Genomic DNA, 228,087 nt, shown 5'->3' on the forward strand with positions numbered 1-228,087 from the left:
TTCGACCCGGTGCGCAAGCAGTACTACTGGCACCGCTTCTTCTCCCACCAGCCCGACCTCAACTACGAGAACCCCGCCGTCCAGGAAGAGATCATTGCCGCCCTCCGCTTCTGGCTCGACCTGGGCGTCGACGGATACCGCCTGGACGCCGTGCCCTACCTCTATGCCGAAGAAGGCACGAACTGCGAGAACCGCCCCCAGACGCACCAGTTCCTCAAGCGGGTCCGGTCGGAGATCGACGCGCAATATCCGGACACCGTTCTGCTGGCCGAGGCCAACCAGTGGCCCGAGGACGTCGTCGACTATTTCGGGGACTACGCCAAGGGCGGCGACGAATGCCACATGGCGTTCCACTTCCCCGTCATGCCCCGCATCTTCATGGCCGTACGCCGTGAGTCGCGCTACCCCGTCTCCGAGATCCTCGCCAAGACCCCCGCGATCCCCTCGGGCTGCCAGTGGGGCATCTTCCTGCGCAACCACGACGAGCTGACCCTGGAGATGGTCACCGACGAAGAGCGCGACTACATGTACGCGGAATACGCCAAGGACCCGCGTATGCGCGCCAACATCGGCATCCGCCGCCGGCTCGCCCCCCTGCTGGACAACGACCGCAACCAGATCGAACTCTTCACCGCCCTCCTGCTGTCGCTGCCCGGCTCCCCGATCCTCTACTACGGCGACGAGATCGGCATGGGCGACAACATCTGGCTCGGCGACCGCGACGCCGTGCGCACCCCCATGCAGTGGACCCCCGACCGCAACGCGGGCTTCTCCTCCTGCGACCCCGGCCGCCTCTACCTCCCCACGATCATGGACCCGGTCTACGGCTACCAGGTCACCAACGTCGAAGCCTCCATGTCCTCGCCCTCCTCCCTCCTGCACTGGACCCGCAGGATGATCGAGATCCGCAAACAGAACCCCGCCTTCGGCCTCGGCACCTACACCGAACTCCCCTCCTCCAACCCCGCCGTCCTCGCCTTCCTCCGCGAGTACGGGGACGATCTGGCGCTGTGCGTGCACAACTTCTCCCGCTTCGCGCAGCCCACCGAGCTGAATCTGCGGGCCTACGACGGACGCCATCCGGTGGAGCTGATCGGCGGGGTGCGCTTCCCGGCCATCGGTGAACTGCCCTACCTCCTCACGCTGGCGGGCCACGGCTTCTACTGGTTCCGCCTGACCGAACAGCCACGACGTCCGGCCGCACCCGCGGTGCGCCTTTGAAGGGACGTGTCGCATGCTGAAGACCGCATCACAGTCGCCCGGCAGCCTCAGTCCTCCTCGGCTGCTGACCTCATTGGCGGGGCTGCTTCGTGAATGGCTGCCGCGGCAGCGCTGGTTCGCGGGAAAGGGCCGGCCCGTCACCGATCTGGCCGTGCTCTCCATGACCGAGCTGCACCCGGGCTGTCTGCATCTGCTGGTCCGCTCGGGCCCCGCGGGACCGCCAGAGGACTGCTACCAACTGATCCTCGGCGTGCGCGAACACCTGCCGTCCCGACTCCACCACGCCGTCATCGGCCGCCCCGACGCGGGGCCGCTCGCGGGCCTCACGGTGTACGACGCCCTCCTGGACCCCTGGTCGGCGGGGCTGCTCCTCGAACGCCTGCGCAGGCCGGGCGAGATGGGCCCCCTGCGCTTCGAACGGGACGCGCGGACCATGGTGCCCGAGGGGCTGCCGCCCCGGCTGCTCGACGGGGAGCAGTCCAACACCTCGCTGGTGTACGGCGATTCCTTCATCCTCAAGCTGTTCCGGCGCGTCCAGTACGGCATCAACCCGGACCTGGAGGTGCCGTGGGCCTTGGCCCGCGGCGACTGCGCCCGCGTACCCGCTCCCGTGGCCTGGTTCTGGACCACCGAGCCGCACAAGGCGACACTCGGCGTGCTCCAGCCCTTCCTGCCCGAGGCGACGGACGGCTGGACCCTGGCACTGCAATCCCTCACCCGTGGCGAGGCGTTCACCGCCGAGTCCTATGAGCTGGGGCGTGCCACCGCCGAGGTGCACCTCGCCCTCGCCCAGGCCCTCGGGTCGGGGCCACCGGACCCCTACGGCTGCAGCCGGCTCGCCGCCGCCATGACCGGGCGCCTGGAGACCGCGGCCCGCCAGATGCCGGAGCTCGTTCCCTATGTGTCGCGTCTGAAGGCCGCGTACGCCGCCGTCGCGGCCCGCGGCCAGGGCCGCCAGGCCCAGCGCATCCACGGCGACCTGCACCTCGGACAGGTGCTCAGAGCCGGTGACCGCTGGTTCATCATCGACTTCGAGGGAGAACCGGCCCGGCCCCTCGACGAGCGCCGGCGCGTCCAGGCCCCCATACGCGACATCGCGGGGATGCTCCGTTCCTTCGACTACGCGGCCCACTCCCGCCCCCCGTGGCGCTCCGAGTGGGTGCGGCGGTGCCGGGAGGCCTACTGCGCCGGGTACGCGGCCGAGTCGACGTGGGACCCGCGCGCGGAACCCGAGCTCCTACGGGCCTACGAGACGGACCGAGCGGTGTACGAGGCGCTGTACGAGGCCCGGCACCGCCCCGACTGGCTGGCCGTCCCCATGGCGGCGATCGCCCGCCTCGCAGAGGAGAGCTGAAACAGTGGACACCACCGCAACTCCCGCTCCCGCGCACGCGACCGGCACCGGCCGCGTCCCCGGGGCCCCGCTCGGCGCGGAGGACCGACGGCGCCTGCTGTCGGGCACCCACCACGACCCGCACGCCCTGCTGGGCGCGCACCCGGTGCCCGGCGGCATCGCCTTCCGGACCCTGCGCCCGTGCGCGCGGGCGGTGACCCTCCTCACCGAGGAGCGGGAGGTGCCCCTTACCGACATGGGCGAGGGCCTCTTCTCCGGTGTGCTGCCACTCGACTCGATCCCCGCGTACCGGCTGCGCGTGACCTACGACGGCCCGGACGCCGTGCACGAGTACGAGGACCCCTACCGCTTCCTGCCCGCGCTCGGCGAACTCGACCTCCACCTGATCGGCGAGGGCCGGCACGAGGAACTGTGGAAGGCCCTGGGCGCTCACCCCATGACCCACCAGGGGGTGTCCGGGACCCGGTTCACCGTGTGGGCGCCCAACGCGCTGGGCGTGCGGGTCTGCGGGGACTTCTCCTACTGGGACGGCTCCGCCCACCCGATGCGCTCGCTCGGCGCGACCGGCGTGTGGGAGCTCTTCGTCCCGGGGCTCGACGAAGGAACCCTCTACAAGTTCGACATCGCCCGCGCCGACGGCTCGCACACGCTGCGCGCGGACCCGATGGCCCGCCGCGCCGAAGTCCCGCCGAACACCGCCTCGGTGGTCACGCGGTCGTCGTACAGGTGGGGCGACGACGCGTGGATGACGCGGCGTGCCGAGCGCCCGGTGACCCGCACCCCCTTCTCGGTGTACGAGGTCCATCTGGCCTCCTGGCGACCAGGGCTGACCTACCGTCAGCTCGCCGAGCAGCTCACGGAGTACGTCATGGAGGCGGGCTTCACCCATGTGGAGTTCATGCCGGTGGCCGAGCACCCCTTCAGCGGCTCCTGGGGCTACCAGGTCACCGGTTTCTACGCCCCGACGTCCCGCATGGGCACGCCCGACGACTTCCGGTACCTGGTCGACACGCTGCACCAGGCGGGCATCGGCGTCATCCTGGACTGGGTGCCCGCCCATTTCCCGAAGGACGACTGGGCGCTCGCGGCGTTCGACGGGGAGCACCTGTACGAGCCCCAGGACCGCAGGCGCGCCGAACACCCCGACTGGGGCACCCTCATCTTCGACTACGGGCGCAAGGAGGTGCGTAACTTCCTGGTCGCCAACGCGAGTTACTGGTGCGAGGAGTTCCACGTCGACGGGCTCCGGGTGGACGCCGTGGCGTCGATGCTCTACCTCGACTACTCACGCGAGGACGGCCAGTGGGCCCCGAACGAGTCCGGGGGCCGGGAGAACCTGGACGCGGTCGCCTTCCTCCAGGAGATGAACGCGACGGTCTACCGCCGCAACCCCGGCGTCGTCACCATCGCCGAGGAGTCCACGGCCTGGAACGGGGTCACACGGGCCACCCACCACACAGGACCGGACGGCTTCGGCGGCCTCGGCTTCGGCCTGAAGTGGAACATGGGCTGGTCGCACGATTCACTGGAGTACATCAGCCGCGACCCGGTGTACCGCGAGTACCACCACAACGAGATGACGTTCTCGATGGTGTACGCCTACAGCGAGAACTACGTCCTGCCCCTCTCGCACGACGAAGTGGTCCACGGAAAGCAGTCGCTGGTCTCCAAGATGCCCGGCGACTGGTGGCAGCGGCGTGCCAACCACCGCGCCTACCTGGGCTTCATGTGGGCCCACCCCGGCAAGCAACTCCTCTTCATGGGGCAGGAGTTCGCGCAGGGCGGCGAGTGGTCGCAGGAGAGCGGCCTCGACTGGGGGCTGTTGGACCCGGCATATCCGGCGCGGCCGGACCACCACGGCGTACAGCTGCTGGTGCGGGACCTCAACCACCACTACCGGGCCACCCCCGCCCTGTGGGAGCAGGACACGTCACCGGCCGGGTTCTCGTGGATCGTGACGGACGCGGCCCAGGACAACGTCCTCGCCTTCCTGCGCCACGCCGAGGACGGGAGCCCGCTGCTGGCGGTGTGCAACTTCTCCCCGGTGGTCCGCCGCGACTACGTACTGGGTGTCCCGGAGGAGCCCCACGCCTGGCGGGAGGTCCTCAACACCGACGCGGCCCGCTACGGCGGCGGGGACATCCGCAACGCCGACCCGCTGAAGCCCGAGCAGGAAGGCGCCCACGGCCGTCCGGCCCGCCTGCGCGTCACCCTGCCGCCGCTCGCCACGGTGTGGCTGCGGCCGGAGTGACGGCAGGCGGCTGCCGACCCGAGGGGCGTGTGTCAGCGGACGGTGACGTGGACGGTGTTGGAGACGACGCCGCCACCGGCGATGCGCATCTTGTTGAGGCCCTTGAGCCCCAGCTTGACGCGCAGGTTGTACGAGTGGGCGCGGGTGGTGCTCATCTGGACGGGCAGGTCCACCCACTGCTTGTGCTGGAGCTGCTGGAGCGTCACGCGCGTCCCCGCGGGCAGGCGCGTGGCGGCTCCGATGACGCGGAACTGCTGCCACGCCTTGACGGAGTCCACCGTGGTCTTCGCGGTGAGCGTGGGCCGCGGGGCCGGCCGGCCGGCCGGGCCCGGCTTGGTGTCGGAGGTGCTGGCGAGCGCGGATGCCGCGGCGAGGGGGGAGGCCATCAGCAACAGGCCGGCGCCGAGAGTGACGGCACGGGTCAGGGCAGGGTTCATGCGATCTCCAGGGGAGGGGGAGCCAGAAGAACGGGATCTGCCATAAGTTATGACAAGTCGTCACATTTCGACTGGACCGACATACGTCTCTCCCGGTGACCGCCGCGCGGGGGCCGTCAGACGTCGGGCTCCCCGAAGTCGGACATGATGTGCACCGCCGCCTCCTCGGCGGAGGCCGCCCCGCCGTCGACGCCCATGTCCTCACCGATCATGTCCTGCTGGGCGACGTCCTCCGGATCCTCGCCCGCGCCCTCGTCCGGGGCGAAAAGGCGCCCGGCGCGGACGTCTCCCACCTGCGCCTCCTCGATCGGCTCCCCGTCGGTGCCCACCGTGTCGCCGATGCCGTCGTCGTACTCGGCCGGGCCGGGGACCTGGAGCGCGGGGTCGGGCACCTCCTCGGAGAGCCGCTCGTCGAGACTCTCGCCCTCGCGCTGCTCCTCGGCGGTCGTCCCGGTGTGGTCGACCCCGAGGGGGCGCTCGGGAGGCGACCAGCCCTCGTCGTAGGGGTCCGACGCGCGGTCGCTGAGCGTGTCCTCGGCGTCGAGGATGCCCGCGTCCTCACGGATCTCGTCCGCATCGGGCTGGTAGACCTCGTCGCCCATGACGCCGTCGTCGTCCATGGTGTTCGCACTCCTTCACACGCGGCGGGGTGCCGTTGTCAGGCCGTGTATCCACCCTGATCCAGAACATACGTTCCGGCACGCGGGGGAGTGGCCCCGTCGGCGCGGCAGCGGGTCACCGGGAGCCCGGCGGCAGCCATTCGAGCAGCAGCAGCGTCGCGTCGTCACGCAGCTGGTTGTCCTGCCGGTCGAGGATGGAGTGGATGAGCTGGCGCAGTGCCTCCGGAGCCGATTCGCCCGCGGCCGTGGCGCGGATGATGCTGTCGGTGAACCGCTCCAGGCCGAATTCGGCGCCGCCGCCGGTACGCAGCTCCGTCACGCCGTCGGTGTACATGAGCACGCGGTCGCCCGGCTGGAGCGCCTCCTCGTGCACCTCCCACCTGGCGTCGGCCAGCATGGCGGGCGTCCCGAGGGGCGGCTGCGGGGTCCGCTCCAGGACGCGGTCGAGCACGCGGTGGTCGCGGATCAGCAGGGGCGGCGGGTGACCGCAGTTGCACCACCGCAGAACCCCTCCCGCCAGGTCCAGCTGGGCCAGGATGCCCGTGCAGAACTGTTCCGGCAGCCACTGGGCCAGCGCGTACTGGACGTTGTCGACGAGTTCCGGCAGCTCGACCTTGGCGCGCCGGGCGTTGCGGCAGCCGGCCATGGCCACGGCGGTCGTCAGGCCGGACAGGAGGCTGTGGCCCATGGCGTCGAGGATCGCCACGTGCAGGGTGGAGGCGGTCAGGGAGTGGTCGAAGGCATCGCCGCCGATGTCGTACGCGGGTTCGAGTACGGCGGTCGAGATGACGGCGGAGTTGCCGATCGTGCGCGGCGGCAGGAACGCCCGGAGCATCTCGGCGGGCAGCCTCATCGTCTCGGCCCGCGTCAGGCGCGCGAAAGTGTCGCTGGAGGCGCGCTTCGAGGTGATCACCATCGCCAGGATGGAGGCGAGCGTGCGGCAGCGCCGCAGCAGCACCCCATCGATCCCCGGGGCCGTGGCCCCGATGACGCCGAGCCGCTCGACGCCGTCGATCAGCGGGAGCCAGATGGTGATCCGCCCGTGTGACAGCTCCTCCAGACGCAGCTCGTGGGCCCGGTAGGCCGAACCGGCGACGGTCGTGTCCACCGCGAGGGCCGGCGACCCCTCGGACAGCGGCACCAGATACCGCTGCTGGAGGTCCACCAGAAAGACGTCGATGCGGTCCAGCCCGTAGGCGTCGGCGAACTGCTGCACCACGGCGGGCAGCTCCACCGGCGTCGCCGCATGTGCCGCCGCGAGCAGTTGTTCGAGTAGCTGCTCCCCGGGACCGGGCACCCTGGGTTGGGTCGACATCTGTGATCACCACCTCACAGGCAGTCTCACACCGGGCCCGGGATCCTGCCCGAGTTCCCGCCCGCGGGCCCTGCGGTCCCAGCAGGAAGTGGCCTTGGTCCCTGCCGGGAGTGAGAAAGGTCCCGGTACGCGGGCTTCCGGCTGCGGAATCACACGACAGACCGCAGGAACCGGCTGAGGAGAAGGCTGTGCCAAGGGACATCGGTGTGAGCAGCGGGAGCGAGCGCAAGACCACGGAGGAGGTACCGGCGCGACGTGCGGGAGACCGGGCCGCCCAGGCCTGGCGGCCCGCGTGGACCGGCCGCCGGACGCCCCGCGAGAACAGGAAGCTCCGCCTCGTGCGGCCCGGCGGCCGGTGGCCCGTGGCAACCGGGGCCGACATCGGATCGCCCGCCCCCGCGCCGTCCGACGGGCCCCGGCCGCGCCTCTCCGAGCCCGCCGGGCGGCCCTCGGCGCGGCCGGACGTGAACGCACCGCCGGGCAGTTCCCGCGAGGGCCGCGGCGCGCCGTGCCGGCTGAGCCTCGCGGTGCGGGACCTGCGCGCCGCCGAGGAGTTCTACGGCCGGGTCCTGGGCTGGTGCCATGTGCCGCTGATCGGCTCGCCGGGCCGGACGCGTTCCCTGATGCTGAAGGCCGGGGCGCCCGTCGGAACCATCAGCCAGAGCGCCTGCGCCGGGCCCGACGTGGGCTGGATGCCGTACTTCGCCGTCGACGACGTGGACGCCGCGGTGGGCCGCCTCCGCGAGCGCGGTGCCACCGTGGCGGTCGGGCCGCTCTCCACCCGGACGGGGCGGGCAGCCGTGGCGGCGGGACCGGAGGGCGCGGTCTTCGGGCTGCGCCACCACGCTCCCGACGACCACTGGGCGGTGGGACAGGGCCCGGTCGGCCGCCTGGAACTGCACACCCGGGACATCTTCGCCGCGGCCCTCTTCTACGGCGGCGTGCTGGGCTGGGCGGGCGAGCCCGGCGAGAGCTGCTCCGTGGAGTACGTGGACGAGCGGATCGTGGTGCGGGACGGGCGGCGCGCGGTCGCCGCGCTCGTGGACGGGCCGGCGCCCGGTGCCGAGGGGCGCTACCGCTGGCACACGACCTTCCGGGTCGACGACGTCGACTCGGCCGCCGCCGCAGCCGAGCGGTGGGGCGGAGGCGTCGTCTCACCGCCGAGAGGGCTCGGGCCTCGGCGGGAGGCCGTACTGGCGGACCGCGAGGGAACCGTCTTCGCGGTCACCGCGAGCTGAGTCATGCACGTCGAGACTGTGGGGAACCAGACGATGTTTGTTCGGACCATCGATGAGGACCAGGCCATCGGTCAGGCCGAGGGCGTCTCGGACGGAGGTGCGCCGCTGCCGCGGGTCGAGGCCTCCGAGGTCGCGCCGAAGGACGCGCGGGAGCTGTCCAAGCTCTTCTTCGACCGGCTCGGGGCACTGGAGGAGGGCTCACCCGAGCACACGTACACGCGCGACACCCTCATCGAGATGAACCTCTCGCTGGTGCACTACGTGGCGGGCCGGTTCCGCCACCGGGGCAACGGCCAGCTGGAGGACATCGTGCAGGTCGGGACCGTCGGACTGATCAAGGCGATCGACCGGTTCGACATGAGCCGCGGCTTCGAGTTCGTCTCGTTCGCGGTGCCCTGCATCCTCGGCGAGATCAAGCGCTACTTCCGCGACACGAGCTGGGCCGTGCACGTACCGCGCAGGCTCCAGGAACTCCGTACGCAACTGTCGCAGTCCCAGGAGAAGTTGAGTTCAGTGCTCGGCCGCGAGCCCACCGTCAAGGAGCTCGCGGCCGACCTGGAGGTGACCGAGGAACAGGCGCTGGAGGCCATCGTGGCCGCCAACGGCTACGCGGCCGGTTCCCTGGACGCCCCGCACGGTTCGACCGAGGAGGGCGAGACGTACCGCAGCGGCCGCTCGCTCGCGGACGTCATGGGCGCCCCCGACCCCGCCATCGAGGTCTTCGAGCACGTCCACGCCCTGGCGCCGCTCCTGGCGGAACTCGGCGAGCGGGAGCGCCGCATCATCGAGATGCGCTTCGGCCAGGAGATGACCCAGGCCGAGATCGGCGCCGCCCTCGGCATCTCTCAGATGCACGTGTCACGGCTGCTCTCGCGGACCCTGACCGAGTTGCGGACGGGGCTGCTCACGCACGAATAGGAGCGGCCTCCGCCGGCTGGGGCTCCGCGGCCTGCGGCTCCGCGTCCGGCAGCAGGCGCACGAGGGGCGTCTCCACGAGGTGCTCGGCGAGGAACCAGGCCTGCGCCTCGCCGCCGCGGACCACCTCCGAGACGATCAGGTCGTTGCTGCCGTCGTCACCGAGCTCCGCCAGGCGGTGCGCCGCGTCCCGGGCGCTGACGAGGATCGTCTCGTGGGCTTCGAGGAGCCGCGACAGCATGGCGGGCACCTCCTCGACGCCGTCCGGCGGGCGCGGCACCGAGGTGATCTCCGCCGCGTGCCGCGGATCGCCCACCGCGACTCCGCCGAGGCTCTGGACGCGTTCGGCGAGCGCGTCCACGACGGCGAGCTGCGCCTCCGCGTGCCGGTCGAGCAGCAGGTGCAGCTGGTGGAAGGTGGCGCCCCGCATCAGCCAGTGGTGCTTCTTGTAGAGCGCGTACAGCATCTGGGTGTCCGCGAGGAGGTGGTTCAGCCGTTGGCAGGCGTACATCCGCGCCTCGTAGGACAGGCCGATCGGCAGCTGCCTGACCGTGCCGAACGGCTGGATCACCTCCCCCTTCTGGTGAAGCCACGGCTGGCTCCCGCTCTGGTGCCTGTTCGCGCCGGTCATGTCCGCCTCCTGGGGGCTGTGCTGTGCGTACCCGAGTGACGCTAGGCGCGCCGCGAAGAGCCGCGTTGACCGACAGCGCACGCCGGGGTGCCCGTCAGCGCACTGCGCGCGCGACGCCCGCCGTCCGTTCACTCTCGGGCAAGAACCCGTGCGCCGACGCGCAGAGCCCCTTCGTCCGGGCGCCCTAGCGTCGCCGGGCGGCCCACGCCGTGGGCCCGACCGACGAGAAGAGACGGCATGAGGACGAACGGGCGCGGCCATACGACGACGGGATCACCGGGCCACCTGCCCAAGGCCCCCAGGGCCTTGACCATGCGGGGCCGCGACCCCGAGGAGCGGCACCGCACGGCGACCTCCCTGGAACTCCTCTTCGACCTGTGTTTCGTCATCGCGGTCGCGCAGGCGTCCCACAGCCTGCACGAGGCGCTGATGGCGGGGGAGTACGCGACTGGTGTGCTGCACTACGCGCTGGTCTTCTTCACCATCTGGTGGGCGTGGATGAACTTCACCTGGTTCGGCTCGGCCTATGACCCGGGCGACGTCCCGTACCGGCTGACCGTACTGGTGCAGATCACGGGCTCGCTGGTCCTCGCCGCCGGGGTGTCCCGCGCGTTCGAGGAGGGCGACCTGCTGGTCATCACCCTCGGCTACGTCGTCTCGCGCACGGCGCTGGCTGCCCTGTGGCTGCGCGCGGCACGCTCCGACACCGCCCGGCGGCGGACCGCCCTGCGCTTCGCCGCGGGCGTCACCGTCTGCCAGGCCGGGTGGATCGCGCTCCTCGTCGTCCCGGAGGCGGCGCGGCTGCCCGGCATCGTCGTGCTGGTCGCCGCCGAGCTGTCCGTGCCGGTGTGGGCGCAGTCCGCGGGGATGACCCCGTGGCATCCACGGCACATCGCCGAGCGCTATGAGCTCTTCACGCTCATCGTCATCGGGGAGTCCGTCGCCGCCGTCACGGTCGCGGTCCGCGGTGCCTTCGACCGGCACCACGGCATCGGCCCGCTGTCCGCCGTCGCGGCCGGTGGCCTGGTGACGGCGTTCGCCATGTGGTGGCTGTACTTCAGCAGGCCCGCGCACACCCTGCTCGCCACGACACACCGGGCGCACCGGCGCAGGTTCGGATGGGCGTACGGCCACTACCTGATCTTCGCCTCGGCCGCCGCCGAGGGGGCCGGCCTGGCCGCCTACGCCGATCACGTCACGCTGGGGGCCGCGGTCCCGGCAGCGGGCGTCGGCGCGGCGGTCACGGTGCCGGCCGCCGTCTTCCTGACAGCCGTGTGGGCCGTCCACCTGCGGCCCCACCAGCGGACCGCTGCCGAGTGGCTCCCCTACCCCGTCACGGCGCTCGCGATCCTGCTGGGCACGTGGTCGCCGGCGCCGGCCCTCGCCACGGGCGCGCTGCTGGTCGTCCTGATCGCCGTGGACTCGGCGGCGCGCCGCTGAACACCGCCGACGCGCCACGGTGCCGCGCGAGAACCCCCCGCACTTGGGTACGGGGGGTTCTCGCGTGGTCCTCGCGTGCGCGGCGAACGATCCGCCGTCTTGTCAGCTCGTGGCCCGCACCGCGTCACGGATCAGCTCGGCGACCTCACGGGGCCGGGACACCGCGACGGCGTGCGAGGCACCCGCCAGCTCGACGATCGTCGCCCCGGCCCGCTTGGCGCCGAAACGCTCCACGTCCGGGTTGATCGCCTGGTCGGCGGCGGCGACCAAGGCCCAGGACGGCTTGGTCTTCCACGCGGCGGCCGAGGCCGTCTCGGTGAAGGCCGAAGAGGCGAGCGGACGCTGCGTCACCGCGAGGACCTTGGTGACGTCGGCCGGCACGTCGGCGGCGAAGATCTCCGGGAAGGCCTCGGCCCGGATGGTGACCTCGACCGCGGGCTCCCCGTCCCGGACCGGGTAGGTCGCCTCCTTGAGGTTGCTGACGAGCGGCGAGAGCGGGAAGCGGTCCTGCAACTCGCCGAGGCTCTCGCCCTGTTCGGGGACGTACGCCGCGATGTAGACGAGCCCGACGACGTTCTCCGCGGTGCCCGCCACGGAGATCAGCGCACCTCCGTAGGAGTGGCCCACCAACACGACGGGACCATCGATCTGAGCGGTGACCGAGGCGATGTACGCGGCGTCAGAGGCCAGCCCGCGCAGCGGGTTGGGCGGTGCGACGACGGGGATGCCGTGTCCCTGGAGCTCGGCGACGACGCCGTTCCAGCTGGTGGCGTCCGCGAACGCGCCGTGCACCAGGACGGCGGTGGGCGTGGGGTTGGCGGTCATGACGGTGTTGCTCTCCTTGCCTGTGGCGCGGGGGCGTCGAGGGTCAGTTCGTGTGCAGCGCGGCGCGCAGCGTGCTGACGGCGAGGCCGATGGCGGCTTCGGCGGCGTGGGTCTCACGCAGGGCGTTGAGCATGACGAAGTCGTGGATGACGCCCTGGAAGCGGACGGCGGTCACGGGGACGCCTGCCTGGCGGAGCTTGTTGGCGTACGCCTCGCCCTCGTCGCGCAGGACGTCGGCCTCGCCGGTGATGACCAGGGCCGGGGGCAGTCCGGTGAGCTGCTCGGTGGTGGCGCGCAGCGGGGAGGCGGTGATCTGGGCGCGTTCGGCCTCGTCCGTCGTGTACTGGTCCCAGAACCACTGCATGCCGTCGCGGCGCAGGAAGTAGCCGGTGGCGAACTGGTGGTAGGAGCCGGTGTCGAAGCTCGCGTCGGTGACGGGGTAGAACAGCACCTGCTGGACGAGGGGGACGCCGCCGCGTTCCTTGGCCATCAGGGTCAGGGCCGCGCTCATGTTGCCGCCCACCGAGTCACCGGCCACGGCCAGGCGGGAGCCGTCCAGGTCCTTGGTGGCGCCCTCCTCGACGATCCAGCGGGCGACGGTGTAGTTCTGCTCGATGGCCACGGGGTAGCGGGCCTCGGGGGACAGGTCGTACTCGGGGAAGACCACGGCCGCCCCGGAACCGACCGCCAGTTCGCGCACGAGGCGGTCGTGGGTGTGGGCGTTGCCGAACACCCAGCCCGCGCCGTGGATGTAGAGGACCACCGGCAACGGACCCCGGCTGCCCGCGGGCCGCACGATCCGCGCCCGGACGCTGCCCGTCGGGCCGCCCTGGACGGTGACCCACTCCTCGTCGACCTCCGGCTTCTCCACCTCGCCCGACTGCACCTCGTCCACGGCCTTGCGCCCCTCGGCGGGCGCCAGGTCGAACAGGTAGGGCGGGTTCGCGGTCGCCTCGGCGAAAGCTGCGGCGGCCGGCTCCAGAACCGGGCGAATGACTTCTACGACGTCGGACATGGCTTCTCCTGATATCGGGGCGAAACATTTACAGGACATGTCTAAATCCGCCGTAGCAGCGGCGGTTGCCATCGAGCGCACCGCATGTGGTCCCACAGCGCATGGAAAGCGGGGCAGTGAACGGGGCGATGAATGCAGCAGTGCACTGTCGGAACGCACGCAGTGCACTGGGCGGCCACTTGGGCCGCGAACACCGGCATAACGTGATGGCGAAGCGCAGACGAGAGTCGGGGAACCGGAGAGCCCGAAGACCCGGGAGAGCCGGAAAGCGCTGGGAAAGAACAATTCCGCTCATGCCGCAGGAGGTTGTCCCCAGGTGTCCACGATGCCGGTCGGTGGGCTGGTGCCCAGCACCGCCGCCCAGAACGCCGCGGACGTCGTCGTCCGCAACGCGAAGATCCACACGGGCGATCCGAGACGCCCCCACGGCCAGGCGATAGCCATCCGTGACGGCGTCATCGCGGCCGTCGGCGACGACAGGGACATGGCCGCCCACGTCGGCCCCGCCACGAAGGTGGTCGACGCGCTCGGCCGCCGGGTGGTCCCCGGTCTCAACGACTCCCACCTGCACGTCATCAGGGGTGGTCTCAACTACGTACTCGAGCTGCGCTGGGACGGCGTCCCCACGCTGCGCCAGGGCCTGGCGATGCTGCGGGAGCAGGCGGCCCGTACGCCGAAGGGCCAGTGGGTGCGCGTGGTGGGCGGCTGGTCCGCCGAGCAGTTCGCCGAACGCCGGCTGCCGACCGTCGCCGAACTGAACGCGGCGGCCCCGGACACCCCCGTGTTCGTGCTGCACCTGTACCAGTCGGCGGTGCTCAACAGGGCGGCGCTCAAGGCCGCCGGCTACACCAAGGACACCCCCGACCCCAAGGGCGGCCAGATCGTGCGGGGCCGCGACGGCGCGCCCACGGGCATGCTGCTGGCCGCCCCCAGCGCGCTGGTCCTGTACTCGACCCTGGCCAAGGCCCCGGTGCTCGACGGGGAGGACAAGAAGACCTCGACGCGGCATTTCCTGCGGGAGCTGAACAGGTTCGGGCTCACCTCGGCGATCGACGCGGCGGGCGGATTCCAGAACTTCCCCGACAACTACAGCACCGTCGCCGAACTCGCCGCGAGCGGACAGCTGTCACTGCGCATCGCCTACCATCTCTTCCCGCAGACCGCGGGACAAGAAGTCGACGACCTCGCCCGCTGGATAGGCATGACGAGCCCCGAGGACGGCGACGAATGGCTTCGCCTCAACGGCGCGGGCGAGAATCTCACATGGGCGGCAGCCGACTTCGAGAACTTCGCGCAGCCACGCCCCGAACTCACCTCCGACTACGAGGCCGAATTCGAGAGAGCCGTCCGTCTCCTCATGGAGAACGGCTGGGGATTCCGGCTGCACGCCACCTATGACGAAACCATCCGCCGGGATCTCAAGGTGTTCGAGAAGCTCGCCGCCGAAGGGCTCTTCCCGGCCGGGAACCGCTGGCTGTTCGACCACGCGGAGACCGTCTCGGCGGACAGCCTCGACCGCGTCGCCGCCCTCGGCGGGGCCATGTCGGTGCAGAACCGGCTCTCCTTCCAGGGAGAGGCGTTCGTACGCCGCTACGGCATCGGCGCCGCAGCGGACGCCCCGCCGATCCGCGCCATGCTGGAGCGCGGCCTGACCGTCGGCGGCGGCACGGACGCCACCCGCGTCTCCACCTACAACCCCTGGGTCGCCCTGCACTGGCTGGTCACCGGCCGCTCCGTGGGCGACCTGGTCCTGCGGCCGCCGCTCGGCCGCGTCGACCGGGAGACCGCGCTCGCGATGTTCACCTCGGCGGGAGCCGCGCTGACCGGCGAGGAGGACCGGAAGGGCATCCTGCGTCCGGGCCACCTCGGCGACCTCGCGATCCTGTCGGAGGACTACTTCGCGGTGCCCGAGCCGGAGATCGCCCACATCGAATCCCTCCTTACGGTCGTCGGCGGCCGCGTCGTCTACGCCGCCGGGGAGTACGAGGGCCTCGACGAGGAACTGCCCCCGGTCAGCCCCGGCTGGAGCCCGGTCGCCCACTTCGGCGGCTACCAGGCCACTCCCCGCACGGGCCTGTCCGGCGCCCGCCAGGCCGAGTTGCTCGACCAGGCCGTCGCGGAGTCCGAGCAGCACCGCCAGTGGCGGGCACGGCGGGGCCTCACGCCCGAGGACGCACGCCCGTCCTTCGACCCCTGCTTCTCCCTCTGACCCCGCTGCCCCCTCTGCTCTCCCTGATTTCTCTGCTGCTTCCTTTCCTGCGCGTGGACGCCCGTCCACGCGCGCCATCACCCTTGAAAGGCACTGTCATGACTGACTTCTCCCAGGTCACCGCTGCTCCCGGCCCCGACCTGCTGACCCCCGACAACTGCGCCGTGCTGTTCGTGGACCACCAGCCGCAGATGTTCTTCGGCACCGGCAGCGGCGACCGCACCGCGATCATCAACGCCGCCACCGGCCTGGCGAAGGCCGCCAAGGTGTTCGACGTACCGGTCGTGCTGAGCACCGTGGCCGCCGAGTCCTTCTCGGGCCCGATCATGCCGCAGCTCTCGGCGGTCTTCCCCGACCAGAAGATCATCGACCGCACCTCGATGAACGCCTGGGAGGACGTGCCCTTCGTCGAGGCGGTGAAGGCGACAGGCCGCAAGAAGCTCGTCATCGCCGGTCTGTGGACCGAGGTCTGCGTCGTCCTGCCCGCCCTCTCCGCCATCGCCCAGGGCTACGAGGTCTACGTCGTCACGGACGCGTCCGGGGGCGTCAGCCCGCAGGCGCACGAGCACGCCATCCAGCGCATGGTCCAGGGCGGCGCGATCCCGGTCACCTGGGTGCAGGTACTCCTGGAGCTCCAGCGCGACTGGGCGCGCACCGAGACGTACGTACCCGTCACCGAGGTCGTGAAGGAGCACGGCGGCGCCTACGGTCTCGGCCTGGTGTACGCGCAGGCCGTCATGGGCGAGCACGCGGCGGGCTGACCGCCACATCAGGCATGCGGCGACGGTGAATTGACGGAACATCAGAAATAGACGGGAACACACGGATGGACACGGGACTGCTGGTACTCCGGCTGGTGGTGGGGCTCCTCATCGCCGGGCACGGGGTGCAGAAGGTCAGTTTCCGGCTCGGCGGCAACGGACTGGCGGGCGGGACGGAGGAGTTCCGGCACGACGGCTTCCGTGGCGGCCGGCTGACGGCGCTCGCCGCGGGCGGCAGCCAGATCGGTGCGGGCCTGTTCCTGTCGGCCGGTCTGCTCACCCCCGCGGCCGCCATGGCCGCGATGGGGGTGATGACGGTCGCGAGCTCCGTCAAGTGGCGCAAGGGGCTCTGGGTGCAGAACGACGGGTATGAGTACCCGCTGGTCCTCGTGGTGGTCTCCGCCGTCCTCGCGGTCACCGGGCCGGGGCGCTGGTCCGTCGACCACGCCCTCGGCCTGACCCCGTGGCCCCTGTGGATCTCCGTCGCCGCCGTCGTCGTCGGCCCCGTCAGCGGGCTGCTCACCCGTGCGGTGCTGCACCGCCGGCCCGCCGCCGACCCCGCCGAGGGGAGTGGCCCGCATGCGCGAGCTGCTGGCTGACGCCGCCCGCACCCTCGTGCCGCCGAAGGGCGACCGGCACGGGCCGCTGCCACCGCTCCTGCTGACGCTGACGCTGGTGACCGGCGTGGTCGACGCCGTGAGCTACCTCGCCCTCGGGCACGTCTTCGTCGCCAACATGACCGGGAACGTGGTCTTCCTCGGCTTCGCCCTGGCGGGCGCGGAGGGGCTGTCCGCCCTCGCGTCCGTCGTGTCGATGGCCGCGTTCCTCGCAGGCGCCCTGGCCGGCGGCCGGCTCGGCGTGCGGTTCGCCGCGCACCGGGGACGGCTGCTGGCCGTGGCCGCCGGGCTCCAGGCGGTGCTCGTCGCGGCGGCCGTGGTCACGGCAGCGGTCGCGCACGGCGAGGCTGCCGCCCCGGTCCGGTACCCCCTGATCGTGCTGCTCGGTCTGGCCATGGGTCTCCAGAACGCCGTCGCCCGGCGGCTCGGCGTCCCCGACCTGACCACCACGGTGCTGACCCTGACCCTGACGGGTCTTGCCGCGGACTCCACCCCGGCGGGCGGGGCGGCTCCCCGGCCCGGCCGCCGGATGCTGTCCGTCGTGGTGATGTTCCTCGGCGCACTCATCGGCGCCCTGCTCCTGGCACACGCCGACCTGACCGCCACCCTGGGACTCGCGCTGACACTGCTCGTCGTGGCGGCCGCGCTGACGTGGCGTCTGTCGGCGCGCGACGCGGAGTGGATCAGACCGCTGAGCTGAACGGGGGCGTGCGATGACGGTCCGGCGTACGCTGCCGCAGCGCACGCGCACCCTGATCCGGGCACGGCGGGCTTGTGCGATGTCCTGTTGGGACCGCCCGGCCCCAGCGGATCCGCCGCGGGGCACGTACCGAGAGACTGACCGAGTGCCCTGCAACTGCTCGGTGCAGAAAGGCACTTCGCCGCACCACCGTGCCAGGCGGCGACCACCGCGAAGCAGCCGGACGACTACGGCGGTGACCGGAGCGTCAAGCCGCGGACCGGTCCCGATCAGCGTCGGCACACCGGGACCTATGTCCTGGAGAGGGGAGACATCTGGCGCAAAGTCGCCTGACCTCCAGGGACCGCGGGGCGGCTGGAGCCGGTACCTCCGGCCGCCCCCGAGAACCGGCCGTTGCCGAAAACGTCCGGTAGCGCCGCACGGGCATGTCGCTAAACTGGGCGGGACACCACTCCCATTTCCGACGCACGCCCTTTCGGGCCCTCATTCAGACGCGGCCATTGACTCCGGAGGAGGAAAGGTGCGCGCACGGATTCGTCGCCTGGTGCCCCTGGTGCTGCTGTTGCCTCTTGTTCTGGCTGGGTGCGGCAGAGAAGGAAGTGTTCCGGGAAGTGTCGGAGCGCTGACCCGTAATTCCCCCAGCATCGAATACCCCGTCGGGCCTGGCCCTTCCCATGTCATCGCCAAGAAGACCGTCACCATAGGCGTGAAGTCCGACCACCCGTTCATGGGATTCGAGGACCCGGTGACGGGACAGCGTTCGGGATTCGACGTGGAGATCGCGAAAATGGTCGCGGCGTATCTCGGATTCTCTCCCGGCGACATCGAGTGGAAGACGGTCGCCCCTCAGGTGAGGGAGATCTCCATAGCCAAGGGAGATGTCGACCTGTACGTCGGCGCCTACACGATCAACGACGAGCGCAAGAAGCAGGTCTCCTTTGCCGGTCCTTATTATCTGGGAGGTCAGGATCTGCTGGTCGACAAGGCGAACCGGAGCATAGGCGGTCCTCGGGATCTGCGCGGCAAGAAAGTCTGCACGGTGACCGGATCCACTCCGTTCCAGCGGATAAGCCGGCCGGAATTCGGAGTGACCGTGGTGTCCCACGACAGCTATGCGCACTGCGTACAGGACCTGATCACGCATGTGGTCGACGCCGTCACCGCCGACGACACGATCCTGAAGGGTTACGCGGCGCAGAACGAGGGCCGCCTGCGGGTGGTCGGCCGGCCCTTCTCCGAGGAGTTCTACGGGGTGGGCCTGGCCCGGCAGGACGCCGTCCTCCGCGACGCCGTCAATGACGCACTGGATCACCACGTCCGCAACGGGAACTGGCTGCGGGCCTACCGGGCCACGCTCGGCCGCTCCGGCGTCCCCGCGCCGACGCCGCCGCCGTTGCAGCGTTACTGAACCACGAGGGTCGTCCGTCGACGGCATACCTGTCGGGCCGCTCACCGCCGCGGCCCCTTCAGCCTGGAGGCGCCCATGGAGGTATTGACCGACAACGCCGGCCTCTTCTGGCAGGGCTTCATGGGCACGGTCCGGCTGATGTGCCTGAGCACGCTTCTCGCGTTCGCCCTCGGGATCGTGCTCGTCTCCTTCCGCATCAGTCCGGTGCCCCTGTGCCGCGGGATCGGTGCGACGGTGGTGACGGTGCTCTGCAACACCCCGCTCACCGTCCTCTTCTTCGCCGTGACGCTCGGGCTGCCCATGCTGGGGCTCACCGGGGTGAGCTACTTCACGCTGGCCGTCCTGGTGATGGGGGGCTACGCGTCGGCGTTCGTCTGCGAGGCGCTGCGCTCGGGCGTCAACACGGTGGAGATCGGCCAGGCGGAGGCCGCCCGCAGCCTCGGCATGTCCACGCTGCAGGCGGCGGTGCTGATCGTCTTTCCGCAGTCCGGCCGGGCGGCGATCCCTCCACTGGGCACCGTCGTGATCACCCTGGTCAAGAACTCCGCGCTCGCCGGCGGCTTCAGCGTCTACGAGCTGTTCACCACCGAGAAGACCCTGGTGGAGCGAGGCTACGCGGTGGCGGTCGTCTTCCTGTGGGTGACCGCCGCCTATCTGGTGCTCATCACGGTGGTCAGCACCGGCTTCCGGTTCCTTGAGCGCCGACTGGCGGTGCCGCGATGAGGACCGCCCTGTTCGAGGCCCCGGGCCCGCGTGCCCGCCGCCGTCACAGCTGGTACACGGCGCTGGTGGCGGCGGTCACCGGTGGCGTGCTCGGCTGGATCCTCCTCCGCTTGGCGGACGCCGGGCAGTTCGACGCGCGGATGTGGGAGGCCTTCACCTACCGCGGGGTCCAACTGCGCATCCTCACCGGCGTGGTGGACACCGTGAAGGCGTTCGTTCTCGCCGTGGTGCTCTCCATGCTCCTCGGCTTCTTGTTCGCGGCGGGACGGCTCTCGGCGCACCGCGTCCTGCGCGGGCCGGCCGGGGCGCTGGTGGAGTTCTTCCGCGCGGTACCGGTGATCATCACAGTCTTCGCCCTGTACGCCACCGACCTGCTGCGCACCTGCGTCACCGCGGTCGCCGACCTTCTGCGGAACGCCCTCGCGAGTCCGGGCGAATGGCTGGCGGCGAACTTCGCGAGCCCCACGCTGTGGGCCCTGGTCATCGGGATCGCCCTGTACAACGGCGCGGCCCAGGCGGAGATCCTGCGCGCCGGCGTCGGCGCAGTGCCGCGGGGGCAGTTCGAGGCGGGATACGCATTGGGGATGCGCAAGACGCAGGTGATGACCGTGGTGGCCATGCCCCAGGCGGTACGGACCATGTTGCCGAGCATAATCAGCCAAATGGTAGTGACCTTGAAGGACACTTCGCTCGGCTTCTTCATCATGTACGAAGAGCTCCTCTATGCGGGAAAACTCCTGGCGCAGAACACGGCGACTCCTTACGGCTACCCCTACCTCCCCGTCCTGTGCGTGGTCGGTTCCTTGTACATCGTCACGTGCACCTTGCTTTCCTATGCCGCCCGCCGTCTCGCGTCACGCAATTCATACACCATTCCTTCCGGTCATCGGCAGCGCTATCTGATGACCATGACCGGAATGGTGCGGGATCGGCGGGTGCGGTCCCGCGAAAGTTTCCTCGAAGAAGGCCGAGGGAAGTAAAGGCGTATCCAACTTCGCCGCTTCATCGCGGCCGTGACACATTCACCCCGTAGACGGAGAGAATCGGCATGGCCGAACCTGTGGAATGTGTGGACGACCTTTACCCCACTCGCGTCGAGGCTGAATCGGTGCCCTTCGCGCGGCACCATCCGGTGGTGTGGGACGACGCTTCACCGGGCCCGCTGTCCACCGATGAGGTGGCCGCCTATGACGGGGATGGTTTCCTCGCCTTCGGCGCGCTCATCGACCCCGCCGAAGCGCGCGAGTGCCATGAGGAGATTCAGCGTATGGCCGCCGACAGCGTGCTGCGGTCCTCCGGGCGGGTGGTGGTGGAACCGGACTCCGACGAGATCCGGTCCGTCTTCGAGGTGCACCGGCTCAGCGACGTCTTCAGGCGCGTGGTCCAGTCCGGCCGCCTCGCCGACCGCGCCCGGCAGGTCCTCGGATCGGACGTCTACATCCACCAGAGCAGAGTCAACTACAAGGCGGCCTTCGACGGATCGAAGTTCGGCTGGCACTCCGACTTCGAGACCTGGCACTCAGAGGACGGCATGCCCGCACCCCGTGCGCTGAGCTTCTCCGTCGCCCTCACCGACAACCTGCCGTACAACGGCCCGCTCATGATCATTCCTGGTTCCCAGCGGACCTTCGTGCCCTCGGTCGGGCGCACCCCTCCCGGCTATCACAAGCTGTCACTGCTGGGGAAGAACCTGCCGGCGGGACCGGCCGACCGCACCGCCGTGACGGCACTGGCCCTGCGGCACGGCATCCGGCAGTTCACCGGACCGGCCGGTTCCGCCGTCATGTTCGACTGCAACTGTCTGCACGCCTCCGGGGGAAACGTTTCACCGTTCCCCAGGACGAACCTCTTCGTCGTGTACAACAGCGTCGACAACCCGCTGACCACGCCCTACGCGGCTTCGGAAGCACGACCGCGCTACCTCGCCGACCGGGACTTCACACCGGTGCCCCGGTCCGCAGACCGGCCGCGTCGATGAGCCGCGACACTTCGAGCGTGGTGTAGCCGCGCTCGAAGTGCCGCGGCTCGGACAGCATCAAAGAGACCAGGGCCAGCACCAGCCGCGCGTGCTCCTCGGCCGTTCCCGGCCAGGCGCCAGCGTCCAGCATCCAGGGCTCGCTGTCCGCCGTCGCCTCCGCCAGCCCCGCCCGGATGAGCGACTTGGACAGCTTGGCCCCGGACGTCGACAGCACCACCGGCGTGAACAGGCGCGCCGGGAGCACCGCCCCCGGCCGGCACAGGAACGCCTCGTCGAGCAGTCGGCAACCCGCCGCCCAGTCGGCCCCCTTGACCACCACGGCGAGCGCGTCCTCCCGCGCGGCCACCCGCTCCTTGAGGAGGTTGCGGTGGAGCGTGCCCGAACTGATGTACGCCCCGTCGTCCGACCCGTCCGCCCGCACCTCCACCACATAGCGGCCGTGGTCGAGGCAGACCGCCGCGAGCTCCGCGTGCTCCGGCCCCGCTGCCAGCAGTTCGGTGTGCTCGCCCCCCTTCTGCGCCCAGCCGCACCGCGGGCACGGAGGGCTCAGCGGCACCGAGCCGTGCGACGGTGCGAGCACCCACCGCAGGGTGTCCATACGGACCAGTGAGTCGAGGAACTCCTGCCGGAAGTCGCGTCGGCTCTGCTGCCTCGTGTACGTCTCGACCTCGTAGGCGACGCCCGTGGCCGAGGACAGCGCGTCGAAGAAGCCTCCGTAGTACGTGCGGGTCAGCTCCGCTATGCGCGCGCCGCCCAAGGCGTGGCGGAAGGAGCGCTCGTACCGCGTTCCCGTGCGCGGGCATCGGCGCGTCTCGCAGGCGGCGTTGTCCAGTGCGCCGAAGCGCAGCGTCACCTCGACACCGAACCGCTCCCGCGCCGCCTGGGCGAGGAGGAACGCGGAGGCCTGCATGACGCTGGTGCCCAGGTGCGGGGCGCCGTTGATCTGGACACCGGCGTAGAAGGACACGCGGTGGTGTCCGGTCGCCAGCAGCCGCGGGCGGATGAAGTCGACGCTGTGTTCGACGGCGCCGGTGGTCACGCTGACGGGCGAGACGGGCGCGGTCCGAGCGGTGTCGGAGGAGGTACTGGTGGGGTGGGCGCTGGTGAGGCGGGTGCTGTCTGTGATGTCGGCGGGCTCGGCGGGCTCCATGGGACGTCCTCTCTGCTGGGCGGGGCGTGACACCCTCCGGCACCGAGGGCGGGCGGAGGCGGGCGCAGGTCACCAGTGCCGGCGGACGGCGGACTGCGGCAGGTCCACGACGCGCAGGGGACCGGTCCAGTGGGGCACGGCCGACTCGTCAAGGGCCTCCAGCCGTGTCGTACGCGAGCGTGCGGCCGTACGCAGCAGCTCCATCAGTCCGTCGCCGGTCAGTCGGCTCGTGTACGGGTCCGCGCTTCGTCCTGCACCCGTGTGACCTGGCCGGATCCCGTCCTCGGCCGTCGTCCTGCGACAGGCGAGGCCGACGATGAAGTAGGCCGGGGACCAAGGGCCCGAGCGCCAGATCACGGCCTCGTCCCGCTCCTCCAGGAGGAGCACCTGATCGGGGTGGTCCCGGGTGAAGTCCCCGAAAGGCAGCGGGCACAGCGTGACGGCGTGCACGGCGAAGCCGGCCGCTGCCAGCATCCCGACGGCCTTGCGAGGACTGGAGTAGCTGCCGATGGTGATCCCCAGGCCGTCCCCCAGCGCACGGCCGTGCGCGATGACCGGAGGTATCAGCTTCAGGCCGTCCGTCCCCCCACCGACGGAGCGGCGCAGGGCATCGACCTCGGGGGACAGCGGGACGTAGGGCGGATTGCTGGTGACGACCAGGGGGCGGCCCAGCGGGGCGGGAGCCGTGGCCAGCAGTTCGGCGGAGGACAGCGCGGTGAAGTCGCCGCGGGAGAAGGTGACGCGGCCGCCGTTGTCGGACGAGGCGTAGTGCTCGCGCGCCCAGTCCACGGTGTGTCCGCCCGAATCGATGCCGTGGACCCGGTCCGCTCCCGCGCGGGCCATGGCGGCCGCGGCGGCACCGCTGCCGGAACCGAGGTCCAGGACCGCACGGCCGCCCGCGTCGATCAGGTCCTGCGCCACCCATACCCCGATCTCGGTGTCGGCCGGTTCGAAGAAGACCTGGGGGGAGGAGGGCGGGTCCAGGTCACGCGGTGTCAGATGCCGGTAGGCGGTGACGCGGGCCGGTTTCATGGCAGGACCTCGATCCGGGTGGAGGGACGGGGGCGGTGGACGATGTGGTGCGGAGCGCGTCACTTCGGCCCGGTGCCCTGTCCGCTCACCCATTCCAGGACGGCCATCGCACCGGTGAGTTTCATGGCCGCCTGTGTCCAGGCCACGGACCGGGCCCCGTCCAGGACCTCGCCGGAGACCTCGTCCCCGCGATGGGCGGGCAGATCGTGCATGAACAGGGCCTGCGGCCAGCGGGCCAGCAGGGCCGCGTCCACATGGAACGGACGGAACGCCTCACGCCAGCCGGGGTCGGGCTTCGCGGTGCCCGTCGTCTGCCAACGGGTGGTGTACACGACGTCCACGTGATCGGGCAGGTGCGCCGGATCGTGCACCTCTTCCAGAGTGGCGCCCGTGACCGCGGCTCGACGCGACGCCTTCGCCAACTCCTCCGCCGGCAGCCCGTAGCCGGACGGAGTGCTGAAGGTGACCCGGGCCCCCGGCACGGCCGCCAGCGCGTGGGCGAGGGCCACGGCCGTGTTGTTGCCCTCGCCCATGTACAGCACGCTCACACCGGTCGGGTCCCCTGTCACCAGGTGCAGGGTGGCGAGGTCGGTGACCCCCTGCGTGGGGTGCTCCTCGGTCGCCATCGCGTTGACCACCGGCAGGCCGCCCTCGCGGGACAGCTCACGCAGCTCTGCCAGGGGGCCGACGGTACGCGCCACCAGGAGGTCGAGCATGCGCCCCAGCACGCGACCCGTGTCGGCCACCGACTCACCGGTGTTCAACTGAAGGTCCTGCGGGCCGTACGCGACGGGAACGGCGCCCAGCCGGACGGCGCCGACGGTGAAGGCGGTACGCGTACGGGTCGAGGTCCTGGTGAACAGCACGCCGACGACGCCGCCCTCCAACGGCCGGTCGTGCGCGTGCCGGTCGCGGTACAACTCCACCGAGCGCGCGGCCAGTTCCCTGATCACGGCCGGCTCCACCTCGGCCAGGGAGAACAGACCGCGGGCGGGAGCGGGCCCGGGCCGCGAGAAGTCGTCGTTGTCCATGCTGTCCCTTTCAGTGGAGGGTCAGTACAGGGTTCAGTACAGGGTCAGGGTCCGGCCGAGGCCCCGGCGGACGGCGGCCTCGTACACCGCCCCGAGCAGTCCGACATCGAGGACGGCCATGCCGAAAGGGTTGCTGATGACGTGGGACCCGGTGGGCCGGACTGCGGGCCGCTCACCGATGAGGACCTGGCCGAGCGTGCCGTCAAGGGGCCGGCCGGTGGGGTCGTGACCGTGCGCACGGCTCTTCGGCACGCTGTCCGTGATCTGCCCCTCCCGCATCATGCGTCCCAGAACTCTGCGCGGGTTGTCGGCCACCAGGGCGACGTCGTCCACGAACACGGCCTGCGCGGTGAGGAACGCGTCGGGCAGCAGGTCGGCCAGAGACACATGCGCGACGAAGGTGCCGGGCGTGAGCCAGGCGGCCGGCAGATAACCGCGGTCGGCTGTGGTCGTCGTCACCACCACCGGCGCGGCGGCCACCGCCTGCCGGGCACCCGGCTCCACCCGGACGGTGAGGTGGGGGTGCCGCTCGCGGATCCAGCCGGCCAGGTCCTCGGCGCGCCGTGGGTCGGTGTCGTGGAGATGGACGCGCGTCGTACGCGGGAACGTCGCGACCAGCAGTCCGACATGGACACGGGCGAGCATGCCGCAGCCGATGAAGGTCACCGCGTCCCACTGCTCGGGGCCCAGATGCCGCAGGCTGACCATCGTGTACGCGGCCGTCCGGGTCGCGCTCAGCCAGCCGGCCTCGGCCAGCACGCGCGGCCGGGCGGTGTCCGGATCGAAGAGCATGGCCAGGCCGGCGGCCCGCTCCCTGCCGTGGGACGGATTGCTGGTCGCGGCGTTGATGATCTTGATCCCCAGCAGCGGGGGACCGTCGTCGTCCTCCACCGCGCCGAGCATGGCCAGGGAACGGCAGTACGCGCCTTCGCCGTTGGTCCAGGGGAGGTAGCCCTCGGGGGGCAGCGCCACCCGGCCCTCGGCGTGCCGGCGCAGCACCCGTGCGGTCTCCGCGCAGACGTCCACGTGGGCGAGGCAGGTGAGCACCGCTTCCCTGTCGAGAAAGAGGAGTTGCTCCGACATCGTCACCTCTCGGTCTGCGAAGCCGTCGGCCCGTGCGGTTCACGGCAGCAGGCCGACGGCTTCGAACGCCTCGGCGCCGCCCGGCACGGCCGTGGCCCCGACCTCCTGGAAGAGCCGCACCGCGTGCCGGGATGCCTTGCGGATGCCCTGGTCGACGGAGGCCGACGGGTAGGAGTCGTGCACGACCTCCTCGACGGCCGACGGCGCGAGCCCCGCGGCGGCCAGCGACGCGCGGACGGGCCGCAGGTCGGGCAGCAGGCTGCACCGGATCAGACCGGGCAGGCAGCGCGCGATGCGGCCGCGTGACCCGGCGGACTCCCGGGCCCACAACTCGCGGAAGAACCGGGCGAAGAACACGTGGTGCCAGCCCTCGTCCTTGGCGTGGTCCCTGACGATGTCCCGGACCACGGTCAGCACATCGGGATCCTTCGGGATGTCGTTGAGCACCGCGGTGATCAGCGTTTCAAAGACCACGACCTGCAGCAGTTGGGCCAGGGCCGGTTCGTACGGCAGGGCCTCCGCCCCGATCGCGTCGAGTCGTTGCAGGAACGGACTGAAGTCGTAGGCCAGCGGGGCGACTTCCGACGCGGCGGCGACCTGCTGGATGACGTCGAGGCTGTAGAGGGAGTGGTACCCCTCGTCGCAGTAGATGCGGTACGCGTCCAGCCGGACGGCGACGTCCGTCTCGACTCCGCACCGGTTTCCCGCGATGCGTTCCGTGGCGCGGTTGACCACCCGCGTCTCGAACTGGGCCGTGAAGTCCAGGTACTGGAAGAGGTGCCGGGCGAGGAGTTCCCTCCGGCGCGCCTCGCCGAGCGCCACCACCCGTGGGTGGTCGAGGTAGGGCACCAGGGCCGGGGGGTAGAAGGCTCGTCCGGTCTCCAGCTCCCGCGTCAGGTGGCGCCGGGGGCCGCTGCGGACCCCGGCGCGCTCGTACCAGTCGCGCTCCTGCGTGCTCACCGCTGCCTCACCTCACCCAGGGATGGGTCTTCCGTGCCGGGCGTGCGCGTCGTGTTCGGCGTCTCCGGTGTGTCGACGGTGCGCTCGGACGGCGCGCCGGTGGGGGGTACGGGGGCCGAGACGGTGAATCCGTCGGCGATGTCGACCTGCGCCAGGGCCCGTTGGGCACGCCACCGCGGTGAGTAGACGGTGTCGACGTAGCGGTCTCCGCCGTCGGGGCACAGGCACGCGATGTCCGTGCGTTCGGGGCTCTCCCGGAACAGCCGCAGCGCCGCCGCGACGAGCGCACCGGAACTGGAGCCCACCGCGATGCCGGTCGTTTCCTCCAGCCACAGGCAGGCGCTGACCGCCGACGGCGGGTCGACGTGGACGGCCGGGCGGTAACCGTGCGGCAGGAACGTCGACCTCCGGCTCGCACCGATTCCCGAAAGCACACGTTCACCATGTACGTCGCCCAGGGCCACCGAGCCGACGACATCCACCCCGATCAGTTCCCACTCCGGTTCATGCGTGAGGACGTAACTGTGGAAGCCCGCCAGCGTGCCCCCGGTGGACACCGCCACCAGCACGCTCATCGGCCTTGCGGGCAGCTGCGCGCGTAGCTCCGGCGCCGTCCACCGGGCGTGCACGGCGGGGTTGGCCGGGTTCGTGTACTGGTTCGGCCACACGAGCCCCGGCTCCCGGCGTACCCGCTGTGCGACGTGGGCGAGGCGGTTGAGCAGGAACCCGCCGGCACCGTCCGGCTGTTCGACCACGACGACCCTTGCCCCCATGGTGCTCAGGGCGCTGCGCACCGACGGGCTGACCCGGGGGTCCACGACGGCGGTGAAAGGCACCTGCACAGATGCGCTCAGGGCGGCCAGTGCCAGGCCGAGATTTCCCGACGTCGACTCGATCAGACCGATACGGGGATCTATGCGGTCCCTGACGTCGTGCCAGAGCGCGAAGGCAGTGCGCCCCTTGATGGAGCCGTACGGATTATGCGATTCGAGTTTCAGCCAGAGGGTTCTGGGTGTATTGTCGAATTCGATTCTCAAAGGTACGACCGGACTGGGGGACCAGGAAGCGCTCACCGGTTCCGAGTGGTCAGGAAACCGGCCCGGAAAAATCTCCAAGGCACCTCCGTGGCATTGTCTCGCCAAGACCGGATTAGGGGCAGCGCCGTCGCGCTTCCCAGGTTATGGCCCCGTTTGGGGTGCCGCAAGGAATGGAATGCGCCACATCTTGATGTGGCAGCCAACCATTGTCGGCATATGCCAATGGGGCGCCTTTGGGGTTCCTGTTCTCACTGTTTTTTCGGTGAACTCCAGAGTATTCAGAGTATTTGGTGCGAGGGCCACGACGTTTGTGCGTGAGGACGTGGTACGCCCCCTACGTACGACGGTGCGCCGGCGCGAGCGCACGGCAGCACCCGCACCCCGCACGCAGGCCGAGCCGCCAGGGCATCGACCGCCACCAGGACGCGCCCCGCGATCTCGGACGGCAACAGCAACTGCCGCAACAGCACCCTCCGCAGTGGACGACCTGGCGCGTCCCGCGATGGCGCGACACATACGGCACCGTCCGGACCTGCCGACGCGCGCACATCCGGTACCGGCGCACCATCGGTGCCCGTCCCCGCGCCGCCGCCGGGCAAGGGAGCGGGCGGCGCCGTGAGCCGCGTGGCCGGGGGAGCGCCGTCGCGGCGGAGCCGCCGTGCCTGGCCGATCGCGGTGCCGACGTCGGCGCCGTGCCCGCCGCGGGAAGCGCGCCCATGCGGTTCAGCCAGGCGACGGCCAGCGCCGAGACCAGCCCGACGACCAGGCAGCACAACCACGGCAGCGCGGTCAGGCCCGTGCGCCGACCGAGGTCCAGGGTCCACCCCACGAGCGCGTTGCCTCCGGCGGCGGCGAGGCCGGAGAAGACGTAGAAGATGCCGAAGTGGGTTCCGGTCAGCCGCGTCGGGCCGAAGAGCGGGACCAGCTCCATCGCCAGGGGATGCACGATCATGATGCCGAAGTAGACCAGCAGCGCTCCGACGACCACCGGACAGGCGTTGCGGACCGCCGTGCCCCAGTCGTCCGGCGTACCGGAACCGCACACGAGGAGAGGCGGAACGAAGCCGACCGCTGTCAGGACGATGCCGCGCGCGATCCACACCGGGCCGCTGCCGCGGCGAGCCAGCGCCCGCGTGACGCGCAGTTGCCAGACCATGTTGGCCAGCGCCCCGATCACCAGCACCGCGCTCGCCGCCTCCTGGCGTCCGGTCACCTGGCGCGCCCCCTCGGGCAGCAGCAGGTACACCTGGTTCTCCAAGGTGCTCATGCCCGCCATGGCCACGGCGAAGGCGATGAAGGTCCGGTTGCCCAGGACCTCCCGCCAGTCCCCGCGGACCGTGGTCCCGCAGCGCGGGGCCTTCCGAGCGGGTAGCGCGTACATCTGAGCCAGGGTCAGGGCGGCGAAGACGCCGGAGGCGACGAGGGCGCAGACGCGGAAGTCGACCAGGAGCAGGACCCCGCCCAGGGTCAGCCCCAGCAGCGATCCCCCGGTCGCGAAGACGTTGAGCAGCGCGAAGGCCTCGGCCCTGCGGGGCCCGGCCTCCTGGGCCAGATAGGTCCGCACCGCCGGGTAGAACAGGGCCCCGGCCAGCCCGCTCAGCGCCGAGGCGGCGAGCAGGAGCGGCAGGCTCGAACCCACCGCGAACAACGCGAACCCCACGGTGCGCAGCAGGCAGCCGAAGATGATCACACCGCGGGGACCGAGCCGGTCGGCCGCGGAACCGCCGAGCACGAACAACCCCTGCTGACTGAGGTTCCGCACCCCCAGAACCAGCCCGACCAGCGCGGCAGAGAGCCCCAGATCCTGACCGAGATAGGTCACCAGAAAGGGGATGAGGAGGTAGAAGCCGACATCCACCCCGAATTGATTGACGAGCAGCAGCCGTACCGCGAGCGGAAAGCTACGGTATGCGCGAAGCGTTTTCATGCCAGTTCCCGAGAGTGGCCCCCACCGAGTGGTAATCCGGGCCGAGTGGATGTGGGCGGTCGTCGGTCATTTTTCCTGTGGTGACAGCAACGGCCCCCGGGGCGGAATCTGCGCGGTGTCACCAGTCCTCACGCCGGCCCCTCGGCTGAACTCGGATCCGGACGGCGGGAGCCGCGCGACCGGTGGCCGGAAAACGCCCGACCCGGCTCGGAGGCTCCCTACCGATGTCCACGAATGGTCTCTACGGTGAGTCGACGATCCGCGATACCGCTCGAAACGCACAGCGACATTTGTGTTCCCACCCTTCGCCAGGAGGCGGGTTATGACGGGCAGCACGGGTACGGGCACCGGCTCCGCGCACATCGCGGGCCGCGGCATCCTCACCATCGCCGGCACCGGCGAGGCCGGCTCACGAGGGGACGGCGGGCCGGCCGCCCGGGCGGCGCTCAACCAGCCGCGGGCCCTGGCGGCCGACGCGTCGGGTGCCCTCTACATCGCCGAGTGGAAGGGGCACCGGGTGAGGCGGATCGCGCCGGACGGCACCATCACCACCGTCGCGGGCACCGGCGAGCCCGGCTACGGCGGCGACGGGGGGCCGGCCGCCCGAGCGGAACTCAACGAACCGGGCGGCCTGGTGTGTGACGCCGCGGGACATCTGTACGTCGCCGACTACTGGAACCACCGGGTGCGGCGGATCGCGCCGGACGGCACCATCACCACCGTCGCGGGCACCGGCGAGCCCGGCCACGGCGGCGACGGGGGCCCGGCCGCCCGAGCGCTGTTCAACGAACCCAGAGGGCTGGCCCTGGACGGCGCTGGCACGCTCTACGTCGCCGAGTGGAAGGGGCACCGGGTCCGTGCCATCGACGCCGACGGCCGCATCACCACCGTCGCGGGCACCGGCGAACCCGGGTCCGGACCGGACGGCGTGCCGGCCGTCGAGAGCGACCTGCACCACCCCATAGACATCGTCACGGACGCCGCGGGCCGCTTGTACATCGCCGACTGCTGGTCCCACCGGGTGCGTGTGGTGTCACCCGACGGGCTGGTCACGACCGTGGCGGGCACCGGCGACCCCGGATACGACGACGGCGTCGCCCCGGCCGCCGCCAGCCCCCTCCACCAGCCGCGCGGCGTCGACCTGGACCATGAGGGCAATCTCTACGTGGCCGATTCCCTCAACGGGTGCGTCCGCGTCGTCCGCCCGGACGGCAGTATCACGACGGTGGCCGGCGGACCCCCCGGTGAGGAGCGGGAGAGCGGCCCGGCCGCCGGGGTGCTGCTGCGCCATCCGCGGGCGGTGCGTCTGACGCCGGGCGGGGACCTCATCATCGCCGAGACCGATCGCCATCGGGTCCGCAAAGTCACCGCGTCCGTCTGACGCCACGGTCGGCGAGCCCGCCGGGGCCGCCGCTCGGACGTCACCGCGGTGGGGGAGACGGCGGTCCCGGCGCCGGACGGCCGGTGGGATGCGCATGTCTCATGAGACGGCTCCTTCTGGTACGAAGCACCGCGCCCGCCGACCGGAGGCAACCCTCCAAACCCAGCGGCGCATTGCTACTGCGAACAAGCCTTGCTGTCTCCAGTCTGTCCCCCGTCGCCCGGTCAACGCGCGGTTGAATCAGTACGGGTTAACAAGTGGGACAGTAGGAAGAGCGTGCCGTCATCCCTCGCATCCCGGAGCGACCGCGATCCCTGTGGGCCGTTGGAACAGGGCGCCGGAGTGACGGTGCGGCAGGTCGACGACGCGCAACAACTCGAAGCCCTGGCTCAGGTAGTAGCGGTGCAGCAGGCCATTGGTCTTCCACGCCTCCAGCCGCAGCCAGGGCTTCTCCCGCCGCGCCGCCACCCGGCCCGCCCAGTCCAGCAACCGCGCGCCCACCGACTGTCCGGCGGCCGCCCGGCTCACCACCAGGTCGTGGACGTACAGAGCCGCGTCGGGGTCGTCGTCCGCCCACCACTCGGGATCACCGTGCTCCTCGACGGTCACCGTCCCCACCAACCGGCCGCCCCGGAAGGCGAGATGGCAGTCACCGGCCTCGACGGCCCCCGCCATGCGCCGGCGCCTGGGCGGGTACTGCCACTGGTCGAGCCCCTTCGAGGCGAGCCAGCGGCTCGCCTCCACCCACAGCTCTTCCACGCGGTCCACTTCGTCGGGGCGCGCGGGCCGGATCCGCAGGTCGTTCATGACGCGCGCTCCTCGCTGCCGGCGCCCGAACAGCGCAGGGCCACCGCCGCATGACAGGCGATCCCCGCAGCGAGGGCGTCCTCGTCGATGTCCGCCCGGTCGGAGTGCAGAGCGGGGGCCGACCCGGGATCGAGGCCCGGCGGACACGCGCCCAGAAAGGCGAGGGCGCCCGGTACCGCGCGCAGGACGTAGGAGAAGTCCTCGGCGGTCATCGCCGGTGCGGACAGCACCTGGACCTGTTCGGGGCCGAGCACCCGCGCCGCCGTACGCAGCACGAACTCGGTGAACGCCGGATCGTTGCGGGTCACCGGATACCCGGGAAGGATCGACACCTCTGCCGTCGCCCCATGGGTGACGGCGATGCCCGTGGCGATCCGCTCGACCATCTCGTGCACGTGTACGCGCGTCTCCGGCGACAGGGTGCGCAGCGTTCCCCCGAGCTCGACCGTCTCCGGGATGATGCCCGGCAGCGAACCCGCGGCGAGGGAACTCACCGTGACGACGGCCGGGTCGGCGATGTCGATGGTCCTGGTCACCGAGGTCTGTAGGGCGAGGACGACCTCGCAGGCCACCGGCACGGGATCGCACGCCGTGTGCGGCGACGACGCGTGCCCGCCGCGGCCGCGGACGACGATGCGCAGCTTGTCGGAGGCGGCCATCTGCGGGCCGGGGCGCAGCCACAGCGTGCCGCTCGGCAGCCCCGGCATGACGTGCAGGGCGAACGCGGCGTCCACCGCGCGGCCATCCGTGGAGAGCAGCCCCTCGTCGATCATGTGGCGGGCACCGTGGTGGCCCTCCTCGCCGGGCTGGAACATGAACACCACACGCCCGGCTAGCTCGTCGCGCCGCTCGGCCAGCAGCCGGGCCGCGCCGACCAGCATGGCCATATGGGCGTCGTGCCCACAGGCGTGCATGGCGTCGGGAACCCGCGAGGCGAACGCGAGACCGGTGGCCTCCGACAGGGGCAGCGCGTCCATGTCCGCGCGCAGCAGGACCACCGGGCCCTCCCGCCGGCCGTCGAGCGTCGCGGTCACCGAGGACAGCCGCCGCCCGGTGCGCACCTTCAGGCCCAGGCCGTCCAGCGCCTCCAGGACGCGTCGCTGGGTCGTCGGCAGGTGCAGGCCGATCTCCGGCCGGGCGTGCAGGGAGCGGCGCAGCGCCACGGCGTCGGGCAGGACACGCCGGGCCTCGTCCAAGGTCACGTCACCGCTGCGCATCCGCACTCTCCTCCCCGGGGGCCGCGGCCCGCCGAAGCGTGTGGGGTCGACGCGACCACAGTAGGGACGCCGCACGGGTGCCGGGCAGATGGCCGCTCCCCGAAAGGCCGCGTTTCGGTCACTGTGGTGACCGGAGGCGTTGTCCTGTTCGCACTCCTGTCGGCGGCCCACGACACTGGCATGCTCGTCAGGGCTCAGTCCCATCTCCCATCCCCCGCCCGCGGAAGAAGTGAGGGACGGCCATGACCGTGTCGGACGCGGACGCCGAGAGGGCGCCACGGGCACCCTGGCAGTGGCGGGAGGAGGAGTGGCGTCGGCACGTCGAGCGGGTGCGCGCCGGGCGCGGCCTCAAACCGGCCCGGTGGCCGCACGGCGCCCGAGCCGCCGTGGCGTTCTCCTTCGATCCCGACCACGAGACGATCCCGTTGCGGGACGGCGAGGTGATGCCGGGCAAGCTGTCGCAGGGCGAGTACGGCGCCCGGGTGGCAGTGCCGCGCATTCTCCGGCTGCTCGAACGGCACGCCCTGCCCGCGACGTTCTTCATGCCGGCCGTGTGCGCGCTCCTGCGCCCGCAGGAGGCCCGGGGCTATGTGGAGAACGGCCATGAGGTCGCCATCCACGGCTGGATCCACGAGCGCAACATGGAGCTCGGCCGCCAGGACGAACGGGAACTCGCCTTCCGGTGCGCGGAGACCCTCGAACGGATCACAGGACAGCGGCCCGTGGGCATCCGCACCCCCTCCTGGGACTTCAGCGAACACACGCTGGACATCACCCTCGAACTCGGCCTGGAGTACGACTCCTCCCTGATGGCCGACGACGACCCGTACGAGATCCTCTCCTACGGGCAGCCGACGGGACTGGTCGAGATACCTCCCGAGTGGATCCGGGACGACGCCGTCTACTTGAACATGGACCGCTACAGCGCCGTGCGCCCCTACACGATGCCGCGGCACGTACTGGAGCTGTGGCGGGACGAGTTCGACGCCGCCTACGCCGAAGGCGGCCTGTTCGAGATCACCCTGCACCCGCACGTCATCGGCCACCGGTCACGGATCGTCGCCCTGGAGAAGCTGATGGAACACGTCTGCGGGCGCGACGACATCTGGTACGCGACGCACGCGCAGGTCGCCCGGCACGTACGTCACGAGGCGGCGCTCGGCGACGGCCGCCCCGCCGCGTGACCGGGCGGCGCGCCGTCAGCCGGGACGCCGGTCGACGTCACGAACGCGCGCACCGGCCCAGTGTCGCCAACGCCGCTGCCACCGAGGGCGATTCGGCCGCAGACCACGCCGCCCGGCACGCTGCCCACAACGCGTCCTCGGGATCTCCTCGCCCTGTCAGCACCAGCTCGCGGTCCCGCACACTGCCCACCCAGCCCCCGCACCGGTAACCGCCGGGGTACTTCTCGACGCGGCGCGCGGGAGCCAGCAAACCGCGCAGGTCCGCCGCCAGATGTGTCGGGCGGCGGTGCTCCGGGGCGGTGAGCAGGTCGTGCGCGGTGGTGGCACCGGTGAGGACCACGAGGCTGTCGAACCCGGCGCTGCGCGCACCCTCCACGTCGGTGTCCAGCCGGTCCCCGATCATGAGGGGCCGCCGGGCACCGGTCCGGGCCGCGCCCTCCCGCAGCAGGGCGGCGGACGGCTTGCCCGCCACCGTGGGGACGGCGCCGGTGGCGGCCCGCACCACGCCGGCGAGAGCGCCGTTGCCCGGCGCCGTGCCCCGGTGCGTGGGCGCGCTCGGGTCGGCGTTGGTGACGATCCACGGCACCCCGCGTCCCACCGCGTACGCCGCCTCGGCCAGTTCGCGCCAGCTCACCGTCGGCGCGAAGCCCTGGACGACGCAGCCGGGATCCTCCTCGGCCGAGCGGACGGGCTCCAGGCCGTACGCCCGTAACGCGGCCAGCAGCCCTTCGCCCCCGATGGCCAGGACCCGGACGACCGGCGGGCGCAGCTCGGCGGCCAGGCGGGCGGCGGCCTGGGCCGAGGTCACCACGTCGTCCTCCGCCGCGGGCAGGCCGAGCCGACGGAGGTGTCCGGCCACCGCGCGAGGTGTGCGGTAGGCGTTGTTCGTGACGTAGGCCAGGCGCATGCCCAGTGCTCCGGCGCGCGTCAGGGACGGAGCGGCGTGCGCCACCGCGTGCGGCCCCACGTAGACGACACCGTCCAGGTCGAGGAGCGCGGTGTCGTACGCCTGCGCGAGTGGAAGGGGGCCTGGTTCATCGTCCACGGCGAAGTGCCCGGTCATCGCACCGTCCTGGATCAGTCGGAGACCGCTCGGCAGGCGTCGCGCCCGGAGAGGGCGGGGCCATCATGACAAGGGCGGACAGCGCGCACAATGCTCCTGGCCGGCGGGCGGGCCGGCTTCAACCGTAGGCCACCACGTACGCGAGGACGACGGCGAGGCAGAAGAGGGGGTAGTAGATCCGGAAGCCGATGTTCAGGTTGCGCCAGCCGACGAGGTCGTTCTTCCCGGCGAGCCGACCGCTGACCAGGGCGGCCAGCACACAGCTGCCGGCCAGGAAGATGAAGGCGTAGTACCCCCACTCGATGGCGACGGTGTACTCCACGTCCGGCAGGGACCCGGTGACGGCGGTCAGCAGGACGGCGGTGCTGAGGATGGCCGTGATGCCCATGGAGATCTGGCTGCTGATGTAGCGCTTCTCCCGGGCCAGGAACAGCGAGGCGTAGGTGACCAGGGCCAGCAGCACCAGGGGCAGCATGTTCTTGAGCAGGAAGGAACCGAGGTCGCGCTCGATGGTCACGTCCGCCACGTACTGCCCGTAGTAGATGCCGGGCGTCTCCTCTGTCACGGCCGGATCGCCCAGTGCGGCGGTACTGCCCACGGTGGCCTTGTACAGATCCAGGTTGGTCGACTTCCACCCGGACAGCCGGTCGATGGTGGAGTTGACGTCGCTGCCGCTGCGCAGCGCCTCCGCCTGGTCCTGCTCCAGCAGCTTGCGGTCCCCGATGTAGACCACGTGGGAGGCGGAGTACTTGTGGTTCTGCAAGGCGATGGTCAGGTGCTGCCGGTCGAAGGGGAACTGGTGGAAGTCGAGCGACGCCTTGAAGGTGCCGGTGACCCGGTAGAGGCGGTACTTGATCCCCTCGCGCTCCGAGGAGCGGACCGGAGAGCCCAGGGAGACGTCGGAGTCCGCGGCGTTGACGAAGTCGACCGCGGTCGCGTCGTCGCTGCCGCGGTAGCGGAACCACAGGAAGAAGTCCGCCTCGAAGGTCTCCGCCTCGGTGTCCAGCGCGCTGACCTCGTTGAAGTTGAACCCCGTGGACACGATCTGCTGACGGACGAGCACCTGGTCAGCGACGCGCACCGACCGGTCGGCCGCGATCTCCGTCGCCGCGTCGAGGCCCTTCGCCGTGTCGGAGGGCATGAGCTGGATGGCCGCGGACACGACCTTGCCCCCGCGGACGACGCCCATGGTCACCGGCTGCGGCAGGGAACGCGCGGCGTCGAAGTACATCAGCCCTTGCAGGCATTTCACCCCCTTCTCCGGACTGTTCATGGACTCCAGACTCCGGCGCACGGCCTGCCGTTCCGGCGCGCCGGGCCTGGCCGCCGAGACTCCGGAGCGCTTCAGGGCCTCGACGGCCACGTCGATGGACGTCTGCGCCGCCATGGCGGGCCAGGAGGGCAGGGAGCCGTTGTCGTCGCGGAAGGATTCGGCCCAGTTCAGGGCCTCGCCGGTGAGGCTGTCGGCCATCAGGGGAGAGGCGACGTACAGGTTGCGGGTCAACGCCTCCGTCTTCTTCTCCTGCGGGGTCTTCCGCAGCCGGGCGACGAAGGCGTCGTTGCTCAGCGCGTCGCCGCCGACGACGGTGCCGCGTACCCCCGCTTCCCGCAGGGCCACCAGGGTCCGCTCGGCGGCGTCCTCGTGCATGGCGAGCACGACCGGCCCGGCGGAAGCGTCTTCCGCGACGGCGGCCACGGCCTTGTCGATACGTCCGCCAAGCCCGGGGTCCGTGACGCGGCCGATGCTCTCGGTGTGCCGAACCCGGCCGAGCCCGCCGAACGCCTCGCGGAAGCCGTCGGCCAGGGTGCGCCCGTAGTCGGTGTCGGTGTGGATCACGGACGCGGTCCGGGCCTTCTCGACGCTGTTCAGGTACCCGGCGATGAAAGCGCCCTGGTAGCCATTGGTGAAGGTGGCCCGGAAGAACCAGGGGTTGTCCCGGGTGACGGCGTCCGCGGTCGCCGTCGGGGTGATGGCCGCGATACCGGCGCCCGCGTAGACCGGCCCTGCGGTGAGCGCGGTGCCGCTGACGGTGTGACCGACGACCAGTGCCGCCCGGCCGTCCTCGACGATCTTCCTGGCGACCCGGCGGGCCGTTTCCGGGTCGTCTTTGTCGTCGTGCACGAGCAGCCGGACAGGGTGGCCCGCGACCCCGCCGTGGCTGTTGATCTGGTCGAGGTGGAACCGCGTCCCTCGCAGCACCGCCTGCCCGCGCTCGGCCCCCGGCCCGCTCAGCCCGGCCACCACGGCCACGTGCACCGGCGCGGGCTCGTCGCGCGTCAGCCGGAGCGACAGCACGACGAGCGCCGCGACCACCGCGGCGGCCGTGACCGCGAGCGCCGCGTGCGCGGCGCGGCGGCGCCAGGCGGGCCTTTCCGGGGCGGGCTCGGGAGGGGGCGGCGGGTCGGCGAAGTCCTCGACCTCGGGCGGCGGAGCGGACGTCACCTTGCGCACCCGGTGCAGACGGGCGTGCGCCTCGCTCTCGGGGTTCGCCGCCACCGCCTGCTCCAGGCAGTACTTTCGATGGCTTTCGTCGGTGACCAGCCAGGCCAGCCAGAGCCACGCCGGTTCGTACGCGCGGTCGGCGAGCAGCGCCTTCCGCAGCAGGCCCCGGGCCTCGTCCTCGCGTCCCTGCTCGGCGGCGCTCACCGCCTCCCGGGTGTGGACAGGGGCCAGCAGATCGTCATCGGCCACAGTGCTCTCCCCTTGTCACCTGCGCGGCGGGCGAACGGTCGGCGCAGCGTCCGGATACGGCTTCGGGCCTCCGGCCTCCTCCATGCTCGCCACCATCCCCAGGAGCCGCCCGTCCGGCCCGTCCCTCCGGGTGAACGGGCGACGGCGCGCGAGAGCGGTCGAGTCCCGCGACGGCTAGGCAAGGTGCCGGGGTGCGCCCTCCTCGATGGTGGCCGCGCAGGCGGTGAACGCCTCGTCGTCGCCACCGTACGGATCGGGCACATCGCGATCATCGAGGAACAGGGCGAGTTTGTGGGCGGTGGCCCTGTCGGTGAGGCGGCGCAGCTCGGTCAGAACCGCGCGGTCCATCGCCAGGACGACGTCCGCCCACTCCATCAGGTCGGGGCGCACCTGAACGGCGCGGTGGGCACTCAGGTCGTACCCGCGATCGGCCGCGACGGCGATCATGCTGGGGTGTGCGGGCATGCCGACCCACATGTCGATCAGGCCCGCCGAACGGGCCCGTACCGCCGCCCCACCGTCCTGCGCGAGCACGCAGGCGGCATACGGCGAGCGGCAGATGTTACCGAGGCACACGGTCAGGATGCGCATGGTCCCTCCGGGGCGGCGGTGGGTTTCGCGGGCGGCCGCCGGAACGCGGCCGGCCCCGAGAAGCGTGACAGTGAGGACGAGGTGTGTCAGGAGGCCGAATCAAGGCGGGCGGATCGTGGCGAAGGACAAGCTGGGCTGCGACGCCCGCCCCGGGGAGCCGTCCCTGCGGGAATCAGTGAGGCGCGGCGTATCCGCTGGGAGATCCGCGACGACATTCACGTAGCGGCCGACATGCACGCAACGGCCGGGATTCACGCAGCAGTCGTGCCCCGCAGCCTCACATCCGGGACCTCAGCACGTCGACCTCACAGCCCGGCGCGAAGGGGTCGAAGCCGTGCTCGATCAGCCAGCGAACCGCCAGCAGGCTTCGCAACGACCACCACGCGTGGATCACGTCGAGGTCGACGTCGGTGCCATAGCCGGCGATGACGTCGTCGAGGTGCTCCTCGTGTCCGAGCGTGAAGGTGGCGAGGTCGTACAGGGCATCCCCCTGGCCCGCCTCGGACCAGTCGATGATGCCGGTGACTTCGTCGCCGTCGAGGAAGACGTGAGCGATCTGAAGGTCGCCATGCGTGAACGCCGCAGTCCACGGCCGGAGCGCGGCCTCGGCGACCCGGCGGTTGCGGGTGACCAGGTCAGCGGGCAGGACGCCGTTCGTCACGAGCCGCTCGCACTCGTCGTCGAGTTCCGCCGCCAGCGCGACGATGCTCCGCCCGGCCCGGCCGGGCCGGGCCGGCAGGGGCGCCTCGTGCAGCTTCCGGATGGCGGCGCCCGCCGCGGCCCACGCCGCCGGCGACCCGGTCGACGGCCCGCCGAGGCGCCCCAGCGTCGTCCCAGGGAGCGCGGCGATCGCGAGCACGGGAGGCTCGCGCCACAGGACCTCAGGGGTCGGGACCGGCGCGAGGGACATCGCCTCGACCTCGGCGTCGACGCGTGCCTGATCGGCGTCCACCTTCAAGAACACGTCACCGACGCGCAGAGTCGCACGCTCGGAATGGGCGACGACGACTTCGACCTCATCCATGGACGACCAGTATCCCGGGGATGATCGCCGACGTCGCCAGGTTTATGGCGTGCGACTGCGCGGCACTGCGCGGCCGACGCGGCGAGGGCTCCCTGGGGTCGACTCCTCGATGCTGCGCAGGGCGGCCCGCGACGCCACCGGGTCCGCACAGTGCACCTCGCCCGCCACCGCGGCCTGGATCGTGGTGGCCGTCAGGGTGTGCCCGATCGAGTTGTGCAACTCGTGGGACAGGCCGTTGCGTTCGGTCAGCGCCCGCTCCCGTTCGGCCGCCGACGCGAGCCGCTCCGCCGACGACGGGCCAAGCAACCTGGGCGCCGGCCACCGCAGGGCGTACGCCACCGCCAGGCACAGAGCCGCCGCGAGGAACAGGCGGCAGAGCGCCGCCGCCCAGCCGCCTCCGGCCGGGCGGAAGTGGCAACGCAGCGGTGCGCAGGCGGAGTGGCTCCGGGAACGAGGGGCGCCACGCGCTACGCGCCGTCGATGCCGGAGCGCCGTCCGGCGCGGCGGCGGAGCCACAGGGGCAGCGCGTACCAGCAGATGCCGAACCACAGCATGACGCCTGCGACCAGGGCTTCGGCGAAGGGGCCGGGGATCACGATCCGCAGGATCAACAGGAGGGTGCAGCCGATGGTCAGCGCGAGGAGTACCAGGCCGCACATCATCAAGCGTCCTGCCGTTTCCACCAGTTCGTGCTTCATGCGCTGTCCCGACAGGAAGCGGTGGAGGGAGACGGGCGCGATCAACGCGCTGGTGGCCGAGGCGCCGAGAAGCACGGTGACGACGTAGACGGCGTGGTCGAACGTGCCCAACTCCCGGAAAAGCGGGGTGAACGCCACGCTGAGCAGGAATCCGAAGAGGATCTGCACGCCTGTCTGGGCGACCCGCGTCTCCTGAAGGATCTCGTGCCAGCGACGATTGACCCTCTCGTGCGCGGCCTCTGGCACGTCCGCGCCTTCGGCTCGCGAATCCTGGCTGTGCTGATCCGGGCAGCAGGCGGTGTCCTCCTTCACCGATTCGGCCGATCGCTCCGTCATGGTCATGGCATCCTCCCAGGTCCAGGGAGACCGGATGCCCCGTCCGGACGCTTCCATGCAGGTCGGCGCCGGACGACGGTGGTGCGGGGGTGGAGGCGAGCACGAACCGAATCCGTGGCCACCGTCGAGCAACCGGCGGCCCTCACACGCATGGCTCAGCCGGCCTGGCCCGCGCCACGCCCGGCGGTAGCTTGAGGAAGCCGGCGCGGAACGTGTCCTTCTCTGCCGTCCGGGTACTTGAGCCGAAACACGGCTGAACCGGCAGGAACCGGGATGACTGAGGAGGAACCATGCAACTGTCTTTCCTGGAGCCGCTCTTCGACCGCTCCGGCCCGTGGGCAACGGTCTACTTCGACCCCGGCCAGAACGACGAGTCGGGTGCCAAACGCCGTGAGCTGTCCGTACGAGAAGTGTGCCGGACGCTGGAGGAGCAGGGCGCCGACCCGGCGACCACGAAGGCGGTGCGCGCGGCCCTGACCAGCACCGCCACGACCGACTGCCCGGCAGGCCGGGCCCTCTTCGCAGCAGACGGGGAAGTGGTGCTGACCCGTCGTCTCTCCCGGGCCCCGCAGGGACAGATCGCGTGCTGGTCCCCGCTTCCCCGCCTGGCGCCGCTCCTGGAGCTGAGCGGCCAGGACCCCGTCTGTCTCGTGGCGTACATCGACCGCACGGGCGCGGATTTCGAACGCAGGGGAGCCGGCGGGACGCGAGACGTCGGAGGGGTCGAGGGGCAGCAGTGGCCGATCCACCGTACGTCCACCTCGGACTGGTCCGAGCGGCACTTCCAGCTCAAGGTGGAGAACACCTGGGAGCACAACGCCGGCGAGATCGCCGAAGCACTGGCCAGGGCGTACGAGGAGTCCGGCGCCGAAGTGGTGGTCCTGGTGGGCGATCCCCGCGAGCGGTCGGCGGTGCGCGGACGGCTTCCCGAAGCCGTCCGCGAGGTCACGGTGGAGACCGAGCACGGCGGCCGGGCCGCGGGCTCCGACTCCCCGGCGCTGGAGGAAGCCATCGAGCGCGCCCGGCGCGAGTGCGCCGACCGTCGCGTCGGGGTGGCCCTGGACCGTTTCCGGGCCGGACGGGTGGGCACCGACCGGCCGACGGACGCGGTCGAGGGCGTCCCGGCGGTGGTGGAGGCCGCCCGCGAACACCGCATCGACACGCTGCTGCTCCGACCCGGTGGCCCGGACCTGGACCGGGAGACCTGGGTGGGCACAGACCCCGACCAAGTGGCGGTCCGGCGAGGCGATGCGCAGACTCTGGGGGAGAGCGCCCCGGTCTCCGTACGCGCGGACGACGCGCTGCTGCGCTCGGCCGCCGTCACGGGAGCGGAGGTACTGATCGTTCCGCTTCCGGACGACGAGCCTTCCCTGTCGGGCGACGCGGACCCGGCAGCCACGATCGCCAAGAATGGCACCGGAGGCGCGGGGAACACGACCGGCACCGCGGACACCGACGTCCCGGTCGGTGGCATCGGCGCCTTGCTGCGCTGGACGTACCAGTCGACGAGCTGAAGCACGAACTGGAGTGCTGTGGAGGGCGACGACCCCGAGCCCGGCGGACGACGACATGAGAACAAGGGGCCGCGAACAAGGTTGTTCGTAGCCGACGAAGGCGAAGGAAGGTCGATGAGTCGCCCGCTTTCCCAGGGCACGGTGACCGGAGAAACGGGTGCGGCGTAGTGACCCTGTCCGATGCGGTGTTCGCATGGCTGGGGGCGGGAGCGTTGCTCGCGGCGGTGCTGCCCCGCGTGGTGGCGGGGCGGCCCCTGTCGCTGCCGGTGGTGTTCCTGATGAGCGGCATCGTCGTGTACCTGCTCCCGCTGCCGCTACCGGTGGTCGACCCCGTCGAGCAGCGGCTCCTGACGGAGCATGTGACCGAGATCTGCGTCATCATCGCCCTCATGGGCGCCGGGCTGGCGCTCAACCGCCCGGTGGGCCGACGGTCGTGGGCCTCGGCCTGGCGTCTCCTGGGCGTCACGATGCCGTTGACCGTCGCGGTGACCGCTGTGGTGGCGTGGTGGCTGCTGGACTGGCCGCCGGCCGCCGCGCTGCTGCTCGCGGCGGTCCTCGCGCCGACGGATCCCGTGCTCGCCTCGGAGGTACGGGTGGGGGAGCCGACCGAGGACAAGCACGACGAGGACGAGGTGCGGTTCGCCCTCACCAGTGAGGCGGGACTCAACGACGGCCTCGCCTTCCCCCTGACCTATGCGGCGATCGCGCTGGCCGCCGCCGCGGGCAGCGGTTGGTCGGCGGAGTGGGTCGACGGGTGGGTGGCCGAGGACGTCGTCTTCAAGTGCCTGGTCGGCGTGGTCAGCGGGTTGCTGATCGGCAAGCTGCTGGGATGGATGTTCTTCCGGACCCGCTCCTCCACACTGCGGTTGGCCGAGTACCGGGAGGGGTTCGTCGCGCTGGCGGCCACCTTCCTGGCGTACGGGGTGACAGAACTCGCCGGCGGCTACGGCTTCCTCGCCGTGTTCACCACCGCCTGCGCCGTCAGGGCGGCCGAACGGGCCCACGGCTTCCACAACGTACTGCACGACTTCGTCGAACAGATCGAACGCCTGCTGACCTCGACCATGCTGTTCCTGCTGGGCGCGTTCATCGCGCTGGGCGGCCTGGCCCCGCTGACCTGGCAGGGCGCCGCCATCGGGCTGCTGCTCCTCCTGGTGATCCGGCCGCTCGCCGGATGGGCCGGGCTGCTCGGCGGCTCATTGAAGAACGGGGAACGCTGGGTGGTCGCGGGCTACGGCATCCGCGGAATCGGCTCCCTGTACTACCTCGCCTACGCCCTGGGCCAGCAGGACTTCTTCGTTCCGCAGCGGGAGCTGTGGGCGGTGGTGACCTTCACGGTGCTGGCCTCCGTCGTGCTGCACGGTGTCACGGCCGGCCCGGTGGTCCTCCGCCTGGACCGGCGGCGGACCGCGGAGCCCCTGCGGTGCCCCAGGTAGCGGGTAGGGGATGCCCGCGCACCGCAGGTCGGCGGGGCGCCGGAGTCGACCTCGGAGCCCTGCGCTCCTTGGCTGCCCAGGCCGCCGACGGCATCGCTGTGGCCCGGCGGATCCGCTCGAACCCGGCGTCCGTGTCCGGGGCGTCCGCCACGTCGCCAAGGCCGGTCAGCACCGCGCGCGGTGCTACGTCGCCGATCAACCACAATGGACGCCTCGACGACGACGCCACCGTCCTGCTGTGCGAATGGCACGGCGACGGAGGGCCACCGCTGCTGCCGCCGCTGCCCGGCACAGGGGCGCACCCGCCGCTCGAAGCAGTGCAGGCCGTCGGTTCAGTCCTCGATCGCCACCCGCACGCTTTTGACCTCGGTGTCGGCGGCGTCCGGGACGACCATGCCGGCGTCGATGCCGGTGCGCAGGTAGTGGACGACGTGCGTGTTGAGTCGTTCGCCGGGCAGCGCGGCGGGGATGCCCGGCGGGTAGGGGGTGAGCATCTCCGCGGTGATCCGGCCCACCGCCTTCTCCCACGGCACCTGTTCGGTCGGTCCGAAGTACGCGTCGCGCGGCAGCAGCACCTGTTCGAGCAGCAGCTGTTCGGGGTCCGGGACCTCGACCTGTTCCGCGGGCCGCAGCTCGCCCGCGTGCGCGGCGACGTCCTGGAGGGCCGTGAGGAGGGTCTGTCCGGTGTGTTCGTCGTCGGCGTGAGTCAGTTGGGCGCTGATGCGGCGGTGGTCGGCCAGGTGGAGGTTGACCTGGTGGTGATCGCGCATCCAGTCGGCCGCGCGGTAGCCGGTCGTGCCCAGTGCGGTGATGTCGATGATGATCTGGAGGGGATCCATGTCGGCCGCGCGGCCGGGCCCGCAGAAGTCGTCGGGACCGTGCACGTGCATGCCGTCGATGCGGGCGATGCGGGTGCGCAGGGACGCGGCGAGGGCGAGCGCGTCGTCGTAGAGGGCGCGCCCGTGCTCGACCATCTGTCGTCGCCAGCCGTCCAGGGCGGCATACAGCAGTACGGAGGCGCTGGTGGTGCCGAGGAGGTCCTCGCGGCTCTTGAGTACCTCGGGCTGGATCAGTTCGCCTTGGAGGTGGAAGACCGAGCCCTGCTCCAGGCCGGAGCCCATTTTGTGTACGGAGGTGACGCAGACGTCGGCTCCGGCGTCCATGGCCCAGGTCGGCAGATCGGGGTGGAACGGCAGGTGGGCGCCCCATGCCTCGTCGACGATGAGCGGCTTGCCGCGCTGGTGGCAGACCTGCGCGATGGCGGCCAGGTCCGAACACGTGCCGTACGGTGTGGGCGTCGTCACGAGGGCGCCCTTGGCGTCGGGGTGTTCGGCGAAGGCCGCCTCGAACGCCTCCGCGGAGGGCGGGTGGGCCAGGTGGCGCCGGGGGTCCCATTGCGGGGTGACCCAGATGGGCCGGATGCCGGAGAGGATCAGGCCGGAGACCACGGACTTGTGGGCGTCGCGTCCCACGAGCAGCTTCTCGTGCGGTCCGGCCACCGACAGCATGGCCGACTTGACGGACAGGGAGCTGCCGCAGGTGGAGAAGAAGGTGTGCTGGGCGCCGACGGCGTCCGCCATGAGGGCCTGGGCCTGTGCGAGGACGCCGCGGGAGGACATCCGGTCGTCCAGACCGCTGGTGGCCAGGACGTCCGAGTGGAAGACCGCGTCCCCGAGGACCTCGCGGACCCGGGGGTCGGCGCCGCGTCCCTGCTTGTGGCCGGGCGGGGTGAAGGGGGTCTGTCCTTCGGCGTGGTAGGCGGCCAGGGCTTCGAGTACCGGCGCTTTCGAATGGTCCATGGGGTGCGGTTGCCCTTGGCCCCGGAGGAGGAAACGGCGCGCTGCCGCGGGTGCCGCCGCACGGGTGAAGCTTGGTACGAAGCGACGGGTGAACGGATCCAGTGGCGGCGGGCCGGACCGGCGCGCAGACTGAGGGCGACGGGGCGACGGTCGTCGTAGCCGCGTACGCCGGCATGGTTACCCGCGTGATCGGCAATGCCTTCGGCGCAAGCCCGTGGACCCGTGGAACCCGTGGAACCCGTGGAACCCGTGGAACCCGTGGAAAAGGAGAAGCAGCCATGTCGAATCCGCAACAGCCTGAGCTGCGGCGCAGTGACAAGGGAGCGGGCACCCCGCAGGACAGCCAAGCCCGCAAGGCCGCACAGCCCACGAAGGGCCGTGGGCACGCCCACGGAACCGACCGGGGTGGCAAGGGCGGTGGAAAGGGCGGCGGCACTCCGCCCGAGCAGCAGCCCGATCACCCTGCCTGACGGACCGGAGCGGGAGGACGGAGCGGGCCTCGTACACGCGTGTCCAGCAGGCCGTGCAGTTGGGGAATACGGGCCGCTTCCAGCCGCGTTCGGCTAACAGCCACTTCTCGCGCCCCTGCTTCGTCCGGGAGACCTCGCTCATGTCAGAGCCAGAGATCGATGCCATCGTGTTCGACGTGCTCGGCACACTCGTCGACGAACCCGCCGGCATCCGCGCCGGCATTCGTGAACTCGACCCATCGCTCGACGACATGAGGGTCGAGCAGCTCCTGGCGCTGTGGCAGCAGCACATCGAGCGCGAACAACGTTGCATCCTCGACGGCGCCCAGCCCTACCGCGCCAGTGATGTCCTCGACCTGGAAGCCGCACGTCTCGTCGCAGATGCCGTCGGAGTCGACGACCCGACCGCCATAGCGACGCTGGCACTGTCGGGCCGCAGGCTCCCGCCGTGGCCCGACACCGTGGCGGGGCTCGCCCGACTCACCGAACGGTTCCCGACGATCGGACTCTCCAACGCGAGCCGGACGGCGCTACTGGGACTCAATGCTCACGCCGGACTGCGCTGGCACCAGGCCCTGTCCGCGGAAGACGCCCGGACCTACAAGCCGGACCCAGCGGTCTACCAGCTGGCGGTCACCGTCTCCGGACGACCGCCGGAGCGGCTTTTGATGGTCGCCGCCCACGCCTGGGACCTGCGCGGAGCACAGAGCGTCGGCCTGCGCACCGCCTACGTCGCCCGGCCCGTCGGCGACCCGCCCACCTCCGCGGACGGGTTCGACCTGCACGCCGCCGATCTGGCCGACTTGGCCGACCAACTCGCCCATGGCCGTCCTCCTGCTCGGCGTTGCGCGCGAGCCGCTTGAGTTCGTGGACGGTGAAAGACGACCGGGGGTCCGGGGCGGCTTCCCTGAGCCGGCTCGCCGGCTCCCGGCGGGCAGTTGACGTCCTTGCGTACGCGATCCTGATCGGCTGCTGGGCGCGCTGCGCGGGCACGGCGGCGGGCGGTCGGGGCTGCGGCCGCCACCGGGTGCCAACGCTTGACCGCGGCGGGCGGCCCCAGCTCATGCGCGGATCGCAGACGTGGACGGTCCGGTCGTCGCCCGGAACACCGGTTCGTGGATCGTCGACCGGCCGCCCCCTCATGGCCGCGATGGACCTGTTCGGCCGGCGGTGGGCGCTGCGCATTCTCTGGGAACCACGTGAGGGGCCGCTCGGTGCCCGCGCGCTGCCGGCACGGTACCCGACCAGGTGTCAGATCACCGCTCCACAACTCCTCGATCGCCGGCTCGTCGCCGAAGCCAGTGGGGCGGAGGGTTCGCCGAAGCGCCGGACGAGCGTGCACGTCGCCGACGCCAGGCGCCGCGCTGTCCCACGGGGAGTGGGATCACGCCGTCTCACCGGTGGTGCGTTGCTGTAGTTCCCACAGGGAGCGGAACAGCCCCGGCTCGCGCGTGAGTTCCTCGTACGAGCCTTCCTGGACGATGCGCCCCTGGTCGAGGACGATGATCTTGTCCGCGATGGCGACGTTGGCGAGCCGGTGAGTGATCAGCAGGACCGCCCGGTCCTTGGCCAGGTCACGCAGCCCGGTGAAGACGCGGTGCTCGGCGCGCGCGTCGAGAGCCGCGGTGGGCTCGTCCATCACCAGTAGGGCCGCCTGCCGGTAGAACGCCCTGGTGAGCACGACGCGCTGCCACTGTCCGCCGGACAGCTGCTGGCCCCCGAACCACTCGGACGTCAGCAGGGTGTCCAGGCCGGACCGCAGGTCGGGCAGCATGTCCGCCGCTCCGGAGGCCTCGCAGGCGGCCAGGACGGCGGCGTCACCGGTGTCGCCCTGCCCGAAGGTGACGTTGTCCCGGAGCGTCAGCGGCAGGTACGTGTACTTCTGCGGGGCCAGGGCGACATGCTTCCACGCCTCCCAGGGCTCCAACTGCGCCGTGGTGGTGTGGTTCCACGCCACCTCGCCGGACGTGGGCAGCAACAGACCGCAGATCAGCCGGGACAAGGTGGACTTCCCCGATCCGTTCTCCCCGACCAGCGCCACGATCTCCCCCCGCCGCACCTGGAGCGACACCCCGCTCAGACTGTCCCGTTCGGCACCGTCGTACCGGTAGGTGACATCGCGGACCTCGAACCGTTCCGGAGCGGCGGACAGCGCCCGCGTACCGCGCGAACTGGCCATGGCCTGTCCATGCGCGTTGTCGAGGAAGTTCTGCCAGTCCTGCACGTACCAGCCGGTACGCACCAGCCGTGCCCCGCCGTCGATGATGCCGCGCACGGAGCTGGTCGCCGTCTGGAGCGCGAAGACCGCGCCGCCGCCGGCCGCGAGGCTCATGCGGCCGGAGGCCAGGAGCCACAGCAGCGCGGCCCACACCGCGGCCGCCGCCACCCCGCCGGCCAGCGCACCGGCCAGTCCCATCCACGCGCCGGTGTCCGCGGCCTTGCGTTCGGCGGCGTTGACCGTGGCGGCGAGACGGCGGTACCGGGCGGTGAGGAAGGGACCGGCCAGGCACGCCCGCATCTCCTCGCTGGACTCCATGTAGGCCATGTGCCAGCGCAACTTGTGCAGCATCCGACGCCGCCCGGAGGTCTCCAGGCCCGCCAGGTACACCACCCTGGCGGCTCGTACGTACGCCGCGGCCTGCGGGAGACAGGCCAGGAGGAGCAGCGGCAGCAGCATCGGGTGCAGGACGGCGAGAACGGTCGCGCCGGCGGCCAGGGTCGCCGTGGCGGCCAGCACGTTCTGCGCCTCGTCCACCAGGTCCGGAGTGACCTGGGCGCCACGGTCGGCGATGTCGTAGAAGTCGTTGTAACCGGGCTTGTTGTTCGCCGCCAGCTCCGCGCCGAGCGCGGCCTCGATCATCGTCAGCTCCGCCGCCCGGGCCAGCACCGGCCGCAGCCGCCCCGTCAGCCACGTCACCGCGATCCCCAGCAGCGCCCGCAGCCCGGTGGCCGCGGCGACGACCGCCAGCTGCGGCGCCGCCTCCCACAGGCGTTCGGTGATGTCACCCGACGAGATCAGGGTGGTGATCGTCCCCGTGACCGCGAGCAGCCCCAGCGCGGCGAGCACACCGGTGCCGACCTGGCACGCCAGCAACCCGGCCGTCGCGCCCCGGTCCACCCGCCAGGCCATCTTCAACGACCGTACGACCAGTGCGGGCAGCCGTCGCGCCATGGTGCCGGTGGTCAGCTGCGCGCCGGCCTGACGCCGGGACTCGTCCCGGTACAGGTACTCCTCGTCCTGCGCTCCGCTCGTTTCGTCGGGCGGCCCCGCCTCCGGCGTTCCGGTGCTGGGCCGGCCTTGTGTGCTGGCCGAGGTCAATGTGGCCTCCCCCTTGACGGTGTTCGCGGCTGGGTCGTCAGGCTCAACGACCCGGCGCGAATTTCGAACACCTGTGTTTCGGTCGTGCCGAAAACCCCGGAACAGAGCGCGCGGCGGACGGTGCGGGATGCACCGACCCTTGCGATTCCTGGACGGCCCGCAGCGTGGAAGTGGCCGAAACGCCGAGGGCCCCGGCCGCTCGGTCCGCGACTGCCGCGCAGTGGGCGGGGATGCCGGGAATGCCTGGGAAGGGTGACATCGCCGGACACCACGGTGGTGTGCGCACTCCAGCCGCTGTTGTGCTGGTCAACTGATGACCCATGGACAGGGCACAGGGACAGGCGATGGACACGGACCAGACGGCCACGGCCATGGGCACGGACCCGATGGCGGCTTCCTACAGCGATGCCAACCCGTTCTTCCGGTTGTTCCGGCACCTGGGCTGGGGTGCCCTGGTCAACCTCGGCTACTACACCCTGCCCACCCTGCCCGCGCTCCTCGGTGGCCTGGCCTTCTTCCAGCGGCGCCTGGAGACGCGGAGTCTGGACCTGCTTCAGGCGCGGCCGGGACACCGGGTGCTGGACGCCTGCTGCGGGCGCGGCCACACCACCGCCCGCCTGGGCGCGGCGGGCTGCTCGGCGCTCGGCGTCGACATCAGCGTTCAGCAGATCGCCGAGGCGGTGAGGCGGTACGGCACCACCCCGAACACCGCCTTCGCCGTGGCGGACGTGACCGCCCTGCCCGTGCGGACCAAGGACGTGCCGGTGGCGGGGGAGACGTTCGACCGGGTGCACTGCCTGGAGGCGGCCTTCCACCTCACTCCGGCCGGCCGCCGCACGTTCGTGGCCGAGGCATTCAGGGTGCTGCGCCCCGGCGGCCGGTTCGTCCTCGTCGACTTCACCTGGCACACGGCCGACCCGACGGCGATCGGGCCGCTCGATCCGCGGGGGCTGGTACGCGCGGCATGGCAGGTCGACGGGTTCGAGCCGCTGGTGCGCTACCTGGCGCACGCGCGCGAGACCGGTTTCCTGGTGCGGCGCACGGTCGACTGGACCCGGCCGGTCGTGGAGCGCTCGTTGCGTCTGGGGGCGGTGTTCGCCCGCGTGGCGGCGACCCGGGCGGGCCGGGAGGCCCTGTGCGCCCGCTGGCCGGGCCTGCGGGAGTTCACCCCGTCGGACTGGCACGCCACGATCACCGTCATCGACGCCCACCGGTCCGTGGCCGGCGCGGTGCGCTACTCCGCCCTCGTGCTCGACAAGCCGGGTGGCCATGAGCCCGGGCGGCCATGACCCCGGGAAGCGATGAACCCGGGAACGATGAACTACGGATGAAGCGGCGAACGCAACGATGAAGCGGCAGACGCGACGAGCAACGGCACGACCGACCGCACCGCGGACGCGACAACAGGGCTCACCGCTGCGGATCGAGGGAGTGTGGAAGTCCCGCGGCCACAACCAGGTGCTCCGCGGCGTGGACCTCACGGTCCCCGCCGGTGCGCTGGTCGGCGTCGTCGGCGAGAACGGCGCGGGCAAGAGCACCCTGCTCGGTGTCGCCGTCGGCGAACTCGCCCCGGACCGGGGAGCGGTGCTGCGCGCGGGCTCCGTGGGCTACTGCCCCCAGCGGGCGGTGGTCAACGACACCCTGACCGTCGAGCAGCATCTGCGGCTGTTCCAGGTGGCCTACCGGCTGCCGACCCTGACGCGCGCCCATGAACTGATGGACACGCTGGCGTTCGCCGACTGCCTGCACCGGCGGGCCGGTGCGCTCAGCGGTGGGACCCGGCAGAAGCTGAACCTGCTGCTCGCCCTGATGCACGATCCCGATCTGCTGCTCCTTGACGAGCCCTACCAGGGCTTCGACTGGGACACCCACCAGCGTTTCTGGGAGCTCGCCGCCCGCCTGCGCGACGCGGGCCGCTCCATCGTCGTGGTCTCCCACCTGCTGCACGTCAGGGAGCACTTCGACGCGGTGGTGCACCTGCACGAGGGACGGCTCGTCGCCGGGGAGCAGGCCCGATGAGATATCAGTGGACCGCCTTCGTCGAGAGGTTCCGCTGCGCGCTGCTCGGCCATCTGCGCAACCGCCTCAGCCTGTTCCTGGTCTACGCGTTCGTGCCCACCTGGCTGACCCTGGTCCGGGTGTGCGGGTACGACGGGGCGGCCCGCCTGCACATCGCGACCATCGAGGTACGCGCGGTCGTCCCGGCCATGAACGTCGCCCAGGTCACCAACGCCGTCACCGCCGTCGCGCTGATCACCGGTTTCATGATGTTCATGGCGGCGTTCAAGGCCCGTGAGATGGACCGCAGGCTCGTCCTGGCCGGGTACCCCCGTTCGCAGCTGGTACTGGCGAACGTAGGCGCCCTCCTCGTCATCGCGGCGGTGCTGGCCTGCTACACGACGGTACTGCTGCGCCTGTTCTTCCCGGTCCATCAATTCGGGCACCTGCTCGTCGCCGTGTTCACCGCGGGCTGCGCGTACGGCGGCATCGGTCTGCTCCTGGGCAGCCTGGTCCGCGACGAGTTGGAGGGCTTCTTCGTCGTCCTCATGCTCAGCCTGATCGACGTCGGCCTCCAGAGCCCGGTCATCAAGGTGGCCGAACTGCCCGGACTGCTCAAGGCGTTGCCGTCCTACGGCGCCACCCAGTCCGCCCTGGCCGCCGCCGTCACCCGGGCCGACCCCGGCCCCTATCCGCTCCTGGCGCTGGCCTGGTGCGGTGCGACGGTGGCCCTGGCGCTGCTGGTCTTCCACGTGCGTACGCGCGGATACTGGCCCGCCGCGGCGGCGTCCCGCCCGGCCGGCTCGCGGGACGACGCACCGGCCGTCGCCGACACTTAGGCGAGAGCGAAGCCGACACATGGTCGAGTGGGATGCCGACGAGGTCAGGCGATGCGGTTGCCCTGGATGACGCACCGCGCCAGCTTCAGCAGCGTCGGTGTCCCCGGCGCCGGGGGCAGGGTGGGTTCCAGCCGGTTCCACGCGGCAGTCACCAGCGCTTCGGCTTCCTGTACGCACGCGGAGAGCGCACCGCAGTCCCGTAGCTCCTGCGCTGCCCTCATGACCGTCGGCCCCTCGGCGCCGCCGTCGCGGACCGCTTCCCACAGCCGTGTCATGTCGGCTCGGGGAAGCCGGGTGACGGCGTGCGCGAGCGGCATGGTGACCTTGCCGTTGCACAGGTCCTCACCGACCTGCTTGGTGACCTCGCCGTCGCGGACCACGCCCTCCAGATCCGCGACGTCGTCCGTGATCTGGTAAGCCGTTCCGATGGCACTGCCGAACCCCGTCAGGGCGGCGCGCTGCCGCGGGCCGGCGGCGCACACGAGCGCGGCCGCCTCGAAGCCCGCACCCACCATGGCGCCCGACTTCAGGCGGTGGGTCAGGCGCACGGCGTCCAGGACCGGCCGGGCGTCGCCGGTCAGCACCGCCTGCTCCATCTCCACGCGGTGGCCCTGGATGTCCAGGGCCTGGCCCGCGTGCGCGGCACGCAGCGCCGCGAGGTACGCCTCGTACAGGCGGGCCCGCAGTTCCATGTCGTGCGGAACGGTCAGCCGTACCGCGCGGTCAAGCGCGAGGTAGGCGGACGTCCCCGCGTTGATCGCGGTGGCCGTGCCGAAGGTGATGTGCGCGGTGTCCCGGCCGCGGCGCAGCGGCGCGCCGTCCTCCACGTCGTCGACCATCAGGGAACCGGTGTGCGCCAGCTCCATGGAGGCCACCAAGGGGCCGAAGTGCTCGCTGTCACCGCCGAGAAGGTCGATGACGGCCATCATCAGGCCCGGCCGCCAGCGCTGGCCGCCGGAGCCGACCAGGTAGCGGACGGGGGCCGTGAGCGCGGCGTGCAGCCGGGCGGCGGCGGGTGCCGGGGCGGAGGATGGTCCCGAGGCGCCACGACAGGCCGAATCCGGCGCGGGCTCGGCGGTGCCTTCGGTGCCTGCGGCGCAATCGGTGGCGCAGCCGTAGGCCAGCAGCGGTGATCCCGCCTGGCCGCAGCCTACGGGGGCGGCCGGGTACAGCAGCTCGACGTGCTCGTTGACCCGCTCGGCCCAGTGGGCGAGTTGTGCGCGCGCCTCAGCCGCCGCCGGTCCGTCCGCCGTGGCGGACGCAGGGTCATTGAGGACGGTGAAAGCCATATGCCAGTTCTAGCGTGACGAATGAGTGTCCGAGTCTTCGGCTCGCCGCCGTTGCGGCGCATGGCGGAAAGGGAAGTGGCCCATTCGCGTCGGTGATTCCGGCCGTGCGGAGAACGCGCCCCATTCGCGCCGGGGATGACATCGAGTCGCTCCTCAAAAGCCGCAAGGCGCGACGCTAACGTGGCGCCACCTCCTGCCCCTTTCCCACCGCCCTCGTACTCCCGTCACCCAGAGGCCGAGCCCCGAGCCCGTAGGAATCTCATGACCACCACGATGACCGCCGGTGACGAGTCCCAGCCGTCACCCGCTCCCGCTTCCTCGACGTCCGCATCGGCTCTGCGCTTTCCGGCCGCGTCCTCCGGCGAGACGGATGACGCGGCCCGCCGAGCCGTACAGAAGGCCGCCGAGCACCTGCTGGGCCTTCAGCGTCCCGACGGGCACTGGAGGGGGTTCCTGGAGATCGACGCCAGTGCGAACGCGCACGAGCTGCTGATGCGTCAGTTCCTCGGCATTCGGGACGAGCGGTTCACCGCGGCGGCCGGCCGGTGGATCCGCTCGCAGCAGCGCGCCGACGGTACGTGGGCCGCCGTCCACGACGGCGACGGTGATCTGGCCATCACCATCGAGTCCTATGTCGGGTTGCGGCTCGCCGGGCACGGCGCGGACGAGCCGCACATGCTGCGCAGCGCGGAGTGGATCCGCGCGCACGGCGGCATCGGTGCCGCCCGAGTGACCACGCGTATCTGGCTCTCGCTGTTCGGCTGGTGGAGCTGGGACAAGCTGTTCGCGGTGCCGCCCGAGACGATCCTCCTGCCCAGGTGGATGCCCCTGAACATCTACTCGTACCTGTACTGGGCGCGCATGACGACCGTTCCCTACCTCGCGGTGCTGGCCCACCGGCCGGTGGCACCCGCGCCCTTCCGCCTCGACGAACTGCTGACGGCGGAAGCGCCGACCCGCGAACGGAGCGGTAAATCGCCGAAGCCGCCGACGTCGCCGACCGGCTGGGAAGGCGCCCTCCAGGGCCTGGACCGCGTCCTGCGCGGCTACCGCAGGATCCGCCCGGCGCCGCTGCGCCGGGCCGCCGTCAACGCCTGTATCCGGTGGGTCGTCGAACGCCAGGAGGCGGACGGCAGTTGGGGAGGGGTCCGGGTGACGACCATCTGGTCGCTGATCGCCCTGCGCACCGTCGGCTACCGGCTCGACCACCCCATCCTCAAGGCCGGTCTCGACTTCCTCGCGCGCACCGGGCACTGGCACGAGGACGACGTATGGATGGCGGAGATCTGTCAGTCCCCGGTCTGGGACACCGCCCTGTCCATGATCGCTCTCGCGGACGCCGGGCTGCCCGCCGACCACCCCGCACTGCTCGACGGCGCCGACTGGCTGCTCGCCAAGCAGAGCAGCCGTCTGGGCGACTGGGCCGTGCAGCGCCCCGGGCTCGCCCCCGGCGGCTGGTCCTTCCAGTACGAGAACGAGCTCTATCCCGACCTGGACGACACCGCCGAGGTCGTGCTCGCGCTGCGCCGCGTGCGCCACCCCGACCGCGCACGCGTCGACGAAGCGGTCCGCAGGGCGACCCACTGGACGCTCGGCATGCAGTGCAGGAACGGCGGCTGGGGCGCCTTCGACGCGGACGGCACCAGCGCGTTCCTCGACCGGCTCGCCCTCACGGACATCACCGACATCTCCGATCCGCCGACCGCCGACATCACCGCGCACGTGGTGGAGATGCTGGCCGCGCTCGAACTCCAAGCAGACCGCCGCACCCGGCGCGGCGTTCGCTGGCTGATGGACCAGCAAGAAGAACACGGCGGCTGGTTCGGCCGCTGGGGCATCAACCACGTGTACGGCACCGGCTGCGCCGTCCCGGCCCTGACTGCGGCCGGGGTGGCCGCCGACCACCCCGTGGTGTCGGGCGCCGTCGACTGGCTGACCACGGTGCAGAACGCGGACGGCGGATGGGGCGAGGACTGGCGCTCGTACGCCGATCCGCAGTACGTCGGTCGCGGCCCGTCCACCCCGTCACAGACGGCCTGGGCGTTGCTCGCCCTGCTCGCGGCCGGAGAGCGCGACAGCGAAACCGTGCACGCCGGAGTGCGCTGGCTCCTGGAAACCCAGCGGGACGACGGCACGTGGCATGAGCCGGGCGCGACCGGCGCCGCCATGCGGAGCCACTACGCGCTGCGCTACGAGCTCTACCCGCTGGTGTTCCCGCTCACCGCGCTCGGCCGCTACGTACACCACCATGGCGACGAAGCGGCCTCGGCGACCAGCCGTCCGTGACCATCAGGTGCCCGGCTTGCGGCCGTAGACGAAGACGTCGTCGCCCTTGCGCAGCGTGTTCCAGTAGGCCACGGCGTCCTTCTTCGTCATGTTGACGCACCCGTGGGAGCCCGGCGGCGCCCAGACGCTGATGCCGACCGAGTGGAAGGCCTGGCCGCCGTCGAAGAACTGGCTGTACGGCATCGGCACGTCGTACAGGCTCGACACGTGGTCGATGTCCCGCCAGTAGACCTTCGTCAGGCCGGTGCGGGTCTCGTGGCCGTTGCGGCCGGTGCGCACCGGGACGGGGCCGTACTTGAGGTTCTTGCCGTCCTGGATCCAGCTGAGCTGGAGCGTCAGGTCGACACAGGCGATGCGTCCCTTGTCGGTCGGGCACTTGCCCGCCTTGTTGGGGTTGTCGCCCACCGCCTTCTGCTTGTTCATGAGGTTCATGACGCCCCAGGTGATGCTGCCCGCGTACCCGGCGTTCGGGGTGATCTTGTGCTTGGTCTGGAAGGCCTTGATGGCCTTGCAGTCGGCCGGTGACTGCTTGCCGTCCACCGGGCGGCCGAGGAACTTCTCGACCTGCTTCTGGTACGGCCCCGTCTGCGTCGAGCACGACGCGGCCTGCGCGCTGCCGGCGCCGAGCGCCACCGTGAGCGGGGCCACCAGCACGGTGATCCCCAGGGCCACGGCTCCTCGTTTGCGTATGTCCCCCACTGCTGGCTCCTCGTTCGTAGTCCGTCCGGGTCGGGTCCCACCCTGCTAGACAGCGCAGACCCCGGGTCCGTTGTACGGGGAATCGACACAGGTGTGTAACAGGGGGCGATTTGTCGCCAGGTCGGCGGGGTGCTCAGAGCACGTCTGAGTAGGCCCGGAAGTTCAGGACGGCTCTCCGTAGCGGGTGGCTGTCGCGGTGGCGCGGGCGTGCAGGGAGGTGCGCAACCACTGCGGGGCGAGGGCTTCCGCGTTCGTGGCGAGGTGCCATAGGGCCCACTCGGCGTGTCTCGAATCCTGGAAGGTCACCTCCATACGCAGCCAGCCGTCCGCGTCGTTCTCCTCGGCGAGGACGGCGAGCGCGGTGCCCACCAAGTCCTCCCGCCGCTTTGAGTTCACCCGGGCAAGGACCGTGACCTGGTCGCCGCCGGTACGAAACCGCGTACTGCGTTCCTGCCAGGCCCGGCCGAGGTCGACCCGCTCCGGTCGCCGCGCGGGTTCGGGGAGTTCCTCGGCGGCCAGGATCCGGGACAGCCGGTAGGTGCGGTCCGCACCGGACCTCGTGGCCAGCAAGTAGCCCTGGCCGCGTGCGGTGACCAGGCCGATCGGGTCGACCGTGCGCCACTTAGGGGGCTGGTCCACGGCCGCGTAGTGGATGCGCAGCCTGTGTCCGGCGAGCACCGCGCGCCGCACCTCGGCCACGACGGTGTCGGGTACCTCATCGGAGACCTGCCGGCGCGCGAGGAGGTCGGTCTCCGGGTCGATGAGCAGCCGCTGAGCCGCGCCCGCCGCGGTGGCCCGGTAGCTCTCGGGCAGCGCGTCGACCACCTTGCGCATCGCCGACGCGAGCGCCGAGCCGAGGCCGAACGCCTGCGCGCCGCGGCGTGATCCGGCGACCAGCAGGGCGAGCGCCTCGTCGTGGTTCAGTCCGGTGAGCTCGGTCTGGAAGCCGGGCAGCAACGCGAACCCGCCGTGCCGGCCGCGTTCGGCGTAGACCGGGACGCCGGCCGCCGACAGGGCCTCGATGTCGCGCAGCACGGTGCGGGTGGACACCTCGAGTTCGCGGGCGAGCGTGGCCGCGGACAACCGGCCGTGCTGCCGCAGCAGCAAGACCAAGGACACCAACCGGTCGGCGCGCATGCGGGAAACCTATCGGAATGCGCGAATACATGACCAAGGGTGTCGTGAATTGTTGGCAGGCTCATGGGCGTACGGATTCTCGACGAACTGAGCGGAGCTGAAGTGGCGATGGAACGTACCGCGGTCAACCCGGTGACATGGTCGCAGGAGTTGGGATTCAACCAGGGTGAGGTCGTCTCCGGCCACACCCGGACCCTGTACTGCTCCGGACAGACCGCGATGAGCGGAGACGGGAGACCCCGGCACGAGGGTGACATGGCGGCACAGCTGGCGCTGACCCTCGACAACCTGGAGGCCGTGCTCGCCGAGGCCGGCATGTCTCTCGCGAACCTCGTCAGGCTCAACGTCTACACCACCGACGTCGATCTCCTCTTCCCGCACTACGGCGTGCTCGCCTCGCGGTTGGGCGCCGCCGGGGTGGCGCCGACCACCACGATGCTCGGGGTGACGCGGCTCGCGGTCCCCGGCCAGATGGTGGAGCTGGAAGGGACCGCCGTCGCCTGACGTCACCCCGTCGTGGCGGGTGGCGGGGTCCAACGGCGCTTGGGCGGCACCGTGTTGGAGACGCCGTAGTCCTTCTTGAGCTGCTCCGGGATGGCGTAGTGCATGACACGCCCACGGGTGAGGGAGGACAGCTCCAGGATGGTGGTGAGGTGGCCGATGCGGTCCAGCGCCCAGGCGCCGAGCGGGGAGCGGTCCTCGATGGTCTCCAGGACGCCGAGGAGGTGGGGCACGGCCTTGACGACGGTGTCCCACGAGGTGCGGGGCACTCGGAGCCAGTCGGCGCAGGTGTCTCCGACGAGGTAGCGGATGAGGGCGGAGACGATCGGGTCGAGGAGGGTCCCGGGCACCACCTCTTCGTAGAGGTCAATGAGCTGCCGCGTCAGGTGCGTTCCCTCCTCGGAAGGCCCCATGTACCGGACCATGTACAGGTCGAGGAACCGGCGGGCCTCCTCCAGGGACTTGGGCACCGCGTCCTGGTCGACGCCGAGCATCGCACCGACCACACGCCAGGCGTAGTAGTACGCTTCCGCCCCTTCCGTCGACATGTGGATGCCGAGACGGTGCAGGCTGTCCAGCACGAGCAGCGAGAAGAACATCTGCCCGCCGATCATGTCCTCCTGGCAGATCGGCGTCCCGAGGACGTCGGTGTCCCACCGGTTCTCACGTGTGAGGTGATGGCGGATGGAGGCGTGCAGGAGGCGGACCTTCTGGGCGGCGGGGACGAAGCGGCCGCCGGCCTCGAAGGCGTCGGGCTGCATCAGGTAGACGGTGAACTGGCCGGTCTCCGCCATACGTTTGGAGGGGTACTTCAGCCCGTGAGTGGTCGACAGCAGCCTCGCCACGTGCGGGACCACGTAGCAGGCGGGCATGGAGGCGAAGGACAGCGCCGTGGAGATGTGCACGTTGTTGTCGATGAAGAACAGCCGGGCCTTCTTTCCTCTGCCATGCCCTGTACCCCCCCAACCCGCCGCACCCCGGTCGGCGCGGTCACACGCCGTCCTGGTGAGCATCTCGCCACGCCCGGTCCACGAGCGGAAGAAGTCACGATTGGGTGAGGCTTCGCTCGGCCGTACGGAGCACCGCCACGGCAGTCGGAACCGGCCGTCGAGCGGCCCCGTACGGGCCACGGCGGGCGGTGGCCGGCGCCGCGCATCCGTCGAAGACCAGCCGTCCAACCATCCGACCGTCCAGCCGCCGTCCCGCCGTTCAGCCCGTCCGCCGCCGGTACAGAACATCTGCCGCAGCCACCGACACCACCGTGATCCCCGCGCACCAGGCGAGCGCCTGCCACGCGCTGCCGCCCACCGACTGGCCGAGCAGCAGCCCCCGCATCGACTCGATCACCGGCGTCAGCGGCTGGTGTTCGGCGAAGCCGCGCAGCCAGGACGGCATGGTGCCGACCGGCACGAAGCCGCTGGACGGATACGGCAGGAAGCCGATGAAGAAGGTGAACCCCCCGGCTGCCTCGGGGGACTTGGCGATCAGCCCCACCGTCGCCGCCAGCCACGACAGCGCCACGATGTAGCAGACCAGCACCCCGATCGCCGCGAGCCACCCGGCCGCCGACGCCTGCGCCCGGAAGCCGATCGCGGTGGCCACGCCGAAGACGACGGCGGTGGCGGCGAGGTTGCGCGCCAGCGAGGCGGTGACGTGTCCGGCCAGGATCGCCGCGCCGCCGACGTCCATGGCGCGGAAGCGGTCGATGATCCCGCCATGCATGTCATGCGTGACGCTCATGGCGGTGTTCCCGGCGCCGAATCCCGCGCAGAGGACCAGCACGCCGGGCACGACGTACTGGACGTACTCCCCGCCGGTGTCGATCGCACCGCCGAAGAAGTAGACGAAGACGAGCATGAGCATCACCGGCATCGCGAGCGCGGTGATCAGCGCGTCGGGCGTACGGGCGCTTATCCGCAGGGACCGCCCGGCCATGGTGAGGGCGTCAGACATGCGCCGGTTCCTTCTCGGTGAGGGTCATGAAGACGTCGTCGAGGGTGGCGCCGTGGACGGCGAAGCGCTCGACGAGCTTGCGCTCCGGGTCGACGGCGTCGAGGAGTTCGCGTACGTGCGCGGCGCGGCCGCTCGTCGCGACGCCGAGGCGCCACTCGCCGGGCTCGCGCCGGATGACGAGGTCGGCGAGGAGCCGCTCGGCCGTCGCGTACGCCTCGGGCCCGGTGAGGGTGAGGTCGAGGCGCTCGGCGGCGACGAGCTGCTTCAGTTCGGCGGCGGTGCCCTCGGCGACGATCAGCCCGCCGTCGATGAGCGCGATCCGGTCGGCGAGCCGGTCCGCCTCCTCCAGGTACTGGGTGGTGAGGAAGACCGTCACACCGGAGCCGGCCAGCTCGGCGACCAGCTCCCAGACCTCCTGCCGGCTGCGCGGATCGAGCCCCGTGGTCGGCTCGTCGAGGAAGACGACGGCGGGCTCGCCCACGAGCGAGGCGGCGAGGTCCAGACGCCGCCGCATGCCGCCGGAGTACGTGGCCACGCGCCGGCCCCCGGCGTCGGTGAGCCGGAAGCGGGCCAGCAGCTCGTCGGCGCGGGCGCGGGCGGCGGCACGGGTCAGGCCCGCGAGCCGGCCCACCAACCGCAGGTTCTCGGCGCCGGTCAGCTCCTGGTCGAGGGCGACGTACTGCCCGGTGAGGCTGATCGCCCGGCGCACCGCCGACCGCTCGGCGAGCACATCGCGCCCGGCGACTCGGGCCGTGCCCGCGTCCGCCGTGAGGAGGGTGGCGAGGATCCGGACGGTGGTGGTCTTGCCGGCGCCGTTCGGGCCGAGCAGGGCGAAGACGCTGCCGGGGGCGATGGTGAGGTCTATGCCGCGCAGGACCGCGGTCTCTCCGTAGGACTTGGCGAGGCCCCGGGCCTCGATGGCGGGTGGCTGCATCTTCCCGCTCCTCCTTCTCCGTCTTCTCGGTCTTTTCCATCTTCTGCGTATGACATACGCGCTACTGCGTAGAGCGTACACGGCATTGCGTATGTCGTACACGGTACTGCGTACGAGATAAACGGTTCTGTGTACGGGATAAACTGACCGCCATGGAAAGCGAATCCCCCGCGCCCTTCCCCGCCGGCCTGGAGGCCGCCTGGGGCCTGCGGGACCGCCCGCACAAGGGCCCCAAGCGCGGCCTCACCCTCGACGGCATCGTGGCGGCGTCCATCGCGGTCGCCGACGCCGAGGGCATCGAAGCGGTGTCGATGAGCCGTGTGGCCAAGGAGCTCGGCGCATCGACCATGGCGCTCTACCGCTACGTGGCGACCAAGGACGAGCTGCTCATGCTGGTGGTGGACGGCGCCATCGGACCGCCCGTGCCGCTGCCGCCGGACGCCGTCGGCTGGCGGGCCGGCCTGGAGCACTGGGCGGTGACGATGCGTGCGTCGCTGAACGAACACCTCTGGGTGGTCCCGCTGCTGGCGGCGCACGGGCCGCCGGTCACGCCGAACCAGCTGGCCTGGCTGGACCAGTGTCTCCAGGTGCTGTCGGGGACGCGCTTGGGTCACGCGGAGAAGGTCGCGGTCTCGCTGCTGGTCAGCGGCCAGGTGCGGGGCGAGCTCACCATCCTGGCGCTGTTGCGGAAGGATCCGGCGCGGCCGGACGGGCGGTTGGCGGGGTACGGGAAGTTCCTGCGCCGGGTGACGGAGGGCGGGCGGCTGCCCGCGCTGCGGGCGGCGGTGGTCGACGGCGCCTTCGACGACCTGGACGCGGACACGACGGGCGAGGGGGCGGAGTTCGACGACTTCGCCTTCGGCCTGGAGCGTGCGCTGGACGGGGTGGCGGCGTACTTGGAGGAGCGAGGCGGAGCCTCCGCCGGTCATGACTGATCCTGGCTGTGCGGTAGGAGCCCGGCTTGTCGCGTTGTCGCGCCGGCGCTCGGAGGCGTCCACCTTGATCGTTCTTTGCGTGGCCGCCTAGGGCCTGTCTGACAATTCGCGTCGTCGCCCGGAGGGCGGCCTCGCGGCGTCAGGTGCGTGCTCTCGGCGTGCCGGGCGTAGGGCCTCGTACTGGATGTACTTGGCTCTGCGCCCGGTGCGGCGAGAGTGCGTGCATGGCGTCGCGAGGCAGGCGGGAATTGTCAGACAGGCCCTAGGCTCCCATGCCCATGGACATGGGGGAGCGGGACCGCGGCCGCGGGCCGTGGCGCGACCGGTCGGCCAGGCGTCGCGGGTGCGTGGCCCTGCTGGCCGGCGCGGCTGTGGTGGCGGCTCTGGGTGCGCTGCTGGTCGTCGTGCCGGGCGTGGTGGTCGACCACGACCTCGCCGGGGCGAGCGTCGCCGCGCAGGACCGGCTGAAGGCCGTGAACGACGTCCGCACGACACTCCTCCAGGCCGTGGGCGGGATGGTCGTACTGTTCGGCGCGTATGCCACCTGGCGGCAACTGCGCGTCAGCCAGGACAGTTTGCGCGCCACCCAGGAGGGCCACGTCACCGACCGGTTCAGCACGGCCGTCGACCAGCTCGGCAGCGACAAGCTGGAGACACGTATCGGCGGCCTCCACGCGCTGTGGCGCATCGCGGAGCACTCCGCCCGCGACCGCGAGGCCGTCATCTCCATGCAGGCCGCCTATCTGCGTACGCATCTGCCCTGGCCGCCCCCCGGACCGGAAGCTCCGGCCGCCGACGTGCCCATCAACGACGTCGTGCCGCTGGAGGTCCGTTCCGCCGACGCCCAGGTGGCGCTGACCGGACTCGGCGTGCTGCTGCTGCAACCCCGGGAGCAGTCCTGGGTCAACCTCAGCGTCACTGACCTGCGCCGCGCCGACTGCGACGGGCTGTGGCTGCCCGAGGTCAACCTCGACCGGTCCTGCATGGAAGGCGCGGGCCTCTACCACGCCAACCTGACGCAGGCCTCCCTCGTCTCGGTCAACCTGCGCCACGCCGACCTCAAGACGGCGATACTGCGCCGGGCCCGCTGCGTGCTGGCCGACCTGCGGGGCGCCCGGCTGGTCCAGGCCGACCTGCGCGACGCGGACTTCAGTGAGGCCGACCTGCGCGAGGCGAACCTGCGCAAGGCCGACGCGGGCGGCGCCGTCCTGCGCCGGGCCGACCTGCGCCTGGCCGACCTGCGCGGCACCGACCTCGGCACGGCCGACCTGCGTCAGACACGTATGACCGGCGCGCTGGCCAGCGAACACACGCGCTGGCCGGTCGGATTCGACCACGCGGCCGCCGGCGTCGTCGTCACCGAGGACCCCGGCCCCGAACCGTCACCGCTGCTCCAGCCGCCAGGGATGACGACGCGACACCCACCCTTGCGGTCCATGCCGTGACTCGATGTCTCCGTGCCCCCGTGGCGCCGTGGACTCGTTGAGTAGCCTGCCGAAATGACATCTTCCAACGCCGCAGACGACGCCCGGGTCGGCGGGGCGCAGGTGCGCGAGAGCGTCGCCCACTGCGTCACGACCCTCTCCGATGTTCCTTCGGCCCACTGGTCCGCCCTCTCCGGCGGCCTGGAGTGGACCCGCTGGGAGACCCTGGAACACCTCGCGGACGACTTGCTCACGTATGCGCTGCGCTTCGGGCTCGCGCATCCCATGGCGATCCCGCGCGTGCCCCTGCGCATCTCCAGCGACCGCCCCGGCGGGCCGGGCAACGTGATCTTCGGGGACCGGTCGGCGGGGCCCGAGGGGCTGCTGAGCGTGGTTCAGGCGTGCGGCGGGCTACTCGCCACCGCCGTGGACAACGCCGACCCCACGGCACTGGCCCCACATGTTTTCGGTGCGTCGGATCCGGAGGGGTTCGCGGCCATGGGCGTGGTCGAGACCCTCGTCCACACGTATGACATCGTCGAAGGCCTTCCGTACGACGGTGTGCCACCGGAGGACTTGAGCCGACGGGCCCTCGCGCGGCTGTTCCCCGACGTGGCCGTCACGGACAGCGCTTCGTCCACCCTGCTCTGGGCGACCGGACGCATCGAGCTGCCCGGACGGCCCCGCCGTACGAACTGGCGCTGGTACGGGGAGCCGTCCAAGCCCCGGTGATCTCCCTCCCCCGGAGCGGGCATGCCGGCGTGCTCAACCGGCCGAGGGCCTCAGGCGAACGGGCAGGGTCTGGTGGCCATTGCTGATCAGGGAGGCGAGTGGCTTCAACTCCTCGATGGGCACGGCGAGTTCCATCCCCGGGAACCGGTCGAAGAGCATCCGGAGGGCGGTGGCGACCTCTAGGCGGGCGAGCGGCGCCCCGAGGCAGAAGTGGATGCCGTGGCCGAAGGCGAGGTGGTCCTTCGGTACGCGGGTGAGGTCGAAGGTGTCCGCGGTCTCGCCATGCCAGTCGGGGTGCCGGTTGGCGGCGGCATAGGAGGCGAGGATCGCTTCGCCCTTGGCGATGACCTGCCCGCCGGGCAGGCTGATGTCGCTGAGGGCGAAGCGCAGGGGCAGGTGCTTGACGGCCGGCTCGTGGCGCAACGTCTCCTCGACGGCATCGCCCCAGGTGGCCCGGCCGGCCCGGATGTGGTCGAGCTGGCCGGGGTGGGCGAGCAGGTGGGCGACGGCCTGGTCGATGACGTTGACGGTCGTCTCGTATCCGGCACTGATCATGAGCAGCAGGGTGTCGCGCAGCTCGGGGTCGGACAGGCGGCCTCCGTCGCCCTCCTCGTCGCGCGCGGTGATGAGCAGGGACGTCATGTCGTCGCCGGGCTCCGCGCGCTTGGCGGCGATGAGCTGGTCGAGCGCCTCGTAGAGCCGACCGGTGTTCGCGGTGGACTGCTCGGCGGTCAGCGTGGTGTCGAAGACGCCGTCGACGAGAGCGCGGAAGGCGTTCCGCCGGCCGACGGGGACGCCCATGAGGTGGCCGATGACGGAGATCGGCAGCGGGTAGGCGAGGTGCTCGCGCAGGTCGACGGGCTCACCCGACGGGAGGGCGTCGAGGTCGTCGAGGAGGCCGGCGACGATCGCCTCGACGACGTGTTCCAGGGCGGTGACGCGGCGGGCGCTGAAGGCGGGCGCGACGAGGCGGCGCAGTCGGCGGTGGTCGGCCCCGTAGGCGGTGAACATGTTCTCGACCGCGACCCACAGGGCGAGCGGCCAGCTCTGGACGACCTCTTCGAAGTCCGGCCAGTGGGCGCGGGCGTCCTTGGAGACGCTCTCGCCGGTCAGCAGCTTCTTGAGGAGCGCGGGGTCGGTGACGGACCAGGCGGTCACACCGAGGATGTCCACGCGTACGGCGGGTCCGTGAGCGCGCAGCCGTCGGTGTTCGCCGTGCCGATCGGTACCGGTGGGGTCGAGGATGACGGGAGCGGTGGGCGGGGTCGTCACGGTGAGAGATCCCTTCAGGCGGACATGGCGGAGGTGGTGGGGGGTGAGGGGGCTGTGCGGGGGCTCGCGCTCCGGGGCGGGCGGGTACGGCGCTTGCGGTGCGGGAGACGTCGCGCGGGCTGAGGAGGAGCCGACCGGGAGTCGGTCGGGGTCAGACTCTTCGGACGGTCCGACGTGTGGGGTTCGGGGCCGCTCCGCGTGCCGCACGGCCGCGCGTCAGGAGTGCGTCGCTGCCCGGCTGAGGCTGCCCCGTCACGTCGCTGGTGCCGTCGTCACCCTGCCCGGCCCGGACCGTCGGCATCCGTACGGCAACGGCAACGGGATGGGCGGCAATGGGGTGGACGGCAATCGACCGGCGGTGGCCATGATGAGCGCTCCTCGTCTGCGGTCGTCGCGCCCGACACCGGGCTTCTGCCGGCCCCTTCGGGGCGTTGCCGCACGGTGAACTCTCCCGTGACGCGGCCGCTTCGCGCGACGGCGCGATCCGGCCAATCTGTTGGGCCCCACGTCGCCGGCGGCGCCCGGGCGGAACGCGATCCGCGTCCCCCGCCCCCCATCGGTAGCGGTGTCCCGGGCCTGGTGAGGGCCCGCGTCATTCGATCGTGGGGATTGAAAGGTCATTCCCCTGCGGCTCGGGCTGTCGGCCGGAACAGTCTGCACCGCACGCTGTGATTGATCTTGGAGGCGCCATGTCAGTGTTCCGTCGTCGACTCTCCGTCCTGTCCGCTCTGTCCGCCCTTGCCCTGGCGTCGGGGGCCATCGGCTCCGCTTCCTCCGCGTCGGCGGCCGTCGAGCCTCCGGTCGTGGTCAACGCCGGGTACCCGAGTCAGCCGGGCCAGGTCTCACGGGCCACCTGCCCCGAGGGCACGCAGCTTGTGGGCGGCGGCTACCGAGTCTTTCCGGTGAGGAACGGTCTCGGTGAGGTGGTCGACTTCATCGCGGCCAACGCGCCCTCGGTCACGGTTGCGAACGCCTGGGAGGTCCGCGGACTGTTCGGCCGTGCCGGGGCCTTCGCCATGTGCTCGACGTCCTCGACAAAGGCGCCGACCGTGGTGGCTTCGTCATGGACCGGGAAGGACGCGACGGCCAAGGCCACTTGCCCGGAGGGGACGCGGCTGACCGGGGGCGGCTACGACTCCCGCCCGGCCGTCAACGGAACGAACAACAACATGGACGAGATCGTCATCAACGCCCCCGCCGGTCAGACCCCCAACACATGGATGGCACGCATGGACAAGGGCGAGGCACGCGCCATCGCCATGTGCGCCAAGTAGCGGCTCCCGTCCTGGTGCCAGCGATGGGCCGGAGATTGGAGTAGACCAATGATGTGAATCGTCGGGGAGGGCTCCCGAGACGGCGCCCTCCCGCACGCCCTCCAGCCTGCGGTGATGCCGTTCAGCCCGTGGCTGCGGTCAGGGCGAAGGGCGCGGAACACCCTTGGCGGGGGCCAGTCGAGCATGGTATAGACATATGAAACAACCGCATTTCGCATTCCCTCTCGGTCCGACCCGGCCGACAGGCGGTGTACCGCCGGAAGGTCTGTCCTGGTGCATGCCCTCGATCACCCTCACCTCGTCGTGAGAGCGCGACGCGCCCTGAGCGCGTCCCGGCTGCTCCACCCGGGCGCGGCGCTGCGACTGCGGCGCGCGGGCATCGCGAGGGTGCACGTCACCGGCCGCCTGGCCCGCGTGGCCCTGCGCGGCGAGATCACCGGCCGCGAGGCCGATGAGCTCGCCGCTGAGCTGCGCCGCCTCGTGCGCAACGGCTCCCGTGACCTCATCGTGGACCTGTCCGAGGTCACGTACCTGGCGCGGGAGAGCGCGGGCGTCTTCTTCGGCACGCTGAGGGCCCTCAAGGAAGTGGAGGGCTCCATGGCGCTCCGAGGAGCCTGCCCGCGATCCGCTGCCACGCTGCACTGCCTGGGCCTTGGCAGGCTCACCGAGGTGTGCGGCACCGCGCGGTAGCGCGGTCACACGTATCCCGCGCGGCGTCGCCGCAGGTGTGGGCGCGTCGGGCTACTTCCGTCCGCAGCCGGGGCGAGTTCGCCGGCCCGCCGCCAGAACGGCCCCGACGGCCAGAGCCGCCGCACCCGCACGCCGCACCGCGGTACGCCTGCGCCCGTGCCATCCGCCGACCACCGCCGCCGGTTCGGGCAGCGGCCGCAGTACGTTGCCGGAGGTCGGTTCGGCGGGCTGCTTCCGGGAGAGGTGGGAGCGGTCCATCTGGTGCGCCAGCAGCCGCTCCACGAGGCGGGGCGCCAGTTTCGCCTGGATGCCGAGCAACCGGCTCGCCGGACCGACGTAGGCCTCCCGCCGGGGCCTACGGGTCAGCCGGAGCACCGTGCGTGCCGCTCGCTCGGCCGTGTACACGGGCGCCATGGGCAGCACCTTGCGGCCCGAGTAGTTGGCGGCGTTCCCGAAGAACGGCGTGTCCATGGTCGCGGGCAGCACGGTGCACACGTGGATGCCGGGCCGGCCCGCCAGCCGCAGTTCCTGGCGGAGGCTGCCGCTCAGCGCGCGAACCGCCGCCTTCGAGATGACGTAGGGGATGTTGTACGGCACGACGGCCCCCCCGACCACCGAGGACACGTTGATCAGGGTGCCGCCGCCCTGTTCGCGCATCACGCGGAGCGCGGCGCGCGCACCGTGCGCGTAGCCCATGACATCGACGTCGAGCACCCGCCGGAAGACCTCCGGCGGGATCTCGTCGAGCGACCCGAAGGCGGCCACCGACGCGTTGTTCAGCCATACGTCGATCCGTCCGAACGCAGTGACCGCCCGGCGGGCGAGATGGTCGACGGCCTGGGCGTCCGTCACGTCCGTGGGCACCACGAGCGCCCGCGCGCCACGGTGCTTCCGGCACACCTCGGCGACCTCCTCGAGCTCGGCGGCCCGCCGCGCGGCGAGCACCACCGACCACCCCCGGGACGCGAACCGCTGTGCGCAGGCCCGCCCGACGCCGCTCGACGCCCCGGTGATCACCACGACCTTGCCCTGTTCCGCCACGAGCCCGGCTCCTTCCGTGCCGCAGTTCCGCGTCACCGACGCCGCCGCGTACCGGAGCGGCGCACACCTACACGTGAGGCCGTCGCGAGCCCCGTCGGCAGTCGATCGTGGTTTCGTACGCGGCGCATCCGGGAGCGGCAACCGGACGAAGCCGGCGGCCGCCGGGCCGGGCCGCCACCGCTCGGACTGCGTACGCTCGACTCCGTGCCCCGCCATCCGAAGAAGCCCCGCCGTCTGGTCGCCGACGGGCGCGAGTACCTGTGGACGCTCCGTCACAGCCACCGCGCGGCGGACGGCGGGCGGTCCGCGGCCTGCCGCCAGACCCTCACCCTGCGCCCGCAGCCGGCCGGTACCGGTGGCCCCCTGCGCATCGTCTTCGACGAGGGTCCGGGGCGGTACGTCCCCGGCGGGTTTCCGCTGGGCTCCGGCGACGTGGGATACGTACACGGCGGCTCTCTGAACCTGCACGAGCCGGGCGCCGTCCGGGCCCTGCTCGACGCGGCGTCGGCCCGCGGGTGGCAGCCGGGGGAGCGGCGAGCGGTGGAGGTCGACGGCTGGGCCCTGCTGGAGGCGGCGGTCGCCGCCCGAGCCGGGGAGGACGGCCCTCCGGGCGCGTAGGGTGTGATCTTCGGACCGGTCCGCCGCGTCGGCCCGTGCTTGACCGTGCTTGTCGAAAGGCAGTTCAATGACGCCCTCCGCCGCTCCCACCGTCCGTCGCGTGGACGCCCGGCATCGGTACGAGATCCTCGTCGGCGACACGTCGGCCGGATTCACCGCCTACCGTGACCGCGGCGACCGCCGGGTCTTCCACCACACCGAGATCGGCGACGATTTCGCCGGTCAGGGCCTTGCCTCCCTCCTGGTGCGGGAGGCGCTGAACGACGTACGCGCGTCGGGCAGGCGCATCGTGCCGGTCTGCCCCTACGTGGCGAAGTTCCTCACGAAGCACGACGAGTTCGACGACATCACCGACCCGGTGACCCCGGAGGTGCTCGCCTGGCTGGAGGGCGAGCTGTCGCACTCCACCCGGCAGGCACGCTGACCGGCACCGTCCGTGGGCGCGGGAGAGGGTGTGGAAGCGGATTTCATGAGGGGCGGCCCGGTGGCCGGAGGCGAGCGGGGAGCCGAGGACCTCGCGGGACGGGACGAGCGGCTCGCGGGACGGGACGAGCAGCTCGCCGCCATCGACGCGGCCCTTGCCGGTATCACCGCCGCCGGGACGTCCGTCCTCCTGCGGGGCGACCCCGGCATGGGGAAGACCGCGCTCCTGAAGGTCGCCGAGACCAAGGCACGCGACGCCGGACTGCGTGTCCTGCGGATGACCGGCGCCGAAGCGGAGGCAGGGCTGCCGTTCGCCGCCCTGCACCAGGTGCTCTGGCCACTGCTCGACGACACCCAGGCCCTCCCGGTGGAACAACGCGACGCCCTGGAGAGCGCCTTGGGCGTACGCGAGGGCATGCCGCCCGAAGGGTTCACCGTGGCGGGGGCCGCGCTCACCCTCCTCGCCCACGCCGCCGCCCGGCGCCCCGTCGTCGTACTCCTGGACGACCTCCAGTGGGCCGATCCGTCCAGCGTCGCCGTGTTCGGGTACCTGCGGCGGCACCTGGCGCCGCTGCCCGTCGTCCTCGTCGGCGCCACCCGGCACGCGGGGCACCCGAGCGGTGACACCCACACCCCGGAGGAGAACGGGGACGCCGAGAGCCTGCCGGGCCGCGTCATCGACCTGGAGCCACTGGACGAGCGGCAGGCGAAACGGCTGCTGCGCACGCTCCACCCGTGGCTGCCCGACACCACGCACCGGCGCGTGCTGCGCGCGGCCGGCGGCAACCCGCTCGCCCTGCGTGAACTGCCCGCGCAGATAAGGAGAGTGGCCCCCGACCACCCCGCGCTCCTCGCGGCCCCCGCCACGGCCGACGGCACCGAAGCCTTCGACGAACTCCCGCTCGGCACCCGCCTCGGCAGCCTGTACGAGGACGGCCTGCGCGCCCTGCCGGACAGCACCCGCCGCATGCTGCTGGTCGCGGCCGTCGGCGGTTCCTTCGCCCAGCGTGTCAGCGCCCTGCGGGACATGGCGCGGGACGGTGTGACGACGCCCTGGACGGAGATCCACCGGCGGATCGACGCGTCCGGGCTCGCGCGCGTCGACCTGATGCGGGACCTCGTGCTCTTCCACCACCCGCTGGTGCGAGCCTGTCTGGTGCACATCGCCTCACCCGCGGAACGCCGCGCGGCGCACCGCCTGCTCGCGCGGGCCCTGCCCGCCGCGAGCCCGCAGCGGATCACGCACCTGGCTGCCGCCACCGTCGGCACCGACGCCCGCCTCGCGGAACTCCTCCACGCGCGGGCCGACGGCATGGCCGCGCAGGGCGGCGATGCCGAGGCCGCCGGCATGATGGCGCGCGCGGCGGGTCTCAGTCCCGACCCGGCGACCAGGGCGGCGCGCCTGGTCGCCGCATCGGGCATGGCCGCCCGCGGCGGCCGGCTGCGCCTGGCGGTGGAACTCCTCGCCGGAGCCGAGGCCGAGGCCCGCCCGGAGAAGCCCGAACCCGCGGCCCCCTATGCCTTCGCGCTCGCCTACACCCGGCTCCAGCTCGACGGCGACCCCACCCCCGCGCTCGAACTGCTGCCCGGCGCCCTGGAACTGCCGGCGTCACCGGAGGACAGGGAGCACCGCGCCGGACTGCTCGAACCGATGCTCTTCATGCTCATCGTCGTGGCCGTGCACACAGGGGACGAGCGGGCGTGGGCCGCCGTCGACCGGCATGCCGGGGACGCCACGGAGCCGGCGGCCCTGTGCCGGCGCGCCTGGGCCGGACCGTGTCCCGACCAAGGCGCTGCCGGGGCCCGTGCGGGAGCCGCACCGACGGTCGACCCCGACGACGTGCCGCAGCGGCTGCGCGAAGCCGTCGCGGCCCTGCCGGCCGATCGCGAGACGCCCGCCGCCTGGCTGCTGCTGTGGGCGGCCGCCGCGATCGACGCCGTCGGTGAACACACCGCGCTGGCCAGCCCTTTCGTACGGCATCACGCGTTCGCCACCCAGGCTTTCATCGAGAGTCTCCGCGCCCACGACGACTTCCTGCACGGCCGCTGGGATGCCTCCCTGGCCACCGCCCGCGAGGGCGCGAAGACGTCCGCCGCCCACGGCTACGCGTTCAACGAGATGCTCTTCCTGCACAACGCAGGGCAGGTCCTCGCCGCCCGCGGTGACGGCGAGGCGCTCGCCGCGCTGGAGCCCGTCCTCGGGCAGGCAGCGCGGGAGCGGAACATGCTCCGTGTCGCCGAGCGGCTGCACGGCCTTCGAGCGCTGTGTGCCCTCGGGCACGGCCGGGCCGAGGACGCGTGGGACCACGCGCGCTCCCTCACCGCGCCCGGCGTGATCCCGCCGCGCAGCGCGTGGTTCCACCTCTCCCTCGTCGACTGGATCCAGGCCGCCGTCGACAGCGGGCACCGGCCGGACGCCCTGCGTCACCTGCGGGCGGTCAGGGCCGCGGGCACCGCCCGCGCATCGGCACACCACGCCTTCCTCGTGGCCGTCGCCGAAGCCCTCGCAGGCGAGGACGGCGCGGACCAGCCGTTCGAGGCGGTGTACGCCTTTCCCGGCGCGGAGCGGTGGCCCTTCCCCCTCGCCCGGGCCCGCCTGGCCCACGGCGCGCGGCTGCGGCGCCGGGGCCTGTACGGACCTGCGGCCACCCGCTGCCGCGCCGCACTCGACACGTTCACCCGCCTCGGCACCGCGCCCTGGGCCGCACAGGCGGCCCGCGAACTCGACGCCATGCGGGCCGAGTCCGAGCCGCCGGACGAGACACCCCCGAGCCACCCGCTGCTCTCCGCGCAGGAGTCGCGCATCGCCGACCTCGCCGCCCAAGGGCTGACCAACCGCCAGATCGGCGAGCGGCTCGGCCTGTCACCCCGCACGATTGGCGCGCACCTCTACAAGCTCTTCCCGAAGCTGGGCATCACGACCCGCGCCGGCATCGCCCGCGCCCTGGAGGAGACCCGGGCCGACGGGGCCCAGGGCGGGTTTCGGGGCGCGTCTCAGCCGTCCGGCAGCGCCCTGGCCAGCGCGGCCCGCGAGGAGATCCCCAGCTTGGGGAAGATCCGGTAGAGGTGCGCGCCCACCGTGCGCGGGGAGACGTGCAGCGCGGCGCCGACCTCCTTGTTGGTCAGTCCGGTGGCCACGAGACGGGCGATGCGCAGTTCCTGCGGGGTGAGCGCCGCAGCGCCCGCAGCCTCCGGCGGCAGGGCCAACGGCCCCTCGGCCGCCCGCAGTCCGGCCTCGCACTGCTCCACCCACGGGGAGGCGTCCAGCGCGCGGAAGGTGCGGCGGGCGGCCCGTAGCGCCTCCCTCGCCTCGACGCCCCGCCCCTGGCCACGCAGCCAGGAGCCGTGCGCAAGGCGAAGCCGCGCCAGGTCGAACACCCACTGGCAGGACCCCGGTATGGCGTAGGCCGCCGCATAGGCCGCGTCGGCCTCACCGTTGTCGGCCGCCACCGCCGTCGCCGCGGCGAGCAGGAAGGCGTGGTGCGCGGAGACGCCGTCCATCCGCGCCGCCCTGCCCGCGGCCACATGCGCCCGCGCCGCCGCCCGGCGGCCGGTGCGCACAGCCGCCACGACGAGGTCGAAGAAGGGCAGGTGGAACCAGGACAGGCCGCGCGGCAGCTCACCCGGCGCCATCAGGCCGCGCAGCCTCACGTACGCCTCCTCGTACCGGCCGTGGGCGCCGAGGGCGAGCGCTTCGAGACGGTCCAGGTGGTCCGTCACGAACCGCATCCGGGCCTTGGCCGCGGCGGGCTCGATCCGCTCCCGCACCTCGCGCAGCCCGTCCAGGTCACCGCGGCCCGCCAGGAAGTGGGCGAAGTAGTGGCGGAACAGCAGGGCGTTGCAGTGATAGCCCGCCTCCTCCGCCAGGTCGGCCGCCGCCGGGCAGTCCTCGGCGGCCTCCCAGTCGCCCCGCAGGAAGGCCTGGTGGCAGCGCGCCTTGGCGACGGAACCCTGCGTGGCGTACGCGTGTTCGCCGCCGAGGAGCCGCCACAGCCCGGCGTCCGCCGCGTCCACGGCAGCCGCCGTCCACAGCACCAGCCAGGCGGCGCCCGCCTCCCTGCCGGCCGTCATGCGCGCCGTCAGCGCGCGCAGCTCCGCCTCGGCCCCGTGTGCCGTACGCGGCGGATCAGCCCAGGCGCGGTGACACAGCCGGGCGGCGGGGGAGACGTGCGCCGTGTACCGCTCCAGGGCCTGCCAGCCGCGGGCGTCGCCCGTGTACGACGCGGCCAGCAGCAGCTTGAAGAACATCTGTTCGACGAGGTCGCCGTGGTCAGGGGCGCCGGGAGCGGTCAGCGCGGCCAGGGCGCCGGGCAGCAGTTCGATGGACGACGCGAAGTCGACGTGGTGGCTCTGGTCGACGTACACGACCGCGTAGGCGAACAGCGGCGCGACGTCGTCGGGCACCTGCCCCTGCCGCAGCTCCCGCACCAGCTTCGCCGCGTACGCGAGGCGTCCGCCCCGGGCCGACATCACGGCCGCCCAGGTCAGCCGCCGCGCGCGAGCGTCGGGGCCGGAGCCGAGGGCCGCCGCCTTTTCGAGCAGCAGGGCGCCCTCCGCGTCACCGCCGCGCAGCGCGATGCGGGCCCCCGCCTCCTGAAGGCGCGCGGCGAGGGGCTCGTCGGGCTCCTCGGCGGCGGACGCCTCGTGCAGCAGGCGGCGCGGGTCGTCCGCACGCAGCCGCCCCGCCAACGTCCGGTGCGCGTCCCGCCGTTCGGCCCGCTCGGAGGAGGCGATCACCGCGCTGCGCACCAGCGGATGGCGGAAGACCAGCCGTCCCGTGCCGTCCAGCCGGGCGAGGCCACTCGCCTCGACCCGGTCCAGGAGCTGTTCCGTATGCCCCTGTCCGGGCTCGCGGATGGTGCCGCTGCCGGCGGCGTCGGCACCGTCGAGGGCCGTGAGGAGCAACAGCCTTCGCGCGTCCGCGGGGAGCGCGCACAGCCGCCGCGCGAAGAGCGTCTCGAGCCGCCGGCCCAGCGGCAGCCGCTCGGGCAGTGGCAGGACGCCCCGGCGATGCCCGTACGCCAGCTGCCCTGGCAGCTCGGCCAGGGCCAGGGGGTTGCCCGCTGCCTCGGCCATCACCCGCTCCGTGGTCGAGGCCGCGAGGCCCGGGTGCCAGTGCCGCAGCAGGGCGCGGGAGTCCGCCTCGGAGAGCACCCCGACGTCGACCGCCGTCGCGGGCCAGCCCTCCGGGGCCGAGCCGTCGGCCCGGCTCGCACACACCATGACCACCCGCAGATCGACGATCCGCTGGTGCAGGAAGACGAAGACGGCGACGCTGGAGGAGTCCACCCAGTGCAGGTCGTCCACGAGGATCAGCACCGGCCCGCGGCGCGCCGCCTCGGCGAGGAGGGCCAGCACCGCCGCGCCGACCATGAAGCCGCTCGGGGGGAGTCCCTCCCGCAGGCCGAGGACCCGTTCGAGCGCGGCCAGTTGGGGCCGGGGCAACGCGCGGGCGTTCTCCCACAGGGGCCGCAGCACCTGGTGCAGCGCCCCGAAGGCGATGCCGACCTCCGGCTCGTGTCCCGCGGCCCGCAGGACGGTGAAGCCGTCACTGTCGGCGCGCACGGCCGTCCAGTCCAGCAACGCGCTCTTCCCGATGCCGGGGTCGCCCCGCAGCACGGTCGCCGAGCCGCCCGTGCCGGTGCGGGCGCTCTCCAGGGCCCGCTCCAGCAGCGCGCGTTCGCGCCACCGGCCCACGAGCGGCGTTCCGTCGCCCGCGTCCGTCATGGCCACCCCCCTGTCGACAGGCCGCCATCTGCGCGGCACCTGTCACACGGTGCCACTGTCGCCTTGCCTGTGCGTGCACGGCTTGTGCCTCTCCCCGCAGAAAGTGCCGACACCCCTCCCCACCAGGGACGGAAGGGCTCCAGGCTGGATGTCCGCGAGCTCGACGCCGGTACGTACCGGTGACCGCACACATGCCAGATCACCTACGCCAAGACGCAGTACGCCGCAGTACGCCGCAGTACACCGAAGTACGCCGAGAACAAAGGGGCCTGATGAACCCGACGCCCGCACCCGCCGGTACCAAGGAGAGACACACCGCCGCGGAGACCTGTGCCCCCGATGGGTGGGGCGACCTGGACGGCTCCGGCCGCCCCACCCGACCGACGCACGATCACACCCTCGCTTTCCTCCGGGCGAGCACGTTCCGGGGAACGGGTCCGTCCGTCGTCCACGTCGCCGCCGGGCACGCCGACGGCCCGCAGCTGCTGCTGGGCCTCCACAACCGGGGCGAGGCGACACTCGTCCGCCGGGGGAGTCGTGGCGTGGTCTGCCGCGCCGGGGAGATCTTCGCCCACGACGGAGCGGAGCCCGTCGCCCTGCGCGAGTCGGCGGAGTACGAGCTGCATCTGATCCGGATCTCGCGCCGCGCCCTCACCCTGACCGACGACCAGGTACGCGAACTGAGCGACCGGGCGCCGTTCGCCGACGGCCCGGTGGCCTCCCTGCTCGGCACGCTGCTGAGGCAGCTGGTCGAGACCCTGCCCGGGCGCGCGCCACGGACGGCGCTCCGGCTGGCGGGCGCCGTCGCCGAGCTGGTCGACCTGCTGGGCGTCGAGGACGCGGACCCCGGGCCGCGGGGTCGCGACGCACTGGTGCGTCGGCTGCGCGCGTACGTCGACGCGCACCTCTGGGACCGGAACCTGACGCCCGCGGCCGTCGCCGAGGCCCAGCACATCTCGATCCGCTATCTCCACAAGCTCTTCGAGGGCCACGGCAGCACGGTCGGCCGCTGGATCCAGCACCGCCGCCTGGAGGAAGCGCGACGGGAGCTGGCCCGGCCGGGGCGCGCCGACATCACGGTCTCCGCGGTCGCCAGACGCTGGGGCTTCGCCAGCGCCACGCACTTCAGCCGCAGCTTCCGCGCGGCGTACGGGATGTCGCCCAGCGACTGGCGCGACGGCAGGACCAAGGCGTCGGTGGGGTCCGGCCACGGCGCGGGGTGACGGGGGCGGGCGCGGGGTCGGCGGGCAGCGGCGACCCGGTCGTGTTCGTGGCGGACGACTTCGCGCAGCTGCTCGCCGGTCGGCGGGGCGAGGTCCCGGGCCCGGTCTGCGCCGGCGAACGTCACCTCGACGATCTCCGCCACGGGCGTACCCCGCGCGGACAGCGTGCCGGACGCGCTCCGCCGGAGTGGAACCCGGACGGCGCGTCACCTCAGCGCAGCCCGGCAGAGCACAGCCCAAGGGCCACTCAGGCGGCGCTAGGGCCTGTCTGACAATTCCCGCCTGCCTCGCGACGCCATGCACGCACTCTCGCCGCACCGGGCGCAGAGCCAAGTACATCCAGTACGAGGCCCTACGCCCGGCACGCCGAGAGCACGCACCTGACGCCGCGAGGCCGCCCTCCGGGCGACGACGCGAATTGTCAGACAGGCCCTAGCCCCGATCCAGAACCTCATCGTCCGCGTGCGTGCCGAACTCGGCGACCCGCACCTCCGCGATCTGCTCGTACCGGCTGATCCGGTCGGTCCACTCGGCGTCGACACCGAACGCCGCCTGTGCGAAGCCCACCCGCCTGACGGCCTCGGCCAGGCCAGGATCACCAGGGGCCAGCAGCCGCACCGGCGCGTCGAGCGCCACGGTGTGCGGCGGCACGAAGTACTCGTCCGGCAGAACGGTGCGCGCATGGACGAGCGCGCCGACAGCGACAACCGAGCCCGCCCCCAGCCGTGCGCACTGCAGGACCGTCGCCGTGGTCGCCACATAGGCGCACCGGCCGACCTCGCATCCCAGCAGCGTGGCATGCGGCCCCACGAAGACGTGGTCGCCGACGAGCACCGGCTGGTCGCCGGCGACCGCAGACCCGCGCAGCACCGCGTTCTCGCAGATCACCGCCGCCTCCCCGACCTCGATCCGGGACCCCTCGGCATCGAGCACCGCGCCGTACATCACCCGTGCCCTCGGCCCCACGCGGACATCACCGACCAGCGTGGCCGTCGGGGCGACGTAGGCGGTGGGATGGACCTGCGGTTCATGCCCGCGATGCCGGATGCGGATTCCCCGCGTTTCAGCGATCATGAGCGGATCCTCGCCCGACCGACCGCGAGCATGCTGGCGGTTTTCAGACATCGCGTTCGTCGAGACCGAGACCCGTGCCATCCGGTACACCACCCGCGGCCCCCGCCGAACCGGCACCGGCACCCGCCCCCGACATGAGGACCAACCGACGCCACTGCTGAGGCGGATGGCCGTGGACGGCCTTGAAGGCGCGGCTGAAGTGTGCCGCGCTGCGGAAGCCCCAGCGGGCCGCCACCACGCCGAGGGACGGGCTGACCCGTCCGCGCCGCGACAGCTCGCGCGCGCACTGCTCGACCCGGCGGCGCTGGATCAGGCGGCTCACCGTGATGCCCTCGCCCTCGAAGACGCGGTGCAGATAGCGCACGGAGATGAAGTGCGCCGCGGCGATGCGCTCGGCCGAGAGCTCGGGCTCACCGAGGTGCCGGTCGATGTACTGGCGGATCGTCAGGACCAGCTGGCGGGGCCCGCTCAGCGCGGGGGACTCGGCCTCTTCGGAGAGTTCGTCGATCAGATCGGCCACCGCGTCGGTGACGACACCGCCGAGCCGCTCCGCGACGCCCGCGGGGAGCCGGGCGGCGGCCTCGTCCAAGTACCCGAGCAGCGGCGTCAGGAGTGCGTCGACGGCGGTCGGCGGGGTCAGGACACGGCCGGTGGCGCGCTTGAGCTCCGCCACCGGCACGTGCAGCGCGTGGACGGGCAGCCGGAAGAGGAGGATCCGGCACGGGCCCTCCTGCTCCACGGAGAACGCCCGGCCGAGGTCGATCAGCGCGAGGTCCCCGCTCTCCACGCAGGCGCGCCGGCCGTCCTGCGTGACCCGCACGGCACCGGCCCTCGGAACCAGCAGGGCGACCGACTCCGGGGTGTCCTGGGCGGCCGGGTCCGGGCGGCGCGTGAGGCCGAGCGGCCCGGCGGCGCAGGTGATCATGTCCACGTATCCGAAGTGGTGCAGCGTCACGGCGCCGCTCACCGGGGCTTCCTGGGCCCCGTACTCCTCGACGGGCGCCAGCCACAGCGACAGCGCGGCCGTCACGTCGGTGGACGCGCCGGTGCCCGGTGAGTTCGCCGTCCCGGATCGAGTGCTCACGTGGGTTCCCTTCAGCCGTCCCGGGTTCTGTGCTCGGTGCGAGGCGGGGGGAAGGACGGTTCGCCCCTTTCCCGAGTGTTTCGGGGGAACCGGGAGAGGCGTTAGGTCATATGACTGCACTTCACCGGACACGGGGCGTGAGGGCCGCGCCGCGCGGTGCGCACGGCTCGTGAACTGTGCACTCAGGGGCACGGCCATGTACGGGCCCACCGCTCGATCGCGCTCTTCGACCGCCTAGGGTGGGTGCCGCGTGCCGGCAGAGCCGCGTTCGGCACCGAGCGCCCGCTTGCCCGGCCGTGGGGCGCGCGGTGGCGCCTTCGAGCGGCCCCGTGTCCCGTCCTCGCGCAGGAGATCCCGTGGAAGAAGACGCCCCCGTCGTACGGGAGACGCCTGCCCTTGAGCGCCGCACGCGTGCCTTTCTGCGGGAGCACGCCTGGCCCGGCCCTCCGGGCGCCGATACCACCGATACCACCGATACCACCGATAACGCCGACAGCGCCGATGACGCTGACGACACCGCCGCCTCCCGGGCCCGCATGGCCGCCCTCTGGGACGGCGAGGGCTGCGACGACCCGGACGTCGAGGAGGAGTGGCTGGCCCTGCCCGGAAGCGACGGCCGGCGCATCCGGGTACGCATCCTGCGTCCCGCGGGCAGCGACGACACCCTGCCGGTGGTGCTGTACCTGCACGGGCTCGGCTGGATGCTGACCGACGCGTACGCGCACCGGCGCCTGGTGGCGGACCTCGTGCTGGGAGCGGACGCCGCCGTGGTCGTCCCGGAGTACGACGGTCCGCAGGACGCGCGGCACCCGGGCGCCGTGAACAGGGCGCACACCGTCGCCCAGTGGATCGCCCGGCACGGCGTGGACTGGCGGCTGGACGGGGCCCGGATGGCGGTGGTCGGCGCCAGCGCGGGCGCCCAGCACGCGGCCTCCCTCACGCTCATGGCGCGCGAGCGCGGCGGCCCGCGCCTGTGCCACCAGGTGCTGGTCTGCCCGGTGACCGACGCCGCCATGGACACGCCCTCCTACCGCGAGTTCGCCGAGGGCTACTTCCTGAGCCGCGCCACCATGCGGGGCTACTGGCAGCAGTACGCGCCGGACCCGGCGAGCCGGACCCAGGCCACGGTCTCGCCGCTGCGCGCCCCCGCCCACAGCCTCCGGGGCCTCCCGCCGGCCCTGGTCCTCACGGCCGAGGCCGACGTGGTGCGCGACGAGGGCGAGGCGTACGCGGCCCGGCTGAGGGAGGTGGACGTCCCCGTCGTGTCGGTCCGCTACCACGGGACGATCCACGGGTTCCTGCTGTTCGATCCGCTCCGCGGCACGGACGCGTCCAGGGCGGCACGCATCCAGGTGACGGACACCTTGTACGCCGCCCTGCACGCCGCCTGAGCGCGCCTGTCGCCTGAGGCCGCCCGCCGGTCACTCCTGCCGCGCGCGCCGCCACTCGCTCGGGGTCAGGCCGTACTCCGCCCGGAAGCGGCGGCTGAAGTGACTCGGGCTGCTGAAACCGCAGCGGGTGGCGACGGCGGCGACGGTGAGCCGGTCGTAGCGCGCGGCGGCGAGCATCTGCCGTGCCTTCGCGAGGCGCTCGGTGATGAGCCACTGCTCCAGGCTGATGCCCGCCCCGCTGAGCAGGAGGTAGAGCCTGCGCACGGAGATGGCGTGCGCCGCCGCGATCCGCTCGGGCGTCAGCTCGCGATCGCCGAGGTGGCGGCGTACGTACGTCTTGACCCGCGTCAGCAAGGTCTCGTCCATGACGGACCTGACGTCGGGGGCGTCCTCGGCGTGCGCGGCGGACAGGAGCAGCGCGCGCACGAGTTCGGTGGTGGCGGCCGCGAGCGCGGGCGCGCCGGGGTCGGCCTCCAGCCGGCCCGGATCGCGCCACACCCCGCGCAGATGGTTCAGGACCAGGTCGTACATCGGGCTGGCCCGCAGGCGTGAGGAGGCCTTCACCACCACGTCCGGCGGCACGCCGAGGCGGTTCGCGTCGAGCATCATGGCCTGGGAGGCTCCGTCCCCGGACCAGCCGTAGACGCGGGAGGACAGTTCGTGGAAGACGCAGATGTCGTCCGGGCCCAGGAGCCGCCGCAGGCCCCCGACTTCGGCGCGGTGCGTCCCCTCGGTCTGGAGCGACACGGAGACCACGGGGTTGCTCCTGTGATGACGTACATGCCGTTCCGTGCGCCGCACCTCGAACCCGGAATTGCGTGTGGCGAAGAGGTCGAGGCCGCCCACCCGCCACGCTTCCATGCGCGCGTGGATGCCCGTGGCGGGCTCCTCGTGGACGACGTCGTTGGGCACCGAGGAATCGGTCAGCGCGTGGTGGAACGCCTCCGGACGCTCACGCGGCCGCACCGCGTTCAGATCGAGCAGCAGCACAGAACCCCCCTATCACTGGCCCCGGAAGCATTCTGCCTCATCCGTGGCGGCGGCCGTCCCGCTCAACCGCCTGCCGACGAAGCGGGCCGAGGTTTCCTGCCGGCTCTCTCCGCCGCGAAAGTTCTCCGCGTATCGCTGTCGGAGGTCCGTATCCGGACCGCCCGCAAACTATGTGATCCGTGATTTCTGTTCAATGAATACGGCGTCGCGCGACAGGCGTTGCTCTAGGGTGGCGTTACCGGGTACTGACCAAGGGCTTCCCGTCCTCGGACAGTCCACCGGAAAGAGGTTGGGGGCCGGCGTGATGGCCGCCCCCCGGGTGACGGATCCGCCGGGCTAGACCGTACTGATCCACTGGGTCAGATCCAGGGCCAACTGGATCAGGGCGACCCGGAGCGACCAGAGTGTCCAGTCCGGCGGTTCATCGTTTCCGGGCACGTGCTCTCGTTTCCTCGGTGGCTGACCGAAGGGGTCCCCCCGGCCGCGGCGCGGAGGGCGACGAGAGCGGTGATGCGAGGAGCGACGTCGTCAAAGGGAACTCTAGGGTGCCGAAACCCAACTCACGTGCACTCACGCGAAATTGGCCCACGTCAAGCCATGGTCATATGCCACTGCCCTGAAGAACGGCCCCGCGCGGGGGCGGGCGGAAGCCGTAGCCGCAGTTCATCACCGCCCGGTCCGATTCCCGGAGTGGCCACGCTCCATGCACTTTGGCATGAGACCGCTGCCACGAGGCGGCCCTTGGCGGAGGCGTAGCGTTCGGGGGCCTCACTCCGGGTCCGGCAGGGCCAGATGCAGGGCCTCCAGCGCGCCGTCGAAGGCGTGGTCGGGCCGGGTGCCGTACCCGATGACGAGGCCGTCGCGGGGCGGCATGCCGCTGTCGGGGTGGCGGTAGGCGGCGAGGCCTTCGAGAGCGAGACCCTGACGGGAAGCCGCGCGTACCGCGGCCTGTTCGGTGCCCGGCGGCAGATCCAGGACGGCGTGCAGCCCGGCGGCGATGCCGCCGATCCCGATGTGGGGCGCCCGCGCCCCGAGCGTGGCGACGAGCCGGTCGCGCCGACGCCGGTAGTTCAGCCGCATGCGGCGCAGATGCCGGTCGTAGGCGCCGCAGGAGATGAAGTCGGCGAGGGTGAGCTGCTCCAGGGACCCCGTCCACAGTTCGCGGGCGCCCTTGACCGCGAGGATGTCGTCCACGAGGTGGTCGGGCACCGCCATCCAGCCGATGCGCAGCGCAGGCGACAGGCTCTTGCTCGTCGACCCGATGTAGACGACGCGGTCGGGATCGAGCCCCTGCACGGCGCCGACCGGCTGCCGGTCGTAGCGGAACTCGCCGTCGTAGTCGTCCTCGATCACAAGACCGCCGCCCGCCCGCGCCCAGTCGATCACCGCCGCCCTGCGCCCGGGATGCAGCGGCCCACCGGTGGGGAACTGGTGGGCGGGCGTGAGCAGCACGGCCTCCGCGCCCGTCGCGGGCAGTTCGTCGATCACGGCTCCCCGCGCGTCCACGGACAGCGGGACCGTGCGCCGCCCGGCCGCGGTCAGGAGCGAGCGATGGAAGGCCAGGCCGTACGACTCGACCGCCACCGCACCGTCGAGCACCTGGCCGAGCATGCGCAGCGCGTGGGCGAATCCGGCGCAGACGACGATCCGGTGCGGCGCGGTGCGTACGCCCCGGGCCCTGGCCAGATACTCCGTGAGCGCGGTACGCAGTTCGATGCGGCCCCGCGGATCGCCCACGCCGAACGCGTCGTTGGGCGCCGCGTTCAGCGCCCGCCGCGACGAGGTCTGCCAGGCCGTCCGGGGGAACGTGGCGGCGTCCGGTGAGGTCGGCATCATGTCGTACGCGGGGCGGCGGACCGGCGGCGCCGAGCGGCGCGAGCGGTCCGGCGGCAGCGGTGTGCTGCGCCGCGCGACGCGGGTGCCCGACCCCTGCCGGGCCACGAGCCAGCCCTCGGCGACGAGTTCGCCGTACGCCTCGCCGACGGTGTTGAGGGCGATGCCGAGATCCCGGGCCAGACTCCGGTACGGAGGCAGGCGGGTGCCGGGGGCCAGACGTCCGGAGCCGATTGCCTCGCGCAGGGCCCGCATCAGCCGTTCGCGCAGGGTGCCCTCTCCGGTCAGCTCCAGGTGGAAATCCGAGCCGGTCCCGTGTCCCGGTTGGTGTTCGTCGGCTGAATTGCCCCGTTGATTCGACATGAGAATGCACCATACCGGGGGGCTAATCCGCTCCTAGGGTTCTTCGTATGACAGCAGTTGAGATTCCCCAGCGCATGAACTTCGCCACCGTCGCCCCCAAGGTCTTCAAGGCCGTCCTCGCCCTGGACGCGGCCGCCCGCCAGGGCCTCGACCCGGTGCTGCTCGAACTCGTACAGATCCGCGCGTCCCAGATCAACCGGTGCGTGTACTGCATCGACTACCACACGAGTGACGCCCGCAGGGCGGGGGAGAGCGAGAGCCGCATCTACCAGCTCGACGGCTGGCAGGAGTCCAGCCTCTACACGGCCGAGGAGCGGGCCGCGCTCGCCCTGACCGAGGCGGTCACCCGGCTGCCCGGCGGAGTCCCGGACGCCGTGTACGACGAGGCCGCCCGGCACTTCGAGGAGCGGGAGCTGGCCCAGCTCATCGCCCTCATCTTCACGGTCAACGCCTGGAACCGGATGAACGTCACCACCCGCAAGACCCCCGGAACCGAGTGATCCCCCTTTAGCCGCGGTCGCCGATCACCGACATCAACCGCTCGTGCGTCGCCGCGTCCGCGGCGGCCACGAGTCCGCGGCTCCCCGGGCCGATCGGAGCGCCGTCCAGGCCGGTGACCACACACCCGGCGGCGCGGCACACGGCGATCCCCGCGGCGAAGTGGACGCTCCCCGTCAGGTCCGTGCCGTCGGTGACGTACGCGGCGCGCTTGCCGGCCGCCACCCAGGCCAGCGCCAGCGTCGTCGACACGACCCGAGGACGGAAGTCCGCGACGAACCGAGGGTGGGCGAGCAGGTCCACCGCGCGGAAACCGGGCGCGCTCGGGAACGGCGGATCCAGATTGACGTCCACCAGCCGCGTGGCGGACGACGGCGACAGCCGCGCCTCACCGCCCTCACGCCGCACCCACGCGCTTTCGCCGTCCGTGCAGTAGACCTCGCCGCCGAACGGGTCCGCCACCGCCCCAGCCCCGTCGCCCAGCGCCACGTTGACCGCCACCAGCATGCTGCCGACGGCGTAGTTGAGGGTGCCGCACAGCGGGTCCACCAGCCACTGGCGCACCGCTCCGCTCGCGCCCTGCCGCCCGCTCTCCTCGCCGAGCAGCGCGTCGTCCGGCCGCGCGGCAGCGATGACGCCGAGGATCGCCTTCTCCGCCGCCACGTCCGCGGCGGTGGCGAAGTCCCCGGCGCCCTTGTCGATCCGGTCGAGCCGTCGCCCGTACAGGTCGCGCACGACGTCCCCGCCCGCGAGGGCCGCGGCCATGGCCACTTCGGTGTCGTCGAGGCCCGCGTATGAGTTGATCACGGAGCGAAGGCTAGTGGGACGGAGCCCGACCCGCCGCGCTTTCCGGGCAGAGCGGTCGGCCCGCCGAGGGGTGAGACGCGGGTCACAGCCGGCCGTGTCACATCCCCTGTCGTCCGTTCCGTCAAAGGGGTGCAGCCATCGACAACGGCAGAGGAGCACACCATGGACGCACGCTTGAACTTCTTCGCCAGCCCGCTCGCGGGCAAGGCCCTGAAGCACCTCACCTCGGCGAACAAGGAGCTCATGGCCTCGGCGCTGCCCGCCGCGACGCAGGAGCTGGTGAAGATCCGCGCCAGCCAGATCAACGGCTGTGGCTTCTGCCTCGACATGCACACCAAGGAGGCGGCCGCCGCGGGGGAGAGCTCGCTGCGCCTCAACATGATCGCGGCCTGGCGGGAGGCCAAGGTCTTCACCGATGCCGAGCGCGCCGCGCTTGAGCTGGCGGAGCAGGGCACCCGCATCGCCGACGCGGCCGGTGGCGTCTCGGACGAGGCCTGGGCGAACGCCGCCAAGCACTACGACGAGGAGCAGCTGACCGCGCTGGTCTCCCTGATCGCCCTCATCAACGCCTTCAACCGGCTGAACGTCATGGTCCAGCAGCCCGCCGGCGACTACCAGGTCGGCCAGTTCGGATAAGCCGGACCCGCACCGCAAAGCCCCAGGTCCCAGGCGTACTTGCCGGGCCTGGGGCTTCTGTGCGCACGGACGGGAACGCACGGATCAGGAATGGAGAAGCGGGGCCCACGCGCCGCCGCTAGCGTGATCCCCATGGACAACGACGACGCGCCCGCCCCCGGCGGCAGGGCCCTCGCGCCGCTCAAGGAGCCGGAGCCGGTGACCGGCGGATCGCGCTCCCGCGCCGAGCGCCGCCGCGACACCGGGCACCGGCTCGCCCACGACGTCGACGCGTGGGTGACCGGCGCCTCGGCGGACGGCGTGCCCCACCTCGTCCCGCTCTCCTTCGACTGGGACGGCGAAGCGATGTGGCCGGCCACGCCGGCGGACGGCCCGGCCGGCCGCGCCGCGTCCAGGCCTGGCGCGAGGTCGACGACCGGCCGCGACCTGATGCGCGGCGGCCGCTGGGCGGCGTGACGCAGGCCCCATCGAGCCGGACGACGCCGACGGAGGCCGCGCAGGCGGCCCTGCCCCACCAATGGAGAACATGATGACGAGCAAGGCCACCACGACGACGCCCGCGCAGTCGCCCGCGCCGCATGCCGCCGACAGCCACGATCTGATCCGGGTGCACGGCGCGCGGGAGAACAACCTCAAGGACATCAGCATCGAGATCCCGAAGCGCCGCCTCACGGTGTTCACCGGTGTCTCCGGCTCGGGCAAGAGCTCGCTGGTGTTCAACACGATCGCCGCGGAGTCGCAGCGGATGATCAATGAGACCTACAGCGCCTTCGTGCAGGGCTTCATGCCGACGCCCGCGCGGCCCGACGTCGACGTGCTCGACGGGCTGACCACCGTGATCACCGTCGACCAGCAGCGCATGGGAGCCGACCCCCGCTCCACGGTCGGCACCGCCACCGACGCCAACGCCATGCTGCGCATCCTCTTCAGCCGCCTGGGCAAGCCGTACATCGGCTCGTCGGCGGCGTTCTCCTTCAACGTCGCCTCGGTCCAGGCGTCCGGCGCGTTCAAGGTCGATCGGGGGGCCGACAAGACCAGGACCGTCAAGCGGACCTTCACCCGCACCGGCGGCATGTGCACGAGATGCGAGGGCCGGGGCACGGTCTCCGACATCGACCTCACCCAGCTCTACGACGACACCAAGTCCCTCGCCGAGGGCGCCTTCACCATCCCCGGCTGGAAGTCGGACAGTTTCTGGACCGTGCGGGTCTACGCCGAGTCGGGCCTGCTCGACCCCGACAAGCCGATCCGCAAGTACACCAAGCGCGAGATGCAGGACTTCCTCTACCGGGAGCCGACGAAGGTGAAGGTGGAGGGCGTCAACCTCACGTACGAGGGGCTGATCCCCAAGATCCAGAAGTCCTTCCTGTCCAAGGACAAGGAGGCGATGCAGCCGCACATCAGGGCCTTCGTGGAGCGGGCGGTCACCTTCACGACCTGCCCCGAATGCGACGGCACCCGGCTCAGCGAGGCGGCCCGCTCCTCGAAGATCAAGAAGATCTCCATCGCCGACGCCTGCGCGATGGAGATCAGGGACCTGGCCGAGTGGGTACGCGGCCTCGACGACCCCTCGGTGGCGCCGCTGTTGACCGCCCTGCGGCAGACGCTCGACTCGTTCGTGGAGATCGGCCTCGGCTACCTCGCCCTCGACCGGCCGGCGGGCACCCTGTCCGGCGGTGAGGCGCAGCGCGTCAAGATGATCCGTCACCTCGGCTCCTCCCTCACCGACGTCACATACGTCTTCGACGAGCCCACCGTCGGCCTGCACCCCCACGACATCCAGCGCATGAACAACCTGCTGCTGCGTCTGCGGGACAAGGGCAACACGGTCCTCGTCGTGGAGCACAAGCCGGAGACGATCGCGATCGCCGACCACGTCGTGGACCTCGGCCCCGGCGCCGGCACGGCGGGCGGCACCGTCTGCTTCGAGGGCACCGTCGAGGGCCTGCGGACCGGCGGCACCATCACCGGCCGCCACTTCGACGACCGGGCCGCCCTCAAGGAGACGGTGCGCGAGCCCACCGGCGCGCTGGAGATCCGCGGCGCGTCGGCGAACAACCTCCGTGACGTCGACGTCGACATCCCGCTCGGTGTGCTGACCGTGGTCACCGGCGTCGCGGGCTCCGGCAAGAGTTCGCTCGTGCACGGCTCGCTGGTGAAGAGCCCCGTGGCCGCCGACGAGGGTGTGGTGGCCATCGACCAGAGCCCGATCCGCGGCTCCCGGCGCAGCAACCCGGCGACGTACACCGGACTGCTCGACCCGATCCGCAAGGCGTTCGCGAAGGCCAACGGCGTCAAGCCGGCGCTTTTCAGCGCCAATTCGGAGGGTGCCTGCCCCAACTGCAACGGCGCCGGGGTGATCTACACCGACCTGGCGATGATGGCGGGCATCGCGACCCCCTGCGAGGAGTGCGAGGGCAAGCGGTTCGAGGCGTCGGTCCTGGAGTACCGCCTCGGCGGGCGCGACATCAGCGAGGTGCTCGCGATGTCGGTGGCCGAGGCGGCGGAGTTCTTCGGCGCGGGCGAGGCGCGCACCCCGGCCGCGCACAGGATCCTGGAGCGGCTCGCCGACGTCGGCCTCGGCTACCTCACGCTCGGCCAGCCGCTCACCACCCTGTCCGGCGGCGAGCGGCAGCGGCTCAAGCTGGCGACCCACATGGCGGAGAAGGGGGGCGTGTACGTCCTCGACGAGCCGACCACCGGCCTGCACCTCGCCGATGTCGAGCAGCTGCTGAGCCTCCTCGACCGGCTCGTCGACTCCGGCAAGTCGGTCATCGTGGTGGAACACCACCAGGCGGTCATGGCGCACGCCGACTGGATCATCGACCTCGGTCCCGGCGCCGGTCACGACGGCGGCCGGATCGTCTTCGAGGGCACCCCCGCCGAGCTCGTGGCCACCCGGCCGACCCTCACCGGCGAGCACCTCGCGAAGTACGTCGGCGCCTGAGGGGCCCCGCTCCCCGCCCCCGCGGCCGGGCTCGATTAACGATCAGGACCCCGCCTTGGGCAGGATGGGCCCATGACCGAGATCCGCACGCCCCGCCTCCTCCTCCGCCGCTGGCACGACGACGACCTCGCGCCGATGGCGGACATCAACGCGGACCCGCGGGTCATGCACTGGGTGGACGACGGCCGGGTCCGCGACCTGGAGCAGACGGCGCGGGACATCGAGCGGTGGGAGGAGGAGTGGGACGACGAGGGCTACGGCCTCTTCGCCGTCGAACTCCTGGCCTCGGGCGAGCTGGCCGGCTTCACCGGCCTGTTCGTCCCGGAGTTCCTGCCGGAGGCGGCGGCCGACGCGGCCATCGCCTGGCGGCTCGGCGCACAGTTCTGGGGCCAGGGATACGCCTCCGAAGCCGCCCAGGCCACGCTGGAGTTCGCGCTCCAGGACCGTGGAATCGACCGGGTCGTCGCCATCCACCGGGCGGGCGACGACGCCTCCGAGAACGTCGTGCGCAAGCTCGGCATGCACTTGGAACGCGAGACGGAGCACCCGGTGTACGGCCACCCGCTGTTCGTCCACGCCATCGACCTCACCGAGTACCAGGCGTGAGGACCGGCGCGGTGTGACCGCCTCCGCGCGCTGAAGCTGAGACTAAAGCTGAGGCTGAGGCTGAGGCTAGGGCTGGAGCAGGTGCGCGTTGGGCGCCTTCGCCGCGTCGGCGTACTCCGGCAGTTCGAGTACGGTGACGCCCGCGCCCTCCAGGAATCGGGTGCCGTGCGCCTCGGGGGCGGCAACATCGGGCTCGCGCCAGGCGGTGACCAGCCGCCGCGCCCCGGATTCGCTGATCAGCCGGGCGCAGGCGCGAGGCCGCGAGTCCCGCTTCGCGCACGGCGCCAGAGAGCTGTACACCGTCGCTCCCACCAGCCGCGGATCGGCGGCGTCGATCTTGGCGAAGGCGCCTTCCTCGGCATGGTCGTCCGGGTTCCTCTCGCGGGAGTGGGCGCGGGCCAGTTCGGTGCCGTCGTCGGCGACGACGACCGCGCCCACGCTGAGCGCGGTGGCGGAGGGCGGGCACTGCGCGGCGAGCCGGCAGGCGATGGCCAGCCAGGCCCGGTCGGCGACGGTGGGCTGGTCGCCGGGGCCGGGCAGGCCGCAGGCGGTGGGGTCGTGGTCGTTCATACGGTGCTTGCCTCCTTGGTGGCGTACCGGAGGAGTACCACGAAGCGCCGCGGTTAGCGCCGCGCGGAGGCCTAGGCCGGGGCCGGGTCGGCGGGAGCCAGGCGGTCGGCCAGATACCGCTGGAACTGCCACAGGGGCCGCTCCAGATGCGAGAAGCGCCCGCCCGAGGGCGCGGGGTCGGTGGCCAGGCCCCGCTGCACGCCCCGCACCGCCACCAGGTCCTCGTTCTGGATCACCTCGAACTGCCGCCGGGACGCCTCGACGTACGCGCCGAAGTCCGGGTCCCGCTCGGCCTGCGCCGGGACGAGCACCGTCACGAGCGCGTCGTGCGTGGCCGGGCCCGTGGGCACCCAGCGCACGAAGGTGACGCTGTCGGGCAGCAGGGCCATCACCACGTTCGGGAAGAAGCCCGCGACCGTCATGCCGGACAGCTGCCGCTCACCGAGGCCCGGGATCAGGGTCCCGACCCTCGGAGCGTCCCCTTCCGCCAGACCCGGCGCGTCGAGGGCGAACGGCGTGTACATGCTGAACCAGCGCCCCTCGCTCTCGTCGACGACCGTGTCCTTGCCAGGCACGAGGGTGTCGAGGGTGGAGGCGTGCGTCCCCATGTGGTGGTAGTTCTCCGAGCCGTTCTCGAACGCGACCTTCCAGTTCGCGGGCACGCCCTCCCACCGGTCCGTGTAAGCGACGACGAGGTCCGCGAGGCCGTACGGCGCGAGCCGGTCGGCCAGCTCCGCCAGCTGCGGGGCGAGCGGCGGTACGGCCGGGTCGGCGCAGACCATGAGCAGTCCGTTCCACTCCTCCAGGCGGTACCGGGGCAGCCGACATGCCGCGCGGTCGAAGTCGACCTTGTTCATCATCGGTGCGCCGGCCAACTGTCCCGCGTACTCCCCGTTCAGCCGGTAGGTCCAGGTGTGGTACGGACACATGAGGCGCTCCAGGGACCCCTGTTCCGGGGTCGTCTCGGGCGGCAGGATGTCCATGAAGCGGTGCCTGCACACCCGGGAGAGCGCGTGCAGGCCGCCCTCCTCGTCGCGGGTGACGACCAGTGGCTCACCTGCCGCGTCGGTGCGCAGGTAGTCACCGGGCGCGGCGACCTGGGAGACGTGGCCGACGCACAGCCAGTCGCCGCGGAAGACGCGGTCGTGTTCGAGCCGGTGGAAGCTCTCGTCGGTGTAGGCGCGGGCGGGCAGGGTCTCGCCGCGTTCCAGGGGCAGCGCGGCGATGCGGGCCAGCTCGTCGAGGAGGGGCCGAAGCCCGTCGTGCCGGGGGTGAGGTCCGTCGGATACGTCGTGCAGCATGGTGCCACCGCCCTTGTCCGGGATCTGATCTCCTCCTTCCATGCTGGGTCGCCACCGTGGGTGGCGAATCGCCGCCGAGGACGACATTCCGGTACATCCTTCGGATTACTGGTGCATCCGTACGGTTACTGGCACATCGGCTGCGACTCGCGCGCCGGGGGCCGGTGGCCGGGTGAGCACGTGTCCAGGTCCACGATCAGGTCGGCGGCGCCGAGGCCCGTTCGTTCGTGGGTGACCAGGAGCGTGGTGCGGCCCCGCGTGGCGTCGAGGATGTCGGCGAGCACGGCGGCGGCGGTGTCCGGGTCCAGCCCCTCGGTGGGTTCGTCCAGGACGAGGATGGGCGGGTCGGCGAGCAGTGCGCGGGCCAGCAGCAGACGGCTGCGCTGGCCGCCCGACATCGCGGCGCCGTCCCCGCCGAGGAGGGTCTCCCAGCGGTCGGGCAGCGACTCGACCCAGTCCAGGAGCCGCGCCCTGCGGGCCGCCTCGCGCAGGTCGTCGTCCGTGGCGCCGGGGCGGGCCAGGAGGAGGTTGGCGCGGATCGTGGCATGGAAGACGTGCGCGTCCTGGGCCATGCCGGTGATCGCGCGCCGGGCTTCGGCGCCCGTGAGGTCACGCAGCTCCCGCCCGCCCACGCGGATGCTCCCGGACGCGTACGGTACGAACCGCATCAACGCCGCGATCAGCGTCGACTTGCCCGAGCCGCTGGCGCCGAGGAGCACGACCCGGCGGCCGGGCGGCAGCCGCAGGCTCACCCCGTCCAGGGCGAGTGGGCCGTCGGGGCGGTGGCGCACCCGCAGGTCGGTGATGTCGACGCCGAGCGGCTCGTCGACGGGGAGCGGGTCGGCGGAGGGCGGTTCGGTGACCGGGGGAGGCGTGTCGAAGAGGTCGGCCAGCCTGCGCGCGGAAGCCCGTACGTCCGCCAGGCGCCGGGCGGCGGCGGGCAGCGGCCCCAGGGCCTCGAAGGAGACCAGCGCGAGCACCGCGAGGACGGTCAGATGTACGGCGGCCAGATCACCGGCCGCGTGCGCGCGGAGCGCCAGCCAGGCCACGCCGGCCGTCGCCCCGCCTTGCAGCAGCATCACCACGGCCGAGGCGAGCGAGGTGGTCAGTGCCCCCTGGCGCTCCAGGGCGGCGATCCGGGCAGCGGCGCGCCGGGCCCGCCCGTCGGCGCGGCCCCGGGCCCCGTACGCGGCGAGGTCCGCGGCTCCTTGCGTCAAGTCCACGGTGAGGGCGGCCAGTTCACCCTGCGCCGCCTTCTGGGCGCGGCCCGCACGACGGGATAGCGCGAGCACGAGGGCGGGGACGCAGAGCCCCGCCACGGCCAGGAGCAGCCCGAGCAGGAAGCCCGCCTGGGGCAGCAGCGCCATGGCCGTCCCGGTGGCGGCGACGGCCACCGCGCAGGCGGCCACGGCCGGGAACAGCACCCGCAGCAGCAGATCCTGCGCGGCGTCCACGTCGTCGACCAGGCGGGTCAGCAGGTCGCCGCCCCGGAAGGCGGGCGTGCCCGCGGGGGCGAGCGGCACCAGTGCCTCGTACACCCGGGTACGGAAGCCCGCGACGGCCCGCAGCACGCCGTCGTGCCCGAGGAGCCGGTCGGCGTAGCGCAGGGCTCCCCGCCCCAGGGCCAGCGCGCGTACGGCGACGATCGCGAGGCTCACGGACGCGATCGGCGGCTGCTCCGCGGCCCGGGTGATCAGCCAGGCGGCGGTAACCATCAGCGCGGCCGCGGCAAGCTCACTCCCGGCCGAGGCGACCGCGGCGGGCAACAACCGCCGCCAGTGCGGCAGGAGGTGCCGCAGGAGGCGGAGGGTGGGGCGGGAAGGGGGTGCGGGGGTGGTGGCCTTGATGCGGGGGGTCATGGGGCCACCGGTCTTTCTGAGTGTGGGGGCTGAGGGGTGGGTGCGGTCGGCGTCGGCCAGGTGCGGCGTACTCGGCTGACGCACGGCACCCCGCCCCGTCACGACGCCACCAGGCCAGGCCGGGGGACGGTCAGGCTTCCCGCGCGTACCGTCACGATCCTGTCGGCATGCGGCAGCAGGCTCGTGCGGTGCGCGACCACGAGCGAGGTGCGGCCACGCATGAGGCGGACCGTGGCGCGTGTGACGGCGGCCTCGCTCTCGGGGTCGAGGTGGGCGGTCGGTTCGTCGAGGAGGAGGACCGGCGCGTCCTTCAGGAACGCGCGGGCCAGCGCGACGCGTTGGCGCTGCCCGGCGGAGAGCCCCGCGCCGTGCTCGCCGAGCACCGTGTCGTACGCCCGCGGCAACTCCTCGACGAAGAGATCGGCCGAGGCCGCCCGCGCCGCCTCCCGCACCTCCGCGTCGCTCGCGTCGGGCCGCCCGAGGCGGATGTTGTCCGCGACGGACGCCGCGAACAGGTGGGGACGCTGCGGCACCCACGCCACCTGCGTACGCCACGCGTCGAGGTCGAGGTCCCCGAGGTCGATGCCGCCCACCTCGACCCGGCCGGAGCGGGGGGCCACGAAGCCGAGGAGCAGCGCCAGCAGCGTGGACTTGCCGGCCCCGCTCGGGCCGACCAGCGCCACATGCTCACCGGGGCGGACGTCGAGGGATACCCGCCGCAGGGCGGGCGCGGCCCTGCCGGGGTACTGGACGGTGACCGCGTCGAGGCGCAGGTGCGCCATGCGCGCCGCGGGCACCGACGTCGGGGCGGCCGCACGCGGAGCGGGCCCGTCCTCCTCGTCGAGGAGCGCGAAGACCCGCTCGGCCACCGAAATGCCCTCGGCGCTGTCATGGAAGGCGGCGCCCGCCGCGCGCAGCGGCAAGTACGCCTCCGGGGCGAGGAACAGCACGGTCAGCGCCGTCCGCAGGTCCAACTCGCCGCCCAGCAGACGCAGTCCGACCGGTACGGCCACCAGCGCCACGGAGAGCGTGGCGACCGTCTCCAGGACGAAGGAGGAGAGGAACGCCACGCGCAGCGTCCGCATCGTGGCCCGCCGGTGCGCGTCCGCCATCTCGCCCACCACCCGGCTCTGGTGCCCCTCGCGCCCGAAGGCGCGCAGCGTCGGCAGCCCGGCCACCACGTCCAGGAAGTGACCGCCGAGACGCGCGAGCAGCGACCACTGCCGCGCCGTGCGCCGGGCGGTGTGCATGCCGACCAGCGCGCCGAACACCGGGATCAGCGGCAGCGTCACGACGACGATCAGCGCCGAGGTCCAGTCGGTCCACGCCAGCCAGGCCACGACCGTCACGGGCACCACCGCGGTGGCCGCCATCGTGGGCAGGTAGCCGACGACGTACGGGTCCAGGGCGTCGAGGCCACGTGTGAGCAGCGTGGCCGTCTCACCGTGACGGCGGGCCACCAGCCGCAGCGGCCCGGTGCGCCGCAACCGCCCGGTGATCCGTTCCCGCAGGGCCCGCTTGGCGTCGGCCGCGGCGCGCTGTGCGAGTGCGCCGCGGACCCACGTCAGCAGCGCGCGCAGCGCCATGACGCAGCCCAGCGCGGCCAGCGGCGCGGTCGGGACGCCCCGGCCCGCGAACCCGTCCGCGAGGAGCCCGGCGAGCAGCACCGCCTGGGCGACCACGAGCCCGGCGCCGAGCAGCGCCAGTGTCGCGGAACACGTCATGTGGCGGCGCAACGCGGGGAGTTCGCGCAGCAGGCGGCGTTCGGCCGGCTTCATGGCGGTGCCTTTCGTCGATCGGGCGGCTTCGGAAGGAGAACCGCTGGTTGCCGCAGTACTCGTGCCGCTTCAGAAGTAGCTGGGATGCCGGCGGCCCGTCCGCCCCCGGAAGACCCACCAGCTCCACGCCTGGTAGGCGAGGATCACCGGGATCAGGACGACGCCGAAAGCGGAGAGGATCTGCAACGTGGCGCCGTCCGTGACCGCCTGCTGGATGGTCATCCCGCCCCCGGCCGCGTCGATCAGGACGTACGGGTAATGGCCGGTCCCCACCAGCAGCACCGGCAGCGCGGTCGCGCAGGAAGTGGCCGCGAACGCCCGGACGCGGTGTCCGCGGGTGAGGGACCACCAGGCACCGGCCAGCGCCGCCGCGAACAGGACGGCGAGTACCGCCGAGGTCACGCGGTTGTTCATCGAGGCGCCCGCGCCGAAGAGCGTGAGCAGCAGGGGGAGGCAGACCACGGCTCCGGTCGCCCGCAGCAGGAGCGCCCCCGACCGCGCTGCCCTGAGGGACACTTCGGGTCCCGAGCGCAGGGCGACGAAGGCCGCGCCGTGCGCCGCGAAGAGCAGTGCGGTGGTCAGGCCGCAGCCCAGCACGAAGGGCGTGAGCACATCACCGGCCCCGATGTGGAAGCTGCCGTCGGCGCGGCGGGGGACGCCGTGGAGCAGCAGCCCGAGGACGAGCCCCCAGCACACGGCGGGCAGCGCGCCGCCGAACACGATCAGGGCGTCCCACCGCCGGCGGCCGCCGGCACCGCGGGCGCGGCCGCGCAGCTGGACCGCGGCGTTGCCGAGGACCAGGCCGGCGAGGATCGCCACGATCAGCGGATACAGGCCGGACAGGAGGGTGCCCTCCAGATGCGGAAAGGCACCGAAGAGGACGCCGGTGAAGGCGACCAGCCAGACCTCGTTGCCGAGGAAGAACGGCGCGATGGCGTCGAGCGCGGCGTTCCCGCTGGTGTGCTTCTGCCTCTGGCCGTCGCGGCCGAGGAAGGGGTGGAGCATCTGCGCGCCGTAGTCATAGCCGCCGAGCACGAAGTACCCGGCGAGCAGCAGGCCGAGGAGGGCCAGCCAGAGGGTCTCCAGATTCATCTCGCTCAACTTTCCGTAGCGGCGGGGGGGGGAGGGGGGAGCTCAGAGAGCGGGCAACGGCTGCTTCTTGTCGGCGCTGCCCTCCGGCCCCTCGGGGACGTCGTCCGGGAGCGGCTCGGTGGCGCCGAGCTGTGTGGCGTCGGGCCCGCGGAGGGCGAAGCGCGTGATGAGGGTCCAGTTCGTCACCGCCAGGGCGAGGAAGATGGCGATGAACAGGGTGCAGGACACGAGCAGCGAGGCCCTTCCGACATGGGAGAGGGCGTCCTCGACCGTCAACTCGCCGTACACGAGCCAGGGTTGGCGCCCGACCTCGCGGACGACCCAGCCGCCGACGGAGGCGACGAAGGGGAACGGGACCGTCGCCACCAGGATCCAGGAGGCCCACCGCCAGCGCATCAGACGGTCCTTCCACAGGAGGAAGAGGGCGATGAAGGTGATGGTGGAGACGGTGTTGCCGATGATGGTCATGACGTCCATCGAGATCCGCACGGTGTCCTGCCAGGGCACGTAGTCGCCCGGCCCGTGCTCCTTGACCAACTGGGCCTGCACCTCGGCGACGCCGCTGTTCTCCAGCACCGCGTCCTTCATGGGCTGGGTGCGCTCGATGACGGGCCGCTGCATCTCGCCCACGATGACGACGAAGAAGGAGGCGACGGTCGACACCCACAGCCCCAGCTTCAGCGAGGTGCGGAAGAGCTCGGTCTCCTTGGTGCCCCGCAGGAAGTGGTACGCGCTGACGCCGGCGACGAAGACACCGCCCGTCGTCAGGGCGCCCAGCGTGAGATGGAGGAGAGCGACCAGGGCGCTGGAGTTCGTGAGCAGCGCCGCGAAGTCGGTCAAGTAGGCGGCGCCGTCCCGTACTTCGTAGCCGACCGGGTGCTGCATGAAGCCGTTGGCGACCAGGATCCAGTACCCGGACGCGTACGCGGTCAGCGTGACCAGCCAGATGAGCGCGGTGTGCACGCCTCCGCGCAGCCGCCCCCAGCCGAAGATCCACATGCCGAGGAAGGTGGACTCGGCGAAGAAGGCGATGAGGGTCTCCAGCGCCAGCGGGGCGCCGAAGACGTTGCCCGCGAACTTGCTCAGACCGCTCCAGCTGAGCCCGAACTGGAACTCCATGACGAGGCCGGTGACGATGCCGACCGCGTAGTTGATGACGTAGAGCTGTCCCCAGAAGCGGGTCGTGCGCTCCCGGAGGGCTCTCTTGACGGGATCACGGGTGAACACGGCCCGGGTGTGCATGATCGCCACAAGGGGGACGAGCCCCATGGTGAGGATCACGAACAGCCAGTGGATGCCGGTCGTGGCCGCGAACTGGAGTCGGGCCAGATCCGCAGCGCTCATGAGGCGACCTTCCTGGGGGGGGCGACCGTCGGGACGGCGGACGGGGCGGATGGAACGGGTGCTGAGGACGACGGTAGAGAGAATTGCTTATGCGTTCCAAGACCGGTTTAGTCATGTGTAGATAACCCGGAAGGCATAAGTGAAGGTGGACCGTGGATCTTCTCCAGTTGCGCTATTTCCAGGCCGTCGCCCGCCACGAGCACATCAGCCGTGCCGCCGAGGAACTACGGGTCGCCCAGCCCTCGCTCAGCCGTGCCATCGCGCGCCTGGAGGCCGACCTCGGCTCGGCGCTGTTCGACCGGCAGGGCCGACGCATCCGGCTCAACCAGTACGGCGTGATCTTCCTGCGCCATGTCGACCGTGCCCTCAGCGAACTGGACGACGGGCGCAGGGCGGTCCGTGAGGCCCGCGACACGGGCCTCGGCAGGGTCAGCGTCGCCTCCGAGACCCTGCTGACGGTCACCCCGCTCCTCGGCCGCTTCCGTGCCGCCCACCCCCGCGCAGACGTACGGCTCTACCAGTCGAACGCGGAGGAGATGGACCGTCGGCTGCGTGCCAGAGAGGTCGACTTCTGCGTGGCGTCGCAGCCGTTGACCGGAACGAACTTCGAGTCGGTCGAGCTGACACGGGAGGAGGTGCTGCTCGCCGTCCCGTACGGGCACTGGCTGGACGGCCGGGAGAGCGTGACCATCGCGGAGATCGCCGACGAGCCCTTCGTCTCGACCCGCGTCGGCCACTGGCAACGCGCCCTCCTGGACCGGCTGTTCGCGTCGGAAGGGCTGACTCCGCTGCTGTCCTGCGAGAGCGACGAACCGGCCGCCAGCCAGGACATGATCAGCGCGGGCCTCGGCATCGGTCTCATCCCGGCGGTGTCCCGCCAGGTCGGTACGGAGACGCGCGTCCCCGTCGCCTGGGTGCATGTCGACGCGCCCGACTGCCACCGCGTCCTCACACTCGTGTGGAACCGCGACACCCATCTCTCCGAAGCGGCCCTGAAGTTCAAGGAGTTCACCCTCGGCAGACCGTTCGAGACGCGCCGCCTCCCCGAACCGCGCGGCGAATCGGCACCCGGCGGCCGCTCGCCCCACCGCGCCTCCTGAGCCGCCCTGGCCCGGAGCGTCGAGCAGCCACGTCGAATCCCAGCGGATGAACACCGCCCTGTACCGCCCCGCGACGTGGAAACCCCGAACCCGCCCTCCCCGTCGTGGATCTGCACGTGGTGATGTGCTGTGCGCGGTGCACTGTCACCTGTACGCGGTGCTGAGCTGCACTGTTGACGGGGAATCGAACCCCCGCGTTGCTCTTCACGCGCCAGGAGTGAGCCGGAAACCGCCGGCTCTCGGTTGTGCACGCCTCCACGACGGCTACCTGCTCCACACCGTGACTTCTTGCCGGACCGCTCAGTCCAGCAGGTCGACCTCCCAGTTGGCGCGCTGGATGCGCACGTCGATCTCCCGGATCTCCCGCGCGAGCGCGTCCGCCTGACCGCGAAGCTCCGCGACCGGCAGCGCGGCGAGCATCACCAGCTCGGAACGGAGCTGCCGGCCGTACCCCCGCTCGCCCGTCCCCGCGGCCGCGTCGGCCGCCGCCGTGATCACCGAATGCCGCAGTCGCAGGACGTCCCGCCGCGCGAGCGCGTCGGTGAGGGTGCCGTCCTCGCCCATGTCCGTCGCGGCGTTGGTCCGGTTGATCCGGCGGATGAGATCCTCCAGCGAGCCGAGCACCTCGGTGACCTCGGCCAGCAACTGCGCCGCGTCCTCGGGGGGCGTCTCGCCCTCCTGGTGGCGCGCGCTGCTGACGATGCGCGTCCGCAATTGCTCCACGCGACGTGTCGCGTCGGCTCGTTCCGCCAACGCCTCGGCAAGCTTCACTGTCTCACTGTCCCGTGTCTCACTGTCCCGTTCGTCGTGATCTCGCACGAGTATACGAATGCGCTGCTGGGGCCGGTGCCTTGCGCTCAGGCGAGTTTGGGTGCCGAGTTCACACGTCAGTGATCGCCGTTGCTGCCAGCACTGCCCCGAGGCCCTCTTGCAGATCTCCGACGAAGTACTCGGGAACCTCCAGCGACGGGAAATGCCCCCCGGCGTCGGGCGCATTCCATCGGACGATCCGCCGGTACCGTTCCTGTGCCCATGGGCGCGGACACTTCTCGATGTCGCGGGGGTACATGGTGATGGCCGACGGGACGTCGACCCGCAGTTCGGGATCGAGCGAGTTGTGGCTTTCGTAGTAGATGCGGGCCGCCGACGCGCCGGTCCGCGTCAGCCAGTACAGGGTGACGTCGTCAAGGACGCGGTCTGCGGAAATCGTCTCGAACGGGCTGTCCTCGGTGTCCGACCACTCGGCGAACTTGTCGAGGATCCAGGCGAGAAGCCCGACCGGTGAGTCGACGAGCGAATAGCCGATGGTCTGCGGCCGGGTCGCCTGCTGCTTCGCGTACGCGGCGCGGTGGCGCCAGAAATGGCGGGTTTCCTCGGTCCATTCGCGCTCGACCGCCGTCAGTCCGTCCGCCGTCAGGCCGGGTGGCGCCTCCGCGAACGTCGTGTGGATGCCGAGAACGTGCGCCGGGAACCTGCCGCCGAGAACCGTGGTGATATTGCCTCCCCAGTCGCCGCCGTGGGCCGCGAACCTGGCGTAGCCGAGCCTTCCCATCAGTTCCACCCATGCGGCCGCGATCTTCTCGGTTCCCCATCCGGTGGTGGCCGGCTTGTCGCTGTAACCGAAGCCCGGCAGCGACGGGACCACGACGTGGAACGCCGGCGCGCCCGAGTCCTTCGGATCTGCCAGTTCGTCCACCACGTCGATGAACTCGGCGATGCTGCCCGGCCAGCCGTGCGTCAAGAGCAGCGGGGTGGCATCCGCGCGCGCGGATCGGCGGTGCAGGAAGTGGATCCCCAGACCGTCGATGACCGTGCGGAACTGGCCGATCTGGTTGAGGCGCGCCTCGAACGACCGCCAGTCGTACCCGGTGCGCCAGTAGTGCACGACATCGGCGAGATCGGCGAGCGGAACGCCCTGCTCCCATCGGCGAGGACCGGGCGCGGAGCGATGGACCGTCTCGGCCTCCGGCAGCCGTGCCGCGGCCAGTCTCGCGCGCAGATCGTCGAGGTCGGCGTCGGTCGCGTGGGCTTCAAATGCCTGTACGTCGCTGCTGGGACGGGGCATGAGACCTCCTGGCCGTCGGGGAACCGGCCACGACCTACCGTGAACCGGCTATGCCGGTTCTAGCAGTCCTCCGGGCGATTCCGCAACCGGCTAAGGTGGTTCCATGCGCGCTGGATTCCCTGACTTCCGCCTCGGCAACGTGCTGGCGACCAGCTTCACGGGCACTCTGTCGGAGCGTCATGGCGACGCCGTGGAGCGCATTCCCGTCCCGCACCGACTCGTCGACTGGCTGACGGTGAGCGGCCTCGCCGTGACGTCCTGCACCACTGCCCAGCTCCGCCGCGCCCGGGAACTGAGGGAGTCGATCCACGCCGCCGCGACAGCGGCCGCGCTCCAGGAGGCGCTGCCCGCGTCCGCCGTCCAAGTCATCAATGACTTCAGCGCTCGGGGCCGGGCCGCGGCTGTCCTGACGCCCGAGGGTGAGCGGCGGTGGCAACTCGGCGCGGCCTCCTGCGTCGAAGACGCCCTCGGCGTGATCGCCGCCGACGCGATCAGCGTCATCGCGGGCGAGCGAGACGGAAAGCTGGCCCTGTGCGCGTCACCGACCTGCCGAGCCGCCTTCTTCGACACCAGCCGAAGCCGCACGCGCAAATGGTGCGACATGAACACGTGCGGGAATCGTCAGAAGAAGGCGCGGTTCCACGCCAACCAGCGCAAGAACCCCGGACCGGCCGATTCCTCGGCCGCATCCTGCGCATGACGTCGCCTCCGCGCGGCTGAGAGCGCGGAGGCGACGCAAAGCGGGAGCGATGCCGCGGCCGCGGCATCGGCCTCAGCCCCGGGCGGTCTGTCAGACGCCCGCGATGCTCTGGATCCAGGAGCGGTACGCCGTCACGTTCGTGTAGGCGGTCGTGGTCTGGCGGTCACTGGTGGAGGCGACGCCGACCTGCACGCCATTGGCCATCATCGGACCGCCGGAGTCGCCGCCCGCGGTGATGCCGTCGCCGCGCCGGGCGCAGATGGCCTGGCCCTGGTAGGCGTCGCGGCAGCCGCCGGTCACCACGACGTTGGCGACCTTGAGGAGCCGGGACTGGCAGTTGATCTCGGAACCGCACTGGGATGTCGCTCCCCAGCCGTACACCTGCACGGTCTGGTTCACCGACACGGAGCCCGGGCTGCCGAGGCGTGCGTAGGTGCCCGCCACGGAGCGGTCGAGCTTGACCAGGGACAGGTCGGAGCCCGAGTGGTTGTAGACGCTGACGCCGTTGGCCATGGTGCCGCCGGACGTCTGGTCGAGGCTGCCGACGCGGAACGAGAGGCCGCCGCCGCTGACGCAGTGCTTCGCGGTGAGGATCCAGGTCGGGGCGATGATCGAGGCGCTACAGGTCTGCCGGCCGTTGGAGAAGAGCCGGGCCGCCCAGGGGGCGTTGCTGGCGTAGCCGCCGCCGATGATCGGCTGGGGTCCGTTGGTGGACGCCACGGTGGGCGTGTCGGCGCGGGCGCCCGCGGTCTGGGCCGCTGCCGTGGGGGCGAGCCCCAGAACGGCGAGTGCGGTGGCCGCGAGCGCGGGGACGAGTCTGGATATTCGCACGTTCGTCTCCATTGTGTGGGGATGAGACGTCCTGATGAGGACGAGACCGCATAGATATGCAGTCCAAGTGCACGCGTCGGAGGCGGGGTTGCTCGTGACGCGTCCATGCCATCACTGGCTTGGGTGAATGTGGCAGAGGAGTCGTCAGCGGCGCAAGAGGTTGACGCCGGAATTCCGTTCGCCTCCCTGGAACGCGGGCCCCGTGCAGCCCATTTGCCGTTCGACTGGCGGTACTTGGGCTTCAATTGCCCTCTTCGTCGGGGTGGGGCGGGCGCGTTCGCCGGCCCGCGCGCCGCGGTTCCTGCCGGCGGTCGGCGCCGTTTGTCCGGAGGCGCGGCGGTGCGAAGAAGGCGCGGGAAGGCCCTCCGCGACAGAGTGTGCCGTTCTGTGTGGGCTTGCGTTCCCTCACATGATCAAACACGCCTTGGTCTTTCGCGGCCGTTGATGGGAGAGGGTCCGAGATGCGCGCGCGGCTGACGACCAGGACAAGGCCCTGCGCTTCTACACGGAGGTGCTGGGGTTCGTGAAGAAGAACGAGGTGCCGCTGGGCGAGCACCGGTGGCTGACCGTGGTCTCGCCGGACGACCCCGACGGCACGGAACTGGTCCTTGAGCCGGACGAGCACCCCGCCGTCAAGCCGTACAAGGAAGCGCTGGTCAAGGACGGCATCCCCGTCACGTCCTTCGCCGTGGACGACGTGCACGCGGAATGCGCCCGACTGCGCGGCCTCGGCGTGCGGTTCACACAGGAGCCGGCCGACATGGGGCCGGTCACCACCGCGGTGCTCGACGACACCTGCGGCAACCTCATCCAGATCGCCCACACCAACTGAGCCGCGAAGGCCGGCGCCCTGCGAAGGCTTCGAGCAGGGCACCCGCCGTCATGGCCCGGCACCGCGTCCTCCGGGCGGAAAACCACGCGACGGCCCCCGCTCAAGTGGTGCAAGGTGGCCGCATGTTGGATCACATAGCCATCCAGGTGAACGATGTCGCGGCCAGCGCCGCCTTCTACGACGTCGTACTCGCTCCACTCGGGGGTGAGCGCAAGAAGCAGTACGGCGAGAACATCAGCTTCGGCGTCACCGGCCACCCGCTGTGGCTGGTCCCCGCGAGCGACCCTTCGCCCACACGCGAGCTGCACATCGCCTTCGCCGCGCCCGACCGCGCCGCCGTGGACGCCTTCTACGCCGCGGCGCTCACGGCGGGCGCCGAGGTCCTGCACGCGCCCCGGCTCTGGCCGGAGTATCACGAGTCGTACTACGGAGCCTTCGTCCGCGACCCCGACGGCCACAACGTCGAGGCCGTCTGCCACCGGCCCTGACGAACTCGGCGGCCCGGCCGTCACGGGCGCGGTTGCAGGGTGATGCGGGTGATGTGCGGGGAGAGCGCCTTGAGGAAGTCGGCCGCGTCGAAGAGTTCGCCGGCGGAGGCCACGCCGACGGTCCTGGTCCGCCCGGTGAGGATGCGGTCGACCGCTTCCACCGCGAGCGGCGCGGTCACGGCGTAGATGTCCCGGCCGCTCGCCGCGGCGCGCCGCTCCGTGCCCCCGGAGCGTACGACGACGTCCACGAGGAACGTCTGCGCGGACCGCCCGAGCTCGTCGACGGCGGAGGGAGTCGGCGTGTCCGGGGCCACGACACCGCCGGCCGCCTCGACCGTCATGTAGGTGCGCACCTCGGGGATGGACAGGTGGCTGGGGACGGTGACGACGTCGGCCATCGTGAACTCGCCGATGACGGCCCGCGGGCCCATCGGGGCGGGGAAGGGCCACTCCAGGGTGGGGAGTGCGTCGTCGTGGTACTCCAACTGCCCGCCGGTGAAGCGGACGCGGCGGCCACCACGCCGCTCGGCGGAGACCTTGCCCGCGGCCCGCGTCCCGTCGGTGGGCTCCCAGCTGTTGAGGCCGTACGCGATGTGCGCCTCGTCGGCCGTGGTCCAGTCACCCATGGCGGCGGTGACCAGCAGATCGCCGAGGCCGCCGTAGAACGCCATCGCCGGGAGGACCACCGTGCCCGCGGCGCGGGCACGGTCCGCGAACTGCGCGAAGGTGTCGGCGTTGGCCTCGATCTCGGCCGCCACGTCGACGTACGGGATCCCGGCGCGCAGGGCCGCCTCGGCCACGGGGGCGGCCGTCGTGGCGAAAGGCCCCGCGCAGTTGATGACGGCGGCCGCTCCGGCCAGCGCATGGTCGAGCGCGACCGGATCGTCGACCGACGCGGGGCGGACATCGGCACCGGGGTGTTCGTCCGCCAGTGACCGCAGCTTGCGGGCATCGCGCCCCGAGAGGACGGGGACGAACCCGCGCTCCAGCAGGTGTGCCACCACGAACCGGCCCGTGTGTCCGTACGCGCCGTAGACCGTCACCGTCTGCCCCGTTGCCATGACTTCTCCCTGTGCTCGAATCCCTGTGTCCGAACTGATCGGCTGAGACCATCCTGTCGTGGTTGAACAATCAACCGTGAGTGTCCGAAACGACATGCCCCATACACTTTCGGACATGAGGACTGTCGCGCTGGCCGTCACCGACGGAATGCTGCACTTCGAACTGTCCGTGGCCCACGAGGTCTTCGGCTCCGCCCCGGCCGCGGTCACCGTCCCTTGGTACGACCTCTCCGTCTGCGGGCCTGCCACCGTGCCCTTCGGCCGCTTTCGCCTGGAGCCCGACCACGGCCTCGACCACCTTCGGCAAGCCGACACCGTGATCGTCCCCGGCTGGGCCGACGTCGACGTGGCCCCGCCCGCCGAACTGGTCGACGCGCTGCGCGCGGCCCACGCCGCGGGCGCCCGCGTGGCCTCGCTGTGCACCGGCGCCTTCGTGCTCGCCGCCGCCGGCCTGCTGGACGGAAAGCGCGCCACCACGCACTGGGCGCACACCGCCGCCCTGGCCGCCCGCCATCTGGAGGTGGAGGTCGACCCCGACGTCCTCTACGTGGACAACGGCAGCGTACTCACCTCCGCGGGCAAGGCCGCCGCACTGGACCTGTGCCTGCACCTCGTCCGCCTCGACCACGGCTCATCCGTCGCCAACGCCGTCGCGCGCCGCCTGGTCGTCCCGCCGCACCGGTCCGGCGGCCAGGCCCAGTTCGTCACCGCCCCGGTGCCCGCGCGCGACGACCACCCGCTCACCGCGCTGTTCCCCTGGGCCATCGAACGCCTCGGCCGGCCGCTGACCGTGGAGGACCTGGCGCGGCGGGCCCGGATGAGCTCACGACAGCTGGGCCGCCACTTCCGCGCGCGGACCGGCACCACCCCCCTGCAATGGCTGCTGGCCCAGCGGATCCGCCTCGCCCAGGAACTGCTGGAGCAGACCGACGACAGCATCGACGCCATCGCGACGGCCACCGGCATGGGCACCGCCACCACGCTGCGACGGCACTTCAACCGCACCCTCGGCGTGCCCCCGGACAGCTACCGCCGTACCTTCCGCTCCCGGGCCCACCATGACGACAGCGGTAAGGAGCAGCGGAGCCCCTGATGCCGTGAGGCGGGTGCCTTACGCCGACAACTCCGCCCGCCGCGTTCGCCGTGAGCCATGCCCGTGAAACCCGTGCCGCACCGTCCGACCCCATGTCCCTGCGCCCCACGGCCCCCGCGCTGAGGGATGCTGACGGCACGAGACGACGGACGAGGTGCGGCATGTGCGGCATGAACGACGCGGAGATCGCCATCGTGGGCGCCGGCGCGGCCGGACTGTCGCTCGCGTACCAACTCTGCGCCGCCCCTCCCGGACGTACGTGCCCCTCGATCGCCCTCATCGACGCCCCGGAGGGTCCCGCCCGGCCGTCCGAGCGGACCTGGTGCTTCTGGGAGCCGCGCGACGGCGAATTCGACACGGCACTGTCCGGCGCCTGGGACACCTTGCGCGTGCGCGCTCCCGACGGAGCAGCCGTGGTCGGCTCCCCGGCCCCGCTGCGCTACAAGATGCTCCGCTCCAGCGCCTTCGAGGAACTGGTCACGGCGCGCCTGGTCCGCGAACCGCGCGTGCGGCGACTGGCGGCCGAGGTCGAGGACGTGCGCGACGTGCCCGGGGGAGCGGAGGTGCTCGGGGTCACCGCCCAGGGCAACCCGCTGACGGTGCGCGCCAGATGGGTGTTCGACTCACGCCCGCTCCGTACGCCGCCGCCCGCCCGCACCGCCCTCCTCCAGCACTTCCGCGGCTGGTTCGTCCGCACCGACCGGCCCGTCTTCGAACCGCGCCTCGCGGACCTGATGGACTTCCGCACACCCCAGCCCGCACACGGCCTGTCCTTCGCGTACGTGCTGCCCACGACTCCGTACGACGCCCTCGTCGAGTACACGGAGTTCTCCCGCGCCGTCCTCGACGAGCACGCGTACGACGAAGCGCTGCGCACCCATCTCACGCACCGGCTCGGCATCAGCCGCTTCGAGGTGGGCCGTGTCGAGCAGGGCGTCATCCCCATGACCGACGCCCGCTTTCCCCGCAGGGCCGGCCGCTCGGTCTTCCGCATCGGGACAGCGGGCGGGGCGACACGGCCTTCGACCGGCTACACCTTCGCGACAGCGCGGCGGCAGGCGCGCGCCATCGCGAGCGCGTACCACCGCGGCCGTACGCCCGTGCCCCCGCCGCCCCATGCGCGGCGTGCCCTGGCGATGGACGCGGTCATGCTGCGCGCCCTGGACTGCGGACGCGTGGACGGAGCGGCGTTCTTCACCGGCCTGTTCCGCACGGTCCCGACGGAACGGCTGCTGCGGTTCCTCGACGGGCGCACCCGGTGGGACGAGGACTTCAGGATCGGCCTGCGCACACCCGTCCGCCCCATGCTCCGCACCGTCGCGGAACTGCCCTGGCTGCCCCGGCTGCCCAGGGACACCACCACGCCGCCGGGCGACCCGACCGGCAACGAACGGAAAGAGACGCCGAGATGACGCTGCTGCGCGACGAATCCCTGTCCGCCGCGTTCGATCACGCCGCCCCCGCCTACGACCGTCTGGTGGCCGCCAACCCCGGCTACCACGCCCACCTGCGACGCTCCGCCCGGCGCCTCGGGCTGCCGGACGGCGGCGCCGGGCTGCGCGTCCTCGACCTCGGCTGCGGCACCGGGGCGTCCACCGACGCCCTCCTGCGCGCGGCGCCGCTGGCGGAGATCGTCGCGGTGGACGCCTCGCGCGGCATGCTGGACCGAGCGGAGGCCAAGCGGTGGCCGTCCGGGGTGAGCTTCGTCCACGCGGCGGCCGAGGACCTGGACCGGGCCGGCGTCCGGGGTCCCTTCGACGCGGTCTTCGCGGCCTACCTCTTCCGCAACCTCGCCGACCCGGACGCCGTGCTGGCCGCGACGCGCGAACTCCTCGCTCCAGAGGGCCGGTTGGGCGTACACGAGTACACGCTCGGCGGCCGGACGCTCGACCGCGCGGTGTGGACCGCCGTGTGCCACGGCGTGGTGCTGCCCGCCGGCACCCTGACCGGCGACCGTCGCCTCTTCCGGCACCTCTTCCGCAGCGTCGTCGACTTCGACACGGCGGCCGCCTTCGCCGCGCGGGTGCGGCGGGCGGGGTTCCGCGAGGTGCGCGTCCTGCCGATGCCCGGCTGGCAGACCGGCATCGTGCACACCGTGACCGCCCAGGCCCCGGGCGCCGGGCGATGAGGGGACGTACGACCCGCGATGGCGCCCGCCACGGACGTGACCGCAGGGCGCACGTCGTACGCGGCCCGCAGGGAGCGCCCCGTATCTCCGGCGCCGCGCCGCGCGTGGCCGTCGTCGGCGGCGGCATCGCGGGCCTCGCCGCCGCGACCGCACTGGCGGAGCGCGGCATCCGCGTCACGGTGTACGAACGGGAGCACCACATCGGAGGCCGGCTCAGGGGCTGGCCCGAGGAACTCGCCGACGGCTCCACGGTCACCATGAGCCGCGGCTTCCACGCGTTCTTCCGCCAGTACTACAACCTGCGCGGTCTGCTGCGCCGGGCCGATCCTGCCCTGAACATGCTCCACGGCCTGCCCGACTACCCGCTCCGGCACAGCGGAGGCCTCCAGGACAGCTTCGCGCGGGTGCCGCGCACCCCTCCGTGGAGCGCCCTCGGCTTCGTCGCCCTCAGCCCCACGTTCGGCCGGCGCGACCTGACGCGCATGGACCCCCGCGCCGCGCTGCCCCTGCTCGACGTACGCGTGCCCGGCATCTACCGGCGGCTCGACCACATCAGCGCCTGGGAGTTCCTGGAGCGGATCCGGTTCCCGCACGCGGCCCACCACTTGGCGTTCGAGGTGTTCTCCCGCAGCTTCTTCGCCGACCCGCGCCGCCTTTCGGGGGCCGAGCTGGCCCTGATGTTCCACATCTACTTCCTCGGGTCCAGTGAGGGCCTGCTGTTCGACGTGGTGCGAGAACCGTTCCCGGCCGCGCTGTGGGACCCGCTCGCCCGCTATCTCTCCGGCCACCGGGCCGACATCCGCACCGGCCGGGCAGTCGAGAGCGTGGAGCCCGCGCGGCGGGGCGGCTTCCGCGTCGTCACCGGGGACGGCGAGCAGCGCTGCGACGCCGTCGTACTCGCCCTGGACGTCAAGGGCCTGAAGAGCGTCGTGGGACAGTCGCCGCGATTCATCGACGACGACGCGTGGCGGGCGCGGATCAAGGGCCTCGGCACCGCGCCGCCCTTCCTCGTCTCCCGGCTCTGGCTCGACCGCCGTGTGGCGTCGGACCGGCCCGGCTTTCTGGGCACGAGCGGTTACGGCCCCCTGGACAACGTCAGCGTGCTGGAGCGCTGGGAGGGCGAGGCGGCCCGCTGGTCGGCCCGCACGGGAGGCTCGGTGATCGAGCTGCACGCGTACGCCGTCGACCCGGCCGCGGACCGGGCGGCGGTGCGGCGAAGCCTGTTGGCCCAACTGCACCGGCTCTACCCGGAGACCCGCGACGCCCGGATCGTCGACGCCCGTCACGTATGGCACGCCGACTGCCCGCTCTTCCCCGTCGGCGGCTACCGCGACAGGCCGACGGTACGGACGCCGGACCCGGCCGTCATGGTGGCGGGCGACATCGTGCGCAGCGATCTGCCGGTCGCGTTGATGGAACGGGCGGCCACGACGGGGTTCCTCGCGGCGAACGCCCTGCTCGAACGCTGGGGTGTGCGGGGGCAGACGCTGTGGACCGTTCCGGTCAGGGGCAGGACGCCGCTGCTGCGGGCGCTTGACCGGCTGGCCGGTGACGGGAGCGGCTGAGCGGCTCAGCCGGGGAAGCGCCCGCTGTCCCGCAGCGCCCAGCGCCTCTCGGCGTACGCCATGTCATCACGCCACAGCCGCCCGGACGCCGCCCTCATCAGCGGACGCAGCACCGGCGCCGCGGACCTCGCGAACGCGAAGCCCCGCCGGCCGGAAGCGGCCACCACCGCCTCGGTCACGGCGGTACGCGGCCGCCCCGCCGCGTCCCGCGCCAGCGGCGTGGCATGGGTCTCCACCACGGAGCCCGCCCCCTCGCCCTCGGCGATGCGCATGACGACGGTGCGGGGCCCGGGAGCCGTGAAGACCGCGCGGACCGGCACCACCACCCGCCCGGCCACCCTGAAGGAGACGTCCACCACGAAACGGTCGTCGTCACCACCGTCTTCGCCGGGTTCCGGTTCCGCCACGACACGCAGATCGACGAACGAGTACGGATGGAACCAGGCACCGTGCCAGGGGTCCAGCCGGTTGGCGACCACGTCTTCGGGCTCGCAGCGCCCGGTGACCGCGCAGACCGCCGACACGCTCTCGCCGGGCCGCGGACGCACGGGCACCACGGGCCGCTCCAGGGGCTCCTCGCCGCCCACCGCGTCCAGCCGGACCCAGGCCAGGACCCCGTCGTCGTACGCCGGGTACGGCTCCCAGCCCGCGCGCGCGGACCCGTCGAGAGCGAGCCCGTGCCAATGGCAGACAAGGGTGCCGCACCGCACCGGGCTGTCCTTCAGAGGCGCCCCGAGGTGAGGACAGGCACCGGGGCCGGCTCGCAGGCCGCCTGTCGCGTCGCGCCACGCGACGACCTCCGTGCCCGCCACCGTCAGACCGAGCGGACGCCCGGCCGTGACGCTCCGACTGCCGCTCAGCACATACCAGTTGCCCGACGGCCGGGCCTGGGCACGCTTGAGCGCCGCCGCGATCACGGCCGGCCTCGCCTCCCGCCAGGTGGGGCGCTGCCGCTCCCAGGGGACGGGGTCGCGGCGGAACCTCAACGGGGGGCGGCCGGTGCCAGGAGAGCGTCCGGAGCTCATACGGTCTCCTTCCAGGACTCCCGGCCGCGTGCCCGCGACGGACGGAACGCGAGCCGGGGCGGTGCCGCGCCGGGCGGCCCGGTGACCGCGCCGCCCTCGGACGGCGCGCGGAGCCGGGCCAGCGTGAGCCGGGCCAGACCGTCGCACGCCACCACGGCCCGCCGGCGGCGCGGCACGACCGCCCGGCGGTGCAGCACCGCGAAGCCGTCGTCCGCGATGGCGTCGAGAATCGCGCCGTACAACACGAAGGCGGTGCGGATGCAGGGCCGGGAGACGGGATCGAGCAGCGGCAGACCGCCCGCCGCCTCGCGGTACACGCCCCGTGTCAGCGCGGCGGCGTCCCGCAGCGCCGCGGTGATGCGCCGGTCGCGCCGCCCGCTGTCCCTGCTCCACCGGAGGAGGGCGCGGTCGACGCCGTGCGCGGCCAGCAGCTCCACGGGGAGGTAGACCCGGCCGCGGTCGAGGTCCTCCCCGACGTCCCGCAGGAAGTTGGTCAGTTGGAAGGCCACGCCGAGCGCGGCCGCGTGCGGGGCGGCCTCCTCGCGGGGGACGACCGTGCCGAGAACGGGCAGCATCTGGAGCCCGATGACCGCGGCGGAGCCGTGCATGTACCGCCGCAGGTCCTCGTAGCGCGCGTACTCGGTGACTTCCAGATCGAGCCGTATCGAGGCCATGAAGTCCGTGAAGAGCCGCGGCTCGATGGCGTAACGGGCGGCCGTGTCGGCGAGCGCCGCCACCACCGGGTCGGCGCTGGTCCCGGCGCGCAGCCCGCTCTCCAGATCCAGCTGGAGCAGGCGCAGGGCCGCGGCCCGCTCGGCCGCCGTCGCCGTGGAGTCGAGATCGTCGACGATGTCGTCCGCCCAGCGGGCGAACCCGTACAGGGCGTGCACGGCGGGCCTGCGCTCGACGGGCAGGAGGCGGGTGGCGAGGAAGTACGTCTTGCCGTGCCGTGCGTTGAGCCGACGGCAGTGGGCGTACGCGGCGCGCAGGGCCGGGTCGGTGATGCCCGCGCTGTCGAGTTCCCGGGCGGTCATGGAGCGGTGCCCTTCGTGTCGGTGGGGGGCCGAAGGCGTGCGGTCACCGCCCCCGGCGGGCCGGTGACGCGTGCCGCGGCCAGCTTCCCCGAGATCAGGACGGTCGGCACGCCGACGCCCGGGGTCGTGCCACACCCCGCGAGGACGACGTTCTCGACACCGCGTACGAGATTGCGCGGGCGGAAAGGGCCTGTCTGGGCGAAGGTGTGCGCGGCGGAGAACGGAGTGCCCGCGGCGTGTCCCTGGGCGGTCCAGTCCGCGGGCGTCACCACGCACTCCTCCTCGACGGCGGAGGCGATGCCGTCAAGGCCGCGCCGCTCCAGCTCGGCGAGGAGGCTGTCCCGGTAGCGGGGCGCGAGGTCGTGCCATGCCCGGGCGTCGGGGCCGACGCGGGTGTTGGGACAGGGCGCCAGGATGTAGTGCAGATGGCGGCCCGGCGGCGCGAGAGCGGGGTCGGTCGCCGTGGGCCGGGTGATCAGGAGCGACGGGTCGGACATGAGGGTGCCGGCGCGCGTCAGTTCGTGGAAGGTGCGCTTCCAGGCCGCGCCGAACGAGATGGTGTGATGGGCCAGCTGGGGCCACGTGCGGTCGGTGCCGACATGCAGCACGACGGCCGAGGGGGAGTGACGCAGCGGCAGGGGACGGCGCGGCGCCCGCCCCAGCAGGCGGTAGGCCGCCGGGAGATCCGGGGTCAGGACGACGGCGTCGCACGGGAAGCGTTCCTGGTCGGTGACGACGGCCGCGATGCGACCCCCGGAACGCTCCAGTCGCGTCACGTCCTGACCGAAACGGAGGTCACCCCCGGCGGCGGTGGCGGCGGCCGCCATGGCCCGTGGCAGGGCGTGCATCCCACCGCGCGGGAAGTGGACACCGGCGACGGTGTCCATGTAGGCGATGACGGCGTACGCGGCAAGGGCGCGGGCCGGGGTCACGCCCGCGTACAGCGACTGGAACGTGAAGACGCGGCGAAGCCGTTCGTCGGAGAGGAAGCGTCCGACGCGGGCGTCCAGCCGGCCGAAGCCGCCGAGCGCCGCGAGGCGAGCCAGGTCCGGGGTCAGCAGCGCCGCCGGGGAGTCGAAGTTGGCGTCGATGAACCGGCGCATCTGCACCTGATACAGACGGCCGAGCCAGGCCCGCAGCCGCCGGTAGCCGAGCGCCTCCCCGGCCCCGGCGAAGCGCTCCACCTCGGCTTCCATCGCCTCCGCCCCGGTGTGGACGTCCAGACTGCTGCCGTCGGCGAACCGCGCCCGGTAGGCGGGGTGGAGCGCAAGGAGCTCCACGCGGTCGGCGAGCCTGTCGCCCACCGCGGCGAACGCTTCCTCCGCCAGCTCCGGCATGGTCAGGACGGTGGGCCCGGTGTCCATGCGGTACCCGCCCCGTTCGAGCAGACCGGCCCGCCCGCCGGGCTCCCGGCTCCGCTCGATCAGCGTGACCCGCCGCCCGGCACCCAGCAGGTGCAGCGTGGCGGAGAGCCCCGCAAGCCCGGCCCCGACCACCACCACGTGGTCCGTCCGTCCCGCCAGACGCCTCATCGGCTTCGTTTCCCTCTCGCGTCGCGAAGTTCCGGCCCTGTCATGCGTAATGCCCCACTTTCCGTGATGGCCGGCGCGTTGTCCTCCGCCTCACCGGCGGCGGACGGGCGATGTCAGACCTCTCTGCCACGATCGGCGCATGAGCTTCTTCGACGATCTGGTGTTACCGGAAGAGCCGGCCGCCGAGCGGACCGCGTCGCTCCGCCTGAGCCCCCCGGGAGAGGACGCGGGGCGCTACGCCCCGCCCGTGGACTGGTTCGCACCTGTGCTGCACTCGCAGTTGGACGTGGTCGGCGCCGGGGCGCACGCCCGGGTGGTGATGACGGGATGGTCGCTGTGGCCGAGGGCGGCGACTTTGCATCTGTCGGTCTTCCGCAACGTCCGCTGGTCCGGCGCGGCGGCCGGGCGGCAGTCCGGGCTCAGGGTCGGCCTGCTGTTCCGCGACGGCCGCCGGGTGACCTCCCTGGACGGCACGGTGCACCGAGCGGTGCAGTGGACGAGGCCGGACGGGCAGGAGGCCACGGCGATGACGGACCAGGCCGTCGGCCTGATCCCGCTGGACCCTGGCCTGCACCGGCCCCGCCGCTCCCTCTTCAAGACCGACGTCGACCTGTATCTGGCGGAACTGCCTCCGCCCGACGAAGCGCATCTGGTCGTCGAGTGGCCGGACGAGGGCATCGACGAGACGCGCACCCTGATCGACACCGCCGCGTTGCATGCCGCGGCGGCGCGAGCGCTCGAGGTCTGGCCGGGCCTCGAACCACCGGAGCCGGCGGAGCAGCCGGGTTCCTTCGCGACCTTCGAAATGAGCGGACCGCCCGGCTTCCTGGCCCGGCCCCTGACAGGGCACCAGCGCATGATGCTGCGTCGTCAGGAGGAAGAGAGGCTGCGCCATGTGCCGCGGGCCGACTGGGCACGGGTGTCCCACGGGGACTGGGGCGACGCGCGGGTGATCCGGGCCCGGCTCCACGGGGGCGCGCCGCCCAACGCCCGTATCGAGGGGCATGGATCGACCCCGCTGCACCTGGCGGCGGAGCGCGGGGCGGCGGAAGCGGTCGCCGCACTTCTTTCCCACGGTGCGGAGCCCGACTCGTACGACGAAGACGAACACACCCCGTTGTGGTACGCCGCCTGCACCGTGGACGAGGGCAGCGTCCGTGCGCTGATCGCCGCGGGGGCCGATGTGTGGACGCCGCAGACGGGGCCCTGGTCCCCGGGCAGGCTGCTGCTGACCACACCGCTCGCGCCACTCGTCGCGGAACTGCCCGGGGCGGTGGAGCTGCCTGCCGACGAAGCCGCCGCCTTCCGGGAGGCGGACGCGCTCATCGCGGCATGCGGCGAGCGCGAGCTGTGGACGGAGGGGCTCGGCCTCTGCTTCGTGCGGGACCGGAGTGAGGAAGAGGTGATCCACCTCCTGGGCGCTGATCCCGCGCAGTGCCCGACGGCGGACCTTGAGCACGCCCCCTTCGACCTGACGTCCTATGACGAGGCCCTCCGCCATGTGGGGGTGACCGGCGTGCCCGGCGCACCCGGAGGCTGCCTGATCACCCAAGAGGGATACCTGCCGAGCGATGACACCTTGCTGCGGGCGATGTCGCCGGACACCACCGCGTACGGCGTCTACTTCAACCCCAAGGGCGGCACCTTCGGGACACTGGCCCACAACGGTGAAGTCGCCGGGCACGAGGAGATCGACCTGTGGCCGGACGAGTCGGCCCCGCCCGCCCACTGGCACTTCCGCTTCTGGCAGCGCCGGCACGCGTTCCCCCACGGCGCCAACGTCCTCGCCTACGCCGCCTCGGCGGCCGGTATGCGGATCAGCGACGCCAGGGAAGCGGTGGCTCGCCGCGCGCCGTGCCGCTGGGTGGAGCTGCCGTCACGTCTTCAGCGCTGAGATCAGGGCTGCCGGAGCAGGCCTACGCCCCCGTGCGCCGCACCGCGATCGCCAGCGTGTCGTCCTGGTGGAGGACATCGCTGAGCAGGTCCTCGGCCAGCAGGCCCGGGATCTGCTCGGTCGGTCGCGCGCGATGGCGGCACAGGGCTTCTTTGAGCCGGGCCTCGCCTTCGCAGGGGTCCCTGCGGCTCTCGGTGAGGCCGTCGGTGTAGAGCAGCAGCACGTCGTCGGGTTCCATGGTCGCCGTCAGGACACGGTCGCTGCCGGGCATGGGGAAGCCGATGCCCCGTCCGCGCACCTCCAAGTAGCTGGCGGTGCCGTCGCCGTGGGCCAGGAGGGCGGGCGGATGGCTGCCGTTGGCCAAGGTGAGCTGCCCGTCGGCGAGGTTCAGCCGGGCCAGCAGCAGGGTGGCCATGACGCTCTGGTCGAAGGGCGCGAGGACGCTGTCCGTACGCGCCACGATGCTCTCCAGCGGGTGCCCTTCCAGGGCGAGGGTGCGCACCGCGTGGGTGACGGTCAACGCGGTGCGCGTACTGGTGATCCCGTGCCCGAGCGCGTCGACGACGGTGATGTGGACCGTGCCGTCCGGGAGGGTGAACCAGTCGTACAGGTCGCCGCCGGTGGGCGCCTCGTCGCTCGCCGGGGCGTAGTGCACGGCCAGTTCGAGGCCGTCGACATGCAGGGGTCTGGGACGCAGCGCGTCCTCCAGGGCGCGCAGGGTGCGGCCGTGCGCCGTCCGCAGCTGCTCGTCGCGCTCCTCCAGCTGCACGTACAGGGCCAGGACCCCGCTGTTGGTCTCGGCCAGTTCGTGCTTGAGCATCCGGTGCTCGTCCGCCAGGGCGTCGGCGCGGGCCAGCGCCGCGCGGAGCTCCTCCTCCAGCAGCGCGATGTCCGCCTCGCTGCTCTGCGCCGCCGCGGAACGGCTCGCCTGCTGCCCGATGGTGGGCACCGGGTGGCCGTGCGCACCCGTGGGCGGCAGCGGGAGGTCCCACACCACCGTGCCGTCCGACCGGGTCCGCGCGCGCAGCGGCAGCCGGTCGGGCACCACGTCGGCGCCGGCGCTCTGCTGGGGCAGGCGCAGGGCCAGCGTCAGGCGGTGGGCCCCGTCCTCGCCCGTCTCGCGTCCGCTCAGCAGGGTGACGGGGCGGCCGCCACCGAGGACCGGGGCGGCCACCTCGCTCAGCGACAGGACGAGGCGCGCCCGGTCGTCGGCGGGCAACCGGTGCCCCAGGGCGATGCTGCGCACGGTGTGCCGCAGAGCCGTGAGCGTACGGAAGGTTTCGCGGGTCATCTCATTCCCATGTGGGGGCCAAGGGCAAGGACGGTGGCGTCGTCACGACGCCGGCGATGGGTGTGGGTCAAGGAGGCGGCGAGGAGTGCCGGAGGCAGCGTGAGACGCGCGGGCGTGGGGGCCTGCGTCCACCGGTGGTCGATCCCGTCGGTGTGCACGGCCACCGTGGTGTGCTCCGGCAGGTCCACGAACCGGCTCCTGGGCTTGGGGAGGGTGTAACCGATGATTCCGGCCTGCCCGGTGAACTGGTGGTGTACGCCTTCGGGGGAGAGCGCCACGGCGCGGACGTTGCCGACACCGCAGAACTCGGCCCGCCCGGCCGCGATGCGCAGCGCGGCCGCGGCGGCACCGCGCGTGTGCCGCAGGGCCTTGTGCAGCGCGGTCAGGATGTCCGCGAGCGGGGCGGCCGGGTCCATTAGGAACGTACGCTCGGCACGCTGCGCCGCCATGGCGGCCTCGGGGCCGTGGCCGAGACCGTCGATCACCAACGCGGTCCGGACGCCGCGGGCTTCGGCGACGGCGTACCCGTCGCCGCTCGCTTCCTCACCGTCGGCGGGCAGGCACAGCGCCCCCAGTGCCGCCCCGCGCGGCGGGGCGTCGGGCCCGGCGAGGCGGGCGTGGACGAGTGTGCCGAGCCCTGCCTCGGAGCGGATGGCGAAGTCCGTGGCGATCCGGCGCGCGGCACCCAGACCGGCGCCCATCGTCCGGGTGGTGCTGTACCCGTCCGTGAGGCTCAGGCCGATGTCCGCCATGCCGGGGCCGGTGTCGACGGCCAGGACGTCGAGGCCGCCGCCGAGCGGCGCCCGGTGGACGAACAGGGCGCCATTGCGGGCGTGCTTGACGATGTTACTGGCCAACTCGCTGGCCAGGACGGCCGCCTGGTCCGGCAGCACGCCCTTCATGGCGCAGGCGGAGGCGAGGGAACGGGCATGGTCGGCCGCACTCTGCACAGCGCTCGGATGGTCGATGGCGATGTGCAGAGTACGGGCCGCGACGCTGCTGTTCACCCGCGTCCGTTCCAGCGCACGGCGGTCACGGTCGTGCCCCGGCCCGGGGAGGACCACACATGGAACTCGTCCATGAGGCGCCGCGCACCACCCAGACCGTGCCCAAGGCCCGCGCCGGTGGTGAAACCGTCGGTGAACGCCTGCTCGATGTCCGGGATGCCCGGCCCCTGATCGCTCACCACCAGCTTCAGGCCCCGGCGACCGCCCTTCTGCACGATCTCCAGGGTGAGGTTGCCGCCGCCGCCGTGCACGTAGGCGTTGCGGGCCAACTCACTGGCGGCCGTGACGATGCGCGTCTGGTCCACGAGTCCGAAGCCGGCCCGCAAGGTCGCCTCCCGCACCGCGTGCCGCGCCGTCAGCAGGTCCTCCTCCGCCCGGATGGCGTGGACGGCGCGCCCGCCGTCGCTGCCCGAGGGGCTCTCGGCGCGCGTGGGGGAGGAGAGGGCCGGCGTCTCTTCGAGGTCACCGTAGAGGGTCAACGGGGCCCCCCTTTGGGGGTCGGGAGGCCGGCTGCCAACCCAACGCGATCATGCCCTGCTCCGCGTTGAGGGTGGTCTCCACACCGGACAGTTGCAACCCCAGTTCCACCAGGGTGATCGCGACCGCGGGTCGCATGCCGGCCACTATGACCCTGGCCCCCAGCAGACGTGCCGTGGTGGTCAGTTCCATGAGCGTGCGCGCCACGAACGAGTCGATGAGCTCCAGCCGCGAGATGTCGATGAGCACGGCGCGCGCCCGGTCGGCGACGATGCGCTCCGTCAGCTCCTCGGTGAAGGCGATCGCGGCCTTGTCGTCGAGCTCGTTGAGCAGACCGGTGACCAGCACATCACCGAGGCGCAGGATGGGAACGCCGCTCAAGCCGCCGCTCACCGTACGTCCGCGAGCGAGGACTGGTGGACCGGCTGGTCCGTCAGCAGCGGGATGGCGGCGGCCAGCGCGTCCGCCAGCGTCGCCCGCGTCAGGATGGCCGACAGGTCGATGCCGAGCTGCGCGATGATCTGGGCGATCGGCGGACGGATGCCGCTGATCACGCAGTCGGCGCCCATCAGCCGTACCGCGTTGACCGTCTGCATCAGGTGGTGCGCGACCGCGGTGTCCACCGTCGGCACACCCGTGATGTCGATGATCGCGACCTGCGCCTCGTCCCGCTCGATGGCCTCCAGCAGGTTCTCCATCACCACCTGCGTCCGGGTCGTGTCGAGCGTCCCGATCAGCGGCACGGCAAGGACCCGGTCCCAGATGCGCACCACGGGCGTGGACACTTCCAGGAGCTGGCGGCTCTGGCGCCGGATGATCTCCTCGCGGCCCTCCACGTAGATCTCGAAGGACATCGCGCCCGCGGTGTCGAGCAGGCGGTTGATGAAGAGCGCCGCGTGGTAGAGCGCGGTGACGTCACGTGTATCGGACTGCACCGCTTCCAGCAGCGCCTCCTTCAGCGCCAATATCGCCGGGGAGGTCGCCGTGGGCGTCGCGCCGCCGCGCGCGCGGCGCATCGACAGGTCCGTGACGGCCTGGCGCAGGCCGGGGTGCGTGGTGACCACGTCCTGGACGGGAATGTCCGTCTCAAGACCGGCGAGCAGCGCTTCGACCAAGGAGTCTGCTTCTTCGTTCAGCTCGGCCTCGGTGATGCCCGTCTCCAGGATGGCCTGCTCCGACTGGAGTTGCACCCACCGATCGGCCACTTTCTCGCCCTGCTCCCGCAGGGCCGTGCTGACGCGCAACCGGGCCTCGGACTCACTGGTGTTCATTCCATCCACCTTAGCAATTGTTGTCGCACGGCAAATGTTAACCGAGGGCGGCGATCTTCCGAAGGCGGACCGTAACGAGACGTCAACTACGTCGCTGAGCCGCACGGTTGCCGTCCGTACCCGACCACCGACCGCGCCTCGACATCGAACGCACCTGAACCTCACAGGAGTCGACCCTTCACAACCGTCTGTGTGTACCTAGGAGTGCCGAAAGTAAACCCACGTCATCGAGAGAGCCGTCACCACATCCCCCAGGGGCCGGACAGCGCGGTGGTTCAGGCGGGCTCGGCCGAGCGGTCACCCGCCGGTGTGCGCCCCGGCGCGGTGTGTTCCACCGCACGATGGAAGCCGTCCAGCCCCCGCACCAGGGCGGCACGTTCCGCCGGCCGCATCGCCGAGATGGCTTCCAGCAGCGCACTCTCGCGTCGGGCCCGCAGCTCGGTGAGGTAATTTTCTCCCCGGCTCGACAGGCGGAGTTCGAGCTCGCGGCGGCTGGCCGGGCTGAGGGACCGCTCGATGAAGCCCAGGGCGTGAAGACGGTCACACATACGACTCACCGAGGACGGCGCAGATCCCAGGAACTCACCGAGCGTTCGCAAGTTGATCCCCTGAGCGCCGTCCAGCGCGTACAGCACGCGCAACTGTGACGACGACACCGGTGCGGTCGGAGTGAGATCCCTGCCCCTGCTCCACAGCACCTCGAGCACTTCGATGACTTCCCGGGCAGCATGCGCGGCCGCATTCTGGCCGCCCCTGACGGAAGTTTCGGAATCCATGCCCTCAACTGTGACACTTCGCAGTGGCCCTGTCAGTCGCTGAGGCATGGCAGGCCCTCGGCTCCCTCTCGCACTCTCATCCCGAACAGGAACAGGTGGTACCCGACCGGTGGACAGATTCATGGCTGTGGAGCGCGCCCTGCGCACCTCCGCACCGCACGCTCTTCTCGACGCAGTGCAGGACACGCTCACCGTCCACTACACAGCCCGCAAGGTCGACCTGCTCATGGCCGACTACGCGATGACCATACTCCAACCGGTCAACGCCCTTCCGCACACGGCGGCCCCCGTGCCGATCCACACCAGCGCCCCCGGCCGGGCCTTCGGGGCGCAGGAACCGTACGTCGAAGCCGGCGGCCGCGGCGGACTGTGCACCGCCCACCTCCCCGTCAGCGTGCGCGGCGACCGCATCGGCATCCTCAGCGTCTGTCTGCCGGCCGAGGCCTGCGACCCCGCCACCTTGCGGGAACTCGCCGACGTGGCGGAGGTCCTCGGCCACGAGATCGTCGTGGCCGAGCGCGACACCGATCTCTATCTCCAGGCACGGCGCGCCGACCGGCTCACCCTCGCCGCCGAGATGCAGTGGCAGCTGCTGCCGGGCCGCTCCTGCTCCCGCCCCGAGTACGACATCGGGGCCCAGCTCGAACCGGCCTACGCCATCCACGGCGACAACTTCGACTGGTCGGCCTCCGCCGACCACCTCACGCTCACCGTCACCAACGGCATGGGCGAGGGCATCGAAGCCGCCCTGCTCACCAGCCTGGCCGTCAACGCGCTGCGCAACGCCCGCCGCGCCGGACTCTCGCTGAGCGACCAGGCCTGCCTGGCCGACCAGGCCGTGTACGGGCACTACCAAGGCGCCGTCCATCTCTCGATGCTGCTCCTGCGCTTCGATCTCGCCACGGGGGAGACGGAGATCATCGACGCGGGCTCCCCGAAGATGTGGCGCATGCGCAACGGCAGGGCCGAGCCCGTCGCCCTGGACGCGCAGCTGCCGCTCGGCATGTCCGAGGACACGCCCTACACCGCGGAGCACTTCCAGGTCAGCTCCGGGGACCGGCTGTTGTTCGTCAGCGACGGTGTCTACGACGTGGCGTCGCCGACGGGGGAGCGCTACAGCGAGCGCGCGCTCACCCGGGCGATGACCAACTCCCGCCTGCTGCCACCCTCGCAGGTCCCGCGCGCCGTGCTCCACGAACTCTCAGGTCACCGCGGCCCGATCGCCGCCGACGACGACGCCCTGATCGTGTGCCTCGACTGGCGGGGCCGCCCCTGAGGTGTGGCCCCCGTCGGGCGCATCACTCGGCAGGGGTGAGCATGCCCGCGCGCAGGCGCTTCAGCGTGCGGGTCAGCAACCGGGAGACATGCATCTGCGAGACGCCGAGACGTTCGCCGATCTGGGACTGGGTCAGCTCGTCGACGAACCGCAGGTGGAGGATCTCCCGGTCGCGCTCTTCGAGTTCGGCGATCAGGGGAGCCAGTGTGTGGAAGTCCTCCACGAGCTCCAGCGCGGGGTCCTCTTCGCCGATGAAGTCGGCGAGGGCGGCCTCGCCCTCGTCGGGGTCACCGTGCACGGCCGCGTCCAGGGAGGTGGAGTTGTAGCCGTTGGCGGCCACCTGGGCCTCGACGACCTCGTCCTCGCTCAGGTCCATCAGGGCGGCCAGTTCGGCGACCCGGGGGGCCCGGCCGAGCCGCGTCCTGAGCTCCTCCGTGGCCTTGGCCAGCTCCACCCGGGCCTCTTGCAGCCGACGGGGGACGTGCACCGCCCAGGAGGTGTCACGGAAGAACCGCTTGATCTCACCGACGATGTACGGCACGGCGAAGGTGGCGAACTGGGTGTCGCGGGACAGCTCGAAGCGGTCGATGGCCTTGATCAGACCGATCATGCCGACCTGGACGATGTCCTCCATGTCGTCGGACCGGTTGCGGAAGCGTCCCGCCGCGTAGCGGACCAGGGACATGTTCATCTCGATCAGGGTGTTCCGCGCGTACTGGTACTCGGCGGTTCCCTCTTCCACCGTGGCGAGCCGGCCGAAGAACAGCTTCGACAGGGCCCGGGCATCCTGCGGGGCCACCGACTGCGGCGCGGTGATCTCCGGCAATTGCTCGCTTTCGGTCACTGCCTGCGTTGTGGTCGCCATGGTGATGTGTTTCCCTCCCTGTCCGGTCAGCCCTGTCAGTCCCTGGGGGCTGGTGATCCGCGACTACCCCGGCCCGTTCGCTTCATTCACGTCGGGCGCAGTGGCTGTCCGCGTGACAGCACATCAGGGATCGTACGTACGTTCAGGTCCTCGGTCCTTAAACACTGGCGCGCCCGCCCCTCGACGGACGAATATGGCACGCATGAATGATCGACCTGAGCGATGGAGCAGAGCGACCGTCTACCCCGACATGTGGGCCGACCCGAACGACGATCCTCGCGAGAACCGAGGAGTGAGCCCGGACGGCGAGCTGGCGACGCTCCAGGACTTCCTGGCGGGCTACCGCTTGACCCTGCGCATGAAGTGCGAGGGCCTGAACGCGGAGCAGCTGGCCCGCCGCTCGGTTCCGCCTTCGACCATGTCGCTGCTGGGCCTGATCCGCCATCTCGCCGAGGCGGAACGCGACTGGTTGAACTGGATCAGCGAGGGCGACCCGCTGCCGACGCTGTACGGCGAGCCCGACGGCGACTTCGACGGAGCGGTGGCCGAGCAGGCCGAGGTCGACGCCGCGTACAGCGCCCTGGAACGTGAGCAGGCCGCGACCGACGCGGCGCTGGCCGAACACGAGGACCTGGGCGAGCGTCTGGGCAAGGAGGGCATCGCGGTCCGGGAGCTGATGGTGCACAGGATCGAGGAGTACGCCCGGCACTGCGGGCATGCCGACCTGCTCCGTGAGTGCGTCGACGGACGGGTGGGCCAGTGACCCGGCGAGAGGGCACCGGCTCCGCGACCAGGACGCTGGAGATCCCCACCCCGGACGGCCGTGCCGACGCGTTCGCCGCCTTCCCCGACCGGCCCGGGCGGCACCCGGGTGTACTGCTGTACACCGACGCCTTCGGTACGCGGCCGGTGCTGGAGAAGATGGCCGGCGAACTGGCCGGGCACGGGTATTACGTGCTCGTCCCCAACATCTACTACCGGCACGGCCCCGCACCGGTGATCGAGCTTCCCGAGCACATCGGGGAGGAGGAGCGGCCGGGCGTCTTCGCCCGAGTGATGCCCCTGGCCCAGGCCCACACCACCGAGCGCGCCCTGCGCGACGCCGAGGCCTACCTCGGCTTCCTCACCAGCCGGCCGGAGGTCGCCGCCGGACCGGTCGCCGCCGTCGGCTACTGCATGGGCGCCGTCCTCGCGGTGCGCACCGCGGCGGCCCACCCCGAACAGGTGGCCGCCGTCGCCGGGTTCCATCCCAGCCCCCTGGTCACCGAGGCGCCCGACAGCCCGCACCGTCTCTTCTCGCGGCTCACCGCCCAGGTCCACCTCGGGCTCGCCGAGAGCGACATGTCGCCCGAGACGATCAGGGAGCTCGACGGGGCCCTGGACGTGGCAGGGATCGACTACACCTCGGAGGTCTACCCCGGCACCGTCCACGGCTTCACCATGTCCGACACCGACGCCTTCGACGCCTCGGCTCTGCGGCGCCACTGGGACCGCCTGCTCCCTCTCCTCGACCGCACCCTGGCCGCCGGCTGATACCGGGCGCGGCCCTCGCCCTGAAGGTCACTTGGTCGCGCCCCGTGCGAAGCCGTTGTAGATGTAGCGCTGGAGGAAGAGGAAGACGAGGAGGGTCGGGACGATCACCAGGATCGTGCCGGCCGAGATGTGCTCCCAGTGCGCGCCGAACGGGCCCTTGAAGCGGAACAGGGCGGTGGAGATGGTGCCCAACTCCTCGGACGGCATGTAGAGGAAGGGAATGTAGAAGTCGTTGTAGACGGTGATGCCCTTGATGATGACGACCGTGGCGATCGCCGGTTTCAGCAGCGGCAGGACGATCTTCCAGTAGATGGTGAGGGAGTTCGCCCCGTCGAGGCGCGCGGCCTCGTCGAGCGAGACCGGGATGCCCCGGATGAACTGGAGGAAGATGTAGATCGAGACGATGTCCGTCCCCATGTACAACATGACCGGCGCCCAGATGCTGTTGAACAGCCCGAAGCCGTTGACCACTTGGAAGGTCGCGACCTGTGTGGTGACCCCGGGCACCAGGGTGGCGATCAGGAACAGGGCCATGACCGGCTTCTTCGCGCGGAAGTCGAAGCGGTCGACGGCGTACGCGGTCATCGAGCCGATGAGCACCGTCCCCGTGATGGAGAACAGCAGGATGAAGGCGGTGTTGGCGAAGGCGGACAGCAGCTTGCCGTCCGTGAACGCCGTCGCGTAGTTGTCGAAGTTGAGCCAGTCGCCCGGCAGTGACAGCGGGCCGCCGTCGCTGACCTCCTCGGACGTCTTGAGGGAGGTGAGGAGGACGACGGCGAGCGGGACCAGCACGACCAGGGACGCGACGATCAACGACAGATAGGTCAGGGCGGGTGCGATCCGGCGGCGGGCGGGCATGGGCGTGGTCATACGAGGTCCACCTTCTCGTCGGGCACGAGGCGGCGCTGGATCCAGGTGATCAGCAAGATGATGAGGAGCAGGAGGACGGCGGCGGCCGAGGCCAGACCGGTCTTGTTGAACTGGAAGGCGAGCTTGACCGTCTGGATCACGAACGTCGTCGTGCCGGTCGCACCGCCGGTCATGATGTACGGGATCTCGAAGACCGCAAGTGACCCGGAGATCGCCAGGATGACGCTCAGGCTGATGACCGGCCGGATGCTCGGCGCGATGATGTGCCGGAACTGCTGTCGGCGCGTCGCCCCGTCCAGCTGGGCCGCCTCGTAGAGCTCGGCGGGGATCGACTGGATGGCGCCGAGGAACAGCACGAAGTTCAGCCCGGTGAAACGCCATACGGAGACCCCGGCCAGCGAGGTGTTCGCCGAGGCGGGGTCGCCGAGCCAGGCGTGGCCGGAGCCGGCGCCGAACCACGACAGGACCGAGTCGAGCGTGCCCCCGTCCTGGAAGAAGTAGAGGAAGACGAAGCCGATGGCCACGCCGTTGATCAGGTAGGGGAAGAAGAGGATCCCCTTGAAGAGGTTGCGGAAGCGCAGGTCGAAGCTGAGGACCGTGGCGAAGTACAGGGCAATCACGATCTGCACGGCCGACGCGGCCAGGTAGTAGAAGCTGACGAAGAACACGCGGAACAGCTCGGGGCGGGTGAGGATCTGCTCGTAGTTGTCGACGCCGGTGAAGCGGCGGTCGGGGCTGACGCCGTCCCAGTCGGTGAAGCTGTAGAAGATCATGTTCCCGACGGGCACATAGGTGAACGTGATCAGCAGGGCCAGCGGGACGGCCAGGAAGAGCCACGGGGTGAGCCCGCGCGGCAGCCGGCCGCCCCGGCCCATGCGGGGCGGCACGGTGGCGCGTGGCGCTTTCGCCGGCGCCACGGGGGGCGTCTCGGTCGTCTCTGTCATCTCGGACCTCTCGTCTTCGCGGGTGTACGGCGTGCGGCGGGCCCCGCCCGGTGGCGACGGGACCCGCACCGACGGCCGGGCCGAAGGAACCGGCGCCGGTCAGGAACCGGCGGTCCCGGCCGCCTCGTTCCACCGCTTGTCGAGGTCCGCGAAGTAGTCGTCGACGCTGCCCTGCTGCGCACCCCGCGCGAGGTCGACGAGCTTCTGGCGGTAGTCGGGCTTGTTGAGGCCGATCTCGGCCGCGTTGTCGATCGTGTTGACCTCGCCGGTCTTCGCCTCGGAGCGCTCCAGGAAGGTGACATCGTTGTCAACGAAGTCCTTCAGGGTGTTTGGCATCGGAGCGGACCTCAGGGTCGGGACGGCGCCCTCCTTCGTGGAGTAGCCGGACTTCTCGGTGAACCAGTCGATCCAGGCACGGGCGGCGGTCTTGTGCGACGAGTGGGCGTTGACCGCCTGCTGGTAGTCGCTGGCGAGGACGGCGCAGTGCTTGCCGTCCTTCCGCACGGGGAAGGGCATGAAGCCGATGTCGTCGGGGTCGGTGTCGGCCTTCACGGCCGCGTCACGGAGCTGGGTGATCGCCCATGAGCCCAACTGCATGGTGGCGACCTCTCCTTCGGCGATCAGCCCCTTGGAGGCCTCCCAGTTGGTGGTGCTGGGGTCCTTCTCCGAGAGTCCGCCCTTGACGATGTCGTGGAGCAGCGAGTCGATGGTGTGCAGCTCGCCGCCCCGCTTCCAGGGGGAGACCGCGCCCGCGAGCTTGTCCGTGGCCTCGGCGTCACAGGTGACGGAGCCGATGTTGTTGCTCCAGGCGGTCAGCGGCCAGGCGTCCTTGAAGTTCGTGTAGTACGGCAGGGCGTCCGTCTTCGCCCTGACCGCCTTCAGGCCGGCGAGGAACTCCCGCGGGGTGGCCGGCGGCTCGCTGACGCCGGCCTTCCTCCAGACGGCCTTGTTGTAGACGAAGCCGTTGGCCGTGCCGAACTGGGCGATGCCGTAGACCTTCTCGCCGACCGTCGTCTTGTCGCTGAAGCGGTAGGTGTCCGCCAGTTCGGCGGCGGAGCCCAGCGGGGCGAAGAACTTCGGGTAGTCGTTCTTGGCCACGGCGGCCGGGATCATCAGGACGTCGCCGTAGTCGTCGGTGTTCATCCGGATCTTGACCTCCCCCTCGTAGTCGGTGAGGGCCTCGAACTCGACCTTCACCTTGGGGTAGGTCTTGTTGAACTCGGCGGCGTACTTGTCCATCGTCCCGTTCTGGACGAGGTCGGTGCGGTGGGTGAGGACCTTGATGGTGCCCGAGGCGTCGGCCGGATCGGCCGGTGACTTCGCCGTCTCACCGGAGGCCGTCCCTCCGCCACCGCACCCGGCGACGGTCAGTGTCGCGGCGACCAGAAGCGCTCCCGTCAGCGTCTTCTTCTTCCCCATGTGCCCGGCTCCTTCAGGGTTGCGGCTCAGCTCTGCGAGTGGGATGTCGGCACTATGTCAGCCGCTCCTGAACCGGTAAAGCTAAGAATGCGGGCGCGATGCGCAATTGTTACCGACGTCTCTTGGGGGGGGCAACTGACATGCGACTCCGCCTCCGTTTTTCCAAGGGGTCGTAACTAGACCGGTTTATGGACAGGTGCTGATCAGCGCGTTAGGTTGTCCGCCGTTATCCCTTGACCGGCCTGAGTCAGGCGATTGGAGCCGCACCATGAAGGACGTCACCCAGCTCACCGAGGGCTGGCGGCTGCGCCACGGGGAGGAACTCCTTGAGGCCCGGGTGCCCGGCTGCGTCCACACCGACCTGCTGGCGGCGCAGGCCCTCGCGGACCCCTTCATCGGCGGCAACGAAACGGACGCCGCGTGGGTGGGGCGCCGCGCCTGGACCTACGTCCGGCGTCTCGACAACGACAGCGGCCACCAGCGCACCGACCTCGTCTTCGAGGGCCTCGACACGGCCGCCTGCATCACCCTCGCGGGCCGCCCCGTCGGCACCACCCGCAACATGCACCGCGGGTACCGGTTCGACGTCACGGGACGCACCGGCGAACTGGAGGTCCGCTTCGCCTCCGCCTACGACGAGGCCGCTGCCGTCCGGGCGGTGACGGGGGAGCGGCCCAACGTCTATCCCGAGCCCTCGCAGTACATCCGCAAGATGGCGTGCAACTTCGGCTGGGACTGGGGCCCGACACTGGTCACCGCGGGCATCTGGCGGCCGGTGCGGCTCGAGCACTGGTCCACAGCGCGCCTCGCCCGCGTGCGCCCCCTGGTCACGGTGGAGGGGGAGACCGGCCGGGTCGAGCTGCGGCTTGAACTGGAACGCACCCCGCAGGGGCGGGGACGCACGCTGCACGCCGAGGCCGAGGTGGCCGGCGTCCGCGCCGAAACCGTCGTCACCGGTGACGAGGCGGTGCTGCGCCTCGACGTCCCCGACCCGCGTCTGTGGTGGCCCCGCGGCTACGGCGAACAGCCCCTGTACGACCTCCGCCTCACCCTGCGCGACGACAGCGACGACCACGACGACAGGGACGACCACGACGACAGGGACGACAGCGACGACAGCGGCATTCTCGACACCTGGCACCGCCGGATCGGCTTCCGCACCGTCGAGCTGGACCGCTCGGCCGACGAGCACGGCACGGGCTTCACCCTCGTGGTCAACGGCGTACGGATCTTCGCCCGCGGCGTCAACTGGATCCCCGACGACGCCTTTCCCTCCCGGATCACCCCCGAGCGCTACCGCACGCGCCTGACCCAGGCCGCCGACGCCAACGTCGACCTGGTGAGGGTGTGGGGCGGTGGCATCTACGAGGACGAGGCCTTCTACGACGCCTGCGACGAGCTCGGCCTGATGGTCTGGCAGGACTTCCTCTTCGCCTGCTCCGCCTACCCGGAGGAACAGCCGCTGCGCGGAGAGGTCGAGGCGGAGGCCCGCGACAACGTTGTCCGGCTCATGCCGCACGCCTCGCTCGTCCTGTGGAACGGCAACAACGAAAACCTGTGGGGCTTCCGCGACTGGGACTGGGAGGGGCGGCTCACCGGTGACTCCTGGGGTGAGGGTTACTACCTCGGCCTGCTGCCCCGCGTCGTCGCCGAACTCGACCCCACCCGCCCGTACACCGCGGGCAGCCCCTGGTCCGGCTCCTGGGACCACCACCCCAACGCCCCCGCCCACGGCACCCATCACTCCTGGGAGGTGTGGAACCGGCAGGACTACGCCGAGTACCGGGCGAGCGTGCCGCGCTTCGTCGCCGAGTTCGGCTGGCAGGCCCCACCCGCGTCGGCCACCCTGCGCCGCGCCCTGCCCGGCGAGGAACTCGCCCCCGACTCCCCGGGCATGCTCCACCACCAGAAGGCCGAGGAGGGGAACGACAAGCTGAACCGCGGCATCGCCCGCCATTTCCCGCTGCCCGAGGGCGACTTCGATCGCTGGCACTACCTGGCCCAGCTCGTGCAGGCCCGCGCCGTCGCCGCGGGCATCGAGCACTGGCGCGCCCACTGGCCGGTGTGCGCGGGAACCGTCGTCTGGCAGCTCAACGACTGCTGGCCAGTCACCTCCTGGTCCGCCATCGACGGCGACGGACGCCTCAAGCCGCTCCACCACGAACTGCGCCGCGTCTACGCCGACCGGCTCCTGACCCTCCAGCCGGGCGCCGACGGACTCGTGCTCGCCGCGGTCAACCAGTCCGCCCGACCTTGGCGTACGACGGTGACCCTGCGGCGGCTGGACGCCGAGGGCGCCACGCTCGACGAGGCCGTCCTCGACGTGGCCGCGGGCGCCCGGTCCGTCGCCCGGCTCGCGGTGCCCGCGAGCCTCGTACCGGATGAGCGGTCCGCCAAGGAGTTCCTGGTCGCCGACGGCGGTGACGGCGGCGACGGCGGCGACGGCGGCGACGGTGAGGGAAGGCTGCGGGCCCTGCACTTCCCCGTGCCCGACAAGGACTTCGCGTACCCCCGGCCGCGCTACGACGTCGCGCTGGAACCGGTGCCAGGGCCGGGGGATAGAGTCGACGTCGTGGTGAGCGCCCATACCCTCGTCAGAGACCTCCTGCTCCAGCCCGACCGGCTCGGCCCGGCCGCCGCCTGCGACAGCGGTCGCCAGACCCTGCTGCCGGGTGAGCGGACCCGCATCCGGGTCCACGGCTGTGGCGCCGTCGGCATCCAGGACATCAGGGCCGCCCTCTTCTGCGTGGACGTGAGGTGAGCGGCACCCAGCGCGTCACCATCAAGGACGTCGCGGCCCGGGCCGGTGTCTCCAAGGGGGCGGTGTCGCTCGCCTTCAACCACAAGCCCGGCGTCTCCGAGGCCACCCGCGAGCGGATCTTCACGGTCGCCCGCGAGCTGGGCTGGGCCCCCAGCGCCACCGCCCGCAGCCTGTCGAACCGCCGGGTCGACATCGTCGGGCTCGCCCTGTGCCGGCCGGCCCGGCTGCTCGGCCTCGAACCGTTCTACATGGACTTCATCTCCGGCATCGAGAGCATCCTCGCGGAGCGGTCGTGCTCGCTGCTGCTGCGCCTGGTGCGCGACCTCGACGAGGAGATCGCACTCTACAAGGAGTGGTGGCGCGGCCGGATGATCGCCGGCGCGATCCTGGTGGACTTCCGCGAGGACGACCCGAGGGTCCCCTCCCTCCAGGGCCTCGGCCTGCCCGCCGTGGCGGTCGGGCACCCCTCCCTCACCGGGCCCTTCCCGGCGGTATGGACGGACGACGCGTCCGCGGTCGCCGAGGCCGTCCGTTACCTCGCCGCCCTCGGGCACCGGCGCATCGCCCGTGTCGGCGGCCCGGCCGACCTCGGACACAGCGCGATCCGGGCCCGCGCCTTCACCGCCGTCACCCGGGAACTCGGGCTGCACCAGGAGCGGCAGATCGCCACGGGGTTCGACGAGAAGGAGGGGGCCCGTGCCACCCGCACCCTGCTGCTCGCCGCCGACCGGCCGACTGCGATCGTCTACGACAACGACATCATGGCCGTCGCGGGCGCGGGTGTCGCCGCGGAGATGGGGTTCACCGTCCCCGACGATCTGTCGCTGCTGGCCTGGGACGACTCGCAGTTGTGCCGGATCACCCACCCGACGATGTCGGCCATGAGCCACGACGTGCACCAGTTCGGCGCCGAGGTGGCACGTGTCCTCTTCGACGTGGTCAACGGCACCGACACGGGCGGCCTTCAGGTGCCGACGCCATCGCTGACCCCGCGTGGCTCCACCGCGCCGGCGCCGGGTTCGTAGCGGGGCGGGTTCTCGTAGCGGCAGAGGAGGGCCGTGTCCGGTGCGGACGCGGCCCTCCTCGGTCCTTCGGCCGGGCGATGGCCGGTGACCGTCGCGAGCCGTCAGCCGTCAGCCGTCAGCCCGGCTGCCCTTCGCCGCATGGGAGCCGGTGAAGACGCCGGCCTCCTTCGCGGTCTGCTGGATGCCGTCGGCGCCGTAGAAGATCCGCTGCCCCCAGGAGGTGAGCCGGGAGGCGTCGAAGCCCGTGGCCATGTCCAGATACTCGACGCCGCCGCCGTTGCCGCTCCAGGACCAGCCGAGATAGCCCACGCCGAGTTGGCGCGCGGTGGACATGATGGCGGCCTCGTCCGGGTCACCGTCCGAGTGCATGTCACCGAATTCGCCCACGACGATGGGTAGACGCTGTGAGGTGAACCGGTTGAGGTAACTTTTCACTTTGTCGGCCGTGTTGAATACGCCGTACATGTGGACCGAGAACACCGTGTTCCGCCGAGGGTCCGCGGCGAATACCTCTGCGGCACGGTCGCGCATGGTGAACGACCAGTCCTGGCCCCAGTTGGGGGCGTCGGCCATGAGCGTGTGGTGGAACCCGGCCGTGCGCATGCGGGCGAGGGCGTTCTTGGTGTCGGACGCCCATGACGCGTAGCCGGAATTGCCGTGCGGCTCGTTCCCGATGTTCAGGATGACGTATTTCTCCTGGCCCTGCACCGCGCCCTTGACGCTGATCCAGTAGTCCACGGCGCGCGCGAGGGAGATGGCTCCGCTCTGCTCGCCGTAGCCGGTGGTGTCGTGGGCCTCCAGGACGCAGACGAGCCGGTTCTGCTTGCACTGTGCGACGACGGCGGCGACATCGGCGGTGTCGTTCTTCGCCCAGCGGTCACCAGTGGCGAGTACGACACGTACGGAGTTGGCGCCGAGCGCCTTGACGTCCTTCAGCGCCTGCGCGGTCCTGCTCGGATACCAGGCGTGGGCGTGGTTCACGCCGCGCAGGACGAAGTCCTTGCCGGTCGCGTCGAGCAGGCGCCCTCCGATGACGTGGAAGCCCGGTACGGCCCGTGTCCCGTTCTGCGCCTCGGCCCGGCTCCTGGCCCCGTCATCCGCGGCCTGCGCGGGGGAGGGCGCGGTCAGTACGGACGCGGCGAGGGCCAGCAGCGCTCCCGCCGCGGTGGCCAGTCTCATTCTCATTACTGCTCCCAGGGTGGTGGCGCGTGCGACGTGTCACGAGACGCCGGAATGGGGAATGCGCCGGAAAGTCATCCGCTGATGACTTCGCCACAAAAGGGGTGATGGGGAAAATCCCTTCGGCCGGCGACTGGGAGAGAGGCTAGGACGAGGCGTCCACGGAGACAACAGCAGGAGCCAAACCGGTTAAGTTTAGCTGGAGTTCAGTGATTCCTCCTTCGCCGTCGTCGACGGCACACGGGAGTCGACCGACGTCACACGGAGTCGATGAAGAACACCTGGTCGGTGCGGTCGGCGCAGGGGGCCTGTTTGGCCGTGGCGCCCTCGGCCGTGGAACTGTCGCTGATCCCCACGCAGTACTTCCGGTCGGCCGTGTAGAGCGTATAGATCCGGTAGGTGTTGGGCACGGGCGTGTCGACCGCCTCGATGTAGAAGACGTTGGCTCCCGCGCAGTTGGTCGTGGGCTCCAGCATGTCGGCCACCGAGCTGACGATGAAGATGGTGAGGCAGCGGATGCCGGCCTGGGTGCTGTGCCACTGCAACTTGAACAGGCCGTTGCCCTGCGGGACGAGGTATGTGCGCGGCGACGTGGCCTGCGCGCACGAACGCTGCACGGCGACCGGGGCGTTCAGGAATCCGGCGCGCCCCTCGGTCAGGCACAGCCCGGGCGCGCTCGCCGGACGGATCTTGATCCAGCCCTCCTGGAGTCCCCGGAAGTTCCCCTGGACGAAGTTCGCACCCGGCTGACGGTCACAGGACCACTGGCGCAGCGCCGTGCCGTCCGTGGTGGCGGAGGAGGTGACCTCAAGGCACTTGCGCGGTCCGGCCGTCATCGGGTGTACCAGCGCGGCTTCCTCGTGGTCCGCGAACTGGAAGCTCGTCCCGGGCCGGTTGTCGCAGTCCGCCTGTACGACGGCGGCTCCGTTGTCGGCGCTGGAGTTCTCCACCGCCATGCACTTGCCGCTGAGGACGCTGACGATCTGCACCGCCCCGCCGTATACCGCGGATTCCCGCAGGGTCCACGACGCTCCCTCCCGCCCGGCGCAGCGCCGCTGTCTGACGGGCTCGCCGGTCGCCTGTGTGGCCACCTCCAGGCACATGCCGGTGTGGGTCGCGGCGATGTTGATCCCCTGGCCCGCGGCGGCGGTCGCGGGCCGGGCCGCCGGGCCGCCGACCGTCAGCAGGGCGAGAACCAGCGCCAGAACGAGGACCAGGGGCGGGGCGGCCGCGTACGGACGGGGTGAACGGAACCTCAGCATGGAGTTCTCCATCCCTGTGGGAACGGGCCCGCCCCGGCGGGCTGAGCCGCCGGCTCGGCTCGCACGGACGCGGGCATGGCGGCGCAGATGCTGCCCGGCGGTGCTGACGCGGGGCTGACGTGGCCGCGCGGGACGACGGGCCGCCGCTACCGAGGCGCGATCGCCTTGACCCACTCGTCGACGGTGACGACGTCCGCCCACTGCGGGAACAGCCGCTCGACGAGGACCCGGTGCACCTCCGGGTCGGTGTCCAGGCAGGCGTCGGAGAGCACGGTGAGGCCGAAGTCCATGTCGTTCGCCTGGCATAGGGTGGAGAGCACCACCGCGCTGGTGGCGATGCCGGTGAGTACGAGGCTGTCGATGCCGCGCGCCCGCAGCACCACGTCGAGATCGCTGCCGGAGAACGCGCTCGCCCGCCGCTTGGTGACCACCACGTCACCCGGCCGGGGCGCGATGGCGGGGTGGATCTCGGTGCCGGGCGCGCCCTCGACGTAGAGACCGGCCCGTGCGATGGCGGCGAGAGGCTTGTTGCGCGTGCCGACTTCGGGGAAGCCGGGGCGCAGCGCGATGACCACGTAGATGACGGGCATGCCCGCCGCCCGGGCCCCGTCGATCGCCCTGCGCAGACGTGGCAGATACCCGGAACCGTCGTCGGCGATGTCCACGATGGCCTGTTGGACGTCCATCACCAGAAGGGCGCTGCTCATGTCGTCTGTCTCCAGGAACGAAGTCGGTTCGGTGGGGGCGCGGGAGTGGTCGCACCACCTGGTCTCGCGCCCTACGGGTGGTGAACGCCGATCCGAAGGTGGACGGCCTGCCGACCTACGGCTGGTCGACCGGTATCCAGGTCGGCTCGGACGCTTAAGTGGCGGGCGGCAGAGGGCAGTTGAAGATACCCGAGAAGGGCGCCCGGTATCCCGTGTTCGGCGCCCGGGAGACCCTGGACCGGCTGAACGCGACCGCTGTGGCGCGCCCCTCGTACGGCATAGGCCCGGCAAGGGCCGGTCAGTCGGCGGTCCGTGTGACGCGACGGCCGAACTCCCGCACGCCTCGCCGGTCCTGGAGCCGGGCTCCGGCTGAGCCCGCGCGGCGGCCTCAGTACGTCCTGACCTGGTCGGGCCCCGAGGCCGGCGCCGGTGTCCCGCGCTGTGCGTGGCCCCCTTCGACGGGCCGCGCGCGCAGTGGCCACCAGAGGGACCGGCCGAGGAGCGCGGCCAGCGCGGGCACCAGGACCAGCGACAGGACGAGCGCGGAGAGCAGGATGCCGAGCGTCGTCGCGAAGGCCATCTGCTCGTTGCCGGGGACCGTGGCGAGGGAGGCGAAGGAGGCGGCAAGCACCAGGCCCGCCGTCCCGATGGCCGGGGCCGTGTGCCGTACCGCGCGGGCCACGGCGGTCCGGGCCGGGCCCGGTCGCCGCATCTCCTCGCGGATCCGGTCGGCGATCAGGATGTTGTAGTCGGTGCCCAGCGCCACGACGAACAGGAACAGCACCAGCGGCAGGGTGTAGTTGATGCCCGGCTCGCCGAGACCGTGCTGGAAGAGGAGCGTGGCGGCGCCGAGGGTCGCGGCGAAGCCGAGCCCGACGGAGAGCATCAGGATCATCGGGGCGAGCAGGCTGCGCAGGAGCAACAGCAGGATCAGCGCGATCAGTCCGGCGGCGACCGGGAACACGATCCTCAGGTCGTGATCGACGGCGGTCGAGATGTCGGCGAAGATCGCCGCCGTCCCACCGACGTGCGCCGTCGCCCCGGCGGGCGTGTGCCGGGCGGCCGCCCACCGGATCGGGCCGGAGGCCAGGTCGCGGGCCTCCTGGCTCTGCGGGTCCGCGGTCGGATACAGGTCGATCCGGGCGGCACCGCGGTCCTTGCTCAGGACGGTCGGCGCGACCTGGCCCACGCCCTTGACCTGCTTGAGCCCGCGGGAGAGGCCGTCGAGCCGGGCGGTGGTGAGGGTGCCGTCGCCCTTGGCGGTGACGAAGACGCTCGTGGGGTCCGACACACCGGCCGGCAGCGCGCGGGATATCTCGGCCGTGGTGGCGGCGGAGGGCGTCCAGTCACCGGAGTCGCCCCGGCCGTAGTCCATACGGATGCCGATCAGCCCGGCGGCCAGGGCGGCGAGCACGGCCACGGAGCCGAGCAGCATCGTCAGCGGCCGCCGGGTGACCAGCGCGCCGAGGCGGGCGGCCCGGCCCTCGCGCGGCTCGTGGTCGAGGGTCCGGGAGGGCCAGAACATCTTGCGTCCGGCGGCCGCGAGCAGCGCCGGGAGCAGGGTGAGGCTGCCGATGAGCATCACCAGGACCGCCACGGCGATCGCGGGGCCCATCGAACGGAACTGCCCAAAGGTCGCCACGCCCAGCGTGGCGAACGCGGCCACGATCGTCAGCGCCGCCGAGGTGATCGCGGTGCCCACCCGGCCGGAGACCTGTTCGGCCGCCTCGCGGGCGGACTGCCCCGGCCTCGCCCGCAGTTGCTCGCGGAAACGGAACAGCAGGAACAGCAGGTAGTCGATGCCGATGCCGAGCAGGACCACGGTGATCAGATCCGGAGTGCCCGCGTCGAGCTTGCGCCCGGTGAGCAGCGCGGCGCCCGCGACGGCTCCGCCCGCCGCGCCACCGATCATGACGACGGCGAGCAGCGGCAGCAGGGCCGCCAGCACGCTGCGGAACGCCAGTACGTTGAGCAGGATGATGAGCCCCATGAGCAGGGCGCTGCCGGCCTTCGCGGCGGTCTCGTGGGAGTCGGTGGTGTCGACGAGGTCGGCGAGCCCGCCGGTGAAACCGGTGCGCATCCCCGCCTCGGAGAACTGCGTCCGGGCGGAGTCCCGGAACGTCCGGTAGACGCCCTGGACCCCGGGGTCCGTGGGGTTCCCGATCAGCTGGACGGAGAGCAGTTCGAAACTCCGGTCGGGCGCCGTCATCGCCGGGGCGACCCGCGGCGTCTGGGAGCGGTCCGGTACCAGGAACTTCGGCCGGTCGTCCTCCCTGGGCATGGTGACCCGGCGGTTCGCGAGCTTCGCCGCCTCGGCCGCGATCCGCTTGCGGTCGGCGGCGGTGAGGGGCTCGCCGTCGTCACGGGCGACCAGCACCGTCACCGTGGTGGCGTCCGGCTCCGCCCCGAACCGCTCCTCGGCGATGTGCAGCGCGGCGGCCGAGTCATAGCTCCGGGGCAGGAAGTCCCCGGTCTGGTTCTGGGTGACACGGCCCATGAGCGTCGGTGTCAGTGCGCTCAGCACGATGCCGAGCACCGCCCAGAAGGCGATGACCTTCCAGGGGTTTCTGGTGGAGTATCCGGTCAGGGCGCGGATCACGAGGTCCTCCGGCGGACGGAGTTGAGTGCGGACGACGTCTGCCGGGGGCTCCCGGCCGGTCTCCAGACCATCACTTCGAGGTGTGGGCGGGCGTCGGGGCAGGGGATGATCCACATCGGGGACCTGGGTCCTGCCCGCGCCCCTGACCAGGACCCTGGTCCTGGTCAGGGTGTTGATCCCGCTCGTGGTCAGGGTGTTGGTCAGCGTGCAGGCCCTCAGGACACCTGTGCGACCCTGGCCAGGGAGCCACGAGGCGGCCGGACACAGAGGGAACACACATGCCCATGAGCCGACAGGTCCGGCCCGACGATGCCCGGGAGACGGCGCACATCGACGGCGCCGACCCGCCATGGACCCGTAACGACGCGCTCGTCACCGGCGGCGCCTGCGCGATGAACCTGCTCAGCTACGTGTTCTTCGGCGACCCCGACGGCCGGCACGCGGTGACCGTGTCCGGGTTCTTCCTCGTCGCGCTGGCGGCCATGCCGCTGCTCGCACGCCGGCGCCACCCGGTACCGGCGCTCGCCGCCGTACTGGCACTCGATGTGACGGCCGCCCTCACCGTGCCGCTGCCCCGCCACTTCGGCGCCGTCCTGGTGGTCGCCCTGTACTCGGTCGCCAGGGCCCGGCCCGGCCGGGTGACGGCGGTCGCGGCCACCGCGACGGTCGCGCTGACGCTGCTCAGCCAGAGCGACGGCCGGATCCCGCGCTGGCAGGACGCCGTCGTCGCGCCGCTCACCACCCTGATCGTCGTCGGCACCGCCATGGTGATCAACCGCTGGCAGCAGGAGGTCGCGGCCAACCGCAGGCTTCTCGCCGACCGCGCGGTGGCCGACGAACGCCGCCGCATCGCACGGGAGTTGCACGACATCGTGGCCCACCACATCACCACCATGCAGCTGATGGCCGGCGGCGCCCGGGCCAACATCGCCGAACCGGACGTGGTCAGGGACGCCCTGGTCACCCTGGAGTCCTCCGGGCGGCTCGCGCTGCGCGAGATGCGCCAGCTCCTGGACGTACTCAGGGCGGGCGACGAACCGGAGACAGCGCCGCCGCTGCCCCAGCCCGGCGCCGACGACCTGGAGCGCCTGGTGGCCGAATCCCGCCTTGCCGGACTGCCCACCGAGCTGAGCGTCCACGGACCACGGCGCCCGCTGCCGCCGACCGTCGGCCTGACGGTGTTCAGGATCGCCCAGGAAGCCCTCACCAACGCCCGCAAGTACGCGGGACCGGCCCGGGCCTGCGTACGGCTGACGTACCGTCAGGAGGGGGTCACCGTCGAGGTGCGGGACGACGGCGGGGGAGTGGCGTCGAAGGAGGGGCGGGCGCCGGCGGAGGTCTCGGGCGGTTACGGCCTGATCGGCATGCGCGAGCGCGTCGCCCTGCATGGCGGCACCCTGACCGCCGGCCCTCGGGCGGACGGGGGGTTCGCCGTGGTCGCCGAGCTGCCGTTGACCGCGGACGATGCCGATGGGCCGGGCGGAGCATCTGCGGCGGCGGGGATGGCCGTTCCGCACGAAGGGGGGCACCGATGAGCGGGGCCGAGGCAGGGACGGGGCAGGCAATCAAGGTGCTGATCGTGGACGACCAGCCGCTCGTCCGGCGCGGTCTGTCGCTGATCCTCTCTCCCGACCCGTCCTTCGATGTGGTGGGAGAGGGCGAGAACGGCGCGCAGGCCGTCACCCTCGCCCGCCGACTGCGCCCCGATGTCGTGCTGATGGACATCCGGATGCCCGTCCTCGACGGGGTCGCCGCGACGGCGGAACTCGCCGCCGACGTGCCCGGCTGCCGGGTGCTGGCCCTCAGTACGTTCGACATGGACGAGTACGTCGTGGGCGCCCTGCGCGCCGGAGCCTATGGGTTCCTGCCCAAGGACAGCTCCCCGGAGGACTTGGGCGCGGCGATCCGCACTGTCCACTCCGGCGAGGCCGCCGTGGCGCCGCGCCTGCTCACCCGGCTGATCGCCACCTACGTACGGGCACCCCGAGACGCGGGGCCGACCCCCACCGGCATGGGCGCGGGGGACGAACTCACGCCCCGCGAGGTCGAGGTGTGGCGCCTGATGGCCACCGGCCTCGACAACACCGGCATCTCCCGTGCCCTGGACCTCAGCATCTCCACGGTCAAGAACTACATCACGAGCATCTTCGACAAGCTCGGCGTCCGTGACCGGGCGCAGGCGGTCATCGCCGCATACGAATCCGGCCTGGTCACCGCCCGCACGGCAGCCGGGGAACCGTCCGGCGACGGGCGGGCCGGGTAGCGCGGACCGGTGGCGGTGTGTGGGTTAGGGTCGGGCTGTCTGTCTTTCTGTCCTGTTTGCGTCGAGGAGGGGTCGTTGAAAGACGAGGGCGAGGACAAGGGTGGGGAAGCGGTCGAGGACGCGGAGGATCTGCTCGACGGACTGAGCGTGGACGAGTCCCGCCCGGAGCGCCCCGTACTCCTGGACGAACAGGGGCGTCCACTGCGGACGTGGCGGGAGAACTACCCGTACTCGCAGAAGCTTCGGCGCCAGGAGTACGAACGCCGCAAGCGGATCCTCCAGATCGAACTGCTCAAGCTGCAGAAGTCGGTCCGTGACCAGGGGCTGCGCATCGTCGTGCTGTGCGAGGGGCGCGATGCCGCCGGCAAGGGCGGCACCATCAAACGCTTCACGGAGCGGCTCAATCCCCGCGGGGCGCGCACGGTCGCCCTGGACAAACCCACGGAGCGCGAAGCGAGCCAGTGGTATTTCCAGCGGTACGTCGCGCACCTTCCGGCCGAGGGCGAGATCGTGTTCTTCGACCGGTCCTGGTACAACCGCGCGGGGGTCGAGCCCGTGATGGGATTCTGTACGCCCGAGCAGCACAGCCAATTCCTGCGCCAGGCGCCGCTGTTCGAGAAGATGCTGACGGAAGACGGCATCATCCTGGTGAAGTTCTGGTTCTCGGTCTCCCGTGCCGAGCAGCGTACGCGTTTCGCGATCCGTCAGGTGGATCCCGTCCGCCAGTGGAAGCTTTCCCCCACCGATGTCGCCTCGCTGGACCTGTGGGACGCCTACACCCGCGCCAAGGTGGAGATGTTCCGGGCCACCGACACGGAACACGCGCCGTGGACCGTGGTGAAGACGAATGACAAGAGACGCGGACGCCTCGAAGCGATGCGCCATCTCCTGCTGCGCGTCGACTACGAGGCCAGGGACGAAGGAGCGGTGGGCAAGGCCGACCCGCTGGTGATCGGCGCCGCCGACACGCTTCTCGAACCGGGGGAGGACCCGACGGATCTCTCGCCCAGCAGGCTCGCCGGCAGCGACGAAGGCCCCGGACAGCATCCGGAAGGCCAGGGCCCGCCCACGCTGTAGCGGGTGTCGGCCGCCCAGTGGCGGACGAATTCGGTTGCGGCGGGGTCGGTGAGCCCGGTGAGGTACCTCCATGGACGGTGCCATGGAGCGGGTACGACGGGCGGGGGCAGGAAGGAGCGGCGCGGTCCAGGGGCGACCGGCCCCCTGGCACGCGCCGGCGGTGCTCATGGCCCTGATGCTGGCGGCCTTCACCTTCAACACCGCGGAGAACCTGCCGATCGGCCTCCTGGAGCCCATCTCCGAGAGTGTTCGGGTGTCTCTGTCAGCGGTGGGTCTGCTGGTCACCGGTTACGGCGTGACGGTGGCCGTGGCGTCTGTTCCCCTCGCTCACTTCGTGCGGGCCGTGCCCCGACGCCATGTGCTCACGGGACTGCTGGCCGCGCTCGTCGTGTCCAGTCTGAGTGCGGCGCTGTCGACGTCCTACTGGCCGCTCCTCGCGTCGCGGCTGCTGACGGCGCTCGCCCAGGCGCTGTTCTGGGCCGTGATGGGACCGGTCGCGGTGGGCCTGTTCGCGCCGGAGTTCCGTGGTCGTGTGGTCGGGGCGCTGTCCGTGGCCGGTTCGCTGGCCTTGGTGTTCGGTGTTCCCGCCGGAACCTGGCTGGGCCGGCACAGCGACTGGCAGGTGCCCGTCGCCACGCTGGCGGCTCCGGGTCTCGTGTCTCTGGTGACGATCGCCGTTCTGCTGCCGACCTCGCGTCCGGACGAGGAACCCGCAGCCCACGGAGCCAGTCCCGACACACGCCGGTTCGCAACGGTGCTCGTGGCCGGGGTGCTGGCCGCCACCGGGGCGTTCACGGGATACACGTACGTGGCGAAGTTCCTCGGCGACGTGAGCGGGTTCTCGCCGAACCGTGTCAGCGCGCTGTTCCTGGCCTTCGGCGTCGCGTGTCTGGCCGGGGTGAGCGTCACCGGGGCGTTGCTCGACCGCTTTCCGCAGTCCGCGCTGACCACGGCCGTGGCGACGCAAGCGGTGGGCATGCTCGGGCTCTACTCGGCCGGTACCGAGCCGGTGGCGGCGGTGGTGTTCCTGACACTGATGGGCGGTGCGCTCGGGCCGGTGTTCATGACCACTCAGAACGCGATGCTGCACTGCGCCCCGGGCCGCACGGACATCGCGCTCGCAGCCAACTCCGGTGCCTACAACGCCGGAATCGCGGCGGGCGCCGCGCTCGGGGCCCTGATCCTGGCGCAGGCCGATGTGCGGGACACCTTCCTGGCCGGCGGCCTGCTGACCGTCGCAGCCTGCGCGGTGCTGCTCGGCGGGCGGCCGCACCGTCATGGCCCGGAGTCCGCCAAGTAGCACCCGGCGGTACCGCCGGTCAGCGGCCATCACCCCGACGACCCATGGCTACACGGCTATGCGGTCATGCGGCTATGCGCCCGATCAGTTCCTCGGCCGTAAGGCCGCCCGGCTCCCGGGCCTGGCGCACGCTCTCCCGGGCGGCGGCCTGAAGCGCCGCGTTCACCGGGGTGGGCACGCCGTGCTCCCGGCCGAGCAGCACCAACTCCCCGTTGAGGTAGTCCGTCTCGATCGATCCCGCGCCCCGCGCCAGGCTCTGCCAGGACGAGCCGCGGGTGCGCTCCCCGGGGACCGGCTGCGGGTCCACCGTCCCGCTGCGCAGCTCGGCGAGCTCGGCGCCGCTCGCGCAGGCGATGCCCGCGGCGTCGAGGACGGCGGCGCCCTCGGCCTTCGCCCGGGCGACCAGGTCCTGGGCGGCGGCGTCCGAGGCGGAGCCGCACACGGCCTCGACCACGTTGGCGAGGTTGGCGAGGAGCTTGCCGTACTTCCAGCGCATCACGTCCGCCGCCACCGGGGCCAGGAAGTGCGCCTTCTCCAGGTCCCGCGCGATCCGCCGGGCGGTGTCGTCCGCGTCCGACCCCTGCCGGCCGACGGCTGTCCCGTACCGGCCGATGACCAGGGCGCCGGTGTACGGGCCGCAGGGCGCGACGACCTCACCCGGGTTCAGGTACGTGCTGGGCAGGATGACGCAGACGCCGTACACGTCGCGGAAGCGGCGCAGTGCCAGACGCTCGTTCTCCACGCCGTTCTGGGCGCACACCAGGGGCAGGCGTTCACCGGCCGTGCCGCCGCCCGCCACCGGCCGCGCGGCCCACGCGTCCAGCGCGGCCACGCTGTCCTGGGTCTTGACGGCGAGTACGAGCACGTCGTCCGCCCGCAGTTCGACGTCCTCGGGCCGTGCCACGACGGGTATGCCGAGGGTGAGCGTGCCGGTGGGGACCGTGAGCCGCAGCCCGTTCTCGCGCAGCGCCTCGAAGTGCGCGCCGCGGGCCACCAGGACGACGGACCGGCCGCTCTCGTGCAGCCGCCCCCCGATCGAACCGCCGACCGCTCCGGACCCGATGATGACGTAACGCATGGTGCTCCCTGGCCTCTCCGCCTCAGGTGCCGCTCGGCTGGAAGCGGGACTGTTCCGCTGTCAGTTGAGGGCGCCGTCGGTCGTCCGTACGGTCGCCCTCGCCGTGGCGTCCGCTCCACCGGTCACGTACATACCGGACTTCCCACCCCCGGTACGCCGCGCCCACCGTACCCCGCAGGCGTTTCTCCGCCAGACCGGCCGCCGCGGCGTCAGGGACGCGCGGGGTAGGGCAGCAGCTCCTCGTCCGTCCGCTCCCACGCCGTACGCAGCTCCGCCAGCAGTCCGGGCTCCGCGGCCGCCCGGTCGGCCTGCTCCCGCTGGTCATCGGCGAGGTTGAACAGCTGGTCCTGGCCGCCCTTGCCCCGGTAGTACTTCCACTCCCCGCGCCGCAGCGCACGCTCGCCCCTGACCCGCCAGAACAGCTCCCGCTCGGCGAGCTCCGCACCCCTCAGCAGGTACGGGGCGAGGCTCGTGCCGTCCAGCGGATACGCGGGGTCCGGCCGTGCCCCGCCGATCTCCAGGAGCGTCGCCGTCCAGTCGGGGGTGAAGACGGGCTCGTGGCTGACCTGCCCGCCGTCGATCCGCGCGGGCCAGCGCACGAGGGTCGGCACGCGGATGCCGCCCTCTTTCAGCGACCCTTTGCCGCCGGACAGCGGCCAGTTGTACGAGAAGCGCTCACCGCCGTTGTCCGAGGCGAAGAAGACGAGGGTGTCCCGCTCCTGCCCGGACGTCTTCAACACGCGCAGCACCTCGCCGACCGACCGGTCCAGGTCCTGCACCAGCTGCGTGTACTTCGCCACGGAACCGCCGTCCTGGTGCCACAGCGCTCCCTTCTCGCCCGCCTTGATCCGCCGTACGACCTCGGCGCTCTCCGCCTTGTCCCCGTCGGCGATCCAAGGCCAGTGCGGGGTGGTGAAGTTGAGGTTGAGCAGCCACGGCCGGCCGTGCCCGCGCCGGATGTACTCCCCGGCCCGCTCGGTCAGGATCCGCGTGTAGTACCGCAGGTCCTTGTACTCGACGTCGCCTTCATAGAGGTCGTACTCGCCGCCGAGCCCCAGCTTCGAGTAGTACTCAAGGGCCCCGCCGAAGTTCCCGAAGAACTCGTCCCAGCCCGACTTCGTGGGGGAGTGGTCCGGCAGATGGCCGCAGTGCCACTTGCCGATCAGCGCAGTCGCGTATCCGGCGTCGCGCAGCAGCGAGGCGAGCGTCGGGTGCGCCGGTGCGAGGCCCGTGGACCTGTCCGCGATGGGCTCCGCGAGGCCGCCCTCCGTGCGCCCGGGGAAGCGCCCGGTATAGAGGCTGAAACGGGTGGGCGAGCAGGTCGCCGAGCCGGAGTAGGCGTCCGTGAACCGCACGCCTTGGTGTGCGAGGTGGTCCAGGTTCGGGGTCTTGATGTGCGGCGAGCCGTAGGCGGAGAGATCGGCCCAGCCGAGGTCGTCGCCGAGGATGAAGAGGATGTTGGGCCGCTTGGAGCGGCGATGCGGGGCGGCGCGGAACGGCTGCTCCCGGGGCCCGTTCGCGGCCCGGGCCCCGGCGGCCGGAAGCCCGACGGCCGCGGCGGTGGCACCGATGGCGCCCCCGAAGGCGCGGCGGGACAGCTTGGATTCGTACGAGGACACAGTGCGCTCCTGAACGGGGCACGGAGCGCCGAGGCGTCACGGCGTCACGTGCCCGGAGATGGCATGAGGGAGGGGATCGGGTTCAGGAAGCGCGGCGACAGATCGCGCTCGCCACACGGACCAGGTCGACATGGCGGCGCGCCACGAGCGTGACCGTCGGGTCGGCGAGGGGCTGCATGGCGGGGAGCCTGACGCAGGGTTCATGTACGTGTCAACGAAGGGGCCGATCTGTTCACACGGGCTTCGTACTCGCTCGCAGGTATCCGACGGCAGGGGTTCGGCCGCCCCTCCCTCGCGCGGGGGAGGAGAACGGCCCGTGGGGCTGACGTGGCCGGAGCGGAGCCGGCGGAACATGAATGGCCAGATCACGGAAGCCGGAGGTCACAGTGGCCGCGCCCGAAGCGACACAGACACGTGAGGGGACGCCGCGCCTCGCCCGGACGCCCCTCTGGGCCGGGTGGCCGCGGCGGTGGCCCGAGTGGGCGCCTGCCGCGGCGGCGTCCTGCGGCGCGATATACGCCGTCATCGAGGCCACTTGGGCCGTGACGGGGACCACGGTGCCCTTCACCCCGCACACCCCCTACGCGCCGATGGTCCAGCTGACCCTGGCCGGCCTGGCCCTCGCCACGGGTGTCGCCTGCCTGGCCACCAGGCGACGACAGCTGGACCGGCCTGGCCGAACAGCGGTGTGGGGTGCGCTCATTCTGACCACCCCGGTGTTCGCGATGGGCGCGACCGGCCTTCCCGCCTACTTCGTCACCCTGGCGGCCGGTGCCGGACTGGAGAGCGCCACTGGCCTGGCCCACGTGCTGCTGAGCACGGCCTTCACCGCCGTCCTCGTCCTCGTCGCGCTCTCCTGCCGCCGACGGCTGGCCGGCACCTGCCCCCGCTGCGGACAGGGGCACACCGGCGGCCACGACGCCCCACTCCTCCATCCGCGTGCCACGACCGCCCCCCGGCGCACCAGAAAACTGGCGTACCTGCTGATGTGCGGGATGCTGCCGTGGGCCGGAGCGAAGACCGTCTGGACGCTGGGTGGCGACGCGTTCGGCATCACGGCCGAGAAGTGGAAGGAATCGAACTCCGGCGGATCGGACACGGCAAAGGCGCTCGCCGAGGCGGGCATCGACGTCACCGTGCTTGCCGCGGGGCTCGGATTCTCTCTGGTGACCGGGCTGCTGTATCCGTGGGGGCAGGTGTTCCCCCGCTGGACACTGCTCCTCTCCGGACGCCGTGTACCGCGCCTGCTGCCCCTGATCCCGGCCTGGCTCACCGGCTTCGGCCTGTCGGTGTACGGGGTCTTCCTGGTGATCTACGCGCCGCTCGCCGCCTTCGGAGTGTTGCCGGCCCCCGAACCCGACACGGATCTCGGCGCCCCCCTCTCCGGCACTCTCTGGCTGGCCGCCTTCGGCGGAACGGCCTTCGGCGGCCTGGGCTTCGCCCTCCTCGCAGCCGCCCGCTCCTACGCCGCCCGGAGCCGCCCCGTCTGCGCCACGGTGGGCCAGGCAGCGGCGGAACCCACGCCGACCAGGGCCAAGCCCTGCGACGTCGCCTCCGGCACCGAGGCGGACCTGGGCTGACGGTTGTACTGTTCGGATGCTCGCGTGGCGGGTGGACCGGCTGGGTCTACGTTGTCTCCGGCGCCGAGGCGGGAGCGTGCCGGAACCGGTCCGAACCCGACCGACGTCTACGCCGACGAGGGCAAGGCCTTCCGGTATCTGGTCCGCGCCTGACCCGCCCCGACCCGGTTCACCGCGCGCCGGTCTGCCGCCCGGGCCGCGCGTCGACCGGCGCACCGGGATGGTCTCCGGAACGATCGGCTCGTCGCGGGCAGCGATGGATGGTGGAAACGGGCAGCACGGTGGCCTTTGAGATGCCGGTCGATGGAATCGGTCACTGACCGGCCCGGATCGCCGCCCCGCTCAGAATCGTCTTCACAGCAAGTACCGGATTGAGAGGCTCCAGGAGCTCTTCGGCGGCGACGGCCACGAGCCGCGCGGGCGCATCACCGCCCAGCAACGCGCTGACGTATTCGATGGCCTCCGCAGGCGACAGCACAGGAAGCCTCTGACGCAGCGTCCGCACAGCGTGCATGCGTCCGCTCGCGGCGGCGACTTCGCACAGCGCATCGTGTAGATCGTCCACTGCGGTGCGCACCGGCAGCCCACGTATCCGGCCCCGATAGTCGGCCTCCCATTCCCCGGTCGCCGCGGATACGACGCCGATCCGGTGCAGTCCGCCGTCGACCCGGTCGACCAAGTACGGCCCGTTGCCGACCAGCATGAACTTCGGGTTCCGGGTGCGTGCGAACTCCTCGGAGGTCCAGGAGACGATCCACACCAGCTCGTGCTCCTCGACGTCGACCACAGCCATCCGCATCGCGTCGACACCCGCGTCCCGCCACTGCTGGTAGTCGCGCTCCAACTGGTCCTCGACAGCCTGAACGGCGGCCTCTCGCTCGATCATGCGGGCAGCTTCCCGCACGGACCCCTCCCTCGACCAGCAAATTCGCAGGGCCAGGGCCAGGGCCACGGGGGCGACGCCCTCTTCGTGCGGGAAGTGCGCCCAGATGACGGCGGCATATGCTGAACTCATATGAATCCCGCAGGTATGCGTAATGGTTAATTTGCCTCACACGCCGCCATGCGAAAGAACGAATTCACTCTTCGGCCGTGTAGGGACAGGCATGACGGGCGTTTGACCAGGCACGTCCGGTCAAATACCTCCCGCACAGCCACAGAAGGTGGATCCATGCTGAGATTCCTCGGATTCGGCTGCCCCGACGGGGCTCGTCGACTCCCCGCCGCCGCAGTCAGCCGCCGCCGCTCCCGCATCCGTATCCGTACCCGCGCCCGTATCCGTCTGATGCTCGGCTTCGCGCTCGCCGTCATGGCGTGCACCGCGGCCGCGGCGCCCGCCGCGCCGCCCCCGTCGCCACGACCCGCATCGAAGGCCGAGCCCGACAAGGGCTTTCCGATGCGCATCGTCGCGTACGTGGCCAACAGCGGTTCCGGTACGGCCTCCTCCTTCGACGTCCGTCTTGAGAGGCCGGTCACCACCACGACGGTGGGCAGCGGACCGACCGGCGTGGGCGCGGCCCCCGACGGCTCTCATGTGTACGTGGCGAACGGCCTGTCCGACTCGGTCACCTTCATCGAGACGACCAGTCATAAGGCCGTGGCCACCGTGCCGGTCGGTTCCTATCCGTTCTCGGCCTTTCCGAGCCGTGACGGGAGCCAGGTGTTCGCGGCGAACTGGGGCAGCGACAACGTGTCCGTCATCGACACGGCCAGCCGCAAAGTCATCGCGACGCCCGCGGTCGGTGAACTCCCGCACAGCGTCGCCACCCTGCCCGACGGGACCGCTCTCGTCACCAACAGCGGCACCAACAACGTGACCGTCCTGTCCAAGACACATGAGCCCGTGGCCCAGATTCCCGTGGGTGATTTCCCCAGCGGAATCGTCGCCACGGTGAAGGGGGACAGGGTGTACGTCGCCAACACGGGTTCCGGGAGCATCTCGGCCATTGACCCGGTCACCCGCAAGGTGGTGGCCACCTGGCCGGTCGGCAAGGCCCCGCTCGGCCTCGGGGTCAGTCCCGACGGGCGACGGCTGTACGCCGCGGATTCCGGGGCCGACAGCCTCCTTGTCATCGACACCGCGACGGGCGGTGTCCTTTCCCAGGTGCCCGTGGGCAAGACGCCGCAGGGCGTGGCGGTCAGTCCGGGCGGCAACCGGGTCTGGGTCACCAACGAGGACTCCGACACCGTTTCGGTGATCGACCCGACGCTCACGAAGGTGCGGGTGACCCTGCGCACCGGCCACAACCCCGAGGGCATCGCCATCAGCCCCAGATGAGCCGGTGCCCGTGGCTGATCGCCTCGATGGCGGCTTCGGGAGAACGGTGACCGTCGGTGGCGTCCGGCTCGTCAGGCGCGGTCGTGGAGCCAGATCGCGGCCCCGATGCCGGGCCGGGCGACGAGCGATACCTTGGCCTCGTCCGCTCGCAGGCCGGACGAGGAGGTGCTGCGGCCACTCGGGATGAGCGTGACGCGCTACTCCTGCCTCGAACTGCTGGCCCAGCGGCCGGGCTTGTCGAACTCCGAGCTCGCGCGGGGCGCGTTCGTGACACGGCAGTCGATGAACGTGCTGCTCCAGGCCCTGGAACGAGAGGGCTACGTGACCAGGCCCGCGGAAGCGCCCGTCGGGAAGGCCCTTCCCACGCGCCTCACGCCTCGCGGCCGCCGAAGCCCGGAGAAGGCGACCGTGGCGGTCCGGTCCGTCGAGGTCGGAATGCTGGCCGGCATGACCGAGGCCGAACAGGCAGGCGCGTTCCGGATCCTGCGGAGCATGATTCATTCCCTGCGCGATGGCGACGACGGCGCATGGCCCGTGCTCCGCACCGGTGGAAATGCGACCACCCCCCGCTGAGATGGCAGTTGGGGGGTCCTGTCCTGGCTGCCGACGTGACGTCGGTACTGCTGTACGTCGTCGCGCGGCGCCCGGGAGCGGGCGTGGTGGCCGCAGTTCCGCGAGGTGCAGCGGGCTGATCTCGGCGCCCTTGCGGCACCCATGAAAATGTTGACGGAAAATGTTGGCGTCGTACAGACGAACCGACCAGAAGGGAAGTCATGAGTACCGAGACGCTGGAGTTCCAGGCCGAGGCGCGACAGCTGCTGGAGCTGATGGTCCACTCGATCTACTCGAACAAGGACATCTTCCTTCGCGAACTCATCTCCAACGCCTCTGACGCCCTGGACAAGCGGCGCTTGGCCGGCCTGAAGGACGACAGTCTCAAGGCGGACGACCTGCACATCCGGATCGAGGCCGACAAGGAGGCCCGCACGCTGACCGTGCGGGACAACGGCATCGGCATGACGCGCGACGAGGTCGTGGGGCTGATCGGCACCATCGCCAGGTCCGGCACGGCCGAGACGCTGCGCCGGCTCAAGGAGAACAAGGAGTCGGCCGAGCTGATCGGCCAGTTCGGTGTCGGCTTCTACTCGGTGTTCATGGTCGCCGACAAGGTCACCCTGCTCACCCGCAAGGCCGGCGAACCGACCGGAGTGCGCTGGGAGTCGGAGGGCGACGGCACGTACACGGTCGAAACCGTCGAGGACGTCCAGGACGTACCCGAGGGCACGTCGATCCGCGTACACCTGCGGCCCGCCGACGAGGAGGACGCGCTCTACGACTACACCGACGATGCGAAGATCCGGGAGATCGTCAAGCGGTACTCGGACTTCATCTCCTTCCCCGTCCGGATGGGGGAGTCCACCCTCAACTCGATGAAGGCGCTCTGGGCCCGCCCGCGCTCGGAGGTGAGCGAGGAGGAGTACCGGGAGTTCTACCGGCACATCAGCCACGACTGGACGGACCCGCTCGACATCATCCAGATGCGGGCCGAGGGCACCTTCGAGTACGAGGCCCTGCTGTTCCTGCCGTCACGGGCCCCGCACGACCTCTACCAGCGGGACGCCCGCCACGGCCTCCAGCTGTACGTCAAGCGTGTGTTCATCCTGGATGACAGCCGTGAACTCCTGCCCGACCACCTGCGCTTCGTCAAGGGCGTCGTGGACGCGGCCGACCTGTCGCTGAACATCTCCCGCGAGATCCTCCAGCAGGACCGGCACATCCAGCTCATCCGCCGTCGCCTGGCGAAGAAGATCCTGGCGTCCATCAAGGACCTGATGAGCAAGGATGCCGAGAAGTACCGCACGTTCTGGCGCGAGTTCGGACCCGCCGTCAAGGAGGGACTCCTTGACCGGACGGAGGACCACAAGGCGATTCTCGACATCGCCTCCTTCGCCTCCACCGCCGGTGAAGAGCCCACCACTCTGGCCGACTACCTCGCCCGGATGCCGGAGGGCCAGGACAAGATCTACTTCATGACCGGCGACAGCCGCGCGCAGATCGAGAACTCCCCGCACATGGAGGCCTTCCGGGCCAAGGGGTACGAGGTCCTGCTGCTCACCGACCCGGTGGACGAGATCTGGGTCGAGGCGGTCCGCGACTACGAGGGCAAGGAGCTGCAGTCCATCACCCGCGGCGCGGTGGACCTGCCCTCCGAGGAGGAGCCGTCGCCGGAGGAGGCGGGGGAGTACGCGGCAGTGCTGACCTGGCTCAACGAGACGCTCGATGACGTCAAGGAGGTGCGTCTGACGACCCGGCTCACCACCTCACCGGCGTGCCTGGTCAGCGACACCGACGGCATCACGCCGGCCCTGGAGAAGATGTACAAGGCGATGGGCCAGGAGATCCCCTCGGTCAAGCGCATCCTTGAGCTGAACCCGAAGCACCCGCTGGTCAGCGCGGTCAGGACGGCCCACGACAAGCGGCCCGACGACCCGGAGCTGAAGGGCACGGCCGAGCTCCTGTACGGCACCGCCCTGCTCGCCGAAGGCGGCGACCTGGCCGACCCGGCCCGCTTCGCCGCCCTGCTGGCAGACCGCCTCAGCAAGACGGTCTGAACCGCGGAGCGAAGACGATCTGACCCGCGGGGCGAAGACGATTGCCGCGAGCACGGCGGTGCTCGCGGCAATCGTGCGAGGAATAGCCCCGATCGTCAGGCGCGAGCTGAACTCCAGGAGTCGGTGAAGACCACCGTCTGACCGCCCCCCCGGCGGCCCGCTCGCCATGCGGCGCCCTTGCGCTGTTCGGGTGCTCTTACGAGGTTCATGGCCACGTACCCGAGATTTTCGACTTGCATGGCTACGGGCATCTGTTCCGCCCCGGCGCAGCGTCTCATCCGCTGACGTCGGACCACGCGAGTTGTCGTAGGCGGGGGCGAACGCGGTGAGTCGTCAGGTCAGCTTCGAGTACGTGCCCGCGGTGCTGCCCGCGGGTCGCCAGGCCGTATCAGTGCTGGACGCGGGCCGCCGCCTGGTGGGCTGCCTCGAGTACCAGGTCTGCCATGTGTGCCGCGTCGGGTACGTGGTCAACATCGCCATCGCCAGTCACTGGCAGGGGCAGGGCGTCGGTCGTCATGCCCTGCACACCGCCATGGAGCCGTGCGGTGGTTACACATGGTCCACGTCGCGGCAGTCGCTCGATGGACGACGCTTCTTCGGCGCGATGGAGGAGGAGATGGACATCGCTTTCCCTGCCGGCGACGTGCGGTGCCCGCACATGACGCCATGATCAGGAGCAGGGAGTGCGCTCCCGCGGGCCGCCCGTGCGATCGACTGCGGCCGGTGGTCGTCGCAGAGCCATCCGGCGCCCTCGGGACCATCCCCACGGGCGCGGAGAGCACGGCATAGTTGCGAACCGGCGCAAGGCCTGTCGGGTCAGGCCCGCGAGTCACCAGCACCACGCGGAGCAGTTGCTGCCGGAGTCGAGCGTGTCACAGGCTGCAACGGGCGTCGGCGGGCGGGGTTTCGAGGTCGAGGAGATATTCACCGACCACGTCGTCGACGCACTTACTGCCGCCGAGGATATAGGCGCCGTGCTGCTTGCCGTCGACTGTGAGCAGGCTTCCGCCGAGAGCTCGCGCCATCGCGATGCCACCCTCGTGCGGTGTCGCGGGATCGCCGGTGACCGACACGACGAGCGTCTCGGGGAGGCCTTCGACATCGGCGAGCCAGGGTTCGTCACGTTGTGGCGGCGCGGGCCACGCCTCGCATTCGCTGTGGTAGTTGCCCGCCGTGAACACGTCAATGTCGAACATCGGGGCGACCTTCCCGATCTCGCGTGCGAGCGCGGTCTGTTCCTTCGGCGTCGGACGGGGTGAGTCCATGCAGCGCACAGCGATGTTCGTGTCGAAGTCATGGCCATAGGCGCCGTCCGCCGTGCGAGCGTAGAAGGTGTCGCGCAGGGCGAGCATCCGGTCGGCGTTCCCCGCTTCGAGCGCGGTCAGGGCGGAGATGACGTCGGGCCATTTCTTTTCGGAGTACAGTCCGCCGCTGATGCCGAGATAGACGTCCCAGACGCTCAGGCCCCGGCCGTCGGTGGTCGGTGCTGGTGTCTCGACGAGCGGCCGGACGATCTCGCGCAGGCGGTCGTTCGCAGCCGCGGGGTCGGAGCCGAGAACGCAGTCGGGCGATTCTGCGCAGTGCGCGGCGAGGTCGTCGAACCGCGCCTGCAGTCCGGTGAATGAGGAGAGGCGGTACTCGCTCGCCGTCAGGTCGGGCGAGACGGCCCCGTCGAGCACGATCGCGCGAACCTTCTCGGGGTAGCTCGCGGCGTACATGGCGCCAAGCTCGGAGCCGTAGCTGTAGCCGAGATAAGTCAGCTTGTCATCGCCGAGCACCGCTCGCGTGATGTCCATATCACGCACAACGTTCGTCGACCCGGCGTTCACGAGGTTCGCGACGCCACCAGAGCCGGCCGCGCAGCGCTCTGCGAGCTCGTCCGCCTCCTCGGCGCTCGTGACGTCGTACACCGCGCCGAACCGCGGAACGTCGCCTGCGTCGTACTCCTCGTCGGTGTAGCAGTCAAGGGCCGGGGTCGAGGACCCCACTCCGCGAGGATCGAAGCCGACGATGTCGAAGCGCTCGGCGACGGGGCTCTTCTGCCACAGTGGCAGGGTGGACGCGACGAAGCTGGTGCCCGATCCGCCCGGGCCTCCCGGGTCGATCAGCAACGAACCGTCGGCCTCACCCCTGGCGGGGAGGCGCGTGAGCGCCATTCGCGCTTTCTTCCCCGCCGGCTTGTCGTAGTCGAGCGGTACCTCGACCGAGGCGCACTGGAGCGCCGGGTCCGCGAACAGCTTGGCGTCCGCCTTGCTCGTGGCGGTGTCCTTGCACCCGACCCATTTGAGCTCTTGCTCAAGGTAGGCGCCGAGGTCCGCATCCGCGCCGGAGTCCGGTGGAGGAGAAGCGGAAGTGGGCGTGCATCCGGCGAGCAGGAGGAGTACAGCCGCGGCGAGCACGGTCTGGCGGTACCGGGATCGATCGGGGAGCCGAGGATGTGATCGCATGCGTTTCTCCTGTGCCGAGCCGCGGTCGTGCACGAGGGGGCGGCGGCGGTTGACGGATTGTCGCTGCCGCACCGCCGTAGTGGTGGTGCGGATGCCCATCCCGGTCGTGGATGTCTCCGTAGGCGGGGATGTCGCAGGCAGCTGCGGCGTTGTGGGCGGTGAGGATGCCTCTGACAGTCACAGTGGCGACGTCGCCCTCGTCTCAGATGGGCGCGGAGCCGTCGTCGGCGGTGCCGATGGGGAGCGGTGTGGCGGCGAAGACGGCATCCGGGTCGACCGCAGACTTCACGGCCAGCAGGCGCCGGGTGTTCGGCCCGTAGGAGTTCGCGACCTGGTCGGGAGTCTCCGGTCCCAGGAAATTCACGTAGCCGCCCGGCGATGAGAACGGTTCGAGCGCCGCGTGAAGCTCTTCCAGCCAGCGCAGATGGGGTGAGCCACCGTCGCCAGGTCCCATGTGACCGTTGTTCTCGCCGCTCTCCCACATGGAGATCAGCTCGACCATCAGGTGCGGTTCGCGTCGGCCGAAAGCCGTCGAGCCGAGAGGCGGGCGGGTGGCGGCACCATGGAACTGGTGCCACACGATCGCGGAGAACGGTGAGGTGAACTCCTGGGCGGCGCGCTCCAGGACGGTCGCGATGGCGCTGGAGACGCTCTGGACGGTTCGCGTGCGAATCGCGCCCATCCGCCCGGGTGGGAACATGGCGTCCGTCGCGGCCAGCGTCGCGGAACGGTCGACCGGTCCGACCTCGGCGAGCACGGGTATACCGAGCCTGGCCAGCGCACGCACCGGCCCGTTCTCGGCGTTCCCCACCTCGAGATCCCCCGACCAGGTCGGCGCGACGTATACCGTCGGTTCGCCGTCCGGACCGGGAAGGAACCCCGCGTCCACCGTCAGCTCGTCCGGACTGTCCTGAAGGATCTCACCGAGGTCGGCCAGGATGCCGGCGCTCTGGGCGATCGGGTACAAGATGGTTCCCGACACCACTGTCGGCACGGGGTGCAGACGGATCCGCGCCGAGGTCACGACACCGAAGTTGCCGCCGCCGCCGCGCAACGCCCAGAAGAGGTCCGGATGATGTTCGGCGTCGGTGTTCACCCGTGAACCGTCGGCCAGGACGACCTCGGCGCCGAGCAGGTTGTCGGCCGCGAGCCCGAACTGCCCGAGAAGGGGACCGTACCCGCCGCCGAGCGTGAGGCCGACCATTCCGACGGAGCCCGCCGTTCCGGTGACGGCGGTCAGGCCCGCCCGCTCGGCGGCCGATACGACGTCGGACGAGAGCGCCCCGCCACCCACCGTCGCGTGACGGTGGGTGGCGTCGACCCGCACTTCCCTCATGTCGGTCAGATCGAGAACCAGCCCATTGGGACGGAACGCCCGGCCCCAGAAGTCGTGACCCCCGCCGCGCACGGACATCGGTACCCCATGGTTACGAGACGCGCGTACTCCGGCCTGCACGTCGGCGGTGGTCGCGCACCGCACGACGACAGAGGGGCGGACATCCACCGCCGCGTTGAACAGCGCCACGGCTCGTGCGTACTCCGGTCCGTCGGTGAGCACACGGGCCGGTGATATACGGGACCGCAGCTCGGCCAGCAAGGCGGTGTTGACCTGGTCGCGGGCGTCGCTATCAGCAGGTGTTCGCATGGTCGCTCCTGTGTGTTGTGGTCGGAGATGGAGTTCGGTGCCCTGGACGGGTCAGGAGGACGGCGGGTCGGGCTCGGCGCACTGCCGGGCGAGGACGGCGACCATGTCGGGCAGCAGAACGGCCACGGGGTCATGGGTCAGTTCCGTCATGCGCAGGCGTCCCCCGAGGGTGGCGACACCGAGGACGTGCTCGCCGCGCAGTTGAGTGGTCTGCGCCGGTCCCCACAGAGCGGTGAGACAGCCGCGGTCGTGTGCCGGCGTCTGCACCACCCCGAGATTGGTGATCTGGATGTCGGCGGCGGTGGCGACGGTCATCATCGCCTCGGCCTCTTCGGGGGTGGCCGGCGGCTGTTGGGCCAGCGCCTCCGAGCCGGTCTTGAGTACCTGCGGTGCACGCAGGCGTGCCAGAGCCTCGTGATGGTGCCGGGCCAGTTCCCAGAAATCCTCGGCCTGGGATGCCTCACTGGCAGTCCGTGCTCCCGCGAACCGGTTGGCGACGGCGTCGGGCAGACCTGCGGCACGGCGCAGGTCGACCGGGCTCAGCACCCTCACCCGGGGGCGGCCCGCGCGGTGGAAGACCGTGCAGGCGGCAGCGCACAGCGCGGCGTGTACGGAAGCGCCCTCCGCGCGGCAGCGGGTCACGAGTGCCGCGGTCAGACCGCGTCGCAGTGCCAGGGCGGAGACGTGCGGTGTCCGTCCCGAGAACCGCGTCAGCTCACCGGGCGCGTTCAGCAGCTCATCCGGGGGTGGGTCCACGGTGGGCGGCGCGGCCGCGAGAGCTCGCAGGAGGGCCTCCTGGGGTGGCGGTACATCCTGCTCCGGGACCGGCTCGGCGCCCTCCTCGTCGCCGTCGAGGGCGGCGACGAGGTCCGTTACCACCCGCATGCCACCGGTGCCGTCAGTGATCTGGTGGGCGAAGGTCAGCACGATGAAGCTGCCGGTCTCCGCGGGAATCAGTACGGCGCGTATCAGCGGCCCCGGCTCCGGCGCTATGGGGCGCGTCTGCTCACCAGCGACAACCGCCTGCCAGGGAGTGCCCTCGACGGCGGTTTCGATCCTGACCGGACCCTCCGCCCAGCGGTACCGGGCCTGGGGAGCTCGGCGGTCGACCGAGACGCGAAGGAGCGGGTGCAGTGCCTGAACACCCCGCAGGGCACGCGCCAGCGTCTGCTGGGACACCTTCCGGTTGATCTCGGCGACCAGGGAGAACTGGACAGGGTTTCGGCGCATATAGAGATCGATGGTCCGCTCGAAGGCTCCGAGTTCCCTCACCGTCTCCACGTGCGTATGGCTGATCGACATCCGGAGGCCCTTTCTTCGCTGAGGTGATGTGACGGCTCGCTACCGGGACGCATCGTGGCGAGGCGGGAGTCCGGCCTCCTGCTCAGCACTCGTCTCGGCCGGTCGGCTGGGCACCAGGCGCTTCGACGTTGTGCGGAAGGCCCAGGCGACGACCAGCGCGGCCACCACGGTGAGGGGGGTGCCCATGGCTATCTTCGCGAAGGCGAGCCAGCCGGTGGCGTCGTGCACGTAGAGCCACTGCTTCACCACGAACCGGGCTCCGAGGACACTCGCCGCTGAGAGGGTGGCGATGTCGTGTGCCCGCAGAACCTGACGGTCCTCGCGCCAGGCGTGCGCACCCCCGTGCAGGAGATTCCACGCCACGCCGGTCAGGGGGCGGCGGAAGAGGACCGAACCGAAGGTGGCGAGAAAACCGGCGAAGGCCACCCAAATACCCAGCAGGAAGAAGTCCTTGGCGGAACCGGTGAGCGCGACGATGCCTGCCGCGACCAGAACGCCGGTCAGGCTGCCGGAGGCGGCGAGAAGACGTTCCCCGCGCACCAGCCGGGCCAGGGTGAGCACCGCACCGGTCGTGACGGCCGCGATCACGGCCGCCTTCGTCGACAGCAGAGCGAGTGCGATCACGAACACCACGACCGGGACGGTCGAGTGGAGGAAGCCCGCCGTGCCGCCCATGGACTCGAGCATGGGCGGCCGCGGGGCGGGAGGCGGCGTGTTCCCGGGGTTCCTGCCGTTGGTCGAGGTGGGGCCGTGCTCGCCTTGGGGATGGGACATCGATCACTCCTGATCACGTGTTGCGGCTGAGGCTTTCCTGGGGCGTTTCTCGTCGCGGTGCACTTCGATTCAGGCGCTCCAGCCGCCTCCCACGGCCCGGCTCGCGAGATAGGAGTCCGGGTGCACCACGGAGACCCGGTTGATGGAGATGGCCCCCAGCTCCTTCTCCCGCGTCATGACGACATCCCCGGAGGCGAGCAACTGGTCGCGAATCGGAGTCTCGGCCGTGTGGGCCTTGTCGTGCAGGAACTTGAGCCAGCCCTTGCCTCCGGTGGCGTCCGGTAATCCGGCGCGGGCCAGCTCGGTCATCGCTCCGGCCCGTAATAGTTGGCCGCGACCCTGAGCGTTGTCGAGCTGGAACTTCTCCTTCTTGACGGTGTAGCAGAGCAGGTACAGCTTCTGGGCGAGAGTCATGGGCACGATGGTTCACCTAAAGGTCAGTCGTTGCAGTGTGGGGAATTCTTGTGTCGCGGAAAGAACAGCAGGCGAGTTTTCCCCTCACCCTTCAACCGCGGTCTTCCCAAATCTCCTTCACGGCATAGAAGACACAGACGGCTGGGCGTTCACCACTCCGGTTATGCCAGTGAGCGAATTCCCTGCTGCTTTGCCTTGCTGTGTGACTACTACCTTCGGTTCGGGCCGTGAAACTGGTGACGTTACGGCACACTTTCGTGCACCCCCGGAAAATGGACATGTCGCGCGACCACCGTGAGACCGGCTGCGACTCAACGGTTCGCGGAGACAAGGGGGCGGGTGGTGGCGGGCGTGTCCGTCTCGCACACGGTGCCGTCGGCGGGGTGGGTGCCGTGGATGAGGGCGGCGTCAACTGCGCTGTCCACGCACGAGTTGCTGCCGTAGGAGCCGTGTCCAACTCCTTCACGCGTGAGCAGGACCGCAGAGTTTAGGGTTCGCGTCATGTTCTCGGCCCAGTGGTGCGGGGTGACCGGATCCAGCCGACCCGCGACCACCAGTGCCGGGGGCGTACCAGTGCCTGTGAGCGGCTTGGTGACGCGGTCCTTGTTCGGCGCGGGCCACCGGGCGCAGTTCAGGGCGGAGTGGGCGGCCCGGGTCCCGACACGCCTGGCCTCGGCAACGGCCTTGGTGGCTGCGGTCCTGTGCGCGGCGATGCCGGCCGGGGTGTGCCAGTCGGCGCAGCGTACTGCGGTGTGGGCTTCGAACATCGCGGTAGGAACCGGGAAGGGGGATACCGTGACGCTGTTCCACAGCGTGTACAGGGGTGTGCCGTTGCCGCCCTCCGCGGCCAGCAGAGCCGAGGTCAGCAAAGGCCAGGCGTGCTGGTCACCGGCCAGGGCTCGGGTGGCCTCGAGGGCCATGGCGCCGTCGAGTTCACCGCCCGGGGTGGTGCCCTTGACGGGTGCGATTTTCAGTGGTTTCGCTTCCAGTGTGTCGATCAGTTCGTCGAACGCCGCCTGGGGGTCGCCCGCTCCGAACGGGCACACTGCGGTCCCTTCGGTGTGGCAGGTCTTGAACCAGGCGTTGAGGGTCCGTTCGCTTGCGACGGCGACGTCGTGCTGGAAGGGGAGGGAGTTGCCGAACCACTGGTTGGTGTCGACGGGCGCGTCGAGCACCATCTGGCGGACGCGATGAGGGAAGAGGGTGGCGTACATCGGGCCGACCACGGTGCCGTAGGACAAGCCGTAGTACGTGATCTTGTTCTCGCCGAGCGCGGAGCGCACCTGGTCGATGTCGCGGGCCACGTTGTCGGTGGACAGGCTGGCCAGAAACTCCTTGCTCTGGTGTCTGATGCAGCCGTCGGTGAACGCGGCGGCGTCCCTCAGCAGTCGCGGCAGGGTCTTGCCCCCGGGGACAGCTGGGTCGAAGGCGGTGCCGGCGGCGTCGGATCGCTGCTTGTCGGTCAGGCAGCGAACGGCCTGTGATCCGCCGACGCCGCGCGGGTCCATCGCGATGATGTCGAATCTGGCGAGCACCGCGGGGGAGAAGGCGCCAGGAGTGCCGGCTGCTCTGGGCAGATTGCGCAGTGTTTCGGTGGCGGGAACTCCTGGCCCGCCCGGATTGAAGATCAGGCTGCCGATGCGGCGGCCGGGGTCAGTGGCCCGGTGGCGCATGACCGCGAGCGGGATCCGCGTGCCATCGGGCTCGGTGTATTCCTGCGGCACCTTGATCGTGACGCATTCGAGGTTCTTCCCGCACGTGCTCCAAGTGAGCGGGTCCGGAGACGGGGCGGAGGCCGGCGTGGCCCCTGCGGATGTGTTTCGCGGCCCCGAGGCGCCGGACGAACACCCGGTCAGGACGAGGAGGGCCGCGGCGAACGCCGCCCCGTACCGTGGGTTCGGCCTCAACCAGGTCATGCTGATCTTCCTTTCGCCGTACGCGTGCCATTCCATGCGGCCGGGCCATGCCGGTCGTGCGGGAAGCGGGGCCGTAGGGGGCTGACGTGGTCGCGCCTTCCTTGTTTTTTCGTGGGGTCAGTGACCGGCCGCGTCGAGCAGAGAGGAGTACCGCAGACGGAGTGCGCGCTCCATGCTGGCCAGAACGGCCCCGACCCCCAGTACGAGGTTCAGCCAGATCGGCAGGTGCATCGGTGATTCGAACGTTCCGACCCGCTGCGCGACAGCGGGAATCTGAGAGACGGGTTCAGCGAGCTGCAGCAGGTTCAGGCCAACACCGATGACGAGCAGCAACACCGACCCGATGCCGATCGCCCGGCTCAGCTCCGGATGGCGGGCGCCGAAGCGCGCCCGCCGTCCCTCCGCCGAGGCCGGGTCGGGCGTGAGCTGACGCGGCGGTCCGCCCGAGGGGCGGTAGTGGCAGCGCCTGATGCCGTAGCTGCTCATCGCCACCTCGATGACACCCCCGTCGACAGGGAAGACCGCGGGCAGTTTCGACTCGGCCACATGCCTGCCGTCCAGGAACAGATGCGCCCGGATCCTGCTGTTGTCCAACCGCGCCCAGTGCCGTACGTCGACGGCGTGCAGGCGGGATTGCCCGCCGGCCCCGGAAAGTCGTAGCCAGAACAGGGAGCGCAGGGGGAGCTGCCACCAGCGGAACCGCTGGAGCTCCCTGCCGTCTCCCGGCTTGAGGCGCTTCGATGCCGCCCACTGCTTCCAGGTCATGCTCCGCCCCTCTTGCGCACATCGGCCGCACCTCACTAGTACAGCGTGTTAGAAAAACGCTAGCACACTGTACTAGTACGGCGTGCTAGTACAGTGAAGCGCTGGTCGAAGCGAAGGAGAGCGGAGCATGGATACACGCGAGAAGATCCTCCAGGCCGCTGCGGAGATGATCAGCGAGGACATGGCGGCGAAGCTGAGCGTGCGCGCGGTCGCCGCGCGTGCGGGAGTGAGCACCGGCTCGCTGAGGTTCCACTTCCCCACCCAGCGCGCCCTGCAGGACAGCTTGCTCGCGCGGATCTACGAACGCCTGCTGCCCGGCGACCCGATCCGGGACCGGACACTGCCGCCCCGCGAACGGCTGCTGAACTGCCTGCGGCAGGTTCTCGCACCGCTCGGCACCAACGAGGACGCGCGAACCGCCTGGGGCACGATGTATCGGGCCTTCATCGAACCCGAGCCGACCGAACAGGTACGCGCCGCATACCTCGGCCATGAGCGGGAGGCGGAGCGCCGAGTCGAACACTGGCTGACCGTGCTCGCCGAGGAAGGTGCGCTTCCCCCGGGAGACCACACCCGCAACGTCAGGTTCCTCCTCACCGTCCTCAACGGACTCTCGGTCGAACGCGCCCTGCCCACCCGCGAATCCGTCCTCATCGCCGAGACCGAGACCCTCGATGCCGCCGTCGACCACGTCCTCTCCACCGGCCCCGCACCACCCGCCGGGCCGACTCAACCGTGAACCGGACCAACCACCTCGCTCCAGGCACCCGAGAGGTAGCCGTTGCGTCATGGTTTTCAATGGGCCCACGGCGCGACCGCGCCGACTGCACCGGACGGTGAGGGAGACATCGGTCATGGCGTGGAGCACCCGGGAGATGGCGGAGCTGGCCGGCACCAGCCTCAGGGCCGTACGGCATTACCACGCCATCGGCCTGCTCGACGAGCCGGAGCGCCGCTCCAACGGTTACAAGCAGTACGGCGTCAGCCATCTCGTCCGACTCCTCCGGATCAAGCGCCTCGCCGCTCTGGGGTTCTCCCTCTCCCAGATCGCGGACATGCGTGACGGCCCGGATTCCGACCCGGACCCGCGTGATCTACGGGCTCTCGACGAGGAGTTGGCCGCCGCCATCGAACGCCTGCAACACGCCCGCGCCGAGGTCGGCGCCCTCATGCGCAGAACGGCCACGGCCGATCTTCCCCTCCGGCTCGCCTCCGTGGACGAGACAGCAGAGCTTGCTGACCCCGACCGCTCTTTCGTCACCGTCCTCGGTACGGTCCTCGGCCCCAGTGGGATGGACGCCTACGCGGACTTGCTCCATGAGGAGCCGCAGCCGGTGGCACGCGAATTCGACGAGCTTCCCGCCGATGCGGACGAGCAGGCGCGCCAGAGTCTCGCTGAGCGTCTCGTGCCTTACGTCCGAGGTCTCCGGGTCAAGCATCCCGGGCTGAACGACCTCGCCGCGGACGCCCCGCGCGGCCGGCAGCACACCGCTCGCACCATCGGCACAGCCATCACCGATCTCTACAATCCGGCCCAGGTCGACGTGATGCGGCGTCTGCACGCACTTCTGTCCGATACGGGCGACCCACGTTGACGGCGTCCGGGGAAGGTCGGTCCGCGCGGCAGGACGTGTCCTTCGCGGGCATCTCGCCCTCGACGAGGTAGCGCGTGGCGGTGTTCAGCGCGCAGGAGTCGTTGCCCAGGACGTACACGCCGTGCCCGTTGTCGTCGACGCTGACCAGCCGCGCCCGGTCACCGAACTTCTCGCGCAGCACCTTCCCGCCCCGAGGACGCCCTGCTGGTAGGCGGTGACGTCCTTGGGCCATGCGACGTCGTTGCAGGTGACGGAGAGGCTCGTCGCCTGCCAGGTCTGTGCCAGCTCGGGGTACCGCGTCTGCTTGAACAGGGGGCCGAACGTCAGGAGCCGGAAGATGCTGCCGTCGACGCTGGTGGCACACCGCAACTCGGTCGGAGCGGCTTGGGCCACGACGTCGTCGGGGCACTGGTCCCACTCCACCTGCGGCGTCCTGGGCTCCTCGGCGGCGGCGGACACCGTGGCCAGCGAGCCCCCCAGGCCGAGGACCGCCAGGCTCTGGCCGACACTGCCTCGTCGTTTCATGCCAAGTCTCCGCATGCCGGTTCGTGGTCGTGGTCGCGACCATCCCACTCCGTGCCCTTGGGGCAGGGTCAACAAGGGCCGGTGTGCCGGGCTCCGACCCGGCCCGACGGATTCCCGGCCGCCCGCGTCGTCACTTCGCTGGTCTGTGCAAGCGGTTCCTGATACGTACGGTGCGTACCGAGCGGACACACGTACGTGACCGCGCGTTCCCGAGTGCCGGAGGTCCGTCATGGGCAAGCGCTTCACGCGGCAGTACCTCGGCCCGGCGGCCCTGATCGTCCTGATCGCCACCGCCCTGCTCGGTGCGGGCCTGGCTCCCGCCGCTTCGGGGGGAGCGGGGAGTGGGCGCCCCGGCACCGATTCCGGCGCCGTAGCGGGGGCCACTTCCGGCAGCGGGTCCGCAACCGCCCCCACCACCGACGGTATACCTCGCCTCACCGACGCCCGTGGACGCACACTCACCCTGCGCGGCTGGAACGTCGAGGACAAGATCCACCACGGCCCGGACGCCCTCAGCGCGATCACCGAGCGGCACTTCGCCGACTTGCGGGCCCACGGCTTCAACTTCGCCCGCCTGCTGGTCTTCTGGGACGACCTTGAGCCGCGGCACGGGCGCTACAGCGAGTCGTACCTGCGCAAGATCGGGCGCATCCTCGACTGGGCGCACGAGCACGGCGTCCACGTCGTCATCGACGCCCACCAGGACGTGTTCGGGCCCGCGTTCGGCCACCGCGGGATCCCGGCGTGGGCGACGCGGACCGACGGGCTGCCGTTCACCCCGCACCCCGACGACTGGTTCGCCGAGTACTTCGAACCCGCCGTCCAGCGCGCCTTCACACATCTCTACGAGGACGCGGACCTGCGGCGTGCACAGGCCCGCATGTGGCGCCTGCTGGCGGACCGCTTCGGCGGGCACCCCGCGGTGTTCGGCTACGACCTGATCAACGAACCGATGGGGGAGCTGCGCGCGGGCGAGGACCTGGCGAGTGCCGCACGCCGCATCGAGGCGACGCAGCTCACCCCGATGTACCGCCGCCTCGCCGCCGCCATCCGCACCCGGGACCGCTCGAACCACCTGTTCATCGAGCCGACCCCGATCGTCGGCGAAGGCGTGCCCACCGGCCTGGGCCGCGTCCCCGACGAACGCGTCGTCTACGCCCCGCACTTCTACAACACCGCGATGGAGGCGGGCGCCGACTACGACCCGGCGGCCGGCTGGATCACGGCGTACGAGAACGCCGTCACCGCATACCCGCGCGAGCACTCGGTTCCCGTCGTGGTGGGCGAGTGGGGCCCGCTGAACAGCGGCCTGCCGAACATGCGCAGCTTCCACGACGACGCGCTCGCCTCCTTCGCCCGCTACTCCTCGGGCTGGGCTGCCTACGTCTGGTGCTACGGCGGCGGCTACTGCGCCCTCGACCGCGACGGCCGCTTGCGTACGAACAAGGAGCGCACTGTCACGCCGTACGCCCCGGCGGTCGCGGGCACCGTGCGCGCCGACACCCACGACCCGGCCCGCGCGACGTACCACCTCGCCTACCGGTCGACTCGCCGTGCCGGCACCACCGTGCTGTCCCTGCCGCCGAACCCCGCCGGCTGGCGGATCGAGGTGTCGGGCCGCACGGCACACCCCAGCGCCCGAAGTGTGCCGCCCGGGCAGGCACGACAGGTGCGCGTGTGGGCGTCCGACGGAACGGAGGTGCAGGTGACGGTGAGGCCGGGCTTCGGCCGCCGGGGCTGAGACCGGGGCGTCCTGGTGGAACTCGTCGCGGTCACGCGCGGTGGACCGTCCGCCGCGCGGCGGAAATCGTCGAACAGCTGCGCGCATCCCGGCACGGTGGTCTCGTGGACGACACGATCCTGGTCGTCACCGGAGTCGAGCCCTCTGGTGCTGCCTTGATGGCAGACCATGCGGTGATCTATGGGGCACTGTTACATGATCTGCGGTTATCCGTTATGACGGGTCAACTAGGTTGATTGTGTACTCGCCGCACAGCATGAATGGCGAGAGTGAACAGGACAGATCCCGGCATGGCGCCGCCCGACCAGCGGAGCCGTGCCGTGCGTGCGAACAGATCCATGACCGTGAAGGGGAACCACGTTATGCGTACCACCACCCGCCGCCGCAGCGCCCTGCGTACCGCCGCCGTTTCGGTCCTCGTCGGTACGGCGCTCCTGGCCCCGGCCGCGGCCGCGCTGGCGAGCGCGCCCGCCGCTGAGCAGCGCGCTGCTGTACGGAGTGTCGTCGCCGCCAAGCCCGTGAAGATCGATGTCGGTGCCGGAGTCACCATCACCGTCAAGGACGGCAAGCCGTACTACAACGGCAAGATCCTCAAGCCGGGCCAGACGGTCAACGACGGCATCTACCTGCACCTGAGCGGCGACGGCAAGCGCCTGTACAGCAAGACGCAGGGCGGTGGCACGCCGTACGCCATCTGGGACGTCGCGACCGGCAAGAGCCTCGGCACCCAGAAGAACAGCCCCACCGCCGCGGTGAAGCCCGCGCTGACAGCCAAGCCCTCGGCGGCCTCCGTGAAGGCATGGCAGGAGCTGCGCGTCAGCGGCAAGGCCACCGGCATCACGGCGGGCACCAAGGTCGGCCTGCAGCAGAAGCAGCGCGGCACGTGGAAGACGCTGCCCGCCTCCACGACCGTCGACAAGTCCGGCGCGTACAGCCTGCGCGTCAAGCTCGGCCTCAAGGGCAAGAACGAGCTGCGCATGAAGAGCGGCTCCACCCTGTCGCCCGTCTTCACGGTGACGGTCCGCTGACACCGGGGGAGGCTCCACGAGAGCGGCGGCCAGCGCTACGAGAGTCTCCAGCCGGTCACCGGGGCGGGGTTCACCTTGATGATGCCGTCACGGCCCGCCTGCTCCGTGACGCGGACCAGGACAGCGATGGCGTTCTTCACCGTCGAGGACATGGTCCTATCCCAGGGCGTCCAACTTCACCGAGTACAGCACCCTGTCCTCCTCGCCCTCGGTGAGGCTCCAGAGTTCGTTGGTGGCGTACCAGAGGGACAGATCCTGCGGGCGGTACGACCAGTCCTTGCGTGCCTTGAGCGTCCAGTCCGCCGTGGCCCCGCCGACACCGGCCGTGGAGAAGCGGCGGTTGGCCACGGATCCCTTGGACATGTTGAAGTGCAGTGTGTCGCCGTTGGCCTGGACCCCCTGGACGTCGCTGATCGCGTCGCCGGTGTTCTGGGGGACGGTGGACTTCCAGCCTTGTACGGGCGTCCTGTTCAGCCGGTAGTCGTCGCCGAACCGATAGCGGTAGACCTCGGTGCCGACATGACTGCCCGTAGTCGACGAGGACCTGTAGTTGCCGCCGACCAGGCTGGCGCCGCCCGCACTGTTGCGGTCCAGCGAGACGTAGTCGAAGGAGGCGCCGCCGGAGACGTAGTGCCGTACCTCCGGCAGTACGTACTGGTAGTCGCCGCCGCCTCCGTCCTTCTTCTTGTAGATCTTGCGGGTGTCGAACACGCGGACGCCGGCCTTGCCCGCGTCGGGGCCCGGCTGGCCCTCCCAGTTGGAGGTGCTGGACATGAACAAGTACGGGCCGTACCAGGCCAGTCCGCCGCCGTGCCCGTAGATCCGCCGCTGCACGCCCGCTTCGTCCACCCACACAGGGAGCACGAAGCGGTACTTCATGTCGTCCAGGTTGACGAAGGCGAGCTTCACCGAGTTGTGGCGGTAGTCCTTCTTGGGCGGCGGAGGGTTCTCGGGGTCCGTCACCGGGTCCTGCTTGGTGTTCTGCCACGTCCAACTGACTATCGCGGCACGGTTGTTTCCGGTGACAGGAATGCCGCTCAGCTGTGCTTCGCCGGAGGTGGCGAGGCCCTGTGGCACCCAGGGCATCAGGTGTGCGTTCTCCGCGCCCTGCTTGCCCTGCATCACGGTGTCCCAGCAGTACGCCGCGCTGGTCGGCAGGGTCGGTTGTGGCAGCGCGTCGGCACGTGCCGCGCACTCCGGATCGCCGCTTCCCAGCATCGCGGTGCGATCGGTGCCGGACAGCGCTCCGTTGATCCCCACGGGCGTGTACTCGGCAGCAGGCGGGGTCTGGTACGGGTTCGTCTTCTCGGTCAGTGCGTAGTGGTCGCCCGAGACGTTCAGGCTCACCAGCGGTGGCCGGGGTAGCGGGGCCGCCGCCGCGGGAACCGCTGTGAGCACGGCCATCACTGTGCCGCCGAACACGAAGAACTGCTTCCTCACATGCCACCCCGTCAGTCACTTCGAAGAATTCGAAACCCCGTGCGAGATTAGCAGTGGCGCGGCATCGCCCTTCACCTGTGCGCCACAGGCACACGCCCGTGTCGCAGCGGCAGGAGTCCGCCGGGTCCGCTGCGGACCTTCAAGAGCCGGTGGCTCAAGAAGGCCAAATCATGATCGCGTCATGAAGGCGAACGGCGCTCCTCCGACGGTCAGGTCAGAACGGCAGGTTGGGAACGAGACAGAGCACCGAGCCCGCCAGTGGGAGGAGCCCCACCGCCGTGAGCAGCAGGGTGCGCAGGACGAAGGCGGCCGTGAGGTGGCGGCTGGCACGAGTAGGTCGCTCGGGGTCGTACACGAGATCAACCCGGCCGGTGATCGCTTTGTTCGAGAAGTCCCAGATGGACACGGTGGACGGAACGTCCCGCATCGGCCGCCCGTCGACGGTGGTGAAGTTCAGCTTGGAGAAGATCCAGAGGTGGGCTCCCTTGGACCAGATGCGCACGTAGCCGTCGGCCTGGCCGACCACGCCGATACCGCGTCGGCGCAGCAGCCACAGGGAGCGCGCTCGGCGGGCCATCCGCCAAAGCGCGATCCCCCCGATCAGGCCGAGGACACCGGCGACGCTCAGCGAGAAGGCGGCCAATCCGTCCTCCAGCGGGCTCGCCCACCCCAGCGACGACAGCAGCAGCGTGTAACCCGCCAGGAGCAGGCCGACCCGTACCGCCCGCCTGCCGCCGGATCCCAGCGCGTACGACCGCGGAGCCCGCGTGCGCACCTGTATCAGCGCATGGCCGTCCCCTGCCGGCGCCGTGGTGGCCAGGGCAGCCGTCAGCCGCCCCAAGAAGGCTTCTGTAGAGCGGGAGTTGGCGCCGGGCAGCTCCACGACACGGCCCAGACCATGCCGGGCACGACCGGGGTCCCCGCTGATGGCGACACGGACGGTGTTACCGGCGATCACCTCCGCGGACGTGATCGCGCGGATAGGCAGCGTCCACGTCCTGCGCCCGCGTACGACCAGCAACCGCTGACCGTCGAAGCGGGCCGTTGTGCCACCGCCTACCAGTACTGTTTCCGGTGCGTTCGTCATGGATCTCCGATTGGGCATGGGCGGATGCTACGGGCTCAGCGCCCGGGTGCCCCAGTGATCGGAGCCCTCGATCAGCGGCTCCGCACCGCGCTCAACGAGGCCGCGGGGCGCGCTCGTCCGGGGGGAGAGACGACTGCTGGCCCGGGAAGACGCCGGCGGTCTGTACGGCTCAGAATCGTCACTCCGTACAGACCACTGCTCACCCCGTACCGAGAGCTGTTCTGGACGCGCGTCAGGGCCGGATACCTCCCTGTCCGCCGTCCCCGCCACGGCGTTGTCATCGACCATGCGGCGAGTTACGCCTGTGCGGCCCCGATTCGCTGGTTCGTCCTACTCGGGAATGACCGCTACCGCGTCAATTTCCACGAGTGCGCCCGGCCGGGCGTGTCCTGCGGTGGAAACGACCGTGATGGCTGTGCGGTGATCGCCCCACACTGATCGCGACGCCGCGTACCCCACCTGTGCGTCGACTCCATCGACGAGGTAGATGTTGAGCTTGGCGACATGCTCGGGACCGGTGCCCGCGGCGGCGAGCACCGCCAGCACGTTGCGCATGGCCTGCACGGTCTGCGCCTCGATACCGTCGAGCAGGTTTCCGGTGCTGTCGGTGCCGAGCTGGCCACCGACATGGAGTGTCCGCGCAGCGGGTGTGATCACACCTTGCGTGAAGGCAGGGTTGTGGTGGAGTTCTTCGGGGTCGATGTGGGTCGTCTTCGCGGTCATGAGGGGTTGCTCCCTGGGGGTGCCGGGTTTCGTGTGCAGGTGAAGGTCGCGCAGCAGGCAGACCTCGGACAAGTGGTGGATGAGTTCGCGGTGGATGTGCAGCACCAGGTCGGCCATGGGCATCTCGGGGAAGGGTTCCTTCGCCCCGACCGGGGCCCGCAGCCCGGCCTCACCAAGGCCGCGCACCCCGGCCAGCCACACGTCGAGCTGGGCTTGGAGCTGGTCGAGCGCGGTGGCCGCGCTGCCGGCGTACTCCCATGTCTCGTAGGACGCTGCCGGTGCGCCGAAGTGCGCCGCGTTGCGCGCGGCGAGCACGCCGACGATCACGTGGCCGAGCCGCCAGGCGATCGTGGTGAAGGCCGCGGGGACCGGCTGGGGAAAGGCGTAGTCCATCGTGAAGTCGCCCGCACCGAGCTGCACGGGCGCCGTCGAGCCGCCGCGCGGCCGCACACTCCAGGCGTCCGGCACCGGTGACCAGAAGTACTCGTCGTCGGTGAGGCCCTCAAGCCGGGCGCGCAGCTGATGGTTCCAGTGGAACTCCAACTGCTCGCGCAGCGTTCGGTTCACATCGAGTTCGTTTGCGTCCATGCAGGCACCGTGACACCTCTGGCGGACAGGATCGGTCCGCTATCCCTGACAGCATGGATGACATGGATACGGCAAGCGGTGGCGGACGAGGGACGACGGAGCGAGTGCTCGCGCTGCTCGGGTTGTTGCAGCAGCGCCAGGTCTGGACCGGCCCCGAACTCGCCGACCGGCTCGGGGTCACAGCCCGCACGGTACGGCGTGACGTCGAGCGGTTGCGGGCCCTCGGCTATCCGGTGCATGCCGGCCAAGGCGTCGGCGGCGGCTACCGGCTCGGCCCGGGGAAGGACCTGCCGCCGCTGCTTCTGGACGACCAGGAGGCCATCGCCACCGCCCTCTCGCTGCTGATCGGCGCGCGCGGCGCAGTCGCCGGTTCCGGCGATGCCGCGCTACGGGCGCTGACCAAGCTCGACCAGACGCTGCCCACCCGGCTGCGCCAGGAGGTGCGCGCGCTCACCGGCTCCGTGGAGTCCTTCCACGCAGGCCGCACGCCGGTCGACGCCGAGGTGCTCATGACGCTCGCCAGAGCCTGCCGCGATCAGGTCGAGGCAGGCTTCGACTACCCGTCCGGGAACGAAAGGCGACGGCGGCGCGTCGAGCCCTATCGGCTGGTCGCCTCCGACCGACGCTGGTATCTCTTCGCCTACGACCTCGACCGCGCCGACTGGCGCAGCTTCCGCGTCGACCGGATCACCGAGGCGTCCGCACGAACCTGGCGCTTCCGGCCGCGCCCGGCGCCTGATGCGGTGACATACGTGCAAGAGGGCGTGGCGAGCCGGGTCTACCCGCACCAGGCGCGCTTCCTCGTGCACGCATCCGCCGATACGGTGCGCGCGCAGCTGTCGGCATCCTCTGCCGTCGTACGACAGCGCGGAGACCAGCTGTGCGAGGTACTCAGCGGCGCCGAACGCCTCGACGCCGTACTCATGCACGTACTCCTCCTGGGACACGCCTTCGAGATACTCGACCCTCCAGAACTCGGGGCGCGCTGCCGCGCATTGGCGCAGAGCCTGCTGGCGGCCGGCGCAACGATCCCCTCGGCGCCGGACACGCCAGAGCGATGAGCCGCGAGCACGCCGGCACCGAGGTACTCGAACTCGACCAGCTACGGCGGTGGCACGGGCAGCATCGGCTCGATCAGCGACCACGGTTCATCCGACACGATCCGCGGCCGCGGCTGAAGGCGACGGCACCCTCGGCCGTCCAACAGATCCGCGACGACACCGACCAGGGCGTCCGCGCCCCAGTCGGCCGTGCTCACACTCTAGAGAAGGTGTAGTCTCCGGCCTTTGCGGTCACTGGGGGGACAATGACACAGCAGAACCGGGCATCGTGCGCGGGCGTATCAGAGCGGGGCTGGCGTGGCAGGCTCGTGCCGGTCCCCCGCCCGGCGGGGGAGCCCGCGTTCCTGACTCTTCGTTCAGGGGGACCGTTCAGCTACTTCTCCGCCACCGGAGCGATCGAAACCCGCGACCTCAGCGCCCGCGACGCCTCGATCGGAATCTCCACCTTCGGTTCCGAGTCATACCCCTTCATCCTCCCCGCCGAGTACACCCATGTGCTCGTGACGCGCCCAGGCGCGTCGGGCGTTGCCCGCTGGTACCTACGCACTCTGCCCGAGGAGGAGATCGGTGTCCTTGCCCTCTCCGGCGAGACGCGCGGCACCGGCCCCACACTTCTGCGCTGGGCGGGACCGTGCCGAACGTTCGCCTTCACTCTGGAGGGGAACGAGAACTGGACTCACCTGGTGTGCATGGACACCGGCGGCCGACCAATGTCGGCGAAGCAGGAGGGGGGCCTGCGGGGGCGTATCACCCTTCCAGTACCTGGCTTCGTCATGGTCCGCTCGGCCGGCCCCTGGGTCCTGCAACCGACGTGACACCGGCGATCGGCAGCTCGATCACCCGTCAAGGAGCAAGGAGCAAGGAGCGGTGAAGCACCATCCGTGTCTCCTGCCGGGCACTCGCCCCGTTGCTCGCAGCACGTTCGGCAGGCGGACGGCACCCGATTACCGGGCTGCGCCCGCCCGTCTTCAGCAAGTTGGTGCCCGCGCCGCGTCGTGAGGGTGCCGACTTGTCGGCCGGCCGCTGCCGGGCAACAGCAACGACTGCCGGGCCCGGTTGCGCGACTGCCGCCTGAGAGGCGACGGCGTGCGCCACGCAATGTACGGCGTCGCCTGCCTGGCAGTCTCGGAGGGGCTCAGTCGAGGCAGAACTCGTTGCCCTCAGGGTCCTGCATCACGATGCAGGACTCGTTCTCGCCGTCGGCACGCATCGTTCGCACATGTACCGCGCCGAGAGCGATCAGTCGGGCGCACTCGGCCTCAAGTGTGGCAAGGCGCTCCTCACCCACGAGCCCGGTACCGGCTCGCACATCGAGATGCAGCCGGTTCTTCACGACCTTGCCTTCGGGAACTCGCTGGAAGAGAAGCCGCGGACCCACACCCGAGGGATCACTGCACGCGAAGTAGATCACCTGCTCCTCGGGCGGCAGCGAGCGGTGGTACTCCTCCCACGTGACAAAACCCTCCGGGACCGGCGGTACGACGTACCCCAGCACCTCACACCAGAAGGCGGCTAGGCGCGCCGGTTCAGCGCAGTCGAAGGTCACTTGAAACTGCTTGATCGTTGACATCGGCGCACCCTACCAAGGGCTTCCGCCTCGATCATCTGCATGGCCCCGCGATCTGCCTTACTGCCTCCAGGTATCGGCGGTACGTGTACCCCAACGTGCCCCGGCACCGGCGCAAGGAAGGCACGCGATCCGGCAGGATGGCCCCATGCCCCGCACCCCGATACGCCCCGCACAGCCCTTCGACGAGAAGTGGATCGCCCAGGCCCTCAACGGTTTCATCGAAGGTTCCGGACACTGGGGACCCGGCACGCTCACCGCGTTCACCGAGGTCGGCGACTACTTGACCGGGAGCGGTGAGGAGGCGCCCGCGCGACACCGGGGCTGGAACTGGTACCGGTTCATCGGTCGGTGCGGCGCCGTGGCCCTGCGGGCGAGCTCCTTCCACGTGCAGGACCATCTGCGCGCGGTCCAGCTGGCGATGCTGGAGATATGGGCGGAAACTCCCTTTGCCGACCCGGAGGCTCGCGCCCGGATGCGGACGGGCGTCCTCGAACTCGCCGACAAGGACACGTGGGCCGCTCGGACCCACGACGGTGCGGTGGTCGCTCTGCACGGGCTCGGCGCCGGCCGGGACGAGCAGCGCTTCGTCGAGTTGCGTACCGGCACCGCCCAGCCGTCGGCACCAGGCCTGATCACGGCCACCGAGCCGGTGCCCGAGGCCGGTTGGGACACACCTGGCCGGCTGCGGCGCCTCGTGCACCTCGTACGGGAGAAGGGCCCCGCGCCCTGGGACCGCGCGGCGGCCGCGGTGCTCGCCGAACGGACCGGGCTGAGCCGGGCCGGAGCCGCGCTGCTGCTCGCCGGAATACCCGATGTGAAGTACGGGTACCGGGGACTCGATGCCGAGGCGCGCAAGGTGATGGGGCTCAAGCAGTCCGAAGCCGAGGCCGGTGAGCGGGAGTTGGCGGTCCTGCGGGTGGCCGAGCGCCTCGACCTGCTGGCCGACGCTCTGCCCGCTGACCCCGAACAGCTGTGGCTGGAGGGCGGGCAGCTGGCGCTCGCCGAGCGGATCGCCGAGGCCTGGCGCAGGCAGCAGGGCGTACGCCCCGCCGTGCCGGAGTCGACGCTCGCGGTCGCCGCCGAGCACAGCGATGTACGGATGGCCCCGGCAGCCGTGTGCGCCGTGTTCGCCGATCCCGCGCGCGAGCCGCGGCTGACCCGCGACCCGGACACCCGGCTGCGGGTGAACAGCATCAGCGGCGGCGGATGGGAGGGCGACGAGGGTTTCCGTTTCCGAGAGCTCCTCGCCGTGGTCTGCGACGCCGTCGACTGGGTGTACGCCGAGCTTCCCGAAGGAGATCCCGTACGCCGGGGTGTCCCCGAGACCGTACGGCTGCTGCGGGAACGTCTGGCCCACCCGGAGTTGCTGCTCTCCGCCCGCGGCCGCAGCCTGCGCGGCCGCACCGTTGCGGAACTGCTGCCGGGCTTCCCCGGGGCCCTGCCCTACTTGGACGCCGCCGAGCCGCTTGCCCATCCCACGCTGGACGACGGTCTGGTCGTCGTGTCCGAGGCAGGGTTCGACCGGCGCGGTGAGCGCGAGGCGCCCAGCGTGTACTTCCGGCCCGGCCGCTACGGGGCCGACGAGCGCTCGCGGCGCCTGGAGACCATGGTCGACGTGGAGGACTCGCATCTGGCGCTGGTCCGCCGGGTGCGCGGTCCCGAGTTCGACAGGATCGTGCAGCGCATAACCGAGGGGGCTCTGCCGCCGTGCGGCTACGAGTCCGATCCGCGGCTGTCCGCACCAGAGGTGGTCGAGGAGGCGGTCGCCACCACCGGTCTGGATACGGACGCCGCCACTCTGTATCTGCAACTGCTCGCTCTGCCCGCGCCCACTGACCGCCGTATCCGCCGCTTCAACCGGTGGACTCCCGCGCACCACAAAGCGGTTGCGGCCGCACTCGTCGAGGTCGGTCTGGCGGTCGCCGACCGCAGAGCCCGGGCCGGGCGCGGGGTATTCCTGCCCGGCGACTGGGCGGGCGGGGACAAGTTCTACCCTCCGATGGAGACCTGGAAGGCTGAGCTGCTCGGGGTCCGGGTCATCGGGCACAAGGTCCGCTCCCGGCCCGTCGCCGGCCCCCTGCCCGAACTCTTCGCCCGGGCCTGGCGGACGCGTTCCCACGGCAATCGGGGCGCGGGGTGCTGAACCGATCGTGGTTGTGGGTGAGACGAGTGACGCAACCGCCGGGGCCGCACCGTGCCGGGGGGCCGAGCGGGGCGGGCCGCCCACCGACTAGCATCGCCGAGTTCGTGCCACCCACCGGACCGGGCATCGCGGCACGGCGTACAGGGGAGCTGACACGGCATGAGAACGAAGAGCGCGGCGGCGTGGGCGGTAGCGGTGCTGATGCTCGGCACGGCCGTCGGCGGCTGCGCCGAGCAAGCCGAGCAATCGGACAGGGGACCGTCCGGCAGCGGCGCGAAGCACACGAAGTCCCCCCGCGAACCCGAGAACAAGCCTGATTCCCGGGTCGTCGAGAACGACGACGACCACACCGTCCTCGAACTGTCCGACGGCCGGCAGGTGTCCCTCCGCTTCACTCGCCGCGGCCTGGAGGCACAGCATCGCCGCGCCTCTGACGACGCCTGGTCCGCCCGGAAGACGGTCTATGAGACCGGCACCAAACCGTGTCAGGGCATCAGGGCAAAGGCGTACCGGGACACCGTGTGGCTCGCGGCCGGCTTCGGCCAGTACTGCAGGGACGGCGAAGAACCGCAAGAGGTGATCGCGGCCATCGCCACCGGGGACCTCTCCTCCTGGACCACCAACCCGACCAAAAGCTACATGTACTGGCCGAAGGCCCGCATCAGCGACGGTGGGGCCCGAGTGGACTTCGTTTATCCCAGCAGCGTGCAAACCACCACGCTGACCTGGCGCAAAGGCTCCGGATTCGCCGAGGTGGCCACGGAGTACAAGCCCATCCACCCCTGGTTCGTGGGCCGGTGGCGAGCCACGGACGGCAGCCAGCAGCTGACCGTCCACCAGGTCAAGCCGGGCAGACTCGCACGCGTGGTCATCGAGACCCGCACCGGCCCGCGATGCAAGGGAAGCGCCACTGTCACCGGCATCGACCAGCACGGCCTGTACATGAACAACTTCAAGCTCGAACAGGGCACCAGGACCGTCAACTGCCCGCTGGACGAGCTCAAGTACGACTTCGACGTGAAGTCCTCGGACGGCCCGCTGCGCCTACGCAAGATCGGCAACCGCCCGAAGACCGTCCTTACCTATGAGCGGGCGGGCTGACGTACGACTGCGCACGAGGGGCGGCGGCGTGGTCGGGTCTCTGCCGTGTGGGTGGAGGAGGCGACGCTGAAGGGGTCGTGGAGCGGGGAGTTGGAGGCGCGGGAGGCGGCGGCCCGGGCCCGGGCGGAGACGCTCGAAGCGGAGCTCGCCCGGCTGCCGGCCCGTCTGGGACCAAGTGGGCGGCCTCCGAAGCGGGGACCTGGCGTTGGTGCGGCCTCCGCAGCGACGGGTGCGTAACCCTTCCCACGTCAAGGCGTTCTACCGGTCAACGTCATTGATTCGGTGCGGTGAAGACCGACCAGACCCTGTCTCCCCCTCGTTGCACTCCGGTGAGCGGCGCACATGCTGGGCGGAACAGGGCCGAAATACGGGGAGCGGCCACGTGCGCGTCGTCGGCGCCAAGCTCGGCACCAACTGCCTTCACCGCAACCGGAGTTGTCGCGCATGGACGCGTAGGCTTCCAGCCCTCGTTCGCGGTGTCCTCGCGGTCTTCGGTGCCTTCCTGCTGCTCTCCTGTTCGGGGCAGAGCCCGGACACGGGCTCGGATCGTCCGCCGGTGTCGTCGCTGAAGAAGGTGGGCGCGGCGGTCGAGCGGGCCAGAGTTCTGCACTGGTCGGCCTCGTGGCGGCACGACGACCGGTTTCCGGAGAGGTCGTCGCCGGGTGCCCCCGCGTCGACAGGCGTCACCGCCGACCTGCGCGCCATGGGGAGCGGTGACGTGTTCGGCACCGTGACCGCCGACGGTCATGAGGCGCAGGTCGTGTCGGTCGCGGGCGCGGCACTGTTCGCGAAGGCAGATCGCGTGATGCTGCACATGCTGGGTGTCGAGGAAGCCAAGGCGCACGCCGGCCGCTGGGTCGAGATCCGCCGGCCGGCCCGTACCCGCGACGTGCTCGGCCTGAAGCTGGACTGGCTCGCCCCCTCCCCGCTCGGCACGGCCCTGACGTCCGCGGCACATGGCAACGGCAGTGCCAAGGGCGGTACACCGCCGGTGCCGTCCGCCACTGCGGCGCCGTCCTCCGCTGCCGAGCGGTTCCCGCGACCGGACGGGGTGCCCGGCGACGCCGCGCCTGTCGCCGTCGCCGGGGATGAGCACACCGGGGCCGGCACCTACTGGGTCGCGGCCGGGGCACCGCACCGGCTGCTCGGCTACTCGGGGCTCGACGCCCGGCACGACAGTGACGCCGAGTCCTACGAATACATGCTCGACACGGCGGCGGTGGAACTCTCGGTGCGCAAGGAGAGCGCGGCGACCGCGCGCGACACCTACGCGGCCATGCGCTCGGCGATCCGCTCCCTGCCGTCCGTCGTGCCGATCAGCGCCGAGCCGACCGACGAAGAGGTCTCGCACACCGTCGATGAGGCGTGCCGGGCGCTGTGCCACACCGCCACCGTGACCCTCGGCCTGACGAACCGCATGCCGCGTGAGTCGGTCGCCGCCCGGTACGCACTCGACCTCACGGCTGTGATGCACAAAGACGAGGATGGCTACCGGCTCGGCGATCCGCTGTACAGGGACGTCGGCTCGTGCACCGTCCGGCTGCCCACCGCCAAACCGGGCGCCACCGTCCGGCGCGGCTGCACGATCGGTGGGGCCGAGCTGCGGAAGGCAGTCGAGGCGGCGGGCGAATGGCACGGATTCGTACAACTGACCTTGCAGACCAAGGCGACCCGGCAGGTCGACGGCATCACTGGGCCCAGCCGCTCGAAGGGCCTGTTGAAGAAACTCGGCTCCCACGCCGACAACGCCCTCGGCGCGAGCTGACCAGAGTGGCACGCCGCGAGCCGCAGGTCGCGAGCCGTAAGCCGTGAGTCGCAAGCTGCGAGTCGTTGAGCCGTATCCCGGCCGCGGTCGTTGAGGCGCCCGACGAAACTGCCCCCATGCGGCGCCATCTGAGGAGGAACCATGGCATCCGCCGTACAAGAAGACGATCCGGTCGACCGGCCGCAACACGGCGACCGGACGGCGACAGAACAGACGTCACCGTACGAGCCCCAGCCCCAGCCCGAGCCGGAGCACGAGCTCGGTCCCCGGCCCTACGTATGTCTCATGACAGCCGTGGGGGCGATCGGCGCCGCTGCCGCGGGCATCGCCCTCCTGCTCGGTCTCTCCACGGCTCCGGCGCTGCCGTTTCCCGTCGACGTACCGACTCCACCGGGGCTGACGGACCTCCCGAGCGGCTTGCCGACTGATCTGCCGACCACTCTGCCCACCGGCTTTCCGGCCGGTCCTGGGGCCGACGTTCCCGTGCCGCCGCCGACGCGCTTGCCGACCTCCGTGCCGAGCCTTCCCACCTCGTACCCCAGCCTGCCCGACCTCCCGCAGATCGGCGGTGCCTCATGACCGCGCGCCCCGAAGCCTCGCCCCCCGTGCCACCCCTGCCGTCCCTACCGCCCAAACCGGCCGAGCCGCCCAGGTACGCCCCCCGGGCGGGGTTGGTGGGCGCGATCACCGTGGCGCTGGTGCTGACCGGTATGTACATGGCCGCCCAGTTCATCTCCTGGACGGCACCCGAACCCACCTCGCGTTCGGCCTTCTTGAAGGTTTTCCTGCTGCCGGAGCCGACGCCCTTCCGTGTGACACGGATCCTGCTCCCCGTCGGGTGGGGCGTCGCAGCCCTGCTCGGCCTCATGCTGCTGCTCACCCGACCCGGCGCCACACCGGCGGCGCAGCACACGTCCGGCACACGGGAGGCACGTCACACGTCCGGCACGTCCGAGGCCCGCCACGCGACGGGTATGCGGTCCGAGCGGACCGTACGGGCCTGCCAGTGGGGCATTCTCGGCGCTCTGCTCCTGCCCTTCGCGGTCATGCCGCTGGCCGGTATGGGCGGCAACGCGCCGCAGTTGCTGCTCTGCCTGCCCTTCACGCCGGCGGCGCTGCTCCTCGTGCACCGCGTGCAGCTCTACCGGCGGATGCCCGGATGGCTGCTGCTGGCCGGCTTCGGGTGGGGAGCGCTGATCGGGGGCGGGTTCGGCCTGGTCACGATCACGTGCATGCAGCGGTCCGTACCCGGTTACTTCATGTCCGGCTCGTGGGAGCACCCATTGGACGGCTTCCGCGAGCTCTACACGCTGTTTCCCCTAGGTACAGCCGTCATGACCGAATGCGGAAAGACCGCCGGAGTCGTGGTGCTCTTCCTGCTCTTCCGTCGCCACATCGACGGGGTGGTGTCCGGAACGGTCCTCGGCGCCGCGGTCGGGCTCGGCTTCAACCTCACGGAGACCGTGCACCACCTGGGTCTCGTCAACTCCGCACACCACTACAGCCAGCTCTGGGACCGGCAGGTCGTCGGGCTCCTGGCGGCCCACGCGACGTTCACCGCGCTCGCGGGCGCCGGGATCGGCGCGGCCCGCTGGCTGCCGGCCCGCAGGGACCGGATGCTCACCGTCGGAGGCGGACTCATGGCCGCCATCGGCGCGCACTTCGGCACGGACGTGCTTCTCATGCGGCTCGATGGACATAGGGCGCGGTGGTACCCCGACGAAACCGTGGGGCTGCTCGTCGGCATCCCGGTGATGACGGTCCTCACCTCGGGCGTCTTCGTGGCGCTGTGCGTACTGATCCTGCGCCGCGGCCTGAAGGCCCAAGCCGCGGGCGTGGCTCACGCATTGCACGCCGAGGCCGCGTCCGGCCGCGGCGCGGTCACCGGGCCGGAGATCGACCTGCTGCTCCGCCCGCGCCGCCGCCTTCTGCTGGAGCTGCGGGTGTGGCGGCGTGACGGCGTCGCGGGACTCCGCCATCTCGTGCGGTTCCAGCAGGCACAGCTCGACCTCGCCACCCAGCGCTGGCACCGTCGACGGCCCGGCGCCGACATCTTCATCCCGTCCGCGGAGCATCTTCGGGCAGTCGTGGCGGAGTTGCAGGGCATGCCCACCTCCGAACCGTCCCCGCTGCCCGCCCGGGAGGCACTGTCGTGACCGGTCCCCGTATCGCGCGGCACTCCGCCCTGGCCGCCGCCACCGCCATCCTCGTCCTCGGCACGCCTTCGCCCGCTTCGGCGCAGTGCGCGGCTCCCACCTACCACGGCGGGCTGCCCCTGCACATCGGTGAGTGCCCCGAGGCGATCGCCGGTGGCGCGGTGGCCGGTGCGTGGGCCCTCGCCGTCCTCACCGCGGGGCTGTGGTGCGCCTTCGCGTGCTCCCGCTCGCGGGCCGAAACGGAGGCCGACCTGGCCGTGATCGACGAGATCTTCACCCAGGCCGTGGCCGAGCACCCTGTGCGGGACGACGCGGACGACGCGGACCACATGGACGACGCGGACCACATGGACGACGCGGACCATATGGACGACGTGAGCGGCAGGGAGCCGGCCCCGGGTGCGACCGCCTCGACGGAATGCGACGCGGACCCGCGCACGGCCACCCGCCGCCCACACGAGGGGCCCTAGATGCCGAGGCTCAGCCGGCCTTCGCCGTCACGCCGCCCCCTGCGCGGCCCGCTGTCGTGCGGGCAGGCCTGGACACAAGGGCTGACGGCGCTGTTGCTGGCGCTTCTCGCGTCGCTCTGCGCGGTCCCGGTGAGCACGGCGGGCGACGAACGACCGGGCACGGCGGACGAGAAACGGCCGAGCGGGAGCGGCGACAAACGGCCGGCCGGGGCCGCCCAGGGGAAGGACCTGTCGAAGTCGCAGGGGAACCCGCTGCTGAGGCCGGCCCTGCGGCCCATCGCGGAGCTGCGCTTCCTGCTGTGGGAAGTGCGCAACTCCTCACTGGCCGTGGCCTTGGACCGGCGCGACAAGGACGTGGCCTTCGACGCGAACCGGAACGGGGCGGTCGTCTTCCTCGATCCCACGCGCCTCACCGACGTACAGATCCAGCGCCTCATGGGTGAGGCCGCCCTGACCATCGAGGGCGACAGGGTGTGGCGGTCCTCGCCCGTCGCACTCGCCGACGTACGGCGTCACCTGGAGCCATCTGTCGTCCGGCGACTGCATGCCAAAGGTGTGACCCATCTCTTCGGTCTGGGCGCGCTGAACGTCGCACGGTCACTCCATTCCGAACAGCTCATCCAGGAGCGGCTGGACGACCTCGGCATCGGCGACGAGGCCGTCGTCCTGGGCGCTTCGGAACGTCAGCAGTGCGAGATGTGCGCTCCCTTGTACTCCAAGGCCACGCCGCTCGTCTACGGGCGCCGATACGGCCTCACGGTGGAGGAGTTCCGGCGCCTGGACAGAGCCGTCGCACAGGCGCGGAAGGCAGCCGCACACCTGGCTCCCGAGGCGCGCGCGATGAGGATCGAAGAGGTGAAGAAGCCCTTCAAGGAAGAACGACGCACACGCAGTGACGAAGCCTACGAACAGTTGCAGATCGACCTGGAGGGGGAGAACGGGGTGAGGAAGGTACTGGAGAAGGAACGCGGCCCCCTGCTCGCCACGATCTTCGCCCGCCCCGAAGACTGCCCGGCTCCGGCTCCGGGTGCCCGCTCGGACCGGGGCGCGGCGCCCATCGGCCCGGCCGGACGGCCGCTCGTCCTCGCGGCGGCCGTCCGAGCCGCCGATCCGTGCGCCGCGACGCAGGACACCTCAGGGAGCCGGTCCTCGGAACAGGCGGGCACCGGCCTGGGCAGCATGCTCGCCGCCCCCGGCATGGCAACGGGCGGCATCGACTTCTCCAGCATGGAGCTGCGCCATCTCGCGGACCCCGGCGACGGAAGCGGTCTGCGGTATTCGTTCAGTGCCGACTTCGATCCGCTGCGGGGCGACGCGCGCACCAGCACCGGACGCGCGGTGGCCTCCCAGAGCTCCGACGCGTTCTTCGTATGGCTCTCCCTCAATCCCGCGGACTTCTGGGTCAACCTCCACCCGGACCAGCCTGACCGCATCGTCGACCACCGACTGGGCCGCACGGACGCCGGACGTGTCCTGCTGGAGGCCGACCTGGAGATGAAGAAGACCGTGGGCCGCCTCATCCACCCGCACACCGCGCTCGGCAAACGGTTCTGGAACGGCATCCGGGGCGACTGCATGGCGTCCCGCATGTGGATCGTCCCCGCCCCCGCGTCCGTATACGAGGACGGCGACAAGCTCTACATCCTCGACGCGCCCCTCGACGTCAAGGTGGAGACGGAGCACGACGCGGCCTCCGCGAGGTCCGGCGACACCCCGACCTGCCCGCACCAGGATCAGGCCATTGAGGAGCACAACGAACAGCTGGACCGCGCCCTCGTCCTGCCCAAGCTCAGAAAGGCCATCAACACCGCTCCTGAATACGCCGCCCTGCGCCGCGTCTACCTCGCCCGGGTGGCCGCCGAGTGGTATCGCGAACTGAGCACCACGAAGGACACCTCGTACGGCGAACTGGTGAACTCGGGTGACATCACCGACTGGCAAATCACCGGCGATTGGACACCACGGCACACCTTCGACAAGTTCCGCGCCTCTTACACGAAGGGCGAGTTCAAGGTCACGGACCGGTCCACCAGCGCCGGCACGACATACGTCAGGCGGTACGCGTACGGAGGAGTCGACCTCACCAGGGTTCCTCTCCGCCAGGAGTCGGACGGCGCGTTCGGAGCGGAGTTCGGCACACTTCCCGAGCAGGTGGAGCGCTCCCTCCGTGTCCCTGCCGCCACCGGCAGCGAAGGCACGCTATGGGTGGGCGCCCCCACTCCCCGTGAGGCAGCCACCGGCCGTGGAGCGCCAGCGGACTCTGAGTTCGCGGGCACTTGGGCGGTCCGTCTGCTTCCGCTGCTGCTCGTCCCCCTGGCCCTGTCGCTGTGGCGCCGCCGACGCTTGCGCACCCGTACGACGAGCCCGTTGCGCCGCGCGGCGACAGGCGGCCCGCGCAGACGCCCCTGATCCGTTACGCACGGGCCGCGCGTGCCGCTGACGGGAGGTCCGGGTCGGTCGCCTCGCGCAGGCAGGAAGCAAAGTCGGCTGAGGAACCAGCTCAGAACGATCGAGGCCTGCTCGTACCAACCGCCCTCAAGTGCAGGGCCCACCCCGGCAGCTCGGGGGCGGAGGCGTGAAAGCAGCACGTCGGGGTAGTGGATGGAAGGTTGATCAGGAGAGGGCCGCGGAAACCTGGGGAGGTCCAAGCGGCCCTTTCCGACACCGCGTCGAACGTGGCGCCTCCTCCCGCTGCTCACCTACACGGTCGACGCCCTAGGGAAACGATCAGTAAGCGGCCGCAACGCGCACAGCGGCCAGCCGCATGGAGCGGACGTTGTAACTGAGCACGCGAACGACCGCGGATCCGTCTCATTGCTCCGGAACAGCACCGGGGGACGTCGTGGGATCCTGCCCATGTCGCCGGGCATATGACAAATCGCGCTTGCCTCCGCTTTGTGCCACCCTGAATGAGGTGCCGACAGTCGGGGCGTGGCGCCGACAGCCGGGGCGCTGGGTGGTTGTCCACCCGCATGCGCCCGGCACCCCCGTGCGCGCCCGGCCCGGCTCCTGGGCCATCAAGATCAGAAATCAGCATGCCTTCGCGTGGCGCGTGCTGTTGGCGGCAGGGCCGCGTAGCCCTGCCGAAGGCCGCCACCCGATGGGTTCCAGTCGGGTCCGCCGCTGTGCCGATGCGTCTTTTCCGTAGTACGGCCGCGGGCGTAGTACGGCCATGAGCGCAGGTATGCGACCCGCGGTCCGCGCGAGGAAAGCCGGTGTGAGGGAAGTGTCCTAATGGTCAGTGCCATCGAGGATTACGCCTTCATCGGCGACCTGAACTCGGGCGCCCTGGTAGGGCGTGACGGGTCGGTCGACTGGTTGTGCCTGCCCCGGTTCGACTCGCCTGCGTGCTTCGCCGCGCTGCTGCACGACGACAGCGCCGGCCGGTGGCTGCTGGCCCCGGCCGCGGGCGGCGCCGCGACGCAACGCCGGTACCGGGACGACACCTTGGTCCTGGAGAGCGAGTGGCACACCGCCGACGGCGGCGTCCGCGTCGTCGACTGCATGCCGCTGCGCGGCGAAGCCGCCGACGTGGTGCGCGTGGTCGAGGGCCTCAGCGGACGCGTGCCGATGCGGATGGACCTCCGACTGCGTCCCGACTACGGCCGGATCATCCCGTGGGTGCACCGTGCGGGGACGGGCCTGCGGGCCGTGGCCGGGCCGGACGCGTTCTGGCTGCACACCCCGGTGGAGGTGTACGGCGAGAACCTGACCACCCGGGCCGAGTTCACCGTCGAAGCGGGCCAGCAGGTGCCCTTCGTACTGACGTACAAACCGTCCCATCTGGTCAGTCGCCCCAGGCCGGTCGAGGCGCTGACGGCCATCGAGGCCACCGAGCGGTTCTGGCGGGCCTGGATGAGCCGGTGCCGGTACCGCGGGCCGTGGGACGACGCGGTACGGCGCTCCGTGCTCACCCTGAAGGCCCTGACGTACCGGCCCACCGGCGGCATCCTCGCCGCGGCCACCACCTCGCTGCCCGAGCAGCTCGGCGGCCCGCGCAACTGGGACTACCGCTACTGCTGGCTGCGCGACGCCACGTTCACGCTCCAGGCGCTCATCGGCACCGGGTACCTGGAGGAGGCGACCCAGTGGCGGGACTGGCTGCTGCGAGCGGTCGCCGGTGACCCAGCCGACCTGCAAATCATGTATGGCCTCGACGGTGCCTGGCGGCTGCCCGAGTACGAGCTGGAATGGCTCTCCGGATACGAGAACTCGTCCCCGGTCAGGGTCGGCAACGCCGCCACCCGCCAGTTCCAGCTGGACGTATGGGGCGAGGTCCTCGAATGCCTCTACGTGGGCCGCGAGGCGGGGATGGCCGCCAGTGAGACGGCGTGGAACATGCAGCGAGCGCTCCTGGACTTCCTGGAGGGCAACTGGCGGGAACCGGACCTGAGTCTGTGGGAGGTGCGCGGCGAGCCGCGCCACTTCGTCCACTCGAAGGTGATGGCGTGGGCCGGCCTGGACCGGGCGGTGCGCTCGGTGCGGCGTCATGGCTGCCCCGGACCGGTGGACCGCTGGGAGAAGCTGCGCGACCGCATTCACGAGGAGGTCTGCGCGCGGGGCTTCGACGCCGAGCGGAACACCTTCACCCAGTTCTACGGGTCGAAGGGTGTGGACGCGGCGCTCCTCCTGCTGCCGCGGGTCGGGTTCCTTCCGTGGCAGGATCCGCGGGTCCGGGGCACCGTCGACACGGTGTGCCGGGAGCTGGGCGAGGACGGTTTCCTGCGGCGCTACCGCCCGGAGGCGGACGGCGGCGTGGACGGTCTGCCGGGCGCCGAGGCCACCTTCCTGGTCTGCACGTTCTGGCTCGCCGACGCGCTGCACGGCACGGGCCGCCGCCGGGAAGCGCTGGAGCTGTTCGAGCGGCTGCTGGACCTGCGCAACGACGTGGGACTGCTCGCCGAGGAGTACGACCCGGCCACCGGCCGCCACCTCGGCAACACGCCGCAGGCGTTCAGCATGGTCGGGCTCGTCAACAGCGCCCTGTGGCTCAGCGGTTCGACGGACATCACCAGCGTCGACGACGAGAACATGTCGAAAGGACGTCCATGAACGACACCGATGTGCCCATCGCCACCGAAGCCGACGTACTGATCATCGGCAGCGGACCCGTCGGGTGCACTTTCGCCCGCAAACTGGTGGAGGAGGGCAAGCACGTCCTGATGATCGACGCCGGGGCCCAGCTGTCCCGCCGCTACGGCGAACACCTCAAGAACAGCTACCTGTTCCAGAAGAACATCGACCTGTTCGTGTCCGTCATCAAGGGCAACCTCCTCCCTCTGTCGACCGCCACCAACAGGGAGCCGGTGCTCACGCTCGACCCCTCGGCGTTCTCGTACGACCCGGACAAGTACGCCGGCTTCTCGCTGCGCAACCAGAACCCGGAGCAGCGCAAGCACCTCAACCTGCCCGCGGCGGCCGCCACGTACGCGGTGGGCGGCATGGCCACCCACTGGACCTGCGCCGTGCCCCGCTTCCACCCCGAGGTGGAAAGGCGGTACGGCGGCCAGGACTACCCCATCGACGACAAGGAGATGGACGAGCTCTACGACGAGGCCGAGTCCCTGCTCGCCCGGAACACCTCCGTCTTCGCCTCCTCCGCCCGGCACCTGCTGGTCAAGCGGGTGCTCCAGCGGGCCGGGGCGGAGTTCACCGACGTGAGCGAACTGCCCCTCGCGGTCAGCGACCGCGCCGACTCCGCCCAGACGTCGGCGGTGACGTGGTCGGCCGCCGACACCGTCCTCGGTGACCTCGCCGACCCCTCCCACACGCCGCCGCGCGGCTCGTTCACCCTGCTGCCCGAGCACCAGTGCGTCCGCCTGGAGATCACCGGGTCCGGCAAGCACCAGAAGGTCCAGTACGCCGCGGTGCGCAACCTGCGCGACGTACGCGACGAAATGCGGTTGCGGGCCGGGACATACGTGGTGGCGTGCGGCGTCATCCCGACGCCGCAGCTCCTGTTCAACTCAGGTGTCACCCTGCCCGCACTCGGCCGCTACCTCACCGAACAGCCCATGTCCTTCTGCCAGGTGGTGCTCCAGCAGGAACACATGGACCACATCGAGGACATCCTGCGCACCACCACCGGCCACGGCGACGAACCCGCCGAGGCAGCCGCCGACCGGGTCGCCCGCTACCGCGCCGCCCAGCTGAAGCGGCTGCGCTCCGGCGACAAGTGCGCCGACCCGGTGCCCTTCCCGCCCGACGAGCGGGACCCGAACCTGGCCCTGCTGGTCACCGGCCAACGCCCCTGGCACTGCCAGATCCACCGGGACGCCTTCACCTACGGCGCCGTACCGCCCAACGTCGACCCCCGACTCATCGTCGACCTGCGCTGGTTCGGCATCTCCCGGCCCCGGCCCGAGAACAAGGTCACCTTCTCCCGCGGCCTGCGCGACACCTTCGACATGCCCCAGCCCACCTTCCGCTTCTGCCTCGACGAGGCCGAACGCAAGGAGACGGACCGCATGAACGAACACATGCTGCGCACCGCTTCCGCACTCGGCGGCTTCATGCCCGGCTCCGAACCCGTCTTCCTCACCCCCGGCCTGCCGCTGCACATCGCGGGCACCACCCGCATGGGCACCAATCCGCTGGACAGCGTCGTCGACGAGTACTCCAAGGTGTGGAACATCGACAACCTCTACCTCGGCGGCAACGGCCTGCACCCCTTCGGCAACGCCTCCAACCCGACGCTCACCAGCGTCGCCACGGCCGTGCACGCGGCCGACACCATCGTCAAGGGCCACCCCGGACACTGACCGACTCCCCGACCCCTGGACCCCACCATGCCGGCACACATATCCCCGCCCCCGGACGGCATCCACCTCGGCATCACCCCCACCTGCTGGACCAGCGACGACTTCCCGCTCATCGGCAACGACATCCCGATGGAACAGTGCCTCAGCGAGATCGCGCTCGCCGGGTTCGAAGGGTGCAGCATCGGACACACCTTCACCACCGACGTCCACGCGCTGACCGCCGCGATGCACCTGCGCGGCCTGAGCGTGAGCGAACCATGGGTGAGCACGTACTTCACCGTGCCCGACGGTCCCGAGCGCTGCGCCCGCGACCTGCTGAAGGTCCTGGAGTTCCTCAAGCGGTTCAACGCGGGTGGCCCCCCGGTGAAGACCCGTGTCATCGGCGCCGCGGAGTTCGGCAGGTCCGTGCACCTCCAGGCACTCAGCCTGCGCAGCAACAAGCCGGAGTTCACCGACGAGCAGTGGACCGATCTGTGCGACGGACTGAACAGGATCGGCGAGATCACCGCCCGTCAGGGCTTCACCCTGGCATACCACCCCCACATGGGCACCGGCGTCCAGACCGAGCAGGACGTGGACCGGCTCATGCGGCACACCGACCCGCGACACGTCGGCCTCCTCCTGGACACCGGCCACCTCACCTGGGCGGGGGCCGACCTGACGGGCATCGTCGAACGGCACCGCGACCGCATCACCCACGTCCACCTGAAGAACGTCCGCGGCGGCGTCCACGCCGACCGCACCCTGGCCGCCGGCAGCTTCCGCGAATACGTCGAGGCGGGCGTCTTCACGGTGCCCGGCGACAGTGACGGCCACATCGACTTCGACACCTTCCTCAAGGTCCTGCGCCCGGGCGACTCCTACCGTGGCTGGCTGGTCGTGGAGGCCGAGCAGGACCCGCGCGGCGGACACCCGCCGCTCCACTACGCCCAGACCGCCCGCGCCTACCTGGCCGAGGCCCTGAACTGACCCACCCCCACACACACGTATCGGAAGGCACCCCCATGGGCGTCGCAAGCACACCCCTCAACATCCGCGTCCCCCGCTTCACCCGGGAGGTCCTGCACGACAACCTCAACGAGGGCTACTGGCTGGAGGCCCCCGACATCGACGGCGACACCCGGCCCGACCTGGTCGGCCACGGCCTCTACCTCGGCGAGATCTACTGGTACAGAAACCCCGGCTGGCAGCGGCAGTTGGTGGCCGACGGCTTCCACATGCCGATCGGCGCCCACTACGGGGACATCACCGGCAACGGCTACCCGGACCTCGTGGTCTGCTACGAGCTGTACGGCGCCGGCGGACGGATCGACGACCCCGACCCCCAGGGCGGGAAGATCGACTGGATCGAGAACACCGGAAAGTTCGACTCCGAGACCCGCTGGAAGCGGCATTACATCGGGCGTGAGACCGGCATGCACCGGCTGCGCCTCGGCCACTTCACCCAGACCCGCAAGCTGGAGCTGATGGCCCTGCCCACCGTGAGCGGCCGCCACGTCCACGCCCTCATCCCCGTCGTGCTGTTCAGCCCCGACGACGACGTACGCAGGCCCTGGGACAAGCACATCATCGATGACAGCCACTTCCGCATGATCCACGGAGCGGAGATCCAGCAGAACCCACTGCCCGGCAGCGAGCACCTCGACTCGGTCCTGCTCGCCTCCGAGGAGGGCGTGACCTGGCTCCACTACGACGCGCGCGAGCAGCGCTTCACCACCACGCACATCGGCTCCGGCGAGCAGGAGCGGTTCGAGCAGACCGGGTTCAAGGGCAGCAGCGACGTGGGCGCCGGACGGATCGGCGCCGACCCGCACGCGTACGTCGTGGCCACCGAGCCCTTCCACGGCAACACCGTGGCGGCGTACATCAAGGAACGCCCCGGCACCCCCGTGACCGAGGCGACCTGGCGCCGGATCGTGCTCGACGTCTTCGGCGACCCCAACGAGCTCGGCGAGGGAACGAGCCACCAGATCATCTGCGCGGACTTCGACGACGACGGCGACGACGAGTTCCTGGTGGCCCTGCGGGGCCCGTACCCCTGGCAGGGCGTCTTCTACTACAAGGCGCTGGACATCGCCGCCGGCGTGTTCACCAAGTGGCGGGTGTCCTCGGACAGCGCCGGGCGGATCGCACTCGGCGACTTCAACGGCGACGGCCGGCTCGACTTCGCCACCATCGCCTACAAGGTGGACAAGTACTTCCACGCCAAGGACGCCAAGCTCTGCCTGTTCCGCAACGACATCGAAGCCACCACCACATGAGGAATGACAGATCCTGGTGGCCCTGGGTCATCGGAGCGGTCGGCATCGCGGCGCTCGCCACGGTGGTGGCCCTCGTGGTCGGCGCGGGCGCACAGGCCGCCGCGACCTCGCTCAGCGTCCTGATCTCCGCCACCGCCGGCCTGCTCAGCTGGTCATGGCACCGGACGCGCCCCGCCGCGCCCGCCACCAAGGCGGAGCTGGACCAGGCCGCGGAGGCGCTCGCCGCCATGGTGCGCCGCCAGTGGACGGAGGAAGCCGCCGCACAGGGGCTGCTGGACCCCCACCCGCTGGCCGTGCGCTGGCACAGCGGGCAGACGGAGGCCGGCGACCACGCGCGGATGGTCGGCCGCACCCTGTCCGGCCGCAGCGACGACATCCACGCCTTTGTCGAGGCCTTCCGCGCCCTGCCCCGCCGAAGACTGGTCATCCTCGGTGATCCCGGTGCCGGCAAGACGGCCCTCGCGATTCTGCTCGTACGAGAACTCCTGCGCGCCCCCGAGCCCGGTGAACCCGTCCCGGTCCTGCTCGACCTGGCCCCTTGGAACCCACGCAAGGAGACGCTCCTTGACTGGATGGCGCGCCGCATCCACGAGGACTACCCGGCGCTGCGCAACCACGAGACGTACGGCCGTGACCCCACACGCAAACTGGTCGCCGAGGGACGCATCCTGCCCGTCCTGGACGGTGCCGACGAACTCCCCGCCGAACTGCGGCCCAAGGCGCTGGCGGCCGTCAACCACGCCGTCGCCGTACACAGCCCCCTGATCCTCACCTCACGCACGGCCGAGTACCACCGCGTGGTCGCCGAGACCGACGTGATCACCGCGGCGGCCGTGGTCGTCGCCGAACCGGTGGAACCGGCGGACGTGGCGGACTACCTGCGCAGCGCCGTCCCGCCCCGGCGCACCGCCGCATGGCAGCCGGTGATCGACGAACTCACCGAACGGCCCCGCAGCGCCGTGTCCCGAGCCCTGTCGGTGCCGCTGAACGTCTGGCTCGCCCGCACCGTCCACACCTCACCGGCCGGCGACCCCGCCGACCTCACCCGCTGCACCGACGCGGCCGGCCTCCAGCGTGAACTCCTCGACGCGCTGGTCCCCGCGGTCTTCTCCGCACAGCCCACCGCGTCGGCGCCCTCGGTCCCCGACGTACGCCGCACCGCCACCGCCCGCTGGCGGCCCGAGGACGCCCGCAGAACGCTCACCTTCCTCGCCGCGCACGTCAAGCACCAGGGCACCGACGACATCGCCTGGTGGGAACTGCACCGGACGCTGCGACCCGACCCGGCGGGACCGCTGTCCGCGCCGATCGCCGGCGCGATGGCCGGACTCGGGGCCGGGGGCGTCGCCGGGGAGTACTTCCACTGGGCGCTCTCCCCGTTCCCGCGGCTGGTCTGCTTCCTGGCCATCACGCTCGCCACGGCCGTCGCGGTCACGGCGGTGATCCGGCTCGCCTGGGTGGGCGGCGACGGGGCCGGGCCGGGCGACGGGAACGGGGCCGGGCCGGCGGGACCGCGGACCGGGCTTTTGCGGCGCGACCGGCGACGGCTGCCCACCGTCACGAAAATCGCGCGCCGCTCGGGAGTCGGCTGCGCCGTGATCCTCCCACTCTCCCTGGCGGTGGGGGCGGTGATCGAGAGCTGGGCGCGGACGGTCGACCCCGCCGAAGCGGGCATGGCGTCGGGGGTCGCACCGTACACCTGGCTACGGGCGGCCTTCGTCTGGACCCTGTTCATGGCGCTGCTGGCCCTCGCCGTGCTGGGCGTCTCACTGCTCCGGCGGCGGGTCGGGTGGCACCCGGACAGCACGAGCCGTCGAGCCGCCCGGCTGCGCAAGGCCCTCGTGTTCGTCCTGCTCTACTGGCTGGGGACCGAACTGGCCGGCGCCCTGTCGTATCTGTCGATCCGGCAGCAGCCCGGAACGTCCGCCACCGAGGTCTCCTTCATCGACCTCCCCGGGGACCTGGCACTCGTCAGCCAGGACGCGACGTACCACTCCTGCATCTTCCTGCTGATCGTCGGCATCATGGCGGGACTCGACCCGACCAGGGGCTCCTCCCGCCCGACCCGGCTGGAGTTCCGCGCCCCGAGGCGCCTGCTGTGGGCCATGCTCCCCGCGTCGATGGGCCGGGGGATGCTGGTGGGCATCGGCCTGGGCGCCGCGCTCTCCGTCGTGGAACCCTGGAGCGCCCACCTGCCCTGGTGGGAGAGGTTCACCACGACAGCCATGCTCGGGGCCTTCTTCGGCGTCCTGTTCGGGGCAGGGCTGGCGATCTTGCGCTGGGCCCATGTGCCGGCCGACCTGGAACAGGAGACCCCGCAGTCCACACTGCGCGGCGACCGCGCCGTCGCCGTCGCGCTCATGGTCTTCGCGGTGGTGCCGCTGCTCGCCAAATGGGTCATCACCGTCCTGGCGGGCCTGGCGGAGAGCGACGACACGGGCGTGCAGGTCCTCGCCTACTCGCTGTGGACCCCCGAAGCGAACCTGTCCGTCGGACTCGCCGCCGGACTCCTCGCCATGTCGAGCACCGCCTACTTCGCGTACCGGGAGACCGGCCTGCGGCTCGCCGCGACGCGCGGGCTGCCGCGTCATCCCGTGGCGTTCATGGAGGACGCCCGACTGCTCAACGTCCTCAGACGTGTCGGGCCCGTGTACCAGTTCTGCCACGCGGAGTTCAGGGACCGCCTCGTCAACGGCGGCGCCACGGCGGGGGATGCCGCCTCCGCACGCCCCGCCGGGGTGTGACCACCCGCCCGCGTCTCGCGCCGGCGCTCCCCGTTCACGTCACTGTCACTGTCACTGTCACTGTCACCGGAACGGCTGACGCCCCACCGTCTCCACGTAGCGCTCGGCACACAGGACGTCGACGACGGCCGCGGCCGTGTGGGCCCGCTGGACCTCGCCGTGGAACGCGCCGCTGCCGAGCATGGGCCAGGCGTCGGAGAAGCGGGCCTGCACCCGGGCGGCCACCCGCAGCCGCCCCTCGCCGTCCCACCGGTCGGGAAGAGTGAATTCCCCGACGGTCTCGGGCATCTCCGCCAGGTCGGCCTGAAGCAGCGCGGTGACGTACTCGTAGGTGTCGAAGGCGTCGGAGATCGCGCGGTCGCCGTCGGCGCCCGGTTCGGCGAGCACCTCCCGCAGCCGCTGGCGCAGCCACGTGCTGGGCGCCGCCTGGACGAGCGACGGGGGATGCGGCACGTCCAGGAAGGCGTTGACGCGCTCACCGGAGCCGAGGATGTCCGCCGGGCGCAGGGCCAGCACGGCGGGCTTCGGCTCTGCGGCGGCCCGGCCGGAGCCCGACCGTGACGGGCGGGGATGTGCCTGGACCGGTTCGAGCAGCAGGCGGCCGAGCAGGTCGTCGCGGTCGGCCAGTACGGCGGCGCTGCCGGCGGCGGCCAGGGCCAGCAGGGCCGGGTAGTGACACAGCCCGGAACCCCGCTGTTCACGGCCGTCCCCGGGGACGGTCAACAGCCGTTGCAGCACCCGCACCCACACCCGCGCGTGCATCCCGGCCTCGTCGTGGAACACACCCACGGCCAGCAGGTGCAGCAGCGTCTCGCAGTCGCTCAGGTACCTCTCCAGCCTCTCCCGGTACGCGTCCGGGTCCGGCGTGAGCTCGCCGGGCGGGTACCGGCCCGTGTCCGTGAGGCGTTCCACGACCCGCGTCGCCTCGGCGTCCAGCAGCTCGTGCAGGTCGATGCGGCGCACGGGGTCGGGCAGGGCGCGCTTGAGGCGGGCCACGGACAGCTCACGGGTCGGCGGCGGCGCCGACAGGTGGTCCAGGGCCTCCAGCCGCGCCAGGAGGCCGGGGAAGAACTCCGCCGCCGTCGGGCCCTGGACCACCACGGCGCCATGCCGGGCGACGAGTTCCGCGGCCTTGCCCCGCGGGCGGTGCGGAGAGGCCCAGAACACGGGGTAGCGGCGCGCGGCACGGCGATCGAAACAACCGACCAGCGCGTGGTCCCACTGGGCCGACCAACCGCACACGATCAGTCCGTACTCGTCGAGGACCTGGTCCACGAGACCTGCCCAGGCCGCCGGGTACTGCTCCAGCTCACGCTCGGTGTTGCGGGCCTCCAGGTCGGTCAGGTCGCCGTGCAGCTTGACGACCGTGGCCCGGGCGTGTGCCAGCGGCGTCATCCCGCGGAGACCGGCGGGACTGTGGATGACCTGCGGCTGCACCCCCGCTGCTGCCAACGCCTGCTCGGTGAGCCGGTCGAAATTCGTGGTCAGCACCACGCGCACCGAGCCACGCGCCACGAGCCGGGCCGCCGCGTGATGCGCCACCCCGGGCCGCTTGCGCCCGGCCTCACGGTCCTCGGCATCCGGCTCGAAGTAGCCGCGCAGCAGCTTGTGCCGGGCGGCGGGGGTGCCGCCCAGCGTCTCCAGCAAGGCGGAGTAGCCGAGCGGCCCCCCGTCCCCGTACCGGGCCCACCAGGACTCCGGATCGGCGACGGCGAGCTCCTCGTCCGCGCCCCGCGCCACGGCGGCCCGGCGCACCAGATCCGAGACGATCTCCCACCCGGTGGGCACACCGGCGTCCCGCGACACGCCCGCACCCAGCAGCAGTGCGTAGACACCGGGCCCGGCCTGCATACACATGGCGAGCGAGACCATGGGATCGAGGCCGCGCAGCGCCGCCGCCGCAGCTGGCCTGTCGTCGTCCGTCATGCCTTCCACTGTGCGTCGCGGGCCGCGGGAACGCCTCTCGGCCTCCGTCCGGGCACGGCCGGGGCGATGCCTGAAGCGACCCGCGGAAGGCCACCACGGACGGCCGCGCACCGTGCCGCGAGCAACGGAGCGTGCGGTTACCGTCGGCGGTATGGACGGTGATCTGCGAGGCCGGCGCCAGAGCCTGCTCAGCGGGGCGGTGTTCGCCGTATGCATGGCAGGTACGACGCTGCCGACCCCCCTCTACGGCCTCTACCAGCAGAAGTTCGACTTCTCCGAACTCACGGTCACCGTCGTGTACGCCGTCTACGCGGTCGGGGTCATCGGCGTGCTGCTGCTGGCGGGCAACGCCTCGGACGCCGTGGGCAGAAGGCCCGTCCTCCTGTGGGGCCTGGCATGCGCGGCGTTGAGCGCCGTCTGCTTCCTGTCCGCCACCTCGCTGGGCTGGCTGTACGCGGGGCGGCTGCTGTCGGGGCTGTCCGCGGGCCTGTTCACCGGGGCCGCCACGGCGTACGTGATGGAGCTGGCGCCGCACGGCGGCGGCTCACGCGCCACGTTCCTGGCGACCGCCGCGAACATGGGCGGGCTCGGCTGCGGCCCGCTGCTCGCCGGGGTGCTCGCCCAGTACGCGGACTGGCCGCTGTACCTGCCGTTCGCCGTCCATCTCGCCCTGGTGGCCTGCTCGGCCGCTGTACTGCTGCGGCTTGCAGAGACCGTGGGGGAGCGGCGGCCGCTGAGCACCGTACGGCCGCAGCGGCCCGGCCTGCCGCCGCGGGTCCGGGCGGTCTTCGGACCGGCGGCGGCCGCCACCTTCGTGGGGTTCGCCCTGTTCGGCGTGTTCACGTCGGTCAGCCCCTCCTTCCTCGCCCAGTCCCTGAACGTGCACGACCGGGCGCTGAGCGGGGCGGTCGTCGCGCTGGCCTTCTTCGCCTCGACCGCCGGCCAACTGGTCGTCGGGCGGGTCGGGTTGACCCGCGCCCTGCCGCTGGGCTGCGCCGCGCTCCTCGCCGGGCTGGCACTGCTGGCGGGCGCGTTGTGGTGGGAGCTGCTGCCGCTGGTCGTGCTGAGCGCGCTCGTCGGCGGCATCGGGCACGGGCTGGCGTTCCGCGGATCGCTGGCCGCGGTGGCCCAGGCGTCCGAGGCGAACCGGCGGGCGGCTGTGATCTCGACCCTGTTCGTGGTGGCCTACGCGGGCATCTCGCTGCCGGTCATCGGCGTCGGGCTGCTGGCGGGCCCGATGGGTCTGGAGGGCGCCGGGCTGGTGTTCATCGCCTGTATGACGCTGCTGGTGTCGGTCGCGGGCGTCTACTTGCTGCGGCGGCCGGCACCCGCGACGGAGGCCGACGAAGCGCGCCGGACCTGACCCCGCCGCCATGGGTTTCCTACGGCCGTACGCGCCGCGCCGCCGAGAACGCAAATGCGTCGACAGCGCCCCTCCGCACCCGGCAAAGTGTCCGTCCGTGACGAGCAGTGAACTGTGGACCCGTGCGACCGCCGACCGCTACGACGCCGAGGAGGCCGAAGCCTCCTCGGCCGCCGTCCTCGGGCCGACTCTCGCCTTCCTCGCCGAACTCGCCGGAGACGGCCGGGCACTGGAGTTCGCCATCGGAACCGGACGCGTGGGAGTCCCGCTCCGCGAACACGGCGTGCCGGTAGTGGGCATCGAACTGTCCGAGCACATGGCGGCGGTGCTGCGGCGAAAGATCGACGAGGACACGCTCCCGGTGGTCATCGGGGACATGGCCACCACCGTCGTCCCCGGCGAGTTCACCCTCGTCTATCTCGTCTACAACACCATCACGAACCTGCTCACTCAGGACGAGCAGGTCGAGTGCTTCCGCAACGCCGCACGGCATCTGAAGCCCGGCGGCCGATTCGTCGTCGAGCTGGGGGTGCCGCCGCTGCGGCTCCTGCCGCCCGGCCAGATCGCGGTGCCGTTCGATGTCTCCGAGCAACACCTCGGCTTCGACACCTTCGACCTGGTCCGGCAGATGCTCGTCTCGCACCACTTCACCCGCGACGGCGAAGACGGCCGCTACCGCCGCGCCACCTCCCGGCATCGGTACGCCTGGCCGGCAGAGCTCGACCTGATGGCACGGATCGCCGGACTCGTGCTGGAACGTCGCGTCGCGGACTGGAACGAGGCCCCGTTCACCCAGGACTCCGCGAAGCACATCTCCGTGTGGCGCAAGCCGACCTGAGGTCGGCCCCGACGGACCGCGGATGGGACGCGCGACGTACGCACGAGGCACGGTCGGCGGCAAGCGGCAAGCGGCAAGCGGCAAGCGGCAAGCGGCAAGCGGCATGGGTGCGCGGGTCCGGGCCGTCACAGGTGAGCTATCCGTACGTGCGAGCGATGTGATCACTCGATCGTGATTTCCTCCGCTTCTATGCCCGGGGTGTCGTGATGCCGGGAGGAACGGCGTGCGACCGGCGCCGTCCGCGGGTGCTGGCGTGGGGGTGGCGTGATGCAAGGGGGTCACGCCCTGGCCCGGCGGGACGCCGATGACGCCTGACCGGTGGGAGCAGGCCGCGTTCAAGACCCGCGTCGACGAGGTGCTGCGCCTGTTCATCGCCCAGGAGGCCGAGCGGTTCGCAGCTGTCGACCCGGCCTTGGCGCCGGTGGCCGACCAACTGGAGGCTGCGGTCGCGGACGGCAAACGACTGCGGGCGGCCTTCTGCTACTGGGGCTGGCGCGCGGTGGGCCAGTCGGACACCGACGCGCTGGTGCGGGCGGCGGCCTCCATGGAACTGGTGCACGCGGCCGCGGTCGTGCACGACGACCTCATCGACGACAGCGGGCGAGCGGTCGACAGGGCCGGAGGCTAGGGGTGCCCGAAGCTCGCTGCCAGGGTGCGACAGCCCTCAGCAGTCAGGTGGAGGCGTTCGTCGTACAAGATCCGTGGGTTTCCTCGCGGTTGAGGAGCCCTCGGGCTTTCAGGGAGCGGAGTGCTGCGCGGGCGAGAGGTCGCGCGACCGGCTGGCGGGCAGGAGACGCTGTTGGCGTATCTCGGTGGTCAGGAGTTCCGCGGTGGCCAGTGTGTCGTCGGCGCCCAGGGCATTCAGGTCCCGTACGAGGATGAGGCGGCCCCTCACCTCCTCACGGGCTTCCTCAGCGGTCAGGGGCACCCCGTGCTCGCTGGGGGCGCCGGCGCGGGTGTCGTCGAGGATGTCCTCGGCATCCAGGAGGTGATCGGCAGCACCGGAAGCGATGATGATCTGTGGAGGCGGCTGCTGGCCAGGGTGGGGGTGACGCGGCTTCTCGCCCCGGCCAGAACCTGCCCGCGCCGCTGATGGCGACGCCACCACCGGGGGCGGGCAGGAGATTGTGGTCGAGCCGTCCGCTTGCGAATCAGCGCTGGCGCGGGAGTGGGGGCCGCTGCACGTCTTTGTCTGCGGAACGGTCGAATGCTCCAGGCTGGGCGAGATCCTCAAGGAGTTCGTCGATCAACTCCTGGGTGACGTGTGGCATGGCGTAGACGTGACTGTAGTCGTGGCGGCGTCCACCGCGATTAAGTGGCACGCAGGCCAGCGAGTATTTCCGCGTGATTTCAGCCCGCGGCTGCTGGAACCAGACGCTGAGCGCGTGATCGCCGTGACCGACCTCGATACCGTCCTCGGCCCAAGGCTCACCGCGTGCCTGCAACTGCTCGCTCAGCTGGCGCAGGCGTTCGGCCGTGTACTCGGCGATCCGCAGAACCTCGGCGGCCTGCCGCACCTGCTGCTCCTCGCTGAACTGGGCGAGATGGTTCCACATGGCCAGGGAAGCGAAGCCGCTGCGGGAGCCGGCGAAGGTGCTGTCGGGAGAGGAGACCACCGCCGGATCGGAGGGTGGGCGCAGCTTGGAGCCCGCGCGGGACATGTAGATCCCGGTGGGGACCGGGGCGCCGGGGTACTTGTGTCCGCTGGTGACGATCGAGGACACCTCGGGGATCCGGAAGTCGAAGACCGGGGGCGCGGTCTCGATGAGTCCGCTGTCACGGGCCTTCTCAAGGTAGGGGGCGTAGGCGCCGCAGAGGGCTCCGTCGACGTGGACCCAGTACCCGTTGCGGATGCTGACCCGGGTGGGGTCGTCGGGGTCGAAGTGCACGGTGCGGTCGACGAGGCCATGGCGCTCGAAGACGGGTCGCAGGCGCTCGCAGGCGCCCCGAACGTCGTCGTAGGCGCCCTTGAAGACGCTGCCGATATTGAAGTTGACCAGGACGGGGTGCCCCTTGGCGGCGAAGAAGTCCACAAGGGCCACCAGGGCGTCGACATCGACTGTGCCCGGGCCCTCGTCGCCGCCGGTTGTCGGGACTCCACCGAGCGGCCACCCGTTGTACGTCTGCATGCCGGTGCCGTCCACGTCGATGGGGCACTCGCCCGGATAGAGGCTGCCGCCCAAGTCGTAGAAGGTCGGGATGTCCAGCACCCGCATCGCCTTGATGTGCGAGTAGTGGGTCTCCTGGGAGAAGAACGCTACCGGCATATAGGCGTTCGGGTTGTCGTCGGGATGTTTGGCCCGCAGGTAGGTGGTGCGGCAGCTGGCATCGCCGGAGATCTCGTCGCGCACCAGTGCATTGCCGTCCAGGTAGTCACGGGCGTTCCACATGGCGTACAGGTTGCCCTCGGTGCTGCCCATGGACAGCACGTACCCCCACCCGTCCTCATCCCCAGGACTGGCCGGGTCCTCGGGCAGCGGGGCGTGCCACAGCCGGCCGTAATACTCCAGGACCGCCCGCTCCAGCCACCGAGAGTGCAGACTGTAGTTACTGTCGACGAACGGGTCCCCGATATTGTTGATGTGGTAACCCAGAAAGTGACCCAGCGCGCCGTGGCCGTTGAGCGACAGGTTCACCTGGTAGCCCAGAAGACGCTCCCGCTGCCCGCCCAAGTATCCCTCCAATTTGGCGAGGACTGCGGTCCGCTGCTCATCGGTGTAGGCCTCGGTACTCAACCTGTAGTCGTCGTCGGCCGGGTGTGACGTGTACGTTTCGGAGTGTTCGGCAATCATTCGATGTCCATTTCCGAAAGAAGTCGCGAAACTGCTGTAAGCGGGGATCGCAGCCAGGCGACGAGGATCGAGGGAACCGCTCAGATCGGAGCGGAAGCGGTTGCGCGAGTCAGCTGCGCGAAGGACGACCAGCGGGCGGTTGCCCAGCGGCGGGCACCTTTCTCAAGGGGCCACGCTGAACAGAATATGCGTGAGGCACCACCGCGCTTACCCGCTCTTCGTATCAACCCCCCGATCTAGCTATGCAAGCAATGAGTGTTCGATGCTGGCTAAAGGATGTCCCGTTAGTGATCTTGGAGGCTTGTGCGATCGGGTAGCCGCATGGTGAGCCCGTCGCCTATCCGGCGAGGGTGAGGTGGTGGGAGCGGTTGTGTTCTTCCTTCCAGGCCGGGAGATCCTCTCCCTTGGCCCGGCGGTGGGGGGATGACAAGTCGGGTGCCTCCTGGTAGCCGCTGTCCGTGATGGTCGTGGTCGTGCCGACTGCGTTCTTGGCGCCGGATTCCTCCCAGCCTCAGGAGTCATTGCGGTTGCCGGGCAGTGGCCGCCCGACCACGACGACCAGGCGGGTGTCAGCGTCGATGACGACCTGGTGGGCAGTGGAGTAGCGATGGTTCTTCGACTGCTCGGCGATTCAACGGTCGCGGCTGGCACCAGGGTGCCGTCCACGATGAGCACGGTGTCCTTCGCAAATCGCTGGCGCGGACGAAGTGCGAGGAGCGGGCCGAGGTGGTTGATGATCCGGTCCGCTGCCGATTTCGAGACGCCGAACAGCGGAGCGAGCCGACGCATCGTCAAGTTCGTGCGCCAGTACGCCGCGAGCAGGATGATGCGGTCGCCCGGTGACAGTCCCCAGGGCCTTCCGCGATGCCCATCGGCGGCGGTGTCACGGCGTACTGCGGTCACCAGCTTGCCGAAGTCCTTCGGGCTCAACCCGGCGAACGGGCGAACGGACCGAGCGCGCCGCCCTCCGCCGGACCGAGGCGGTCACCCGCGTGTCGGACGGACACGTCAGCGACGAGGACTACAACGCTGCCGCGGCCTTCCTCACCGCGGACCAGATCTCGGCCGTCTCCTGACTGGCCATCCTGATGAGCGCGTTCAATCGCGTCGCGATCACCAGCCGCTACCGCGTCAACGGCTGACCTCGACGCTGACATCGACGGTGATAGGGCCCGACGAAGCCTCCTTAAGGGCAGTGCCGCCGGTGTTGGTCCGCCCCCGGCCTAAAGCAGTCCGGCCAACAGTCCGCTGCATCCCCCTTGCCCAGCCATCGCGGGCGGCGGCAGGGTCAGCCGCTGGAGGGCTGCGTGCCTTCCCCGAACATCGGCACGTCGGCCACGATGACGTCCAGGCGCGGCTGTACAAAGCGCAGCGAAGCTCTCCACGCGCCTCGGTCGATGGCGGTGTCGGCGCTGACTTCCGCGAGCAGGTCGGGAACAACGAGGATCGGGTCGAGGGGTTCGCGACTGCCCCAGGTGGCGTGAACCGTACGCCGGTCCAAGGGCGGTCGGGGCCGGCGGGGTGGAGGTGGTCGGCGAGTTGGGCCGCGGCGTCCGGTTTCAGCGGCGTGGTGCGGCTGACCGCACGCAGTCGGCCGTCGTCGCCGTAGCGTCCCAGGACGAGGGCTCGTCCGCGGGATCCGGCGTCGCCGGCGGTGACCAGGTCGGACAGCCGGTGGATCACCATGAGGTCGGCGATGCCCAGGCCGCGGCTGAGCTTCCACTGGGACTGCATGCGCTGGAGGAGGCCGGGGTGGCGCATCAGGCGCCAGGCTTCGTCGTAGACGATCCCGCGCCGGCCGCCGTTCGGATCGGAGAGCGCGGATTCCATCCAGGCTGACGTGGACGTCATGGCGAGGACGAGGGCGGTGTCGTCGCCGGATCCGCCCAGTCGTGACAGGTCGATGGCGAGCATCGGGCTGTTGGGGTCGAGCGACGCTCGCTCAGCGCCCGCCTTCTGTCGTCCGTAGTACCAGTCGGGACCATCCCAGTTCACAGGCAGGCGCCCGTACTCGACGTCGGCATCAGCAGGCCCGTCGAGAAGTTCGGACGATTCCGTCAACGGCTCGTTCGGCCACCCCCGATACGCATTGACCGTGGAGATGTACACGTACTTGCCCGTCACCGGCCAGCGACTTGGCGCCAGCCAAGACGTCCGACCAACTGACGACAGGCTGCTAGAACGCGACATCGAGGGCCCAACGCTGGCGCTGCGGTTCTGCCGACTGGTGTGCTGGACGGTACCTAGCAGGGGCACGAAACTCCTCCCCTTGGTAGAGCTGTGCGATACATATCAGACGATCCCCGGTTAGCGAAACCGGGGATCGTGCAGAGCATTGATGGTGTTCGCACACGGCTGTCCCGCGGGCAAGCCCCCCCCGCATGATCAAGCTGCCCAATGGCGAACTCCGGTGCCGTCGCACAGATCTGGATGCCTGGTGGGACGCGTGCGAGAGAGATTCTGACACTTGGCGATGAGTTGCAACGTCCGCTTCTTGGACATACGCGAGCGTCCTGGTCGGCGCAGCCATTTTCAGGTGCGATGGACGGTCAACGGGCGGGAGAATTCGGAACCGTTCAGCACTGTCGGGCTCGCCGAGAGCCGGCATGGGAAGCTGATGGCGGCGGCGCGCGAGGGCGAGCCTTTCGACGAACACACGGGGCTGCCAGCGTCCGAGCTGCGAGCCATCCAGCAGCGAACGACGTGGTACGACCTTGCCCGCGAATACCTCGACCAACGGTGGGACCACACACCAGGAAACACCCGCCATACCCTGGCCGACGCATTCGCCACCATCACGCCCGCCCTGGTGCACCTGGCGCAACATATCCGGAGCCGCGGGTACTGCGGCGCGCCTTGTACTCGTGGGCGTTCAACAAGAACGCATGGGCCCAAGAGCCCACCGCGGACTGGCGGAAGGCCCTGGACTGGCTGAAGCGAAACTCCTTGCCCGTCAGTGCTCTCGCTGAAACCGACGTGCTGCGACGGGCGCTGTACGCCCTGTGTCTCAAGCTGGACGGCAAGGCAGCTGCGGCCAAGACGGCGCGGCGCAAGCGAGCTGCGTTGAGCGAAGTGCTCAACACCGCAGCGGAGAAAGGTTACTTAGCGGAAAATCCCCTTAACGGGCTGAGGTGGAACGCTCCGGCGGTCAGCGAGGAGGTCGACCCGGCTGTCGTCCCCAATCCGGCCCAAGTCTCCCGGCTGCTTGCGGCGGTAGCTCAGCAGCGCGGGCGCGGCCCCCACCTGGAAGCGTTCTTCGGCTGCATGTACTACGCGGCCATGCGGCCGGCGGAGGTCATTCACATCCGGCTCGAACAGTGCCACCTGCCCGGGGCCGGGTGGGGGGATGCTCAACCTGTCGGGCGGCGTCATCACCGCGGGCAAGGAGTGGACGGACGTGCGCGTCCTGCGGGCACACATCAAACGGTTCGGCGTGGTGCCGGACGGTCGGGTGTTTCGGAACCAGGCCGGCAACTATGTGGACGCGTCTGCGTATGGCTTTACGTGGGCGCGGGCACGGAAGCATGTGCTGACCCGCACGGAACTCGCCTCAGGGTTGGCCAAGCGGCCCTACGATCTCCGGCACGCCGGGATCTCGTTCTGGCTGTACTCCGATGTGGACCCAGCCGAATGCGCTCGCCGTGCGGGCCCGAGCATCGAGGTCCTCTTCCGGTACTACGCGAAGTTCCTGGATGGCGTCCAGGAGCAGGCCAACCGGCTGATCGAGCAGTCCATGCAGGAGTGGGACCGCGTCAGCCAGGGTGTGGTGCCCGAGGGATGAGTCGGCGTTTTGGTCCGCGACTGGTCCGGAAGAGCTGGTCAGCAGCGGGATAGCGGTGGGAGGAACTGGGAGTTACGACGTAGGTCGGGCCCTGCTCTGAGCGGGCCGACCGGAAGGTGCCTGACGGGTAAAAGCCCAGGTCAGGCGCCCTTATCGTACCTCTAGAAGAAGCCGAGCCTCTTCGGCGAGTACGACACCAGGAGGTTCTTCGTCAGCTGGTGTCGTACTCGGTGTCGCATCCCTGACCTCCTGGAACGAACGGGCTAGGCATGGAATGGCGGACACTGGACCGCAACTGGTCCGGATGAAGGGCCATGACGGTGACAGGATCTCTGAGCCGGACTTGTCGCGTATGTCCGCCGGGCGGAACGTTCGGAGGTCGACCGTTCCGGCTCCGGCGACGACTGACAGGGCGGCGACCACCTGTCCGTCGGAGTTGAGGACACGGGTGGCCACGGACTCGGCAGGGCGGGAGGTCTCGCCGTGGACGATCGCCACGCCGGAGCTGAGCTGGTTGGGGTGGTCGGCGCCCGATGGGCCATCGAGGAGTGCTTCCGGGCCGCCAAGAACGAATGCGGCCTGGACCATACGAAGTCCGCCCGGAAGACGAGCAGTCGGGCGAGGCGGGAGCTAGGGAGCAGGACGGCTGTCACAAACCGGGCTGCTGTCTGGTCCTAGTGGATGACTGAACGGTGTGACCCATTCGCGCCGTCGATGTCTTCGGTCAACGCTCTTCAAGAGGAGAACAACATGAGCCGGGTCAACATCGCACGCCCCGATGCACCGAGGTATGACGAATTGGTTCCGTCGCGCTACGCGCTGAAGGTCGGCGACATCGACGTGATGGTGATCAGCGACGGGGTGCTGCCGATACCCGCCGTGACGATGGCCACCAACGCCGCCAAGGCCGACCTGGCGGCCTGGCTGCAAGACATGTTCCTGCCTCCGGAGATGCTCGACTGGCCACTGAATGTGGCCGTGGTGCGCAGCGGCGGCCGGACCATCCTCATCGATTCCGGGCTGGGGACGGAGTTCCCGGGCTTCCCTCGGGCCGGGCAGTTGGCCATGCGACTGGACGCCGCCGGGATCGATCCCGCATCCGTGACCGACGTGGTGCTCACGCACTTGCACATGGACCACATCGGCGGACTGCTCGTCGACGGGCTGAGGGGGCGACTGCGCTCCGACCTACGGGTCCACTTGGCGTCAGCCGAGGCCGAGTTCTGGGAAGCGCCTGATTTCTCGCACACCGCCATGCCGGCACCGGTGCCGGACGTGCTGCGAACCACCGCCTCGCGGTTCCTGGACGTGTACCGCAGCCAGTTGCGGCCGTTCGAGACGGAGTACGAGGTGGCGCCGGGGGTAATGGTCTGTCGCACCGGCGGTCACACCCCCGGCCACAGCATCGTCCGCCTGGAGTCCGGCGGCGACCGGCTCACGTTCGCCGGCGATGCCGTGTTCCAGCCAGGGTTCGACTGCCCCGACTGGCACAACGGCTTCGACCACGACCCCGAGGAATCAGCCCGCGTACGGATCCGTCTCCTGAATGAGCTGGCTGTGAGAGGCGAGCAACTGGTGGCCACTCACCTGCCGTTCCCGTCCATCTGCCGCGTGGCGGCCGCCGGGGATGCCTTCCGTTTCGTACCGGCCGTCTGGGATTACTGACCGCACTTCGAGATGGCGAGCCGTAGTCGTCGGGGTGATGGGTAGGCGGGTGCCGGCGAGGCGTCCGTCGATCAGATCCCTGCGGTACTGGATCGTGCGCAGGTCACGCCTGACGGTCTGGATGAGGTGGTCGGGGCTGGTGAAAGCGACGTTGCTGAGCCAGCCCCGCCGCAGCAGAGACCTGCATCGGGTGCGGATGCAACGACTTGGGGAGCCCCCGTCACTCCGAGTGCCGAACAGATCAGGTGGCCCTGAAACGCCAAGGCCGTACAACTTGCTGGCGGACACCCGGATCGCGGGCCTAGACCGTCTGCCGTGGCCCGCCGGCGTATTGAGCACCACGTCACTCTTGGGACCGCCGCCCACGCGCTCCTGGCCGAACAACGCCTGCAAGGGTCTCACCCTCTACCAAGTCCTCGACGCCCACCAGGGCACACACAACTCCACGACCGAGACAGACCTAACGCAGCCCTATTGATGGCCTGCTCCGACCTTGGTCAACCGCCGCTGTTTGTGCCTCCTTGCTGATGCAGGGGCGAGGCCACGGCGCGGGGCCCCCGCGGAGTCGACGGGACCTCGTGGCGGTCCTCCCGTCTGGACAGTACTGACGTCGTCAGGCCGGTCGGCGGCATGAGCCGGTGCCCGCCCCGCCGGAGGTGTCCTACTTGCTGAGCCAGAGATCGGGGCCGAACACCTCCTGAGGCGGCGTCAGGCCGGTGACGTTCGCCCAGCCTTCGTGCACATGCGCCACACCGGCCTCCTGCTCAGCCGGTTCACCGGCGACGGTCCCGTACCCCTCGCCCACGCCGTGAGGACACCTCCCCCTCGGGGACACGTCCGTCGGCCGAGTTCTCCCGCTTGACGGTGATGCACCAGGTCTTGTGGCCAGGAGATGTGGACAGGCAGTTCCGGCCTATCTGCCATTTCCCGTCGGGAAGTTCGACCTGGACGCTGATGTACTGCTCGGGCAGGAAGGGATCGGTGGGAAGCCCGTCGGGGCGGCGCAGGACGAAGGAAGCGGGGCGGGCCCTGCGACTCCTCGGTGCCCTCGGCGATCTCCATGTCCCGCCACACGACACCGTCCTCGACGCCAGCCTCGGCATACAGTTGGGCCTCCATGGCGATGAGGCCGAGCACGACGTCAGGACGCTCGTCGGGGTGTGTCACGAGCGCGGTGGCGAAGGCGTGCCGCTGCTCCGGCGAGAGCCTCGGGCTGGGCGCCGTTGGTCTGGTTCGTCCGGTTGAACAGGCCGCGCAGCGGGTCCGGGCGTTCCTGGAACATACGGGTGTAGAAGAGCTCGGCGATGGTGCCGAGGGAGACACCGACCGCCCGAAGTGTGTCGCGGTCGATCGGGGCTGACTCTGTGGAGAGCAATGCCCCCTGCGGTGTCGCACCGCAGGCGGAACGCGTGTCTTGAGGGCACTTACACCGCGCGGTACAGGCCGCGGCCGGTACGGCGGATGCGGGAGGTGCCGACCAAGCGGTCGAGGGTGCTCCGCACGGCGTTGATGCTGCTGCTGTCGGTGGCTCGGCCGAGCGCCTCGGCGACGTCGCGCGCGCGTACGTCGACATCACCGACCTCGGCGAAGTAGTTGAGGATCTGCTCGGTGAGCTTGCCGTAATTCTTCTCGGCGCTCTCCTCGTCGGACGGCTCCGTCGCGGGTCGCGCCGGTTTCACGTGTGCTGCGGCGTCGGATGCCCGCGGGGGAGCGTCAGTGGTGCCGGTGGTGTCGGAAGTGCCCGGCCCGGCGGGCGACATGAGGGCCTGAAGGGCACCGAGAGCCCGCTGGACGGAGCTGAGATGGGCGACGACCGCGGCCAGTTCCCTTTCCAAGGCCTGCTTCTGGACTTCCAGGCGGGCCAGGTCCTCTTGGAGGCTCTCGGCGGTGACCTCGATGTGATGTGCCGCGTGGGTGACAGACACCTTGTGTTCCTCTCGTCCTCAACCCTTGTGGTCGCGTCCGCGCTCGGCTCGCCTCGGATTGTCGTCCGGCTCCTTACAGATACCACTTCACATCATATGGGGGAGCCCTATGTGCAGTGGTGTGATCAGATCCCCCCCCACGTGGTGCTTAGTCACTGCCAGATTGCCAGTCCGAGTCGGTGGTGCCACGGTTCAGGCCGATGTGTACGTAGTCGGCGCGCCCGACGGTTCCTTGAGCGAGCTGCCCTTTGAGTACACACTGTCGCCGACGGCGGTTCGGGCGATGATCTTGACGCTGACGCCGGGGCCGTCCGGGGTCGCCTGGACTGCGGTGGCAGGGAGAGCGAGAGCGGCGAGCCCTGCACTGATTGCTCCCGGACGAGACAAGTTGCGCATGAGGGTCCCTTCCCCGGGACAAGGCCGTTTCTGTTTTCCTGGAGCTTCGGCCACGGTTGCTCAGCAGTGGTAAGCCCTGTCGCCTTCCTGTCGAGCGCCACAACCCGGCTGGCGATCAACGTGGCGCAGTCAGCGCGCGTGGGGCGGGAGACTCACATCGGTCCGTGGCTGCCCGAACCGATCGACACGAGCAGTGACCCCGAAGTGGGCGCCCAGCGGGCGGAAGCACTGGAGCTCGCGCTCCTCCTCGTACTGGAGAAGCTGACCCCCCACGGAGCGGGCCGTAGATGTTCTGAGAGAAGCGTTCGACTACGCCTACGCCTACGCCGAGATAGCCAGGCACCTCACGGCCGAGCAGCGCGAGAGCGTCGACATGGCCGGGCATCGACGCCTGCTCGAGGTGCGTCCTGTCCGTGCGAACGGACGCAGGGGTGTGCTGCTCCACCGGGACGGCAAGCCCTCGGCCTTCATGACGGTAGCGGCTTCCGGTGAAGGCATTCACAGGGTCATGTGGGTGTTCGACCCGAGCAAGATCGACGCCTTCCTCAACTCGCCCTCGCGGTACGAGACCGCACTTGGAGCCTGATGGGAGCCCTTACAGTCCGCGTTGGCGTCTGCGCGAGGGACGGCATCGTCATCGATAGCTGGGAGAGGTCCGGTTCCAGGGGCGCAGCTTGTCGGGATTGACGACGACCCAGACCTGGACGATGCGCCGGTTGGCGATGTCGAGACTGATGACCGCCGCGACCCGCTGGTCGTACCGCACGACCATCCCGGTTCGGCCGTTGACGGAATGCGAGTCCACCGTCGTGCGCGCACGCGGGGCTAACAGCGTCAGCAGGCTCCGGGCCACCCGTTCCGAGCCGTGCACCGGCCGGACCTGCGCCCGCACCTTGCCACCTCCGTCGAAGAACGCTGTCGCATCCGACGCCAGAAGCAATGTCAGGCACTCCGCATCCTGCGCCGCACACGCCTCGCGCACCCCGCGTACTGCCGCGTCCTGCTCCGCCGGCGTCGTGGGCCGCCCCCGCCGGGCCCGCAGACTCTGCCGCGCCCGCTCCGCCAGCTCCGAACACTCCGGCTCGGACTGGCCCACAATGTCGGCGACCGTACGTGGCGCCATCCCGAACACATCGTTGAGGACGAACGCTGCCCGTTCAGCCGGGGACAGCGCGTCGAGCACCCCCAGCAGCACCTCGCCCACCTCCCGTTCCAACACCCGCCGCTGTTCCCCGGCAGCGTCGGCCGACTCGAGGCCGAGGTCGCCGCGCCTCCGTCGTCCCGGCCACGCCAACCGCTCCAGACAGATTCCGCCCACCGCTCGGGAGAGCCACGTCCGCGGGTCGTCGAGCGCCTCCCGCTCCGGCAGCGCGTACCACCGCTGATACGCCTCATCCACCACTCCGTCGGCCTCGCCGGCACTGCCCAGCATCCAGAAGGCCACATCGAGCAGGTGCCGACGTTCGTCGACCAACTCCCCGATGGGCACCGCCTCATCGGCGAACTCCATGCCCCTACCTCCTTCTCCCACAGCACCCCGCCCCCCACCTTCAGGTGGCCCCGGCGTTCGGCCGACGCATAAGCAGGTGCTCTGTCCTTCGCGATCGGGGGAGGCGATGCGCCAGCCGGCGATGCGGTCCTGCGCGCAACGCCTTCTCCTTGTTCAACTGCTCGACAGACAAGACCGGACAGGCACAGACCTTGTGACGTCCGGGCGGTCTCATCTGTCAGAGACCGTGACGTGGCTCATAGGGGCATCGCACCGGCAGGGACACACTCCAAGCGTCTGCTTCCGCGTAACCCCGGGCCCTGTGCTCGGCGTCGTCGTGGTCCGGGGCGCACCGGCCGCGTCGGACGTTGCAGGCCCACCCACCTTTCCGCGCAGGAGGAAGCTCATGGACTGGCGTAGATCGGCCGAGTGCCGAGGCCATGGATCCCGACCTATTCTTTGCCATCGGCAACAGCAGCAGCTCCGCGGCACTCGTGCAGATCGATGAGGTGGTTCGCAAGCGGGATTGCTGATTCGGCAGTAGAGGCTCGGTGTCAGTGTTCGGCGCCCTCCGCGCGGATGTCGGAGGCTGGCGGCACGGGGGTGGAAACCAGCAACAGTGCGGCAAACACAAGGGGAGCGGCTGCCTGGTACCCGATCCAGACCTCGCCCCCGGCGCTGCCGTCGTGCCACGCCATCAAGAAGCCGACAAGCGCCGTCAGCACCCAGCCGCTGTCGTAGGCGACCATGAGCCGCATGTAGGTGCGGATCGGGCGACTGCGCACAAACCTGATCTCGATCCCGCCGCCGATCAGCAGGGCAACGCCGGAGACGGCCATCAACCAGGCGGACACGCCAAGTCGATCGCCAAGCCAGGAAGCGCCGATTAAGTAGGCGGCACCGAGCACTACCTTGAAGACGCCGTCGGCGGTGATCCCCGCCAAGCGGCGCGTCGCTGACGGTGTCACAGCCTGGGCCTGTGTCATGAGCGTCCTCCCTGATGCCTATCCCACTGCCGTAACTTCGTTACTAGAATAATGGAATTATGAGAATGACGAGAGCGGAAACCAAGGAACGCAACCGCCGCGCCCTGCTGGATGCTGCCTTCCAAGTCGTCTCCCGGGATGGGCACCGCGCCAGGCTCGACGAGATCGCCGAGCAGGCCGGCCTGACGACCGGCGCTGTCTACTCACTGTTCGGCAGCAAGGGCGGCCTGGTGGCAGCCTTGGTCACCGACTACCTGCGGCCGCACTATGAAGAGATCGAGCAGGCGATCCCCGCAGGAATGGATCTCCTGGAAGCGGTTGAAGCCTTCGCCCGGTACTACCGGCGCAGCTGTGATGCCCCGGCCGCGATCTCTGCCCTGTCGTTGCAGATCACCCTGCTGGACATGGCCCTGCACGACCCCGAACTCGGTTCCCAGCTCGCCGCGTCTGTCCAGACGCAGGAGAGCCACCTGATCTCGTTGTTCACCGGCAGATCGCACAACGGGAAAGCTGTGACGTCGCATCAGGCACAACGTCTGGTCACCGCGCTCAGGGCACTGTTCGTCGGTCTCACGCAGGGAGTCATCCTGGGCCTCGCCGCCGGTGCCGACGAGCAGTACTTCGCCGACACCGCGTGCGCCCTGGTGTCCAACGCGACCCTCATCGATCAGGACGTCGACGCCCCTGCGTGATTCAGCCGCGTTGGTTCAAGGCTCTGGTCAGATCTCGGTTGGCCTCCCTCGCGGCATCGAGATCGGACCGGGCCTCCTCCAACGCCCGGAGGTCAGTTCGACGTTGTGCTGCTCCAGTCTCGTGATCTTCCGCTGGAGCTAGTCGATGTCTGCTGGGGCTCCGAGCCCTGACTCCTGCCATGCCTGAGTTCCCAGCGCCTGCGACAGCCGCTTCTCCAATTGCTGAACGCGGGCGGTAAACCGAGCGTTGCGTGCCTGGGCGTTCGCGAGGTCGGCCTGAAGCGAGGCCCGGCTCACCGGTGAAGTGCCTGTCGGGTCTTGAGCCGCAGGTTCGAGCTCGGGCGCGTGCACGATCTCCAAGAGGTCGCGGTGTCGGTAGAGGAAGCTGCGATCGACTCCGGCTCGTCGTGCGATGGCCGAGACGCTGATGGGCGTGCCGTTCCTCGCGGCGTTCTTCACTGCGGTGGCGACCCGCTGGCGGCGCCGCTCGGTGTCGGCCTGGCGGCCGTCGCGCATGGCGGGGATCCCGGAAGCCTCCAGGGCCTGACGTCGGGAAGCGGCTGGCCGACGCGGGGCATGCCCAGCATCACTGAGCGGCCGCGGCGGACCACGGCGACGGCTTCTTCGGCCTGGGCACGTTCTTCGTCGGAAAGGTCGTCCAGGTCTGCCTTGACTCGGTTGATCAGACGGCGGACCCGGCTGATCTCCTCCTCGGAGGGCATCGCTTCACTGCGGGCCCAGTGCTGGCCTACGCGGTGTCGGTCGGTGAGGCACCGAGGTCGGTGCTCGGGCAGATCTACGAGCTGGCGGACAACCGGGACCTGCCGGTGGAGGCCCAGGGCGAGGACTCCGGCTTGCCCTACCGGCTGCGAGCTGTCCACCGGAGCCGGAAGCCGAGGTGGACCGGGCCACCGACGAAGAGCTGGTGGCGATGTTCCTGGAGCGCCGCAACGCCCGTGACCGGCTGATCGTGCTGCTGCTCGGCCGGATCGGACTGCGCCGTCGGCCAGGCGGCCGGTCTGCACCGCAGTGACTGCCACCTGCTTCCCGACTCGCGAGCCCTGGGCTGCGACCACAGCGGCGCCCACCTCCACGTCCGGCGACGGGACAACAGCAACCGCGCCTGGTCGAAGTCGAAGCAGGCATCGGCTGCGACCACTTCCGCACTGACGTCTCCTACCTCCTGACCTGGAGCGATACCTCAGCCCCCGCACCGCCGTCAGGACGCCGTTGACCCTCCGCTCATTGCGAGCCGGGTCGGCGCCCGGCCCCAGCACCACCGGCGCCGGATCGTCATCCAGGGAGGACGGGGGCGTATTTAAGCCAGACCATGAACAGGCCAGGGTCCCACGCAGCGGCGGACCATTCGCGCCCGGTTGACCGGCACCACCGCAGGTACAGCGCTATGCCGCCGACGTACGCCTTCGTCGTCAACTCGGACCGGCTTCGGCCGAACCGCAAGAACCTCAGCCACTGATCAGCGATGAACACGACCTCGTAGCCGTCATCGACGACCGTCCAATACCGCACGCCAGCGGGCAATCTGACAGGAAGGGCACGCAATGCAACTCCGTGATCCGACGGTTGATGCAACAACCCGCCACAGAGCCGCACCCCCAGAGAACGATCTTCGGAAGATCAACATGGCCCTCGTGGAGGGCATCTGGGGCAGATCCACGGAAGCGGAACGCCGCGCCATGCGACGGCGCAGGGCACGCGGCTGCGATGGTACGGAGAGAACGGCCGCCTGAGTTCCTCCGCTGCTCACGGAACGCCGAGGACCTCGGTGACCTGGGCTGCCCCTCCAGGTGCACGTGGTGAAGGCGGCCGGGTTGCACTGGGTGCGTACCCCTTCATCGAGTCCTGGCTGACCAGCGATCGTCCGCACCTTCTCGACCGGTCGTGCAACCGGGTGCTGCGCGGACGTGAGACCGGCGTCATCAAGCCCCTCCCGCACGGGAGTTCGCCGCAGTGCATCAACCGCTCAGCCAGGAGCACCTGCACGAGCTGACGGCCCATGAGCAGTACGAGCCCCTCTCTCGCCCAGGTGGGCAGCGTGAGCGGCACGCCCACGCGCGTGCAAAGGAAGTCGCCGACCGGCAGTAACACTGAAACACACTGTCTCCCCTTGATGTCACACCTTCAAGGGCTCAACTGTCATGACAGTAAACGCAGCCCACAATTTTGCCGATAAGAGGAGCAATGCCATGAACCAGCCCATTCTCGAACCTGCCGCTCAGGAGATCGCCGACGCGACGGTCACCCCGCCCTTCCTGTACGAACTCGGCCCGGACGGCGCCCGGAAGATCCTCGACGACCTACAGGCCGCCCCCATCGATAAGCCCGACGTGCAGGACAAGTGGATCACGGTGCCCGCCGAAGTCGGTGATGTCCGGGTCCGCATCGTCAAGCCGCTCGACGCCGACGACATTCTGCCGGTCGTCCTCTACATCCATGGCGGTGGCTGGGTCATCGGCAACGCCGGGACCCATGACCGCCTCGTGCGCGAACTCGCCGTCGGCGCGCAGGCCGCCGTGGTGTTCGTCGAGTACGACCGGTCACCGGAGGCCGCGTACCCCGTCGCGATCGAACAGGCGTACGCAGCTGCCCGGTGGATCACGGAGAAGGGAGCCCAGGCGGGTCTCGACGCCTCCCGTCTGGCAGTGGCCGGCGACTCCGTCGGCGGCAACATGACAGCAGCGCTGACCCTCATGGCCAAGCAGCGCGGCCACGTCAGCTTCGTCCACCAGTCGCTCTACTACCCCGTCACGGATGCGGGCCAGGACACCGCGAGCTACCGAGAGTTCGCGAACGGCCCCTACCTCACCGCGAAGGCGATGGCCTGGTTCTGGGACAGCTACACCACCGATCCGGCACAGCGCGCGGAGATCACCGCGTCACCGCTGCGCGCTACTTTGGAGGACATGCAGGGACTGCCGCCCGCGCTCGTGCTCGTCGACGACAACGACGTCCTGCGCGACGAGGGCGAGGCGTACGCCCGCAAGCTGACCCAGGCCGGTGTGCCGACCACCAGCATTCGCTACAACGGCACCCTGCACGACTTCATGATGCTCAACCCTGTGCGGAACACCCGGGCCACCGACGCCGCGGTGCAGCAGGCCATCCACACTCTGCGCACCGCCCTGCACGAGGGATGAGACCCCGACGGCGCCCGTGGCACGCGCCGGGCGCCATCCGCAATCCCCACACTCCGGTCCGGCCGGTCCAGGCCGAACCAGAACTCTGATCCGAAAGGCTGTCATGAACCGACCCTCGCTGTCCCGAGGTACCCGCGGCCGCCTCTCCCTTCTCGCGACGGCGGGCGTCGCCGTGGCCCTGCTCGCCACGTCGGTCGCGCCGGCGAGCGCGGGCAAGGGCTCCTCGTCGCCCGGCCACAAGCCCACGGTTGTTCTCGTCCACGGCGCGTTCGCCGACTCCAGCAGCTGGAACGGCGTCGTGAAGCGACTGCGGCGGGAGGGCTACCCGGTGGTGGCCGCGGCCAACCCGCTGCGCGGGCTCGGCAGCGACGCCGCCTACCTGCAGGAGATCTTGGCCGACATCGACGGGCCCGTGGTGCTGGCCGGGCACTCCTACGGCGGGGCCGTCATAAGCGATGCCGCCCAGGGAGCCGCGAACGTCAAGGCACTCGTCTACATCGCCGCGTTCCTGCCGGACAAGGGTGAGAGCGTGGTCGAGCTGTCGGGCAAGTTCCCCGGCAGCACCCTCGGCGAAGTCCTCCGTCCCGTCCCGACCACACTGCCCGGCGGTACCCAGGGCACCGACCTGTACATCGAACAGGCCAAGTTCCACCACCAGTTCGCGGCCGACGTGCCCAAGAGCACCACCGACGTCATGGCGGTCACGCAGCGTCCGGTCACCAGTGCCGCACTGGAGGAGGGCGCGTCCGAGCCGGCTTGGAAGACCGTCCCGTCGTGGGTGCTCGTGGCCACCGAGGACCGCAACATCCCAGCGAAGGCCCAGGCCTTCATGGCCGAACGCGCTCACGCACACACCACCGAAGTCCGGGCGTCGCATGCCGTGAGCGTCTCTCGGCCGCACGACGTCAGCCGCATCATCGAGGAGGCGGCGCGCACGGTCCGCTGACTGGGCGGCAGAGCCGGAGTCAGAGTCAGGGGCGGGGCGGCCGGGGGCCACTCCGCCCCTTTCGTTGCCCGAGGGAGGGGTGGCGGGGGCCGCATGTGGGCTCTGGGCCGGGCGACGGCGTGGAGTTCATCGGCCCGGCTGAGCCCCTCGTTCGGCCGAGGCATCCACCAGGCCACTACCTTCGCCTGCCGGGGAGCCCGTTCCTTCCGCCGGGGCTGTCCCCGTGAACTCCGAGCCCCGCCGGACGGCCCGGAAACGCAGAGATCCCGTCCGATTGAACCGATCGGACGGGAACACTGGAGCCGCCTGGGCGCTGGCTCGTGACGGGAGGTCAGGACCCGAGGGATGACTACGCGGACGCGGGCGGGTGCTCGGCGCCGACTCCTCGGAACCGGTGCAGAGAAGCGGACACGGACTCTATCCGCAGGTCGAGCAGAGCGAGCGTGTCGCGCAATTCGGTGATGCGGGCCTGGAGCGCGACGGCCTCCGCGGCCAGGGACCGCGCGGCGGCCGCGAGGGCGAGCGGGGTTTCGGAAATGGTGGTCATCACGCGTCCTGTGTCGGCGGGGCGGCGGGAGGGGAGTGTCGGGCCGATGCGGCGGGAGCCCGGGAACGGGGCGACGCACCGGCGGATGTGGGGTCAGCCGTCGGTCTGGGCGACCTGAACCGCGGAGATGTCGAGCACCAGTGTCACCTTGTCGCTGACGAGGACACCGCCCGTCTCCAGCGCCGTGTTCCAGGTCAGACCCCAGTCGGAGCGCCGGATCGTGGCACGTCCCTCGAAACCGACCCGGTTCTGCCCGTAGGCGTCACGGGCGGCACCGCCGAACTCGATGTCGAGGGTGAGGGGCCGTTCGATGTCCTTGATCCGCAGATTCCCGAGCAGTCGGAAACCGTCGTCTCCGGCCGGGACGATGCGGGTGGAGCGGAAGGCCATTACGGGGAAAGCCGACGAGTCGAAGAAGTCGGGCCCTCTGAGGTGGGCGTCGCGTTCCTCGACGCCCGTGTTCAGACTCGCGGTCTGTACACGCACGTGCGCCTCCGACAGTGCGGGCTGGGAGCCGTCGAGTCTGAGAAGTCCCTCGAAGGAGTCGAACTCTCCGCGCACATGGGAAATCATGGCGTGGCGGACGGAGAAGCCGAGTGCGCTGTGGACCGGATCAATGGCGTAGGAGCCGGTCAGCTGCTCGTAGGGACTGATACGGGAGTCCGAGGGCTGATCGCTGATTTTGGGCATGATGAGCCGCTTTCCTTGAGCGGTGGATGTCGAACGAGGAGGAATTCCGGAAGGAGCAGGTCCGGGAATCGCGTAGCGCTGGGTGCCGTGCGGCGAAAGGGACAAGCGGCCGTGCCGGGGCTGTGCCCTGCGGGCAGGGGAGCCCCGGAGGGCTCATGCCTGCTGCTGGGCGGTCCAGTCGGCGAAGCGGGTTTCGGCGATGTGCGCGTCGGGGCCGGGCAACAGCGTGGTCTCCTGCAACTCGGTGCCGAAGTACGTGGCGTGTGGATCGGTCACCACGGTGCGCGGGTCGTTTTTCGCGGCGAGGCCCTTGCGGACGAGCTCGTCCAGCTGGAACGTCTCGGGACCGGCCACCTCGACCACGCCCTCGACGGGGGTGCCGACGGCCGTGCGGCCCACGGTGGCGGCCACATCGTCCGAGTAGATGGGCCGGATCTTGACAGGGGCCAGACGCACGGTGTCACCGTCGGTGGCCTCGGCGGCAATGCCCTTCATGAACTCGAAGAACTGCGTGGCGTGAACGATGGAGTAGGGGACTCCAGATGCCTTGATCAGCTCCTCCTGCGTCAACTTGGCACGGAAGTAGCCGCTCCCCTGCAGGCGCTCGGTACCGACCACCGACAGGGCGACGTGGTGGGTGACACCGGCCTCGGTCTCGGCCTTGAGGAGGTTGGTCGTCGAGGTGCGGAAGAACTCCATCACGTCGTCGTCCGCGAACGAGGGGGAGTTGGACACGTCGACCACGACCTGGGCGCCGTTCAGCACCTCGGCGAGGCCCTCACCGGTCAGTGTGTTGACGCCGGTGTTGGGCGCGGCCGGTACTGCCTCGTGGCCGTGCTCGTTGAGCTTGGCGACCAGCTTCGAGCCGATGAGTCCGGTACCGCCGATGACTACAACCTTCATGAGGAAATCCTCTCGGGAGATGCGTTTTCGGTCTGCACTATGTAAAGACCGGGTTGTCTTGGTGGTTGTGACAGCAGGCCGGAAGAGTCTCGAAGATTTCTCGTCCTCCTCCGGCGGGCATCTCCAGGAAGCGCGCATGCCTGAGCACCGTGCGGATGCACGAGATTGCGACCCATATGCGGGCAGCGGAATGGAAATCCTTGGCTAGGCCCGCCTCACGCCGCCTGCGAGGGTAGGCATACACGCGGCCCCAGGCGGGGGAATCGCATGGCATCGCGCGCCACTTGATCCCGTTGTCGGTGACGTACCGGATCGCATCCAGCATCTGCCGGTGGCAGTAGCCCTCCGGCTGCCCGCCCCGGCCCTCCTGCCACGCTGGAACCGGCAGCGCCTCCCGCACCACCGCCCACTCCGCGTCCGTCATGTCCGACGGATACCTCCGAAACCTGTTCGGACGGTCGGCCGCGTTCCCGAACCGGTGAGCGAGGCAATCACATTGGCACGTCCGGGAGTTGGACGGCACAGCAGCGAGCACGCAAGCCTGCGGCAACAGGGTCTCCTTCGAGCGCGAGTAGGTAACGCAACCCCGAGCTACCAAGGGGCTCTGTTCCCAAAGGACAGCGGCTCCTGACCGCAGGCGGTTGACAGCCTCTGCCCGCCGCGGAGCGCGACACGAGAAGTCCACTGTCGACGTCTGGCTCATGGCTGGCGCCAGCCCCGCAAACATGGCGAGCAAGCGGGAAGGGACCTCGTCGTTTAGGCACGCATGGGCGGCGGCGCGCTGTGCCGACCAGCAGGGCGTAGACCTCGGGCAGTTCAACACCGTTTCGCACAGCGCCGTGCCGCATCCGCGAGTCGCGACACCCGGGATGCTCGCCGTCCTGCGGGGCCCCCGCGCTGACCTGTCAGGCGGTCGGCGCGCCGGCGACGACGTGTTGACGGCTGCCTGGCCGGCCTGTTCCGCGACGACCTGCTCGGCGTCTACGGCGACGGACGAACGCGCGGTGTGCGTGCATGTCCCGCTGAGGTGCCCCTCGACCACGAACCGGCCGACCTGAAAGCGCTGTTCAGCCCTGCAACCTCGGCATGCGGCCCTACCGGATCCTCGGGCGTGTGGACAAGGGTGAGTGCCGGGTAGGGCAGCGCGTCAGGAGGTCGGCGTCATGGATGGCCATGGCTGGAACGGCCTTACGAACACTAACGAGTGACAGATCGTTCCTTACTCCCCTCATCAGCGTTTACACAGTGATGTACGGATAAGCAGATGATGCGCAGGGGGAGGTGCGGGCGTGGTCGACGATGTGGCGGAAGTCGTGCTGCGGGAGCTGGAGCCGTCGGTCGAGCGGCTCCTGGAGTGTCATCTCGCGGCGACCGGGCTGGGTGCGGCCGGCAGGCAGGCGCAGGACCGGCTCGGTCAGCACGTGGAGTGGCTTGAGACGCAGGCTTCCCGCGCGCGTGGCCTTTACGAACGGATGAACGCGGGCAGCGCCACAGGGCTCCTCGCAGCGAGGAAACAGGAGACCCAGGTATGAGGCAGACGGCAGAAGGCGCGACGGAGTCGGCCCTTCCCGAGGAGTTGGTGGCCCTGCTCACCGGCCACCTCAACGTAAAGGCGGATGCCGGTGAACTCTCCGGCAGGGCAACGTTCGAGAGTCTCGGCCTGGACTCGCTGTCGCTGATGGAGTTGGTGGTGGCGGCGGAGGAGGAGTACGGGATCGTCCTGCCCGAGAACGCCCTGGACCTGCGCCCGTCTTCGACTCTGGGCGAGGCGGCCCAGGCGTTCAAGCATGCGCGCTGAGATCGCGGTCACTGGGCTGGGGCTGGTGACTCCAGCCGGGCATACGGTGGAGGCGAACTGGGCGGCCCTCTGCCGGGGGCGCTCGCTGGCCGCGACGGATCCCGGCCTGGCGGGACTGCCCGTTGACTTCTCCTGCCAGGTGACGGACTTCGACGCCGAGACGGAACTCGGCCGGGCGTCGGCCCGGCGCGTGGACCGCTTCATCCAGTTCGCCCTCGTTGCCGCCCGGCGGGCCGTCGCGGACGCGGGCCTTGATCGTCGTACCTGGGAAGCGGAGCGAGTCGGTGTCGTGCTGGGCGTGGGATCCAACAGTTTGAGTACATACGTCACTGAGTTCGGCCACCTTGGAGCCGGGCGGCCGGAGCGGGTCTCGCCGCTCGCGCTCCCGCGCAGCGTTCCGAGCATGGCCGCGGGCGAGGTCGCCATCGACCTGGGCGTGCGCGGCCCCAACTTCACCACCGCCAGCGCCTGCGCGTCGGGTACCACCGCGATTGGAGTGGCCCGGGACCTGTTGCGGTCCGGTACCTGTGACATCGTGCTGGCGGGCGGCAGCGAGTCGGCTCGCTCGCGCATGACGGCCACGTGCTTCACGCGGATGCGGGCGCTGTCCCGGCGCGGGGCGGAACCGGCCCTGGCCAGCCGGCCGTTCGACGCGCAACGTGACGGCTTCGTCCTGGGCGAGGGCGCCGGCATCCTCGTCCTCGAACGCGCATGTGCGGCTCGGGCACGGCGGGCTCCCGTCCTGGCGCTGCTGCGGGGTTACGGTGCCGGCGCCGATGCGCACCATCCCATCGCCCCGCACCCGCAGGGTGACGGCGCGGTCCGCGCCATCCACACCGCTCTCGCGGACGCCGGGTGCGGGCCTGGGAACGTCGGCCACATCAATGCGCACGGCACCTCCACTCCGCTGAACGACGCGGCCGAGGCACGAGCACTCGTCCGCGTCTTCGGTGACGACGGGCCGCCGGTCACCGCGTCCAAGGGTGTGATCGGGCACGCGCTGGGGGCGGCCGGGGCGATTCAGGCGGCGTACACGGTCCTCGCGCTGCGCCATGCGGCCGTCCCGCCGGTGGCGAACTTCGAGGGCCAGGACGGGGACCACAAGCTGGACATCGTCGCCGGACGTCCCCGTTCCACGCGCGGCGACGCGGGGATCAGCTGCTCCTTCGGCTTCGGCGGCCAGAACGCCGTTCTGCTGTTCACAGCTTCCTAGTGGGAGACGAAGCATCCGGATCGGATGCAAGACGGAGGCACACAGATGGATGCGGTGCGGCGCCGGGCATGGCTGGTGGTGGTGAGCGCCCTGCTGGCGGCGGTGTGCGCGGGGGTGCTGGTCCCGGTTGCCTTCTCGGCGCTGAGCACGGGCGGCGCGGTTGCGACGGACACGGAGTCGACGCGCGCCAGACGGCAAGCAGAGCGGCTCGGCGTGCCCTCGCCCGATCTGCTCCTGGCCGTTTCACAGCGCACCGGCGGTGAACGCGAGGCCCGCCTCCGGGACGGCACCACAGCGATGCTGAAGACGCTGGCCGGGCAGCGCGACGTCAAGACCGTGTGGTCGGCACAGACCACCGGTGACACGTGGCTGCGCTCCAAGGACGGACGGACCCTGCTGGTCGCCGTACGGCTGAAGGGGACGGACAAGGAACGTAAACAGGTGGCGCCCGGTGTGGTGGCGGCGGCCCGGTCGGCCGTCCCGGGGATGCGGGTGGAGCCCAGCGGCGAAGTGTGGGCCAACAGGGAGATCGACGAGACCATCGAGCGCGATCTGAGCCGGGCCGAACTGCTGGCCGCGCCGGTACTGTTCGTTGTTTTGGTCTTCGCCTATGGGTCCGTGGTGTCCGCGCTGCTGCCCGTGGTCGTGGCCGCGCTGGCCATCGGCTGCACCATCCCGGTCCTGGGCCTGCTGGCGCAGGTGGCCGACGTGTCACGGGTCGCGGTGAACGCCGCCTCGGCGATCGGTTTCGGCCTGGCCGTCGACTACAGCCTCTTCCTGCTGGCCCGCGTACGGGAGGAGACCTCGCGGGGCGCGGACCTTCACACGGCGCTGGCGGCCGCCCGCCGCTCCAGCGGCCGTTCGATCGCGTTCTCTGCCGCCGCCGTCGCCGTATGCCTCGCCACCGCCTTGGTGGTGCCGGTGCCCATGCTGCGCGCACTGTCCCTGGCGGGCATGATCGTCACCGTGCTGGCGGCGCTGGTCGCCCTGACCGTGCTGCCCGCCTGTCTGCGGCTGCTCGGCCCCCGGGCCCAGGCATGGGACCCGCTGGCGCGGTGGCGGCGTGCCCGTACCGGGGACGGGAGTCGCTTCTGGCGTCGCACGACGTCCGCGGTCACCGCACGGCCCCTCCTGGCGGGCGGCCTGGCGGTGCTGCTGCTGGCCCTGCTGGCCCTGCCCTTCACCCACGCGCGGCTCGGCATTGTGGACGAACGCACGTTGCCTTCGTCGGCTCCGGCTGCCGCCGCGGCCGAGCGTGTGCGCGCCGAGTTCACCGCGCCACCGGAGCGGCTCCTCACCGTGGTCGTCACCGGACCGCGGGCGACGGACGGTGCACCGGCGTACGGCGACCGACTCGCCCGTGTCCCGGACATCACTGGTGTCCGCGTGGTGCGTGTGGCTCCGTCCGGTGAGGCGGTCGTGCTGCTGGCGGCCACGTCCGCCGCCCCCGGCACGCCGGAGGCGGACACGGTGGTGCGCAAGGTACGGCAAACTCCCGCCCCGGGAAGCGTGGCGGTGGGCGGGCGAGCCGCGGAGATCGTCGACACGGCGGACGCCGTCCTCGGCGCCCTCCCGTGGTGCCTGCTTCTCCTGGCTGCGGGGCTCCTGGCCCTCCTCAGCTCCTACACCCGCAGCCTGATCGCCCCCCTGAAAGCTCTGTTCGTGGCCGTCGCCAGCCTCGGGGCGAGCCTCGGCGCGCTCGTCGTCCTCTTCCAGGACGGCCACGGCAGCGCAGTGCTCGGCCACTTCACGGCAACGGGAACGCTGGACGCCTCGACGCTGCTGTTCGTCCTGTTCATCGCGCTCGCCCTGTCGGTGGACTACGAGGTCTTCCTGCTCGGCCGTATCCGGGAGGAGTACGACCGCTACGGAGACAACCGCACGTCGATCATCGAGGGCGTCGCCCGCACCGGCCGGCTGATGACGTCCGCCGCGGCAGCCGTGGCGATTTCGACCGCGGCCATGGCCACCTCCCACGTCGCCCTGCTCAAGTTCATCGGCATCGGCGTCGCGCTCGGCGCGCTCGTGGACGCGGTCCTGGTACGGGGAGTTCTGGTGCCCGCCGTCATGGCGGCCCTTGGACCGGCGAACTGGTGGGCTCCGGCCCGCATCAGGCCCCCGTTGTCGATCACTACACCCGTGAAGAAATGAGGAAGCTGATGTCGATGCGTCAGGCGACACATGACCGCACCCGGCAGTCGGCGGCCGCCGGCCCACAGATCGCGGCGATCCAGACGGCCTTCCCGCCGTATCAATACCGGCAGGAAGAGATCCTGGCCGCCCTGGCCCGCACGACGCTCCTGGAGTCCGAAACGGGTGCTCTGGTACTCCGCAAGATCAAGGCCAGCTCGGGTGTGGAGACCCGCTCGCTGTCCCTGCCGTTGGAGAAGCTCGTTGATCTCGCTCGCCTGGAGGACTTCACCGAGCAGAACCGCGTCTGGCTCGACACCGCCATGGACCTGGGAGAACAGGCGCTGATCGGCGCGCTGCGCACCGCGGGCATCCAGCCGGAGGAGGTCGACGCGGTGATCAGCACCACCGTCACCGGGCTGGCCGTGCCGTCGCTGGAGGCTCGGCTCGCCCACCGGGTCGGGCTACGGCCGGACGTCAAACGTATCCCGCTGTTCGGTACCGGCTGCGCCGGAGGCGCCGCAGGTCTGGCCCGGCTCCACGACTACCTACTGGCCCACCCCGACCAAGTGGCTGTCCTGCTCGCCGTGGAACTGTGCACACTGGCGTACCAGCTCAAGGACGGCTCCGTGGCGAACATCGTCGCCGGCAGTCTCTTCGGGGACGGCGCGGCCGCCGTCGTGGCCTTCGGAGCCCGGCGGGACGGCGGCCCCGCCGGGCCTGAGCTGGTGGACACCCACAGCCTGCTGGTCCCCGGCACCGAGGACGTCCTTGGCTGGGACATCGGCTCCCACGGCTTCCGGATCCTGCTGTCGCCCGAGATCCCGACGCTCACGGAGAAGCACTTGCCCACGGCCGTCCAAGGGCTCCTCGCGCCGCACGCCCTGGCGCCGCATCAGATCACGAGCTGGATCATCCACGGTGGCGGACCGAAGGTCTTCACCGCTGTACAGCAGGCCCTGGACCTGCAGCCTGGCGCCTTGGAGCTCACCCGGCGCTCCGTGGCCGAGCGGGGCAACCTCTCATCCGTCTCCGTACTGGACATCCTGCACGCGGCCATGGAAACACCGCCCCCCGCGAACGCACCCGGCCTGGTCGCCGCCATGGGGCCGGGGTTCGCCATCGAACTGGTCCTCCTCCGCTGGTAGAAAGCCGCCCGCCGCCACCGAAGCCTGCCGACCGTATGACGAAGACGTACGCATCCTGATCGACCTCGAACCGGTGGTCACCGACGCCCTCGACACGCACTTCCGGACCACCGTCGACTGGTACCCGCACCAGTACGTCCCGTGGAGCCAGGGCCGTGACTACGACGGTCTCCTCGAAGGGGAGCCATGGGACCCCTCCCAGCAGAAACTGAGCGCGGCCGCTCGGGACGGCCTCCTCTATAGCCTGCTCACCGAAGAAAACCTGCCCAGTTACCACCGGGTGATCGGGGAAATGCTGTCGCTCGACGGCCCTTGGGGTGTCTGGGTCAATCGATGGACCATGGAGGAGGCCAGGCACGGCACCGCCATCCGTGACTACCTCGTGGTCACCCGCAGTGCCGATCCGGTGCTCCTGGAGGACGCCCGCGCCGCGCATGTGCAGCACGGCTATGAGATCGACTACCGCGGCGACCTCATCGCCTCTCTCGTCTACGTCACCATCCAGGAACTCGGCACCCGCGTCAGCTACCAGGGAATCCGCCGACTGTGCGACGAACCGGCGTGCGGGGCTCTGATGCAGCGCATCGCCCACGACGAGAACCGGCACATGCTCTTCTACCGGACCACCCTCCAAGCGTGTATGCGTATGCACCCCGACCGAACGCTTCAGGCCGTGGCCAAAGTCCTCAATACATTCCGTCCCCCAGGCCACGCCGCACCCGGCTTCGGCCATCTGATCAGCTCCATGGCCAGGTCGGGCATCCTCTCACCGGACATCTACTACAAGGACATCGCCCTGCCCTTCGTCCGCATCCTCGGCGCCCTCGACACCACCGGACTTACACCGGTCGGACAGCACGCCCAGGAGGAGATCGCCGCCCACATGGAGGAATCAGCGGACCGTGCCGGCAGATACCGCGCCCTGGCCGAACGCCTCAACCGACTCGCGACCGCGTAAGACGAGGATTCCGCCGTCCGGGAGTAACAAGGACGATCCAACATGTTCCTGAGCTGGGTGACGATTCCCCTAAGTCTGTTCGTTCTCATGACCGCCGTGGCCGTCGTGCGCCTGGTCGAACTGACAACCGCCCGCCGCAACGCGCGATGGGCCATCGACCGCGGCGGCATCGAGTACGGGCAACGCCACTACCCGGTCATGATCACCCTTCATGTCTGCCTGCTCGTTGGAACCGTTGCAGAGGTCGCCCTCACCGACCGCGCCTTCGTCCCTCTGATCGGCTGTCCGGCCCTGGCCGTCCTCATCCTCGTGCAGGCAGGCCGTGCCTGGTGCATGAGGGCGCTCGGCCCCCGATGGAACACCCGCGTCATCGTCGTGCCCGGGCTTCCGCTGGTCACCACCGGGCCCTACCGCTGGATGCGGCACCCCAACTACCTCATCGTCCTGTTCGAAGGCATCGCCCTGCCCCTCGTCCACACCGCATGGATTACCGCCATGCTCTTCACCATCGCCAACACGCCTTGGCTCGTCGTCCGCGTCCGCACGGAGAACGCCGTGCTATGGCCAGCGGTGGGACCAGCGGCGCGGAGCAGTTCGTGAAGCTGTTCGCCGACCTCGTCGACGGACCCCTGCTGTTCGCGCTGTGCGTCTCCTACCCGCACATCGTCGTGAGTGTCGACCGGCGAGGCCCCCGCGCGTGGACCTGCGGGACGCGGTCGCAGTGGGCCCCGGTGCCTGTCGACTTCATCAGCCCGTCCGGCAGGCACCGAAGGCTGGCGATGGCTACCACTACAAGAGACTGGTGGACGACCAGGCCGGGCGAAATACACATCGCGTGCCCTGCGGGACCTCTTCGCCCCGACGGCGCTCGCGAACGGCGTCCCATATGAGACGTCTCTCGCCAGCTCGGCCACCGGTCCATCAAGGTCACCGTCGACATCTACGGACACCCTGTGCCCTGCGCCTGGCACCGCTGCCCGCAGGCCTGCAGAACGCCATGCGATCCGAGCCCCTCGACATGTCGGGTCGACCCTCGTCGGAGGCAGGCGTGGGTACCTGCGCGCACGCCGTGTAGGCGCTGACCCGTTTGCCCCGTGCTGATTCTGTGCTGACCCGGATCTCTTAGATGCCTGTTTCCGCAGGTGGGAGCGCTATGGTGCACGTTCCGGTTCAACAGGAGGCCCAGGCTGTCCGTGATGACGTGCCGGCGCCTGCCGTTGATCTTCTTCCCGCCGTCATAGCGGCGTGAGCAGGCGGGCACCGAGGCGGCGCCCTTGACCGACTGCGAGTCGATGATCGCCGCCGTCGGCTCCGCGTGGTGCCCTCGGCCTCCCGGGTCCGAGCACGGAGCCCGTCGTGGAACTCAGCCGCGTTCTCGAACCGGTGAGCGAGGCAATCACACTCCTGCGTCCGGGAGTTGGACGGCACGGCAGTGATCTGCAGTAACAGGGTCTCCTTCATGCTCAAGTAGGTGTCGCAACCCGGAGCTACCAAGGGCCCTGTTCCCATGCGCCCACCCCAGCCAAGATCACCCGACCAGGCATCCTGTTCGATCAGAACCGTCCTCCGTGATCGAAAGGACAACGGCTCCTTACGGCAGCAGGCCATCCAGCGGCACGGTGGGATCGGGTCCTCGTTTTCGGCGTCACGTAGTGCGAGTCACAGTGCATGACTCGCTCATCAGACCGGGTGATCACCAATCTTGTGACACCGGGTGCGCGCGAGGACGGAACAAGCGTGCGTTGATGTCACACCTTCACCTATGTCGTCGCGCAGCCCTGTGTCGACTGACTCCCGTCCTGACCGGTGGCGGCGTCAGGATGCTGTCAGCAGTGCGCGTCAAGGAGCCAGCGTGATCGTTGTCGGCGTCCCGTGCCACGCCATCCTGGCGTAAGGGCATAACGCGTTCGCCTGCTCCAGCAGCGGAGTCGCTGTCTCCGGATCCACCTCCGGCCAGTTCACCACCAGATCGACGCGCAGCAGATAGCCACCGTCGTTCGGATCCCGGCCGAAGGCGACGGTCGCGTCCACGGAGATGTCGGCAGGATCGAATTCCTCCTGCCGCGCCACCAGGCTCAGGGCCCCGTGAAAGCAGGCCGCGAAGCCCGCGGCGAACAGTTGCTCGGGGTTGGTCGCCCGTCCGTCCCCGCCGAGCTCGCCGGGCATGCGCAGGTCGATGTCCAGGGCGCTGTCGGACGACTGCGCCCTGCCTGAGGCACGCCCGTGGGAGGCGACACCGCCGCTCACGGTCACGGTCGTCGTGTAGATGGGGGAGAAGGCTGTGCCCACGAAGTCCTTCTGCGTGGACAGGTCGGGCAACTGGATCCGCTCGGTCACAGGATGGCTCCGGCGTTGTCGTGGCACGTGCCCTGGCTGGTGCCTGGTGGCCCGTACATGAAGGGGTGCTGTCCTTCGGTCAATGGAAATCCGGATTCCGGACGACTGGTTGACCGACGAGCACCCGCTCCTGTGACACCTGTGGGAGCTCAGCCTTCCAGGGAAGCCACATAGGGCGACAACTTGGCTGGGTTCATGATCCACATGATGCGGTCGATGCCCTCCGTGGAAACATCCAGCGACAGCAGGGCCACGGCGTTGCCCGCGGCGGCGATGAGCACGGCCGGTCGGCCGTTGGCCTCCGTCCACCGCACCTGCGCCTGGGGCCAGAAGCGCGGCGCGAACGCCACGAGGTACTGGGAGACGTGCGTGCGTCCGACGACCGGGATCTTCGAGGCGCCGCGCACCCCGCCGCCGTCGGAGTAGCTGACGACGTCCGTGGCGAGGATCTGTTCGAGCTCCGCCAGGTTCCCGTTGCGCGCGGCATCGAGGAACACCTCCAGCAGACGCCGATGGTCGGCGGGACTGACGCGTTCCTTGCGCTGGGCGCTGAGGTGCTTGCGAGCACGGCTCACCAGCTGGCGTGTGTTGGCCTCCGTGGTCTCCAGGACCTCCGCGATCCTGCGGTAGGGATACTCGAAGGCCTCGCGCAGGACATAAGCGGCCCGTTCCACCGGATTGAGCTTCTCCAGCAGGAGCAGGACGGCCATTTCCAGGGCCTCGGCCCGCTCCGCCCCCACCTGTGGGTCCACGGCGGTGTTGACCGGCTCGGGCAGCCACGGACCCACGTACGACTCGCGCCGTACGCGGGCGGACTGGGCGAAGTTGATCGCCAGACGTGTGGTGATCGTCGTCAGGAACGCGGACGGTTCGAGGACGTCCGCGCGGTCGGTCTTCTGCCAGCGCAGCCAGACGTCCTGGACGATGTCCTCGGCCTCCACGGCGCTGCCGAGCACGCGGTAGACGATGCCGAACAGCTGCGGGCGTACGGCGAGGAAGTCCTTCGCCGCCTGGTCGAGAGAGTCGGCATCGCCCCCGGTGTGCATGGTGGCCCCTTCCGGCTTGATCGCTCCCATGCTACTAACCGGCGGAGCAGGCGATGCGGTCAGCCAGGTCGGCTCGGACCGGACCTGCCCGAGGACCAGCCCCTGCATGGATGGGTCGGTCCGGTCGGGAGGCGGGATGAAGCCGTGAAAGAGGCGCACCACCGGCACGTCGGGGAGGCGGGGGGCAGTTGAAGGTGCGGCGACAGCAAGGGAACGACCGCGCGGGTGATGGCCGGCCACAGGGCGCGGCGTACGGCGTGCTCGAACCCCGCGGTGGCGGCCGCCCCCAGCACTTTGTCTGTCGACATGCCGAAGGACTCCGCACTGGTCGCTTCTTGCACCACCTGGGACAGCACTTAAGTCGTTGTTTGGCACCACCCCCTGGACGCACTCGCGAAACTCCATACGTGTCACAGATTCACATGGTGTCCGGTCAACTCTGCCGAGAGGGCGGGAGATGTGTCCCGCCCCTCCACGTGGCGACTCACGGAAGGTTCACAACAGTGTCGGACACTCACGCAGGGCACATGCACGCAGCCGGCGACCCGGCGGCGTCGGAGAGTTGGATGACCGCGGCGCAGGTGCTGCAGGACGCCGCGCCCCTGACGATCCCCGAGGGCGCTTCGGCGATGACCATCCAGGTCGAGTGGGAGCCGGGCGACCCGGGCACCCCGCCGCACCGCCACTCCGGGCCCGCCTTCGGATATGTGGTCGAGGGCGCGGTCCGCTTCGAGCTGGAGGGTGAACCCGAGCGGGTGGTGGAGGCAGGCGGCACGTTCTGGGAGCCGGGCGGCGAAGTGATCCACTATCAGGACGGCAACGCCCTCGGTGACGCGCGGACCCGGTTCGTGGTGACCATGATGTGCGCACCCGGAAAGCCCATGCTCGAACTCGTCTCCAAGGAGGAGCTCGAACAGCGCGCCCACCTCCGCGTCCCGCGCCCTACCGAGTGAAACCGCCGGTACCGGGCCGCTGCACGGGAGGGCATGTGGCGCGATGAGCTCCACCGACGCCGTGCACGCCCTGCTGACCACGCTGTTCGCGGGCGCGGCCCTCTACGCGGTGTGCCACACGCTCGGCCGGCCGGCCGAGCGTGTGGCCGCGCCGACCACCTCCTGCACGCAGCCATGGCCCTGGCCGTGGCGGTGATGCCGTGGGGCCCGACGCTGCCGCGTACGGCACAGCCCGTCTTCTTCATCGTCGCCGCAGCATCTCGAACACGGCGGCCGGTTCTCCACCGAACCGCGCGCTGTACGCACACGTGGTAGTGGTCAGGAACCCCGAGGTCAGGAGAGCTCGAGCCCTCCGTCGATGGTGAGGATCTGCCCGGTGATGTAGGTGCCCCGGGGGTCGGAGATACGCAGGATCCAGTCCGCGACATCCTTGGGGTCGCCGAGCCGGCCCGTGGGGATGCGCTCGCGTTCGCCGGTTCGGATCTGGCTGACGGTGTCCGCGGGAAGGCCTGCCGCGGACAGGACATCGGTCTCGGTGGGGCCGGGGGCGATGGCGTTGACCCGAACCCCCTCAGGGGCGAGCTCAAGGGCCCAGCTGCGGGTCAGCTGTTCCAGCGCGCTCTTGGCGGCGGCGTAGTGCGCTCCGCCGGCCAGAGGGCGGTGACCGTAGGTGCTGGAGATGTTGACGATGGAGCCGGCGGTGTCCTGCAGATGCGGCAGCGCCGCGTGAGCGAGCAGGCTCGGTGCCGTCACATGGAGTTCGAGCAGGTTGGTGATCGTCGTGCGGTTCGTCTCCGCCAGGGGCATCAGGGCGGCCACGCCGGCGTTGTTCACCAGCAGGTCCAGCCGGCCCCACCGCTTCACGGCGGTGGAGACGATCCTTTCGGCGGCGCCCTCCTCGCACACGTCGGACGACAGGATCTCGATGTTGGCGTGGGCGTGAGCGGTCTCCTCCAGGGCCCCCTGCCGCCGTCCTACGCCGAGGACGTACGCCCCCGACTCCGCGAGGGCGATGGCTGTGGCCCGGCCGATGCCCGATCCCGCGCCCGTGACGATGGCGACGCGGTCCGAGAAGTGCAGTGTTGTGGAGCTGGGCATGATGTTCCTTTGTTCGTTATGCAATGAACATCGACGACGTAACAGGCTTCTGTGCCATCGTGTGACGGCGAATAGTGTGACGTGACGATGCGGCCGGCCGGTACGGGTGGCCTCCTCGGCGGCTCAGCCGAACTGGCCGGGCTGGTAGCCACCGGCCGGCACCTGGTTGATGACGTTGATGCGGTTGTAGGCGTTGATGACGGCGATCAGGGAGATCAGCGCGGCCAGTTGGTCCTCGTCGAAGTGCTTGGCCGCGTTCGCCCAGACCGCGTCGCTGACCCCGCCGGCGGCGTCGGCGGTGCGGGTGCCCTGCTCCGCCAGTTCCAGCGCAGCCCGTTCGGCGTCGGTGAAGACCGTGGCCTCTCGCCAGGCGGCGACCAGATGGAGGCGCTGAGCGGTCTCTCCCGCGTGGGCGGCGTCCTTGGTGTGCATGTCGGTGCAGAAGCCGCATCCATTGATCTGGCTCGCGCGGATCTTCACCAGTTCCTGTGTGCTGTGCGGCAGCGTCGAGTCCGACAGCACCTTGTTCGCCGAATTGATGTGCTTCAGAACCTTGGCCGCGAGCGCATTGCCGAAGTAGTCGAGACGCGCATCCATGGTGTGTTCTCCTCGCCTTAGTGCTGATTCACACTAATGACCGGGCTACCCCCGTGGACTGTGACACCGTATGGTGTGTGTCCTGCGCCACACAGGCCGAGTGTAAGTGTTGCCGCGCCTCCGCACCCCTGTCGCCAAGTCCACTCTGAGCCATCACCTCAAGGTGTTGGGCGAGGTAGTCGAGAGGGCCTGACCGGGCCCGTGCCTCCGCACCCTCATGTGACCTCTACCGACGAAGGACCCCGACTCATGCCTGCGATCCTCATCCACGGTGTCCCCGACACCCACCATGTGTGGGACGGTGTGCGCCGCCAGCTGACCCGGGCCGACGTGGAAGCCTGGAACCTGCCGGGGTTCGGCGCGCCACGGCCGCAGGGCTTCACATCGACCAAGGAGGAGTACGTCGACTGGCTTATCGACCGGCTGGAGCGCGTCGGTGAGCCGGTTGACCTGGTCGGCCACGACTGGGGCTGCATCCTCACGGCGCGCGTCGCCTCCCTGCGGCCCGACCTGGTCCGCACCTGGGCCGGTGGCAACGGACCGGTGAACGCCGGGTACGTATGGCATCCGCTCGCGAAGATCTGGCAGCACCCTGTCGAGGGCGACCGCTTCATGAGCGAACTGGAACCCGACTCGTTCGCCAACGATGTGGCGGCCGGCTTCGACGTCCCTGTCGATCTCGCCAGGGAGATGGTCAGCCGTGTGGACGAGCCCATGAAGGACAGCGTCCTCGGGCTCTACCGCTCCGCTGTGACCATGGGTGAGGAGTGGGAGCCGGAGCTGGCACGGGTGACTGCGCCGTGCCTCGTGTTCTGGGGAATCCGCGATCCCGCCTGCCAGATCGAGTTCGGTGAGAAGCTTGCCGTCTCCCTGCGAGCCCCCGAAGTCGTGAGGCTCGACTGCAACCATTGGCCACTGCTGCAAAAGCCCGCTGCGGTCGCTGCGGCCATCGAGACGCACTGGAAGTCGCAGGCGGGTCCGGTCAGCTGAGGGGCGAGGTCTTCAGCGCGGTCTCTGACGGTCAGGCCCGCTCCCCGAGCGTGGACAATCGGCGGATGTCCACAAGGAGTTCGGGATCTCTTGCCGGGCGGAGTCTCCTCGGTTGCTGTGCGGCTGCTCGTCGGCCATGACGTGGATGAGACCTCGGTCGGGACCGTCGGCTGCTGCCCGGCTGATGTTTGTTCAGCCCACGCATACTGATGCATGATGAGGGCGCCCTGAGCTGAGCAGGGTCTGAACCTTGAACCGCATGGTGGTGGTGGATGGCGAGCAGCGCTCCTCGGCGTGGGCTGCGTGGTCGGCGTGGCGAGTGCGGAGCGCTGGACCAGGTGATTGCCGGGGCCCGGACGGGCCGGGGCCAAGTACTCGTGCTGCGCGGCGATGCCGGAGTCGGCAAGTCGGCATTGATGGAGTACCTGGTGGGGAGCGCGGCAGGATGTCAGATCCTGCGCGCCGTCGGCGTCGAGTCCGAGATGGAGCTGGCCTTCGCCGGGCTGCACCAGCTGTGTGTGCCGCTGATGGGGAAGCTCGACCGCATTCCGAGTCCTCAGCGCGATGCCCTGTCCGTGGCGTTCGGTCTGAGCGCGGGGAGTGCGCCGGATCGTTTCCTGGTCGGTCTGGCGGTGCTCAGCCTGCTGGCCGAGGCAGCGGAGGAGCAGCCGATCGTCTGCGTGGTGGACGATGCCCAGTGGCTCGA

At 70.8% G+C, this 228,087-nt stretch carries 197 protein-coding genes and 8 pseudogenes (1 of these 205 only partly in view); 103 read left to right on the forward strand and 102 right to left on the reverse strand.

Annotated features, from left to right (window positions below):
* The 3 genes from treS to glgB all read left to right on the forward strand — a co-directional run.
* Window positions 1-1,221: maltose alpha-D-glucosyltransferase (gene treS, locus ACF062_RS17225; RefSeq protein ID WP_392138931.1), on the forward strand; the 1,221-nt coding region annotated here is incomplete at its 5' end.
* A 13-nt stretch (window positions 1,222-1,234) separates the two neighbouring features.
* Window positions 1,235-2,575, forward strand: coding sequence for a maltokinase (locus tag ACF062_RS17230; protein WP_392138932.1), 1,341 nt, complete (start codon window positions 1,235-1,237; stop codon window positions 2,573-2,575).
* Window positions 2,576-2,579: 4 nt separating this feature from the next.
* Window positions 2,580-4,826 (forward strand): 1,4-alpha-glucan branching enzyme, encoded by a 2,247-nt coding sequence (gene glgB / locus ACF062_RS17235; RefSeq protein WP_392138934.1) that lies wholly within the window; start codon window positions 2,580-2,582, stop codon window positions 4,824-4,826.
* Window positions 4,827-4,858: 32 nt separating this feature from the next.
* Here the strand turns inward: glgB and ACF062_RS17240 are convergent, their stop codons facing one another.
* From ACF062_RS17240 to ACF062_RS17250, 3 genes are all read right to left on the reverse strand, one after another.
* Window positions 4,859-5,263: a hypothetical protein gene (locus ACF062_RS17240; RefSeq protein ID WP_392138936.1), complete on the reverse strand. Its 405-nt coding sequence runs from the start codon at window positions 5,261-5,263 to the stop codon at window positions 4,859-4,861.
* 116 nt (window positions 5,264-5,379) lie between these two features.
* Window positions 5,380-5,883, reverse strand: a complete 504-nt coding sequence (locus tag ACF062_RS17245) for a DUF5709 domain-containing protein (RefSeq protein ID WP_392138938.1) — start codon at window positions 5,881-5,883, stop codon at window positions 5,380-5,382.
* A 115-nt stretch (window positions 5,884-5,998) separates the two neighbouring features.
* Complete coding sequence (locus tag ACF062_RS17250; RefSeq protein WP_392138940.1) at window positions 5,999-7,198, reverse strand: PP2C family protein-serine/threonine phosphatase; 1,200 nt, start codon at window positions 7,196-7,198, stop codon at window positions 5,999-6,001.
* Window positions 7,199-7,386: 188 nt separating this feature from the next.
* Here ACF062_RS17250 and ACF062_RS17255 point away from each other — a divergent pair, with 188 nt between their 5' ends.
* Both ACF062_RS17255 and ACF062_RS17260 read left to right on the forward strand, forming a co-directional pair.
* Window positions 7,387-8,436, forward strand: coding sequence for a VOC family protein (locus tag ACF062_RS17255; protein ID WP_392138942.1), 1,050 nt, complete (start codon window positions 7,387-7,389; stop codon window positions 8,434-8,436).
* Window positions 8,437-8,439: 3 nt separating this feature from the next.
* The gene (locus tag ACF062_RS17260) at window positions 8,440-9,354 is read left to right on the forward strand and encodes a SigB/SigF/SigG family RNA polymerase sigma factor (RefSeq protein WP_392138943.1); all 915 of its coding nucleotides are present in this window, start codon (window positions 8,440-8,442) and stop codon (window positions 9,352-9,354) included.
* On the opposite strand, the gene ACF062_RS17265 is transcribed toward ACF062_RS17260, so the two are convergent.
* On the reverse strand, window positions 9,341-9,982 hold the full coding sequence (locus ACF062_RS17265; RefSeq protein ID WP_392138945.1) for a Dps family protein: 642 nt from the start codon (window positions 9,980-9,982) through the stop codon (window positions 9,341-9,343). The genes ACF062_RS17260 and ACF062_RS17265 overlap by 14 nt on opposite strands.
* Before the next feature lie 237 nt (window positions 9,983-10,219).
* Between ACF062_RS17265 and ACF062_RS17270 the strand changes: the two genes are divergently transcribed.
* Window positions 10,220-11,422, forward strand: a complete 1,203-nt coding sequence (locus tag ACF062_RS17270; RefSeq protein ID WP_392138947.1) for a low temperature requirement protein A — start codon at window positions 10,220-10,222, stop codon at window positions 11,420-11,422.
* 102 nt (window positions 11,423-11,524) lie between these two features.
* Here the strand turns inward: ACF062_RS17270 and ACF062_RS17275 are convergent, their stop codons facing one another.
* On the reverse strand, window positions 11,525-12,247 hold the full coding sequence (locus ACF062_RS17275; protein WP_392138949.1) for an alpha/beta fold hydrolase: 723 nt from the start codon (window positions 12,245-12,247) through the stop codon (window positions 11,525-11,527).
* Between the two features lie 43 nt (window positions 12,248-12,290).
* The gene (locus ACF062_RS17280; protein ID WP_392138951.1) at window positions 12,291-13,262 is read right to left on the reverse strand and encodes an alpha/beta hydrolase; all 972 of its coding nucleotides are present in this window, start codon (window positions 13,260-13,262) and stop codon (window positions 12,291-12,293) included.
* Between the two features lie 325 nt (window positions 13,263-13,587).
* On the opposite strand from ACF062_RS17280, the gene ACF062_RS17285 reads away from it, so the two are divergent.
* From ACF062_RS17285 to thpD, 8 genes are all read left to right on the forward strand, one after another.
* On the forward strand, window positions 13,588-15,471 hold the full coding sequence (locus tag ACF062_RS17285) for an amidohydrolase (RefSeq protein WP_392140220.1): 1,884 nt from the start codon (window positions 13,588-13,590) through the stop codon (window positions 15,469-15,471).
* A 98-nt stretch (window positions 15,472-15,569) separates the two neighbouring features.
* The gene (locus tag ACF062_RS17290; RefSeq protein ID WP_392138952.1) at window positions 15,570-16,232 is read left to right on the forward strand and encodes a hydrolase; all 663 of its coding nucleotides are present in this window, start codon (window positions 15,570-15,572) and stop codon (window positions 16,230-16,232) included.
* 65 nt (window positions 16,233-16,297) lie between these two features.
* Complete coding sequence (locus ACF062_RS17295; protein ID WP_392138953.1) at window positions 16,298-16,831, forward strand: DoxX family protein; 534 nt, start codon at window positions 16,298-16,300, stop codon at window positions 16,829-16,831.
* On the forward strand, window positions 16,812-17,549 hold the full coding sequence (locus ACF062_RS17300) for a YoaK family protein (RefSeq protein ID WP_392138955.1): 738 nt from the start codon (window positions 16,812-16,814) through the stop codon (window positions 17,547-17,549). Before ACF062_RS17295 ends, ACF062_RS17300 begins: the two co-directional genes overlap by 20 nt.
* Before the next feature lie 520 nt (window positions 17,550-18,069).
* Window positions 18,070-18,957 carry a glutamate ABC transporter substrate-binding protein gene (locus tag ACF062_RS17305; RefSeq protein WP_392138957.1) on the forward strand — a complete coding sequence of 296 codons (888 nt, stop codon included), beginning with the start codon at window positions 18,070-18,072 and terminating at the stop codon, window positions 18,955-18,957.
* A gap of 75 nt (window positions 18,958-19,032) precedes the next feature.
* Window positions 19,033-19,680: an amino acid ABC transporter permease gene (locus tag ACF062_RS17310; RefSeq protein ID WP_392138959.1), complete on the forward strand. Its 648-nt coding sequence runs from the start codon at window positions 19,033-19,035 to the stop codon at window positions 19,678-19,680.
* Window positions 19,681-19,745: 65 nt separating this feature from the next.
* Window positions 19,746-20,660, forward strand: coding sequence for an amino acid ABC transporter permease (locus ACF062_RS17315; RefSeq protein ID WP_392138961.1), 915 nt, complete (start codon window positions 19,746-19,748; stop codon window positions 20,658-20,660).
* Between the two features lie 68 nt (window positions 20,661-20,728).
* On the forward strand, window positions 20,729-21,658 hold the full coding sequence (gene thpD, locus ACF062_RS17320; RefSeq protein ID WP_392138963.1) for an ectoine hydroxylase: 930 nt from the start codon (window positions 20,729-20,731) through the stop codon (window positions 21,656-21,658).
* On the opposite strand, the gene ACF062_RS17325 is transcribed toward thpD, so the two are convergent.
* The 7 genes and pseudogenes from ACF062_RS17325 to ACF062_RS17355 form a co-directional block, all read right to left on the reverse strand.
* Window positions 21,618-22,808: a hypothetical protein gene (locus ACF062_RS17325; protein ID WP_392138965.1), complete on the reverse strand. Its 1,191-nt coding sequence runs from the start codon at window positions 22,806-22,808 to the stop codon at window positions 21,618-21,620. The genes thpD and ACF062_RS17325 overlap by 41 nt on opposite strands.
* A gap of 69 nt (window positions 22,809-22,877) precedes the next feature.
* Window positions 22,878-23,840 (reverse strand): methyltransferase domain-containing protein, encoded by a 963-nt coding sequence (locus ACF062_RS17330; protein WP_392138967.1) that lies wholly within the window; start codon window positions 23,838-23,840, stop codon window positions 22,878-22,880.
* Window positions 23,841-23,899: 59 nt separating this feature from the next.
* A complete protein-coding gene (locus ACF062_RS17335; protein ID WP_392138968.1) occupies window positions 23,900-24,871 on the reverse strand; it encodes an ornithine carbamoyltransferase in 972 nt (323 codons plus the stop codon).
* 33 nt (window positions 24,872-24,904) lie between these two features.
* Window positions 24,905-25,954, reverse strand: a complete 1,050-nt coding sequence (locus ACF062_RS17340; protein ID WP_392138970.1) for an ornithine cyclodeaminase — start codon at window positions 25,952-25,954, stop codon at window positions 24,905-24,907.
* A gap of 39 nt (window positions 25,955-25,993) precedes the next feature.
* A complete protein-coding gene (locus ACF062_RS17345; RefSeq protein WP_392138972.1) occupies window positions 25,994-26,914 on the reverse strand; it encodes a diiron oxygenase in 921 nt (306 codons plus the stop codon).
* Window positions 26,911-27,987 carry a pyridoxal-phosphate dependent enzyme gene (locus ACF062_RS17350; protein ID WP_392138974.1) on the reverse strand — a complete coding sequence of 359 codons (1,077 nt, stop codon included), beginning with the start codon at window positions 27,985-27,987 and terminating at the stop codon, window positions 26,911-26,913. The genes ACF062_RS17345 and ACF062_RS17350 overlap by 4 nt, the downstream gene beginning before the upstream one ends.
* A gap of 625 nt (window positions 27,988-28,612) precedes the next feature.
* A pseudogene (locus ACF062_RS17355) lies at window positions 28,613-29,878 on the reverse strand (MFS transporter); the annotation flags it as partial.
* Window positions 29,879-30,200: 322 nt separating this feature from the next.
* On the opposite strand from ACF062_RS17355, the gene ACF062_RS17360 reads away from it, so the two are divergent.
* Window positions 30,201-31,259, forward strand: coding sequence for an NHL repeat-containing protein (locus ACF062_RS17360; RefSeq protein ID WP_392138976.1), 1,059 nt, complete (start codon window positions 30,201-30,203; stop codon window positions 31,257-31,259).
* Between the two features lie 282 nt (window positions 31,260-31,541).
* Here ACF062_RS17360 and ACF062_RS17365 read toward each other — a convergent pair whose 3' ends face one another.
* Together ACF062_RS17365 and ACF062_RS17370 are read right to left on the reverse strand one after the other, a co-directional pair.
* Window positions 31,542-32,066, reverse strand: coding sequence for a GNAT family N-acetyltransferase (locus tag ACF062_RS17365; protein ID WP_392138978.1), 525 nt, complete (start codon window positions 32,064-32,066; stop codon window positions 31,542-31,544).
* Window positions 32,063-33,283, reverse strand: coding sequence for a M20 family metallopeptidase (locus ACF062_RS17370; RefSeq protein ID WP_392138979.1), 1,221 nt, complete (start codon window positions 33,281-33,283; stop codon window positions 32,063-32,065). The genes ACF062_RS17365 and ACF062_RS17370 overlap by 4 nt, the downstream gene beginning before the upstream one ends.
* Before the next feature lie 242 nt (window positions 33,284-33,525).
* Here ACF062_RS17370 and ACF062_RS17375 point away from each other — a divergent pair, with 242 nt between their 5' ends.
* Window positions 33,526-34,467, forward strand: coding sequence for a polysaccharide deacetylase (locus ACF062_RS17375; RefSeq protein WP_392138981.1), 942 nt, complete (start codon window positions 33,526-33,528; stop codon window positions 34,465-34,467).
* Between the two features lie 37 nt (window positions 34,468-34,504).
* On the opposite strand, the gene ACF062_RS17380 is transcribed toward ACF062_RS17375, so the two are convergent.
* The 6 genes from ACF062_RS17380 to ACF062_RS17405 form a co-directional block, all read right to left on the reverse strand.
* Window positions 34,505-35,530 (reverse strand): HAD-IIA family hydrolase, encoded by a 1,026-nt coding sequence (locus tag ACF062_RS17380; protein ID WP_392138983.1) that lies wholly within the window; start codon window positions 35,528-35,530, stop codon window positions 34,505-34,507.
* Window positions 35,531-35,648: 118 nt separating this feature from the next.
* Window positions 35,649-38,222 carry an ABC transporter substrate-binding protein gene (locus tag ACF062_RS17385; protein ID WP_392138985.1) on the reverse strand — a complete coding sequence of 858 codons (2,574 nt, stop codon included), beginning with the start codon at window positions 38,220-38,222 and terminating at the stop codon, window positions 35,649-35,651.
* Window positions 38,223-38,396: 174 nt separating this feature from the next.
* Entirely contained in the window at window positions 38,397-38,813 is a 417-nt protein-coding gene (locus ACF062_RS17390) for a low molecular weight protein-tyrosine-phosphatase (RefSeq protein ID WP_392138987.1), read from the reverse strand.
* A 277-nt stretch (window positions 38,814-39,090) separates the two neighbouring features.
* Complete coding sequence (locus tag ACF062_RS17395) at window positions 39,091-39,837, reverse strand: phosphotransferase family protein (protein WP_392138989.1); 747 nt, start codon at window positions 39,835-39,837, stop codon at window positions 39,091-39,093.
* Window positions 39,838-39,879: 42 nt separating this feature from the next.
* Window positions 39,880-40,143, reverse strand: a complete 264-nt coding sequence (locus tag ACF062_RS17400; RefSeq protein WP_392138991.1) for a histidine kinase — start codon at window positions 40,141-40,143, stop codon at window positions 39,880-39,882.
* A 161-nt stretch (window positions 40,144-40,304) separates the two neighbouring features.
* Window positions 40,305-40,877 carry a DUF6328 family protein gene (locus ACF062_RS17405; protein WP_392138993.1) on the reverse strand — a complete coding sequence of 191 codons (573 nt, stop codon included), beginning with the start codon at window positions 40,875-40,877 and terminating at the stop codon, window positions 40,305-40,307.
* Window positions 40,878-41,161: 284 nt separating this feature from the next.
* Between ACF062_RS17405 and ACF062_RS17410 the strand changes: the two genes are divergently transcribed.
* Together ACF062_RS17410 and ACF062_RS17415 are read left to right on the forward strand one after the other, a co-directional pair.
* Complete coding sequence (locus ACF062_RS17410; RefSeq protein WP_392138994.1) at window positions 41,162-42,385, forward strand: Vms1/Ankzf1 family peptidyl-tRNA hydrolase; 1,224 nt, start codon at window positions 41,162-41,164, stop codon at window positions 42,383-42,385.
* A 167-nt stretch (window positions 42,386-42,552) separates the two neighbouring features.
* Complete coding sequence (locus tag ACF062_RS17415; protein ID WP_392138996.1) at window positions 42,553-43,821, forward strand: cation:proton antiporter; 1,269 nt, start codon at window positions 42,553-42,555, stop codon at window positions 43,819-43,821.
* Window positions 43,822-44,153: 332 nt separating this feature from the next.
* Here ACF062_RS17415 and ACF062_RS17420 read toward each other — a convergent pair whose 3' ends face one another.
* Complete coding sequence (locus ACF062_RS17420) at window positions 44,154-45,620, reverse strand: aminotransferase class I/II-fold pyridoxal phosphate-dependent enzyme (RefSeq protein WP_392138998.1); 1,467 nt, start codon at window positions 45,618-45,620, stop codon at window positions 44,154-44,156.
* A 278-nt stretch (window positions 45,621-45,898) separates the two neighbouring features.
* On the opposite strand from ACF062_RS17420, the gene ACF062_RS17425 reads away from it, so the two are divergent.
* A complete protein-coding gene (locus tag ACF062_RS17425; RefSeq protein WP_392139000.1) occupies window positions 45,899-46,090 on the forward strand; it encodes a hypothetical protein in 192 nt (63 codons plus the stop codon).
* A gap of 140 nt (window positions 46,091-46,230) precedes the next feature.
* Window positions 46,231-46,953, forward strand: coding sequence for a haloacid dehalogenase type II (locus ACF062_RS17430; RefSeq protein WP_392139002.1), 723 nt, complete (start codon window positions 46,231-46,233; stop codon window positions 46,951-46,953).
* A gap of 521 nt (window positions 46,954-47,474) precedes the next feature.
* On the opposite strand, the gene ACF062_RS17435 is transcribed toward ACF062_RS17430, so the two are convergent.
* Window positions 47,475-49,409: an ATP-binding cassette domain-containing protein gene (locus ACF062_RS17435; protein ID WP_392139004.1), complete on the reverse strand. Its 1,935-nt coding sequence runs from the start codon at window positions 49,407-49,409 to the stop codon at window positions 47,475-47,477.
* A 320-nt stretch (window positions 49,410-49,729) separates the two neighbouring features.
* Here ACF062_RS17435 and ACF062_RS17440 point away from each other — a divergent pair, with 320 nt between their 5' ends.
* The 3 genes from ACF062_RS17440 (at window position 49,730) to ACF062_RS17450 (ending at window position 52,246) form a co-directional block, all read left to right on the forward strand.
* Window positions 49,730-50,698, forward strand: coding sequence for a methyltransferase domain-containing protein (locus tag ACF062_RS17440; RefSeq protein WP_392139006.1), 969 nt, complete (start codon window positions 49,730-49,732; stop codon window positions 50,696-50,698).
* Window positions 50,699-50,879: 181 nt separating this feature from the next.
* The gene (locus tag ACF062_RS17445; RefSeq protein WP_392139007.1) at window positions 50,880-51,428 is read left to right on the forward strand and encodes an ATP-binding cassette domain-containing protein; all 549 of its coding nucleotides are present in this window, start codon (window positions 50,880-50,882) and stop codon (window positions 51,426-51,428) included.
* Complete coding sequence (locus ACF062_RS17450) at window positions 51,425-52,246, forward strand: ABC transporter permease (protein WP_392139008.1); 822 nt, start codon at window positions 51,425-51,427, stop codon at window positions 52,244-52,246. Before ACF062_RS17445 ends, ACF062_RS17450 begins: the two co-directional genes overlap by 4 nt.
* 44 nt (window positions 52,247-52,290) lie before the next feature.
* Here the strand turns inward: ACF062_RS17450 and ACF062_RS17455 are convergent, their stop codons facing one another.
* Window positions 52,291-53,535, reverse strand: a complete 1,245-nt coding sequence (locus tag ACF062_RS17455; RefSeq protein WP_392139010.1) for a polyprenyl synthetase family protein — start codon at window positions 53,533-53,535, stop codon at window positions 52,291-52,293.
* Between the two features lie 261 nt (window positions 53,536-53,796).
* On the opposite strand from ACF062_RS17455, the gene shc reads away from it, so the two are divergent.
* The gene (gene shc / locus ACF062_RS17460) at window positions 53,797-55,821 is read left to right on the forward strand and encodes a squalene--hopene cyclase (RefSeq protein WP_392139011.1); all 2,025 of its coding nucleotides are present in this window, start codon (window positions 53,797-53,799) and stop codon (window positions 55,819-55,821) included.
* Window positions 55,822-55,824: 3 nt separating this feature from the next.
* Here shc and ACF062_RS17465 read toward each other — a convergent pair whose 3' ends face one another.
* Both ACF062_RS17465 and ACF062_RS17470 read right to left on the reverse strand, forming a co-directional pair.
* Window positions 55,825-56,520: a L,D-transpeptidase family protein gene (locus ACF062_RS17465; RefSeq protein WP_392139013.1), complete on the reverse strand. Its 696-nt coding sequence runs from the start codon at window positions 56,518-56,520 to the stop codon at window positions 55,825-55,827.
* Window positions 56,521-56,682: 162 nt separating this feature from the next.
* Complete coding sequence (locus ACF062_RS17470) at window positions 56,683-57,657, reverse strand: helix-turn-helix transcriptional regulator (protein ID WP_392139015.1); 975 nt, start codon at window positions 57,655-57,657, stop codon at window positions 56,683-56,685.
* Window positions 57,658-57,765: 108 nt separating this feature from the next.
* Here ACF062_RS17470 and ACF062_RS17475 point away from each other — a divergent pair, with 108 nt between their 5' ends.
* Window positions 57,766-58,161, forward strand: a complete 396-nt coding sequence (locus ACF062_RS17475) for a RidA family protein (RefSeq protein ID WP_392139017.1) — start codon at window positions 57,766-57,768, stop codon at window positions 58,159-58,161.
* A 2-nt stretch (window positions 58,162-58,163) separates the two neighbouring features.
* Here the strand turns inward: ACF062_RS17475 and ACF062_RS17480 are convergent.
* From ACF062_RS17480 to ACF062_RS17490, 3 genes and pseudogenes are all read right to left on the reverse strand, one after another.
* Window positions 58,164-59,105, reverse strand: a pseudogene (locus tag ACF062_RS17480) (oxygenase MpaB family protein); the annotation flags it as partial.
* A 262-nt stretch (window positions 59,106-59,367) separates the two neighbouring features.
* Window positions 59,368-60,111 (reverse strand): ABC transporter permease, encoded by a 744-nt coding sequence (locus ACF062_RS17485; RefSeq protein WP_392139019.1) that lies wholly within the window; start codon window positions 60,109-60,111, stop codon window positions 59,368-59,370.
* Window positions 60,104-61,045 carry an ATP-binding cassette domain-containing protein gene (locus tag ACF062_RS17490; RefSeq protein ID WP_392139021.1) on the reverse strand — a complete coding sequence of 314 codons (942 nt, stop codon included), beginning with the start codon at window positions 61,043-61,045 and terminating at the stop codon, window positions 60,104-60,106. Before ACF062_RS17490 ends, ACF062_RS17485 begins: the two co-directional genes overlap by 8 nt.
* A gap of 152 nt (window positions 61,046-61,197) precedes the next feature.
* Between ACF062_RS17490 and ACF062_RS17495 the strand changes: the two genes are divergently transcribed.
* The 3 genes from ACF062_RS17495 (at window position 61,198) to ACF062_RS17505 (ending at window position 64,136) form a co-directional block, all read left to right on the forward strand.
* Window positions 61,198-61,980, forward strand: a complete 783-nt coding sequence (locus tag ACF062_RS17495) for a TetR/AcrR family transcriptional regulator (RefSeq protein ID WP_392139023.1) — start codon at window positions 61,198-61,200, stop codon at window positions 61,978-61,980.
* Window positions 61,981-62,333: 353 nt separating this feature from the next.
* On the forward strand, window positions 62,334-63,425 hold the full coding sequence (locus tag ACF062_RS17500; protein ID WP_392140222.1) for a pentapeptide repeat-containing protein: 1,092 nt from the start codon (window positions 62,334-62,336) through the stop codon (window positions 63,423-63,425).
* Window positions 63,426-63,479: 54 nt separating this feature from the next.
* Window positions 63,480-64,136, forward strand: coding sequence for a maleylpyruvate isomerase N-terminal domain-containing protein (locus ACF062_RS17505; RefSeq protein ID WP_392139025.1), 657 nt, complete (start codon window positions 63,480-63,482; stop codon window positions 64,134-64,136).
* Window positions 64,137-64,169: 33 nt separating this feature from the next.
* On the opposite strand, the gene ACF062_RS17510 is transcribed toward ACF062_RS17505, so the two are convergent.
* Window positions 64,170-65,408: a cytochrome P450 gene (locus ACF062_RS17510; RefSeq protein WP_392139026.1), complete on the reverse strand. Its 1,239-nt coding sequence runs from the start codon at window positions 65,406-65,408 to the stop codon at window positions 64,170-64,172.
* Between the two features lie 689 nt (window positions 65,409-66,097).
* Here ACF062_RS17510 and ACF062_RS17515 point away from each other — a divergent pair.
* Entirely contained in the window at window positions 66,098-66,682 is a 585-nt protein-coding gene (locus ACF062_RS17515) for a hypothetical protein (protein ID WP_392139028.1), read from the forward strand.
* Between the two features lie 303 nt (window positions 66,683-66,985).
* Window positions 66,986-67,372 carry an STAS domain-containing protein gene (locus tag ACF062_RS17520; protein WP_356579587.1) on the forward strand — a complete coding sequence of 129 codons (387 nt, stop codon included), beginning with the start codon at window positions 66,986-66,988 and terminating at the stop codon, window positions 67,370-67,372.
* 51 nt (window positions 67,373-67,423) lie between these two features.
* On the opposite strand, the gene ACF062_RS17525 is transcribed toward ACF062_RS17520, so the two are convergent.
* The gene (locus tag ACF062_RS17525) at window positions 67,424-68,413 is read right to left on the reverse strand and encodes an SDR family oxidoreductase (protein WP_392139030.1); all 990 of its coding nucleotides are present in this window, start codon (window positions 68,411-68,413) and stop codon (window positions 67,424-67,426) included.
* A 204-nt stretch (window positions 68,414-68,617) separates the two neighbouring features.
* Between ACF062_RS17525 and ACF062_RS17530 the strand changes: the two genes are divergently transcribed.
* The 3 genes from ACF062_RS17530 to ACF062_RS17540 all read left to right on the forward strand — a co-directional run bounded on the left by ACF062_RS17530 (window position 68,618) and on the right by ACF062_RS17540 (window position 72,518).
* On the forward strand, window positions 68,618-69,031 hold the full coding sequence (locus tag ACF062_RS17530; protein WP_392139032.1) for a hypothetical protein: 414 nt from the start codon (window positions 68,618-68,620) through the stop codon (window positions 69,029-69,031).
* 67 nt (window positions 69,032-69,098) lie between these two features.
* Window positions 69,099-69,455, forward strand: a complete 357-nt coding sequence (locus ACF062_RS17535; protein ID WP_392139034.1) for a GNAT family N-acetyltransferase — start codon at window positions 69,099-69,101, stop codon at window positions 69,453-69,455.
* A 45-nt stretch (window positions 69,456-69,500) separates the two neighbouring features.
* A complete protein-coding gene (locus tag ACF062_RS17540) occupies window positions 69,501-72,518 on the forward strand; it encodes a helix-turn-helix transcriptional regulator (protein ID WP_392139036.1) in 3,018 nt (1,005 codons plus the stop codon).
* Here ACF062_RS17540 and ACF062_RS17545 read toward each other — a convergent pair.
* Entirely contained in the window at window positions 72,449-75,181 is a 2,733-nt protein-coding gene (locus tag ACF062_RS17545) for an AAA family ATPase (RefSeq protein ID WP_392139037.1), read from the reverse strand. The genes ACF062_RS17540 and ACF062_RS17545 overlap by 70 nt on opposite strands.
* 272 nt (window positions 75,182-75,453) lie before the next feature.
* Between ACF062_RS17545 and ACF062_RS17550 the strand changes: the two genes are divergently transcribed.
* A complete protein-coding gene (locus ACF062_RS17550) occupies window positions 75,454-76,404 on the forward strand; it encodes a helix-turn-helix domain-containing protein (protein WP_392139039.1) in 951 nt (316 codons plus the stop codon).
* Window positions 76,405-76,836: 432 nt separating this feature from the next.
* Here the strand turns inward: ACF062_RS17550 and ACF062_RS17555 are convergent, their stop codons facing one another.
* Together ACF062_RS17555 and ACF062_RS17560 are read right to left on the reverse strand one after the other, a co-directional pair.
* Complete coding sequence (locus ACF062_RS17555; RefSeq protein ID WP_392139041.1) at window positions 76,837-77,478, reverse strand: gamma carbonic anhydrase family protein; 642 nt, start codon at window positions 77,476-77,478, stop codon at window positions 76,837-76,839.
* A gap of 43 nt (window positions 77,479-77,521) precedes the next feature.
* Window positions 77,522-78,562, reverse strand: a complete 1,041-nt coding sequence (locus ACF062_RS17560) for a helix-turn-helix domain-containing protein (protein ID WP_392139043.1) — start codon at window positions 78,560-78,562, stop codon at window positions 77,522-77,524.
* A gap of 356 nt (window positions 78,563-78,918) precedes the next feature.
* On the opposite strand from ACF062_RS17560, the gene ACF062_RS17565 reads away from it, so the two are divergent.
* Window positions 78,919-79,953, forward strand: coding sequence for an alpha/beta hydrolase (locus ACF062_RS17565; RefSeq protein ID WP_392139044.1), 1,035 nt, complete (start codon window positions 78,919-78,921; stop codon window positions 79,951-79,953).
* Window positions 79,954-79,983: 30 nt separating this feature from the next.
* Here ACF062_RS17565 and ACF062_RS17570 read toward each other — a convergent pair whose 3' ends face one another.
* The gene (locus ACF062_RS17570) at window positions 79,984-80,943 is read right to left on the reverse strand and encodes an AraC family transcriptional regulator (RefSeq protein WP_392139045.1); all 960 of its coding nucleotides are present in this window, start codon (window positions 80,941-80,943) and stop codon (window positions 79,984-79,986) included.
* A gap of 768 nt (window positions 80,944-81,711) precedes the next feature.
* Entirely contained in the window at window positions 81,712-83,139 is a 1,428-nt protein-coding gene (locus tag ACF062_RS17575) for a PLP-dependent aminotransferase family protein (RefSeq protein WP_392139046.1), read from the reverse strand.
* A gap of 74 nt (window positions 83,140-83,213) precedes the next feature.
* Between ACF062_RS17575 and ACF062_RS17580 the strand changes: the two genes are divergently transcribed.
* Entirely contained in the window at window positions 83,214-83,639 is a 426-nt protein-coding gene (locus tag ACF062_RS17580; RefSeq protein WP_392140224.1) for a carboxymuconolactone decarboxylase family protein, read from the forward strand.
* A 7-nt stretch (window positions 83,640-83,646) separates the two neighbouring features.
* Here the strand turns inward: ACF062_RS17580 and ACF062_RS17585 are convergent, their stop codons facing one another.
* On the reverse strand, window positions 83,647-84,444 hold the full coding sequence (locus ACF062_RS17585) for an inositol monophosphatase family protein (RefSeq protein ID WP_392139048.1): 798 nt from the start codon (window positions 84,442-84,444) through the stop codon (window positions 83,647-83,649).
* Window positions 84,445-84,606: 162 nt separating this feature from the next.
* Here ACF062_RS17585 and ACF062_RS17590 point away from each other — a divergent pair, with 162 nt between their 5' ends.
* The 4 genes from ACF062_RS17590 to ACF062_RS17605 all read left to right on the forward strand — a co-directional run bounded on the left by ACF062_RS17590 (window position 84,607) and on the right by ACF062_RS17605 (window position 88,633).
* On the forward strand, window positions 84,607-85,080 hold the full coding sequence (locus ACF062_RS17590) for a carboxymuconolactone decarboxylase family protein (protein WP_392139050.1): 474 nt from the start codon (window positions 84,607-84,609) through the stop codon (window positions 85,078-85,080).
* Between the two features lie 132 nt (window positions 85,081-85,212).
* A complete protein-coding gene (locus ACF062_RS17595; RefSeq protein WP_392139052.1) occupies window positions 85,213-85,536 on the forward strand; it encodes a hypothetical protein in 324 nt (107 codons plus the stop codon).
* Window positions 85,537-85,609: 73 nt separating this feature from the next.
* A complete protein-coding gene (locus ACF062_RS17600; protein ID WP_392140226.1) occupies window positions 85,610-88,027 on the forward strand; it encodes an ATP-binding cassette domain-containing protein in 2,418 nt (805 codons plus the stop codon).
* 72 nt (window positions 88,028-88,099) lie between these two features.
* Window positions 88,100-88,633 (forward strand): GNAT family N-acetyltransferase, encoded by a 534-nt coding sequence (locus ACF062_RS17605; RefSeq protein WP_356579555.1) that lies wholly within the window; start codon window positions 88,100-88,102, stop codon window positions 88,631-88,633.
* A gap of 66 nt (window positions 88,634-88,699) precedes the next feature.
* Here ACF062_RS17605 and ACF062_RS17610 read toward each other — a convergent pair whose 3' ends face one another.
* The 6 genes from ACF062_RS17610 to ACF062_RS17635 all read right to left on the reverse strand — a co-directional run bounded on the left by ACF062_RS17610 (window position 88,700) and on the right by ACF062_RS17635 (window position 96,577).
* Window positions 88,700-89,203 (reverse strand): hypothetical protein, encoded by a 504-nt coding sequence (locus ACF062_RS17610; protein ID WP_392139054.1) that lies wholly within the window; start codon window positions 89,201-89,203, stop codon window positions 88,700-88,702.
* Between the two features lie 71 nt (window positions 89,204-89,274).
* On the reverse strand, window positions 89,275-90,546 hold the full coding sequence (locus ACF062_RS17615) for an aromatic ring-hydroxylating dioxygenase subunit alpha (protein WP_392139056.1): 1,272 nt from the start codon (window positions 90,544-90,546) through the stop codon (window positions 89,275-89,277).
* A gap of 83 nt (window positions 90,547-90,629) precedes the next feature.
* On the reverse strand, window positions 90,630-92,363 hold the full coding sequence (cydC, locus tag ACF062_RS17620; protein ID WP_392139058.1) for a thiol reductant ABC exporter subunit CydC: 1,734 nt from the start codon (window positions 92,361-92,363) through the stop codon (window positions 90,630-90,632).
* A 98-nt stretch (window positions 92,364-92,461) separates the two neighbouring features.
* Window positions 92,462-94,141 carry a thiol reductant ABC exporter subunit CydD gene (cydD, locus tag ACF062_RS17625; RefSeq protein ID WP_392139060.1) on the reverse strand — a complete coding sequence of 560 codons (1,680 nt, stop codon included), beginning with the start codon at window positions 94,139-94,141 and terminating at the stop codon, window positions 92,462-92,464.
* 69 nt (window positions 94,142-94,210) lie between these two features.
* A complete protein-coding gene (gene cydB / locus ACF062_RS17630; RefSeq protein ID WP_392139062.1) occupies window positions 94,211-95,233 on the reverse strand; it encodes a cytochrome d ubiquinol oxidase subunit II in 1,023 nt (340 codons plus the stop codon).
* Window positions 95,234-95,275: 42 nt separating this feature from the next.
* Window positions 95,276-96,577 carry a cytochrome ubiquinol oxidase subunit I gene (locus tag ACF062_RS17635; protein ID WP_392139064.1) on the reverse strand — a complete coding sequence of 434 codons (1,302 nt, stop codon included), beginning with the start codon at window positions 96,575-96,577 and terminating at the stop codon, window positions 95,276-95,278.
* A 152-nt stretch (window positions 96,578-96,729) separates the two neighbouring features.
* Between ACF062_RS17635 and ACF062_RS17640 the strand changes: the two genes are divergently transcribed.
* The gene (locus tag ACF062_RS17640; RefSeq protein WP_392139066.1) at window positions 96,730-97,677 is read left to right on the forward strand and encodes a LysR family transcriptional regulator; all 948 of its coding nucleotides are present in this window, start codon (window positions 96,730-96,732) and stop codon (window positions 97,675-97,677) included.
* 300 nt (window positions 97,678-97,977) lie between these two features.
* Here ACF062_RS17640 and ACF062_RS17645 read toward each other — a convergent pair whose 3' ends face one another.
* Together ACF062_RS17645 and ACF062_RS17650 are read right to left on the reverse strand one after the other, a co-directional pair.
* Window positions 97,978-98,448, reverse strand: coding sequence for a DIP1984 family protein (locus ACF062_RS17645; protein WP_392139068.1), 471 nt, complete (start codon window positions 98,446-98,448; stop codon window positions 97,978-97,980).
* 109 nt (window positions 98,449-98,557) lie between these two features.
* Window positions 98,558-99,742, reverse strand: a complete 1,185-nt coding sequence (locus ACF062_RS17650) for an epoxide hydrolase family protein (RefSeq protein ID WP_392139069.1) — start codon at window positions 99,740-99,742, stop codon at window positions 98,558-98,560.
* Window positions 99,743-99,845: 103 nt separating this feature from the next.
* Between ACF062_RS17650 and ACF062_RS17655 the strand changes: the two genes are divergently transcribed.
* Entirely contained in the window at window positions 99,846-100,442 is a 597-nt protein-coding gene (locus tag ACF062_RS17655) for a CGNR zinc finger domain-containing protein (protein ID WP_392139071.1), read from the forward strand.
* 90 nt (window positions 100,443-100,532) lie between these two features.
* Here the strand turns inward: ACF062_RS17655 and ACF062_RS17660 are convergent, their stop codons facing one another.
* A complete protein-coding gene (locus ACF062_RS17660; protein WP_392139073.1) occupies window positions 100,533-101,273 on the reverse strand; it encodes a S1 family peptidase in 741 nt (246 codons plus the stop codon).
* Between the two features lie 475 nt (window positions 101,274-101,748).
* Here ACF062_RS17660 and ACF062_RS17665 point away from each other — a divergent pair.
* A pseudogene (locus tag ACF062_RS17665) lies at window positions 101,749-102,105 on the forward strand (VOC family protein); the annotation flags it as partial.
* Between the two features lie 122 nt (window positions 102,106-102,227).
* Window positions 102,228-102,593 carry a VOC family protein gene (locus tag ACF062_RS17670; protein ID WP_392139074.1) on the forward strand — a complete coding sequence of 122 codons (366 nt, stop codon included), beginning with the start codon at window positions 102,228-102,230 and terminating at the stop codon, window positions 102,591-102,593.
* Window positions 102,594-102,613: 20 nt separating this feature from the next.
* On the opposite strand, the gene ACF062_RS17675 is transcribed toward ACF062_RS17670, so the two are convergent.
* Window positions 102,614-103,654 (reverse strand): saccharopine dehydrogenase family protein, encoded by a 1,041-nt coding sequence (locus ACF062_RS17675; RefSeq protein WP_392139075.1) that lies wholly within the window; start codon window positions 103,652-103,654, stop codon window positions 102,614-102,616.
* Window positions 103,655-103,769: 115 nt separating this feature from the next.
* Here ACF062_RS17675 and ACF062_RS17680 point away from each other — a divergent pair, with 115 nt between their 5' ends.
* The 4 genes from ACF062_RS17680 to ACF062_RS17695 all read left to right on the forward strand — a co-directional run bounded on the left by ACF062_RS17680 (window position 103,770) and on the right by ACF062_RS17695 (window position 108,440).
* Entirely contained in the window at window positions 103,770-104,747 is a 978-nt protein-coding gene (locus ACF062_RS17680) for a helix-turn-helix domain-containing protein (protein ID WP_392139077.1), read from the forward strand.
* 170 nt (window positions 104,748-104,917) lie between these two features.
* Window positions 104,918-106,159 carry a lycopene cyclase family protein gene (locus ACF062_RS17685; protein ID WP_392139079.1) on the forward strand — a complete coding sequence of 414 codons (1,242 nt, stop codon included), beginning with the start codon at window positions 104,918-104,920 and terminating at the stop codon, window positions 106,157-106,159.
* Window positions 106,156-106,875 (forward strand): class I SAM-dependent DNA methyltransferase, encoded by a 720-nt coding sequence (locus ACF062_RS17690; protein WP_392139081.1) that lies wholly within the window; start codon window positions 106,156-106,158, stop codon window positions 106,873-106,875. Before ACF062_RS17685 ends, ACF062_RS17690 begins: the two co-directional genes overlap by 4 nt.
* A complete protein-coding gene (locus ACF062_RS17695; protein ID WP_392139082.1) occupies window positions 106,872-108,440 on the forward strand; it encodes an FAD-dependent oxidoreductase in 1,569 nt (522 codons plus the stop codon). Before ACF062_RS17690 ends, ACF062_RS17695 begins: the two co-directional genes overlap by 4 nt.
* Window positions 108,441-108,445: 5 nt before the next feature.
* Here the strand turns inward: ACF062_RS17695 and ACF062_RS17700 are convergent, their stop codons facing one another.
* From ACF062_RS17700 to ACF062_RS17710, 3 genes are read right to left on the reverse strand one after another with little or no spacing between them, the layout of a single operon-like run.
* On the reverse strand, window positions 108,446-109,465 hold the full coding sequence (locus tag ACF062_RS17700) for a DUF5914 domain-containing protein (protein ID WP_392139084.1): 1,020 nt from the start codon (window positions 109,463-109,465) through the stop codon (window positions 108,446-108,448).
* The gene (locus tag ACF062_RS17705; RefSeq protein ID WP_392139086.1) at window positions 109,462-110,499 is read right to left on the reverse strand and encodes a phytoene/squalene synthase family protein; all 1,038 of its coding nucleotides are present in this window, start codon (window positions 110,497-110,499) and stop codon (window positions 109,462-109,464) included. Before ACF062_RS17705 ends, ACF062_RS17700 begins: the two co-directional genes overlap by 4 nt.
* Window positions 110,496-112,031, reverse strand: a complete 1,536-nt coding sequence (locus ACF062_RS17710) for a phytoene desaturase (RefSeq protein ID WP_392139088.1) — start codon at window positions 112,029-112,031, stop codon at window positions 110,496-110,498. The genes ACF062_RS17705 and ACF062_RS17710 overlap by 4 nt, the downstream gene beginning before the upstream one ends.
* A gap of 139 nt (window positions 112,032-112,170) precedes the next feature.
* On the opposite strand from ACF062_RS17710, the gene ACF062_RS17715 reads away from it, so the two are divergent.
* Window positions 112,171-113,925, forward strand: a complete 1,755-nt coding sequence (locus ACF062_RS17715; RefSeq protein WP_392139089.1) for an ankyrin repeat domain-containing protein — start codon at window positions 112,171-112,173, stop codon at window positions 113,923-113,925.
* Between the two features lie 22 nt (window positions 113,926-113,947).
* Here ACF062_RS17715 and ACF062_RS17720 read toward each other — a convergent pair whose 3' ends face one another.
* The 6 genes from ACF062_RS17720 to ACF062_RS17745 form a co-directional block, all read right to left on the reverse strand.
* On the reverse strand, window positions 113,948-115,216 hold the full coding sequence (locus ACF062_RS17720; RefSeq protein ID WP_392139091.1) for a PP2C family protein-serine/threonine phosphatase: 1,269 nt from the start codon (window positions 115,214-115,216) through the stop codon (window positions 113,948-113,950).
* Window positions 115,213-116,223, reverse strand: coding sequence for a SpoIIE family protein phosphatase (locus ACF062_RS17725; RefSeq protein WP_392139093.1), 1,011 nt, complete (start codon window positions 116,221-116,223; stop codon window positions 115,213-115,215). The genes ACF062_RS17720 and ACF062_RS17725 overlap by 4 nt, the downstream gene beginning before the upstream one ends.
* Entirely contained in the window at window positions 116,220-116,702 is a 483-nt protein-coding gene (locus tag ACF062_RS17730) for an anti-sigma regulatory factor (protein WP_392139094.1), read from the reverse strand. Before ACF062_RS17730 ends, ACF062_RS17725 begins: the two co-directional genes overlap by 4 nt.
* Complete coding sequence (locus ACF062_RS17735; protein WP_392139096.1) at window positions 116,686-117,081, reverse strand: STAS domain-containing protein; 396 nt, start codon at window positions 117,079-117,081, stop codon at window positions 116,686-116,688. The genes ACF062_RS17730 and ACF062_RS17735 overlap by 17 nt, the downstream gene beginning before the upstream one ends.
* Before the next feature lie 8 nt (window positions 117,082-117,089).
* Window positions 117,090-117,971: an STAS domain-containing protein gene (locus tag ACF062_RS17740; protein WP_392139098.1), complete on the reverse strand. Its 882-nt coding sequence runs from the start codon at window positions 117,969-117,971 to the stop codon at window positions 117,090-117,092.
* A 275-nt stretch (window positions 117,972-118,246) separates the two neighbouring features.
* Window positions 118,247-118,747, reverse strand: coding sequence for a MarR family winged helix-turn-helix transcriptional regulator (locus ACF062_RS17745; protein ID WP_392139099.1), 501 nt, complete (start codon window positions 118,745-118,747; stop codon window positions 118,247-118,249).
* A gap of 121 nt (window positions 118,748-118,868) precedes the next feature.
* On the opposite strand from ACF062_RS17745, the gene ACF062_RS17750 reads away from it, so the two are divergent.
* Window positions 118,869-120,023: a PP2C family protein-serine/threonine phosphatase gene (locus ACF062_RS17750; RefSeq protein WP_392139101.1), complete on the forward strand. Its 1,155-nt coding sequence runs from the start codon at window positions 118,869-118,871 to the stop codon at window positions 120,021-120,023.
* A gap of 22 nt (window positions 120,024-120,045) precedes the next feature.
* Here ACF062_RS17750 and ACF062_RS17755 read toward each other — a convergent pair whose 3' ends face one another.
* Window positions 120,046-120,888, reverse strand: a complete 843-nt coding sequence (locus ACF062_RS17755) for an RNA polymerase sigma factor SigF (protein ID WP_392139103.1) — start codon at window positions 120,886-120,888, stop codon at window positions 120,046-120,048.
* 193 nt (window positions 120,889-121,081) lie between these two features.
* Here ACF062_RS17755 and ACF062_RS17760 point away from each other — a divergent pair, with 193 nt between their 5' ends.
* Together ACF062_RS17760 and ACF062_RS17765 are read left to right on the forward strand one after the other, a co-directional pair.
* The gene (locus ACF062_RS17760; protein ID WP_392139105.1) at window positions 121,082-121,651 is read left to right on the forward strand and encodes a DinB family protein; all 570 of its coding nucleotides are present in this window, start codon (window positions 121,082-121,084) and stop codon (window positions 121,649-121,651) included.
* Complete coding sequence (locus tag ACF062_RS17765; RefSeq protein WP_392139107.1) at window positions 121,648-122,421, forward strand: dienelactone hydrolase family protein; 774 nt, start codon at window positions 121,648-121,650, stop codon at window positions 122,419-122,421. The genes ACF062_RS17760 and ACF062_RS17765 overlap by 4 nt, the downstream gene beginning before the upstream one ends.
* A 27-nt stretch (window positions 122,422-122,448) precedes the next feature.
* Here the strand turns inward: ACF062_RS17765 and ACF062_RS17770 are convergent, their stop codons facing one another.
* From ACF062_RS17770 to ACF062_RS17780, 3 genes are all read right to left on the reverse strand, one after another.
* Entirely contained in the window at window positions 122,449-123,291 is an 843-nt protein-coding gene (locus ACF062_RS17770) for a carbohydrate ABC transporter permease (RefSeq protein ID WP_392139109.1), read from the reverse strand.
* Window positions 123,288-124,235, reverse strand: coding sequence for a carbohydrate ABC transporter permease (locus ACF062_RS17775; RefSeq protein WP_392139111.1), 948 nt, complete (start codon window positions 124,233-124,235; stop codon window positions 123,288-123,290). Before ACF062_RS17775 ends, ACF062_RS17770 begins: the two co-directional genes overlap by 4 nt.
* A 99-nt stretch (window positions 124,236-124,334) precedes the next feature.
* Window positions 124,335-125,654 carry an ABC transporter substrate-binding protein gene (locus ACF062_RS17780; protein ID WP_392139112.1) on the reverse strand — a complete coding sequence of 440 codons (1,320 nt, stop codon included), beginning with the start codon at window positions 125,652-125,654 and terminating at the stop codon, window positions 124,335-124,337.
* Window positions 125,655-125,922: 268 nt separating this feature from the next.
* Between ACF062_RS17780 and ACF062_RS17785 the strand changes: the two genes are divergently transcribed.
* Entirely contained in the window at window positions 125,923-128,415 is a 2,493-nt protein-coding gene (locus ACF062_RS17785; protein WP_392139114.1) for a glycoside hydrolase family 2 protein, read from the forward strand.
* On the forward strand, window positions 128,412-129,440 hold the full coding sequence (locus tag ACF062_RS17790; RefSeq protein WP_392139116.1) for a LacI family DNA-binding transcriptional regulator: 1,029 nt from the start codon (window positions 128,412-128,414) through the stop codon (window positions 129,438-129,440). Before ACF062_RS17785 ends, ACF062_RS17790 begins: the two co-directional genes overlap by 4 nt.
* 108 nt (window positions 129,441-129,548) lie before the next feature.
* On the opposite strand, the gene ACF062_RS17795 is transcribed toward ACF062_RS17790, so the two are convergent.
* The 4 genes from ACF062_RS17795 to ACF062_RS17810 all read right to left on the reverse strand — a co-directional run bounded on the left by ACF062_RS17795 (window position 129,549) and on the right by ACF062_RS17810 (window position 135,187).
* Entirely contained in the window at window positions 129,549-130,619 is a 1,071-nt protein-coding gene (locus tag ACF062_RS17795) for a glycoside hydrolase family 5 protein (protein ID WP_392139118.1), read from the reverse strand.
* Between the two features lie 257 nt (window positions 130,620-130,876).
* Window positions 130,877-131,881: an RICIN domain-containing protein gene (locus ACF062_RS17800; protein WP_392139119.1), complete on the reverse strand. Its 1,005-nt coding sequence runs from the start codon at window positions 131,879-131,881 to the stop codon at window positions 130,877-130,879.
* Window positions 131,882-132,027: 146 nt separating this feature from the next.
* Window positions 132,028-132,588 carry a cysteine hydrolase family protein gene (locus ACF062_RS17805; RefSeq protein WP_392139121.1) on the reverse strand — a complete coding sequence of 187 codons (561 nt, stop codon included), beginning with the start codon at window positions 132,586-132,588 and terminating at the stop codon, window positions 132,028-132,030.
* Window positions 132,589-132,976: 388 nt separating this feature from the next.
* On the reverse strand, window positions 132,977-135,187 hold the full coding sequence (locus ACF062_RS17810) for an MMPL family transporter (protein ID WP_392139123.1): 2,211 nt from the start codon (window positions 135,185-135,187) through the stop codon (window positions 132,977-132,979).
* Window positions 135,188-135,471: 284 nt separating this feature from the next.
* Here ACF062_RS17810 and ACF062_RS17815 point away from each other — a divergent pair, with 284 nt between their 5' ends.
* The 4 genes from ACF062_RS17815 (at window position 135,472) to ACF062_RS17830 (ending at window position 139,827) form a co-directional block, all read left to right on the forward strand.
* Window positions 135,472-136,722, forward strand: a complete 1,251-nt coding sequence (locus ACF062_RS17815) for a sensor histidine kinase (protein WP_392139125.1) — start codon at window positions 135,472-135,474, stop codon at window positions 136,720-136,722.
* Window positions 136,719-137,450: a response regulator gene (locus ACF062_RS17820; RefSeq protein WP_392139127.1), complete on the forward strand. Its 732-nt coding sequence runs from the start codon at window positions 136,719-136,721 to the stop codon at window positions 137,448-137,450. Before ACF062_RS17815 ends, ACF062_RS17820 begins: the two co-directional genes overlap by 4 nt.
* A 75-nt stretch (window positions 137,451-137,525) precedes the next feature.
* Window positions 137,526-138,527, forward strand: a complete 1,002-nt coding sequence (gene ppk2 / locus ACF062_RS17825) for a polyphosphate kinase 2 (protein ID WP_392139129.1) — start codon at window positions 137,526-137,528, stop codon at window positions 138,525-138,527.
* 175 nt (window positions 138,528-138,702) lie between these two features.
* Window positions 138,703-139,827, forward strand: a complete 1,125-nt coding sequence (locus tag ACF062_RS17830; protein ID WP_392140228.1) for an MFS transporter — start codon at window positions 138,703-138,705, stop codon at window positions 139,825-139,827.
* A gap of 64 nt (window positions 139,828-139,891) precedes the next feature.
* Here ACF062_RS17830 and ACF062_RS17835 read toward each other — a convergent pair whose 3' ends face one another.
* The 3 genes from ACF062_RS17835 to ACF062_RS17845 all read right to left on the reverse strand — a co-directional run bounded on the left by ACF062_RS17835 (window position 139,892) and on the right by ACF062_RS17845 (window position 142,702).
* Window positions 139,892-140,905 (reverse strand): ketopantoate reductase family protein, encoded by a 1,014-nt coding sequence (locus tag ACF062_RS17835; RefSeq protein WP_392139131.1) that lies wholly within the window; start codon window positions 140,903-140,905, stop codon window positions 139,892-139,894.
* 209 nt (window positions 140,906-141,114) lie between these two features.
* Window positions 141,115-142,524, reverse strand: a complete 1,410-nt coding sequence (locus tag ACF062_RS17840) for a sulfatase-like hydrolase/transferase (RefSeq protein WP_392139133.1) — start codon at window positions 142,522-142,524, stop codon at window positions 141,115-141,117.
* A gap of 82 nt (window positions 142,525-142,606) precedes the next feature.
* Window positions 142,607-142,702 (reverse strand): putative leader peptide, encoded by a 96-nt coding sequence (locus ACF062_RS17845; RefSeq protein WP_320591742.1) that lies wholly within the window; start codon window positions 142,700-142,702, stop codon window positions 142,607-142,609.
* A gap of 178 nt (window positions 142,703-142,880) precedes the next feature.
* Between ACF062_RS17845 and ACF062_RS17850 the strand changes: the two genes are divergently transcribed.
* Window positions 142,881-144,104 carry a hypothetical protein gene (locus ACF062_RS17850; RefSeq protein WP_392139135.1) on the forward strand — a complete coding sequence of 408 codons (1,224 nt, stop codon included), beginning with the start codon at window positions 142,881-142,883 and terminating at the stop codon, window positions 144,102-144,104.
* A gap of 313 nt (window positions 144,105-144,417) precedes the next feature.
* Here the strand turns inward: ACF062_RS17850 and ACF062_RS17855 are convergent, their stop codons facing one another.
* Window positions 144,418-144,990: a YrhB domain-containing protein gene (locus ACF062_RS17855; protein ID WP_392139137.1), complete on the reverse strand. Its 573-nt coding sequence runs from the start codon at window positions 144,988-144,990 to the stop codon at window positions 144,418-144,420.
* 285 nt (window positions 144,991-145,275) lie between these two features.
* Here ACF062_RS17855 and ACF062_RS17860 point away from each other — a divergent pair, with 285 nt between their 5' ends.
* The 4 genes from ACF062_RS17860 to ACF062_RS17875 all read left to right on the forward strand — a co-directional run bounded on the left by ACF062_RS17860 (window position 145,276) and on the right by ACF062_RS17875 (window position 149,664).
* Window positions 145,276-146,382 (forward strand): beta-propeller fold lactonase family protein, encoded by a 1,107-nt coding sequence (locus tag ACF062_RS17860; protein WP_392139139.1) that lies wholly within the window; start codon window positions 145,276-145,278, stop codon window positions 146,380-146,382.
* A 105-nt stretch (window positions 146,383-146,487) separates the two neighbouring features.
* Window positions 146,488-146,955, forward strand: a complete 468-nt coding sequence (locus ACF062_RS17865; protein ID WP_392139141.1) for a MarR family winged helix-turn-helix transcriptional regulator — start codon at window positions 146,488-146,490, stop codon at window positions 146,953-146,955.
* Window positions 146,956-147,155: 200 nt separating this feature from the next.
* A complete protein-coding gene (htpG, locus tag ACF062_RS17870; protein ID WP_392139143.1) occupies window positions 147,156-148,994 on the forward strand; it encodes a molecular chaperone HtpG in 1,839 nt (612 codons plus the stop codon).
* Between the two features lie 325 nt (window positions 148,995-149,319).
* Entirely contained in the window at window positions 149,320-149,664 is a 345-nt protein-coding gene (locus tag ACF062_RS17875; RefSeq protein WP_392139145.1) for a GNAT family N-acetyltransferase, read from the forward strand.
* Window positions 149,665-149,866: 202 nt separating this feature from the next.
* Here the strand turns inward: ACF062_RS17875 and ACF062_RS17880 are convergent, their stop codons facing one another.
* The 7 genes from ACF062_RS17880 to ACF062_RS17910 form a co-directional block, all read right to left on the reverse strand.
* Entirely contained in the window at window positions 149,867-151,540 is a 1,674-nt protein-coding gene (locus ACF062_RS17880) for an alpha/beta hydrolase (RefSeq protein WP_392139147.1), read from the reverse strand.
* A gap of 103 nt (window positions 151,541-151,643) precedes the next feature.
* Window positions 151,644-153,086: an FAD-binding oxidoreductase gene (locus tag ACF062_RS17885; RefSeq protein ID WP_392139149.1), complete on the reverse strand. Its 1,443-nt coding sequence runs from the start codon at window positions 153,084-153,086 to the stop codon at window positions 151,644-151,646.
* A gap of 51 nt (window positions 153,087-153,137) precedes the next feature.
* The gene (locus ACF062_RS17890; RefSeq protein ID WP_392139151.1) at window positions 153,138-154,388 is read right to left on the reverse strand and encodes a peptide synthetase; all 1,251 of its coding nucleotides are present in this window, start codon (window positions 154,386-154,388) and stop codon (window positions 153,138-153,140) included.
* 39 nt (window positions 154,389-154,427) lie between these two features.
* A complete protein-coding gene (locus ACF062_RS17895) occupies window positions 154,428-155,162 on the reverse strand; it encodes a DUF3159 domain-containing protein (RefSeq protein WP_392139153.1) in 735 nt (244 codons plus the stop codon).
* A 69-nt stretch (window positions 155,163-155,231) separates the two neighbouring features.
* Complete coding sequence (locus ACF062_RS17900) at window positions 155,232-155,576, reverse strand: hypothetical protein (RefSeq protein WP_392139155.1); 345 nt, start codon at window positions 155,574-155,576, stop codon at window positions 155,232-155,234.
* Between the two features lie 311 nt (window positions 155,577-155,887).
* Complete coding sequence (locus ACF062_RS17905; RefSeq protein WP_392139157.1) at window positions 155,888-157,492, reverse strand: alpha/beta hydrolase; 1,605 nt, start codon at window positions 157,490-157,492, stop codon at window positions 155,888-155,890.
* A 117-nt stretch (window positions 157,493-157,609) separates the two neighbouring features.
* On the reverse strand, window positions 157,610-158,257 hold the full coding sequence (locus ACF062_RS17910) for a hypothetical protein (RefSeq protein WP_392139158.1): 648 nt from the start codon (window positions 158,255-158,257) through the stop codon (window positions 157,610-157,612).
* A 127-nt stretch (window positions 158,258-158,384) separates the two neighbouring features.
* On the opposite strand from ACF062_RS17910, the gene ACF062_RS17915 reads away from it, so the two are divergent.
* Both ACF062_RS17915 and ACF062_RS17920 read left to right on the forward strand, forming a co-directional pair.
* Window positions 158,385-158,996, forward strand: a complete 612-nt coding sequence (locus ACF062_RS17915) for a TetR/AcrR family transcriptional regulator (RefSeq protein WP_392139160.1) — start codon at window positions 158,385-158,387, stop codon at window positions 158,994-158,996.
* Window positions 158,997-159,111: 115 nt separating this feature from the next.
* Window positions 159,112-159,852 (forward strand): MerR family transcriptional regulator, encoded by a 741-nt coding sequence (locus ACF062_RS17920; RefSeq protein ID WP_392139162.1) that lies wholly within the window; start codon window positions 159,112-159,114, stop codon window positions 159,850-159,852.
* On the opposite strand, the gene ACF062_RS17925 is transcribed toward ACF062_RS17920, so the two are convergent.
* Both ACF062_RS17925 and ACF062_RS17930 read right to left on the reverse strand, forming a co-directional pair.
* Window positions 159,770-160,033 carry an alpha/beta hydrolase gene (locus ACF062_RS17925; RefSeq protein WP_392139163.1) on the reverse strand — a complete coding sequence of 88 codons (264 nt, stop codon included), beginning with the start codon at window positions 160,031-160,033 and terminating at the stop codon, window positions 159,770-159,772. The two genes, ACF062_RS17920 and ACF062_RS17925, sit on opposite strands and share 83 nt — an antisense overlap.
* On the reverse strand, window positions 159,937-160,377 hold the full coding sequence (locus ACF062_RS17930; protein ID WP_392140278.1) for a hypothetical protein: 441 nt from the start codon (window positions 160,375-160,377) through the stop codon (window positions 159,937-159,939). The genes ACF062_RS17925 and ACF062_RS17930 overlap by 97 nt, the downstream gene beginning before the upstream one ends.
* Before the next feature lie 229 nt (window positions 160,378-160,606).
* On the opposite strand from ACF062_RS17930, the gene ACF062_RS17935 reads away from it, so the two are divergent.
* The 3 genes from ACF062_RS17935 (at window position 160,607) to ACF062_RS17945 (ending at window position 163,146) form a co-directional block, all read left to right on the forward strand.
* Window positions 160,607-162,118 carry a cellulase family glycosylhydrolase gene (locus tag ACF062_RS17935; RefSeq protein WP_392139165.1) on the forward strand — a complete coding sequence of 504 codons (1,512 nt, stop codon included), beginning with the start codon at window positions 160,607-160,609 and terminating at the stop codon, window positions 162,116-162,118.
* 104 nt (window positions 162,119-162,222) lie between these two features.
* A complete protein-coding gene (locus tag ACF062_RS17940) occupies window positions 162,223-162,354 on the forward strand; it encodes a hypothetical protein (RefSeq protein WP_392139167.1) in 132 nt (43 codons plus the stop codon).
* A 126-nt stretch (window positions 162,355-162,480) separates the two neighbouring features.
* Window positions 162,481-163,146 (forward strand): hypothetical protein, encoded by a 666-nt coding sequence (locus tag ACF062_RS17945; protein ID WP_392139169.1) that lies wholly within the window; start codon window positions 162,481-162,483, stop codon window positions 163,144-163,146.
* Between the two features lie 156 nt (window positions 163,147-163,302).
* Here ACF062_RS17945 and ACF062_RS17950 read toward each other — a convergent pair whose 3' ends face one another.
* The 3 genes from ACF062_RS17950 to ACF062_RS17960 form a co-directional block, all read right to left on the reverse strand.
* Window positions 163,303-164,586, reverse strand: a complete 1,284-nt coding sequence (locus ACF062_RS17950; RefSeq protein ID WP_392139171.1) for a hypothetical protein — start codon at window positions 164,584-164,586, stop codon at window positions 163,303-163,305.
* Window positions 164,587-164,800: 214 nt separating this feature from the next.
* Window positions 164,801-165,691, reverse strand: coding sequence for a hypothetical protein (locus ACF062_RS17955; protein WP_392139173.1), 891 nt, complete (start codon window positions 165,689-165,691; stop codon window positions 164,801-164,803).
* A 312-nt stretch (window positions 165,692-166,003) separates the two neighbouring features.
* The gene (locus ACF062_RS17960; protein WP_392139174.1) at window positions 166,004-166,984 is read right to left on the reverse strand and encodes a DinB family protein; all 981 of its coding nucleotides are present in this window, start codon (window positions 166,982-166,984) and stop codon (window positions 166,004-166,006) included.
* Window positions 166,985-167,046: 62 nt separating this feature from the next.
* On the opposite strand from ACF062_RS17960, the gene ACF062_RS17965 reads away from it, so the two are divergent.
* Window positions 167,047-168,045 (forward strand): helix-turn-helix transcriptional regulator, encoded by a 999-nt coding sequence (locus ACF062_RS17965; RefSeq protein WP_392139176.1) that lies wholly within the window; start codon window positions 167,047-167,049, stop codon window positions 168,043-168,045.
* A gap of 245 nt (window positions 168,046-168,290) precedes the next feature.
* Entirely contained in the window at window positions 168,291-168,860 is a 570-nt protein-coding gene (locus ACF062_RS17970) for a hypothetical protein (RefSeq protein ID WP_392139178.1), read from the forward strand.
* 320 nt (window positions 168,861-169,180) lie between these two features.
* Here the strand turns inward: ACF062_RS17970 and ACF062_RS17975 are convergent, their stop codons facing one another.
* Window positions 169,181-169,615: a VOC family protein gene (locus ACF062_RS17975; protein WP_392139180.1), complete on the reverse strand. Its 435-nt coding sequence runs from the start codon at window positions 169,613-169,615 to the stop codon at window positions 169,181-169,183.
* A gap of 145 nt (window positions 169,616-169,760) precedes the next feature.
* Here ACF062_RS17975 and ACF062_RS17980 point away from each other — a divergent pair, with 145 nt between their 5' ends.
* From ACF062_RS17980 to ACF062_RS18035, 12 genes are all read left to right on the forward strand, one after another.
* Window positions 169,761-171,758 carry a hypothetical protein gene (locus tag ACF062_RS17980; protein ID WP_392139182.1) on the forward strand — a complete coding sequence of 666 codons (1,998 nt, stop codon included), beginning with the start codon at window positions 169,761-169,763 and terminating at the stop codon, window positions 171,756-171,758.
* Window positions 171,759-171,917: 159 nt separating this feature from the next.
* Window positions 171,918-172,859 (forward strand): hypothetical protein, encoded by a 942-nt coding sequence (locus tag ACF062_RS17985; RefSeq protein WP_392139184.1) that lies wholly within the window; start codon window positions 171,918-171,920, stop codon window positions 172,857-172,859.
* Between the two features lie 556 nt (window positions 172,860-173,415).
* Window positions 173,416-174,624: a hypothetical protein gene (locus ACF062_RS17990; protein ID WP_392139186.1), complete on the forward strand. Its 1,209-nt coding sequence runs from the start codon at window positions 173,416-173,418 to the stop codon at window positions 174,622-174,624.
* A 285-nt stretch (window positions 174,625-174,909) separates the two neighbouring features.
* Entirely contained in the window at window positions 174,910-175,203 is a 294-nt protein-coding gene (locus ACF062_RS17995; RefSeq protein ID WP_392139188.1) for a hypothetical protein, read from the forward strand.
* Window positions 175,204-175,298: 95 nt separating this feature from the next.
* Window positions 175,299-176,780 carry a PrsW family glutamic-type intramembrane protease gene (locus ACF062_RS18000; protein WP_392139190.1) on the forward strand — a complete coding sequence of 494 codons (1,482 nt, stop codon included), beginning with the start codon at window positions 175,299-175,301 and terminating at the stop codon, window positions 176,778-176,780.
* Window positions 176,777-177,250, forward strand: a complete 474-nt coding sequence (locus ACF062_RS18005; protein ID WP_392139192.1) for a hypothetical protein — start codon at window positions 176,777-176,779, stop codon at window positions 177,248-177,250. Before ACF062_RS18000 ends, ACF062_RS18005 begins: the two co-directional genes overlap by 4 nt.
* On the forward strand, window positions 177,251-179,659 hold the full coding sequence (locus tag ACF062_RS18010; protein ID WP_392139194.1) for a hypothetical protein: 2,409 nt from the start codon (window positions 177,251-177,253) through the stop codon (window positions 179,657-179,659).
* Between the two features lie 825 nt (window positions 179,660-180,484).
* Window positions 180,485-182,302: a glycoside hydrolase family 15 protein gene (locus ACF062_RS18015; protein ID WP_392139195.1), complete on the forward strand. Its 1,818-nt coding sequence runs from the start codon at window positions 180,485-180,487 to the stop codon at window positions 182,300-182,302.
* Window positions 182,299-184,011 carry a pyranose oxidase gene (locus ACF062_RS18020; protein ID WP_392139197.1) on the forward strand — a complete coding sequence of 571 codons (1,713 nt, stop codon included), beginning with the start codon at window positions 182,299-182,301 and terminating at the stop codon, window positions 184,009-184,011. The genes ACF062_RS18015 and ACF062_RS18020 overlap by 4 nt, the downstream gene beginning before the upstream one ends.
* Before the next feature lie 27 nt (window positions 184,012-184,038).
* Window positions 184,039-184,980 (forward strand): myo-inosose-2 dehydratase, encoded by a 942-nt coding sequence (iolE, locus tag ACF062_RS18025; protein WP_392139198.1) that lies wholly within the window; start codon window positions 184,039-184,041, stop codon window positions 184,978-184,980.
* Between the two features lie 35 nt (window positions 184,981-185,015).
* On the forward strand, window positions 185,016-186,272 hold the full coding sequence (locus tag ACF062_RS18030; protein ID WP_392139200.1) for an FG-GAP repeat domain-containing protein: 1,257 nt from the start codon (window positions 185,016-185,018) through the stop codon (window positions 186,270-186,272).
* Window positions 186,269-189,016 (forward strand): hypothetical protein, encoded by a 2,748-nt coding sequence (locus ACF062_RS18035; protein WP_392139201.1) that lies wholly within the window; start codon window positions 186,269-186,271, stop codon window positions 189,014-189,016. The genes ACF062_RS18030 and ACF062_RS18035 overlap by 4 nt, the downstream gene beginning before the upstream one ends.
* A 63-nt stretch (window positions 189,017-189,079) precedes the next feature.
* On the opposite strand, the gene ACF062_RS18040 is transcribed toward ACF062_RS18035, so the two are convergent.
* Window positions 189,080-190,942 carry an SIR2 family protein gene (locus ACF062_RS18040; protein WP_392139203.1) on the reverse strand — a complete coding sequence of 621 codons (1,863 nt, stop codon included), beginning with the start codon at window positions 190,940-190,942 and terminating at the stop codon, window positions 189,080-189,082.
* 151 nt (window positions 190,943-191,093) lie between these two features.
* On the opposite strand from ACF062_RS18040, the gene ACF062_RS18045 reads away from it, so the two are divergent.
* From ACF062_RS18045 to ACF062_RS18055, 3 genes and pseudogenes are all read left to right on the forward strand, one after another.
* The gene (locus ACF062_RS18045; RefSeq protein WP_392139204.1) at window positions 191,094-192,305 is read left to right on the forward strand and encodes an MFS transporter; all 1,212 of its coding nucleotides are present in this window, start codon (window positions 191,094-191,096) and stop codon (window positions 192,303-192,305) included.
* Between the two features lie 97 nt (window positions 192,306-192,402).
* Entirely contained in the window at window positions 192,403-193,143 is a 741-nt protein-coding gene (locus ACF062_RS18050) for a class I SAM-dependent DNA methyltransferase (protein ID WP_392139205.1), read from the forward strand.
* Window positions 193,144-193,447: 304 nt separating this feature from the next.
* Window positions 193,448-193,741: pseudogene (locus tag ACF062_RS18055) on the forward strand (polyprenyl synthetase family protein); the annotation flags it as partial.
* A 138-nt stretch (window positions 193,742-193,879) separates the two neighbouring features.
* Here the strand turns inward: ACF062_RS18055 and ACF062_RS18060 are convergent.
* A complete protein-coding gene (locus tag ACF062_RS18060; protein WP_392139206.1) occupies window positions 193,880-194,071 on the reverse strand; it encodes a hypothetical protein in 192 nt (63 codons plus the stop codon).
* A gap of 3 nt (window positions 194,072-194,074) precedes the next feature.
* Between ACF062_RS18060 and ACF062_RS18065 the strand changes: the two genes are divergently transcribed.
* On the forward strand, window positions 194,075-194,236 hold the full coding sequence (locus ACF062_RS18065) for a hypothetical protein (RefSeq protein ID WP_392139207.1): 162 nt from the start codon (window positions 194,075-194,077) through the stop codon (window positions 194,234-194,236).
* A 58-nt stretch (window positions 194,237-194,294) separates the two neighbouring features.
* On the opposite strand, the gene ACF062_RS18070 is transcribed toward ACF062_RS18065, so the two are convergent.
* From ACF062_RS18070 to ACF062_RS18080, 3 genes and pseudogenes are all read right to left on the reverse strand, one after another.
* Window positions 194,295-195,935, reverse strand: coding sequence for a histidine decarboxylase (locus tag ACF062_RS18070; RefSeq protein WP_392139208.1), 1,641 nt, complete (start codon window positions 195,933-195,935; stop codon window positions 194,295-194,297).
* Between the two features lie 358 nt (window positions 195,936-196,293).
* Window positions 196,294-196,865: pseudogene (locus tag ACF062_RS18075) on the reverse strand (transposase family protein); the annotation flags it as partial.
* 606 nt (window positions 196,866-197,471) lie between these two features.
* A pseudogene (locus ACF062_RS18080) lies at window positions 197,472-197,870 on the reverse strand (ATP-binding protein); the annotation flags it as partial.
* 1,411 nt (window positions 197,871-199,281) lie between these two features.
* Here ACF062_RS18080 and ACF062_RS18085 point away from each other — a divergent pair.
* Window positions 199,282-199,716, forward strand: coding sequence for a hypothetical protein (locus tag ACF062_RS18085; protein ID WP_392139209.1), 435 nt, complete (start codon window positions 199,282-199,284; stop codon window positions 199,714-199,716).
* 750 nt (window positions 199,717-200,466) lie between these two features.
* Entirely contained in the window at window positions 200,467-201,381 is a 915-nt protein-coding gene (locus ACF062_RS18090; RefSeq protein WP_392139210.1) for an MBL fold metallo-hydrolase, read from the forward strand.
* Window positions 201,382-201,411: 30 nt separating this feature from the next.
* Here the strand turns inward: ACF062_RS18090 and ACF062_RS18095 are convergent.
* The 6 genes and pseudogenes from ACF062_RS18095 to ACF062_RS18120 all read right to left on the reverse strand — a co-directional run.
* Window positions 201,412-201,561 (reverse strand): annotated as a pseudogene (locus ACF062_RS18095) (IS630 family transposase); the annotation flags it as partial.
* A gap of 481 nt (window positions 201,562-202,042) precedes the next feature.
* On the reverse strand, window positions 202,043-202,186 hold the full coding sequence (locus tag ACF062_RS18100) for a hypothetical protein (RefSeq protein WP_392139211.1): 144 nt from the start codon (window positions 202,184-202,186) through the stop codon (window positions 202,043-202,045).
* Between the two features lie 336 nt (window positions 202,187-202,522).
* Window positions 202,523-202,756, reverse strand: coding sequence for a hypothetical protein (locus tag ACF062_RS18105; protein ID WP_392139212.1), 234 nt, complete (start codon window positions 202,754-202,756; stop codon window positions 202,523-202,525).
* A gap of 49 nt (window positions 202,757-202,805) precedes the next feature.
* Window positions 202,806-203,306 carry a hypothetical protein gene (locus ACF062_RS18110; protein ID WP_392139213.1) on the reverse strand — a complete coding sequence of 167 codons (501 nt, stop codon included), beginning with the start codon at window positions 203,304-203,306 and terminating at the stop codon, window positions 202,806-202,808.
* 1,030 nt (window positions 203,307-204,336) lie between these two features.
* The gene (locus ACF062_RS18115; RefSeq protein ID WP_392139214.1) at window positions 204,337-205,212 is read right to left on the reverse strand and encodes an RNA polymerase subunit sigma; all 876 of its coding nucleotides are present in this window, start codon (window positions 205,210-205,212) and stop codon (window positions 204,337-204,339) included.
* Between the two features lie 533 nt (window positions 205,213-205,745).
* Window positions 205,746-206,177 (reverse strand): hypothetical protein, encoded by a 432-nt coding sequence (locus tag ACF062_RS18120; protein WP_392139216.1) that lies wholly within the window; start codon window positions 206,175-206,177, stop codon window positions 205,746-205,748.
* A gap of 65 nt (window positions 206,178-206,242) precedes the next feature.
* On the opposite strand from ACF062_RS18120, the gene ACF062_RS18125 reads away from it, so the two are divergent.
* On the forward strand, window positions 206,243-206,869 hold the full coding sequence (locus ACF062_RS18125; RefSeq protein WP_392139218.1) for a TetR/AcrR family transcriptional regulator: 627 nt from the start codon (window positions 206,243-206,245) through the stop codon (window positions 206,867-206,869).
* A 138-nt stretch (window positions 206,870-207,007) separates the two neighbouring features.
* Here the strand turns inward: ACF062_RS18125 and ACF062_RS18130 are convergent, their stop codons facing one another.
* On the reverse strand, window positions 207,008-207,385 hold the full coding sequence (locus ACF062_RS18130; protein WP_392139220.1) for a DUF6262 family protein: 378 nt from the start codon (window positions 207,383-207,385) through the stop codon (window positions 207,008-207,010).
* Between the two features lie 382 nt (window positions 207,386-207,767).
* Between ACF062_RS18130 and ACF062_RS18135 the strand changes: the two genes are divergently transcribed.
* The 3 genes from ACF062_RS18135 to ACF062_RS18145 all read left to right on the forward strand — a co-directional run bounded on the left by ACF062_RS18135 (window position 207,768) and on the right by ACF062_RS18145 (window position 210,973).
* The gene (locus tag ACF062_RS18135) at window positions 207,768-207,902 is read left to right on the forward strand and encodes a hypothetical protein (RefSeq protein ID WP_392139221.1); all 135 of its coding nucleotides are present in this window, start codon (window positions 207,768-207,770) and stop codon (window positions 207,900-207,902) included.
* A gap of 1,174 nt (window positions 207,903-209,076) precedes the next feature.
* Window positions 209,077-210,027, forward strand: coding sequence for an alpha/beta hydrolase (locus tag ACF062_RS18140; protein WP_392139223.1), 951 nt, complete (start codon window positions 209,077-209,079; stop codon window positions 210,025-210,027).
* Between the two features lie 103 nt (window positions 210,028-210,130).
* The gene (locus tag ACF062_RS18145; RefSeq protein ID WP_392139225.1) at window positions 210,131-210,973 is read left to right on the forward strand and encodes an alpha/beta fold hydrolase; all 843 of its coding nucleotides are present in this window, start codon (window positions 210,131-210,133) and stop codon (window positions 210,971-210,973) included.
* Window positions 210,974-211,322: 349 nt separating this feature from the next.
* Here the strand turns inward: ACF062_RS18145 and ACF062_RS18150 are convergent, their stop codons facing one another.
* The 4 genes from ACF062_RS18150 to ACF062_RS18165 form a co-directional block, all read right to left on the reverse strand.
* Entirely contained in the window at window positions 211,323-211,520 is a 198-nt protein-coding gene (locus ACF062_RS18150; protein ID WP_392139227.1) for a hypothetical protein, read from the reverse strand.
* 93 nt (window positions 211,521-211,613) lie between these two features.
* On the reverse strand, window positions 211,614-212,210 hold the full coding sequence (locus ACF062_RS18155; protein WP_392139229.1) for a YceI family protein: 597 nt from the start codon (window positions 212,208-212,210) through the stop codon (window positions 211,614-211,616).
* Window positions 212,211-212,363: 153 nt separating this feature from the next.
* Window positions 212,364-213,113, reverse strand: coding sequence for an SDR family oxidoreductase (locus tag ACF062_RS18160; RefSeq protein ID WP_392139230.1), 750 nt, complete (start codon window positions 213,111-213,113; stop codon window positions 212,364-212,366).
* A 37-nt stretch (window positions 213,114-213,150) separates the two neighbouring features.
* Window positions 213,151-213,537 (reverse strand): transposase, encoded by a 387-nt coding sequence (locus ACF062_RS18165; protein ID WP_392139232.1) that lies wholly within the window; start codon window positions 213,535-213,537, stop codon window positions 213,151-213,153.
* An 865-nt stretch (window positions 213,538-214,402) separates the two neighbouring features.
* On the opposite strand from ACF062_RS18165, the gene ACF062_RS18170 reads away from it, so the two are divergent.
* The 7 genes from ACF062_RS18170 to ACF062_RS18200 are packed head-to-tail and all read left to right on the forward strand — an operon-like array spanning window position 214,403 to window position 220,960.
* The gene (locus ACF062_RS18170) at window positions 214,403-214,645 is read left to right on the forward strand and encodes a hypothetical protein (protein ID WP_392139234.1); all 243 of its coding nucleotides are present in this window, start codon (window positions 214,403-214,405) and stop codon (window positions 214,643-214,645) included.
* Window positions 214,642-214,911, forward strand: coding sequence for an acyl carrier protein (locus tag ACF062_RS18175; RefSeq protein WP_392139235.1), 270 nt, complete (start codon window positions 214,642-214,644; stop codon window positions 214,909-214,911). The genes ACF062_RS18170 and ACF062_RS18175 overlap by 4 nt, the downstream gene beginning before the upstream one ends.
* Window positions 214,901-216,124 (forward strand): beta-ketoacyl-[acyl-carrier-protein] synthase family protein, encoded by a 1,224-nt coding sequence (locus ACF062_RS18180; RefSeq protein WP_392139237.1) that lies wholly within the window; start codon window positions 214,901-214,903, stop codon window positions 216,122-216,124. Before ACF062_RS18175 ends, ACF062_RS18180 begins: the two co-directional genes overlap by 11 nt.
* A gap of 45 nt (window positions 216,125-216,169) precedes the next feature.
* Window positions 216,170-218,275 (forward strand): MMPL family transporter, encoded by a 2,106-nt coding sequence (locus tag ACF062_RS18185; RefSeq protein ID WP_392139239.1) that lies wholly within the window; start codon window positions 216,170-216,172, stop codon window positions 218,273-218,275.
* A gap of 14 nt (window positions 218,276-218,289) precedes the next feature.
* The gene (locus ACF062_RS18190; protein WP_392139241.1) at window positions 218,290-219,402 is read left to right on the forward strand and encodes a type III polyketide synthase; all 1,113 of its coding nucleotides are present in this window, start codon (window positions 218,290-218,292) and stop codon (window positions 219,400-219,402) included.
* 58 nt (window positions 219,403-219,460) lie between these two features.
* Window positions 219,461-220,360 carry an acyl-ACP desaturase gene (locus ACF062_RS18195; RefSeq protein WP_392140230.1) on the forward strand — a complete coding sequence of 300 codons (900 nt, stop codon included), beginning with the start codon at window positions 219,461-219,463 and terminating at the stop codon, window positions 220,358-220,360.
* Between the two features lie 42 nt (window positions 220,361-220,402).
* Complete coding sequence (locus tag ACF062_RS18200) at window positions 220,403-220,960, forward strand: isoprenylcysteine carboxyl methyltransferase family protein (protein ID WP_392139243.1); 558 nt, start codon at window positions 220,403-220,405, stop codon at window positions 220,958-220,960.
* A 568-nt stretch (window positions 220,961-221,528) separates the two neighbouring features.
* Here the strand turns inward: ACF062_RS18200 and ACF062_RS18205 are convergent.
* From ACF062_RS18205 to ACF062_RS18215, 3 genes and pseudogenes are all read right to left on the reverse strand, one after another.
* A pseudogene (locus tag ACF062_RS18205) lies at window positions 221,529-221,728 on the reverse strand (IS5/IS1182 family transposase); the annotation flags it as partial.
* Window positions 221,729-222,199: 471 nt separating this feature from the next.
* Window positions 222,200-222,697 carry an Ohr family peroxiredoxin gene (locus tag ACF062_RS18210; RefSeq protein WP_392139245.1) on the reverse strand — a complete coding sequence of 166 codons (498 nt, stop codon included), beginning with the start codon at window positions 222,695-222,697 and terminating at the stop codon, window positions 222,200-222,202.
* A 149-nt stretch (window positions 222,698-222,846) separates the two neighbouring features.
* Window positions 222,847-223,743 (reverse strand): RNA polymerase sigma-70 factor, encoded by an 897-nt coding sequence (locus ACF062_RS18215; protein WP_392139247.1) that lies wholly within the window; start codon window positions 223,741-223,743, stop codon window positions 222,847-222,849.
* 527 nt (window positions 223,744-224,270) lie between these two features.
* Between ACF062_RS18215 and ACF062_RS18220 the strand changes: the two genes are divergently transcribed.
* Together ACF062_RS18220 and ACF062_RS18225 are read left to right on the forward strand one after the other, a co-directional pair.
* Window positions 224,271-224,696 (forward strand): cupin domain-containing protein, encoded by a 426-nt coding sequence (locus ACF062_RS18220; RefSeq protein ID WP_392139248.1) that lies wholly within the window; start codon window positions 224,271-224,273, stop codon window positions 224,694-224,696.
* A gap of 43 nt (window positions 224,697-224,739) precedes the next feature.
* Complete coding sequence (locus ACF062_RS18225; protein WP_392139250.1) at window positions 224,740-224,892, forward strand: hypothetical protein; 153 nt, start codon at window positions 224,740-224,742, stop codon at window positions 224,890-224,892.
* Between the two features lie 137 nt (window positions 224,893-225,029).
* Here the strand turns inward: ACF062_RS18225 and ACF062_RS18230 are convergent, their stop codons facing one another.
* Window positions 225,030-225,794, reverse strand: coding sequence for an SDR family NAD(P)-dependent oxidoreductase (locus tag ACF062_RS18230; protein ID WP_392139252.1), 765 nt, complete (start codon window positions 225,792-225,794; stop codon window positions 225,030-225,032).
* A gap of 123 nt (window positions 225,795-225,917) precedes the next feature.
* Window positions 225,918-226,391 carry a carboxymuconolactone decarboxylase family protein gene (locus ACF062_RS18235; protein WP_392139254.1) on the reverse strand — a complete coding sequence of 158 codons (474 nt, stop codon included), beginning with the start codon at window positions 226,389-226,391 and terminating at the stop codon, window positions 225,918-225,920.
* A gap of 249 nt (window positions 226,392-226,640) precedes the next feature.
* On the opposite strand from ACF062_RS18235, the gene ACF062_RS18240 reads away from it, so the two are divergent.
* Together ACF062_RS18240 and ACF062_RS18245 are read left to right on the forward strand one after the other, a co-directional pair.
* Window positions 226,641-227,381, forward strand: coding sequence for an alpha/beta fold hydrolase (locus tag ACF062_RS18240; RefSeq protein WP_392139255.1), 741 nt, complete (start codon window positions 226,641-226,643; stop codon window positions 227,379-227,381).
* Between the two features lie 272 nt (window positions 227,382-227,653).
* Window positions 227,654-228,087, forward strand: partial view of an AAA family ATPase gene (locus ACF062_RS18245; RefSeq protein WP_392139257.1) — the start only. 2,338 nt of this gene lie beyond the right edge of the window; only the first 434 of its 2,772 coding nucleotides appear in the window; it begins with the start codon at window positions 227,654-227,656; the stop codon falls past the right edge of the window.

The organism is Streptomyces sp. NPDC015345 (assembly GCF_043078805.1).
Taxonomy (GTDB): Bacteria; Actinomycetota; Actinomycetes; order Streptomycetales; family Streptomycetaceae; genus Streptomyces.

Excerpts from the sequence above, each read along its gene's own strand:
- ACF062_RS17230 (WP_392138932.1), top strand. The coding sequence starts at position 1,235 with ATGCTGAAGACCGCATCACAGTCGCCCGGCAGCCTCAGTCCTCCTCGG.
- ACF062_RS17240 (WP_392138936.1), bottom strand. The coding sequence starts at position 5,263 with ATGAACCCTGCCCTGACCCGTGCCGTCACTCTCGGCGCCGGCCTGTTG.
- ACF062_RS17245 (WP_392138938.1), bottom strand. The coding sequence starts at position 5,883 with ATGGACGACGACGGCGTCATGGGCGACGAGGTCTACCAGCCCGATGCG.
- ACF062_RS17250 (WP_392138940.1), bottom strand. The coding sequence starts at position 7,198 with ATGTCGACCCAACCCAGGGTGCCCGGTCCCGGGGAGCAGCTACTCGAA.
- ACF062_RS17260 (WP_392138943.1), top strand. The coding sequence starts at position 8,440 with ATGCACGTCGAGACTGTGGGGAACCAGACGATGTTTGTTCGGACCATC.
- ACF062_RS17265 (WP_392138945.1), bottom strand. The coding sequence starts at position 9,982 with ATGACCGGCGCGAACAGGCACCAGAGCGGGAGCCAGCCGTGGCTTCAC.
- ACF062_RS17270 (WP_392138947.1), top strand. The coding sequence starts at position 10,220 with ATGAGGACGAACGGGCGCGGCCATACGACGACGGGATCACCGGGCCAC.
- ACF062_RS17275 (WP_392138949.1), bottom strand. The coding sequence starts at position 12,247 with ATGACCGCCAACCCCACGCCCACCGCCGTCCTGGTGCACGGCGCGTTC.
- ACF062_RS17280 (WP_392138951.1), bottom strand. The coding sequence starts at position 13,262 with ATGTCCGACGTCGTAGAAGTCATTCGCCCGGTTCTGGAGCCGGCCGCC.
- ACF062_RS17285 (WP_392140220.1), top strand. The coding sequence starts at position 13,588 with ATGCCGGTCGGTGGGCTGGTGCCCAGCACCGCCGCCCAGAACGCCGCG.
- ACF062_RS17290 (WP_392138952.1), top strand. The coding sequence starts at position 15,570 with ATGACTGACTTCTCCCAGGTCACCGCTGCTCCCGGCCCCGACCTGCTG.
- ACF062_RS17295 (WP_392138953.1), top strand. The coding sequence starts at position 16,298 with ATGGACACGGGACTGCTGGTACTCCGGCTGGTGGTGGGGCTCCTCATC.
- ACF062_RS17300 (WP_392138955.1), top strand. The coding sequence starts at position 16,812 with ATGCGCGAGCTGCTGGCTGACGCCGCCCGCACCCTCGTGCCGCCGAAG.
- ACF062_RS17310 (WP_392138959.1), top strand. The coding sequence starts at position 19,033 with ATGGAGGTATTGACCGACAACGCCGGCCTCTTCTGGCAGGGCTTCATG.
- thpD (WP_392138963.1), top strand. The coding sequence starts at position 20,729 with ATGGCCGAACCTGTGGAATGTGTGGACGACCTTTACCCCACTCGCGTC.
- ACF062_RS17325 (WP_392138965.1), bottom strand. The coding sequence starts at position 22,808 with ATGGAGCCCGCCGAGCCCGCCGACATCACAGACAGCACCCGCCTCACC.
- ACF062_RS17330 (WP_392138967.1), bottom strand. The coding sequence starts at position 23,840 with ATGAAACCGGCCCGCGTCACCGCCTACCGGCATCTGACACCGCGTGAC.
- ACF062_RS17335 (WP_392138968.1), bottom strand. The coding sequence starts at position 24,871 with ATGGACAACGACGACTTCTCGCGGCCCGGGCCCGCTCCCGCCCGCGGT.
- ACF062_RS17340 (WP_392138970.1), bottom strand. The coding sequence starts at position 25,954 with ATGTCGGAGCAACTCCTCTTTCTCGACAGGGAAGCGGTGCTCACCTGC.
- ACF062_RS17360 (WP_392138976.1), top strand. The coding sequence starts at position 30,201 with ATGACGGGCAGCACGGGTACGGGCACCGGCTCCGCGCACATCGCGGGC.
- ACF062_RS17365 (WP_392138978.1), bottom strand. The coding sequence starts at position 32,066 with ATGAACGACCTGCGGATCCGGCCCGCGCGCCCCGACGAAGTGGACCGC.
- ACF062_RS17370 (WP_392138979.1), bottom strand. The coding sequence starts at position 33,283 with ATGCGCAGCGGTGACGTGACCTTGGACGAGGCCCGGCGTGTCCTGCCC.
- ACF062_RS17375 (WP_392138981.1), top strand. The coding sequence starts at position 33,526 with ATGACCGTGTCGGACGCGGACGCCGAGAGGGCGCCACGGGCACCCTGG.
- ACF062_RS17380 (WP_392138983.1), bottom strand. The coding sequence starts at position 35,530 with ATGACCGGGCACTTCGCCGTGGACGATGAACCAGGCCCCCTTCCACTC.
- ACF062_RS17390 (WP_392138987.1), bottom strand. The coding sequence starts at position 38,813 with ATGCGCATCCTGACCGTGTGCCTCGGTAACATCTGCCGCTCGCCGTAT.
- ACF062_RS17395 (WP_392138989.1), bottom strand. The coding sequence starts at position 39,837 with ATGGATGAGGTCGAAGTCGTCGTCGCCCATTCCGAGCGTGCGACTCTG.
- ACF062_RS17405 (WP_392138993.1), bottom strand. The coding sequence starts at position 40,877 with ATGACCATGACGGAGCGATCGGCCGAATCGGTGAAGGAGGACACCGCC.
- ACF062_RS17410 (WP_392138994.1), top strand. The coding sequence starts at position 41,162 with ATGCAACTGTCTTTCCTGGAGCCGCTCTTCGACCGCTCCGGCCCGTGG.
- ACF062_RS17420 (WP_392138998.1), bottom strand. The coding sequence starts at position 45,620 with ATGGACCATTCGAAAGCGCCGGTACTCGAAGCCCTGGCCGCCTACCAC.
- ACF062_RS17425 (WP_392139000.1), top strand. The coding sequence starts at position 45,899 with ATGTCGAATCCGCAACAGCCTGAGCTGCGGCGCAGTGACAAGGGAGCG.
- ACF062_RS17430 (WP_392139002.1), top strand. The coding sequence starts at position 46,231 with ATGTCAGAGCCAGAGATCGATGCCATCGTGTTCGACGTGCTCGGCACA.
- ACF062_RS17440 (WP_392139006.1), top strand. The coding sequence starts at position 49,730 with ATGGACAGGGCACAGGGACAGGCGATGGACACGGACCAGACGGCCACG.
- ACF062_RS17450 (WP_392139008.1), top strand. The coding sequence starts at position 51,425 with ATGAGATATCAGTGGACCGCCTTCGTCGAGAGGTTCCGCTGCGCGCTG.
- ACF062_RS17455 (WP_392139010.1), bottom strand. The coding sequence starts at position 53,535 with ATGGCTTTCACCGTCCTCAATGACCCTGCGTCCGCCACGGCGGACGGA.
- shc (WP_392139011.1), top strand. The coding sequence starts at position 53,797 with ATGACCACCACGATGACCGCCGGTGACGAGTCCCAGCCGTCACCCGCT.
- ACF062_RS17470 (WP_392139015.1), bottom strand. The coding sequence starts at position 57,657 with ATGCGCGCCGACCGGTTGGTGTCCTTGGTCTTGCTGCTGCGGCAGCAC.
- ACF062_RS17475 (WP_392139017.1), top strand. The coding sequence starts at position 57,766 with ATGGAACGTACCGCGGTCAACCCGGTGACATGGTCGCAGGAGTTGGGA.
- ACF062_RS17485 (WP_392139019.1), bottom strand. The coding sequence starts at position 60,111 with ATGTCTGACGCCCTCACCATGGCCGGGCGGTCCCTGCGGATAAGCGCC.
- ACF062_RS17490 (WP_392139021.1), bottom strand. The coding sequence starts at position 61,045 with ATGCAGCCACCCGCCATCGAGGCCCGGGGCCTCGCCAAGTCCTACGGA.
- ACF062_RS17495 (WP_392139023.1), top strand. The coding sequence starts at position 61,198 with ATGGAAAGCGAATCCCCCGCGCCCTTCCCCGCCGGCCTGGAGGCCGCC.
- ACF062_RS17505 (WP_392139025.1), top strand. The coding sequence starts at position 63,480 with ATGACATCTTCCAACGCCGCAGACGACGCCCGGGTCGGCGGGGCGCAG.
- ACF062_RS17515 (WP_392139028.1), top strand. The coding sequence starts at position 66,098 with ATGTCAGTGTTCCGTCGTCGACTCTCCGTCCTGTCCGCTCTGTCCGCC.
- ACF062_RS17535 (WP_392139034.1), top strand. The coding sequence starts at position 69,099 with ATGACGCCCTCCGCCGCTCCCACCGTCCGTCGCGTGGACGCCCGGCAT.
- ACF062_RS17540 (WP_392139036.1), top strand. The coding sequence starts at position 69,501 with ATGAGGGGCGGCCCGGTGGCCGGAGGCGAGCGGGGAGCCGAGGACCTC.
- ACF062_RS17545 (WP_392139037.1), bottom strand. The coding sequence starts at position 75,181 with ATGACGGACGCGGGCGACGGAACGCCGCTCGTGGGCCGGTGGCGCGAA.
- ACF062_RS17550 (WP_392139039.1), top strand. The coding sequence starts at position 75,454 with ATGAACCCGACGCCCGCACCCGCCGGTACCAAGGAGAGACACACCGCC.
- ACF062_RS17555 (WP_392139041.1), bottom strand. The coding sequence starts at position 77,478 with ATGATCGCTGAAACGCGGGGAATCCGCATCCGGCATCGCGGGCATGAA.
- ACF062_RS17575 (WP_392139046.1), bottom strand. The coding sequence starts at position 83,139 with ATGTCGAATCAACGGGGCAATTCAGCCGACGAACACCAACCGGGACAC.
- ACF062_RS17580 (WP_392140224.1), top strand. The coding sequence starts at position 83,214 with ATGAACTTCGCCACCGTCGCCCCCAAGGTCTTCAAGGCCGTCCTCGCC.
- ACF062_RS17590 (WP_392139050.1), top strand. The coding sequence starts at position 84,607 with ATGGACGCACGCTTGAACTTCTTCGCCAGCCCGCTCGCGGGCAAGGCC.
- ACF062_RS17595 (WP_392139052.1), top strand. The coding sequence starts at position 85,213 with ATGGACAACGACGACGCGCCCGCCCCCGGCGGCAGGGCCCTCGCGCCG.
- ACF062_RS17600 (WP_392140226.1), top strand. The coding sequence starts at position 85,610 with ATGACGAGCAAGGCCACCACGACGACGCCCGCGCAGTCGCCCGCGCCG.
- ACF062_RS17605 (WP_356579555.1), top strand. The coding sequence starts at position 88,100 with ATGACCGAGATCCGCACGCCCCGCCTCCTCCTCCGCCGCTGGCACGAC.
- ACF062_RS17610 (WP_392139054.1), bottom strand. The coding sequence starts at position 89,203 with ATGAACGACCACGACCCCACCGCCTGCGGCCTGCCCGGCCCCGGCGAC.
- ACF062_RS17615 (WP_392139056.1), bottom strand. The coding sequence starts at position 90,546 with ATGGAAGGAGGAGATCAGATCCCGGACAAGGGCGGTGGCACCATGCTG.
- cydC (WP_392139058.1), bottom strand. The coding sequence starts at position 92,363 with ATGACCCCCCGCATCAAGGCCACCACCCCCGCACCCCCTTCCCGCCCC.
- cydD (WP_392139060.1), bottom strand. The coding sequence starts at position 94,141 with ATGAAGCCGGCCGAACGCCGCCTGCTGCGCGAACTCCCCGCGTTGCGC.
- cydB (WP_392139062.1), bottom strand. The coding sequence starts at position 95,233 with ATGAATCTGGAGACCCTCTGGCTGGCCCTCCTCGGCCTGCTGCTCGCC.
- ACF062_RS17635 (WP_392139064.1), bottom strand. The coding sequence starts at position 96,577 with ATGAGCGCTGCGGATCTGGCCCGACTCCAGTTCGCGGCCACGACCGGC.
- ACF062_RS17650 (WP_392139069.1), bottom strand. The coding sequence starts at position 99,742 with ATGCCCCGTCCCAGCAGCGACGTACAGGCATTTGAAGCCCACGCGACC.
- ACF062_RS17655 (WP_392139071.1), top strand. The coding sequence starts at position 99,846 with ATGCGCGCTGGATTCCCTGACTTCCGCCTCGGCAACGTGCTGGCGACC.
- ACF062_RS17670 (WP_392139074.1), top strand. The coding sequence starts at position 102,228 with ATGTTGGATCACATAGCCATCCAGGTGAACGATGTCGCGGCCAGCGCC.
- ACF062_RS17675 (WP_392139075.1), bottom strand. The coding sequence starts at position 103,654 with ATGGCAACGGGGCAGACGGTGACGGTCTACGGCGCGTACGGACACACG.
- ACF062_RS17680 (WP_392139077.1), top strand. The coding sequence starts at position 103,770 with ATGAGGACTGTCGCGCTGGCCGTCACCGACGGAATGCTGCACTTCGAA.
- ACF062_RS17685 (WP_392139079.1), top strand. The coding sequence starts at position 104,918 with ATGAACGACGCGGAGATCGCCATCGTGGGCGCCGGCGCGGCCGGACTG.
- ACF062_RS17690 (WP_392139081.1), top strand. The coding sequence starts at position 106,156 with ATGACGCTGCTGCGCGACGAATCCCTGTCCGCCGCGTTCGATCACGCC.
- ACF062_RS17695 (WP_392139082.1), top strand. The coding sequence starts at position 106,872 with ATGAGGGGACGTACGACCCGCGATGGCGCCCGCCACGGACGTGACCGC.
- ACF062_RS17700 (WP_392139084.1), bottom strand. The coding sequence starts at position 109,465 with ATGAGCTCCGGACGCTCTCCTGGCACCGGCCGCCCCCCGTTGAGGTTC.
- ACF062_RS17705 (WP_392139086.1), bottom strand. The coding sequence starts at position 110,499 with ATGACCGCCCGGGAACTCGACAGCGCGGGCATCACCGACCCGGCCCTG.
- ACF062_RS17710 (WP_392139088.1), bottom strand. The coding sequence starts at position 112,031 with ATGAGGCGTCTGGCGGGACGGACGGACCACGTGGTGGTGGTCGGGGCC.
- ACF062_RS17715 (WP_392139089.1), top strand. The coding sequence starts at position 112,171 with ATGAGCTTCTTCGACGATCTGGTGTTACCGGAAGAGCCGGCCGCCGAG.
- ACF062_RS17720 (WP_392139091.1), bottom strand. The coding sequence starts at position 115,216 with ATGACCCGCGAAACCTTCCGTACGCTCACGGCTCTGCGGCACACCGTG.
- ACF062_RS17740 (WP_392139098.1), bottom strand. The coding sequence starts at position 117,971 with ATGAACACCAGTGAGTCCGAGGCCCGGTTGCGCGTCAGCACGGCCCTG.
- ACF062_RS17745 (WP_392139099.1), bottom strand. The coding sequence starts at position 118,747 with ATGGATTCCGAAACTTCCGTCAGGGGCGGCCAGAATGCGGCCGCGCAT.
- ACF062_RS17750 (WP_392139101.1), top strand. The coding sequence starts at position 118,869 with ATGGCTGTGGAGCGCGCCCTGCGCACCTCCGCACCGCACGCTCTTCTC.
- ACF062_RS17755 (WP_392139103.1), bottom strand. The coding sequence starts at position 120,888 with ATGGCGACCACAACGCAGGCAGTGACCGAAAGCGAGCAATTGCCGGAG.
- ACF062_RS17760 (WP_392139105.1), top strand. The coding sequence starts at position 121,082 with ATGGCACGCATGAATGATCGACCTGAGCGATGGAGCAGAGCGACCGTC.
- ACF062_RS17770 (WP_392139109.1), bottom strand. The coding sequence starts at position 123,291 with ATGACCACGCCCATGCCCGCCCGCCGCCGGATCGCACCCGCCCTGACC.
- ACF062_RS17775 (WP_392139111.1), bottom strand. The coding sequence starts at position 124,235 with ATGACAGAGACGACCGAGACGCCCCCCGTGGCGCCGGCGAAAGCGCCA.
- ACF062_RS17780 (WP_392139112.1), bottom strand. The coding sequence starts at position 125,654 with ATGGGGAAGAAGAAGACGCTGACGGGAGCGCTTCTGGTCGCCGCGACA.
- ACF062_RS17785 (WP_392139114.1), top strand. The coding sequence starts at position 125,923 with ATGAAGGACGTCACCCAGCTCACCGAGGGCTGGCGGCTGCGCCACGGG.
- ACF062_RS17795 (WP_392139118.1), bottom strand. The coding sequence starts at position 130,619 with ATGAGACTGGCCACCGCGGCGGGAGCGCTGCTGGCCCTCGCCGCGTCC.
- ACF062_RS17800 (WP_392139119.1), bottom strand. The coding sequence starts at position 131,881 with ATGCTGAGGTTCCGTTCACCCCGTCCGTACGCGGCCGCCCCGCCCCTG.
- ACF062_RS17805 (WP_392139121.1), bottom strand. The coding sequence starts at position 132,588 with ATGAGCAGCGCCCTTCTGGTGATGGACGTCCAACAGGCCATCGTGGAC.
- ACF062_RS17815 (WP_392139125.1), top strand. The coding sequence starts at position 135,472 with ATGAGCCGACAGGTCCGGCCCGACGATGCCCGGGAGACGGCGCACATC.
- ACF062_RS17820 (WP_392139127.1), top strand. The coding sequence starts at position 136,719 with ATGAGCGGGGCCGAGGCAGGGACGGGGCAGGCAATCAAGGTGCTGATC.
- ACF062_RS17830 (WP_392140228.1), top strand. The coding sequence starts at position 138,703 with ATGCTGGCGGCCTTCACCTTCAACACCGCGGAGAACCTGCCGATCGGC.
- ACF062_RS17835 (WP_392139131.1), bottom strand. The coding sequence starts at position 140,905 with ATGCGTTACGTCATCATCGGGTCCGGAGCGGTCGGCGGTTCGATCGGG.
- ACF062_RS17845 (WP_320591742.1), bottom strand. The coding sequence starts at position 142,702 with ATGCAGCCCCTCGCCGACCCGACGGTCACGCTCGTGGCGCGCCGCCAT.
- ACF062_RS17850 (WP_392139135.1), top strand. The coding sequence starts at position 142,881 with ATGGCCAGATCACGGAAGCCGGAGGTCACAGTGGCCGCGCCCGAAGCG.
- ACF062_RS17855 (WP_392139137.1), bottom strand. The coding sequence starts at position 144,990 with ATGATCGAGCGAGAGGCCGCCGTTCAGGCTGTCGAGGACCAGTTGGAG.
- ACF062_RS17860 (WP_392139139.1), top strand. The coding sequence starts at position 145,276 with ATGCTGAGATTCCTCGGATTCGGCTGCCCCGACGGGGCTCGTCGACTC.
- ACF062_RS17865 (WP_392139141.1), top strand. The coding sequence starts at position 146,488 with ATGCCGGGCCGGGCGACGAGCGATACCTTGGCCTCGTCCGCTCGCAGG.
- htpG (WP_392139143.1), top strand. The coding sequence starts at position 147,156 with ATGAGTACCGAGACGCTGGAGTTCCAGGCCGAGGCGCGACAGCTGCTG.
- ACF062_RS17880 (WP_392139147.1), bottom strand. The coding sequence starts at position 151,540 with ATGGGCATCCGCACCACCACTACGGCGGTGCGGCAGCGACAATCCGTC.
- ACF062_RS17885 (WP_392139149.1), bottom strand. The coding sequence starts at position 153,086 with ATGCGAACACCTGCTGATAGCGACGCCCGCGACCAGGTCAACACCGCC.
- ACF062_RS17890 (WP_392139151.1), bottom strand. The coding sequence starts at position 154,388 with ATGTCGATCAGCCATACGCACGTGGAGACGGTGAGGGAACTCGGAGCC.
- ACF062_RS17895 (WP_392139153.1), bottom strand. The coding sequence starts at position 155,162 with ATGTCCCATCCCCAAGGCGAGCACGGCCCCACCTCGACCAACGGCAGG.
- ACF062_RS17900 (WP_392139155.1), bottom strand. The coding sequence starts at position 155,576 with ATGACTCTCGCCCAGAAGCTGTACCTGCTCTGCTACACCGTCAAGAAG.
- ACF062_RS17905 (WP_392139157.1), bottom strand. The coding sequence starts at position 157,492 with ATGACCTGGTTGAGGCCGAACCCACGGTACGGGGCGGCGTTCGCCGCG.
- ACF062_RS17910 (WP_392139158.1), bottom strand. The coding sequence starts at position 158,257 with ATGACCTGGAAGCAGTGGGCGGCATCGAAGCGCCTCAAGCCGGGAGAC.
- ACF062_RS17915 (WP_392139160.1), top strand. The coding sequence starts at position 158,385 with ATGGATACACGCGAGAAGATCCTCCAGGCCGCTGCGGAGATGATCAGC.
- ACF062_RS17920 (WP_392139162.1), top strand. The coding sequence starts at position 159,112 with ATGGCGTGGAGCACCCGGGAGATGGCGGAGCTGGCCGGCACCAGCCTC.
- ACF062_RS17930 (WP_392140278.1), bottom strand. The coding sequence starts at position 160,377 with ATGAAACGACGAGGCAGTGTCGGCCAGAGCCTGGCGGTCCTCGGCCTG.
- ACF062_RS17935 (WP_392139165.1), top strand. The coding sequence starts at position 160,607 with ATGGGCAAGCGCTTCACGCGGCAGTACCTCGGCCCGGCGGCCCTGATC.
- ACF062_RS17945 (WP_392139169.1), top strand. The coding sequence starts at position 162,481 with ATGCGTACCACCACCCGCCGCCGCAGCGCCCTGCGTACCGCCGCCGTT.
- ACF062_RS17955 (WP_392139173.1), bottom strand. The coding sequence starts at position 165,691 with ATGCCCAATCGGAGATCCATGACGAACGCACCGGAAACAGTACTGGTA.
- ACF062_RS17960 (WP_392139174.1), bottom strand. The coding sequence starts at position 166,984 with ATGGACGCAAACGAACTCGATGTGAACCGAACGCTGCGCGAGCAGTTG.
- ACF062_RS17965 (WP_392139176.1), top strand. The coding sequence starts at position 167,047 with ATGGATACGGCAAGCGGTGGCGGACGAGGGACGACGGAGCGAGTGCTC.
- ACF062_RS17970 (WP_392139178.1), top strand. The coding sequence starts at position 168,291 with ATGACACAGCAGAACCGGGCATCGTGCGCGGGCGTATCAGAGCGGGGC.
- ACF062_RS17975 (WP_392139180.1), bottom strand. The coding sequence starts at position 169,615 with ATGTCAACGATCAAGCAGTTTCAAGTGACCTTCGACTGCGCTGAACCG.
- ACF062_RS17980 (WP_392139182.1), top strand. The coding sequence starts at position 169,761 with ATGCCCCGCACCCCGATACGCCCCGCACAGCCCTTCGACGAGAAGTGG.
- ACF062_RS17985 (WP_392139184.1), top strand. The coding sequence starts at position 171,918 with ATGAGAACGAAGAGCGCGGCGGCGTGGGCGGTAGCGGTGCTGATGCTC.
- ACF062_RS17995 (WP_392139188.1), top strand. The coding sequence starts at position 174,910 with ATGACAGCCGTGGGGGCGATCGGCGCCGCTGCCGCGGGCATCGCCCTC.
- ACF062_RS18010 (WP_392139194.1), top strand. The coding sequence starts at position 177,251 with ATGCCGAGGCTCAGCCGGCCTTCGCCGTCACGCCGCCCCCTGCGCGGC.
- ACF062_RS18015 (WP_392139195.1), top strand. The coding sequence starts at position 180,485 with ATGGTCAGTGCCATCGAGGATTACGCCTTCATCGGCGACCTGAACTCG.
- ACF062_RS18020 (WP_392139197.1), top strand. The coding sequence starts at position 182,299 with ATGAACGACACCGATGTGCCCATCGCCACCGAAGCCGACGTACTGATC.
- iolE (WP_392139198.1), top strand. The coding sequence starts at position 184,039 with ATGCCGGCACACATATCCCCGCCCCCGGACGGCATCCACCTCGGCATC.
- ACF062_RS18030 (WP_392139200.1), top strand. The coding sequence starts at position 185,016 with ATGGGCGTCGCAAGCACACCCCTCAACATCCGCGTCCCCCGCTTCACC.
- ACF062_RS18035 (WP_392139201.1), top strand. The coding sequence starts at position 186,269 with ATGAGGAATGACAGATCCTGGTGGCCCTGGGTCATCGGAGCGGTCGGC.
- ACF062_RS18040 (WP_392139203.1), bottom strand. The coding sequence starts at position 190,942 with ATGACGGACGACGACAGGCCAGCTGCGGCGGCGGCGCTGCGCGGCCTC.
- ACF062_RS18045 (WP_392139204.1), top strand. The coding sequence starts at position 191,094 with ATGGACGGTGATCTGCGAGGCCGGCGCCAGAGCCTGCTCAGCGGGGCG.
- ACF062_RS18070 (WP_392139208.1), bottom strand. The coding sequence starts at position 195,935 with ATGATTGCCGAACACTCCGAAACGTACACGTCACACCCGGCCGACGAC.
- ACF062_RS18085 (WP_392139209.1), top strand. The coding sequence starts at position 199,282 with ATGCTCAACCTGTCGGGCGGCGTCATCACCGCGGGCAAGGAGTGGACG.
- ACF062_RS18090 (WP_392139210.1), top strand. The coding sequence starts at position 200,467 with ATGAGCCGGGTCAACATCGCACGCCCCGATGCACCGAGGTATGACGAA.
- ACF062_RS18115 (WP_392139214.1), bottom strand. The coding sequence starts at position 205,212 with ATGGAGTTCGCCGATGAGGCGGTGCCCATCGGGGAGTTGGTCGACGAA.
- ACF062_RS18120 (WP_392139216.1), bottom strand. The coding sequence starts at position 206,177 with ATGACACAGGCCCAGGCTGTGACACCGTCAGCGACGCGCCGCTTGGCG.
- ACF062_RS18125 (WP_392139218.1), top strand. The coding sequence starts at position 206,243 with ATGACGAGAGCGGAAACCAAGGAACGCAACCGCCGCGCCCTGCTGGAT.
- ACF062_RS18130 (WP_392139220.1), bottom strand. The coding sequence starts at position 207,385 with ATGCGCGACGGCCGCCAGGCCGACACCGAGCGGCGCCGCCAGCGGGTC.
- ACF062_RS18140 (WP_392139223.1), top strand. The coding sequence starts at position 209,077 with ATGAACCAGCCCATTCTCGAACCTGCCGCTCAGGAGATCGCCGACGCG.
- ACF062_RS18145 (WP_392139225.1), top strand. The coding sequence starts at position 210,131 with ATGAACCGACCCTCGCTGTCCCGAGGTACCCGCGGCCGCCTCTCCCTT.
- ACF062_RS18150 (WP_392139227.1), bottom strand. The coding sequence starts at position 211,520 with ATGACCACCATTTCCGAAACCCCGCTCGCCCTCGCGGCCGCCGCGCGG.
- ACF062_RS18155 (WP_392139229.1), bottom strand. The coding sequence starts at position 212,210 with ATGCCCAAAATCAGCGATCAGCCCTCGGACTCCCGTATCAGTCCCTAC.
- ACF062_RS18160 (WP_392139230.1), bottom strand. The coding sequence starts at position 213,113 with ATGAAGGTTGTAGTCATCGGCGGTACCGGACTCATCGGCTCGAAGCTG.
- ACF062_RS18165 (WP_392139232.1), bottom strand. The coding sequence starts at position 213,537 with ATGACGGACGCGGAGTGGGCGGTGGTGCGGGAGGCGCTGCCGGTTCCA.
- ACF062_RS18175 (WP_392139235.1), top strand. The coding sequence starts at position 214,642 with ATGAGGCAGACGGCAGAAGGCGCGACGGAGTCGGCCCTTCCCGAGGAG.
- ACF062_RS18180 (WP_392139237.1), top strand. The coding sequence starts at position 214,901 with ATGCGCGCTGAGATCGCGGTCACTGGGCTGGGGCTGGTGACTCCAGCC.
- ACF062_RS18185 (WP_392139239.1), top strand. The coding sequence starts at position 216,170 with ATGGATGCGGTGCGGCGCCGGGCATGGCTGGTGGTGGTGAGCGCCCTG.
- ACF062_RS18190 (WP_392139241.1), top strand. The coding sequence starts at position 218,290 with ATGCGTCAGGCGACACATGACCGCACCCGGCAGTCGGCGGCCGCCGGC.
- ACF062_RS18200 (WP_392139243.1), top strand. The coding sequence starts at position 220,403 with ATGTTCCTGAGCTGGGTGACGATTCCCCTAAGTCTGTTCGTTCTCATG.
- ACF062_RS18215 (WP_392139247.1), bottom strand. The coding sequence starts at position 223,743 with ATGCACACCGGGGGCGATGCCGACTCTCTCGACCAGGCGGCGAAGGAC.
- ACF062_RS18220 (WP_392139248.1), top strand. The coding sequence starts at position 224,271 with ATGCACGCAGCCGGCGACCCGGCGGCGTCGGAGAGTTGGATGACCGCG.
- ACF062_RS18225 (WP_392139250.1), top strand. The coding sequence starts at position 224,740 with ATGAGCTCCACCGACGCCGTGCACGCCCTGCTGACCACGCTGTTCGCG.
- ACF062_RS18230 (WP_392139252.1), bottom strand. The coding sequence starts at position 225,794 with ATGCCCAGCTCCACAACACTGCACTTCTCGGACCGCGTCGCCATCGTC.
- ACF062_RS18235 (WP_392139254.1), bottom strand. The coding sequence starts at position 226,391 with ATGGATGCGCGTCTCGACTACTTCGGCAATGCGCTCGCGGCCAAGGTT.
- ACF062_RS18240 (WP_392139255.1), top strand. The coding sequence starts at position 226,641 with ATGCCTGCGATCCTCATCCACGGTGTCCCCGACACCCACCATGTGTGG.